At 59.5% G+C, this 229,711-nt stretch carries 205 protein-coding genes, 1 tRNA gene, 2 other RNA genes and 1 pseudogene (2 of these 209 running past the window's edge); 113 read left to right on the top strand and 96 right to left on the bottom strand.

All coding sequences use genetic code 11. The annotated features are described in order from the left end of the window. Positions 1-357, bottom strand: partial view of a metallophosphoesterase family protein gene (locus AGR2A_RS13480; protein WP_072494704.1) — the 5' end (the start) only. It extends 609 nt beyond the left edge of the window; the window shows 357 of its 966 coding nt (coding positions 1-357); its start codon is at positions 355-357; its stop codon lies beyond the left edge, outside the window. Positions 358-422: 65 nt separating this feature from the next. On the opposite strand from AGR2A_RS13480, the gene AGR2A_RS13475 reads away from it, so the two are divergent. Beyond that, positions 423-914, top strand: coding sequence for an NUDIX domain-containing protein (locus AGR2A_RS13475; protein WP_004443008.1), 492 nt, complete (start codon positions 423-425; stop codon positions 912-914). A gap of 15 nt (positions 915-929) precedes the next feature. On the opposite strand, the gene AGR2A_RS13470 is transcribed toward AGR2A_RS13475, so the two are convergent. Next, the gene (locus AGR2A_RS13470; protein WP_072494951.1) at positions 930-1,922 is read right to left on the bottom strand and encodes a glutathione S-transferase family protein; all 993 of its coding nucleotides are present in this window, start codon (positions 1,920-1,922) and stop codon (positions 930-932) included. A 295-nt stretch (positions 1,923-2,217) separates the two neighbouring features. Here AGR2A_RS13470 and AGR2A_RS13465 point away from each other — a divergent pair, with 295 nt between their 5' ends. Together AGR2A_RS13465 and AGR2A_RS13460 are read left to right on the top strand one after the other, a co-directional pair. Next, the gene (locus AGR2A_RS13465) at positions 2,218-2,787 is read left to right on the top strand and encodes a GNAT family N-acetyltransferase (RefSeq protein ID WP_072494703.1); all 570 of its coding nucleotides are present in this window, start codon (positions 2,218-2,220) and stop codon (positions 2,785-2,787) included. Between the two features lie 336 nt (positions 2,788-3,123). Beyond that, a complete protein-coding gene (locus tag AGR2A_RS13460; RefSeq protein WP_072494702.1) occupies positions 3,124-4,437 on the top strand; it encodes an MFS transporter in 1,314 nt (437 codons plus the stop codon). Positions 4,438-4,493: 56 nt separating this feature from the next. On the opposite strand, the gene AGR2A_RS13455 is transcribed toward AGR2A_RS13460, so the two are convergent. Continuing rightward, complete coding sequence (locus AGR2A_RS13455) at positions 4,494-5,459, bottom strand: MBL fold metallo-hydrolase (RefSeq protein WP_072494701.1); 966 nt, start codon at positions 5,457-5,459, stop codon at positions 4,494-4,496. 86 nt (positions 5,460-5,545) lie between these two features. On the opposite strand from AGR2A_RS13455, the gene AGR2A_RS13450 reads away from it, so the two are divergent. After that, complete coding sequence (locus AGR2A_RS13450) at positions 5,546-6,499, top strand: LysR substrate-binding domain-containing protein (protein ID WP_035209217.1); 954 nt, start codon at positions 5,546-5,548, stop codon at positions 6,497-6,499. Between the two features lie 19 nt (positions 6,500-6,518). On the opposite strand, the gene AGR2A_RS13445 is transcribed toward AGR2A_RS13450, so the two are convergent. The 5 genes from AGR2A_RS13445 to AGR2A_RS13425 form a co-directional block, all read right to left on the bottom strand. Next, a complete protein-coding gene (locus AGR2A_RS13445; RefSeq protein ID WP_072494700.1) occupies positions 6,519-6,932 on the bottom strand; it encodes a GNAT family N-acetyltransferase in 414 nt (137 codons plus the stop codon). An 89-nt stretch (positions 6,933-7,021) separates the two neighbouring features. Further along, positions 7,022-9,106 (bottom strand): hypothetical protein, encoded by a 2,085-nt coding sequence (locus AGR2A_RS13440; RefSeq protein WP_072494699.1) that lies wholly within the window; start codon positions 9,104-9,106, stop codon positions 7,022-7,024. Position 9,107: 1 nt separating this feature from the next. Next, entirely contained in the window at positions 9,108-11,918 is a 2,811-nt protein-coding gene (locus AGR2A_RS13435) for a DUF4159 domain-containing protein (RefSeq protein WP_072494698.1), read from the bottom strand. Beyond that, positions 11,915-12,841 (bottom strand): DUF58 domain-containing protein, encoded by a 927-nt coding sequence (locus AGR2A_RS13430; protein WP_004442988.1) that lies wholly within the window; start codon positions 12,839-12,841, stop codon positions 11,915-11,917. Before AGR2A_RS13430 ends, AGR2A_RS13435 begins: the two co-directional genes overlap by 4 nt. A gap of 25 nt (positions 12,842-12,866) precedes the next feature. Then, the gene (locus AGR2A_RS13425) at positions 12,867-13,877 is read right to left on the bottom strand and encodes an AAA family ATPase (RefSeq protein ID WP_004442986.1); all 1,011 of its coding nucleotides are present in this window, start codon (positions 13,875-13,877) and stop codon (positions 12,867-12,869) included. 175 nt (positions 13,878-14,052) lie between these two features. Here AGR2A_RS13425 and AGR2A_RS13420 point away from each other — a divergent pair, with 175 nt between their 5' ends. The 3 genes from AGR2A_RS13420 to AGR2A_RS13410 are packed head-to-tail and all read left to right on the top strand — an operon-like array spanning position 14,053 to position 16,570. After that, positions 14,053-14,682 carry a DUF1285 domain-containing protein gene (locus AGR2A_RS13420; RefSeq protein ID WP_072494697.1) on the top strand — a complete coding sequence of 210 codons (630 nt, stop codon included), beginning with the start codon at positions 14,053-14,055 and terminating at the stop codon, positions 14,680-14,682. After that, entirely contained in the window at positions 14,679-15,317 is a 639-nt protein-coding gene (locus AGR2A_RS13415; protein WP_006699454.1) for a CoA pyrophosphatase, read from the top strand. The genes AGR2A_RS13420 and AGR2A_RS13415 overlap by 4 nt, the downstream gene beginning before the upstream one ends. Next, positions 15,314-16,570 carry a CCA tRNA nucleotidyltransferase gene (locus AGR2A_RS13410; protein WP_072494696.1) on the top strand — a complete coding sequence of 419 codons (1,257 nt, stop codon included), beginning with the start codon at positions 15,314-15,316 and terminating at the stop codon, positions 16,568-16,570. Before AGR2A_RS13415 ends, AGR2A_RS13410 begins: the two co-directional genes overlap by 4 nt. A gap of 26 nt (positions 16,571-16,596) precedes the next feature. On the opposite strand, the gene AGR2A_RS13405 is transcribed toward AGR2A_RS13410, so the two are convergent. The 3 genes from AGR2A_RS13405 to hemF form a co-directional block, all read right to left on the bottom strand. Beyond that, complete coding sequence (locus AGR2A_RS13405; RefSeq protein ID WP_004442982.1) at positions 16,597-16,782, bottom strand: DUF1059 domain-containing protein; 186 nt, start codon at positions 16,780-16,782, stop codon at positions 16,597-16,599. Between the two features lie 119 nt (positions 16,783-16,901). Further along, positions 16,902-17,168 carry a hypothetical protein gene (locus AGR2A_RS13400; protein WP_004442981.1) on the bottom strand — a complete coding sequence of 89 codons (267 nt, stop codon included), beginning with the start codon at positions 17,166-17,168 and terminating at the stop codon, positions 16,902-16,904. A gap of 121 nt (positions 17,169-17,289) precedes the next feature. Beyond that, positions 17,290-18,201 (bottom strand): oxygen-dependent coproporphyrinogen oxidase, encoded by a 912-nt coding sequence (gene hemF, locus AGR2A_RS13395; RefSeq protein WP_072494695.1) that lies wholly within the window; start codon positions 18,199-18,201, stop codon positions 17,290-17,292. Positions 18,202-18,329: 128 nt separating this feature from the next. Between hemF and AGR2A_RS13390 the strand changes: the two genes are divergently transcribed. Further along, positions 18,330-18,605 (top strand): hypothetical protein, encoded by a 276-nt coding sequence (locus AGR2A_RS13390; protein WP_004442978.1) that lies wholly within the window; start codon positions 18,330-18,332, stop codon positions 18,603-18,605. Between the two features lie 59 nt (positions 18,606-18,664). On the opposite strand, the gene AGR2A_RS13385 is transcribed toward AGR2A_RS13390, so the two are convergent. Continuing rightward, entirely contained in the window at positions 18,665-20,317 is a 1,653-nt protein-coding gene (locus AGR2A_RS13385; RefSeq protein ID WP_022556698.1) for a Na/Pi cotransporter family protein, read from the bottom strand. 173 nt (positions 20,318-20,490) lie between these two features. Beyond that, the gene (locus tag AGR2A_RS13380) at positions 20,491-20,964 is read right to left on the bottom strand and encodes a tRNA (cytidine(34)-2'-O)-methyltransferase (RefSeq protein ID WP_072494694.1); all 474 of its coding nucleotides are present in this window, start codon (positions 20,962-20,964) and stop codon (positions 20,491-20,493) included. 234 nt (positions 20,965-21,198) lie between these two features. Here AGR2A_RS13380 and AGR2A_RS13375 point away from each other — a divergent pair, with 234 nt between their 5' ends. From AGR2A_RS13375 to AGR2A_RS13365, 3 genes are all read left to right on the top strand, one after another. Continuing rightward, entirely contained in the window at positions 21,199-22,074 is an 876-nt protein-coding gene (locus AGR2A_RS13375; RefSeq protein WP_072494693.1) for a phosphodiesterase, read from the top strand. Between the two features lie 377 nt (positions 22,075-22,451). Next, on the top strand, positions 22,452-24,302 hold the full coding sequence (locus AGR2A_RS13370; RefSeq protein WP_072494692.1) for an ABC transporter ATP-binding protein: 1,851 nt from the start codon (positions 22,452-22,454) through the stop codon (positions 24,300-24,302). A 571-nt stretch (positions 24,303-24,873) separates the two neighbouring features. After that, positions 24,874-26,778, top strand: a complete 1,905-nt coding sequence (locus AGR2A_RS13365) for an ABC transporter ATP-binding protein (protein WP_313475266.1) — start codon at positions 24,874-24,876, stop codon at positions 26,776-26,778. A 9-nt stretch (positions 26,779-26,787) separates the two neighbouring features. Here AGR2A_RS13365 and AGR2A_RS13360 read toward each other — a convergent pair whose 3' ends face one another. After that, the gene (locus AGR2A_RS13360) at positions 26,788-27,720 is read right to left on the bottom strand and encodes an endonuclease/exonuclease/phosphatase family protein (RefSeq protein WP_072494691.1); all 933 of its coding nucleotides are present in this window, start codon (positions 27,718-27,720) and stop codon (positions 26,788-26,790) included. A 309-nt stretch (positions 27,721-28,029) separates the two neighbouring features. Here AGR2A_RS13360 and petA point away from each other — a divergent pair, with 309 nt between their 5' ends. The 4 genes from petA to AGR2A_RS13340 all read left to right on the top strand — a co-directional run bounded on the left by petA (position 28,030) and on the right by AGR2A_RS13340 (position 31,584). Then, on the top strand, positions 28,030-28,608 hold the full coding sequence (gene petA, locus AGR2A_RS13355; RefSeq protein WP_004442965.1) for a ubiquinol-cytochrome c reductase iron-sulfur subunit: 579 nt from the start codon (positions 28,030-28,032) through the stop codon (positions 28,606-28,608). 14 nt (positions 28,609-28,622) lie between these two features. Continuing rightward, complete coding sequence (locus tag AGR2A_RS13350; RefSeq protein ID WP_004442963.1) at positions 28,623-29,906, top strand: cytochrome b; 1,284 nt, start codon at positions 28,623-28,625, stop codon at positions 29,904-29,906. Between the two features lie 22 nt (positions 29,907-29,928). Continuing rightward, the gene (locus tag AGR2A_RS13345; RefSeq protein WP_004442961.1) at positions 29,929-30,816 is read left to right on the top strand and encodes a cytochrome c1; all 888 of its coding nucleotides are present in this window, start codon (positions 29,929-29,931) and stop codon (positions 30,814-30,816) included. Positions 30,817-31,041: 225 nt separating this feature from the next. Further along, a complete protein-coding gene (locus AGR2A_RS13340) occupies positions 31,042-31,584 on the top strand; it encodes an adenine phosphoribosyltransferase (protein WP_004442960.1) in 543 nt (180 codons plus the stop codon). Between the two features lie 43 nt (positions 31,585-31,627). Here AGR2A_RS13340 and AGR2A_RS13335 read toward each other — a convergent pair whose 3' ends face one another. The 3 genes from AGR2A_RS13335 to ychF form a co-directional block, all read right to left on the bottom strand. After that, positions 31,628-32,095 carry a MaoC family dehydratase gene (locus AGR2A_RS13335; protein WP_072494690.1) on the bottom strand — a complete coding sequence of 156 codons (468 nt, stop codon included), beginning with the start codon at positions 32,093-32,095 and terminating at the stop codon, positions 31,628-31,630. Next, positions 32,092-32,565, bottom strand: coding sequence for a MaoC family dehydratase (locus AGR2A_RS13330; RefSeq protein ID WP_004442958.1), 474 nt, complete (start codon positions 32,563-32,565; stop codon positions 32,092-32,094). Before AGR2A_RS13330 ends, AGR2A_RS13335 begins: the two co-directional genes overlap by 4 nt. Before the next feature lie 297 nt (positions 32,566-32,862). Then, positions 32,863-33,966 (bottom strand): redox-regulated ATPase YchF, encoded by a 1,104-nt coding sequence (gene ychF / locus AGR2A_RS13325; RefSeq protein ID WP_004442957.1) that lies wholly within the window; start codon positions 33,964-33,966, stop codon positions 32,863-32,865. Between the two features lie 241 nt (positions 33,967-34,207). On the opposite strand from ychF, the gene clpS reads away from it, so the two are divergent. Beyond that, on the top strand, positions 34,208-34,519 hold the full coding sequence (gene clpS, locus AGR2A_RS13320; RefSeq protein ID WP_006699463.1) for an ATP-dependent Clp protease adapter ClpS: 312 nt from the start codon (positions 34,208-34,210) through the stop codon (positions 34,517-34,519). A gap of 3 nt (positions 34,520-34,522) precedes the next feature. Here clpS and AGR2A_RS13315 read toward each other — a convergent pair whose 3' ends face one another. The 5 genes from AGR2A_RS13315 to AGR2A_RS13295 form a co-directional block, all read right to left on the bottom strand. Continuing rightward, positions 34,523-34,975 (bottom strand): GNAT family N-acetyltransferase, encoded by a 453-nt coding sequence (locus tag AGR2A_RS13315; RefSeq protein WP_022556691.1) that lies wholly within the window; start codon positions 34,973-34,975, stop codon positions 34,523-34,525. Positions 34,976-34,982: 7 nt separating this feature from the next. Beyond that, positions 34,983-35,699, bottom strand: a complete 717-nt coding sequence (gene pth / locus AGR2A_RS13310) for an aminoacyl-tRNA hydrolase (RefSeq protein WP_072494689.1) — start codon at positions 35,697-35,699, stop codon at positions 34,983-34,985. A gap of 99 nt (positions 35,700-35,798) precedes the next feature. Beyond that, entirely contained in the window at positions 35,799-36,512 is a 714-nt protein-coding gene (locus tag AGR2A_RS13305) for a substrate-binding periplasmic protein (RefSeq protein WP_037089780.1), read from the bottom strand. A 2-nt stretch (positions 36,513-36,514) separates the two neighbouring features. Next, positions 36,515-38,917 (bottom strand): EAL domain-containing protein, encoded by a 2,403-nt coding sequence (locus AGR2A_RS13300; RefSeq protein WP_072494688.1) that lies wholly within the window; start codon positions 38,915-38,917, stop codon positions 36,515-36,517. A 299-nt stretch (positions 38,918-39,216) separates the two neighbouring features. Next, on the bottom strand, positions 39,217-39,825 hold the full coding sequence (locus tag AGR2A_RS13295; protein WP_004442950.1) for a 50S ribosomal protein L25/general stress protein Ctc: 609 nt from the start codon (positions 39,823-39,825) through the stop codon (positions 39,217-39,219). A gap of 302 nt (positions 39,826-40,127) precedes the next feature. Between AGR2A_RS13295 and AGR2A_RS13290 the strand changes: the two genes are divergently transcribed. The 3 genes from AGR2A_RS13290 to adh all read left to right on the top strand — a co-directional run bounded on the left by AGR2A_RS13290 (position 40,128) and on the right by adh (position 44,954). Beyond that, complete coding sequence (locus AGR2A_RS13290) at positions 40,128-42,209, top strand: putative bifunctional diguanylate cyclase/phosphodiesterase (RefSeq protein ID WP_072494950.1); 2,082 nt, start codon at positions 40,128-40,130, stop codon at positions 42,207-42,209. Between the two features lie 94 nt (positions 42,210-42,303). Continuing rightward, complete coding sequence (locus AGR2A_RS13285) at positions 42,304-43,263, top strand: helix-turn-helix domain-containing protein (protein ID WP_006699467.1); 960 nt, start codon at positions 42,304-42,306, stop codon at positions 43,261-43,263. Positions 43,264-43,436: 173 nt separating this feature from the next. Beyond that, positions 43,437-44,954 carry an aldehyde dehydrogenase gene (gene adh / locus AGR2A_RS13280; protein WP_004442948.1) on the top strand — a complete coding sequence of 506 codons (1,518 nt, stop codon included), beginning with the start codon at positions 43,437-43,439 and terminating at the stop codon, positions 44,952-44,954. A 142-nt stretch (positions 44,955-45,096) separates the two neighbouring features. On the opposite strand, the gene AGR2A_RS13275 is transcribed toward adh, so the two are convergent. Then, positions 45,097-47,361, bottom strand: a complete 2,265-nt coding sequence (locus AGR2A_RS13275) for a methyl-accepting chemotaxis protein (RefSeq protein ID WP_072494687.1) — start codon at positions 47,359-47,361, stop codon at positions 45,097-45,099. Between the two features lie 189 nt (positions 47,362-47,550). Between AGR2A_RS13275 and AGR2A_RS13270 the strand changes: the two genes are divergently transcribed. The 4 genes and pseudogenes from AGR2A_RS13270 (at position 47,551) to AGR2A_RS13255 (ending at position 51,020) form a co-directional block, all read left to right on the top strand. Beyond that, on the top strand, positions 47,551-48,390 hold the full coding sequence (locus AGR2A_RS13270; RefSeq protein ID WP_072494686.1) for a glycosyltransferase family 2 protein: 840 nt from the start codon (positions 47,551-47,553) through the stop codon (positions 48,388-48,390). Between the two features lie 20 nt (positions 48,391-48,410). Continuing rightward, entirely contained in the window at positions 48,411-48,698 is a 288-nt protein-coding gene (locus AGR2A_RS13265) for a lipid-A-disaccharide synthase N-terminal domain-containing protein (RefSeq protein ID WP_035209260.1), read from the top strand. Further along, positions 48,673-50,182 (top strand): annotated as a pseudogene (locus AGR2A_RS13260) (ArnT family glycosyltransferase). Before AGR2A_RS13265 ends, AGR2A_RS13260 begins: the two are co-directional and overlap by 26 nt. Continuing rightward, the gene (locus AGR2A_RS13255; protein ID WP_037089792.1) at positions 50,172-51,020 is read left to right on the top strand and encodes a phosphatase PAP2 family protein; all 849 of its coding nucleotides are present in this window, start codon (positions 50,172-50,174) and stop codon (positions 51,018-51,020) included. Before AGR2A_RS13260 ends, AGR2A_RS13255 begins: the two are co-directional and overlap by 11 nt. A gap of 230 nt (positions 51,021-51,250) precedes the next feature. Here the strand turns inward: AGR2A_RS13255 and AGR2A_RS13250 are convergent, their stop codons facing one another. The 6 genes from AGR2A_RS13250 to lgt form a co-directional block, all read right to left on the bottom strand. Continuing rightward, positions 51,251-52,183 carry a ribose-phosphate pyrophosphokinase gene (locus AGR2A_RS13250; RefSeq protein ID WP_003522877.1) on the bottom strand — a complete coding sequence of 311 codons (933 nt, stop codon included), beginning with the start codon at positions 52,181-52,183 and terminating at the stop codon, positions 51,251-51,253. Positions 52,184-52,403: 220 nt separating this feature from the next. Beyond that, positions 52,404-53,138, bottom strand: coding sequence for a hypothetical protein (locus AGR2A_RS13245; RefSeq protein ID WP_035209264.1), 735 nt, complete (start codon positions 53,136-53,138; stop codon positions 52,404-52,406). 89 nt (positions 53,139-53,227) lie between these two features. Next, entirely contained in the window at positions 53,228-54,379 is a 1,152-nt protein-coding gene (locus AGR2A_RS13240) for a M24 family metallopeptidase (RefSeq protein ID WP_072494684.1), read from the bottom strand. Position 54,380: 1 nt separating this feature from the next. Further along, a complete protein-coding gene (gene pgeF / locus AGR2A_RS13235) occupies positions 54,381-55,175 on the bottom strand; it encodes a peptidoglycan editing factor PgeF (protein WP_004442938.1) in 795 nt (264 codons plus the stop codon). Positions 55,176-55,326: 151 nt separating this feature from the next. Then, complete coding sequence (locus AGR2A_RS13230) at positions 55,327-56,427, bottom strand: class I SAM-dependent methyltransferase (RefSeq protein ID WP_072494683.1); 1,101 nt, start codon at positions 56,425-56,427, stop codon at positions 55,327-55,329. 16 nt (positions 56,428-56,443) lie between these two features. Beyond that, positions 56,444-57,256, bottom strand: a complete 813-nt coding sequence (gene lgt / locus AGR2A_RS13225; RefSeq protein ID WP_072494682.1) for a prolipoprotein diacylglyceryl transferase — start codon at positions 57,254-57,256, stop codon at positions 56,444-56,446. Between the two features lie 308 nt (positions 57,257-57,564). Between lgt and AGR2A_RS13220 the strand changes: the two genes are divergently transcribed. From AGR2A_RS13220 to AGR2A_RS13205, 4 genes are all read left to right on the top strand, one after another. Beyond that, positions 57,565-57,828: an accessory factor UbiK family protein gene (locus tag AGR2A_RS13220; protein WP_004442935.1), complete on the top strand. Its 264-nt coding sequence runs from the start codon at positions 57,565-57,567 to the stop codon at positions 57,826-57,828. A 426-nt stretch (positions 57,829-58,254) separates the two neighbouring features. Then, entirely contained in the window at positions 58,255-58,755 is a 501-nt protein-coding gene (locus tag AGR2A_RS13215; protein WP_004442934.1) for a YbjN domain-containing protein, read from the top strand. A 1-nt stretch (position 58,756) separates the two neighbouring features. Then, a complete protein-coding gene (gene proC, locus AGR2A_RS13210) occupies positions 58,757-59,575 on the top strand; it encodes a pyrroline-5-carboxylate reductase (protein WP_004442932.1) in 819 nt (272 codons plus the stop codon). A gap of 11 nt (positions 59,576-59,586) precedes the next feature. After that, positions 59,587-59,928 (top strand): tRNA-binding protein, encoded by a 342-nt coding sequence (locus AGR2A_RS13205; protein ID WP_004442931.1) that lies wholly within the window; start codon positions 59,587-59,589, stop codon positions 59,926-59,928. A 14-nt stretch (positions 59,929-59,942) separates the two neighbouring features. Here AGR2A_RS13205 and AGR2A_RS13200 read toward each other — a convergent pair whose 3' ends face one another. The 4 genes from AGR2A_RS13200 to AGR2A_RS13180 form a co-directional block, all read right to left on the bottom strand. Next, complete coding sequence (locus AGR2A_RS13200) at positions 59,943-61,322, bottom strand: ATP-binding protein (protein WP_006699624.1); 1,380 nt, start codon at positions 61,320-61,322, stop codon at positions 59,943-59,945. A 31-nt stretch (positions 61,323-61,353) separates the two neighbouring features. After that, positions 61,354-62,067: a response regulator gene (locus AGR2A_RS13195; protein ID WP_006699625.1), complete on the bottom strand. Its 714-nt coding sequence runs from the start codon at positions 62,065-62,067 to the stop codon at positions 61,354-61,356. Positions 62,068-62,069: 2 nt separating this feature from the next. After that, a complete protein-coding gene (locus AGR2A_RS13190; RefSeq protein WP_004442928.1) occupies positions 62,070-62,576 on the bottom strand; it encodes a MarR family winged helix-turn-helix transcriptional regulator in 507 nt (168 codons plus the stop codon). Between the two features lie 237 nt (positions 62,577-62,813). Continuing rightward, complete coding sequence (locus AGR2A_RS13180) at positions 62,814-63,413, bottom strand: DUF1236 domain-containing protein (protein WP_004442927.1); 600 nt, start codon at positions 63,411-63,413, stop codon at positions 62,814-62,816. Positions 63,414-63,642: 229 nt separating this feature from the next. Between AGR2A_RS13180 and AGR2A_RS13175 the strand changes: the two genes are divergently transcribed. Continuing rightward, entirely contained in the window at positions 63,643-64,287 is a 645-nt protein-coding gene (locus AGR2A_RS13175; protein ID WP_072494681.1) for an MBL fold metallo-hydrolase, read from the top strand. Between the two features lie 86 nt (positions 64,288-64,373). Here AGR2A_RS13175 and AGR2A_RS13170 read toward each other — a convergent pair whose 3' ends face one another. The 4 genes from AGR2A_RS13170 to AGR2A_RS13150 all read right to left on the bottom strand — a co-directional run bounded on the left by AGR2A_RS13170 (position 64,374) and on the right by AGR2A_RS13150 (position 67,461). Further along, on the bottom strand, positions 64,374-64,589 hold the full coding sequence (locus AGR2A_RS13170) for a cold-shock protein (protein ID WP_003494703.1): 216 nt from the start codon (positions 64,587-64,589) through the stop codon (positions 64,374-64,376). 445 nt (positions 64,590-65,034) lie between these two features. Further along, on the bottom strand, positions 65,035-65,937 hold the full coding sequence (locus AGR2A_RS13160) for a DMT family transporter (protein ID WP_037089805.1): 903 nt from the start codon (positions 65,935-65,937) through the stop codon (positions 65,035-65,037). A gap of 152 nt (positions 65,938-66,089) precedes the next feature. Next, entirely contained in the window at positions 66,090-66,401 is a 312-nt protein-coding gene (locus AGR2A_RS13155; protein WP_004442924.1) for a hypothetical protein, read from the bottom strand. A gap of 136 nt (positions 66,402-66,537) precedes the next feature. Further along, a complete protein-coding gene (locus tag AGR2A_RS13150; RefSeq protein WP_072494680.1) occupies positions 66,538-67,461 on the bottom strand; it encodes an EAL domain-containing protein in 924 nt (307 codons plus the stop codon). Between the two features lie 212 nt (positions 67,462-67,673). On the opposite strand from AGR2A_RS13150, the gene AGR2A_RS13145 reads away from it, so the two are divergent. Continuing rightward, entirely contained in the window at positions 67,674-68,876 is a 1,203-nt protein-coding gene (locus AGR2A_RS13145; RefSeq protein ID WP_072494679.1) for a pyridoxal phosphate-dependent aminotransferase, read from the top strand. 59 nt (positions 68,877-68,935) lie between these two features. Here AGR2A_RS13145 and AGR2A_RS13140 read toward each other — a convergent pair whose 3' ends face one another. Then, positions 68,936-70,042: a calcium:proton antiporter gene (locus AGR2A_RS13140; protein WP_072494678.1), complete on the bottom strand. Its 1,107-nt coding sequence runs from the start codon at positions 70,040-70,042 to the stop codon at positions 68,936-68,938. A 195-nt stretch (positions 70,043-70,237) separates the two neighbouring features. Here AGR2A_RS13140 and AGR2A_RS13130 point away from each other — a divergent pair, with 195 nt between their 5' ends. Next, positions 70,238-70,504 carry a DUF2188 domain-containing protein gene (locus tag AGR2A_RS13130; protein WP_004442919.1) on the top strand — a complete coding sequence of 89 codons (267 nt, stop codon included), beginning with the start codon at positions 70,238-70,240 and terminating at the stop codon, positions 70,502-70,504. Positions 70,505-70,606: 102 nt separating this feature from the next. Here the strand turns inward: AGR2A_RS13130 and AGR2A_RS13125 are convergent, their stop codons facing one another. After that, complete coding sequence (locus AGR2A_RS13125) at positions 70,607-71,551, bottom strand: LysR family transcriptional regulator (RefSeq protein ID WP_006699631.1); 945 nt, start codon at positions 71,549-71,551, stop codon at positions 70,607-70,609. Between the two features lie 89 nt (positions 71,552-71,640). On the opposite strand from AGR2A_RS13125, the gene AGR2A_RS13120 reads away from it, so the two are divergent. Together AGR2A_RS13120 and AGR2A_RS13115 are read left to right on the top strand one after the other, a co-directional pair. Continuing rightward, on the top strand, positions 71,641-72,678 hold the full coding sequence (locus tag AGR2A_RS13120; protein WP_072494677.1) for an NAD-dependent epimerase/dehydratase family protein: 1,038 nt from the start codon (positions 71,641-71,643) through the stop codon (positions 72,676-72,678). Next, complete coding sequence (locus AGR2A_RS13115) at positions 72,678-73,067, top strand: DUF6220 domain-containing protein (protein ID WP_045531999.1); 390 nt, start codon at positions 72,678-72,680, stop codon at positions 73,065-73,067. The genes AGR2A_RS13120 and AGR2A_RS13115 overlap by 1 nt, the downstream gene beginning before the upstream one ends. 47 nt (positions 73,068-73,114) lie before the next feature. Here AGR2A_RS13115 and AGR2A_RS13110 read toward each other — a convergent pair whose 3' ends face one another. The 4 genes from AGR2A_RS13110 to trxB form a co-directional block, all read right to left on the bottom strand. Continuing rightward, on the bottom strand, positions 73,115-74,230 hold the full coding sequence (locus tag AGR2A_RS13110) for an alkene reductase (protein ID WP_022556662.1): 1,116 nt from the start codon (positions 74,228-74,230) through the stop codon (positions 73,115-73,117). A 123-nt stretch (positions 74,231-74,353) separates the two neighbouring features. Further along, positions 74,354-74,644, bottom strand: coding sequence for an ArsR/SmtB family transcription factor (locus AGR2A_RS13105; RefSeq protein ID WP_004442911.1), 291 nt, complete (start codon positions 74,642-74,644; stop codon positions 74,354-74,356). Positions 74,645-75,240: 596 nt separating this feature from the next. Then, positions 75,241-76,137: a LysR family transcriptional regulator VtlR gene (locus AGR2A_RS13100; protein WP_034498849.1), complete on the bottom strand. Its 897-nt coding sequence runs from the start codon at positions 76,135-76,137 to the stop codon at positions 75,241-75,243. Positions 76,138-76,161: 24 nt separating this feature from the next. Continuing rightward, entirely contained in the window at positions 76,162-77,136 is a 975-nt protein-coding gene (gene trxB / locus AGR2A_RS13095; RefSeq protein ID WP_072494676.1) for a thioredoxin-disulfide reductase, read from the bottom strand. Between the two features lie 250 nt (positions 77,137-77,386). Here trxB and AGR2A_RS13090 point away from each other — a divergent pair, with 250 nt between their 5' ends. Beyond that, a complete protein-coding gene (locus AGR2A_RS13090) occupies positions 77,387-77,854 on the top strand; it encodes an Lrp/AsnC family transcriptional regulator (RefSeq protein ID WP_004442906.1) in 468 nt (155 codons plus the stop codon). A gap of 19 nt (positions 77,855-77,873) precedes the next feature. Here the strand turns inward: AGR2A_RS13090 and AGR2A_RS13085 are convergent, their stop codons facing one another. Both AGR2A_RS13085 and greA read right to left on the bottom strand, forming a co-directional pair. Next, positions 77,874-78,929 carry a glycosyltransferase family 4 protein gene (locus AGR2A_RS13085; RefSeq protein ID WP_072494675.1) on the bottom strand — a complete coding sequence of 352 codons (1,056 nt, stop codon included), beginning with the start codon at positions 78,927-78,929 and terminating at the stop codon, positions 77,874-77,876. An 84-nt stretch (positions 78,930-79,013) separates the two neighbouring features. Further along, positions 79,014-79,490 (bottom strand): transcription elongation factor GreA, encoded by a 477-nt coding sequence (gene greA / locus AGR2A_RS13080; protein ID WP_003522847.1) that lies wholly within the window; start codon positions 79,488-79,490, stop codon positions 79,014-79,016. Positions 79,491-79,711: 221 nt separating this feature from the next. Between greA and AGR2A_RS13075 the strand changes: the two genes are divergently transcribed. The 4 genes from AGR2A_RS13075 (at position 79,712) to AGR2A_RS29880 (ending at position 83,995) form a co-directional block, all read left to right on the top strand. Continuing rightward, positions 79,712-80,944, top strand: a complete 1,233-nt coding sequence (locus AGR2A_RS13075) for a putative DNA modification/repair radical SAM protein (RefSeq protein ID WP_072494674.1) — start codon at positions 79,712-79,714, stop codon at positions 80,942-80,944. Then, positions 80,944-82,386 carry a UdgX family uracil-DNA binding protein gene (locus tag AGR2A_RS13070; protein WP_072494673.1) on the top strand — a complete coding sequence of 481 codons (1,443 nt, stop codon included), beginning with the start codon at positions 80,944-80,946 and terminating at the stop codon, positions 82,384-82,386. Before AGR2A_RS13075 ends, AGR2A_RS13070 begins: the two co-directional genes overlap by 1 nt. Before the next feature lie 136 nt (positions 82,387-82,522). Then, complete coding sequence (locus AGR2A_RS13065) at positions 82,523-83,662, top strand: GGDEF domain-containing protein (RefSeq protein ID WP_072494672.1); 1,140 nt, start codon at positions 82,523-82,525, stop codon at positions 83,660-83,662. Between the two features lie 51 nt (positions 83,663-83,713). Then, positions 83,714-83,995, top strand: coding sequence for a hypothetical protein (locus AGR2A_RS29880; RefSeq protein WP_185933294.1), 282 nt, complete (start codon positions 83,714-83,716; stop codon positions 83,993-83,995). Positions 83,996-84,102: 107 nt separating this feature from the next. On the opposite strand, the gene carB is transcribed toward AGR2A_RS29880, so the two are convergent. Both carB and AGR2A_RS13050 read right to left on the bottom strand, forming a co-directional pair. Beyond that, positions 84,103-87,591: a carbamoyl-phosphate synthase large subunit gene (carB, locus tag AGR2A_RS13055; protein WP_072494671.1), complete on the bottom strand. Its 3,489-nt coding sequence runs from the start codon at positions 87,589-87,591 to the stop codon at positions 84,103-84,105. A 158-nt stretch (positions 87,592-87,749) separates the two neighbouring features. After that, positions 87,750-88,616 (bottom strand): LytTR family DNA-binding domain-containing protein, encoded by an 867-nt coding sequence (locus AGR2A_RS13050; RefSeq protein WP_167378201.1) that lies wholly within the window; start codon positions 88,614-88,616, stop codon positions 87,750-87,752. 47 nt (positions 88,617-88,663) lie between these two features. Between AGR2A_RS13050 and AGR2A_RS13045 the strand changes: the two genes are divergently transcribed. After that, positions 88,664-89,152, top strand: coding sequence for a DUF2306 domain-containing protein (locus AGR2A_RS13045; protein WP_072494670.1), 489 nt, complete (start codon positions 88,664-88,666; stop codon positions 89,150-89,152). Positions 89,153-89,250: 98 nt separating this feature from the next. Next, complete coding sequence (gene ypfJ / locus AGR2A_RS13040; protein WP_004442894.1) at positions 89,251-90,168, top strand: KPN_02809 family neutral zinc metallopeptidase; 918 nt, start codon at positions 89,251-89,253, stop codon at positions 90,166-90,168. Positions 90,169-90,198: 30 nt separating this feature from the next. Here ypfJ and AGR2A_RS13035 read toward each other — a convergent pair whose 3' ends face one another. Together AGR2A_RS13035 and mcpU are read right to left on the bottom strand one after the other, a co-directional pair. Further along, positions 90,199-90,678, bottom strand: coding sequence for a DUF2938 domain-containing protein (locus AGR2A_RS13035; protein WP_072494669.1), 480 nt, complete (start codon positions 90,676-90,678; stop codon positions 90,199-90,201). A gap of 287 nt (positions 90,679-90,965) precedes the next feature. After that, positions 90,966-93,056 (bottom strand): methyl-accepting chemotaxis protein McpU, encoded by a 2,091-nt coding sequence (mcpU, locus tag AGR2A_RS13030; RefSeq protein WP_072494668.1) that lies wholly within the window; start codon positions 93,054-93,056, stop codon positions 90,966-90,968. 330 nt (positions 93,057-93,386) lie between these two features. Here mcpU and AGR2A_RS13025 point away from each other — a divergent pair, with 330 nt between their 5' ends. Continuing rightward, positions 93,387-94,784, top strand: a complete 1,398-nt coding sequence (locus tag AGR2A_RS13025) for an MATE family efflux transporter (RefSeq protein WP_037089827.1) — start codon at positions 93,387-93,389, stop codon at positions 94,782-94,784. 37 nt (positions 94,785-94,821) lie between these two features. On the opposite strand, the gene carA is transcribed toward AGR2A_RS13025, so the two are convergent. After that, positions 94,822-96,027, bottom strand: coding sequence for a glutamine-hydrolyzing carbamoyl-phosphate synthase small subunit (gene carA / locus AGR2A_RS13020; RefSeq protein WP_004442887.1), 1,206 nt, complete (start codon positions 96,025-96,027; stop codon positions 94,822-94,824). Positions 96,028-96,365: 338 nt separating this feature from the next. Between carA and AGR2A_RS13015 the strand changes: the two genes are divergently transcribed. From AGR2A_RS13015 to AGR2A_RS13000, 4 genes are all read left to right on the top strand, one after another. After that, entirely contained in the window at positions 96,366-96,815 is a 450-nt protein-coding gene (locus AGR2A_RS13015; RefSeq protein ID WP_004442886.1) for a GatB/YqeY domain-containing protein, read from the top strand. A gap of 389 nt (positions 96,816-97,204) precedes the next feature. Beyond that, positions 97,205-99,190 (top strand): DNA primase, encoded by a 1,986-nt coding sequence (dnaG, locus tag AGR2A_RS13010; RefSeq protein ID WP_072494667.1) that lies wholly within the window; start codon positions 97,205-97,207, stop codon positions 99,188-99,190. Positions 99,191-99,583: 393 nt separating this feature from the next. Next, the gene (gene rpoD, locus AGR2A_RS13005) at positions 99,584-101,638 is read left to right on the top strand and encodes an RNA polymerase sigma factor RpoD (protein ID WP_004442883.1); all 2,055 of its coding nucleotides are present in this window, start codon (positions 99,584-99,586) and stop codon (positions 101,636-101,638) included. 194 nt (positions 101,639-101,832) lie between these two features. Continuing rightward, positions 101,833-102,750, top strand: coding sequence for a DUF930 domain-containing protein (locus AGR2A_RS13000; RefSeq protein ID WP_072494666.1), 918 nt, complete (start codon positions 101,833-101,835; stop codon positions 102,748-102,750). A gap of 78 nt (positions 102,751-102,828) precedes the next feature. Here the strand turns inward: AGR2A_RS13000 and AGR2A_RS12995 are convergent, their stop codons facing one another. Continuing rightward, entirely contained in the window at positions 102,829-105,381 is a 2,553-nt protein-coding gene (locus AGR2A_RS12995) for an HWE histidine kinase domain-containing protein (protein ID WP_080822958.1), read from the bottom strand. 253 nt (positions 105,382-105,634) lie between these two features. Between AGR2A_RS12995 and AGR2A_RS12990 the strand changes: the two genes are divergently transcribed. Both AGR2A_RS12990 and AGR2A_RS12985 read left to right on the top strand, forming a co-directional pair. Next, positions 105,635-106,057: a secondary thiamine-phosphate synthase enzyme YjbQ gene (locus tag AGR2A_RS12990; protein ID WP_072494664.1), complete on the top strand. Its 423-nt coding sequence runs from the start codon at positions 105,635-105,637 to the stop codon at positions 106,055-106,057. A 150-nt stretch (positions 106,058-106,207) separates the two neighbouring features. Continuing rightward, complete coding sequence (locus AGR2A_RS12985) at positions 106,208-106,543, top strand: hypothetical protein (protein ID WP_004442876.1); 336 nt, start codon at positions 106,208-106,210, stop codon at positions 106,541-106,543. 156 nt (positions 106,544-106,699) lie between these two features. On the opposite strand, the gene AGR2A_RS12980 is transcribed toward AGR2A_RS12985, so the two are convergent. After that, a complete protein-coding gene (locus AGR2A_RS12980) occupies positions 106,700-107,443 on the bottom strand; it encodes an SIMPL domain-containing protein (protein WP_004442875.1) in 744 nt (247 codons plus the stop codon). 178 nt (positions 107,444-107,621) lie between these two features. On the opposite strand from AGR2A_RS12980, the gene AGR2A_RS12975 reads away from it, so the two are divergent. After that, positions 107,622-107,697, top strand: a tRNA-Ile gene (locus AGR2A_RS12975). Between the two features lie 177 nt (positions 107,698-107,874). Here AGR2A_RS12975 and AGR2A_RS12970 read toward each other — a convergent pair. Beyond that, positions 107,875-108,240 carry a hypothetical protein gene (locus AGR2A_RS12970; RefSeq protein ID WP_004442874.1) on the bottom strand — a complete coding sequence of 122 codons (366 nt, stop codon included), beginning with the start codon at positions 108,238-108,240 and terminating at the stop codon, positions 107,875-107,877. Positions 108,241-108,451: 211 nt separating this feature from the next. Next, on the bottom strand, positions 108,452-109,084 hold the full coding sequence (locus AGR2A_RS12965; protein ID WP_022556638.1) for an outer membrane protein: 633 nt from the start codon (positions 109,082-109,084) through the stop codon (positions 108,452-108,454). Between the two features lie 436 nt (positions 109,085-109,520). On the opposite strand from AGR2A_RS12965, the gene AGR2A_RS12960 reads away from it, so the two are divergent. Together AGR2A_RS12960 and AGR2A_RS12955 are read left to right on the top strand one after the other, a co-directional pair. Next, on the top strand, positions 109,521-109,973 hold the full coding sequence (locus AGR2A_RS12960) for a hypothetical protein (protein WP_004442872.1): 453 nt from the start codon (positions 109,521-109,523) through the stop codon (positions 109,971-109,973). A gap of 199 nt (positions 109,974-110,172) precedes the next feature. Then, positions 110,173-110,733 carry a dual specificity protein phosphatase family protein gene (locus tag AGR2A_RS12955; protein WP_034498853.1) on the top strand — a complete coding sequence of 187 codons (561 nt, stop codon included), beginning with the start codon at positions 110,173-110,175 and terminating at the stop codon, positions 110,731-110,733. Between the two features lie 130 nt (positions 110,734-110,863). Here AGR2A_RS12955 and AGR2A_RS12950 read toward each other — a convergent pair whose 3' ends face one another. Next, a complete protein-coding gene (locus AGR2A_RS12950) occupies positions 110,864-112,123 on the bottom strand; it encodes an AGE family epimerase/isomerase (RefSeq protein WP_167378200.1) in 1,260 nt (419 codons plus the stop codon). A gap of 179 nt (positions 112,124-112,302) precedes the next feature. Here AGR2A_RS12950 and metH point away from each other — a divergent pair, with 179 nt between their 5' ends. Then, positions 112,303-116,076: a methionine synthase gene (metH, locus tag AGR2A_RS12945; RefSeq protein ID WP_072494663.1), complete on the top strand. Its 3,774-nt coding sequence runs from the start codon at positions 112,303-112,305 to the stop codon at positions 116,074-116,076. A 67-nt stretch (positions 116,077-116,143) separates the two neighbouring features. Here metH and AGR2A_RS12940 read toward each other — a convergent pair whose 3' ends face one another. From AGR2A_RS12940 to AGR2A_RS12900, 8 genes are all read right to left on the bottom strand, one after another. Continuing rightward, positions 116,144-117,475, bottom strand: coding sequence for an MFS transporter (locus tag AGR2A_RS12940; protein ID WP_072494662.1), 1,332 nt, complete (start codon positions 117,473-117,475; stop codon positions 116,144-116,146). A 77-nt stretch (positions 117,476-117,552) separates the two neighbouring features. Next, positions 117,553-118,329, bottom strand: a complete 777-nt coding sequence (locus AGR2A_RS12935) for an AAA family ATPase (RefSeq protein WP_072494661.1) — start codon at positions 118,327-118,329, stop codon at positions 117,553-117,555. A 58-nt stretch (positions 118,330-118,387) separates the two neighbouring features. Beyond that, complete coding sequence (locus AGR2A_RS12930) at positions 118,388-119,431, bottom strand: zinc-dependent alcohol dehydrogenase family protein (RefSeq protein WP_072494660.1); 1,044 nt, start codon at positions 119,429-119,431, stop codon at positions 118,388-118,390. A gap of 95 nt (positions 119,432-119,526) precedes the next feature. Beyond that, on the bottom strand, positions 119,527-120,585 hold the full coding sequence (locus AGR2A_RS12925; protein WP_072494659.1) for an ABC transporter ATP-binding protein: 1,059 nt from the start codon (positions 120,583-120,585) through the stop codon (positions 119,527-119,529). Positions 120,586-120,597: 12 nt separating this feature from the next. Beyond that, the gene (locus AGR2A_RS12920; RefSeq protein WP_004442862.1) at positions 120,598-121,380 is read right to left on the bottom strand and encodes an ABC transporter permease; all 783 of its coding nucleotides are present in this window, start codon (positions 121,378-121,380) and stop codon (positions 120,598-120,600) included. Further along, positions 121,377-122,261 (bottom strand): ABC transporter permease, encoded by an 885-nt coding sequence (locus AGR2A_RS12915; protein WP_037089843.1) that lies wholly within the window; start codon positions 122,259-122,261, stop codon positions 121,377-121,379. Before AGR2A_RS12915 ends, AGR2A_RS12920 begins: the two co-directional genes overlap by 4 nt. A gap of 100 nt (positions 122,262-122,361) precedes the next feature. Further along, complete coding sequence (locus AGR2A_RS12910) at positions 122,362-123,468, bottom strand: ABC transporter substrate-binding protein (protein WP_006697730.1); 1,107 nt, start codon at positions 123,466-123,468, stop codon at positions 122,362-122,364. A gap of 288 nt (positions 123,469-123,756) precedes the next feature. Further along, a complete protein-coding gene (locus AGR2A_RS12900) occupies positions 123,757-124,635 on the bottom strand; it encodes a MurR/RpiR family transcriptional regulator (protein WP_072494658.1) in 879 nt (292 codons plus the stop codon). A 174-nt stretch (positions 124,636-124,809) separates the two neighbouring features. On the opposite strand from AGR2A_RS12900, the gene AGR2A_RS12895 reads away from it, so the two are divergent. The 8 genes from AGR2A_RS12895 to AGR2A_RS12850 all read left to right on the top strand — a co-directional run bounded on the left by AGR2A_RS12895 (position 124,810) and on the right by AGR2A_RS12850 (position 134,339). Continuing rightward, positions 124,810-125,583 carry an N-formylglutamate amidohydrolase gene (locus AGR2A_RS12895; protein WP_072494657.1) on the top strand — a complete coding sequence of 258 codons (774 nt, stop codon included), beginning with the start codon at positions 124,810-124,812 and terminating at the stop codon, positions 125,581-125,583. 213 nt (positions 125,584-125,796) lie between these two features. Beyond that, on the top strand, positions 125,797-127,311 hold the full coding sequence (locus tag AGR2A_RS12885) for an amino acid permease (RefSeq protein ID WP_022556629.1): 1,515 nt from the start codon (positions 125,797-125,799) through the stop codon (positions 127,309-127,311). 64 nt (positions 127,312-127,375) lie between these two features. Beyond that, on the top strand, positions 127,376-128,743 hold the full coding sequence (locus tag AGR2A_RS12880; protein WP_006697733.1) for a glutamine synthetase family protein: 1,368 nt from the start codon (positions 127,376-127,378) through the stop codon (positions 128,741-128,743). Positions 128,744-128,761: 18 nt separating this feature from the next. Beyond that, complete coding sequence (locus AGR2A_RS12875) at positions 128,762-130,150, top strand: aldehyde dehydrogenase family protein (protein WP_072494655.1); 1,389 nt, start codon at positions 128,762-128,764, stop codon at positions 130,148-130,150. Next, positions 130,147-131,292 carry an iron-containing alcohol dehydrogenase gene (locus tag AGR2A_RS12870; protein ID WP_072494654.1) on the top strand — a complete coding sequence of 382 codons (1,146 nt, stop codon included), beginning with the start codon at positions 130,147-130,149 and terminating at the stop codon, positions 131,290-131,292. Before AGR2A_RS12875 ends, AGR2A_RS12870 begins: the two co-directional genes overlap by 4 nt. A 286-nt stretch (positions 131,293-131,578) precedes the next feature. Next, positions 131,579-132,295, top strand: coding sequence for a ParA family protein (locus AGR2A_RS12860; RefSeq protein WP_072494653.1), 717 nt, complete (start codon positions 131,579-131,581; stop codon positions 132,293-132,295). 168 nt (positions 132,296-132,463) lie between these two features. Continuing rightward, positions 132,464-133,087 carry a TetR/AcrR family transcriptional regulator gene (locus tag AGR2A_RS12855; RefSeq protein ID WP_072494947.1) on the top strand — a complete coding sequence of 208 codons (624 nt, stop codon included), beginning with the start codon at positions 132,464-132,466 and terminating at the stop codon, positions 133,085-133,087. Between the two features lie 46 nt (positions 133,088-133,133). Next, positions 133,134-134,339 (top strand): MFS transporter, encoded by a 1,206-nt coding sequence (locus tag AGR2A_RS12850; RefSeq protein ID WP_072494652.1) that lies wholly within the window; start codon positions 133,134-133,136, stop codon positions 134,337-134,339. Between the two features lie 57 nt (positions 134,340-134,396). On the opposite strand, the gene AGR2A_RS12845 is transcribed toward AGR2A_RS12850, so the two are convergent. Beyond that, positions 134,397-135,782: a L,D-transpeptidase family protein gene (locus AGR2A_RS12845; protein ID WP_006697737.1), complete on the bottom strand. Its 1,386-nt coding sequence runs from the start codon at positions 135,780-135,782 to the stop codon at positions 134,397-134,399. A 155-nt stretch (positions 135,783-135,937) separates the two neighbouring features. On the opposite strand from AGR2A_RS12845, the gene AGR2A_RS12840 reads away from it, so the two are divergent. From AGR2A_RS12840 to AGR2A_RS12830, 3 genes are all read left to right on the top strand, one after another. Next, complete coding sequence (locus AGR2A_RS12840) at positions 135,938-136,771, top strand: aldose 1-epimerase family protein (protein WP_080822954.1); 834 nt, start codon at positions 135,938-135,940, stop codon at positions 136,769-136,771. A 218-nt stretch (positions 136,772-136,989) separates the two neighbouring features. After that, positions 136,990-137,328 carry a TIGR01244 family sulfur transferase gene (locus AGR2A_RS12835; RefSeq protein ID WP_003522797.1) on the top strand — a complete coding sequence of 113 codons (339 nt, stop codon included), beginning with the start codon at positions 136,990-136,992 and terminating at the stop codon, positions 137,326-137,328. 50 nt (positions 137,329-137,378) lie between these two features. Beyond that, on the top strand, positions 137,379-137,720 hold the full coding sequence (locus AGR2A_RS12830; RefSeq protein WP_004442838.1) for a RidA family protein: 342 nt from the start codon (positions 137,379-137,381) through the stop codon (positions 137,718-137,720). A gap of 269 nt (positions 137,721-137,989) precedes the next feature. On the opposite strand, the gene AGR2A_RS12825 is transcribed toward AGR2A_RS12830, so the two are convergent. From AGR2A_RS12825 to AGR2A_RS12810, 4 genes are all read right to left on the bottom strand, one after another. Next, positions 137,990-138,754 (bottom strand): HugZ family protein, encoded by a 765-nt coding sequence (locus AGR2A_RS12825; RefSeq protein ID WP_072494650.1) that lies wholly within the window; start codon positions 138,752-138,754, stop codon positions 137,990-137,992. 67 nt (positions 138,755-138,821) lie between these two features. Further along, positions 138,822-140,489, bottom strand: a complete 1,668-nt coding sequence (locus AGR2A_RS12820) for a thiamine pyrophosphate-binding protein (RefSeq protein WP_072494649.1) — start codon at positions 140,487-140,489, stop codon at positions 138,822-138,824. Further along, on the bottom strand, positions 140,486-141,688 hold the full coding sequence (locus AGR2A_RS12815; RefSeq protein ID WP_072494648.1) for a CaiB/BaiF CoA transferase family protein: 1,203 nt from the start codon (positions 141,686-141,688) through the stop codon (positions 140,486-140,488). Before AGR2A_RS12815 ends, AGR2A_RS12820 begins: the two co-directional genes overlap by 4 nt. A 167-nt stretch (positions 141,689-141,855) precedes the next feature. After that, positions 141,856-142,836 (bottom strand): alpha/beta fold hydrolase, encoded by a 981-nt coding sequence (locus tag AGR2A_RS12810; protein WP_072494647.1) that lies wholly within the window; start codon positions 142,834-142,836, stop codon positions 141,856-141,858. Between the two features lie 147 nt (positions 142,837-142,983). On the opposite strand from AGR2A_RS12810, the gene ettA reads away from it, so the two are divergent. From ettA to metF, 3 genes are all read left to right on the top strand, one after another. Further along, positions 142,984-144,633: an energy-dependent translational throttle protein EttA gene (ettA, locus tag AGR2A_RS12805; RefSeq protein WP_022556616.1), complete on the top strand. Its 1,650-nt coding sequence runs from the start codon at positions 142,984-142,986 to the stop codon at positions 144,631-144,633. Between the two features lie 159 nt (positions 144,634-144,792). Beyond that, the gene (locus tag AGR2A_RS12800; RefSeq protein WP_072494646.1) at positions 144,793-145,806 is read left to right on the top strand and encodes an ArsR/SmtB family transcription factor; all 1,014 of its coding nucleotides are present in this window, start codon (positions 144,793-144,795) and stop codon (positions 145,804-145,806) included. A 1-nt stretch (position 145,807) separates the two neighbouring features. Beyond that, a complete protein-coding gene (gene metF, locus AGR2A_RS12795; RefSeq protein ID WP_006697742.1) occupies positions 145,808-146,701 on the top strand; it encodes a methylenetetrahydrofolate reductase [NAD(P)H] in 894 nt (297 codons plus the stop codon). Positions 146,702-147,166: 465 nt separating this feature from the next. Here metF and AGR2A_RS12790 read toward each other — a convergent pair whose 3' ends face one another. The 7 genes from AGR2A_RS12790 to AGR2A_RS12760 form a co-directional block, all read right to left on the bottom strand. Further along, on the bottom strand, positions 147,167-148,393 hold the full coding sequence (locus AGR2A_RS12790) for a lytic murein transglycosylase (RefSeq protein ID WP_045531946.1): 1,227 nt from the start codon (positions 148,391-148,393) through the stop codon (positions 147,167-147,169). A gap of 122 nt (positions 148,394-148,515) precedes the next feature. After that, positions 148,516-149,295: a glycoside hydrolase family 25 protein gene (locus AGR2A_RS12785; protein WP_004442823.1), complete on the bottom strand. Its 780-nt coding sequence runs from the start codon at positions 149,293-149,295 to the stop codon at positions 148,516-148,518. Positions 149,296-149,528: 233 nt separating this feature from the next. After that, positions 149,529-150,248, bottom strand: a complete 720-nt coding sequence (locus AGR2A_RS12780) for a class I SAM-dependent methyltransferase (RefSeq protein ID WP_004442821.1) — start codon at positions 150,246-150,248, stop codon at positions 149,529-149,531. Next, on the bottom strand, positions 150,245-151,495 hold the full coding sequence (locus tag AGR2A_RS12775; protein ID WP_072494645.1) for a DUF3419 family protein: 1,251 nt from the start codon (positions 151,493-151,495) through the stop codon (positions 150,245-150,247). The genes AGR2A_RS12780 and AGR2A_RS12775 overlap by 4 nt, the downstream gene beginning before the upstream one ends. Before the next feature lie 328 nt (positions 151,496-151,823). Beyond that, complete coding sequence (locus AGR2A_RS12770) at positions 151,824-152,903, bottom strand: lytic transglycosylase domain-containing protein (protein WP_072494946.1); 1,080 nt, start codon at positions 152,901-152,903, stop codon at positions 151,824-151,826. Between the two features lie 123 nt (positions 152,904-153,026). After that, positions 153,027-153,662 (bottom strand): LysE family translocator, encoded by a 636-nt coding sequence (locus AGR2A_RS12765; RefSeq protein ID WP_035209663.1) that lies wholly within the window; start codon positions 153,660-153,662, stop codon positions 153,027-153,029. A 52-nt stretch (positions 153,663-153,714) separates the two neighbouring features. Next, positions 153,715-154,926 (bottom strand): pyrophosphate--fructose-6-phosphate 1-phosphotransferase, encoded by a 1,212-nt coding sequence (locus AGR2A_RS12760; protein WP_004442813.1) that lies wholly within the window; start codon positions 154,924-154,926, stop codon positions 153,715-153,717. A 328-nt stretch (positions 154,927-155,254) separates the two neighbouring features. Between AGR2A_RS12760 and AGR2A_RS12755 the strand changes: the two genes are divergently transcribed. The 19 genes from AGR2A_RS12755 (at position 155,255) to AGR2A_RS12665 (ending at position 175,901) form a co-directional block, all read left to right on the top strand. Beyond that, on the top strand, positions 155,255-155,995 hold the full coding sequence (locus AGR2A_RS12755) for a J domain-containing protein (protein WP_034498855.1): 741 nt from the start codon (positions 155,255-155,257) through the stop codon (positions 155,993-155,995). Next, complete coding sequence (locus AGR2A_RS12750; protein WP_072494644.1) at positions 155,992-156,771, top strand: N-acetylmuramoyl-L-alanine amidase; 780 nt, start codon at positions 155,992-155,994, stop codon at positions 156,769-156,771. Before AGR2A_RS12755 ends, AGR2A_RS12750 begins: the two co-directional genes overlap by 4 nt. A gap of 248 nt (positions 156,772-157,019) precedes the next feature. Further along, on the top strand, positions 157,020-157,559 hold the full coding sequence (locus tag AGR2A_RS12745; RefSeq protein ID WP_004442810.1) for a lytic transglycosylase domain-containing protein: 540 nt from the start codon (positions 157,020-157,022) through the stop codon (positions 157,557-157,559). Positions 157,560-157,647: 88 nt separating this feature from the next. Continuing rightward, positions 157,648-158,835: an FAD-dependent oxidoreductase gene (locus AGR2A_RS12740; protein WP_037089873.1), complete on the top strand. Its 1,188-nt coding sequence runs from the start codon at positions 157,648-157,650 to the stop codon at positions 158,833-158,835. Between the two features lie 60 nt (positions 158,836-158,895). Beyond that, a complete protein-coding gene (locus tag AGR2A_RS12735) occupies positions 158,896-160,086 on the top strand; it encodes an NAD(P)/FAD-dependent oxidoreductase (RefSeq protein WP_072494643.1) in 1,191 nt (396 codons plus the stop codon). A gap of 56 nt (positions 160,087-160,142) precedes the next feature. Beyond that, positions 160,143-160,544, top strand: an RNA gene (rnpB, locus tag AGR2A_RS12730) — RNase P RNA component class A. Positions 160,545-160,945: 401 nt separating this feature from the next. Then, positions 160,946-161,386 (top strand): division/cell wall cluster transcriptional repressor MraZ, encoded by a 441-nt coding sequence (gene mraZ / locus AGR2A_RS12725; protein WP_004430734.1) that lies wholly within the window; start codon positions 160,946-160,948, stop codon positions 161,384-161,386. A 14-nt stretch (positions 161,387-161,400) separates the two neighbouring features. Beyond that, positions 161,401-162,426 (top strand): 16S rRNA (cytosine(1402)-N(4))-methyltransferase RsmH, encoded by a 1,026-nt coding sequence (gene rsmH, locus AGR2A_RS12720; RefSeq protein WP_072494642.1) that lies wholly within the window; start codon positions 161,401-161,403, stop codon positions 162,424-162,426. A gap of 1 nt (position 162,427) precedes the next feature. After that, a complete protein-coding gene (gene ftsL / locus AGR2A_RS12715; protein WP_004442805.1) occupies positions 162,428-162,985 on the top strand; it encodes a cell division protein FtsL in 558 nt (185 codons plus the stop codon). Beyond that, positions 162,985-164,727, top strand: coding sequence for a peptidoglycan D,D-transpeptidase FtsI family protein (locus tag AGR2A_RS12710; RefSeq protein WP_004442804.1), 1,743 nt, complete (start codon positions 162,985-162,987; stop codon positions 164,725-164,727). Before ftsL ends, AGR2A_RS12710 begins: the two co-directional genes overlap by 1 nt. Before the next feature lie 57 nt (positions 164,728-164,784). Beyond that, on the top strand, positions 164,785-166,254 hold the full coding sequence (locus AGR2A_RS12705; protein WP_004442802.1) for a UDP-N-acetylmuramoyl-L-alanyl-D-glutamate--2,6-diaminopimelate ligase: 1,470 nt from the start codon (positions 164,785-164,787) through the stop codon (positions 166,252-166,254). Next, positions 166,251-167,684, top strand: a complete 1,434-nt coding sequence (locus tag AGR2A_RS12700; RefSeq protein ID WP_072494641.1) for a UDP-N-acetylmuramoylalanyl-D-glutamyl-2,6-diaminopimelate--D-alanyl-D-alanine ligase — start codon at positions 166,251-166,253, stop codon at positions 167,682-167,684. The genes AGR2A_RS12705 and AGR2A_RS12700 overlap by 4 nt, the downstream gene beginning before the upstream one ends. 23 nt (positions 167,685-167,707) lie before the next feature. Beyond that, positions 167,708-168,808, top strand: coding sequence for a phospho-N-acetylmuramoyl-pentapeptide-transferase (gene mraY / locus AGR2A_RS12695; protein WP_003522196.1), 1,101 nt, complete (start codon positions 167,708-167,710; stop codon positions 168,806-168,808). A 3-nt stretch (positions 168,809-168,811) separates the two neighbouring features. Beyond that, entirely contained in the window at positions 168,812-170,221 is a 1,410-nt protein-coding gene (gene murD, locus AGR2A_RS12690) for a UDP-N-acetylmuramoyl-L-alanine--D-glutamate ligase (RefSeq protein WP_072494640.1), read from the top strand. A 5-nt stretch (positions 170,222-170,226) separates the two neighbouring features. Continuing rightward, a complete protein-coding gene (gene ftsW / locus AGR2A_RS12685) occupies positions 170,227-171,381 on the top strand; it encodes a putative lipid II flippase FtsW (RefSeq protein WP_004442795.1) in 1,155 nt (384 codons plus the stop codon). A gap of 6 nt (positions 171,382-171,387) precedes the next feature. Further along, positions 171,388-172,524 (top strand): undecaprenyldiphospho-muramoylpentapeptide beta-N-acetylglucosaminyltransferase, encoded by a 1,137-nt coding sequence (murG, locus tag AGR2A_RS12680; RefSeq protein WP_072494639.1) that lies wholly within the window; start codon positions 171,388-171,390, stop codon positions 172,522-172,524. Continuing rightward, complete coding sequence (gene murC / locus AGR2A_RS12675) at positions 172,521-173,936, top strand: UDP-N-acetylmuramate--L-alanine ligase (RefSeq protein WP_004442790.1); 1,416 nt, start codon at positions 172,521-172,523, stop codon at positions 173,934-173,936. The genes murG and murC overlap by 4 nt, the downstream gene beginning before the upstream one ends. After that, positions 173,933-174,898 (top strand): UDP-N-acetylmuramate dehydrogenase, encoded by a 966-nt coding sequence (gene murB, locus AGR2A_RS12670; RefSeq protein ID WP_004442789.1) that lies wholly within the window; start codon positions 173,933-173,935, stop codon positions 174,896-174,898. The genes murC and murB overlap by 4 nt, the downstream gene beginning before the upstream one ends. 193 nt (positions 174,899-175,091) lie before the next feature. Further along, positions 175,092-175,901: a GGDEF domain-containing protein gene (locus tag AGR2A_RS12665; RefSeq protein ID WP_072494638.1), complete on the top strand. Its 810-nt coding sequence runs from the start codon at positions 175,092-175,094 to the stop codon at positions 175,899-175,901. A 90-nt stretch (positions 175,902-175,991) separates the two neighbouring features. Here the strand turns inward: AGR2A_RS12665 and AGR2A_RS12660 are convergent, their stop codons facing one another. Both AGR2A_RS12660 and AGR2A_RS30065 read right to left on the bottom strand, forming a co-directional pair. Further along, positions 175,992-177,296, bottom strand: coding sequence for an MFS transporter (locus tag AGR2A_RS12660; RefSeq protein ID WP_004442787.1), 1,305 nt, complete (start codon positions 177,294-177,296; stop codon positions 175,992-175,994). A 175-nt stretch (positions 177,297-177,471) separates the two neighbouring features. Beyond that, entirely contained in the window at positions 177,472-177,600 is a 129-nt protein-coding gene (locus AGR2A_RS30065; RefSeq protein ID WP_257784223.1) for a hypothetical protein, read from the bottom strand. A gap of 237 nt (positions 177,601-177,837) precedes the next feature. Between AGR2A_RS30065 and AGR2A_RS12655 the strand changes: the two genes are divergently transcribed. From AGR2A_RS12655 to AGR2A_RS12615, 9 genes are all read left to right on the top strand, one after another. After that, on the top strand, positions 177,838-178,764 hold the full coding sequence (locus tag AGR2A_RS12655; protein WP_004442785.1) for a D-alanine--D-alanine ligase: 927 nt from the start codon (positions 177,838-177,840) through the stop codon (positions 178,762-178,764). Further along, positions 178,752-179,684, top strand: coding sequence for a cell division protein FtsQ/DivIB (locus tag AGR2A_RS12650; RefSeq protein WP_022556596.1), 933 nt, complete (start codon positions 178,752-178,754; stop codon positions 179,682-179,684). Before AGR2A_RS12655 ends, AGR2A_RS12650 begins: the two co-directional genes overlap by 13 nt. Beyond that, positions 179,681-181,012 carry a cell division protein FtsA gene (ftsA, locus tag AGR2A_RS12645; RefSeq protein WP_004442783.1) on the top strand — a complete coding sequence of 444 codons (1,332 nt, stop codon included), beginning with the start codon at positions 179,681-179,683 and terminating at the stop codon, positions 181,010-181,012. Before AGR2A_RS12650 ends, ftsA begins: the two co-directional genes overlap by 4 nt. A gap of 91 nt (positions 181,013-181,103) precedes the next feature. Next, the gene (ftsZ, locus tag AGR2A_RS12640; RefSeq protein WP_004442782.1) at positions 181,104-182,858 is read left to right on the top strand and encodes a cell division protein FtsZ; all 1,755 of its coding nucleotides are present in this window, start codon (positions 181,104-181,106) and stop codon (positions 182,856-182,858) included. Between the two features lie 271 nt (positions 182,859-183,129). Further along, the gene (gene lpxC, locus AGR2A_RS12635) at positions 183,130-184,089 is read left to right on the top strand and encodes a UDP-3-O-acyl-N-acetylglucosamine deacetylase (RefSeq protein ID WP_004442781.1); all 960 of its coding nucleotides are present in this window, start codon (positions 183,130-183,132) and stop codon (positions 184,087-184,089) included. Between the two features lie 233 nt (positions 184,090-184,322). Beyond that, positions 184,323-185,186 (top strand): outer membrane protein assembly factor BamD, encoded by an 864-nt coding sequence (locus tag AGR2A_RS12630; protein ID WP_072494636.1) that lies wholly within the window; start codon positions 184,323-184,325, stop codon positions 185,184-185,186. A 15-nt stretch (positions 185,187-185,201) separates the two neighbouring features. Beyond that, on the top strand, positions 185,202-186,875 hold the full coding sequence (gene recN / locus AGR2A_RS12625; RefSeq protein ID WP_004442779.1) for a DNA repair protein RecN: 1,674 nt from the start codon (positions 185,202-185,204) through the stop codon (positions 186,873-186,875). 116 nt (positions 186,876-186,991) lie between these two features. Then, positions 186,992-189,166: an NAD-dependent DNA ligase LigA gene (ligA, locus tag AGR2A_RS12620; RefSeq protein ID WP_072494635.1), complete on the top strand. Its 2,175-nt coding sequence runs from the start codon at positions 186,992-186,994 to the stop codon at positions 189,164-189,166. 64 nt (positions 189,167-189,230) lie between these two features. Next, positions 189,231-190,124, top strand: coding sequence for an aminoglycoside phosphotransferase family protein (locus tag AGR2A_RS12615; RefSeq protein WP_072494634.1), 894 nt, complete (start codon positions 189,231-189,233; stop codon positions 190,122-190,124). Between the two features lie 4 nt (positions 190,125-190,128). Here the strand turns inward: AGR2A_RS12615 and AGR2A_RS12610 are convergent, their stop codons facing one another. After that, entirely contained in the window at positions 190,129-190,662 is a 534-nt protein-coding gene (locus AGR2A_RS12610; protein WP_035209694.1) for a GNAT family N-acetyltransferase, read from the bottom strand. A 179-nt stretch (positions 190,663-190,841) separates the two neighbouring features. Beyond that, entirely contained in the window at positions 190,842-191,771 is a 930-nt protein-coding gene (locus tag AGR2A_RS12605; protein WP_035209697.1) for a DMT family transporter, read from the bottom strand. 197 nt (positions 191,772-191,968) lie between these two features. Between AGR2A_RS12605 and gcvA the strand changes: the two genes are divergently transcribed. Genes gcvA through AGR2A_RS12590 form a run of 3 tightly spaced genes read left to right on the top strand, consistent with a single transcriptional unit; the run spans position 191,969 to position 194,060 of the window. Further along, positions 191,969-192,871 carry a transcriptional regulator GcvA gene (gcvA, locus tag AGR2A_RS12600; protein ID WP_004442772.1) on the top strand — a complete coding sequence of 301 codons (903 nt, stop codon included), beginning with the start codon at positions 191,969-191,971 and terminating at the stop codon, positions 192,869-192,871. Between the two features lie 42 nt (positions 192,872-192,913). Further along, the gene (locus AGR2A_RS12595; RefSeq protein WP_035209699.1) at positions 192,914-193,522 is read left to right on the top strand and encodes a 3'-5' exonuclease; all 609 of its coding nucleotides are present in this window, start codon (positions 192,914-192,916) and stop codon (positions 193,520-193,522) included. Between the two features lie 46 nt (positions 193,523-193,568). After that, positions 193,569-194,060 carry a CreA family protein gene (locus AGR2A_RS12590; RefSeq protein ID WP_072494633.1) on the top strand — a complete coding sequence of 164 codons (492 nt, stop codon included), beginning with the start codon at positions 193,569-193,571 and terminating at the stop codon, positions 194,058-194,060. A 36-nt stretch (positions 194,061-194,096) separates the two neighbouring features. Here the strand turns inward: AGR2A_RS12590 and AGR2A_RS12585 are convergent, their stop codons facing one another. After that, entirely contained in the window at positions 194,097-194,564 is a 468-nt protein-coding gene (locus AGR2A_RS12585) for a chemotaxis protein CheW (RefSeq protein WP_003522339.1), read from the bottom strand. Positions 194,565-194,790: 226 nt separating this feature from the next. Between AGR2A_RS12585 and AGR2A_RS29585 the strand changes: the two genes are divergently transcribed. The 3 genes from AGR2A_RS29585 to AGR2A_RS12575 all read left to right on the top strand — a co-directional run bounded on the left by AGR2A_RS29585 (position 194,791) and on the right by AGR2A_RS12575 (position 196,658). Beyond that, positions 194,791-194,949 (top strand): hypothetical protein, encoded by a 159-nt coding sequence (locus AGR2A_RS29585; RefSeq protein WP_167378199.1) that lies wholly within the window; start codon positions 194,791-194,793, stop codon positions 194,947-194,949. Between the two features lie 141 nt (positions 194,950-195,090). Next, a complete protein-coding gene (gene sco, locus AGR2A_RS12580; RefSeq protein WP_022556589.1) occupies positions 195,091-195,699 on the top strand; it encodes a cytochrome oxidase assembly protein Sco in 609 nt (202 codons plus the stop codon). Between the two features lie 80 nt (positions 195,700-195,779). After that, a complete protein-coding gene (locus AGR2A_RS12575) occupies positions 195,780-196,658 on the top strand; it encodes a 50S ribosomal protein L11 methyltransferase (RefSeq protein ID WP_004442762.1) in 879 nt (292 codons plus the stop codon). A 147-nt stretch (positions 196,659-196,805) separates the two neighbouring features. Here the strand turns inward: AGR2A_RS12575 and AGR2A_RS29580 are convergent, their stop codons facing one another. Beyond that, positions 196,806-196,979 (bottom strand): hypothetical protein, encoded by a 174-nt coding sequence (locus AGR2A_RS29580; RefSeq protein ID WP_003522343.1) that lies wholly within the window; start codon positions 196,977-196,979, stop codon positions 196,806-196,808. Positions 196,980-197,272: 293 nt separating this feature from the next. Between AGR2A_RS29580 and AGR2A_RS12565 the strand changes: the two genes are divergently transcribed. After that, a complete protein-coding gene (locus AGR2A_RS12565) occupies positions 197,273-199,114 on the top strand; it encodes an aminopeptidase P family protein (RefSeq protein WP_072494632.1) in 1,842 nt (613 codons plus the stop codon). Here AGR2A_RS12565 and AGR2A_RS12560 read toward each other — a convergent pair. After that, complete coding sequence (locus tag AGR2A_RS12560) at positions 199,111-199,425, bottom strand: AzlD family protein (RefSeq protein WP_006697773.1); 315 nt, start codon at positions 199,423-199,425, stop codon at positions 199,111-199,113. The two genes, AGR2A_RS12565 and AGR2A_RS12560, sit on opposite strands and share 4 nt — an antisense overlap. Then, positions 199,422-200,141 carry an AzlC family ABC transporter permease gene (locus AGR2A_RS12555; protein ID WP_045531905.1) on the bottom strand — a complete coding sequence of 240 codons (720 nt, stop codon included), beginning with the start codon at positions 200,139-200,141 and terminating at the stop codon, positions 199,422-199,424. The genes AGR2A_RS12560 and AGR2A_RS12555 overlap by 4 nt, the downstream gene beginning before the upstream one ends. Positions 200,142-200,308: 167 nt before the next feature. Between AGR2A_RS12555 and AGR2A_RS12550 the strand changes: the two genes are divergently transcribed. Continuing rightward, complete coding sequence (locus AGR2A_RS12550) at positions 200,309-200,545, top strand: DUF2164 domain-containing protein (protein WP_004442755.1); 237 nt, start codon at positions 200,309-200,311, stop codon at positions 200,543-200,545. 80 nt (positions 200,546-200,625) lie between these two features. Here AGR2A_RS12550 and pncA read toward each other — a convergent pair whose 3' ends face one another. Then, on the bottom strand, positions 200,626-201,252 hold the full coding sequence (gene pncA / locus AGR2A_RS12545) for a bifunctional nicotinamidase/pyrazinamidase (protein ID WP_006697776.1): 627 nt from the start codon (positions 201,250-201,252) through the stop codon (positions 200,626-200,628). A gap of 451 nt (positions 201,253-201,703) precedes the next feature. Here pncA and AGR2A_RS12535 point away from each other — a divergent pair, with 451 nt between their 5' ends. Further along, complete coding sequence (locus AGR2A_RS12535; protein ID WP_072494630.1) at positions 201,704-202,990, top strand: DUF2778 domain-containing protein; 1,287 nt, start codon at positions 201,704-201,706, stop codon at positions 202,988-202,990. Between the two features lie 11 nt (positions 202,991-203,001). Here AGR2A_RS12535 and AGR2A_RS12530 read toward each other — a convergent pair whose 3' ends face one another. The 5 genes from AGR2A_RS12530 to AGR2A_RS12510 form a co-directional block, all read right to left on the bottom strand. Then, positions 203,002-203,427 carry a DMT family transporter gene (locus AGR2A_RS12530; RefSeq protein WP_072494629.1) on the bottom strand — a complete coding sequence of 142 codons (426 nt, stop codon included), beginning with the start codon at positions 203,425-203,427 and terminating at the stop codon, positions 203,002-203,004. Next, entirely contained in the window at positions 203,424-203,906 is a 483-nt protein-coding gene (locus AGR2A_RS12525; RefSeq protein ID WP_004442751.1) for a DMT family transporter, read from the bottom strand. The genes AGR2A_RS12530 and AGR2A_RS12525 overlap by 4 nt, the downstream gene beginning before the upstream one ends. A 272-nt stretch (positions 203,907-204,178) precedes the next feature. Continuing rightward, complete coding sequence (locus tag AGR2A_RS12520) at positions 204,179-204,991, bottom strand: glycosyltransferase family 25 protein (RefSeq protein WP_034498809.1); 813 nt, start codon at positions 204,989-204,991, stop codon at positions 204,179-204,181. A gap of 103 nt (positions 204,992-205,094) precedes the next feature. After that, on the bottom strand, positions 205,095-207,569 hold the full coding sequence (locus tag AGR2A_RS12515; RefSeq protein ID WP_072494945.1) for an ATP-dependent helicase: 2,475 nt from the start codon (positions 207,567-207,569) through the stop codon (positions 205,095-205,097). A gap of 102 nt (positions 207,570-207,671) precedes the next feature. Further along, complete coding sequence (locus tag AGR2A_RS12510) at positions 207,672-208,079, bottom strand: carboxymuconolactone decarboxylase family protein (RefSeq protein ID WP_072494628.1); 408 nt, start codon at positions 208,077-208,079, stop codon at positions 207,672-207,674. 223 nt (positions 208,080-208,302) lie between these two features. Here AGR2A_RS12510 and AGR2A_RS12505 point away from each other — a divergent pair, with 223 nt between their 5' ends. From AGR2A_RS12505 to AGR2A_RS12490, 4 genes are all read left to right on the top strand, one after another. Further along, on the top strand, positions 208,303-209,469 hold the full coding sequence (locus tag AGR2A_RS12505; protein WP_072494627.1) for an efflux RND transporter periplasmic adaptor subunit: 1,167 nt from the start codon (positions 208,303-208,305) through the stop codon (positions 209,467-209,469). Then, on the top strand, positions 209,466-212,615 hold the full coding sequence (locus AGR2A_RS12500) for an efflux RND transporter permease subunit (RefSeq protein ID WP_022556577.1): 3,150 nt from the start codon (positions 209,466-209,468) through the stop codon (positions 212,613-212,615). The genes AGR2A_RS12505 and AGR2A_RS12500 overlap by 4 nt, the downstream gene beginning before the upstream one ends. Before the next feature lie 131 nt (positions 212,616-212,746). Next, complete coding sequence (locus AGR2A_RS12495; RefSeq protein WP_072494626.1) at positions 212,747-214,159, top strand: FAD-binding oxidoreductase; 1,413 nt, start codon at positions 212,747-212,749, stop codon at positions 214,157-214,159. A gap of 91 nt (positions 214,160-214,250) precedes the next feature. After that, on the top strand, positions 214,251-217,949 hold the full coding sequence (locus tag AGR2A_RS12490) for an AsmA family protein (protein ID WP_080822952.1): 3,699 nt from the start codon (positions 214,251-214,253) through the stop codon (positions 217,947-217,949). A gap of 373 nt (positions 217,950-218,322) precedes the next feature. On the opposite strand, the gene AGR2A_RS12485 is transcribed toward AGR2A_RS12490, so the two are convergent. From AGR2A_RS12485 to ssrA, 4 genes are all read right to left on the bottom strand, one after another. Further along, positions 218,323-218,532, bottom strand: a complete 210-nt coding sequence (locus tag AGR2A_RS12485; RefSeq protein WP_034498861.1) for a ribbon-helix-helix domain-containing protein — start codon at positions 218,530-218,532, stop codon at positions 218,323-218,325. A 105-nt stretch (positions 218,533-218,637) separates the two neighbouring features. Further along, positions 218,638-218,841, bottom strand: a complete 204-nt coding sequence (locus AGR2A_RS12480; RefSeq protein ID WP_004442742.1) for a DUF4169 family protein — start codon at positions 218,839-218,841, stop codon at positions 218,638-218,640. A gap of 38 nt (positions 218,842-218,879) precedes the next feature. Beyond that, positions 218,880-219,392, bottom strand: a complete 513-nt coding sequence (locus AGR2A_RS12475) for an SspB family protein (RefSeq protein ID WP_004442741.1) — start codon at positions 219,390-219,392, stop codon at positions 218,880-218,882. A 230-nt stretch (positions 219,393-219,622) separates the two neighbouring features. Beyond that, positions 219,623-219,994: a transfer-messenger RNA gene (ssrA, locus tag AGR2A_RS12470) on the bottom strand. Between the two features lie 142 nt (positions 219,995-220,136). Here ssrA and AGR2A_RS12465 point away from each other — a divergent pair. From AGR2A_RS12465 to AGR2A_RS12435, 7 genes are all read left to right on the top strand, one after another. Further along, positions 220,137-220,445: a DUF2853 family protein gene (locus tag AGR2A_RS12465; protein WP_072494624.1), complete on the top strand. Its 309-nt coding sequence runs from the start codon at positions 220,137-220,139 to the stop codon at positions 220,443-220,445. 99 nt (positions 220,446-220,544) lie between these two features. Continuing rightward, positions 220,545-221,339: a thymidylate synthase gene (locus AGR2A_RS12460; RefSeq protein WP_004442739.1), complete on the top strand. Its 795-nt coding sequence runs from the start codon at positions 220,545-220,547 to the stop codon at positions 221,337-221,339. After that, complete coding sequence (locus AGR2A_RS12455; protein ID WP_072494623.1) at positions 221,336-221,863, top strand: dihydrofolate reductase; 528 nt, start codon at positions 221,336-221,338, stop codon at positions 221,861-221,863. The genes AGR2A_RS12460 and AGR2A_RS12455 overlap by 4 nt, the downstream gene beginning before the upstream one ends. A gap of 143 nt (positions 221,864-222,006) precedes the next feature. Further along, positions 222,007-223,125 (top strand): FtsH protease activity modulator HflK, encoded by a 1,119-nt coding sequence (gene hflK / locus AGR2A_RS12450; protein WP_072494622.1) that lies wholly within the window; start codon positions 222,007-222,009, stop codon positions 223,123-223,125. Between the two features lies 1 nt (position 223,126). After that, positions 223,127-224,050, top strand: coding sequence for a protease modulator HflC (hflC, locus tag AGR2A_RS12445; protein WP_004442736.1), 924 nt, complete (start codon positions 223,127-223,129; stop codon positions 224,048-224,050). Between the two features lie 193 nt (positions 224,051-224,243). After that, positions 224,244-225,788: a Do family serine endopeptidase gene (locus AGR2A_RS12440; RefSeq protein ID WP_072494621.1), complete on the top strand. Its 1,545-nt coding sequence runs from the start codon at positions 224,244-224,246 to the stop codon at positions 225,786-225,788. Positions 225,789-225,876: 88 nt separating this feature from the next. Then, entirely contained in the window at positions 225,877-226,626 is a 750-nt protein-coding gene (locus tag AGR2A_RS12435) for an SDR family oxidoreductase (protein ID WP_080823083.1), read from the top strand. Between the two features lie 23 nt (positions 226,627-226,649). On the opposite strand, the gene AGR2A_RS12430 is transcribed toward AGR2A_RS12435, so the two are convergent. Next, positions 226,650-227,213 carry a GNAT family N-acetyltransferase gene (locus tag AGR2A_RS12430; RefSeq protein ID WP_004442733.1) on the bottom strand — a complete coding sequence of 188 codons (564 nt, stop codon included), beginning with the start codon at positions 227,211-227,213 and terminating at the stop codon, positions 226,650-226,652. Next, positions 227,210-228,100, bottom strand: coding sequence for a phosphoserine phosphatase SerB (gene serB, locus AGR2A_RS12425; protein ID WP_037089924.1), 891 nt, complete (start codon positions 228,098-228,100; stop codon positions 227,210-227,212). Before serB ends, AGR2A_RS12430 begins: the two co-directional genes overlap by 4 nt. Between serB and miaA the strand changes: the two genes are divergently transcribed. Then, on the top strand, positions 228,099-228,995 hold the full coding sequence (miaA, locus tag AGR2A_RS12420; RefSeq protein WP_072494620.1) for a tRNA (adenosine(37)-N6)-dimethylallyltransferase MiaA: 897 nt from the start codon (positions 228,099-228,101) through the stop codon (positions 228,993-228,995). The genes serB and miaA overlap by 2 nt on opposite strands. A gap of 6 nt (positions 228,996-229,001) precedes the next feature. On the opposite strand, the gene AGR2A_RS12415 is transcribed toward miaA, so the two are convergent. Beyond that, positions 229,002-229,711, bottom strand: the 3' portion of a protein-coding gene (locus tag AGR2A_RS12415; protein WP_080822951.1) for an ATP-binding protein. The gene runs 1,297 nt beyond the window's last position; 710 of the gene's 2,007 nt are visible here — the last part of the coding sequence; its start codon lies beyond the right edge, outside the window; the stop codon is at positions 229,002-229,004.

Raw genomic sequence — 229,711 nt, 5'->3', positions numbered from 1 at the left:
AACATAGGGGTACCAGGCCTGCATCGCCTTGTCATGCGCGCCGGACACATAGGCGTCGTGATTGCCGGGAACGACGGAGGTCTTTTCGGGGTCACCCACCTCTTCCAGCCAGTCGGCGGCGGCGCGAATTTCAATGCCGGTCGCAAGATTGACGAGATCGCCGGTGATAGCCAGATGATCCGGTAATTTTGTCTCCAGATCGTCCAGCAGCTTTTCCAGCGTATCGGTGAAGAGATGCTTGCGGCGGTTGCGATGCCAGTTGACGAAACCGGTGATACGCTTGGATGCAAGTTCGCGAAAAGTGAGTTTTGGAAGTGGCCCCAAATGGACGTCTGAAATATGCGCAAGTTTGAACATGGCGGCAGAGATAACCTATGATATGCCGCACGTCCAACAAAAGCCGGCAGGCGGGGAGAAACAGGGTGAATGACGAGACAACCGGGCGGCAGGCCCGTCCGTTCCATATGCGCGTCTTCATTCGTTTGCTGCATTTCGTTTTTCTGTTCACGCGCGGCGCAACTCTTGGCGTGCGTGCCGCCTGCTATGATGGAACCGGCAGGATTTTCCTCGTCCGCCACACCTATCTGCCGGGCTGGTATCTGCCGGGTGGAGGGGTGGAGCGGGGTGAAACCCTGCTCGCGGCGCTTCACAAGGAAATTAGGGAGGAAGGCAATCTCGAAGCCACGTCAAAGCCTGAGCTTTTCCATGTTTATCTCAATCTGGAAGGCAGCAATCGCGACCATGTCGCGCTTTATCGGCTTGAGGTTACCCAGACCAAGCCGAAAAAGCCGGATCATGAAATTGCCGAAAGCGGCTTTTTCGATCTTTCAAATCTGCCCGAAGGAGTGACAGCCGCAACCCGCCGCCGCCTTGCAGAACTTGCCGGCGAGGCGGCGCTCGCCGATCACTGGTAGCAGTGTCCACCCTCGTCAGGAAAGCGAGTCGCGGCCATGGGCCTTTGTCAGGTCCAGCTCGGGGCCGATGGGCACGATGCCTGTCGGGTTGATGGTGCGGTGGCTGCGGTAATAATGTTCCTTGATATGGCGCATATCGACCGTGTCAGGCACGCCCGGCGTCTGGTAAAGATCGCGCAGGTAACCCGTGAGGTGCGGATAGTCGTGGATGCGGCGGATATTGCACTTGAAATGGCCGACATAGACGGGGTCGAACCGAACCAGCGTGGTGAACAGGCGCCAGTCCGCTTCCGTCTGCTCCGAACCGAACAGGAAACGGCGGTGCTTCAGCCGGTCTTCCAGCATGTCCAGCGTTTCGAAGACCTTGACCGCATTCTGCTGATAGGCATCCTGCGTTGTGGCAAAGCCAGCCTTGTAGACGCCGTTATTGACGGTGTCGTAAATCACGTCGTTCAACGCGTCTATTTCGGCGCGGAACGTCTCGGGATAATAATCGGTCTGCGAGCCGGTGAGGTCGTTGAAGGCGGAGTTGAACATGCGGATGATTTCCGCCGATTCGTTGGAAACGATGGTGCCGCGCTTCTTGTCCCAGAGCACCGGCACGGTCACGCGGCCGGAATATTTGGGATCTGCTTTGGTGTAGACCTGCCAGAGCGCGGATGAACCGAAGAGGTGATCCTCGGTCGCACCTGGCGTCCGCTCACCTTCAGGCTTAAATTCCCAGCCGTTTTCCAGCATCAAAGGGTCGACAACCGAGACCGAAACAAGCTCTTCCAACTTTTTCAGCTTGCGAAAAATCAGGGTTCGGTGCGCCCAGGGGCAGGCGAAGGAGACATAGAGGTGGTAACGGTCCTTCTCCGCTGCGAAGCCGCCTCCTCCTGAAGGGCCGGGTGCGCCATCCGCCGTTATCCAGTTGCGGAATTGTGAGGCGCTGCGCTTGAAATGCCCCTTGGTTTCCTTGGTGTCGTACCAGACGTCTTTCCATACGCCTTCCACCAGCATGCCCATGACGATCTCCTTGATTGTTTCCTTGGCGGCAATCCTACCCGTTTCACTCGTTGTCGCGAACCCGCAAGGCATTGAACAATGCGTTTCCGTGCTGCAGAGCTGGAATGGGGCCGCGACGAGATTTGTTCTGGACGGGTCGTTATTTTCCTGATAATTGCGATTTTCACAAATCTGAGGAAATTTTTGATTATGATCGAACTACGGATGCTCCGACGACGCTGACGCTCCTGAACGCCCTAACCGGCGCAGCCGTCATCTATTGTCGCATCCGCATTCTGGAAGTTTCGGTCTCTTCATGTCCAAGCACGATCTTGTCTACCTCACCGAGGACGCGTCGCACGACGCCATCATCGAAGTCATCAACGAAGAAGCATTTGGCCCCGGCCGGCACACCCGTGCGGCAGCGCGCATTCGCGAGCAGGGTCCGCATGACCGGTCGCTCTCCTTCGTCTGCGCCGATGATGGCGAGACGATTGCCTCGGTGCGCATGACGCCGGTTCTGGCAGGCAATGTGAAGGGTCATATGCTTGGCCCGCTTGCGGTTCGGCCCTCTCACAAGAACAAGGGCATCGGCCGGGAACTCGTCCGGATCGCCATTGCGGCGGCAAGGCGCAAGGGCTCCGAAGCCGTGATACTGATCGGCGATCCGCCCTATTACATGCCGCTCGGGTTCGAGAAGATCGCTTATGCGGCGCTTGATTTTCCGGGGCCGGTTGATCCGAACCGGGTGCTGGTCGTGCCGCTTGGTAATGACGTGCACCAGCGGCTGAAGGGCAATATCGGCTGGCGCAAATGCGAGGCCGTGATGTCGGCTGCGACAGTGGAAGATGAGGGTTTCGAGGCGCCTCTTCGGGTTTACGGGTGACGGGGTATCCGAAGAGCTTTTTGCTTCTTAGCGCAACATAAGCCCCGTCATTCCGGCCTTGAGCCGGAATGCAGCCAGGCCAAGTCTTTGGGCTGAAAAGGACTCTTCCCACAGCGCAGACGCGCCGTGACTGGATCCCGGCTCGAGGCCGGGATGACGGAAGGGGCGTTGCGCGCTATGGCAGACATCGAGACCGCCGTGCACATCTTTTCGTCTGGTAAAATCTTCTTCCGGTAGCCTGTTTCGAAACAACGAGTCTCCCTCCACAGAATTCAATTCCGTTTCCTCCCCCCATGCGATAGCAAGTGAAAGTCGGTTTTTGCGAAGGGACGAGGCATGACGGCAATCACCATGAATGATGCGCTGGAGCGCGCGGGCGCAGGCGCCTATCAGCGCAGGCTGATGGGCATATTCGGCCTCGTCTGGGCGGCGGATGCCATGCAGGTTCTGGCCGTCGGTTTCACTGCGGCCTCCATTGCCGCAACCTTTGGGCTGACGGTGCCGCAGGCGCTGCAGACCGGAACAGCGTTCTTTTTCGGGATGTTGCTGGGTGCTGCGGGTTTCGGACGGCTGGCGGACCGTTACGGCCGTCGCCGGGTGCTGATCGTCACGGTGGCCTGTGATGCCCTGTTCGGCGTGCTTTCGATATTCTCGCCGGATTTCACCATTCTGCTTGTCCTGCGCTTTCTCACCGGGGCCGCCGTGGGCGGCACGCTGCCGGTGGATTATGCGATGATGGCGGAATTCCTGCCCGCCAGGAATCGTGGGCGCTGGCTCGTCTTTCTGGAAGGTTTCTGGGCTGTCGGGACGCTGATCGTGGCGCTTGCAGCCTGGGGTGCCAGCCTTGCCGGTGTTGCCGATGCCTGGCGATATATCTTTGCCGTAACCGCGTTCCCGGCTGTCCTCGGCCTTGGCCTTCGCTTTCTCGTGCCGGAATCGCCGCTTTATCTCCTGCGCACGGGTCGGTCAGAGGAAGCAAAGGCCGTCGTCAACCGTATGCTGGTCACGAATGGCCGCGCCCCGCTCGATGCCGGGACAGGGCTTTTCCAGCCTGAAGTGTCCAAGGGGCAGGGGATATTTTCACCGGCGCTGCGCCAACGCAGCATCATGATCCTCTCAATCTGGTTTCTCGTTTCCGTTTCCTATTACGGCGTCTTCACCTGGATGCCGGCGAAGCTGGCGGGAGATGGCTTCGGTTTCGTACGCGGTTATGGTTTCCTTGTGCTGGTGGCGCTGGCACAGATCCCCGGCTACGCGCTCGCGGCCTATGGTGTCGAAAAGTGGGGTCGCAAGCCGACGCTGATCGGCTTCTGCCTGCTCTCCGCGCTCGGATGCCTGCTTTTCACGCTTGCTTCCGGCGGTGCGATGATTGCCGCCTCGCTTCTCATCATGAGCTTTGCGTTGCTTGGCACCTGGGGCGCTCTCTATGCATTCACGCCGGAACTTTACCCGACGGAATCACGGGCAACCGGCATGGGTGCCGCAGGGGCGATGGCGCGGCTTGGCGGCCTGCTGGCGCCGTCACTCCTCGGTTATGCCATTGCGCAGGGTTTTGGTGTCGCGATCGGCATATTTGCCGGGCTGCTGGTACTGGCCGCCATTGCGGCGACTATGATCAATGCGGAAACGCGCCAGGTGGCGCTGACATAGGGTGTCAGTGCGGGACGATGGCCTGACCCTTGAGGATCAGGCCATTCTGTTCGGCTTTATAGCGTCGTGTAATTCACCGGCAGCCAATCATAATTGGTGCTGTCGGTGCGCACATGACCGATGCCGGGGAAGGCAATATGCGCCCCTGCCACCAGATATTTGCCTTCCACCGCCTGTTTAAATGCCCGATCACGCGTGGCGACGGCTGCCTTCTGATCGACGTCGAATGCGACGGCGACATCAGGTTCATCGAACTGGAGGATATCGCCATGGGTAATATCGCCCCAGAAGACGATTTTCTGGCCGTCGCTTTCGAGAACGATGCCGCTGTGGCCCGGCGTGTGGCCGGCGTAAAGGACTGAGCCGAGACCGGGAACCGGCGCGGCATTGTCGCCGAACGTCTCGAACTTGCCGGCATCGATATAGGGCTGGATGCTTTCTTTGGCTTCGGCATAGCCCTTCTTCAGCGCCTCCGGTGCTGCCTTGGCCTTCGCCTCATCGAGCCAGAAAGCGGCTTCGCGCTTGTTCACGCGCAGGGTCGCGTTGGCGAAGACGCGCTTGCCATCCGCGGAGAGACCGCCGGAATGATCTGTATGGATATGGGTGAGAACGACATCATCTATCTCATCCGCTTTGTAGCCCGAGGCTTCGATATTGGCGACGAGCCTGCCGAGGCTTGGGCCAAGATAGGAGCCGGTGCCGGCATCGATCAGCACCAGCCTGTCACCGGTGTTGACGAGAAACGCATTGACGGACGTAGGCGTCTCTTCCGGAAGGAACGCATCCTGAAGCGCCTTCGTCGCATGTTCCGGTGTGGTGTTGGTGTAGATTTTGGCAAGCGGCAGCGCAATGACCCCGTCCGAAAGCGCAGTAACTTCCACCTTGCCGAGCATCAGCCGGTAGAAGCCGGGCGCCTGCGTGGCGACAAGCGGTGCCTTGGCAAATGCGACGGAGGGCGCAACAAAGGGGGCGGCGATGAGGGCGCTGGCGGCGCCTTTGAGAAGTGAGCGACGTGATGGCATTGAAGGCTCCTGGGTTTAGGAATGTCTTGAAACTTTCCGATCTCCAGTTAAGTGTAGGCAGGTTAGCAATCAAATCGATGTGACTTATGCAAACTATCGATCATTTCAATCTCCGTTCCTTCGATCTCAATCTCCTCGTCGCTTTCGATGCGATGATGGAAGAGATGAACGTCACGCGCGCGGCACGGCGGCTGAAAATCCAGCAACCTGCCATGAGCCATAATATCTCCACCCTGCGCACACTGTTTCAGGATGAGCTGTTCATTCGCGTGGGGCAGGAAATGAAGCCGACGCCGCGGGCGCTCAATCTGGCGGGGCCGGTACGGCAGGCGCTGAGACAAGCGCAGGCGGCGGTGTTGACGGCTGATGTGTTCGATCCGGCGACCGAGCGGCGGACGTTCCGGCTCGGCATGTCCAGTGAGGTGGAGCTGCTGCTTTTACCGGATCTGTCCGCGCGGCTGCGCGAGATCGCACCCGGTATCCGTATCCTTGCGCGCAACGGGCAACAGCAGGAAATCACCGCTATGCTGGATACGGGCGTGATCGACATGGCTGTAGGATGCACCTATTCGAAGGAACAGCGGCACCATTGCGAACCGCTTTATTCTTCCAGCGTGCTCTGCTGCTTCAACCCGGCTCTGCTCGATCTGCCCAATCCCGTTGGACTGGACGCCTATCTGTCGGCCAAGCACGCGGTCATATCACAGACCGACAGTCTGCATGGCTGTATCAAGGACGCGCTGGAACTGACCGGACTGGAAATCGACGTCGTCGCCGCTGCGCCGGATTTTCTTTCCGTGCTGGCAACGGCGCGCTCCTCAGCCGTGCTGGCGACCGTGTCTTCGCGCATTGCTCAGCGTTATGCGCCCATGCTGGGACTGGAAGTGAGCCCGGTGCCGGTGACGTTGAATTTCCCGCCTGTTGCCATGGTCTGGACATTGCAGACCGATGCGGATGCGGGAGCCGTGTGGCTGCGTCAACAGATTCGCGAGACCATGGGACGCACGGTCGACAGCGAGGTGTCGGGCATCGCCGCCTGAAATTTGCGTGGCCGGCGCTCTAGAACCGTTTCTCCAGCCAGGTGATGGATTGGCCGCTGGAGAGTGGCCCAAGCGAGCCGATCTTGGTGAAACCGTACCGTTCGTAAGTCCTCAGCGCATCCGGGTTCATCGTGTCGATATAGGCGCCCATACAGCCGCGCTTTTTCGCCTCGTCTTCGGCCATGGCCAGAAGTTTCGAGGCCGTGCCTTGTCCGCGCATCGTCTCCGGCACGAAAAGAAGCTGCACATAAAGCCAGCCGCGGGCGGTGTGGCCCACCAGGCCGCCGGTGACCTCATTGTCGTCGTTGCGGATGGTGATGATAATGTCGCGTTTGTCGCTTTCGCCGAAACGAGTAAGATTATAGGCCACCAGAGGATCGCGGATGGCTTTTTCGGCCTCTGGATCGGCGGCATCGCTTAAAACGAAATTCATGTTCATCTTCCCCGGCCGCCGGGCGGTGGCCGTTTCCCGTTTACGTGCCGAGACGAGGGGAAGGCCCCACGATCTTTGCTGGAACGCCCTTACCGGCCTTCACGCCACCATAGAGCGGAGAAGGCAAGCAGTAACGCGCCTAGCCCGGCGAAACCTGCAAAGAGCGGCAGGGTGTTGACGCCTTTCAGCACCGTCTCGTCGGTCATGCGTATCAGCATGCGATCCTCATCGGCAACCCTGATATCGCCACGAACCGGCAAAATATCCGGCAGTGTGACCCGGCCGGAATTATCGGCGACACGGTGCACGCTGCCTTTGGTGGCATCTGCCAGCGGCTTCAGCGTTTCGGTCGTTGAAATCATCGCCTTGAATTCGGGGGCGTCCACTGCGCCAACATGGACGAGGGTGGTGAAATCGCCGTTCTTGATTTCGAACAGGCCGGTTTCATCCATGCGGCGTTCGATCCTGTAGAGACCGGGCTCGCTGCTGGTGAAAGCCATGTTTTCGGTTTTGCCGGAAGGGAAACGCACGCTGGCCTGACCGGGATCGTCACCGATGGTCTGACGGGTGATCTGCAGGGTGCGTCCGTTGGCGCGCGCCGTCAGTGCCTCTTCCTCCAGCTCGGGTTCTTTCATCAGCCAGTGGGCGATGCGGCGGTAAAGCGCCACATGCGGGCCGCCGCCCTCATAACCACGCGCCCAGAGCCAGCCCTGATCCGACAGCAGCATGGCGACACGGCCTTCACCCTGGCGGTTGAGCACCAGCAGCGGGTCCTGACCATCGCCCAGCATCACGGTCTGGCCCTGCGGCGGGTCGACGCTGATGGTGCGGAACCAGCGGCCCCATTGCGGCGGCTCATTGCCCGATCCCTCTAGCCCGCGGGTGACCGGGTGTTTCTTGCCCGCTTCCGAAAGGCGCGGGTAGAAGGCGGCCTGATGCACCTGACCGGTCGGCTGCGCCGGCAGCACGGAGGCCAGAGGCGTCATGGCGATCGAATCCTGACCGGCATGCTCCGGCCCGGCGGCAATCAGCAGCGCGCCGCCTTTTTCGACATATTGGGCGATGTAATCGTAATAGAGGATCGGCAACACGCCGCGATGCTGGTAGCGATCGAAGATGATGAGATCGAAATCATTGATCTTCTCGACGAACAGCTCCCGTGTGGGGAAGGCGATCAGCGAGAGTTCGTTGATCGGCGTGCCGTCCTGCTTTTCCGGCGGACGCAGAATGGTGAAATGCACCAGATCGACCGAGGCGTCGGATTTCAGGAGGTTGCGCCATGCCCGTTCGCCGGCGTGCGGTTCGCCGGAGACGAGCAGCACGCGCAGGTTCTGGCGGATGCCTTCGATCAGGTGAACGGCGCGGTTATTGGCAACAGTCACTTCGCCCGGGATTTCGGCGACGGAAAATTCCATGACATTGTTGCCGCCGCGTGGGACCTTGAAGCGGAACGGCGTCGGCTGACCGGGTGTCGCCTGTAGTGTGGCGATCTCTTCGCCATTCATCTTCACCGTCACCTCAGCTGCGCCACCGCCTGCCGGGCGTCCGTCATCGAAGACGCGCAGCGTCAGTTGCTGTTCCTCATTGACGATGCCGAAGCGCGGGGCGCGAACGATTTCGATACGGCGGTCGAACTCATCAGCCTTGCCCGTGATCAGGCCGTGCACGGGCGCGCGGAAGCCGAGCGCCTGCTCGGCGTTGGGCAGGGCATTGGGAATATCGTGAATCTGGCCATCGCTCAGCAAAATCGCGCCACCCACGCGGGAAGGCGAGACATCCGAAACGGCGGAGGACAAGGCCGAGAAAAGCCGGGTCGAGGGCGAATCGCTCTCGCCATTGTCGCGCACTTCAACGATACGCGGCTCGATGCGCGGGAAGCGGGACAGCCGGTCTTTCAGCGCGTTAAGCGCCGTATCCGTCATCTGCGGCCGGTCCTGCACGTCCTGGCTCTGCGAGCGGTCCACGATAACGGGGACGATGGTGGAAAGCGGCTCGCGCTCCTCCTGCGTCAAAAGCGGATTAGCGATGGCGGCAAGCAGGGCGGCGAGCGCCAGCCCGCGCAACCATGCGCCACGCACGCCGCGCCACAGGCCGATGAAGGAAAGGAGAAGTGCTGCGACGGCCAGAACGGCGATCACGATCCATGGCAGGAAGGGAGCGAAGGTCAATGTCATGTCACTGCCCCAACCGTTCGAGAAGTGCCGGAACGTGGACCTGATCGGCCTTGTAGTTGCCGGTCAGCATATACATCATAATGTTGACGCCGGAGCGGAAGGCATGTTCGCGCTGCATCTCGTCAGGCGGCACGGTGGGCAGAACCGGTGCGCCCTGCGCATCGACGGCCCATGCGCCGGCGAAATCATTGCCGGTTATCATGATCGGCGTCACGCCGTCCCCGGAGGAGGAGAGGCCGGAGGTGGTCTTGGCGGCACCCTGACGCGATTCCACCCAGAGCGGCGAGCCATTGTAACGGCCGGGGAAATTGGTGAGCAGGTAGAAGGAACGCGTCAGGACGTGATCCTCCGGCACGGGCTCCAGCGGCGGAATATCGATATTGGCGAGGATCGCCTGCAAACGCTCGCCATTGGCGCTGGTCGCGCCGGTATCGAGCGAGGAGAACTGGTCGCGTGTATCGAACAACACCGTGCCGCCGGCGCGCATATAGGCGTCGATGCGCGAGATGGCGGCGCTGGACGGCATGGGCGCAGAGGCCGAAACCGGCCAGTAGATGATTGGGTAGAAGGACAATTCATCCTTGGAAATATCGAGGCCGACAGGCTGCCCGGGCTCCAATGTTGTGCGCCAGGTCAGGAATTCGCTCAAACCCTGTAAACCCTGTTCTGAAATGCGATCGACGTCGTCTTCGCCGGTGCGGACATATGCGAGGTGCGTTGTATCAAGCCGCTCGAATATCTGCTCGTCGCCGGGTTTGGGATCGTCGGCGCGGGCATCGTTTGGCGCCATGGCGGCAAAGGCACCAAGCGCCAGCAGCATTGTGGCCACTGTGGCGCTTCTGGCTTTCGGCAGGCGGGCAAAGGCACCGTTCATGAAAAGCACGATCAGGCTGTCGGCAATCAGCATCAGGAAGGCAGCGATGAAGAGGGCGGGACGCAGCGATTTCGCGGTTTCGCCGATCAGCGCTTCACTTGACGTGCTGACACCGGCGGCCGAGGTATCGAGCGCGCGCAGCGTCGCACCTGCCGGCAGAAGATTGAGAGCCACGAAACCATCCTCTGTGCCGTAAAGGCCGGGGGGATTGTCGAAACCGGTGCGCGGAAGCTGGCCCGCGCGCATTTCCAGCGGCCGGGCAGTGCCGATTTCGGCAGATAGCGCGCCTTCCGCCGTCAGCAGCCGGAAGGGTGGTAGAGCGGCGGCCGGGGCATTGGCGGAAGCCGAAGCGCCGCCCGCCTTGGACAATTGCACGATACGGCGAAGCATATCGACGAAGTGGCCTGATATCGGCAGGTCGGACCAGCTGGCCTCGGCGCTGACATGGAACAGCACGATGCGGCCCGCCTCGACGTTGCGGGTGGTGACGAGCGGCGTGCCATCGGCGAGGCTTGCCCAGGTGCGTTCGGCGAGGTCCGGTGTCGGCTCGGCCAGAACCTGACGTTTGACGAGAATGCCATCGGCTTTCGGCATGCCGGCGAAAGCGCCGAATGCAGGGAAATCGGCAAGCGGTTGCGGTTCAGCCCAGGAGAGTGCGCCGCCGAGCGCGCGTTCGCCCTGTCTCAACGTCACCGGCACCAGCGGGTCGTCGGCGGGGGCTGCAGCAAGGCGTGGCCCGGCGAAGCGGATCAACGTGCCGCCGCCCACAAGCCATTTTTGCATCGGCTCATAGGTTTCCTGCGGCAGGCGGCCGATATCGGCCATGACGATGACGGAGGGGTTGGATTGCAGGATTTCCGGGATGGCCTGCGCCAGATCGGCCTGCCGCTGCGGAATGAGATCGACGAAGGGCTGAAGTGCGCGGCTGATGTAATAAAGCGGTTGCAGCAGCGGCTGGAAGTCGTTGCCGGTTTCGCCTGCCAGCAGCGCCACGCGGCGGCGGCGGAAGCCGTCATCGAGAAGATGCACTGCACCCGCCGTGGAAACACCTTCAAGCGAAAGACGGGCGAAATCGTTGCGCAATTCGAAGGGTGCTTCCACCGTTGCCGTTGTTTCAGCCTGGCCGGGGGCGAAGGTGGCGATGCCATTGGCGAGGATGCGGCCCTGGCTGTCCTGCGCGTTGACCGTCAACCGGGCAGCTTCCGCAGTATCGAGCCTTGAAAGCGAAACGCTCATGGCGTCGGCATTGTTGGTTGCGCCCGTTATCGCGGCAATGGCCTTGCCGTCGCCGCTGACGATACGGAATTCGGCTGGTGAAAGACTGGCCAGCGTTTTCAGGGCGCTTTCGTCCTGCGCCGTCTGCACGCCATCAGCGATATAGGCGAGGGTGCCGGGGGTCGTGCCGTTAAGCGCTTCGGTGATGGCTTCGGCCATACGGACACGATCGGGCACGAGCGGCTTCGGTTTTGCCGCTGCCAGCTTTTCCAGGGCGACCGCTGTCGTTCCGGGCACGGCGTCATGTTCGGCATTGGCTGTAAAAGCGATGGCGACGGGGCGCTCGGCACGCTCTGCATCCCCGATCAGGGCTTCCGCGGTCGCCACGCGCCGCTCCCAGTCGGGCGCAGACGCCCAGCTATTGTCAACCACCAGCACCAGCGGGCCGCTGCCGGCGATGCCGCTGTTGCGTGGATTTACCACGGGATCGGCGAGAGCAAGAATCACGGCGGCGGCAAGCGCCATGCGCAGCAAGGTGAGCCACCACGGGCTTTTCGACGGCGTTTCCTCGCGTTTCAACACCGTCGCCAGAATCTTCAATGGCGGGAAGACCTCCGCCTTGGGGCGCGGCGGGGTCAGCCGCAGCAGCCACCAGATGGCAGGCAGCGCCAGCAAGCCGAAGAGGATGTAGGGGCTGGTGAAGACGAAAGGCAATGCGCTCATCGGCGGCCACCGCCTTGCCCACCGCCCTGTGCCGGCGCGCCGGAAAGATACATGTGCATGGCCACCAATGCCTCGGAAGCGAGATGGTCGGTGCGGTGGAACACGAAGTTCCAGCCCAGCCGGCGAAGCGACGAGGAGAGTGCCTCGCGCCTTGCGAGATAGGCGCGGGTATAGTCTTCGCGAATGGTCTCGGCGCGGCCGGACACCAGTTTTTCGCCGGTTTCCGGATCGCTGAATTCGGTGCGGCCGGAATAGGGGAAGGTTTCTTCGGCCGGGTCGGCAATTTCCACCACGTGGCCGCGCAAGCCCCGCCGTGCGAGCGGTGAAATGCGCTCCATCACGGCCTGTGCATCATCGAGAAAATCACCGATCAGCACGATGTCGCTCGCGCCACGGATCATGCCCGTTTCCGGCATGCCTTCGGTCGGCGGCGCATGCATGATCGCGGTGGCGAGCCGTTCGGCGGCATTCCGGGCCGAAACCGGTTCCATGATACCGGGGCAGCCGATGCGCTCGCCGGAGCGCGCGAGGATTTCCGCCAGCGCCAGCATCAGCACCAGGGCCCGGCTTTCCTTGGAAACGGAACCGAGGGTCGATTTGAACATCATCGACGGCGACATGTCAGCCCAGAGCCAGATGGTGTGAGCCGCTTCCCATTCGCGGTCACGCACATAGGTATGATCGTCGCGGGCGGAGCGCCGCCAGTCGATGCGCGAGAGACTTTCGCCTTCGGCATAGGGGCGGAACTGCCAGAAATTTTCGCCGATGCCGCGCTTGCGGCGGCCATGCCAGCCTGCGGTGACGGTGTTGGCGATGCGCTTTGCCTCGACCATGCAGTCCGGCACCAGAGCAGCGCGCTGGCGCGCGCGCGCCAGAACTTCGCTACCCGGTGTCTTGTCTACGATCTGGCCGATGGATGCCACATGCAGTCCTTTCGCGAACGTCGCTTCAGTTCTTCGCCTGCTCCACGAGGGCAGCGATGACATCGCGCACCGACATGCCTTCGGCGCGGGCCGCAAAGGTCAGCGCCATGCGGTGTTCCAGCACCGGTTCGGCCAGCGCATAGACATCGTCAAGCGAGGGCGCGAGCCTGCCTTCGTAAAGCGCACGCGCACGGGCCGTCAGCATCAGCGACTGGCCAGCGCGCGGACCGGGACCCCAGGCAACGTTCTTATCGGTCAACTTGTTGCCGTGGCCGGGGCGGGCGGAACGGACGAGCGATAGAATGGCGTCCACCACCTTGTCGCTAACCGGCATCTGGCGGATGAGCGCCTGTATCTCCATCATGCGGGGCGCATCGATGACGCCGCGTGCTTCGCCCGAGGCGGTGCCCGTGGTGTCGAGCAGGATCTGGCGTTCGGCGGCAAGTTCGGGATAACCGACATCCACCTGCAGCAGGAAGCGGTCGAGCTGGGCTTCGGGCAGCGGATAGGTGCCCTCCTGTTCCAGCGGGTTCTGCGTTGCGAGAACGTGAAACGGCTTCGGCAGCTCATATGTCTGGCCGGCCATGGTGATGTGGTATTCCTGCATGGCCTGCAGCAGCGCGGACTGCGTGCGCGGGCTGGCGCGGTTGATTTCATCGGCCATCAGCAACTGAGCAAAAACCGGTCCCTTGATGAAGCGGAACGAGCGGCGGCCGTTTTCGTCCTGGTCCATGACTTCGGAACCGAGAATATCTGACGGCATCAGATCCGGGGTAAACTGGATGCGGTTGGCGTCGAGGCCGAGCACGGTGCCGAGTGTGGTGACGAGCTTGGTCTTGGCAAGGCCGGGAACGCCGACGAGAAGGGCGTGGCCGCCGGAGAGGATGGCGAGAAGCGTGTTCTGCACCACCTTTTCCTGGCCGAAGATAACCTTGGAGACTTCCGCGCGGATCGCCGCAATGTCGGACAGCGCCTTTTCGGCCGAGGCGATGATCGCCTTTTCATCGAGGGTTTCGCCGGTATTCATCACGCCCATGTCGCTCTCCTCATACCTTCGCCGCTGTCACATTTGCATTCCGGTTTTGCTGGCCGCCAGCCGGAACGGATTTTGCGCTGCATATAGCTTATTGCTCTCTTGGCCGCTGACAAGCGCCATTCGAATGACTATGTCGTGACTTAGTATTTCCTTATCGGCAAAGCGAGACTCGAATATGGCAGCGGAGACGATAAATTCGGCTGATGATGCGGCTGGCCTTGCGGCGTTGATTTCCCGCGCCGCGGAACAGACCGGTGACGCCAGGCGCGGACCGGCCCCGGTGGACCGCTGGAATCCACCCTTTTGCGGCGATCTCGACATGGAAATCCGCGCTGACGGCACCTGGTTCTACCTCGGCACGCCCATTGGCAGGGCGCCGCTGGTGCGGCTGTTTTCGACCGTTCTGCGCAAGGATGAGGATGGCAAAACCTATCTTGTAACTCCTGTGGAAAAAGTCGGGATCCGGGTCGTCGATGCGCCTTTCGTCGCCGTGGAAATGAAGGTGACGGTGGGCGAGGAGGATGGGGAGCCTGTGCTCACCTTCCGGACGAATGTCGGCGACGTGGTGGAGGCGGGGCGGGAGCATCCGCTGCGGTTTGAAATTTCGGGCAAAAACCGCGAGTTGAAGCCCTATCTTCTGGTCCGCGGCCGTCTGGAAGCGCTTGTCTCGCGAGCCGTGATGTACGACCTTGTCGCCCTCGGTGAAGTGATCGAGGTTAACGGCGTCGACATGTTCGCGGTGCGCTCGGGCGGCGTCGTTTTTCCAGTCATGCCCGCCAATGAACTGGAACGGCTTTCGCAATGACGATCACGACAATAGGCCTCAGGGCTTTTACTGCAAGCGACTTCCGCCGCCGGGTGCTGCAGGAGGGCGAGGGCGTGGCCGAGCGCGAAAATGGCGACCATGTCCTCAATCCGGGCGTGGTGCTGTCCGGGAACGGCATCAAGTTGAAAGACGCCGCCGTGCTGGTCCCGGTTATCGATGACGGCAATGATGCCCGGGTAATCTTCACCCAGCGCACCTCCACCTTACGCAAACATTCAGGTCAGATTTCCTTCCCGGGCGGCGGTATCGACGCCGAGGACCGCACGCCGGAAGAGGCAGCATTGCGCGAAGCGGAGGAGGAAATCGGTCTGTCCCGGTCCTTCGTGGAAACGGTGGGGCGATTGCCGGATTATATCTCCGGCACGGGTTTCCGGATAAAGCCGGTGCTGTCCGTTGTTCGGCCGGGCTTCGACCTCACGCTCAATCCGGCGGAAGTGGACGAAGTTTTCGAGGTGCCGCTGTCCTTTCTGATGAACCCTGAAAACCACGCGCGCGGTAGCCGCATCTTTCAGGGGAAGGAGCGGTTTTTCTATGAAATGCCCTATGGCGAACGCTACATTTGGGGCATTACGGCGGGCATCGTCAGGACGATTTACGAAAGGTTTTATTCATGAACAGCCTTGCCGGCCAGGACTGGTTCGAAAAACCGGCACTGAAGCGCATTTTCACGCTTTTGAATGCCGATGGCGGCGAGGTGCGGATCGTCGGCGGCGCGGTGCGCAACGCGCTGATGGGCCTGCCGGTGGTTGATATCGACATGGCCACGACGCTGACCCCTGACATGGTTGTTGCGCGGGCCAAGGCTGCGGGCATCAAGGCGGTGCCAACAGGCATCGAGCATGGCACGGTAACGCTGGTCATCGACGGTGAAGGTTTCGAGGTGACGACGCTGCGCCGCGATGTGGAGACCAATGGCCGCCACGCACAGGTGGCCTTCGGCACCGACTGGCAGACCGATGCCGAGCGGCGCGATCTCACCATCAATGCTCTTTATGCCGATGAAAAGGGCGAGATCATCGACCTTATCAACGGGTTGCCCGATATCGAAACCGGAACCGTGCGCTTCATCGGCGATGCGGCGACGCGAATTTCGGAAGATTATCTGCGGATTCTCCGCTTTTTCCGCTTTTTTGCCCATTATGGCTCTGGCCGCCCGGATGCCGATGGCTTGCGAGCCAGCGCACGGGCCAAGGACAGGCTGGCGACGCTTTCGGCCGAGCGGGTGTGGAGCGAGTTGAAAAAGCTGCTTTCGGCTCGCGATCCTTCCCGCGCCCTGCTCTGGATGCGGCAATCGGGCGTTCTAACGGAAATTCTTCCCGAAACCGAGAAATGGGGTATCGACGCCATTCACGGTCTGGTCGCGACGGAGCAGGCTCTTGGCTGGGCGGTGGATCCAATGCTGCGGCTTGCCGCGATCGTGCCGCCGGATAGGGAGAGGATGGCCTCTCTGGCCGCGCGGCTGAGGCTGTCGAAGGCAGAAGCTGCCTACCTTGCCCATTGGGCCTCGGCCCCGCCGGCAGATCCCGAACTGAAGGAGACGGCGCTCGACCGGTTGCTTTATCGTCAAGGTGTCGAAGGCGTGAAGACGCGGCTGAAACTCGCGCTTTCCTCCGCTCGTGCCGATATTTCGGCCGGCGAGACAGCCATGCAGAAGGTTGCGCGGTTTTCGACACTGCTGGCGAGGGCGGAGAAATTCCAGAAGCCCGGATTTCCGTTAAGCGGTGCAGACGTGATGGCAGCGGGCGTCGCGGCCGGTCCGCAGGTCGGCGAGGTGCTGAAAAGCCTTGAGGAAAAGTGGATCGACGTCAATTTCTCGCTTGACCGGGCAGCGCTGACCGCCCGGCTTAAAGAGATGCTTCAGGACTGATATTGCCGGAGCGCTGATACTCCGGTCTAAGCCGCATTCGCCTCGTCGCGGATGCGGGCCTTGATGTTCTCGATCATATTTTCGCGGATAACGGTTTCGCCGTGGGCCGAGCGCATATGCTCCACCGTGCGGCGGACGACTTCAGCATCGTCATCTGCGCGTGTATGCCAGGCGCAGCCCGGCACGAGCGTTCCACATTCAAAAAGTCTCATGGTCTTGCCTCCCTGCTTCAGAAAAAGGCAGCATTGAAGTGACGTGCTGCCCTTCCGTTATGAAACAAAAGTCCGCCGCTTATGTTCCAAAGCGGCGTCCTTGAGCGCTGATACCGGACTTATTCGGGCATCGCCCAGCACTGGAAAACGGAGGACGTCCCGGCCGGCGGGATTTTTGTGCTGGGTCGTTCGTCGTTATCCGCGCGCTTCACGGCTTTTCCGGCGAGCGTGCGTTTCACCTGTTCGACATAAAAGGAATGCGGCAGTTCGCGATCGCCTGTTGAGCGCATTTCGGCGGCCAGGCGGTCAATCAATGCGGTGGTATCGATGGATTGCGATGCTCCCTCGGCGGAAGCAGAAATAGGCATGCTGTTCGAAGTAATCATGACGATAGCTCCTCCAGTACGTCTGCGGGAGGAGACTACCACTGCCTTGATTTTTCCATAAGTCCTAATTTACGCTATTTGCGACAAAATGGCTGATAAGCGTCAAATTTGCGTGAGGTTTTCAGGGCCAGCGCACCACCGGCGGCAGGGAAGACAGGATCGATTCGACGTTGCCGCCGGTCTTCAGTCCAAAGATGGTGCCGCGATCGTAGAGAAGGTTGAATTCCACGTAGCGGCCACGGCGAATAAGCTGCTCGTCACGGTCCTCTTCCGTCCAGTTCTGGTTGAAATTGGCGCGGACGATTTTCGGATAGACCAGATTGAAGGCCCGGCCGACATCCTGCACGAAGGCGAAATTGGCGTCCCAGCCGCCATTTTGCTCTTGCGGATGCAGCCAGTCGAAAAAGATGCCGCCGGTGCCGCGCGGCTCGTCGCGGTGCTTCAGGTAGAAATACTCGTCGCACCACGTCTTGTATCGTGGATAGTCCGCCACGGGATGGCGGTTGCAGGTGATCTCGAAGGCGCGGTGGAACAGCTGGGTATCGGCGTCCTGTTGCGTCCGCCTGCGGCCAAGCACCGGCGTCAGGTCCGCGCCGCCGCCGAACCAGTGGCTGGTGGTGACGACCATGCGGGTGTTCATGTGCACAGCCGGCACATTGGGATTGACCGGATGGGCGATGAGCGACAGTCCCGATGCCCAGAAGCGCGGGTCTTCTTCCGCGCCCGGTATCTGCTTGCGGAATTCCGGCGAAAATTCGCCGTAGACGGTGGAGGTGTGCACGCCAACCTTTTCGAAGACGCGCCCTTCCATCACAGACATCTTGCCGCCGCCGCCTTCACCATTGTCACGCAGCCAGTCTTTCTGGACGAAACGGCCTGGTTCCTGATCGGACAAGGGGCCGGTCAGTTCGTTTTCCAGGGTTTCGAAGGAGGCGACGATGGTGTCGCGCAGATGCTGGAACCATGCCTGGGCAACGGCCTTCTTGTCTTCAATGTCCTCGGGCAAGCCCTTCGGCAAGATCGGCCGTTCCATGTCTCATTCTCCTGCGGTGTAGTCTGTCATGCCGCCTCTAGCAGGTGTTTGCGCCGCGCACAAATTCGACTCGCCAAGTCAGCGTGTCGACACTATCTTTAAAGACGTAGGTGCCAGAGGTGAATATCATGACGAAATTTACCGGACCGCCGCCCCTCGACGGGCTGAAGCGCAGAATTGCCAATCACCGCAGGGAGCGCGACAGCGCCGGCGGCGAGCAAAAGCGTGAGGGCATGTTCGTGCGGCAGACGTTCTGTCTGGGACGCGAAGAAGCCCGCGCCAAGGCTCGAGAATGGTTCGACAGCTTTCCCAAGGCCGCTTACTGGACGGAAGTGGAAAGCTGGCGGCAGCTGGAAGGTGACCGCATCGAATTCACCATGCGCCGGCTTCCCTCGGCAGACTGATTTTTAGAGTGCTTTAGTCTTCCCGTACCGAAAAACCGGGCGACGCTTCCTGAAATCCTCTAGGCGCGCGGCTCGGCGTATCGCAAACGGCTTTCGATCAGCACGCCGCTTTCATCCAGAATGGGGTGCGCCACCGAAACGATATGGGCGTTGATACGCTTGAGGTCGCGCAGCATGTCGAGATGCAGCGAGCTTGTCTGCATGCTTTCCGTCAGCCCGTCGCGCAGCCGCTCCAGATGGCGGTTGGAGGATTGTTTTTCGAGGCGGCGAATATCCACCTTGCTTTCCATCAGCCTGCGGGCAAGTTCGAAATCGCCGGTCACCAGAATGCTCTGGGCGGCGCGCAGGTTCTCGATGGTCATGTCGAACAGGGTCTTCAACTCCTCATAACCGTCATCGGAAAATTTGAAGCTGTTCAGCACCTTCTTGCGGATCTGTTCGCAAATGCCCTTTTCGATGATGTCGCCGATATGTTCGAGGTTGATGGCATAATCGATGATTGCGATCGAACGGCGGGCATCCTCATCGTCAAGCCCCTTGCGGCCGAGCTGGGACAGATAGACCTTTACTTCCTGCTGGCGGCGGTCGACCTTTTTTTCGAGCAGGGATATTTCGGCAAGCGGCGCCAGGTCGTTGTGCTTGAAGGCGTTTTCGGCGCGGATCAGCATTCGCTCGATGCTGTCGCCGACGACCAGGACCTCCCGCGTTGCATTGGCCAGTGCCACCACCGGCGTTGCCAGCGCCTGTTGATCGAGGAAATTCGGGCCGTCTTCGGCTTTCGGATCACCGGGAACCAGCTTCGTCATCAGATCCGAGATGAGGCCCGAGAAGGGCCATGCGAGCGCGGCCAGGATGACGTTGAAGATGAGATGGGCGTCGACCGGCAGTTTCGCGGGTGAAAGCGGCAATTGCTGCAGGAACTCCGCGCCATAGGAGGCGAGCGGCAGGGCGATGAGGCAGCCAGTGGTGCGCACCGCGAGATTGCCTATGGTGATGCGCCGCGCCGAGGCGGGGCCGGAAAGCGTGGCGATGACCGGAGGAATGGCGCCGCCGAGATTGGCGCCGAGAATGAGGACGATGACGAGGCCGGTGGAAAGCGTTCCGGTGGCCGCAAGCGACAGGATCAACACCACCACGGCAAGGCTGGAGGAGGAGACGAAGGCAAGCACCGCGGAGAAAATCAGCGCAACCGGCCAGGCCCCGTCGAGCAGGCCGATAAAGACGGCAAGCGCGGGCGAGGCGCGCATGGGCTCGGTCGCGCCGCTCAGCAGATGCAGTGACAAAAGCATCAGGCCGATGCCGATCAGCGCCGTTCCGCCGCCCTGCCTGGCGTTGGAGCTTCCCTTCTTGAGCACGATGCCCGCGAGGATCAGAAGCGGTGACAACCATTCGACGCCCGCCGCCACGATCCACGCGGTCACGGCGGTGCCGACATTGGCGCCAAGCAGCACGACCTGTGCCATGCGCGGCTTGATGAGGTCACGTTCGGCGAAGGAGGCGACGGTGAGAGCGGTTGCCGTGGAGCTCTGCAGCGCGACGGTGGCGAAGAAGCCGGAAAAGAAGGATCGGGGCCCGTTCTGGGTGCCGGTGGCGAGTACGCTCCTCAGTTTCATGCCAAAGGCACGGGTCACGCCATCCTTCACCTGGGCGAGGCCGAAGAGCAGCAGCGCGACCGCGCCGAGAAGATTGACGATGACAATGGTGGACTGCATGCGACGTCTCCACACACCCGCCGGCGGACCGTCTCGGCGAGGGCGATTTTTATTGTCCGGCTAATCAGTATAGGAGCGTGAACGCCTCCGGTACAGGCCGGGTTGCGACAGTTTCGCGGCAAAAACGGCCAATTTTCAAATTTGCCTGAAAAATTGGCTGTAAAGATGGCAGGTCAGGACCATGAGGTCTGGCGCAAGGCCTCGCCGGTGACCATCGCAGCCGACATCGCAACGTTGATCGAGCGCTGCCCGGCGACCATCGGAATGATGATTCGCTCATCCGCCTTTTCATGCACGTGATCAGGCACGCCCGCACTTTCGCGGCCAAAGAGCAGGATATCGTCGGCACGATAGGTGATATCAGTATAGGGCAGGGCTGCCTTGGTGGAGGCGAGGACGAGCCGCCGGCCGGTGGTTGCCCGCCATTCCTCGAAGCGACCCCAGCTGACATGGCGCGTGAGGGCGGCCGCCGCAATGTAGTCCATGCCGGCCCGTTTCAGATTGCGATCCGAGATGTCGAAACCTGCGGGTTCGATGATGTCGACGCCAAGGCCAAGGCAGGCGGCCAGCCGCAGGATGGTGCCGGTATTGCCGGGAATGTCGGGCTGGTAAAGGGCGATTCTGATTTCGGTCGTGGTGCCGGACATGGAGATCTCACTGCGGTTGCTATGCTCGTCCGATTATCACGCGCGGACAGGGGACGACAGGCAGTTTGCGAAAAGTCCCTCTCGGGTGTCATTCCAGACCGGATATTCATGCGCGTGACACACTGGGCGGCTACCCATTCACCAGTACATCATCAGGCTTGCCCGAACCATCGGGAACGGTTGACGTCGGCCTACTTGAGCCGGATCTTCTGCACGCAGGAACAGGGGGATAGCATGTCCGAACGGGTGAATTTCGTCCATCTGACCGATCTGCATGTGGGCAATCCGCAGGTGCAGGATGACGATCTTTATTCAGAGACCTCGGCCACGCTTTCCACGACGCTTGCGCAGATCAAGGCGCTGGTGCCGCCGCCCGAATTCATCATCGTCAGCGGCGATCTGACCAATCGGGGCGATGCCGGCAGCTATGAGGAGCTCAAGCGTCTGATAAAGGAAGCGGAACTCGGTATGCCTGTGCTCTTCGCGCTCGGCAATCACGACCGCCGCGATGGATTTTATCCCGTGATGCTCGATCGCCACGAGGATCTGGACGAGCCCTATGACCATGCCGAGGTGATTGCCGGCATTCACATCATCGTCATGGACACCAGCGTTCCCGGCAAGGTCGGGGGTGCTTTCGAACCCGGACAGGTCGAATGGCTTGAGGATGAGCTGGAAAACCATCCCGAATTGCCGAAGCTGCTGGTGATGCACCATGCGCCGGCGCTTGATTTCGACCGTCCCGATGCGGAGTGGGAATCCCTGTCCTTTGACGATACCGAGATTCTGGACGAGCTGCTGTTCGAACATGATGTCATTGGTATTCTGGCAGGCCACATCCATTACGACCGCATTTCACACTGGCAGGGCATTCCCATCGTGGTCGGTATCGGCCAGCATTTCGCGACCGATCCTCTATGGCTGCATGAGGGCGTACGCATGCTCTCCGGCGCATCTTTCGCCATCGGCACGATAAGGGATACCGGCCTGACCGTCACCTTTGCCCCGCAGCCCAGCGACCGGCGGGAACTCAAGCGCCATACTCAGGCCGGAATGATCGAGTTGATCACGGAATATGAGAGTGGTCAGGCGCAGGACGCAGCCGAATAAGGCGGTGCAGCACGGCAGGCGGCGGTCGGAAACCTTTGCGGGTAAATCCGTCCCTTTGTGCTACTCGACACATCTCGAGTTTTCGAGCGTGTCGGTGTCTTTCCGGCTGGTCATTGCTTAATTTTTGCGCTACAAGGCCATATCTTCAACACCAGCCAAGGGAGGTTCTTATGCCAAATGACATTCGTATTCGCCTCCCGGCCCCAGTAGTGCTGCTGCTGGCCTAGGTGTTACTCCGCGGCTCGGCCGCGTTTCCCATATTCCGATTCGTCATGTGGCTGTCACGGCCATGTTCAAAGACTTTTCCGTTCCGTCGTGGGCCATATTGCGTCCGCTTACCTTTGACGACGGGGCGATTTATTGCCGGAGCTTGGCCTATGTTTGGCTGGTTTGAAAAACGTCTCGATCCCTTTCCGTCTTCGACGCCTTCCGTGCCGCCGAAGACGCTTCTGCCGTTCCTGTGGCATTATGTGAAGCCCGCCTGGCCCTGGCTGCTGCTGCTCGGCCTGATGTCGATGGGCATCGCCGTTGCGGAAGCGATGCTTTACAAATTCCTCGGCAATATCGTCGACTGGCTTTCCACGGCCAATCGTGAGACGTTTTTTGCCGATGAGGGCTGGCATCTGATCATCATGGCCGGGCTGGTGCTGTTTCTGCTGCCGCTGATGGGCGCGATCCACACCATGACGATGCACCAGACGCTTGCCGGCAATTTCGGCATGATTGCGCGCTGGAAAATGCACCGTTTCCTGCTGCGCCATTCCATGACGTTTTTCGCCAATGAATTTGCCGGCCGGGTTTCGACCAAGGTCATGCAGACGGCGCTGGCGATCCGCGAAGTGGCACTGAAGGTCATCGACGTCTTCGTCTACGCGATCAGCTTTGTCGTTTCGATGCTGTTCATGGTCGCGGCTGCCGATTGGCGACTGGTTATCCCCCTTTTGGTCTGGCTGGGTATCTACATGGGTATCCTCGCCTATTTCGTGCCCAAGCTCGGCCGGCTGGCGCAGGAGCAGGCCGATGCGCGCTCCATGATGACGGGCCGGATAGTCGACAGCTATACGAATATCTCGACGATCAAGCTGTTTTCCCATGCGGGCCGCGAGGAGAGATACGCGCGTGAGGGCATGAACGTGTTTCTCGGAACCGTTCACCGCCAGATGCGCAAGATTTCCGGCTTCAACATCCTGATCGACCTCAACAATGCGGTGGTTCTGTTTTCAACGGCCGCGCTCGGTCTTTATTTCTGGATGCAGGGTTCGGTGACGGCCGGTTCGGTTGCCATCGCCATCAGCCTCGCCATGCGCGTCAACGGCATGTCCCAGTGGATCATGTGGGAAGTCACGTCGCTGTTCGAAAACATCGGCACGGTCTATGACGGCATGTCGATGATGACGAAGCCGCATGACATCGTCGACGTTCCGAAGGCTCCGGAACTTGCGGCCCCGCAGGGCGGCATCCGCTACGACAACGTCCGCTTCCACTATGGCAAGAACAAGGGCGTGATCGACGGGCTGACGCTTGATATCAAGCCGGGCGAAAAGGTCGGTCTGGTCGGGCGTTCGGGGGCGGGCAAGACGACGCTGATGAACCTGCTGCTGCGTTTTTACGATCTGGAAGGCGGCAGGATCACCATCGACGGTCAGGACATCTCCAAGGTGTCGCAAGACAGCCTGCGAGAATTGATCGGTGTCGTGACGCAGGATACGTCGCTGCTGCACCGCTCGATCCGCGACAACATTGCCTATGGTCATCCGGAAGCCACCGACGAGCAGGTGATTGCGGCAGCAAAGCGGGCCAATGCCTGGGATTTCATCGAAACGCTGGTCGACATGCATGGTCGCCAGGGCCTCGATGCCCAGGTAGGTGAACGCGGCGTGAAACTGTCGGGCGGCCAGCGCCAGCGTATCGCAATTGCGCGCGTCTTCCTCAAGAACGCGCCGATTCTGGTGCTTGATGAGGCGACCTCGGCGCTCGATTCAGAAGTCGAGGCGGCAATTCAGGAGAACCTGTTCGCGCTTATGGAAGGCAAGACGGTGATCGCCATCGCCCACCGTCTCTCGACGCTGACCGAAATGGACCGGCTGATCATTCTGGACAAGGGCCGGATCGTGGAAGCGGGCAGCCATGCGGAACTGGTGGCAATGGGCGGCATTTACGCCGATTTGTGGCGGCGCCAGTCCGGCGGCTTCATCGCCGATCATGAGGTGGAAGCGGCCGCGGAGTAGTGGATGCAAGAGGGCGGGGAATAGTCTCCGCCCATTCGCTTATGATGCGCACTCTCGCCTTTCCTCCGTCACGCGGGCTCCGTCCACAGCTGTCCGGTTTAAATTCTGGCCAGGCTACAATCCGTAGAAGTCGGTGGCGAAGGGTGGAATTCACTCAACGTTATCCTCGGGCTTGTCCCGCGGATCGAATCACGTCGAATAAAATCAACCGTTGCACATCCTCGGGTCAGGCCCGAGGATGACGTCGGCGCGATTTGCTCGACTTTCCTTCCTATTGGGGAGAGGCCGCTCTTCTTTCGCGTCCGCCCAAGGCAAAAACCTGAAATCCTCTTCGACTGAGATGCTTGCGCGTCCTCCAGAAATTTAAATCAGACAGGAGTGGACTTGATCCGGCATCCGTCACGGCGCGTCTGCGCCGTAAGACCCCGGATCTCGTCCGGGGTGACAGCGTGGAGATGCTTGCCGATGCGCAAAATGTCGCTGGGTGGATTTCAAGACCGGGAACATTCCCAGCCCCTTTTTCATTTCCCGAACGTTACCGAAATATAATCTCTCACCGTAGCCTCCGCGGCTGTTCCCGCACCGGGAATCCGCCTATATCCGGATCATGCTCATTACCCGCATCTTCGAGTATTTCGAGAACTGGATAAAGCCCTTCGACCGCAAGGACGATTTGCGGCCGCCGGAAAGCACGTTCGCCTTCATCTGGTTTTATATTTCGCAGGCGAAAGCGCCGTTCTTCGCGATGCTGGTGCTGGGTGGGCTGACTGCGGCCATCGAGGCGGCGCTTTTCTGGTTCGTCGGTCGGCTTGTTGATATTCTCTCGACGGTAAAACCGGAAGAAGGCTGGGCCGGGTTGCTTTCCACCCATGGCGGCGAACTCGTCGGCATGCTTGTCCTGATCGGCGTCATCCGCTTCATCGTCACGATGCTAACGGCGCTGGTGGATCAGCAGATCATCACGCCCGGCTTCTACAATCTGGTGCGCTGGCAATCCTACATGCATGTGGCGCGGCAGTCGCTGACCTTTTTCCAGAACGATTTTTCCGGCCGCATCGTCACCAAGGTCTGGTCCGGCGGGCAGGCGGCGGGCGACCTTGTGACCTCGTTGATGGAAAGCGTCTGGTTCGTCGGTATCTATTCCGTCTCGATGCTTTTTCTGATCGGGGGGCTGGACTGGCGGCTTGCGGTCGTCGTCGTTGTCTGGGTGGCGATCTTCTCGCTGCTGGCGCGCTATTTCGTGCCGCGCATCCGCTATCATTCAAAAGAAACGGCGGAAGCCGCCTCCATGCTTTCCGGCCGCATGGTAGATGCCTACAGCAATATCCAGACCCTGCGGCTGTTCGGGCGCGACGACGCCAATGACCGCTACATGCGGCAGGGCTTCGATATCTTTCAGCGTGCGACGATGACGTTCACGCGGTTCATTACCGGTGTGCGCGCATCGATGGCGCTGCTGTCAGGCGTCATGATCACGTCCATGGCGGCTCTCTGCATCGATCTGTGGCTTTCCGGCAAGATCAGTTCCGGTGCGGTGGCCTTCACGCTGGCGCTGGTGCTGCGTCTCAACTTCCTGCTGGGGCGCCTGATGACGCAGTTCAACGGCATCATGCGCAATTTCGGCACGGTGCAGAACGCCGCCGAGTTGATCTCTCAGCCGATCGGTCTCGTCGATGCGCCTGACGCGGTTATGCTGGAGGTTAAAAAACCGAGCATTCGTTTCGAGAATGTCAGTTTCCACTATGGCCGAAAGAACGGTGTCATCGACCATCTCAATCTCGACATCAGGGCAGGGGAAAAGGTCGGCATCGTCGGACGCTCCGGCGCGGGGAAATCCACCCTCGTCAATCTGCTGCTGCGGTTTTACGATGTCGAGAAGGGACGCATTCTCATCGACGGGCAGGATATTGCGGGGGTAACCCAGGAATCGCTGCGGGCCCATATCGGTATGGTTACGCAGGACACCTCGCTGCTGCATCGCTCTATCAGGGACAACATCCTGTTCGGCCGCACCGACGCCAGCGAAACGCAATTGCAGGAGGCGACGCGACGGGCCAAGGCGGACGACTTCATCAAGCGGCTGGAGGATCAGCGCGGACGCACCGGTTTTGACGCCCATGTGGGCGAACGCGGCGTGAAACTCTCCGGCGGCCAGCGCCAGCGCATCGCCATTGCCCGTGTGATGCTGAAGGATGCACCAATCCTCGTGCTTGATGAGGCGACCTCGGCGCTCGATTCCGAGGTAGAGGCTGCGATCCAGAGTAATCTGGACGAGCTGATGCAGGGCAAGACGGTGCTGGCAATCGCCCACCGCCTTTCGACCATCGCGGCGCTCGACCGGTTGATCGTGATGGATCAGGGGCGCATCGTCGAGCAGGGCACACATTCGGAACTGGTCTCGCGGGGCGGACTCTATTCGGAGCTCTGGGCGCGGCAATCGGGCGGGTTTCTCGCGGCAGACGAGGCGATCCCGTAAAGCGCGGCGCTATTTGCCGATCATGAAGTCGGCCATCAGACCGTAATGATTGGCGCCGAGACTGTCCGGCAGGCGCGTGGTTTTTATCAGCGTTGCCGGTTCACGGGCGAAGATATGGTCGATGGCTATGCCGAAACGTCCTGCTTCCGTTGGCCAAGTCGCGGGTTCCCAGGGCGCTTTCCTGAGATCGTTGGCGGCCAGAAAATCCCGCATATCGGGAGCGATGCTTGCCGAATTGAAGTCTCCTGCAAGAATGAGCGGCCCGGTGACGCGGTAGAGAATTTCGCTGACCTCGTCCAGCTCGTCGCGGTGATAATCGTCGAAATAGGGCTTGGTAAGATGGGCCGCGGCAAGCGTGACTTCCCTGCCGTCGAGATCGATTTTGGCGATCGCGAAACGGTCGCGGCGCAGGTCGCTAAGACTATGAAAATGGCCTTCGAGCAAAGGCCGCTTCGACAGGATCACGAGGTCACAGCCCGGCGTTCCCTCGAAGCAGCCCAGCCTGTGCGGATATGTCTGTTGCAGACGCGGCAGAGCCGATTGCAGGGCGTCCGCTTCAAAGAGATAAACCGCATCGGCGTGTGATTCGACAATCGCGTCGGCAATCACCTCCGTATTGGCGGCGTTATCCATCAGCACATTGAAGGAAAGCAGCCGGAACGGCTGCGCATCCGGTGCGGCCGTGGCCGATGTCGAAAAATCCAGAAGCATGGCCACCGCATGGACGGCGAGCGCAATCGACCAGACCAAGAGCACGGCGGAAAAGGCGTCGCGCATGAGCCAAAATACCAGCCATGACAACAGGATGCAGATAATGGCGATATGAAGCTGGAAGCTGGTGACGAAGGCAAGAAGCCAGAAATCGGTGATGTAGCGCAGACTGGCAATGACGAGAACGGCAGCAACCGCCGTGGAGACCATGCACGAGAGCTTCGCCGTCATCCGAATCCCTGCTTTCCAAGCTCTCCCTCGTAGTCTCCTAACATGGCGCCTTTGGGTGCACAATGTTGCCCGACTGCCAGAGGCGGCGAAAAAATGAGAAGCAAATCGGGCGCTTCGGGCAGAATTACGGCAGCTTTGTGTGCTTTGCTCTTGCCAAGTCGGTCAATATTTTGCGATCACACAGAGTGACGCGGTTTCTTGATGCCGCAGTTGTGTCCAGGACGGTGGGACGGAGATTGTCCTGGATCAAATCATAGCGGGAGGACTCATGCGATTTACGGCAAAAACAGCGCAGAGGATGGTGTAGCGGTGAGCGAGCACGTAACCAATCACGACGCTTCGGGTGAACCGACCCGTCGCGATTTTCTTTATCTAGTGACAGGAATGGCGGGCGCCGTCGGTGCCGCCGCAGTTGCATGGCCTTTCATTGACCAGATGCGCCCCGATGCATCGACGCTGGCGCTGGCCTCCATCGAAGTGGATGTCGCGGCGGTCGAGCCGGGCATGTCACTTACCGTCAAGTGGCGCGGCAAGCCGATTTTCATCCGCAACCGCACGGAAAAGGAAATCGAGGAAGCCAAGGCGGTCGCTCTTGGCGAACTCAAGGATCCGGTGGCGCGCAACGCCAACATTGCCGCCGACGCGCAGGCGACCGATATCGACCGTTCCGCCGGCGAGGGTAAGGAAAACTGGATCGTCATGGTCGGTTCCTGCACCCATCTCGGCTGCGTTCCGCTCGGCCAGGCCGGCGATTTCGGCGGATGGTTCTGTCCCTGCCATGGCTCGCACTACGATACGGCGGGCCGCATACGTAAGGGTCCGGCGCCGCAGAACCTCGCCATCCCGACATTTGCATTCACATCCGATACCGTGATCAAGATCGGATAAGGGGACAGATATTCATGAGTGGTCATTCCAGTTATCAGCCGTCCACCGGCATCGAGAGGTGGATCGATTCGCGGCTTCCCTTGCCGCGCATGATCTATGACAGCTTCGTTGCCTATCCTGTCCCGCGTAATTTGAACTACGCCTACACTTTCGGCGCGATGCTTTCCGTCATGCTGATCGTGCAGATCCTCACCGGCGTCGTGCTGGCCATGCATTATGCGGCCGAAACGACGGTTGCCTTCAATTCCGTCGAAAAGATCATGCGCGACGTCAACCACGGCTGGCTGCTGCGCTACATGCATGCCAACGGCGCGTCTTTCTTCTTTATCGCGGTTTACCTGCACATCGCCCGTGGCCTCTATTACGGCTCCTACAAGGCGCCGCGTGAAATCCTCTGGATTCTTGGCTGCGTCATCTTCCTGCTGATGATGGCGACGGGCTTCATGGGCTATGTTCTGCCCTGGGGTCAGATGTCCTTCTGGGGCGCGACCGTCATCACCGGCTTCTTCACGGCGTTTCCTGCCATCGGCGAATGGATCCAGCAGTTCCTGCTCGGCGGCTTTGCCGTGGATCAGCCGACGCTGAACCGCTTCTTTGCGCTTCACTATCTGCTGCCGTTCATGATTGCGGGCGTCGTTATCCTGCATATCTGGGCGCTGCACGTCACCGGCCAGACCAATCCTACCGGCGTCGAAGTGAAGAGCAAGACCGACACCGTTCCCTTCACGCCCTATGCGACGCTGAAGGATGCGCTCGGTGTTTCCGTGTTCCTGATCGGTTATGCCTGGTTCGTCTTCTACATGCCGAACTTCCTTGGCCACCCTGATAACTACATCATGGCAGATCCCTTGAAGACCCCGGCGCATATCGTTCCGGAATGGTACTTCCTGCCGTTCTACGCCATGCTGCGCGCCATCACCTTCAACATCTGGGTCATCGATTCCAAGCTGGGTGGCGTTCTCGTGATGTTCGGCGCAATCGTCGTGCTGTTCTTCCTGCCCTGGCTCGATACGTCGAAGGTTCGCTCCGCCGTCTATCGTCCCTGGTACAAGATGTTCTTCTGGCTGTTCGTGGTGAATGCCATCATGCTCGGCTGGCTGGGTTCGCGCCCGGCGGAAGGCACCTACGTCATCATGTCGCAGATCGGCACGCTTTATTACTTCGGTTTCTTCCTCGTCATCATGCCGATCCTCGGTCTGGTCGAAACGCCCCGGCGTATTCCGAATTCGATTACCGAGGCCGTTCTCGAAAAGAACGCCGCCAAGTCGGGTGCCGCGCCTGCGGCTGCCGAAATCTGAGCGCGAAGGAAGGATGACGACAATGAAGAAGCTTGTAACGAGCATCGCGCTTTTCGCCGCCATCGGCTGTTCCTTCACCGTCGCCTCGGCGGCGGAGGAGAGCCATGACCTCGCCACCAAGACGGAACATGCGATTGCCGGGGGCCACTTCCCGGTGATCAAGCCCGAGGAGCAGAGCTGGTCATTTGCCGGTCCTTTCGGCAAATATGACAAGGGCCAGCTGCAGCGTGGTCTCAAGGTCTACAAGGAAGTCTGCTCGGCCTGCCATTCCATGAGCCTTGTCTCTTTCCGTACGCTGGAGGATCTTGGCTATTCGGAAGAGCAGGTAAAGGCTTTCGCCGCTGAATATGAAGTGCAGGACGGTCCGAATGCCGACGGCGAAATGTATAATCGCAAGGCCGTGCCGTCAGATCATTTCCCGTCGCCATTCCCGAACCATGAGGCGGCTGCTGCCGCCAATGGTGGCGCCGCACCGCCAGACATGTCGCTGCTTGCCAAGGCGCGCGGCGTGGAGCGTGGTTTCCCGCAATTCATCATCGACATGATCCCGATCGTCGGCGGTTATCAGGAAGGCGGCCCGGATTACATCCATGCGCTGCTGACCGGATATCAGGACCCGCCGGCTGGTGTTGAAGTGGCCGAAGGCACACATTTCAATCCGTATTTCGTCAGCGCGGTCGCGTTGAAGATGGCCCCGCCCATCAGCGCCGATCAGGTGACTTACGACGATGGCGCGCCGCAGACCGTGGATCAGTATTCCAAGGATGTGGCCGCCTTCCTGATGTGGGCTGCAGAACCGCATCTGGAAGAGCGCAAGCGCACCGGCTTCATGGTCATGGTGTTCCTGTTCATCTTCACCGCGCTGATCTATCTCACCAAGAAATCGGTCTACGCCAACAAGGAACATTGATCGGCACTACGGTGCCGGCAGTCATCGGCCCCCATGGCCTCCATGGGGGCCTTTTTATATGAAGTCTGCATTGACCTGGTTGTCGTTCACAAGATGCGGATTTGCGATGCTCCATACCAATCGGCGTTGGCCGAAGGTTGCGCCGGTCCTTTTTAGTTGGTGCGCCGCCGTCAAGTTGATAGGGTGGCCCGAACCATCCATTTCCCATTTTTAACTGGAAATACCATGACCGTTATCGCTTCGGAGCTTTCCGCTGCCATCCGTTCCATTCCCGACTATCCGAAGCCGGGCATCATCTTCAGGGACATCACCACGTTGCTTGGCAATCCCCGCGCATTCCGCCGCGCCGTGGACGAACTCGTGCAACCTTATGCGGGAACGAAGATCGACAAGATCGCGGGCATGGAAGCGCGCGGCTTCATTCTGGGCGGCGCGGTAGCGCATCAGCTTTCGGCCGGCTTCGTGCCGATCCGCAAGAAGGGCAAGCTCCCGCATGCCACTGTAAGGGTTGCCTATAGCCTGGAATACGGCGTCGATGAAATGGAAATGCATGTTGATGCGGTGCAGCCGGGTGAAAAGGTCATTCTGGTCGATGACCTGATTGCGACCGGCGGGACTGCCGAGGGCGCGGTCAAGCTTTTGCGCCAGATGGGCGCGGAGATCGTCTCCGCCTGCTTCGTTATCGATCTGCCTGATCTCGGCGGCCGCAAGAAACTCGAGGACCTCGGTGTCGAGGTACGGACCCTGGTGGAATTTTCCGGTCATTGAGCGGCGGGTGGGGCAGGTCGCAACGACATGCCCCGAAGCTCGCTTATTCGAATTCCAGAACCCCGCTCTGGAAAGTCAGGACGGTCTCTCCCGACTGGTTGACCCCTTCGTTAAATGTGGTGTTCAGCCAGATACCGGCCCGGGATTCCAGCGCCCGGGTATCGAGCAGGGTGACGAAGTAGGTGACATCGTCTCCCGCGAAGACCGGCTTTTTCCATTTAAGTTCGCGAAAGCCCGGTGAAGGGCCGAGTTTTGGCGGTTCAAGGCCCTCAAGCTTCAGTCTTTTAACCTCTTTGGCCCAGTACGAGAGAAAACACTTCATCCAGCCTGCACCAGTGTGCCATCCAGATGCGCAAAGTGCGCCAAAAACGCTGTTCTTTGCGGCTTCGGCATCAAGATGAAATGGCTGCGGATCGAAATCGCGGGCGAAGCGAATAATGTCTTCGGCGGAAAAATGCAGCGTATCGAGGGTCACTCGTTCGCCGATCGGGGAGAGTTCTGCCAGTATCATGCCGCAATACCTCCATTGCCGCGCATCAGGAACATCACGGTGTTTTCGCCGTGCGACACCAGAACGTCGCGCTGGTTATAAAGCTCGTGGCGAAATTTCACGAGGCCGATACCGGGGCGCGAAGCCGAAGGGCGCTGCTCCAGCACGATGGATTTCCCAGAAAGCGTATCTCCTGCCAGAACCGGCTTCTTCCAATCAACGTAGTCGATGCCGGGGCTGCCCTGCGACGTCGAATCCGAGATATAGCTGTCCGCCATCATTCGCATCAGCAGACTGCAGGTGTGCCAGCCGGAAGCTGCAAGCCCACCAAGAATGCTCTGGCGGCCTGCTTCTTCGGAAAGATGCATGGGTTGCGGATCGAATTCGCTGGCGAAAGCAATGATTTGCCCCGCGGAGATCGGTTGCGGTCCAAGCGGAAACTCCCGCCCTACCGTGAAATCCTCGTAAGCATAGGTCGCGACCGGCGCCATGGTTTCCTCCCTTCGCACAGTCAATACCGTCGCATCTAAGAGGATTTTTCCCTTTACGTAAAGGTCAAATCGGTGGCGCAATATCGGAGCGGGAAAGCGCTATGGAGCGAACGGATGCGTCTCGCATCTTCCCCCGCCGCGGAGAAGGTCGCGGCAGCGGGATGAAGCGGGCGAAGGTAGTGAGCTGCGGCAACGTCGCCCTTCATCCGACCCTTGGGGCAATCTTCTCCCCGGTCGGGGAGAAGAAACAAGCGGCTGGGTCCGCCCCATAAAAGAAGCAAGCCCGTTCAGATCAAATCAGGTATTAAAGCGGAAGTGGATGACGTCACCGTCCTGAACCACATATTCCTTGCCTTCGTCGCGTCCCTTGCCAGCTTCCTTGGCGCCGACTTCGCCCTTGTAGGTAACGTAATCGTCAAAGCCGATGGTGAAGGCGCGGATGAAGCCGCGTTCGAAATCGCTGTGGATGACGCCGGCGGCGGCGGGTGCTTTGGTGCCGCGCACGATCGTCCATGCGCGTGTTTCCTTGGGGCCGACGGTGAAATAGGTGATGAGGTCGAGCAGGTGGTATCCCGCACGGATCAGCCGGTCGAGGCCGGCCTCGTTAAGACCAAGGGCCGAGAGGAATTCTTCGGCTTCATCGGCTGGAAGCTGCGCGACTTCGGCTTCGATCGCCGCCGAGATGATCACGCATTCCGCACCCTGTTGCTTCGCCATTTCCGCGACGGCTGCTGTGTGCTCGTTGCCGGACGATGCGTCGGCTTCCGAGACGTTGCAGACATAAAGCACCGGGTGCGATGTCAGAAGGTTGAGGCCTTTGAGGATTTCGATTTCCTCGTCCGCCAGTGTCTTCAAAAGCAGGCGTGCCGGCTTTCCGTCGGTGAGCAGCGCGATGACGGCTTCCATGACAGGCAGTTGGGCCAGCGATTCCTTGTCCTTGCTGGTGGCGCGTTTGCGCGTCTGCTCGACGCGGCGTTCCAGGCTTTCGAGATCGGCGAGCATCAGCTCGGTCTCGATCGTTTCGGCATCGCCAACCGGGTTGATGCGGCCTTCCACATGGGTGATATCGTCGTCTTCAAAGCAGCGCAGCACGTGTACGACGGCATCGACTTCGCGAATGTTGGCGAGGAACTTGTTGCCGAGACCCTCGCCCTTCGATGCGCCGCGAACCAGACCGGCAATATCGACGAAGGAGATGCGGGTCGGGATGATTTCCTTCGAGCCGGCGATGTCGGCAAGGATTTTCATGCGCGCATCGGGCACCGCCACTTCGCCGGTATTCGGTTCGATGGTGCAGAAGGGATAGTTGGCGGCCTGTGCGGCGGCCGTTTTCGTCAGCGCGTTAAAAAGAGTGGACTTGCCGACGTTCGGCAATCCAACGATACCGCATTTGAAGCCCATGGCTTGAAACCTGTCCGTTTGAAAGAATTCGTTGAGGAGCCTTTTGCGGAAAGGGCGGGGGAAGGTCAAGCCCGCGGGTCGATTTGGGCCGGCAAAGGCTTCTTAAAGGCGAGGAATTCCTGACAGACTTGCCGATGGCGTGGTTGCGGCGCAATATAAGCGGGTCAAGCGATCGATCTTTCGTCATCAACGGGGTTTTCCCATGAGCAACCGCGATGAACGGCAGGCACGAGCGGCCATGATGAGCGACAGTCCTGTCGATCTCAAACCAAAACCGAAGGTCAAGCCAAAGCTGGAGCGGCCGAAGCTCTACAAGGTCATTCTGCTGAATGACGACTATACGCCACGTGAGTTCGTGACTGTGGTGCTGAAAGCCGTGTTCCGCATGAGCGAGGAGGCCGGCCACCGGGTGATGATGACGGCGCACCGTTTCGGCAGCGCGGTGGTCGTCGTTTGCGAACGTGATATTGCCGAGACGAAGGCCAAGGAGGCGACCGATCTCGGCAAGGAAGCGGGATTTCCGCTGATGTTCACGACCGAGCCGGAGGAGTGAGCATCAATCCTGCCGGATCTGAAAACCGGTCTTGTTCTGCACGAAGCCGCAGCTTTCGTAAAAGGCGTGAACCTCCGGGCGTTGTTGCCCTGTCAGCAGCATCACCTTGTAACAATTCGCCGCAAAAGCCGCCTCGACGGCATGGCGCACGACCGCGCGGCCATATCCGCGGCCGCGACGGTTTTCCATTGTCACCACGTTTTCGATAAGAGCATAGGGACGGGCGGCGCGCGTGAGATTTGGAACAATCTGCAGCGTGGCGGTAGCGACCGCTTCCTCGCCTTCGGTCGCAAGAAACACGGTCAGACCCGGCTGGGCGAGCATGGTCGCAAAAGCCGTCTTTGCTTCTTCTGTCGTCATTTCCGGGTCGGATGGATTAAGCGCCCGGTAGAGATCAAGCAATCCAGCCAGATCGCTGGTTCCGGCTTCGCGCGGGGCGATGGTCTTCGAAGACATTCGCGATCTAATCCTTCTTGCCGAACATCCGTTTCAGCATCTCGGCCATCGGCCCGGTCTCCGGCAGCTTTGTAGGCTGGGCGCTGTTGCGTGCCTGGTGGATATGAGACTGCGCGGTGGGTTTGGCTGCCTTGGCCGGCTTCTCGGCCTCGGGCTTGCTGCCCGTGGCCAGCGCCAGCTTGTTCATCAGCTGGGAATCCTCCGCCTTCACCAGCATGGCGGCGTTGTCGGCAATCGCATCCAGCAGCGGCTCCAGCCAGACCCGGTCGGCCTTGGCGAAATCGCCCAGCACATGGCCGTGCACGCGCTCCTTGTCACCGGGATGCCCAATGCCGAGGCGCAGGCGTCGGTAGTCCTTGCCGCAATGGGCGTCGAGCGATTTCAGGCCGTTATGGCCACCGTGACCGCCGCCGGTCTTGATGCGCACGCGCCCGGCCGGAAGATCGAGTTCGTCATGGATGGCGATGATGTCCGCCGGCGTGAGTTTGAAGAAGCGCATCGCTTCGCCCACGGATTCGCCCGACAGGTTCATATAGGTCTGCGGTTTCATCAGCAGGACTTTTTCTCCGGCGATCTCGCCTTCGGAAATCTCGGCCTTGAATTTCTTTGACCAGGGCGCGAACGAAGGCAGGCGCTGTAACGCATCCACCGCCATGAAGCCGATATTGTGCCGGTTTCCGGCATATTGCGTGCCGGGATTACCAAGTCCTGCGATGATCTTCATGAAGCATGTCCGCGTTGTGCCTGATGATGCTGTTGTCACCACCCTGAAATCCGCTGGCTGTCAATCTTTTTGTGGGGATGCGGCAGTGCCGGCCGACGCTCAGGGCCTGATGAGATCGTAACGGTCGAAGATCCGCTGTTGTGTCCCGTCGGCGATCAGCTCATCGAGACGGGCCTGCAATTTCGCGATAACCTCGTCCGGCACGCTCTTGTTGCAGGCAAGCCCAAGCTGCTGTCTCGACAGCGTTATCACTTCCCTGAAAGTGTGCGCCGGCAGGCTCTTGAAGGTGCTTTCCGACATGGGCATAAGGTCGATGCGTCCGGCCGTCAGCTTGTGAAGCGTGATCTCGAAATCCGCGCCGACATCCACCTGCGGAAAACCGAGCGTTTCCAGAAGGGTTTCGGTGTAGTCGCCGCGCTGGGTTCCAACCCGGTATTTCTTGGCGTCTTCGAGGCTCAGGACGTTGATATTCGCCTTGCGCCGCGCCACGAGAATGTTGCGATCGATGTGGATTGGCGAGACCCATTTGAAGAGCTTTTCCCGCTCGGCGGTCCTCGCCGTGGCGAAGGCACAATGCATCGGCTGTGTTGTGGCAAGGGCGATCGCCCGGGCCCACGGCATGACGGCGACCTCGTAGCTGGTGCCGGTGTCCTCAAGAATGATCTTGAGCTGGTCGAAATAGACGCCGCGTACGCTGCCGTCACTGCCCTGCAGGTTGTAGGGCGGGTAGACTTCCGTGGTGAGGAAAAGCTTGGCCGCGCAGACGGGATTGGCAAGAGCAAGAAAGACCAGGCAAAAGCGGATCAATCCCATAACTACTCCCCGCGGCTCAGGCTTGTCGCGCCCGCTGTGCGGCTTTGTCCAGACCCGGCCTCATAGGCGGCAATCAGCCGCTCGACGGGCTGCGGGCGAGCGAAAAAGTAACCCTGGCCATAATCGGCACCCATATCCGCCAGAAGCAGCTTCTGCTCCTCCGTCTCGACACCCTCGGCGATGACAACGCAATTCATCTTGTGCGAGATGGCTGCGATACCTTCGACCAGCATGCGGTTGCGCTGCCGGATTTCCACCGTATCGTCGCAGATCGAGCGGGTGAAGGATTGGTCGATCTTTACAATATCGACCGGAAAGCGGCTGAGATAGCTGAGCGACGAGTAACCCGTGCCGAAATCATCCAGCGCGATGCGGCAACCCAGCTGATGGATGGCGGTGAGGATCGCCCGGATCTGCGGATCGTCCTTCATGATGACCGCTTCGGTGATTTCGATGACCAGCCGCCCGGGAAGAATGCCGTGCCGGTGCAACAGTCCGGCAATGCGTGTCGGCAGTCCCGGTTCGAACTGCAATGGCGAAAAATTCACCGCCACATAGGTTTGCGCCATGCCCGGCAGGCGCGACAGCCGGGCGAGATTGGCGACCGACTGATCAAGGATCACGTTGCCGATACGGTGAATGGTTCCGTTCTCTTCCGCAAGGCTGATGATGGCAGCAGGGGAAAGCAGCCCCTTATCCGGATGGTTGAGGCGCAGCAAGGCCTCGAAACCCGCTGTCTGGCCGGTTGCAATGTTTTGAATTGGCTGAAAATAGGCCTCGAACCAGTCTTCGGAAAGCGCCTGGGCGATATCCCGTTCCAGTTCCGCATGTTCGCGGGCCCTGTCCATGATCGAGCTGTCGAAGACCTGGGAGCCGTTCTTGCCCGTCCGCTTGCGGGTATACATGGCCATGTCGGCGTTCTGCAGAAGCTCGGAGGCACTCGCGGCGTGAAGGGGGTAGACCGCCATACCAATACTGGCGCTGAGGCGGATGCTGTTGTTCTCGATTTCAAATGGAGTGTCCAGCAGGGTGCAGATGCGCTCACAGAACTGCAGGGCGCGCTCTTCCACCTTGTCACCGGCCAGCAGGATTGCGAACTCGTCTCCGCCCAGACGCGAGGCGCTGTCCAGCGGTGTCAGCAGCGGCTGCAGTTTTAATGTGAATTCGCGCAGAACGGCGTCGCCTGCGGCGTGACCGAGATTGTCGTTGATGGCCTTGAACCGGTCGAGATCTATGAACAGGCACGCGAGTTCGCTGCCGTTTCTGTCCGCATCGCGAATCTGCAGGTCGAGGATGGCCTCGAAGCCCTGACGGTTGAAGAGGCCGGTCAGATGGTCGGAAATGGCCTGCTGGCGATTACGCTTTTCCGACTGCCGAAGTTCGGTCACGTCGGTCATAACGCAGAGGCAGGTGCTGTGATGGGCCGTATCGCTGGAATCGAGGGCTTTTTCTAGGATAAGGGCATCCATGACGCTGCCATCCCTGCAGTGGAAGCGAACGGTGATGCCTGCCTGTTGGGTGTCAGCCGCCTGATGCGCCGCCTTGCGTTCCTGGAATAACGTCCGGTCATCGGGGTGGATGAGGTCGGCGAAATTCAGGCCGAGTATTCTGGCGCGGTCGTAACCGGTTGCCTGCACCCAGTAGTCGCTGACGGCGGCGATCCTGTCGTGCCTGTCCAGCGAAAACAGCATGGCAGGCGTGCGGTTGTAGATTTCCGTCTTGCGGGCGTGGGCGTTCTTTATCTCCAGCTCTTCCTTTTCGAGCTGGCTCTGCATTTCGTTAAAGCTTTTCGCCAGCCGACCGATCTCGTCTTTCGACCGCCAGTCGACGTGGTGGCGGGAGCCGAGGCGTCGTGTCGCTTCTATTGCCGCGGCCAGCCGCATCAGCGGACGGATGACCATGAAGCGGTTACCGGCAATGGCGGCAAGGACCATGGTGAGAATGGCGAGGATGAAAATCGTGATAAAGGCCAGTTCGGTGCGGCTTAGGGAGGTCAGAAGACCGACATCATCGTAATACACCGTCAATTGGCCGACCGTGACGGGCCCCTTGGTCGTCTTGTAAATGACCTCGCGCGTCGTCGAGGCGGCATCCTGGATGATGTCGCTGCCGGCGGTCTGAACGACATCAAGCTGGCCGGACGTATCCTTGACCTCGACCATACGGATCATGGGATCGGAGACAAGGGTTCCGGTAATCTGGTTTATCGTGTCGTCATCGAGGTCCCACAGGGGGCGGGCCAGCGCCTGCGTATTCGTCGACAGCAGAATTTCGATATGGTTGCGCTGGCTGCGAATAGCCTCGTTATAGGAAAGTGTCAGCAAAAGCGTGAAGAGCGGGGCGACCACTGTAAGAAGTGCGCCGGAAACAATCGCGATAAAGCGACTTTCGACGGAATGAGCCATGTTCGATTGCAGCTACCCTTTGCCCCAGACTTGCTGCGCCCTGTTTCATCCTTTCGGACAGAGATGCGTCAGATTCCGGGGCCGAGCCCTTTCCCCACGCTATTTCTCGACCCGCCGGTGTTTCCATGAGGGCGCATGGGTATCGTTTCATGGAAGTGTTAATCGACGCTGAAACAGGGCCCGCATCGCTGGCGGGGAGCGAGCTTTCTGTTTTTAAAGTTCATAAAAACTAAAAGGCCCGTTCCGGAAACGGAACGGGCCTTGTTCTTCAAAGCTGTCCGGCCCTGCGGCCGCCGATTTTATTCCTCGGAAGCTTCTTCAGTTGCTTCTTCTTCAACGCCTGCTGCCGGGGCAACGATCGTTGCGATCGTGAAGTCACGGTCGGCGATAACGGGCGTGATGTTCTTCGGCAGCTTGACGTTCGAGATGTGAACGCTGTCGCCGATCTTCAGGCCGGAGAGATCAACCGTGATGGCTTCCGGAATGTCGTTGGCCGGGCAGTGGAATTCCACCGTGTGGCGAACGATGTTCAGAACGCCGCCGATCTTGATGTCCGACTTTTCTTCGTTTTCGAAGTGAACCGGAATTTCGACGTTGACGAGCGTGTTGCCCGAAACGCGCAGGAAGTCGACATGCATGGTGAAGTCGCGGACCGGATCAAGCTGGTAATCCTTCGGGAGAACCTTGATCTTCTTGCCGTCGACGTCGATCGTCGCAACCGTCGTCATGAAACCGCCGGCGTGGATACGCTTGGTGACTTCGTTGGTGGACAGGGCGATAGAAATGGGGGCCTGCTTGTCACCATAGATGACAGCGGGAATCAAACCGTTGCGGCGAAGTTCACGAGAGGACCCCTTACCAACTCGTTCGCGCGCCTCGGCCTTGAGCTCATACGATTCTTTGCTCATGGCAATTCCTTTCGAGGTTATATGGAGAGTTCATGCCCGCGGGCGCTGAACTGGGGAGGCGGCAAGCGCCATCCCACCCGCGTTGCCTCCAAGGGTGTCTACACGGGTGCGGGCGCTATAATACAAACGGGAGACAAAGACAAGAGAGGCCTGCTTTTTGATCGCACGCCTTGCGGGTTTATTAGGTTATACTAATTCACTCGCATGTTGCAACTTTTAATATGTGCTTATCCATTCATGTAAACCGGGCGAAAACTTGGCGAATGATAAGGCTACACAAAATTCCAATTGCGTAGATGACAATGCTCAAAGTTCTCCAGTGCCTTACCATCGATCACGACTATCGATATACCGCCGCAGCGGTTTTCGTCTGCATGCTCGGTAGTTTCGTGTCGATGCGCCTTTTTTCGAAAGCACGTCTGGCGACGGGGGTGCAGAAGGTCAACTGGCTGTTTCTGGCAGGTGTCAATGGCGGCGCGGCGATATGGACCACCCATTTCGTGGCGATGCTGGGCTATGTTGCCGCGGGTGACGTGGGATACGATCCGTATCTGACCGGGCTGTCACTTCTGATTGCGATTACCACAACGACTGCCGGTTTCGGAATTTCTGCCTATGGCGGGCGCAGCGTGCTGGTGGAAGCCGGCGGAATCATCCTTGGTCTCGGCATTGCAGCGATGCATTACACCGGCATGGCAGCCTACAATGTTCAGGGCATGATTTTCTGGGATCAGAACTATGTCATCGCGTCCCTGGTGCTGGGGGCAGTGCTGGGCGCCGTTGCAGTCAATCGGGTCTCGCGGCCCGTCAATCGGTTCTGCCAGTACAGCGCGGTGGCGTTTCTCATCCTGGCGATAGCGTCGATGCATTATACCGGCATGGCCTCCATGTCTTTCGCCTTCGACCCGCGTATCATCATTCCTGAAAATCTGCTGCCGCCGGCCATCATGGGCGGAGGCGCCATTGCGGTAACGCTGTTGCTGCTGGCACTGGGGCTTTCCACTTATGTCATCGACGCCCAGTCCACCCAGCAGGCAGTCGCCCGCTATCGCCATCTTTCCCTGCATGATCCGCTGACCGGCATTCCCAACCGGGCAGCCTTCATCGAACATCTCAATCGTCGCACCCGTCATATTTCGTTGGGCGCACACACCGCGCTTCTTTCCATCGATCTCAACCGTTTCAAGGAAATCAATGACGTTCACGGCCATGCGGCGGGCGACGCCGTGCTTCGCACCATCGCCGACCGGGCGAGTTCCGTGCTGAAGGCCGGCGAATTTCTGGCGCGCATGGGCGGTGATGAATTCGTGGCGATGACAAATTCCTATTATACCCGCGCCGACGGCACCGAATTCGCCCAGAGGCTGATCGACCAGATCAGCAGGCCGGTGGAATGGAACGGGCAGACATTTTCGGTCGGTGCGAGTGTGGGCATTTCGGTCCGCAATACCGGCTCCATCGATGCCGATACGCTGATGGCGCAGGCGGATGTCGCGATGTACCGGGCAAAAAGCGGCAGTTCGGATACGATCTGCTTTTACGATAAATCGATGGATGAGGCCGCGCGTGAGCGCAATGTACTTGCCGTCGCCATGCGCAGCGGCCTCGCCAATAACGAGTTCGAGCTTTATTACCAGCAGCAGAACGACACCAGAAGCGGCAGTATCGTCGGCTTCGAGGCGCTTTTGCGCTGGAACCATCCCGATCGGGGCATGATTTCTCCCGCCGAATTCATTCCGATCGCGGAGCAGACGGGGTTCATCGTCGAACTCGGCGAGTGGGTTCTGAGAGAAGCCTGCGCGCAGGCGGCACTCTGGAAAAAATCGCTTTCCATTGCGGTGAATGTGGCGCCGCAGCAGCTTGCGGATAACGAGTTCCCGGACAAGGTCGAAAAAATCCTGGCAGAAACGGGCCTTGCGCCTGAAAGGCTCGAGCTGGAAATCACCGAGGGCAGCATCATCGCCGATCACCGCCATGCGCTCGTCACCATCCGCAAGCTCAAGGCGCTCGGCGTCAAGATCGCGATGGATGATTACGGCACGGGCTATTCCTCGCTGTCGACGCTGCAGAGTTTCCCTTTCGACAAGATCAAGATCGACCGCGCCTTCATCGACGGGCTGTCGACCAATGTGCAGTCCGAAGCGATCGTGCGTTCGACGCTTATTCTGGCGCATAGCCTGAATATTCCCGTGCTTGCGGAGGGTGTGGAAACCAAGGCCCATGTCGAGTTCCTGCGCCGCGAAGGCTGCCTACAGGTGCAGGGCTTCTTTTTCGGCAAGCCCGGTCCGCTGACATCCATTGCCAGCCTCGTGGATGACACCTTCCTGTCCGTTGAGGACGAACCGGAGGTCACTGCCGGCAGGCGTTACTTCAAGGCGGTCTGACCGTCAGCTGCGCCTCCGATGCCGGTCGCGAAGTTTTTTGTTGAAACATCGACGCTTCCAGCGCACCATCGCCCAAAAGCTTTGGGAGGAGCGCATGCCGACAGACATCGCCCATGCGGAACGCGTGTATGAAACCGCACGCCACCGTTCCGCAGCCGCAAGTTCGCCGATTGTCGCCTCGTGGCGTCGCTGCATGGTCAAGCACCGTCTTGCACCGGAAGAAAATCGCAAGCCGATCTTTCTCAGCGAGACGGAGTTTCGGCGCGCCCGTGAAAGTGCCGCTGGCCTGATTGCTGAAAGCACCGACGAACTTGACCGAATTTTCCACAGTGTCGGGAGATCCGGCTGCTGCCTGCTCCTGACCGATGCTCAGGGCGTTGCGCTGGAGCGGCGAGGCGCGTCCGGCGATGATCGCGATTTCCGGGCGCTCGGCCTCTGGTCCGGCGCCGTCTGGAGCGAAGAGAGCGTTGGCACAAACGGCATAGGCACCGCGCTCGTCGACGAGCGTTCGGTGGTTGTCTATCGTGACCAGCATTTCTTCACGTCGAATACGGAACTGTGCTGCACCACGGCTCCCATTCGCGATCATACCGGCCGGGTGACGGGTGCGCTCGATATTTCCACCTGCCGCGACGACATCAACGAGATGACCTTTTCTTTTGTCACCCAGGCGGTGAAGGACGCGGCGCAGCGCATCGAGGGCAATCTGTTCCGCCGTGCCTTTCCGGGGGCACGCATCGTCGTCGTGCCAAGTGGGTTCGGGGCGGCGCTTTCGCTGCTCGCCGTGGATCAGGACGATCTCGTGCTCGGCGCGACCCGCGCCGCTCGTCTTGCGCTGAAGCTGGACGATGCCCGCATCGCGCAGGGTCTCCCGGCCGCGGATATCCTGCAGGAACAGCGCCATGACAGCGGTTCCGACCTCGCGGAAGCGGAGCGTTCGGCGCTGCGGCGCGTGTTGTCGCGCACCAACGGCAATGTCACGCAGGCCGCGTCCTTGCTCGGCATCAGCCGGGCCACGCTTCATCGCAAGATGAAGAAATTCGACGTTCATTGACGTTCTTGTTGTTGCGATCCGGCCGATCGCGCCGGATCAACGCGGCTTTGTCGCAGATGTGAGACAATGTGCGCTGCGGAACCGCGTCGCCCCTCTACCGAACCGCGCCATCTGGGCCCACCTTCCTTTCATGCGGTCCGCTCAGGATCGTTTTCATCAGGGAGGATGAAATCATGAATATTCAGGTTCAGCAGAAAGCGGGCGAAGCGCCCTTCAAGCTGAAATACGGCAATTACATTGGCGGCAAGTGGGTGGAGCCGAAATCCGGCCGCTACATGGACAATCTCTCGCCGGTGACCGGCCACAAGATCTGCGAAGTGCCGCGTTCGGATGCAGCCGACATCGAGTTTGCGCTCGACGCGGCCCACAAGGCCCGCGACAAATGGGGCAAGACGAGCATAACCGAGCGCTCCAACATCCTGCTCAAGATCGCCCAGCGCATTGAAGACAATCTAGATCTCATCGCCCGGGCTGAAACCTGGGATAACGGCAAGCCGCTGCGTGAAACCACCAATGCGGATATCCCGCTCGCCATCGACCATTTCCGCTATTTCGCAGGCTGCATCCGCGCTCAGGAAGGCACGATCGGCGAGATCGATAACGATACCGTCGCCTATCACTTCCATGAACCGCTCGGTGTCGTCGGCCAGATCATTCCATGGAACTTCCCGATCCTGATGGCTGCGTGGAAACTCGCACCGGCGCTTGCAGCAGGCAATTGCGTGGTGCTGAAGCCGGCCGAACAGACGCCCGCCTCCATTCTCATCGTGATGGAGCTGATTGAAGACCTTCTGCCGCCTGGCGTCCTCAACATCGTCAATGGTACTGGCCTTGAAGCCGGCAAGCCGCTGGCGCAGAGCAACCGCATCGCCAAGATCGCCTTTACCGGCTCCACCTCGGTCGGCAAGGAAATCATGCGTTATGCCGCAGACAACGTCACCAACATTACCTTGGAACTGGGCGGCAAGTCGCCGAACATCTTCTTTGCCGACGTGATGAATGAGGACGATGCCTTCCTCGACAAGGCGCTCGAAGGTTTTGCCTTCTTCGCGCTGAACCAGGGTGAGGTCTGCACCTGCCCCTCGCGTGCTCTGGTGCATGAATCGATCTATGACCGTTTCATGGAAAAAGCGATCAAGCGCGTTCAGGCCATCAGCCAGGACGATCCGCTCAATCCGTCGACGATGCTGGGCGCACAGGCCTCGCAGGAACAGTTCGACAAGATCATGAGCTATCTGGAGATCGGCAAGAAGGAAGGTGCCAAGGTTCTGACCGGCGGCGACCGCAAGACGCTGACGGGTGATCTGAAGGACGGTTATTACATTCAGCCGACCGTCTTTGAGGGCAACAACAAGATGCGGATTTTCCAGGAGGAAATCTTTGGTCCTGTTGTCTCCGTCACGACCTTCAAGACGGTGGAAGAGGCGCTCGAAATCGCCAATGACACGGTTTATGGGCTGGGCGCTGGCGTCTGGAGCCGTGACACGAACATCGCCTACCGCGCCGGGCGGGGCATCGAAGCGGGCCGTGTGTGGACGAACTGCTATCACGTCTATCCGGCGGGTGCGGCCTTCGGCGGCTACAAGCAGTCTGGTATCGGTCGCGAGACCCACAAGATGATGCTCGACCACTACCAGCAGACCAAGAACCTGCTCGTGTCCTACAGCCCGAACAAGGTTGGTTTCTTCTGAGGTCCTCCCCGGAAGCCGGCGAGGGGCTGTGGTGCCAGGTCGCCGGCGTGTTCCCAGGGGCTTCTGCCCCTGGGAGCCCGGATCGGGTTTTCAGGCAAAATAAAAGGCCGGAGGTTTTGCCTCCGGCCCTTTTTGTGTCGCATCATGCCGCGTAACGCTGGTCTCGCCGGCGGGGATCGCCCACGGAGAATTGCCCCACCTGTTCGGTCAGGCCATCCGCCTCGTTGGCGAGCGAGAAGGCGGCGGCCGTTGTCTCCTCCACCATGGCGGCGTTCTGCTGCGTCACGTGGTCGAGTTCATTGACGGAGGCATTGATCTCGCTGAGACGGCCGGATTGTTCGCGCGACGCGGTAGCGATTTCGCCGATCTGGTCGTTGACCGACTGGATGCGTTTCTGGATCTGTTCCAGGCTTTCACCGGTCTTCAACACCAGCGCCACACCGCTTTCCACATCACCCGCAGAGGTGGCGATGAGCTGCGTGATGTCGCGGGCGGCGGCGGCCGATTTCTGGGCCAGTTCGCGAACTTCCTGCGCCACAACTGCAAAGCCCTTGCCGGCCTCGCCGGCGCGCGCGGCTTCAACACCGGCATTCAGCGCCAGAAGATTGGTCTGGAAGGCAATCTGGTCGATGACATCGATGATCTGGCGGATTTTGGCCGAAGAGGTCTCGATGCGTTCCATGGCAACGATCGCTTCTTTGATGACAGCCGTGGATCTATGGGCATCCTGCATCGTATCCGCCGTAGCGGCGACGGCGACATTGCAGCGCGACAGCGACAGATTGACAGCCTGCGTCATGTCTCCGAGCGCCGCTGCCGCTTCCTCGAGGGCTGCTGCCTGACGTTCTGTGCGCCGCGACAGGTCTTCCGAGGCGCTTTTCAGCTCGCCGGAACCGGAGCGGATGGCATTGGCGCTTCCGCCGATATTGGAGATCGTCGCTTCCAGCCCTGCCATGGAGTTGTTGAAGTCGATGCGCAGATGATCGAGGGACGGCACAAAGGATTTTTCGATGCGAAGATCGAGCCTGCCGGCGGCCAGATTGGCAAGACCGGTGGCGAGCGCGTCCACGGCTTCTTCCAGTTCCCTGGCGCTTCTTGCCTTCTCCATCTCGCGCTGGGCGCGTTCCTCGTCCAGTTCTTCACCCTTGCGGTGGGCTTCGGCTTCCATCCGCTGCTTGTCCAGAATGCCCTGGCGGAAGGATTCCAGCGCGCGCGCCATGGTGCCGATCTCGTCGCCACGGGAAACTGCCTTGATCTCGATGTTGTTTTCACCGCCGTTCAGGCGCTCCATAAGACCGGCTAGTCCGGTCAACGGCTTGGTCAGGCTCGCGGAAACGAAAATCCCGATCAGCGTCATTATTGCAAGTACGGCCAGCGTTGCCACCGCTGCCCAGAAGGCGAGATCGTTGGCAGCGGCGAGAACCTTGCTTTCCTGCTGGCCGATGGCAAGAAGATGTTTCTGTCCGAAGACGGCGACCGGACGATAGGCATAGAAGATATTGCCCCCAGGTGTCTGCGCCATGACCGTTCCGGCGTCGTTTACGTTGGAAAGGGCAGCGAGACTTTCGGAAACGGCAGCATCCGCACCGCCCGAGAGGACACCAGCCCTGAGTTTCCCGTCGGCGCTCAGGAGAACGGCGTCATCGATGGTCTTGCCGGTTTCCTCGGGCGTCACCACCGCGCCGATGCGATCGGCGGCGATGCGCATGATAACGGCACCCTTGCGCTGGAGCTGACCCCAGTTGGAAACGGCGAGCGGCATGCCGATCATGGCCGAATTATTCTCGCCATCGCTGAAGCCCGTGGTGCTGACGACGCCGTCCTTGCCGGCTTCGATGCGGTCGAACAGCTCCTTGATCGCGGCGTTCTGCGGTTCCGTTACATTGGTCAGGAAGTTCTTTCCCTTGGTCACGGAATAGATAATCAGGCCGTTCTTGTCGATCACGTAGATATCGCTGACGCGGGTATTACGCCAGACGCTGGCAATGGCGGCGTTGATGGTCGCATGACGAATGGCGTAGAGCAGCCGCAACCCTTCGCCGTTGAAGGAGGCGCGCTCCTCTTCGGAGACGCCCTCTCGGCGGAAAGCCTGGATGATGGCGTCCTTTTCCGTTGGAACAACGGTGGTCATCGTTTCCAGCGCCTGGGCCACCGCGGCGTTCTGCGACAGTTCGGAAATGCTCTGTTCGACGCGCAACGTATAGGCATCAAGCTGCTTGGACTGGTTGCCTGCAACCGTTTCGAGCCTGATCTTGCTGGCGTCGATCAGCCCCGATTTACCCATCTCGTAGGACAGCAGCCCCACCGACAGGCAGGAAACCAGTGTCGCACCAGTAACGAGCGCGGCAAATTTGGCTTTGATTGACAATGATTTAGCTTTGACAGCAGTCGGATTTCCACCCGGCATCCTGTTTTCCTCCCCCCAAAAAACGTGGCCGTACCGTTGCAAAAATTGTTTACGGTCGCGTTAAAGGACAGGGAATTGTAGGATAATTTCCCGCATGGCGTGAAAAAATCGAAGAGCCGCGCCGATAGGCACCACGTAATAAAACTGCAACAGAACGGGCGCATATCCAGCGAAGATCAACGGCTGTTCATGTTCATGCAAGCTTTTCACGCTCCTTCTCTCGCCACAATCGATGATGTTTGCGGAACCCGCGCAGACGGATGTGACGGAGCCAATTTGCGATCTGCCCCGGATTTTGCCGTTGTCGTGCCCATGCACAATGAAGAAGCGAGCGTTGAAACGCTGGTGGCAGAGATCGTGAGCGCCTGTGCGCCGGTCGGCCGCTTCGAGATCGTTGTGGTGGATGACGCTTCTTCTGACCGCACGGCGGAAGCGGTTCTGGCGCTCGCTGCCCGTTACAGCATGTTGCGGCTGGTGCGGCACGACCGCCAGGGCGGTCAATCGGCTGCGATCCACAGCGGAGTGCAGGCGGCGCGCGCGCCTATCGTATGTATGCTGGACGGCGACGGCCAGAATCCGCCGGACAATCTGCCGGCACTTCTTGCACCGCTTCTGTCCGCCAATGCACCGCGCCGGCTTGGGCTGGTGGCCGGCCAGCGCGTCGGCCGGCGCGACACGCTGGGAAAACGCCTTTCCTCCCGCTTTGCCAACGGGCTTCGGGCGCGAATTTTGAAGGATGGCACGCGCGATACGGGCTGCGGCCTCAAGGCCTTTCGCCGCGACGCCTACCTCGCTTTGCCCTATTTCGACCATCACCACCGCTACTTCCCGGCGCTGTTCAATCGTGACGGCTGGCAGGTCGCCCATGTCGACGTCACGCACCGGGCGCGGCTGCATGGAAATTCCCATTATACCAATATCGGCCGGGCGCTGGTGGGCATCCACGACCTGATCGGCGTCGCATGGCTTTTGCGCCGGCGCAAGCGGTCAAGCTGGGCTGAAACTTTCATAACGGAGACATTGCCGTGAACGTACCGGCTTTATGGTCCATGCTGCATGTGAACAGCTGGGAAGAATTCGTATGGGTCTTGACCGGTTTCATGGGCCAGATGCTGTTCACCATGCGTTTTCTGGTTCAATGGATTTCATCGGAACGGGCCAACCGGTCGGTCATGCCGGTGGCTTTCTGGTATTTTTCGATTCTTGGCGGTGTGGTGCTGCTCTCCTATGCACTGTGGCGGCGCGATCCGGTCTTTGTTCTCGGGCAGGCATCCGGCCTCTTTATCTATGCTCGAAATCTCTGGTTGATCCATGCAGAACGCCGCCAGCATGCATGAGGCGACGACCCTGCCTTATGCGCGGGCAGGCGTTGAGCGCCAATGGCTGACATTCGCGTTTTCGGCGATTGTCCTCGTAACTGCCCTGCGCGTCCTTGGGCTCGCCTTCAACCGCACCGACCTTTTTGTCGATGAGGCGCAATACTGGCTGTGGGGTCGCGAAATGGCGCTCGGCGCCTATTCCAAGCCACCGCTCATCGGCTGGCTTATTCGCGCGGCCACCATTCTGGGCGGCGGGGAGGGTGCGTTTCAGGTGCGGCTCGCCGCACCCGTCGTGCATGGCGTTGCGGCGGCGGCCATTTTTGTGCTCGGCCGCATGATCTATGATGTCAGGCTGGCCTCGCTTGCGGCAGTGATCTATCTGACCTTGCCAGCCGTGACGCTCGGCAGCCTGCTGATCTCGACCGATACGCCGATGATGCTGTTCATCGTGCTGTCGATGATATCCGTGCGCAAGCTTGCGCTCGCCCGCAGCGAGGGCAGGGCGGCGTTAGGTTGGAGCATCGCTCTGGGTCTCTGTTTCGGCCTCGGGCTGATGTCGAAATATGCGATGATCTATTTTCTGCCGTGCTTCATCGCCGCCAGCTGGCTTTGCGAAGCATGGCGGATCCGGCTGCGTGACGCGGTCATTGCTGCGCTCGTCTGCGTTGCCGTCATCGCGCCCAATCTGTGGTGGAATGCGGCCCATGATTTCATGACGGCACGCCACACCGCCGACAATGCCAACTGGCACGGTGTCCAACTCAAGATCGGCTCCGCGCTTGAATTCTTCTTTTCCCAGGCAGGTGTGGTTGGGCCATACGTCTTCGTCGGCATGATTGTTGCGACAATCCGCGCAAAAACCGGTGAAGCACGGGCGCTCGTCGCTCTTTCTGTACCGATCGTGCTTTTGATCACGGCACAGGGCCTCATGTCGCGGGCACTCGCCAATTGGGCGGTGGGAGCTTATGCGGCAGGCGTACTGCTGGCGGTGCCGATCCTGGCATCGCGACGTTGGCTCATCGTATCCACACTGGTCCTCGGCGGCATCGTCGCAATCGCGCTGCCGCTGATGACGATAGTGGGAACGGGCCTGCGCCTGCCGAACGGTAAACTGGCGATGGCACGTTATCTTGGAAGCTCCGAGCTGGTATCGACCGGCCTGTCGCGGGCGCGTGAAGCAGGTGCGGACGCTATTGTCGCCCATGATCGTTCGATATTGGCCGAACTTTTTTTACCAGTTGCGGGACGAGAAACAGATGTTGACGCGTGCGCTTCCGGAAACCGGCGTGCCGTCCAGCCATTATGCCCTTCTTTATCCATTGAAGCCGGGCGAAGCGAAAAATCCGCTGTTTCTGGCAAGTGCCGATGGCTTGCCGGCGTGTCTTGCAGGCGAGGAGCCGGTGGCGCACTGGACCGCCGGCCCGGGCTTTGTCGAGGGCAGGGAAATCGGGCTGTGGCGCCTGCCACCACAGTGCGTCCCGGAGAGCGTCAATGGACAATGATCTCTCGCATATGCGGATCACCATCTGGGTTACGTTCGCAGCGCTTGCGCTGGTGATCCTGTTTGCGACCTTTCCCTCTATAGATCTGCGCTTTTCCGCCTTGTTTTTCTCGCCGGTGGGCCAGCCATGGCCTGGCCGGGAGCCGTTTCCCGAATGGCTGCGCGACACGTTGCGGGAAGGTGTCGAGCTCGCCGCGCTTCTGACTTTCTTGGTCCTCGTCGGCAATCTCCGGCTCGGCACTTCGCAGCGAACCGGCTGGCGAGTCTGGGCGTTCCTGTGTGGTCCCGTGATCCTCTGTGCCGGGCTGCTGGTCAACGGCGTGCTGAAGGCCATGATCGGTCGCGCGCGTCCGTTCAGCGTTACCGAATTTGGCGGGCATCAGCTTTTCACGCCACCTTTTCAGTTCAGCACGCAATGTTATTCGAACTGTTCGTTTTCTTCGGGTGAAACCGCGCTGATCGCGAGTTTTTTCCTGCCCCTCTGTGTGCTTGTCTGGCCGCGCCTGCGGCCCTATGGGCGATGGGTAGTTGGTGCCCTTGCTGCCGGGGCAATCATTCTCATGTCCGGTCTTCGCATCGCGGCCGGCGGGCATTTCCTCAGCGATGTGGTGATGTCCATCCTGTTTTCGGCCCTGACCACACTGTTTCTGTACCGGGTGCTGGCGATAAGCCACCACCGTCACCTCTTCAGCGGTGCTGCCATCTCAGCCGATACGATCAGCCTTTGGCGCAATGGCCGCCACGCCATACTTACCCGCGTTCGGGGCTGGTGGCCGAAAATCAGGGCTGCAGCCACCCGCCTCCAACGGCCCCCGGACACGGGTGCGGCGTCGTCTTAGTTGGGAGTTCGAGGTGCAGCATCGCTGGGGTGGGAGCCGTGCGGCAAGACAGTTCCGGCTTATCCTCGGGTTTGTCCCTATTGCCCGCTGGCCTTGATTTTATCGACGTGGTTAGCTCCTCGGCACAAGGCCGAGGATCACGTTGAGTGAATATGCGCCCACTTCGGCTCAAGCGCATGCCGGAAAAACCGGCAGACGTAGGCAACCCTCAGCGTGATTGCTGAATTTATTCAGTCGAACAGGCCGGAAACCGACTGTTCCTGCGCGGTCCGGTTGATTGCTTCGCCGAGCAGGCCGGCGGTGCTCACCACGCGGATATTATGCGCGGACTGGACACCGGTGGTCGGCTGGATGCTGTCGGTGATGACGAGTTCGCGCAGCTTGGAAGAGGCCACGCGGGCCACCGCGCCGCCCGAGAGCACGCCATGGGTGATATAGGCAGTAACGCTGGTTGCGCCCTTTTTCAGCAGGGCTTCAGCGGCGTTGCAGAGCGTGCCGCCGGAATCGACGATGTCGTCGATGAGGATGCAGTCCTTGCCGGAGACATCGCCGATGACGTTCATGACTTCGGATTCGCCGGGACGGTCACGGCGCTTGTCGACGATGGCCAGAAGACAGTCGAGGCGCTTTGCCAGCGCACGGGCGCGAACCACACCACCGACGTCAGGCGAAACGACCATGACATTGTTGGTGTCGTAGTGATCCTTCACGTCGCGGGCGAGAATCGGTGCTGCAAAGAGATTGTCGGTGGGGATATCGAAAAAGCCCTGGATCTGTCCGGCATGAAGATCGAGGGTGAGAACGCGGTCGGCGCCGGCTTCGGTAATGAGATTGGCAACGAGCTTGGCGGAAATCGGAGTGCGGGGGCCGGCTTTGCGGTCCTGGCGGGCGTAACCGAAATAGGGAAGCACCGCGGTAATTCGTTTGGCCGAGGAGCGGCGCATGGCATCGATCATGATGAGCAGTTCCATCAGATGATCATTTGCCGGGAAGGAGGTGGACTGGACGATAAAGACGTCCTCGCCGCGCACGTTCTCGCTGATTTCTACGAATATTTCCTGGTCAGCAAACCGCTTTACAGTGGCATTTCCGAGAGGAACATTAAGATACTTGCAGATCGCTTCGGCAAGGTGCCGGTTCGAATTGCCTGCGAAAACCTTCATTGCGGCCGCCTGTTTCCATGCCATCGCCTTGCGCCACGGGGCTCAATCCGCCGTAACCAAGCGTCGTTCAAGGGGAGGAACATCCGGCTGAAAAGCCTTTGCCGGATACGCCTTGTTGCCATGCGCGCCTTAATAGCGCTGTTGCTTCCGATTGCAAGAGGACTCCGCGCTTTCACAATGATTTTCGTGAAATCTCTGTGACTTCTCCCGTCGTTTCACCTCATCCGCTTTGAGACTGCTTCCATGACGTGTAGTCGTTGAGTGTTTTTGCAGCGATGTCCTGCATGACTTTGTCGGTCACGGCGGCCCATGGATCACTGCCTCGCGCGGTCACTGCCTCCTGCCCCTGCAGGCGGTGCAGCCGCACGCCATTGGCGTCGAGAATGTCCCACACGTATACGACATTGACCTTGCCGCCATCGGCAAAGGCGGAAAAATATCCCTTCAGAATATTTTCGGCGGAATTGTCGTTGGATGCGCGGATTGTCAGCCCCTTGGCCCGCGCTTCGGCCCCCAGTTGGCGGGATAGCGGTGTCACCGCCTGAACCGGCGCGCCGATAATGGGCAGGAAGCGGATGGAATTCGCGGCGGTGGCAGGTGCAAGGGAAGCCGTCTGCTGTGATGGCGGTTGTTGCGTGACGGCGGGGGCCGCGGCCGCGGTCTGGTTCTGACGGAGCGGTTCCCCGTACTGGCTGCCATTGGACAGCGCCTGTGCCTGTGCCTGCAGAGAGTTCTGGGGTGCATAGGCAGGGACGGACGATGCGATTGCCGGCGCGCCTGCGGGTGCGCGGTCGGCGGCTGCCGCCATCTGGTCGAGATCACCCTGTGTTACCGGCGTCGACTGTGATGCGTTGTGGCCAACATCCACCTGTGGCGTCAGTGCTTCCGTGGTGTTGCAGCCGGACAGGATCAGTGCCAAAGCCGGAACAATGAGGGCAACCCCCAACCGGCTCATGCGATTTTCCCTCTCATGTTCCGCTCCTTCTTGCCCAAGGTGGCGCAATGTAAGGGCGGTTTTCCCGCTGTGTCAAACCCGGGGGCGATTTAAGCTGTGAGAAGATCGAGGCTGTGACGCGACAGTGGCTCCGGCGCGCCGTCCGTGGTTAGATATGTCTGGCCGAGCGTCATGGCCGTGCCGGAATCGGAATCCATCACGATCATATGCACAAAGAGCGTCATGTCAGCGGTGATCTCCTGCGGATTGCCGGAGTGGAACATCTGATGCTCCATCCAGGACGGGGAGAAGCGCGCGCCCAGCGAATAACCGCAGGAGTTCAGCCGATGGCGGGTGAGGCCGCGCTCGTCCATGACGCGGGCATGCACATCGAAGACATCGCCAAAGGTCTTGCCCGGCCGCAGCACCTCCTCGATGGCGGTGAGGTTTTGCAGGCAGGCGCTGTAAAGCTCCTTCTGGCGGAAATCCTGTTCGCCGATCACCACCGTGCGCATCATGGCGGCATGGTAATGGGCGCTGACGCCGGCCCATTCCAGTGTCAACTGATCCTTGCTGTCGAGGATACGACGGCCTGCCTTGTAGCGGCAGAGAAGCGCATCCGCGCCTGAGCCGATGATGAATTCATTGGCGGGGTAGTCGCCGCCGCCCGCGAGCACCGCACCCTGCATTGCCGCAAGAATGGCGGCTTCGTCCGCGCCGGGCTTGATGAGCAGCAATGCGGCATCGAGAGCATCATCGGCCAGCTGGCCAGCCTTGCGGGCATAGGCGATTTCGGCGGGACTTTTGACGAGCCTGAGGGTGCTGACGAGATACGACGCATCGACCATCTGGCCGAAGCTCGCAAGCTGGTTATCCAGCAGGCGGGCGACACGGCCGGTCATGCCGTGGGTGTCATATTCCACGCCGATCTTTGCGCCCAGAAGGTCGAGATCGCTCAGCAGATTTTTGAGATCGAGCGTCGGGTCGGCATTGGGTCGATCGACCCAGAGGAGGACGTTCTCGATGATCGAAGTATTGCGGGCCTGACGCAGATCGGCCGAGCGTGTCAGCAGCGTCATGGAGCCATCCGATTTCACCACCAGCGTCTGGAAGAAGCAGTAGCCGAAAGTATCGTAGCCGGTCAGCCAGTACATGCTTTCCTGGGCGAAAAGCAGCAGCGCATCCAGCTTCTCCTCGGCCATTTTCGCGAGCAGCAGCTCGCGGCGGGCATCGAATTCCGAAAGCTCGAAATGCAGGGCCATCTTAGTCCTCCAGAATTGCGATTGCGGAAATCTGCCGGCCGTAATCGGGTTCGGCGCGGTGGGTGGTGCGGCGGTAGGAATAGAAGCGTTCTTCGTCCGGGTAGGTGCAGAGACCAAGATTTTCCGCCTTCACACCGGCTTTGGTCAGGCGGTCGATGGTGAACTGCTTGAGATCGAACAAGGCGTGGCCCTCTTTCTCCGCTCTGGAGAAATAATCCGCGTAAGCGGGCTCGATATCGGTGAAACGCGCGACATATTCCGGCCCGACCTCATAATTGTCCTGGCTGATGGAGGGGCCGAGCGAGGCAGCAATACGATCGCGGCTGGCCCCGAGCTTCGTCATCGCCTCGATCGTGTTTTCCAGCACGCCGAACAAAGCACCCTTCCAGCCGGCATGGGCGGCACCCACGACGCCTGCTTCCGCATCGGCGAACAGGATGGGGCCGCAATCGGCGCTCAACACGCCGAGGACGAAACCCGGTGTCGCTGTCACCATCGCATCTGCCTGCGGACGGCTGCCGTCATAGGTTCCGTCAACCACGACGACCTCGGGAGAGTGGACCTGATGGACCGTGGCGAGGCGGTCTGGGGCAAGGCCGAACCATTGGGTTACGCGGCGGCGGTTTTCCTGCACCCGTTCCGGCTCGTCATCAGATCCGAGCCCGACATTGAGGCCTTGATAAAGGCCATCGGAAACGCCGCCCTGCCGGGTGAAAAAGCCATGGCGGATGCGATTTTTATCGAAGGCGGCGAGGAGGGGACTCTGGATGGGGAGCGGCAGCGTTACGTTCTGCATGGTGCGGGAGTTCCTTGGAGAATTTCGCTGTAGCCCAGTGGAGCAGGGTCAAGCGAGATGTTTCCTGTTGCCGCGGCGTTGCGCGGCGTGTGTGATGCAGTGTGCCTGCTTCGTGTGTCGCGACGATGTTGGCCCAGAGGTTATTACGCTGTCAATCCACTGCCCGAAACGGCAGAAGATGGAGCGCGGGACTGGAAACGGCGATGACTTTGAAAAGTTCCCCCATCTTGCCGGCGCCTTCGCCGGCGAGGCGGTTGACGGCTTCGGCGATGGCGAGGGTCTGGTCCGCGGTTGCCTTGGCGGCGAGCGCCCCGGCCCGTTCCTTGAGGCCGAGGCCGTAGAGGAAATCGCCCTGTCTCAGGGTGCCGTTAACATGAACACCGGTCGCCTCGGCCGTTTTTACAAGACTTTCGAAATCGACATGGCTGGTCAGATCGGCTTCGCCTGGATGGGCGAGCGGCGGATCGAAGGCATGGTTGCGCATGGCCTGCAGCGTGTCGCCATAGCCGGCAACCAGATGGCCGTAATCAATGGCGAGCGCGGTGCCGCCATGGGCAGACAGGCGCTGGCAGATTGCGGTCATCACCGCTTCCCGGGCGGGCGAAATCTCTAATATCGTGCCAAGCGGCTGCCGTTCGGGCTGCGGCGGAAGCAGCGCCGGGTCTATGCTGGCAAGACCCGTGGAGAAGACGAGGTCGCCATTGGCGTCGAGGCTGACCACGCGTTCGCGGAAACCCTGCGGCGTCCTGACGAATTGCCGGATCGGAATGGCGTCGAAAAGTTCGTTGGCGACAAGCAGCAGGAAACCTTCAGGCACATCGTCGAAACTGTCATGCCATGCCAGTCGACCCGCATGTTCGGCCAGCGCCTCCTTCTGGATGGCGGAAAGGCGCGGGCTTGTCTCCACCAGATGCACCCGCATCGTCTCATAGAGCGGCGGCGCGATGCGGCGAATGACGCGCAGCATGTCCGCCATCATGGTGCCGCGGCCGGGGCCGATTTCCACCAGCCGGGTTTCAGCGGGTGCACCGTGCCTCTGCCAGGCATGAACCACGAAAACACCAAGCATTTCACCGAAAAGCTGGCTCACCTCCGGGGCGGTGATGAAATCACCCGAACGGCCGAAGGGCTCGCGGCTCTTGTAATAGCCATGTTCCGGATCGGCGAGGCAAAGTGAAAAGAAGTCGGTTACGCTAAGCGGACCGTTGAGCCGGATAAGTGATTTGATGCGTTGCGCGAGCGGTGTGGTCATGGCTGGCCATACCGCTTTAGGCGACTTTTGCCGCGCGGCGCGCGCGCAGGACGGCCCAGAGGCCCAGAAGGAACATTGGAGTGGACAGAACCATGCCCATGGTCAGCCAGTTGCCGGCGAGATAACCGATCTGCGCGTCCGGTTCGCGAAAGAATTCCACGAAGATGCGTGACAGCGCATAACCGCAGACGAAGATGCCAGTGACGGTGCCGGGCCGCTTCAGAGCCTTGAAGGCGTAAATGGCGATGGCCAGAACGATGGCCAACACGAGGCCTTCGAGGCCAGCCTCATAAAGCTGGCTCGGATGGCGCGCGAAAGGGCCGCCTGTGGGAAAGACGACGGCCCATGGCACATCGGCAATGCGGCCCCACAATTCGCCATTGATGAAATTGGCGATGCGGCCGAACAGCAGGCCGATGGGTGCTACGGCTGCGACGATATCGAACATGCTCCACACCGGAATGCTGTTCTTGCGGGCGAAGAGGATCATGGCGATCGTCGTGCCGATCAGGCCGCCATGGAACGACATGCCACCATTCCAGATCTCGATGGCCCTGATGGGATTGGCGGCCACGGCTGCCATATCGTAAAACAGGATGTAGCCGATGCGCCCACCGAGCACGATGCCGCCGGCTGCCCAGAGAATGAAATCATCGAGGTGCTGCGCCGAGATTGGCGACACATCGTTAGGCCACAGCCAGTCCGTGCGGGCGAGGCGGCGGGCGTAAAGCCAGCCGAGCATGATGCCAGCGACGTAGGCAATGCCGTACCAGTGGATCGCCAGAGGACCGATGGACAGCGCTATCGGGTCGATATTCGGGAAGGGCATGATGGCGAGTGAAGTGGGAGCGGCTATCAATCCGTATATATTCCGTCATCGTTGCTGGGCGGACAACGGATCATCCATTGTCTCAAAGGACCGGGCGATGATGCTCACCGGTTCTTTGACGCCAAGGAAAATGGCGATTGCGGTGGCGGCGGTCAAGGTGATTCTTTAAGCTATGGCTCAACATACCAAAGGTGATGCAAGCTCTTGGGATTTTTCGATTTCGCTTGCAAGGCGATGGTGGAGTGCCTACCTGAATGCTATCAACAGCGGGCAAGATGATGCCCCTGAACCGACGAAGGATGAGCGCCATGAGCACGACAGGCACCAATCGTTTTCTGGATGAATTCGCCAAGCTGATGACGGATGCGGCCGGCGCGGCCCAGGGCGTGCGCAAGGAGGCCGAGGCTGCGTTCCACGCACAGGCCGATCGCTGGCTGAACAGTCTGGATGTCGTCCGGCGCGAGGAATTCGACGTCGTGCGGGAGATGGCTATCCAGGCGCGGGATGAAAATGACGCCCTACGCGCCCGGATCGAGGCTCTCGAAGCAAAGCTTTCGGCCACGAAGGACTGATTCTTCATCACTTTTCTCAGAAGCCCCGGATCGCAGGCGATTCCGGGGCTTTTTGTTTTTCGGCTCTCTCTGGTCGGCTTGATCTCCGGTTGCCGAAAGTCGTGCTCAGACGCGAATTTTTTGGGCCTGTGGACACTTCCAAAAAACACAATCGGCAGAGTCGCTTAAGACTCTCGCCTGAGGTGATGGGGGAGAAGATATCCACTGCTCAAAAAGCAAAAATGGCGACCGAGGGGTGGCAGCGGGACTCGGCCATTATACACTGATTTTAAATGATGATTCGAAAAGACCGGTAAGCTCCAGACAGGGTGAATGCGTTATTCTGGTGGTGTCGGGCAATCGTCTCAAATGTTTATCCCGGTTTGTATGTGCGTTTTGTGCCCGGCGTTCAAAACACGACATTCCGACCGGCTGAGAAGGTGCCGCATGAGTCTGATAGAATTTGAAATTGAGCGTCAGTCCAATCCCGTCGATATGATCGAGATTGTCGCTGCCTCGAATGACTGGTCGTTCGAGCGTTCGGGCGAGGACGAGATCGCCATGACTGTGGCGGGCCACTGGGCCGATTATCACGTTTCATTTGCGTGGATGGAAGATTTCGAAGCGCTGCATCTTGCCTGCGCCTTCGACATCAAGGTGCCCGATCACCGTGTCAACGAAGTTATTTGCCTGCTGTCGCAGGTCAACGGTCAGGTGCTGATGGGGCATTTCGATCTGTGGCGGCAGGAAGATGTCGTGATCTTCCGCCAGTCGCTGCTTCTGTCAGGCGGTGCCGAGCCGAACAACCAGCAAGTAGAAGTGCTGCTCTCCAGCGCGCTGGAGGCCTGCGAGCAATATTATCAGGCATTCCAGTTCGTCGTCTGGTCGGGTCTGGATGCGAAAAGTGCAATCGAAGCGGTCATGTTCGAGACCGTTGGAGAAGCGTAACATGGTGTACAAGGCTTCCGGGCCGCTCGTCCTCGTGGGCGCCGGCAATATGGGCGGCGCCATGCTGTCTGGCTGGCTGAAAAAGGGCGTGCCGGGATCGCAGGTCATTGTCGTTGACCCGCGGCCCTCCGACGCCATGCGCACAACGATTACGGAAGCGGGTGCGGCCCATAGCGAAAGCGCGCCTGAAGGCGTCAAGGCTGGCATTCTTTTCGTGGCGGTGAAACCGCAGATGATGGAAGCAGTGCTGCCTTCGCTGAAGCCCCTGCTGGGCCCGGAAACGGTCGTCGTCTCCATCGCGGCCGGCACCACCATTGCCACCTTCGTTTCGCATTTCGGTGCGATTGCCGCGGTGCGCGCCATGCCCAATACGCCAGCGATGGTGGGCCGTGGTGTTACCGGTGCATATGCAAATGAACTTGTGACACCCGAGCTTAAAGCCGTGGTGGACGGATTGCTGAAGGTCAGCGGTCCGGTCGAATGGGTGGATGCCGAAAGCGATATCGATGCCGTGACCGCGGTTTCGGGCAGCGGGCCAGCCTATGTCTTTTATCTCGTGGAATGCATGGCTGAAGCCGGCCGCAAAGCAGGTCTTCCGGCGGATGTGGCCATGCGTCTGGCGCGTGAAACCGTGGCTGGCGCCGGCGAGCTTCTGCACCAGTCCTCCGACGAGGCGGCGCGCCTGCGCCAGAATGTGACTTCGCCGGGCGGCACCACGGCTGCCGCACTTTCCGTGCTGATGGCCGAAGACGGCATGCAGCCCCTGTTCGACAGGGCGGTCGCCGCTGCCAAGACCCGCGCAGAAGAACTGGCGGGCTGAGGAGGCGGGCGATGAGCGGCGAAATTTCCTATGCCGATTTCGAGAAGGTGGATATCCGCGTCGGTACGATCGTGGAAGCCGAGCCTTTTCCCGAGGCGCGCAAACCGGCAATCAAGGTGAAGATCGATTTCGGGCCGGAGATCGGCATCAAGAAGTCCTCGGCGCAGATCACGGTGCACTATACGCCGGAAAGCCTTATCGGCCGGCAGGTTCTGGGCGTGGTGAATTTTCCGCCGCGCCAGATCGGGCCGTTCCGCTCCGAGGTCCTGACGCTTGGCTTTGCCGACGCCAATGGAGATATCGTACTGGCTGCGGTCGAAAGGCCGGTGCCTAACGGCGAGAAAATGTGCTGATTGGCGGCCTGCCGTCAAGCCGGGATTTTGACGATAACCCTCAATCCGCCCATCGGGCTTTTATCCAGCGACACGTCGCCGCCATGGCTGCGGGCGATGTCGCGGACGATGGAAAGGCCAAGACCCGTGCCCGAGGCATTGAGGTTGCGTGCCTCGTCCAGTCGGAAAAACGGCTTGAATACATCCTCGCGTGAATTCTCCGGAATGCCCGGTCCGTCATCGTCAAAGGTCATGATAATGGAGCGTGGCGCCTTGCGGATATCGACGTGGAGGTTGCTGGCGTAACGCCGGGCATTTTCGGCGAGATTGGCGACGAGCCGTGAAAGTGCGTTCGGCCGCGCGATGATCCTCTCGATATTATAGAGTTCGTAGCTGAATTTCTTGCCGTGCAGTTCGAAATCATGGCCGATTTTTTCGAGAAGTGCGGGAAGCTCCAGCGTGCCGACATCCTCTTCCACATCGGTGCGGGCAAAGGTCAGATAGGCTTCCAGCATCGACTGCATGTCTTCCACATCCTTGTCGAGCCCCTCGAGATCCGGATTGTCGCCGGCGAGCGCCAGCTGCAGCTTGAACCGGGTGAGGATGGTGCGCAGGTCGTGGCTGACACCGTTCAGCATGGCGGTGCGCTGCTCCATCTGCCGTTCAATGCGCTCCCGCATGAGGATGAAGGCAAGGCCTGCCCGGCGTACTTCATCCGCGCCGCGGGGAGAATAGGCGCTGACCTTCTGGCCCTTGCCGAAATTCTCCGCCGCCTTGGCAAGCGCTTCTATCGGCTTGATCTGGCCGCGCAGGAAGAGGATCGAAATGGCGATGAGCACCAGCGATGCGCCAACCATCCAGACAAGGAAGATGTGGGTGTTGGAGGCATAGGCCGCGCTTCTGCTGGTGAAGACGCGGAGCGTCTTGTCATCGAGCTGGACACGGATTTCCACCAGTGAGCCGTTGCCATAGGTATCGATCCAGAAGGGCCTGCCGATCTGTTGGCTGAGCTGGTTTGCGAGGATGGTATCGAGAATCGAGAAAAGCGGCTCCGGCCGTGGCGCCGGCAGGTCCGTCTTGGGCTCGATATAGACGCTGAGACCCAGCTTGTCGCGGGCGATGCGGATGACCCGCTGATAGTCATCCTCTTCGGGGTCTGTCTGTAGAAGTTCGATGATCGCGGCGATATCCCGGGTCACCGCTGCCGAAAGGCGTTCGGTCACCAGCTGCCAGTGGCGCTCCATGAAGACGGCCGCGACCACGGCCTGCAGCAGGATCATCGGCAGGATGATGATGAGGAGCGAACGGGTGTAAAGCCCGGTGGGCAGCCAGTGTCGCAGCCATCTGCCGAGGGAGCGCCAGGTCTTTGCGACGGCGCTTTTTTTAAACGTGTCGAGAAAATCGAGGCTCGCCATGGTCGTGCGTTCGCCCTTCGTTGGGTGCTCGTCAGTCCACGCTGAGGCGGTAACCGATGCCACGCACCGTTTGCAGATAGACCGGGTTGGCAGGGTCGTCCTCGATCTTGCGGCGAAGACGGTTGATCTGCACGTCGATCGTTCTTTCGCCCACTTCCGACTCCGCTTCCACCAGCTCGTGCCGTGGAATGGTATCGCCGGCGCGTAGCGCAAAAAGCAACATGATCTCCTGTTCGCGATCTGTCAGGCGGATCGTTTCCGGACCGCGCCGCAGTTCCCTCCTGGGAATGGAGAAGCTGTAGGGGCCGAACATGATCTGTTCGATCTTGGGCGTGTCCGGGGAGGTGTTGCGCCGCAAAATATTGTTGATGCGCAGGACCAGTTCGCGCGGATCAAAAGGCTTGGCGAGATAATCGTCCGCTCCCGCTTCCAGCCCGGCAATACGTGAATCCGCTTCCGAGCGGGCGGTCAGAAGAATGACCGGCACGGATTTGTCTTCGTTCAGCGAGCGGGTAAGCGAAAGCCCGTTCTCTCCGGGCATCATCACGTCGAGGATCAGCAGATCGAAACGGATGCCCACCATCTTGCGGCGGGCTTCTGCTGCATCGGCCGCAACGGAGATGCGATATCCCTTGTCGCCAAGAAAACGCTGCAGGAGATCGCGGATGCGAGCGTCATCGTCGACGATCAGGAGATGAGCCGCATCGTCGTCCGCTGGTGGACGTTTTGCCGGAGCTTGCGCCATCGTCACTCATCCTCCACGCTTGTCATCGTCGCCGGGCTGCGCATCTGCGCCAGAAATTTGCGCACGCAGGCGCGCGCATCGGGACCGAGGCCTTCCAGCGCGCGGTCGATGCGGCGTGATTGTGGTTCGCTGAGCGCCAACGCCAGTTCGCGGCCTGTCAGCGTCGGATAGAGCCGGCGCTGGCGGCGGTCTTCAGGACCTGCCATCTGGCGGATGTAACCGTCGTCGATCAATTGCTTCAACACTCGGGCGAGGCTCTGTTTGGTTATCTGCAGCGTATCGAGCAGATCCGCCACCGTCATGCCCGGCTGCCGGCTGACAAAATAGACCACCCGGTGATGCGCGCGCCCATAATCAAGTTTCGACAGGATGACGTCGGGATCGGAGACGAAATCGCGATAGGCGAAAAACAGTGCTTCGATCGTGTCGAAGTCAATCTTGCCGTCGTCAACCTTCGGCAGTGCCGGTGTCTGTCTGGCGGCGGCGGTTTTGAGCGATTGCGGTGGCACTGCGGTTCCTTCATATTCTGCGGCTGTCTGATCATATGTTGCAGGCGTCGATGCGCCAATATTCTGTAAACATAGCCGAAAATGCGTCCGCTCGGGAGAATGCCGCGATCATTTTCTGTTGCGGTGGATAATATGGCGAGGGTGCCGGTGCAACTGGAATCCTGAGCGACCTTTACCGCAAATACAAAAGAGCGCGGAAACTCCGCGCTCTCAAGCATTACTGTGGTCATGGCCGTCTTACTGGTAGACGTAGACGATACGACGTGTCGAGGGTTCTACAAGTACAGGTACATCGTTCACCCGCACATACCGATACTGATAATCTGGAACTTCAACCAGACGGGTATCGGCCGGCAGGACGCTGCCAACGGCAATGTCACCGTCATAGGTGATGGTATCGGCAGGGTGCTCGTCAATATAGGTGATGACCGACTGCGGCGGATCGACTTCGCCGACGCGGCCCAGATTCGGATCACCGGGGTTCGGTTCAGCCTGGACACTCGAAGTTTTTTCGTAGGTCACGACCGGCACGCTGAGTTCCGTGCGGCGTTCCTTGAGAATGACGGGCGAACCTTCATACATCACGTTCAGGTAATCGGCATGGGCCCAGCCGCGCAGACCGTTCACCTCGATGCGACACCAGCTGCTGCCTTCCATGCAGCCGTCCAGCACGGCATTGCTGCCACGCGTGGCGAGGCCGACTTCCGGATAGTCGTCACCGGGCCCGGACCGGACAGAAATATCCGAGGCGGTTGTTGCGACCATGGCGGCATTTGCATAGCCCGCCATCAAGGCGAAGGCGCCACCAGCGATCAGCATTTTAAGCGTCTTGTCCATGTGTCTCACTCCTTTCAAGACTGGTGCTACAACGTCGCAATCCCCAGGGCGTTCCACATTTTTCGGGAAGATCATGTCTCATCAAGCCGCCTCTTCGTGTTATCCAACTGTATGGAATAGGGATTTTCTTCGTGAATTCGCCGCTGAGAACAAGGCGACCTGTCGCCATTGTGCCGTAACCGGTAGCGGGCTATAGGATGGCGGATCTTTCAGACAGGAGACACGGGATATGGGAAAGTTGCAGGCCGGGATTATTCCGGTCACGCCATTTGAGCAGAATTGTACCGTCCTGTTTGATCAGGATACCAAGGAAGGCGTCGTCGTCGATCCTGGCGGGGATGTGGACGTCATTCTTCAGGTAGTTGCTGAAAACGGCATCACGCTCAAGGAAATATGGTTGACGCACGGCCATCTCGACCATGCCGGTGGTGCGGATGAGTTGCGCGAAAAACTCTCCCTGCCGGTGATCGGGCCGCATGAAGATGACCGGCCCCTGCTGGAGAGAATTGAGGTGCAGGCGCAGAAATACGGCATCAGCGGTCTGAAGAACGTCGTGCCGGATTCATGGCTGAAGGAGGGTGACAAGGTCTCCTTTGGTGATCACGTCTTCGAGATCTATCATTGCCCGGGGCACGCGCCCGGGCACGTAATCTATTATAACCGCGACCAGAACTTCGCCCATGTCGGCGACGTGCTGTTTGCCGGGTCGGTGGGGCGCACGGATCTGCCGGGTGGAAACCACGAGCAGCTGATGGCGTCCATTCGCGATAAGCTGCTGCCGCTTGGCGACGATGTCGGCTTCATCTGCGGCCACGGCCCGGGCGGACGGCTGGGTGAGGAGCGGCTGACCAACCCCTATCTCAAGGGACTGTGAGCGCCGGACGGCTGCGGTCTGCAGCGCGCACAAAAAAACCCGGCATTCCTGCCGGGCTTCAACTAGAAAAGAAAGCCGTTTTAGGGTCAGCCAGCAATCTGCAGATTGACTGCCTTCGGCCCTTTGCCGCGACGATCCGGTTCCGTGTCGAAGCTCACTTTCTGATTTTCTGAAAGTCCGGACAGGCCGGAAGCCTGTACGGCAGAGATGTGAACAAAGATATCAGCGCCACCATTGTCTGGCTTGATGAAGCCGAAGCCTTTGTCTGTATTGAAGAATTTTACGGTGCCAGTTTCGGCCATGCATCAGGTCCTTTTCGCTCTGCCCGCGTTCAGCTACAGGCAGCATTACAGTTTTGCCCCGCGTGGGCGTTGGCAGGCAGTTTTTGACTATTGAGAAAATGGACCTTCGCAGCGGGAAGTAATGGCGTTCTCATCCAACGTTTTTCGTCCCACCGCCCGAGGTTTATAGCGTCCCCAGTGCGCAAATTTATAGGCCTTCCCATGCTCGCAAATTGCCCGAACCGCAGTAGATTGCTGCGTTTATCGAAAATTGGCAAGCAAAAGTTTTTACGGGCTTTTTGTCAGATAAAAAACCTGCGGTAGAGTTACGCGTGGGAACCGCACATTTTTTTCGCATAAGTGATAGTTGATGAAATAATTGCCGGTTGGTCTGAGCTTTCCCGGCAAAAATTTGGACGCGTGACCGCGATTTCCCGAGAAAACAGAAAAAACAGTTCTTTTCGCGTCACGCCGCTTCTGTCGCGGTTTTTTGCCGTTTGCGCGTCAGTTCCGGTACCAATTCCACGATCAGGATGGCGATGAAAATGATCAGGCAGCCGACATAGCCGGCACTGGAAATGGTTTCCTTGAGGAAAATCGAGGCCAGCAGGGCGCCGAAGAGCGCCTCCGACGACAGGAAAATCGCGGCCTGCGGCGCTGTTGTGTAGCGCTGGGCAATCACCTGAAGCACAAAGGCGAGGCCGGAAGAAACGAGGCCGACATAGAGAATTTCCACCATCGACGCCTCGATCGCGCCCATGCTGATCGGTTCGGATACAACGCCGATCATGCAACTAAGAAGGGAGCAAACCGCGAATTGTGTGCAGGAGAGCGCAAGCGGCCGGCCGCTTTCGGAGACGAAGCGCCCTGCTAGCGTAATCTGGATCGCCCAGAAGAAAGCGCAGATGATGCTGAGAATATCCCCTTTCGTCAGCGTCTCGAAGGCGCCGCCGGAAAGGAGGAATATACCGCCGAGCATCATCAGCGCGCAGGGCCAGACGACCCAGTGGGGGTGACGGCGGTAAAGCAGAACGGCAATCACGGGCACGAAAATGACATAGAGCCCGGTCAGGAAGCTGGAATTGGTGACCGTCGTGGTCAGCAGCCCGACCTGCTGGGTGGTGGCGCCGCCGAACAGCGCAAGACCGACGAGAATGAAGCTGCCGATCTGACGCGGGCGGGGCGGTGATTTCAGGGACCGGGTTTCCATGAGCGCGAAGGGCAGCACGGCGATGGCGGCGATGGCGAAACGCAAACCGACGAACCAGAAAGGGCCAATCGAGGCCATGGCTGAGGATTGTGCGACAAAGCCGCCTCCCCAGATTGCTGCGGCGAGCAGAAGCAGCATATTGGCCTGAATTCGCGTCATTATTGGCACCAGCACTGCGGGGCCGGGAGATCATTGACGTCACGGCCGGGCAAACAGGGGATTTTGTGAGGTGTCATCCAGCTGTGTCGGACGACTGTTTCCCGGGTGCTTTAGCAGCAACATGCCGATGCCGCAAGTCGAGGGGAGGGCCGTTATCTATAACGGCGGGCCTCGTCCTTCAGGCTGCGCCGGGTAAGCATCAGGCCGCCAAGGCCGAGGCCGACGAACGCCGCGGCCGAGAGGACGATGAGCAGGATATGCGGACCTGCCTTCGTCGTCGCAGCCACCTGCGGTATGGCGGAGGTATGCAGGGTGTCCACCGCTTGCGCAGCCGCATTGGCCGATGTCGCGATGCCGGCTGCCATGGTGATGATGACAAGAAAAGCCGCGACCGCCATCCAGAGGGAAAACAGCGTTCTCTGTGCCCTTAACCTTTCAACGGAAGTGCGGTCGTTGGTAAACATGGCTGTCGCCTCTTGTCCCTGTTCTTAAAGGACAAAAGAGGCTTCGAAATGGACGGCTTGGAGACCGAATTCTGGCGTTCCGCGGCATTTATTGCGGCAATATTGTGGCGGGGGCGTTTTTGAACCGGAGTTGGCGTCAGAGGCCGCGTTTTCCGAAGGTCCGGGTCTGGCGAAGGGGATGCGCGTCAGTGGTACGCTCCTCACGGAAAAAAGCCGCGGCGCCTTTCTCCAGTCGTGCGGCAGGGGAAAAATAAGCGCTGCCCAGCTCGGGAAAGCGCGCGTCGAAACTGGTGGGCGCAAGTTCCGGTTTTGCCAGAATGTAGCCCTGCATCAGGAAAACGCCGAGTTCCTCACATTGCTCCACCTGCCAACCGGTTTCCAGCCCCTCGAAAACCGGCTCTATCCCATCCTCCCGAAACTGGCTGACAATGACGCGCAGGAGAGCGGCGCCCGCAGAATTCTGCATGAAGTCGCGCACCCAGCCCGCTTCGAATTTCACATAGTCCGGCTTGATGAGCTTTACCCGTTCGATGGCGGTATCGCCGGCGCCGTAGTCATCGAGCGCCACGCGAAAGCCGATATCGTGCATGTGGTAGGCGAAATCTGCGACCATCTGGGTGTCGGAGGCCTTCTTCTCGGAGATTTCGCAGACGATACGGTCTGCCGTCATACCGGCCTCGTGGGCTGCGAGACGCATGCGCTCCACTTCCTGCCGCATCTTGGCTGGTGTCTGGAACAGGCCGGGATGGAAATTGACGAAGATGCGCGCGCGGGAGCGGCTGAGCCTGCCGGTGTTGAGAATGTGGATGGTCCGCAGGATGCTGTCGATATTTTCGATGTCTTCCGGTGCCACCAGCGAGAAAAATTCACCTGGTGTTACCGGTTCACCGTTGCGGTGGGGTCGCACAAGACCTTCGAAGGAATCGATGTCCAGCGGGCCGCCTGATGTGCGACGGAATATGGGCTGCAGGGCGGACTTGAGGTTGAAGCTGTTATAGGCGGTGGACCATGTGCCATCGGCCTCGCGGACAAGACTGGAAAAGATGCTTTTGGGCGCCATTTTTCAACCAGCTATAGAGAGACACGACCCCTAGGCTCGCGAATGTAGCTCAACAAGCGTTACTTCCGGGTTAAGGAAGGCTTAAATTGTACCCCACGGCGGATAGGCTGGCTTTTGGCCTTGAAACTAGGCCCGTCTTTCGACATAGAAATTGCCGCAGCAGACGAGATTTCCAAGCTCTGCGATGTCAACCCCAATAGGACCGATTAAAAATGGCCTTCCTTGCCGACATTCTCTCCCGCGTAAAGCCATCCGCCACCATCGCCGTTAGCCAGAAAGCCCGCGAGCTTAAAGCGCAGGGCCGCGATGTGATTAGCCTTGGCGCCGGCGAGCCGGATTTCGATACGCCCGACAATATCAAGGAAGCGGCCATTGACGCGATTAAACGCGGTGAAACGAAATACACGCCTGTTTCCGGCATTCCGGAACTGCGCAAGGCGATTGCCGACAAGTTCAAGCGTGAAAACGGCCTCGACTACAAGCCGGAGCAGACGATTGTCGGCACCGGCGGCAAGCAGATCCTGTTCAACGCTTTCATGGCGACGCTGAACCCCGGTGATGAAGTCGTTATCCCGGCGCCGTACTGGGTCAGCTATCCCGAAATGGTCTCGATCTGCGGCGGCACGCCGGTATTCGTCGACGCGACGCTGGAAGACAATTTCAAGCTGAAGCCGGAAGGGCTGGAAAAGGCGATCACGCCGAAGACCAAGTGGTTCGTGTTCAACTCGCCGTCCAACCCGTCGGGCGCGGCCTATTCGCACGACGAGTTGAAGGCGCTGACCGATGTGCTCGTCAAGCACCCGCATGTATGGATCCTTACGGATGACATGTATGAGCACCTGACCTATGGCGACTTTAAATTCGTCACGCCGGTGGAAGTAGAACCTTCGCTCTATGACCGCACGCTGACGATGAACGGCGTTTCCAAGGCCTATGCCATGACCGGCTGGCGTATCGGTTACGCTGCCGGCCCGCTGCCGCTCATCAAGGCCATGGACATGATCCAGGGCCAGCAGACCTCGGGCGCGAGCTCCATCGCACAATGGGCCGCGGTCGAAGCCTTGAACGGCACGCAGGATTTCATTCCGGCGAACAAGAAAATCTTCGAAGGCCGCCGTGACCTGGTCGTCTCCATGCTCAACCAGGCTAAGGGCATCAGCTGCCCGGCTCCGGAAGGTGCGTTCTACGTTTACCCGTCCTGCGCCGGCCTGATCGGCAAGACCGCGCCGTCGGGCAAGGTCATCGAGACGGATACGGATTTCGTCTCCGAGCTTCTTGAAGCCGAAGGCGTTGCCGTTGTGCAGGGCTCGGCCTTCGGTCTTGGCCCGAACTTCCGCATTTCCTATGCCACCTCGGAAGAGTTGCTGGAAGAGGCCTGCAAGCGCATCCAGCGCTTCTGCGCCGATTGCCGCTGATCGGTTTGTAACCTCGATTGAAGAAGCCCGGCAGCGATGCCGGGCTTTTTTCGTTTCGGTCAGAGCCCCAGGAACAGCAGCATGATGAAGGTGGCGAAGAGAATGAAATGCGTCATTCCTTCAATCGCGTTGGTTTCACCGTCATTGAGGTTGATGGCGGCGGCGATGAGCGTGATGAAGACCATGACGGTCTGAACGGGCGTCATCGCCATGATGAAGGGCTGGCCGGTATAGAGCGCGATACCCTCCATCACGGGCACGGTCAGGATGACCGTCGAAAGCGATGCGCCCATGGCGATATTGACCACGGCCTGCATACGGTTGCGCAGGGCGGACCTGAGCGCGGTGAGGATTTCCGGCGATGCCGAGATCGTCGCCACCACCACGGCCATCAGCGCTGGCGGTGCGCTGGTGCCTTCAAGACTTTCGCCCAGGAAGGCGGACATGAATTCCGCCAGTACGCCGATCAGAACCACGCCGGCGATGATGAGGCCGATGGAGAGTGGTACGTTGCCTTCATCGTCCTCTTCCGCATGGCTGCCTGCTGGCTGGCCGGCCGGATGTGGCTTTCGAGGGTAAGTGTAGCTGAAAAAATAGCTGTGCGGGCCCACCTGCATTTTGAGGAACAGCGCATAAAGCGCAATCATCGCCACGATTGTGAACACCGAGTAGATGTGCCAGCTCTGTTCAGGAATGAACTCAGGCACTATCATCGATATGCCCATAGCCGTCAGGATCATCACGCCATAGGTCTTGCCGGAATCATCGTTATACGGCTGTTCTCCGTGGCGAAGGCCTCCAAGAAGCGCGGCGAGACCAAGAATGCCGTTGATGTCGATCATCACGGCGGAATAGATCGTATCCCGCACCAGCGTGGGTGAACTGGATTCGCTCATGATGATGGCAAGGATCAGCACTTCCACCGCAACGGCCGACAGCGTCAGGATCATGGTGCCATAGGGTTCGCCCACCTTGGCGGCCAGGATTTCGGCGTGATGGGCAACCCGCATCGAGACGAGAACAATGAGCCCGATCAGCACGACGGCAGCGATGATCGTCGCCGTCTTTCCCGCTTCGAAGATTGCATGTTCGGCCAGATAGGCGACGATTGCCGCCGGTATCGCCAGAAGCAGCATACGCTCCTGTTTCAGAATAGAACCCGCCATTGACTTCCCTTCCCCCGGATCGGCTTAGGCTGTGACGTATCGTCCCTCAGATCAAGCAGGATTTGCGCTTGAGTGCTTTTGGTAGGATAGTGATGTCGCAGGACATGCTGCTCATGCCGCGGTGTCCCCATCGGGTGCAATGCTTGAAGCGCGGTTGTGGTTGCCATGTCGCCTACCGAAACAGGAGGAACATGCATGACCAAAGTGGTGTATGAAATCGTCGAACATGACGGGGGCTTTGCCTACCGCATGAACGGCGCTTATTCCGAAACATTTCCTACCTATGCGGATGCCGTCGAGGCTGCGCGCATCGTCGCTGCCGAACAGCAGGTGGGTGGCGATGACGAGGAAATCAGCTATCAGGATGAGAGCGGCCACTGGCATGAAGAATACAGCCAGGGCGGCGACCGCCCGGAAGCCGAGGTGGTGGACAAGACAACGCAGCAGGCCGAACCATTCTGACGGGCGATCCGTGGATTTTATGCAAACCAGGATCGCTTTTCCGTTCCGCCGGTCCCTTTCAGGTGCGGATCGCGGGCTGCCTCGTATCGACGCGGTATTGCCTTAGCGCCGTTTCGGTGGCGCGCCCGGATCGGTTTCCTTGAGATGACCCTTGAGGCCTTCGACCAGGGCGCTGAAGACGGCGCGGCATCGCGGTGAGGTCTTGAGGTTTTCGTGCATCGCGACCCAGGTATGGAGCGGGATATCGATGTTCGGCAGAACCTGAACCAGTCGCGGGTCCTTGCGGGCCAACCCAATCTGACAGACGCCGATGCCCGCGCTGGCGCGGATCATGGCAAGTTGTGCAAGGTTGCTGTCGGCGCGTATTTCGAAGGAAATTTCCTCAACATCGGGGATGTCAGGATCGAGCGAACGCATCCGCTGGATGGCCGCCCGGATGAACGGCGTCTTGCGGTCAAAACCAACCATCCGGTGGTGGTTCAGGTCTTCCATGCTCTTTGGCGTTCCGGCTTTTGCCAGATAGTCGCGCGTCGCATGAAATCCAAGACGGAAATTGCCGATGTAACGCATGACGATCGCGTCCTGCAGCGGCTCGGTCATGCGAATGGCAATATCCGCCTCGCGTCTTAGAAGGTCTTCCAGCGTATCTGATAATGACAGCTCGATTTCAAGCCGCGGGTGAACCTCCTGCATGGCCGTGATAATCGGCGGCAGCATTTCGACGCCGATGATGTCAGATGCGCTGATGCGCACCGTGCCTTCGATCTTGCCGACTTCGCCGGAGGCCGCGCGCATGAGGGCGGCGGTCGTCGCCGCCAGATTTTCCGCATAGGGGCGGAGCGCAAGGGCTGCTTCCGTTGGCATCAAGCCGTGCGGCGAGCGGATGAACAGAGGAAAGCCGACGGCCTCTTCCAGCGCGCCGATATGACGTCCCGCCGTCGGCTGGGTGATGCCAAGCTCGCGGGCGGCGGCGGACAGCGAACCGTCGCTCAGCACGCTAAGGAAGGTGCGATAAAAATCCCAGCTGACGTCGCGGTTCTTGCTCATAAAATTTTGTATAGCCGATCCACTGATTTCGATAATTTCGTATATCGCAAAACGCGGCGATACTCCATCCCAGAACAAGGAGTACGGCGATGATATATGAAAACAACGCAGATTCAGCAGAGAATGATCGGCCACTGGCGCTGGTCCTGGGCGTGAATGGGGGTGTCGGCGGCCAGGTCTCCCGTATGCTGCAGCAACGGGGATGGCGCGTGAGGGCGATGACGCGGCGGAAGGGGGCTTCCCACATCACTGGCGATGTCGAGTTCGTGGTGGGTGACGCCATGAGCGGACAGGACGTCTTGAAGGCGGCACAAGGTGTTCGGCTGATCGTCCATGCGGTTAATCCTCCCGGATACCGCGATTGGGAGAAGCAGGTATTGCCGATGCTGGACAACACGATCGCGGCTGCTGAAAGCTGTGGGGCGAGGATTGTTTTCCCGGGGACCATCTATAATTTCGGCTCTGACGCCTTTCCGCTGCTGAGCGAGGAGAGCCCGCAAAAGCCCTTTACCCGCAAGGGCGCTTTGCGTGTGGAGATGGAGCGGCGGCTTAAACTGGCTTCAATGCGCGGCGTGCCGGTGCTGATCGTCCGGGCGGGCGACTTCTTTGGGCCAGATGCGAGAAACAACTGGTTTTCGCAGATGCTGGTGCGACCCGGCAGGCCGGTTCGCAGCGTGCAGAACCCTTCCGCCCGCCATGCAGGACACCAATGGGCTTATCTGCCTGACGTGGCGGAAACCATTGGCCGACTGCTCGACCGTGCAGACGAGCTTCCGGCCTTTGCCATCTACCACATGGAAGGTTTCTGGGATTTCGACGGGCTGCAACTGATTGAAGCGATCGAGCGGGTTGTGGGCCATCCGGTCAAGCGGCGACGTTTATCCTGGACAGGCATCAAAATGGTTGCGCCCTTCGTTCCGCTGTTCCGCGAAGTGCTGGAAATGCAATATCTCTGGCAGATGCCGATCAGGATGAGCAATCGTAAGCTGACAGATTTCCTTGGAAGCGAGCCGAAGACACCTATCGACATTGCGGTGGCGACCACGTTGGCGGGTCTCGGCTGCCTTGACGAGAGGCCGCGGCCGTCGAACCTTGCGCATCCGGCCGACGCCGAAAGCAGGGCGTGATGGGCGCGGTTGCGAACGGAATGTCGACCAGGCGTCGCGCCTTTGCCGTGATTTCGGCAAGCGTGCCCGTGCTGATCTTCGCTCAGGTGCTGCTGGCCGGGCTGTCGATCTATTACGATGGATCGCTGCTGTCGCTGCACAAGGGGCTCGGCCTTCTGATCGCCGTTCCGATCCTGTCGCTGGCGGTCCTCGCTTTGCGATACGAGGACCTGCGGCCCAATCTTGGCCGTTCGCTGGTGCTGCTTGCTATCTATTGTCTGCAGGTGGCGCTGATGAGCATCGGTCGGGAAACGGGCAATGGGCTGTTGCAGGCGCTGCATCTGCCCAATGCCTTCGTAATGGGCGCCTTTTCCGATTTTGCCGCCCGGCAGGCGAGAAGCGCGCAATGAACGAAAACGCCGCATCGCTTTTGAACGATGCGGCGTCTTTTTCATTGCTATTGGGCGAGGGCCGGATAGTCGGTGTAACCTTCGGCGCCGCCGCCATAGAAGGTCGGCTGGTTCGGTTCGTTCAGCGGCGCGTCGTTTTTCAGGCGGCGCACCAGATCAGGATTGGCGATGAAGGCCTTGCCGAAAGCAACGGCATCAACCTTGCCACTTTCCACGGCTTCGATGGCGCTCTGCCTGTCGTAACCATTGTTGGCGATCCACAGGCCCTTGCCCCCGGCATTGCGATAAGCCGCCTTGAAGGACGCGTAATCGAAAGGCTTGTCGCCCTGCTTGAAATCGCGCGGACCGCCCGTCGCACCTTCTACGACATGGATGAAGGCGAGATTGCGCTTGCCCAGCTGCTCAACCACGTAATTATAGAGCGGTTGCGGATCAGCCTCGAAAATATCGTTGGCAGGGGTAACTGGCGAGAGGCGGATGCCGGTGCGGCCGGCGCCGATCTCTTCCGCCACCGCGTCGACGACTTCCAGCAGGAAGCGAGCGCGGTTTTCGATGGAGCCACCGTAATCATCCGTGCGCTGGTTGGTGCTGGATTTCAGGAACTGCTCGATCAGGTAACCATTGGCGGCATGGATTTCGACGCCGTCGAAACCGGCCTCCAGTGCCGCGCGCGCGCCGCTGCGGTAATCCTCGAGGATGAGGCCGATATCGTCGATGGTGAGGGCACGGGGCTCGGAGGTTTCGGCAAAGGCACCGGTGCCGTCATCATTGATGATATAGGTCTTCGATTTGGCGGTGATGGCCGAGGGGGCGACGGGCTGGCCGCCATGCGGCTGCAGCGAGGTGTGGGAAATTCGGCCCACATGCCAGATTTGGGCAACGATCTTGCCGCCCGCCGAATGAACGCCGTCAGTGATCTTTTTCCAGCCTTCAATCGCTTCCCGCTTATAAAGACCGGGAACATCGGCGTAACCCTGGCCCTGCTGGGAAATGGGCGTGCCTTCAGTGACGATCAGGCCGGCTGTCGCCCGCTGCTCGTAATAGGTGGCGTTGAGATTGTTGGGAATGGCGCCCGGGGAGCGATTGCGGGTGAGAGGGGCCATGACGATGCGGTTGGCGAGTTCGATATCGCCGGCCTGTGCCGGTTCGAAAAGACTGGTCATGCGACTTCACTTTCTGGTCGGTTGGCGAAATTGCGCGGCAGGCGCGCTATCCTGATATGGGTGCCGGTGCGAAACCGTGTCGCGGTTCCCGTCCGGCACCCCGGGGCTCAAAGCTTGGGAGGCTCAGAGATTGGTTTGCAGATAATTGCGGAAAGCATCGATGGTTTCCTCGTTGCGCTCAAAAAACACCCATTGCCCCACCTTCTTCGACCTTATCAGGCCCGCCGCCTGCAGTACCGCAAGATGCGAGGAGACGGTGGATTGCGACAGGCCGCTGATCTGAAACTGGTTGGCGCAAACACCCATGCTGAGCGGATGCTCCTGACAGAAGTGACTTTCCGGAGACTTCAGCCATTCCAGAAATTTCAGCCGTGCGGGGTGCGAAAGGGCTTTGAGGACTTCCTCCGGGTTCATTGGGGTTTCTTCAATATCTGACATACCCGATATTTATATCGACCATTATCGATATACAATTCACGTCTCTGTGAGGACCGCAAGGGCGCGGTGGCATCGGCAAAAAAAAGGCCGCTGGATATTTCCGCGGCCTGATAAGTTTGAAGGTCAAAACCTCCAGAGGGGAACAGCTGTCGCGTGCCTGAGCGAGCGTGACAGCCAACCAAGATATGGTGGGAGCGACAATGCAAAACAAGGTTGCATCATCCGATATTTCGCCAATTTGGAGAAAATTCTTGCAGGTAAAAAAAGAGGGCCGCCGGATGTATCCAGGGCCCTTTAAGTGTGAAGGTCAAAAACCTCCAGAGGGGAACAGCTGATGCGGTGGAACTGGGAGGAAAAGCCACCGTGTGCATCAGCTGAGAGCGATATGGTGCTTTTTTGTGCACGAAACAATTCTTTTTTGTGCAGGTCAGGCATGCGTCGGGTGCAGGCCTCGATATTTCAGGTATATTTTACGTGCAAAGCTGGCGAAGGGCGACTGGTCGCCCTTCCATGAATTCCCCTGTATCTCCTTGAAAAATAACGTCTATTTCAGCCGTTCGGCTATTTAAACGTCAGAAATTCCAGTTGCGCGCCTTGGCGACGATAAAATCGCGGAAGGCCTTCAGCTTTGCAGCATTTTTCATCTCGTCCGGATAGCAGAAATAGGTGTCGAATGACGGAATGTCGGCCGCGAGCGATAACTGGATGAGGCCGGGGTCCCGGCCCACAATGTAATCCGGCAAGCAGGCGATACCTATTCCCAGCAGGCAGGCACGCTTGATCGAGGTCTGGCTGTTGATCTGCAGATGCGGGGTGCGGGTATTGTCGGAAGACCGCCCGGCATTTTCGAGCCAGTTGACATCTAGCAGGTAGTTCGGCGCGGGTTCGCCAAACGAGATGATGCGATGGTTGTCCAGATCCTCAACCGACTGGGGCTCGCCATGGCGATTGATGTAAGACGGCGCGGCATAGACGTGCATGTGCACCGTGAACAGCTTGCGCTGGATGAGGTCCGATTGCTGGGGCTGGCGCAGGCGAATGGCGCAATCTGCGTGGCGCATGTTCACATCCAGCTCCTCATTGTCGAGGATGAGCTGGATCGACATTTCCGGATAGAGCTGCAGGAATTCCTGCACCTTGTCCGTCAGCCAGCCCTGACCGAGGCCCACCGTCGTCGTGACGCGCAGCTTGCCGCTCGGCTTTTCCGTCGTTTCGGTGAGCTGCATCTTCACCGTTTCGAGCTTCAGCAGCACATCGTGAGCGGTGCGATAGAGCAGTTCGCCCTGTTCGGTAAGAATCAGGCCGCGGGCGTGGCGATGAAACAGCTTGACGCCGACATCCTGCTCCAGCGCGCTGACCTGGCGGCTGATGGCCGACTGGGACAAATGCAGCTTGTCGGCAGCATGGGTGAAAGACCCTGCTTCGGCTGCGGCATGAAATATGCGCAGTTTATCCCAGTCCAATGGCATTGCCATGCCTATCCTGCCTTTCAGTTATTCCGCTGCGACAGCAAGCGGTTGATGCGCGGTGAGATAACGTTCCGCTTCCAGCGCGGCCATGCAGCCCATGCCGGCGGCGGTGATTGCCTGACGGTAGATGTCGTCGGTGACGTCGCCGGCCGCGAAAATGCCTTCCACGTCGGTGGCGGTGGAATCGGGAGCGGTCCACATATAACCGTTGTCCTTCAGCTTCACCTTGCCCTTGAAGAGCTCCACGGCAGGCGCGTGACCGATTGCGACGAAGACGCCGTCAATGGGCCTTTCGCTGATCGCGCCGGTTTTGGTGTCGCGCAGCTTGACGCCGGAAACGGAGGGCGGCATCGGCGGTTTTGCGGGCGCGCCGGTAATTTCGGCAACTTCCGTGTTCCAGAGGATATTGACGTTGTCCTTGGCAAAGAGCCGTTCCTGAAGGATTTTTTCCGAACGGAAGCTGTCGCGTCTGTGCACGACCGTTACCGACCTGGCGATATGGGCGAGATAAAGCGCCTCTTCCACGGCGGAATTGCCGCCGCCCACCACAATCACATCCTTGTTGCGATAGAAGAAACCATCGCAGGTGGCGCAGGCGGAAACGCCGAAGCCCTGGAAATGTTGCTCGCTCTCGATGCCGAGCCACTTGGCCTTGGCGCCGGTGGCGATGATCAGCGTGTCGGCGGTCCATACCTGGCCAGAATCGGTCTTCACGACGAACGGGCGAACGCTGGTTTCAACTTCGGTCACCAGGTCACTGACGATTTCCGCGCCGACATGCGTCGCCTGCTTCAGCATCTGGTCCATCAGCCACGGGCCCTGGATAGGGTCTGCAAAGCCCGGGTAATTCTCGACATCGGTGGTGATCATCAGCTGACCGCCCTGTTCCATGCCGGCGATCAGCACCGGCTTCAGCATTGCGCGTGCGGCGTAGATCGCCGCCGTGTAGCCTGCGGGACCGGAGCCGATGATCAATACCTTGGTATGGCGGGCAGACATGGGAAATTTCCTTCTCAATAGCAGGGTCTTCAGTCGAGGGCCTTCCAGCCGCGGCAGGGCGGACGGGCCATAACCCCTTCGTTGGCGGGTATTTAAGGTTGTCTAGTGCCTTTATTCAAGGGCAGCCTTGCGTTACCAACAAGGCAGTTGTGGATGCACGCGCAATTTTGTGACCGGTTGGCGGCATATTGTTGCGAATCCCGCGCCGAATAGTACAAGGAAGTTCTCCAGCTTAACGAGGTACTCCTCCGTGACCAGCGTCGAACTCGATGCCATCGATCTGAAAATCCTGCGCGAATTGCAGCGCGACGGGCGCATGACCAATGTGGAACTGGCCGAAAGGGTCGGTATCTCGGCTCCTCCGTGCCTGAGGCGTGTCCGCAAGCTCGAGGAGGCGGGGGTGATCGAGGGTTATCACGCCATGTTGAACGCGCCGAAGCTCGGTTTTGATCTCGTCGCCTTCTGCATGATCGGTCTCAAGCGCCAGTCGGACAGCAATCTGAAGGCCTTTGCCGCGGCGACGGCCGGGTGGCCTCTCGTGCGCCAGGCCTGGATGGTATCCGGCGAAAGCGACTTCCTGTTACATTGCGTCGCAAGAAACCTGACGGAATTTCAGGACTTCGTCATCGAGGTTCTGACTGCGGATGAGAATGTCGATACGGTGCGCACCATGCTGACCATCCGTCAGGTCAAGCGCGTCGGTCTCGTGGAAATCTGATTTTCCGGTTTGCGACGCATTACCCCCGCCGCAACGCCTCATAGACTTCGCCAAGACTGGCCGCTTCTTTTTCCAGCGGAAAAGTGCTGCGCACATGCGCAAGTCCGGTACTCGCATGGACTTTGGCCATGGCGGGATCGGCGAGATAGGTCTTTATCGCATCCCTCAGCGAAGCATAGTCCCCCGCTTCAACAACCGCCCCGGTCTCGCCCTTGACGATCATTTCCTCGTAGGCACCGGCATTGCTGGCGACGACGGCCGTTTCCGAGGCCATTGCTTCAAGCGGAGTCAGCCCGAAGCCCTCGTTGCGCGAAGGCGCGACATAGAGCGTCAGCCGCCTGTACCACGGCTTGATGTCATCAACTTCACCCTGAAACACGATACGATCTGAGAGGCCGGCGGCCCTGACATCTGCTTCAAGGGTTTCGGCAAAAGCCTTGTGTTCCGCCGTCACGCGGCCTGAAACCACAGCTGTCCATTGCGGATAGGCGGGCAGAAGTTCGATCATGGCACGCACGAAAAGATCGGTGCCCTTCTGGTGGCGGACCCGCCCGAAGCAGCCGATCAGATATTGTCCCGGCAAGCCGGTCGCGGCTATCGTGTCCTCAGGACCGGTTGCCGGGTGGAAAAGTTCGGTATCCACGCCATGCATGACAACGCGATGGGGCACTTCAAGAAATGAGCCCGAGCGAATGTTGGTGGCCACCACGGCATCCATCCTGGAGATCAGGAAACGGGTGTAGGCGGAATGCCGCCTCTGCGCGGCCGAGGTGAAGAGAAGCTTCACCTTCATGCGCAGCACATCACGCATGAAAATTCCCGGCAACATTTCGAGGTTGCGGCGGGCATGCCAGATGCGCGGGCCGCCAAACGGGCCGCCTTGCCAGAGCCGCCACAGGTCGCGGAAACGCACATGCGGCAGATGCGGCGGCAGGCCGGGGCCGATGGTGGCGACCTTCTGTCCCATCCGGTTCTGCACCGGTATTAGCTGAACGATTGTGGAGGTGACGCCGGAGAGCCTGCGTTTGAAATTCGGCGCAAGCACCTGCACATCTTTCAGGCTGACGTGGGACAAGATGGGCTTCCGTCTTTGCGGCTGGTTCAGGGGAGCAACAGGTCAAAAGCAATGCGCCCGCTGGGGGCGCATTGCATGGGGCAATCAGCCCCACTGAACCGCGAGGATCTCGTAACCCTTGGCGCCGCCAGGCGCGTTGACTTCGATGCTGTCGCCAACTTCCTTGCCGATCAGGGCGCGGGCAATCGGCGAAGAGATGGAAATACGGCCGGCCTTTACGTCGGCTTCCTGGTCGCCGACGATCTGATAGGTCTTTTCCTCATCGCTGTCTTCGTCAACCAGCTTCACGGTGGCACCGAACTTGATCTTCGAACCCGACATCTTGGAAAGGTCGATGACTTCAGCGCGCGCCGTCAGATCTTCGAGTTCCGTGATGCGGCCCTCGTTATGGCTCTGCGCTTCCTTGGCAGCATGGTACTCGGCGTTTTCCGAAAGGTCGCCATGGGCGCGCGCTTCCGCAATCGCCTCGATGATGCGGGGGCGTTCCTCCTGCTGGCGCCAGCGAAGCTCCTCCTGAAGCTTGACGAATCCACCCTGGGTCATCGGTACTTTTTCTACCATTTTTTTATCCTTCGCATTCCGGTCGCTTTACCTGCAGACACAAAAAGAAACAGGTTCCGGAGGGGAACTCCGGAACCATGCCAAAATCATAACTGAGCGGACTATATCAGAAGACGACAGCGAAATGCCAGCAAATTTGAGGCATCAATATTTCTTCGTCTTTCCAATGACTTGAACATCCTGATTGACAATCTTCAAGAGAACATATAGTGAACATTATTATGAAGAAGTCAATCAGGCAACGGCTGGCCATTCTCTCTGACGCCGCGAAATACGACGCCTCCTGCGCATCGAGCGGGACGGCGAAACGGAACTCCGCAGCCTCTGGCGGATTGGGCTCGACAGAAGGGTCTGGCATCTGTCATGCCTATGCGCCGGATGGGCGCTGCATATCGCTCCTGAAAATCCTGCTCACCAATTTCTGCATCTATGATTGCGCCTATTGCATCAACCGTTCTTCCAGCAATGTGGAACGGGCGCGGTTTACCGCAGAAGAGGTGGTGTGGCTGACGCTCGAATTTTACCGGCGCAACTATATTGAAGGGTTGTTCTTGTCCTCGGGTATCATCCGTTCCTCTGATCACACGATGGAGGAGATGGTGCGTGTGGCGCGTGAACTGCGGGTCACCCATGGCTTTCGTGGATACATCCACCTAAAATCCATCCCGGAAGCGTCTCCGAAATTGATCGAGGAGGCGGGGCTTTATGCGGACCGGTTGTCGATCAACATCGAGTTGCCCACCGATAGCGGCATCGGCCGTTTTGCGCCGGAAAAGCAGCCCGCCAATATTCGCCGCTCTATGGCCGATATTCGCCTGAAGATCGAGGAGGCGGGCGAGCCTACCGTCAGAACGCGAAAAACCAAGCGTTTTGCGCCCGCCGGACAGAGCACGCAGATGATCGTGGGCGCCGACGGCGCCGATGACAGCACCATTCTTTCCACCAGCGCGCGGCTCTATGGAAGCTATGGTCTGCGGCGCGTCTATTATTCGGCGTTCAGCCCAATTCCGGATTCGTCGAAGAACCTGCCACTCATCAAGCCGCCGCTGATGCGCGAACACCGCCTCTATCAGGCGGACTGGCTTTATCGTTTTTACGGTTTCGATATCGGCGAGATCACCGCTATCGGCGGAAACGGCATGCTGGATCTTGACATCGACCCGAAGCTTGCCTGGGCATTGAAGCATCGCGATCAGTTTCCGGTAAACGTCAATGCGGCGGATCGCGAAATGTTGCTGCGTGTACCCGGTTTCGGCACCAAGACGGTTGCCTCGATTCTCTCGTCGCGGAAGTTCCGCAGCCTGCGGCTGGAAGATATCGCCCGCTTCGGCGTATCTCTCAAAAAGGTGAAGGCCTTTATCGTCGCGGATGGATGGAGACCGGGCAAGCTGATCGAACGGCCGGATCTGCGCGCGATGTTTGCGCCGCAGCCTGAACAATTGTCGTTGTTGTGATGTATGGCCCGGTGCTGGAGGGGCGGGGGGATTTCACCGAGTGGCGCGATGCTGCGCGCGCGGCGCTTGCGGCCAATATACCGCCGGAGAAGATCGACTGGCGGCTGCAGGATGACGGGTTTGGGCTTCTCGACTTTTCCGGTGCGCCATTGCCAACGGAGGGCGCCGCCCCGGTTTCCGTACCTGCCGCATTTGTCGCGCTGGCGCAGGCCGTCATCTGCCACAGCGATCCCGGCCGTTTCGCGCTGCTCTACAGGCTATTGTGGCGGCTGAAACGGGATCGGGCCCTGCTGCAGTTCAAGTCCGATCGGGATGTTTCCGATGTGCGGCTGCTCGAAAAGTCTGTCCGTCGCGATTATCACAAGATGACGGCCTTCGTGCGTTTCAAGGAGCTGTCATTGCCGCAAGGGCAGGGCGGGCGACGGCGGTTCGTGGCGTGGTTCGAACCGGACCATTTCATCATCGAACGTACGGCTCCGTTTTTTCAACGTCGCTTCACCGACATGGACTGGTTGATTGTCTCGCCGAAGGGCAGCGCCCGATGGGACGGAAACCTGCTGCAGACATCACGGGAGGCTGCCGCCAAGCCTGATCTCAAGGATGAAACGGACGATCTCTGGCGGACCTATTACGCCAATATTTTCAACCCGGCCCGCTTGAAGATCAAGGCCATGACAGCGGAGATGCCGAAGAAATACTGGAAGAATCTGCCGGAAGCCGAGCTCATCCCTGACCTGATTCTGGGCGCGGAGGCGCGGGTGCTGGAGATGGCGGCGAAGGAGGCGAGCCAACCGAAGCCGTTTCACCATCGCCTCCAGGCAGCGGCTTCCGCACGGGAAGAGCAGCCACCTTTGCCGGATGGCACGCTTGCTTCGCTGGCGCATGAAGCGCGCCACTGCACACGGTGTGCCCTGCATTGCAAGGCGACGCAGACCGTTTTTGGTGACGGGCCGGAAAACGCGAAGATCATGGTCGTCGGTGAGCAGCCGGGCGATCACGAGGATCTGGCCGGAAAACCTTTTGTCGGCCCCGCAGGCCAGCTGTTCGACAGGACGCTCAGAGAGATCGGTGTGGACCGCGGCGGGCTTTACGTTACCAATGCCGTGAAACACTTCAAATACGAAACGCGCGGCAAACGGCGCATCCACCAGCGGCCGAATGCGGGGGAAGTGGAGCAATGCCGCTGGTGGCTCAACCAGGAAATCGCGCTTGTTCAGCCGAAGCTGATCGTTGCGATGGGTGCAACGGCGCTATATGCGCTGACCGGCGGCAAAGAAAAGGTCTCGGAGATTCGCGGCCGGCCCTTGCCAATGCAAGAAGGGCGGACGCTTTTTGTCACCGTGCACCCATCCTACCTGCTTCGCCTCCCTGATGAGCAGGCTAAAGAGATGGAAATCAAGAAATTCAAACAGGACATGCTTTATGTAAGAAATTTTGAATAGTCTTTTCTATGTATATATTTTATCGAATATCAACTTGGCGTTGTTATGCTTTGCGCATCGTTAGTTTTTCGTTTTAATTGAAATTTATTCGAGTCATTTTATATGTCTCATCAAAATATTTATAGACGGGCGTATTATGCTTGGTGAACTTGACCTTGCAACAGTCATACTAATGCAAAAATGCTCCTACATCGTGGGGCTAATGAGTTTTATTTATTTGATGCTGACCAATCGCGGCCTGCGCGGTCCTGTCACTCTTGCCGCGGGCTTTGCGGCAATGGCCGTCGGCTCAACGCTTGCCGGATATGGCGAGTGGAAGATATTGTCGCCGGCCTTGTGGCGGTTGGGCAGTATCGTATTCGGTATTGCAGGTTATGCGCTTATCTGGCTTGGTCTGAAAGCGTTGAGCGACGGCCGTTTTGTATCGCCGAAAACTCTGCTTGGGACTTGTCTTGTCGTGGTTCTCGGGATTGTCCTCGCGTATGAGGTGGCGGAGAACAATGCGTTGCGCGCTGCGCTGTTCAATGGCTGTGCGGCGCTCGCCTATCTCGGCGCAGCCGTGGTGCTGTTTAGCGGCTGGCGCAAGGAGCCGCTTCTTTCCCGCATCGCGATGGGCGCGATCACCACCGTCTCGGGGCTGATTTCACTTCTGGTGGTAAAGGGGGTGCTTTCACCCTCTCTCGCCTCCATCGACATCGTCAATGCGTTCTTCCTCATCATTATGCTCAACTTTGCGATTGCCCTGTTCGTGATGGTGCTGGTGGCTGAACGCTCGGAGCGGAAACTGTTGATCCTTGCCAATACGGATCCGCTGACAGGCGTGAAGAACCGGCGCTTCTTCTTCCAGACGATGCCCACAAAGCCTGATCCCACCGATGCGACAATGCTACTCGATATCGATCACTTCAAATCGATCAACGACCGCTTCGGCCATTCCGTCGGTGACAGCGTCCTGCAGGAAGTGGCAAAGCGGATCAGCGGCAGTATTCGCAGTGGCGACGTGCTGGCCCGTTATGGCGGCGAGGAATTCATCATCTTCCTGCCCGGCGCAGGAAGCCAAAAGGCGTCAATGATAGGCGAGCGCATTCGCAACGCGGTTGCTTTGAAAGAGGTGGACTGCGGCGGGCTGCGTGTCGGTGTGACAATCAGCATCGGCATTGCGACAAGCGGCGAGATACACTGTGATCTCCAGACGCTGGCCGACATGGCCGACCGCGCGCTGTACCGCGCCAAGAGCGAAGGCCGCAACTGCGTCCGGGAAGCACTGGCGGCTTAAAGCCTGCCGTTTCAGATGCTATTCGCTCTCGTTCGATTTTTGGCCCATGTCATGGCCTACCTCTCGCTCACGCTGCCTAAGGGCTTCTTTCAGAAGAATTTCGATCTGCGCGTTAATGCTGCGCAGCTCGTCGCTCGCAGTCTGGCGAACAGCGTTCAAAATCACCGGTTCGATGCGCAGTGGGAAAGCTACACGCATCGGGCCGGGCGGTCGTCCAGTCATGCTTTTACTCCAGATGCGGCTTCAGGAACCTGGGTGATCGGCGATGGCGGAGAATTCTCGGGACAGGGAAGAATCGTCATCGGCCTGCGGGTGGAAATGATGTTTTTTTGATACCGGCGTTGGATTGCAGGTGTATTACGCAATGAGAAACGCCGCCAACCTGGTGGTTCGCGGCGTTCCGGCGTTCATTCAGTTCGTCAGGCTTTCTTGCTGATCTCTTAGTTGAAGTAGCTCTGCAGCGGCTTCACTTCCAGATTGCCGGCCTTCAGCGCCTTGATGGCGAGGGCGGCTGCTTCGGCACCTGCCATCGTCGTGTAATAGGGCACCTTCTGCATCAACGTTGCGCGGCGCAGCGACTTCGAGTCGGAAATCGCCTTGTTGCTGTCGGTGGTGTTGATGACGAGCTGGACCTGACGGTTGCGGATTGCGTCCTCGATATGCGGACGGCCTTCCTGCACCTTGTTGATCTTTTCGGCGTTGATGCCCTTTTCGGCAAGGAAACGCTGGGTGCCGCCGGTGGCCAGCACTCTGAAGCCGCTTTCCACGAGAATGCGGATGGCGGGCAGAACGCCTTCCTTGTCCTCATCACGGACCGAGACGAAGACCGCGCCGGAGCGGGGCAGGTCAACACCGGCGCCGAGCTGGCTCTTAGCGAAGGCGAGCGCGAAATCACTGTCGAGGCCGATGACTTCACCGGTCGAGCGCATTTCCGGTCCGAGCAGAATGTCGACGCCGGGGAAGCGCGCGAAGGGGAAGACGGCTTCCTTGACGGCAATGTGCTTGAGGTTACGCGGATCAGGCTTCTCGCCGTAAGCGGCAATCGCCGGATCGAGCTTCTCGCCCGCCATGACGCGGGCGGCGATCTTGGCGATCGGCGCGCCGATTGTTTTCGCGACGAAAGGCACGGTACGCGAGGCGCGCGGGTTGACTTCGAGAACGTAGATCGTGCCGTCCTTGATGGCATATTGAACGTTCATCAGGCCGCCGACCTTGAGCGCCTTGGCAAGCGCCGTCGTCTGGCGCTCCAGTTCGTCGAGCGTTTCCTTGCTGAGCGAACGCGAAGGCAGCGAGCAGGCCGAGTCGCCCGAGTGGATGCCAGCCTCTTCTATGTGCTCCATGATGCCGGATACGAAGACGTTTTCGCCATCGCACAGCGCGTCGACGTCCACTTCGACGGCGTTGGTCAGGTAGCTGTCGAACAGAAGCGGGTTCTTGCCGAGCAGGGTGTTGATCTGGCCGGTCTTGTCGTTCGGGTAACGCTGCTTGATGTCCTCGGGTACGAGACCCGGAACCGTGTCGAGCAGGTAGGTCTGGAGCTGGCCTTCCGAATGGATGATCTGCATGGCGCGGCCACCCAGAACGTAGGACGGGCGAACCACCAGCGGGAAGCCGATTTCAGAAGCGACAAGGCGGGCCTGCTCGACCGAATAGGCGATGCCATTGTTCGGTTGGGCCAGATCGAGCTTCATCAAGAGCTTCTGGAAGCGGTCGCGGTCTTCGGCAAGGTCGATCATGTCAGGCGCGGTGCCGAGGATCGGGATACCGTTCTTTTCCAGCGCTTCTGCAAGCTTCAGCGGCGTCTGGCCACCGAACTGCACGATGACGCCGACGAGTTCACCCTTTTCCTGTTCGGCGCGCATGATCTCGATCACGTCTTCGGCCGTCAGCGGCTCGAAATAGAGGCGGTCGGAAGTGTCGTAGTCGGTGGACACCGTTTCCGGGTTGCAGTTGATCATGATCGCTTCAAAGCCGGCATCCTTCAGCGCGAAGGCGGCGTGGCAGCAGCAATAATCGAACTCGATGCCCTGGCCGATACGGTTCGGGCCGCCGCCGAGGATGACGACCTTCTTGCGGTCGGAGACCTGCGCTTCAGAGCGGGCGGCGCCGACGAAGGGAATTTCATAGGTCGAATACATGTAGGCGGTCGGCGAGGCGAATTCAGCGGCGCAGGTGTCGATGCGCTTGAAGACCGGGCGGACGTTCAGGCTGTTGCGCAGCTCTGCCACTTCCTTCGGGCGCTTGGAGGTCAGGCTGGCGAGGCGGGCATCGGAAAAGCCCATGGCCTTCAGCATCCGCAGGTTTTCGGCGTCCTGTGGCAGGCTGTGCTCGCGGATGCGGGCTTCCGTATCGACGATGGCCTTGAACTGGGCGATGAACCAAGGGTCGATCTTCGAGTTCTCGTGGACTTCCTCTTCGCTCATGCCCATGCGCAGCGCCTGGGCGACCATGCGCAGGCGATCCGGCGTCGGCGTGCCGATGGCAGCACGGATCGCGTTCTTGGAGCCTTCGCCCTCTTCGTAACCGGGAATTTCGATTTCATCGAGACCGGTAAGGCCGGTTTCGAGACCGCGCAGCGCCTTCTGCAGGGATTCCGCAAAGGTACGGCCGATGGCCATGACTTCACCGACCGACTTCATCGCGGTGGTGAGGATCGGCGACGCGCCCGGGAACTTCTCGAAGGCAAAACGCGGGATCTTGGTGACGACGTAGTCAATCGAGGGTTCGAACGATGCCGGGGTGGCGCCGCCGGTGATGTCGTTTTCGAGTTCGTCCAGCGTGTAGCCGATGGCGAGTTTGGCGGCGATCTTGGCGATCGGGAAGCCGGTTGCCTTGGAAGCCAGCGCAGAGGAGCGCGACACGCGCGGGTTCATTTCGATGACGACGAGGCGGCCGTCCTTCGGGTTGACGGCGAACTGCACGTTGGAGCCGCCGGTCTCGACGCCGATCTCACGCAGCACCGCAATCGAGGCGTTGCGCATGATCTGGTATTCCTTGTCGGTCAGCGTCAACGCTGGCGCGACAGTGATGGAGTCACCGGTGTGGACACCCATCGGATCGATGTTTTCGATGGAGCAGATGATGATGCAATTGTCCGCGGTGTCGCGGACGACTTCCATCTCATACTCCTTCCAGCCCAGAACCGATTCTTCGACCAGAACTTCCGTCGTCGGCGAGGCGTCGAGGCCGCCGGAGACGATGTCGAAGAATTCCGAGCGGTTATAGGCAATGCCGCCGCCCGTGCCGCCCAGCGTAAACGACGGGCGGATGATGGCGGGCAGGCCGACATGATCGATGGCCTGGGCGGCAATGGCCATGGCGTGGGCCATGTAACGCTGCTTGCGGTCGGTTTCGCCGAGGTTCCACTGGTTTTCGAGGTCGTCCAGCGCCTTGTCGAGTTCGGGGCCGGAGAGCTTGCCCTTCAGTTCCGCCCGCGCAGCTTCATGCTTCTTGCGGTCGGCATCCTTGATTTCAGTGGCGTTGGCGAGCATCGAGCGCGGGGTTTCAAGGCCGATGCGGGCCATGGCTTCGCGGAAGAGGGCCCGGTCTTCGGCCATGTCGATGGCTTCGGGCTTCGCGCCGATCATTTCGACATTGTAGCGGTCGAGAACGCCCATGCGCTTGAGAGAAAGCGCGGTGTTGAGCGCGGTCTGGCCGCCCATGGTCGGCAGCAGCGCGTCTGGGCGCTCCTTCGCAATGATCTTGGCCACGACTTCAGGGGTGATCGGCTCGACGTAGGTGGCGTCCGCGAGACCCGGATCGGTCATGATCGTCGCCGGGTTGGAGTTGACCAGAATGACCCGGTAACCTTCTTCCTTCAGCGCCTTACAGGCCTGCGTGCCGGAGTAATCGAATTCACATGCCTGACCGATAACGATCGGTCCCGCGCCGATGATGAGGATGGACTTGATATCTTGGCGCTTCGGCATGGGCTCTCTCGTTCCGCTTTTCGGTTGCGCAAAGCACCGGCCAGGGTGGAAGATCACCGGCCGGGGAGCGCAATTCAAATGTTTTCAGGCTAGAAGCGGCTTATAGGCAAATGTTTTTGAGAACGGAACCCCATAAATTCCGGAATCGACAGAAACTCTTAACGGGCAGGGGCAAGCGCAGCAAAACGGGCCTGTACCGCCGCGGTGTAAGAGCGGCTGACGGGGATCTCCGTGCCATCTCTTGTAATGATGTGCAGACGGCCTGTCTGCTTGCGCAGGGAAATAAAGTCGGCATCGGCAATCCAGTGGGAACGATGCACCTGCAGACCCGCCGTATGGCCGAGTTCTTTCAGCGCATCGGCAAAACGCAGCAGAACCAGCTGCTGCCCGCGCGTGGTGACGATTTGCGTGTAATGATCCTGAACCGATAGTCGCAACAATTCTCCGCGTTTTTGCGGCGGCAATCGTTCCAGCAAGGGGATGATGCCTGTGACCTCCCGATCTGCATTTGCATCTGTGCCCGTTTCAGCCTCCGCCGCTTTTTCGAAGGACTGGCAGGTTGTGAGGTAACTCAATAGGCAAAAGATCGCGCAGAGGGGGAGGGATGAGAGGCTGCTTTTCAAAGCCGGTGTTAAGCCCATCTCCTTGCCGTAGAAAATCTGATTGGTGATGGTGAGCAGCAGCCCGATCGGGAGTGCCGCGGTCAGCGAGCCGATCATCATGCGTGCCAGCATGTTGTCGATGTGGCCTGATAGGATCGTTTTGGCGATGATGGAAAAGGATATGGCAAATATCCAGGCACTCGCCTGAATGATTGTCCAGTAAAGCAGTCGGTCGGCGAAGCTCATGGTTTCGCTCGTTCCGAAAGGCCCGGTCACGATGAAGATCGCCAGCACCGCAAGGAATGTCAGCCACAGCCTGCGCGATTGCAGAACGGCGTGCATTTCACGAAGCGTGGATTGCAGATACGGGTGATCCACGAAGTTTTCCTGCTGATGGCGCCAATCCGTTTTTCCTGTCCGCATGTTTCGCCGAAATTGCCGGTGATTTCAACCGAGCCGAAACAGCACCCATGTCATTCCAGCCTCTGTTAGACGCACCGCTTGCCGTGCAATTCCATGTCGCCACCGTCATGCCCGCAGCCATTCTCGGGGCCTTCATCTTCCTGCGCCCCAAGGGAACCGCCATCCACCGGCTGCTCGGCAAAATCTGGGTGATGCTGATGGTTTCGACTTCCGTTTCGACGTTCTTCATCCATGAATTGAGGATGTTTTACGGTTTCAGCCCGATCCATCTCCTCTCCGCTTTCACGATATATGGCTGTCTGCAATCGATCTACTTCGCCCGGCGTGGCGATATCAGACGCCATATGCGGATTATGCAGAGCGTTTATCTGGGCGGCATCGTGATTGCCGGAGGTTTCACCTTCGTGCCCGGACGCCTTATGAACAAGGTTGCTTTTGATGGCGGCGGAGCGGGATTTGTGGCCGTTTCCGCCGGCGCTCTGGTCTTTGCCTTCCTGTTTCTGACCGTGCTGAAACAAAGACGCAGAGCCGCATGAAAGACTCCGCTGACCGCCTCTGCTTTCTTCCGGAACAAGATGTATTATAGTGCCGTTATAAGGCAGCTTGTTGAGGCGATAGTCGCCGGGAGAATAGCATGGAATGGAGAGGGCGCCGCCAGTCGGACAATATTGAGGATCGGCGCGGCATGTCGGCGGGGCCGAGTGATCCTTTTTCCCGAGGCGGGATGCGCGTGCCAATCGGGCGTCGCGGCGGCGGTATCGGGATTGGCGGTCTTCTGGTCATTCTGTTGATCAGCTGGGTGCTCGGCATCAACCCACTGACGCTGCTGACCGGCGGCGATCTGTCGATGGATGGCGGCGGTACGACGCAATCGGGGACCCAGCAGTCCGGCACGCGACCACAGGGGCAATCGTCCGACGAGACGACCGCCTTCGTCCGCACCGTTCTTGCCGAGACCGAGGATACGTGGAGCGGCATTTTCCAGTCGGCAGGCGAAACCTATCAGAAGCCGACGCTGGTTCTGTTCTCCGGGCAGGTGTCTTCCGCCTGTGGTTATGCTTCCGCTGCCAGCGGTCCGTTCTATTGCCCGGGCGACCGTAAGGTCTATCTCGATACCAGCTTCTTCAAGGAACTCGACCAGCGTTTCGGCGCGGCTGGCGATTTCGCGCAGGCTTACGTGATTGCGCATGAGGTCGGACACCACATCCAGAACCTGACCGGCGTTCTGCCTGAGTTCAACCGCCGCCGTCAGTCGATGAGCCAGACGGACGCCAACAAGATGTCGGTGCGTGTGGAGCTTCAGGCGGATTGTTATGCGGGCATCTGGGGCAAGTTTACCGAACAGAAGGGCATTCTTGAGACCGGCGACCTTGAGGAAGCCCTGAACGCCGCCCATCAGATCGGCGACGATACGCTGCAGAAGCAGACTCAAGGCTATGTGGTGCCCGATAGCTTCAACCATGGCACCTCGGCGCAGCGCATGGAATGGTTTAAGCGCGGCTTCCAGAGCGGCCGGGTCGAGGACTGCGATACTTTCTCGGCGAATATCTGAGGAGAGGGGGCTTTTCAGCCCCCTTTTCGTTTAGCTCATCAAGAGCGCCATGACATACATGCCGAGGGCGAAGATGGTATGGGCCACGAGGTTGAGGAGGCGAACCTTCGTGGGGTTCGGTGTCTTCGATGCGGCCCAGCCAATGCCGAGACCCGGCTGCAGCAGGAACCAGCCTGCGCCCACCGTTATGATGCCGACGACCCACGGCGCTATGAAGGACGGGTTTGCAAACCAGGTGGCCGGGACCACCAGGGCAAGAATGACACCATAGAGAATCCCGACGGCGTAATGCGAAATCCAGCCGAGCGCCAGTTCATGCTTGTAGGGTTCAGCCGTGGCGATGCTGTCGTGAAATATCCTGCCTTTCGGCACATGCCAGAACCAGCGGCCGACCGGCGCCCAGTTCGGGGCGGACTGGCCGAAAAACCGGTGCAGTATGATTGCCCATATGTCCATAAACACGGTGCCGCCAATGCCCATGGCAATGCCGCGCCAAATCAGTTCCAGCATGAATCCCTCCGCATGATCATGATCGATCAAGCTCTAGCGGATCGTGTGAATGGCGGAAACCGGCTATTATGGGGGTGGACAAAAAAATGGCCGGATCGCTCCGGCCATGAGGTGAGAAAGGCGTAAGATTTCACCTCCGTCATGCTCCGGCGTGTCCCGAGCTTCTGCGACGTATGTTTTATACGAGACGTGGTTGGATCCTCGGGACAAGCCCGAGGATGACGTCGAGCGTGGTGATGGTTGGCCATGATCCGGTGCTATAACGATCGGCCAATATCCATTCTCTCTTAAGCAGCCCGCCCATATTCCGCCTGCCGCCGCGTAGCCGTGGCGAGCTGGAACTGCGCTAGCAACTCATTCAGCGCCGCCGCTTCCGAGGCGAGGCCATGACTTGCTGCCGTCTGCTCCTCGACCATGGCGGCATTCTGCTGCGTGCCCTGATCGATGGTGTTGATGGCGGTGTTGATTTCCTGGAGGCCGGTCGACTGTTCGCGCGATGCGGTGACGATCGCGTCGATGTGGCGGTTGATCTCCTGCACTTCGCGGACGATGGTTTCCAGCGCCTTGCCGGCATTGCCGACGAGTTCGACGCCGGACTGCACCTGCGAGGTGGAGGCGTTGATCAGCGTCTTGATCTCCTTTGCCGCATTGGCGGAACGCTGGGCAAGTTCGCGCACTTCCTGGGCGACGACAGCAAAACCCTTGCCGGCCTCACCGGCGCGGGCGGCTTCAACACCGGCGTTGAGCGCGAGCAGGTTGGTCTGGAAGGCGATCTCGTCGATCACGCCGATAATGTTGCTGATCTCGGACGATGATTTTTCGATGCCTTCCATGGCGCGCACGGCATCTTCGACGATGACGCCGGACTGTTCGGCATTGCCGCGGGCGCGGTCGACCAGGCGGCCGACTTCTTCCGCACGGCGGGCGGAATCCTTGACAGTCGTGGTGATTTCCTCAAGCGCCGCCGCCGTTTCTTCCACGGAGGCTGCCTGCTGTTCGGTGCGTCGCGCCAGATCGTCGGCTGACTGGCGGATTTCGCCGGCACCGGCATCGATCGCAAGCGCGTTCTGTCCGACGGTGCTGAGCGCAGCATTCAGCTTCGCAACGGAATTGTTGAAGTCGTCGCGCAGGCGATCGATGCGGGACACAAACGGCGTATCGATACGATAATTGAGATCGCCGTTGGAGAGATGAGCAAGACCCTTTGCCAGTGAATCGACTGCAAACTGGATATCGGCCGCGTCTTTTGCTGCCAGTCGTTCCCGCTCGTTACGCTCCTGTTCGGAAAGTGTGCGGTTCTGTTCGGCGTCCCCTTCGAGCCGCAGGCGTTCCATGGCGTTCGAGCGGAACACGGCAACGGCCGCAGCCATGGAGCCGATCTGATCGGTGCGTTCCTGGCCAGGAATGGCGACCTCGAGATTGCCGGCAGCCAGGCCTTCCATGGCGGAGGTCATCTGCGTCACCGGGCGAACGATGAAGCGGGAGAGCACTGTCGCCAGCAGGCCGATCATGATCGTGGCGGCGAGAATGGTGGCGATGGTGGCGGCCATGCGGAACTGCCCGATGGCGCCATAGGCAACATCGGAATCAACAACAAAGCCAAGATACCAGTCGACCGAAGGCAGGCCGGCAACGGGAATGAAACTGGTGATTTTGCCCTTGCCGTCGATTTCCGTCTGGGAAATTGCAGAAGAAATCATCGGCGTATCGACTTTGAAGAGATCGGTCAGCGGTTTGTCGACGAATTTTGCATCGGGATGGATGAGAATCTTGCCATCCTTGCTGACGAGGAAGGCGTAACCGTCCTTGCCGGCATCCACTGACGTGATCATCTTGACCAGGGAGTCGAGCGAGAAGTCGCTGCCGGTTACACCGGTAAGCTTGCCGTCGACGGAGACCGGAATGGCAGCCGTGATGATGAGGCCGCCGGTGGAGGCGTCGTTATAAGGCTCGGTCAGCACCGTCTTGCCGGCTTTCACCGCATCCAGGTACCACGGGCGCTTGCGCGGGTCGTAGCCTTCCGGCAGCGGTGTCTTCGGGAAGGTGGTGAAGGTGCCGGTTTCCGCATTGCCAAAATAGGTGGACATGAATTGCGCGGTCAGCACCTCATTCTCCAGAAACTGCAGCTTCGCACCGTCCTCGGGAAGCTTGGCAAGCGTCTTTGCCACGGTTTCCGTCAGCATGATGCGGCCATTCAGCCAATTCGCGATGCTCTGGGCGGCCTGCTTGCCGGAAGAATCGATATTTTCTGCCACCGCTTCGGTGGTGACCCGATGCTGAAGGCTGTCGATATAATACGAGAAGCCCGCAAAGGCGGCGACGACAAGAGATGACGCGGCAACCAGAATGCGCGTCATAAGATTGGTTTTCTTTGGCAAGCTACAGATCCTTGAAGCCCGATGCACCGATAAGGTCATCTTGAACAATGGTTGGGGAAACATGCCTCGAAGGCGGGAATATTCTGCGTCATGCAGCTTATGATTTTAGAAGAACTATTCGATGTTCTAATGGATAAAGGCGAATGGTAAAATTCGACTAAACTTGTGTTTGGTGAGGGCTCGTATTGCGAATTTGTCGAGCCTTTTCAGAACTGCGTAATTTTTAACCATGCACTGCTGCCGGTTGCATGCAGACAGCGATTATTTTATTCATCCTCGTGCTGCCGTTGCGCAAATCGCGGGCAACGGCCAATGTTCGGGTGAATTACAATGTCTTCGTCGGTTGTTGCAGGAACCGTTCCGTCCGGATCGGGGTCGTGGTTTTCGCATTTCAAGGCTACGCTTGTTCTCGGAATCCCTCTTATTGGCGCGCAGCTCGCGCAGCTTGGCATCCATACCACCGATATGGTGATCGTCGGTCAGCTGGGGGCCGAGAAGCTGGCGGCGATGGTGCTGGCCGGGCAGTTCTTTTTTGTCGTTTTTATTTTTGGTACAGGCTTCTCGGTCGCCGTTGTGCCCATGGTGGCGCAGGCTTACGGGCAGGGCGATGCGACATCTGCGCGCCGCTCGTTGCGCATGGGCATGTGGGTGGCGATCGCGTACTGGCTTCTGACGCTGCCGATCTTCATGAATGCCGAGCGCATCCTGGTTGCGCTTGGGCAGAACCCAGATGTTGCGTCGCTGACAGGCCATTATCTCGCCATCGCCAAGTTCGGCCTGCTGCCGGCATTGTTGTTTTATGTGCTGCGCGGCCTTGTCAGCGCCATCGGCCGGGCAGGCATCATTCTTTATGCCACCATCATCATGCTTGTCATGAATGGCATACTGGCTTACGCGCTGGTTTTCGGACATTTCGGGCTGCCGGCCATGGGCATGAATGGCGCGGCCGTGGTTGCGGTCATCGTCAACGCCTTCAGCTTCATCTTCATCGTGGCGTATGTGCAGACGCGCGAGGAAACGAAGAAATACGAGCTGTTCGTGCGCTTCTGGCGGCCAGACTGGCATGCGCTTTTTGAAGTGCTGCGTCTTGGCCTGCCGATCAGCATCACCATTCTTGCCGAGGTGACCCTGTTTGCTGCCGCCTCGATCCTGATGGGGCAGATCGGCACGGTACAGCTCGCGGCGCACGGCATTGCCCTGCAGCTCGCTTCCATCGCCTTCATGATCCCGCTCGGCCTTTCGCAGGCTGCGACCGTTCGCGTCGGCGTGGCGCGGGGCCAGGGGGACTTCAAGAACCTCATCCGCGCTTCGATCATGATTTACGCCATCGCCTGTGGCATCGCCCTGTGCGGTGGCATCCTGTTTGCGGCGGTGCCGGAATTTCTGGCGAAGTGGTTCCTTGATCCCAAACTTCCAGAAGCTGCGGAAGTGCTCGCTTATGCCAGCAGCCTGGTGGTGATTGCCGGCATCTTCCAGCTTGTCGATGGCATTCAGGCGGTCACGGCAGGCCTGCTACGCGGGTTGAAGGATGCGCGTATACCGGCGATGCTGGCGCTGATCTCCTATTGGCCGATTGGGCTGGCGCTTGCCTGGACCATGGCTTTTCCGCTCGGTTTCGGCGGGCGCGGTGTCTGGTTCGGCTTTGTGATCGGTCTTTCGACAGCCGCCGTTCTTCTTACCATCCGCTTCGTGCTGCTTGTGAAGCGTGAAATGAAAACGGCCCGCTGAGAAGCGGGCCGCATGTAACGTCCGGATTGGAAAAGTATCAGCGCTCGGCGAGCGCTGCCTCGCCCTTCTTTTCACGCAGCAGATTGACGAAGCGGCGGAAGAGATAGTGGCTGTCCTGCGGGCCCGGCGATGCTTCCGGGTGGTGCTGGACGGAGAACACCGGCTTGCCGGTGATGCGCAGGCCGCAATTGGTACCGTCGAACAGCGAGATATGGGTCTCTTCGACGCCCTCGGGCAGCGACTTGGTATCCACCGCAAAGCCGTGGTTCATCGAGACGATTTCCACCTTGCCGGTCGTGAAGTCCTTGACCGGATGGTTCGCGCCATGGTGGCCCTGATGCATCTTTTCAGTCTTTGCGCCAACGGCAAGGCCGAGCATCTGGTGGCCGAGGCAGATGCCGAAGATCGGCAGGTCGGTCTTGATGAGGTTCTGGATGACAGGAACGGCATATTCGCCCGTCGCGGCCGGGTCTCCGGGGCCGTTGGACAGGAACACGCCATCCGGCTTCAGCGCCAGGATGTCTTCAGCCGAAGTCTGGGCCGGAACGACGGTGACCTTGCAATCGAGACCGGCAAACAGGCGCAGGATGTTGCGCTTGACGCCAAAATCGACGCAGACGACGTGATACTTGGCATCGGCTTCGCCGAGTGTGCCATAACCCTTGTTCCAGACCCACGGCGTTTCGGCCCAGGTGGAGGACTGGCCGGAGGTAGCTTCGATAGCGAGATCGAGGCCGACGAGGCCGCTCCACGCCTTGGCTTCCGCCTTCAGCGCTTCGATATCGAAGACGCCGTTCGGATCATGGGCGATAACCGCGTTCGGGGCACCGTTTTCGCGGATCCATGCCGTCAGGGCGCGGGTGTCTATGCCGCAGAGGCCGATGACGCCGCGGGCCTTAAGCCAGGCATCCAGATGCTTGACCGCGCGGAAGTTCGAGGGGTCGGTGATGTCGGCCTTGAAGATGACGCCGACGGCGCCGCGGCGGGCGGCGGGCGTCAGGTCTTCGATATCTTCTTCATTGGTGCCGACATTGCCGATATGCGGGAAGGTGAAGGTAACGATCTGGCCGAGATAGGAGGGGTCGGTGAGGATTTCTTCGTAACCCGTCAGCGCCGTGTTGAAGCAGACCTCGGCCTGAACCTTACCGGTTGCGCCGATGCCCGTTCCTTCAATCACTGTGCCATCGGCAAGAACAAGCATTGCGGTCGGTTTGCGGGTAGTCCAGGGCGCTGTCTCGGTCATCTCGTTCCGTTTCTGCCGCTTCGCACCCCGCCTCTTGAAAGGCAGGGGGTAAGGGGCCATTTTTGTCGCAGGCTTCGTGACATAAAGGGGCGCGCGATAAAGCTCGCGTTCCGACCCTTCGTTAAAATCTCGTGCAGGTGCCGGAAAATAACGAAAGCAGCCCAAGCGGTCAACCGCAGGGCCAAGATTTACGTGGAATTAAACCACCGTATTTTCAAGGTCTTATGCATTTGATTTGCTTGAGCGTGTCGGCTCGTTTATGTCGTTTCGCAAAATGAGGTGGAAAGTTTCCGTATCGAGAAGCTGCGGAAAGCGCTTTCCCAAGGAGAAGAAAAATGATGCGCGACACGTTCGCAAACGCTTTGAAGGACGCATTGAAGGCTCGTGATGCACGCCGCACCTCGACCGTGCGTCTCATCCAGACGGCCATCAAGGATCGCGATATCGCCAACCGCGGCGTGGGCAAGGACCCCGTCAGCGATGAAGATATCATGCAAATTCTGACCAAGATGGTGAAGCAGCGGGAAGAATCCGCCAGCATCTATGAAGGTGCGGGCCGTCCCGAACTTGCCGCTCAGGAGCGCGAAGAAATCGTCATCATCAAGGAATTCATGCCGGAAGAAATTCCGGCCGAGAAGGTGCGCGAACTTTGCCAGGCCGTCATCGCCGAAACCGGTGCTTCCGGCCTGCGTGACATGGGCAAATGCATGAATGCGCTGAAGGAACGTTATCCCGGTCAGATCGACTTTGCGAAGGCCTCCGGCGTCGTGAAGGATCTGCTGAAGTAAATTCGGCAATGCCAAAAAAGTAAAGGCAGGGCAGATGTGGGCTGCCCTGCCTTTTTCTGTCGACGAAAACGCATTCCGGCGGATCAGAATGCTCTCAAGCGCAGGCTTTTTCGGGGGACGTGCCTGCGGGCGTCGGCAGATTTCTGCGATTTCGTTACTTTGACTGTGGCTGTGTTTTTACATCGCGCGGACGGACTGCTCAAATTACAAAAACATAATTTTTAGTGATGATGCAGCGCCACAAATTTGCCTAAAGCAGGCGCAAAGGGCTTTGCCAGCTTTTGCGCCACCCTGTGAATAACGGGTATTGTGGCTGTGAACTGGTTCATAGGGTTGGTGCTGGCGCCATTCTGCGCTTATATGAAAGACCGGCCTCGAACAGGTAACCCATGCGCTTTTCCAACTCTTTCCTTGATGAGATACGCGACCGCGTGAACATCTCCGATGTGATCGGCAGACGCGTGTCCTGGGACAAGAAGAAGACCAATGCGCCGCGGGGGGATTATTGGGCCTGCTGCCCGTTCCATGGCGAAAAAAGCCCGAGCTTTCACTGTGAGGACCGCAAGGGGCGGTATCATTGCTTTGGTTGCGGCGTTTCCGGCGATCATTTCCGCTTTCTGACCGAGCTTGAGGGCTTAAGTTTCCCGGAAGCCGTGCAGCAGATCGCCGATATGGCCGGCATTTCCATGCCGCAGCCCGATCCGCAGGCGGAGAAGCGGGAGCGTGAGCGCACCTCTCTGCAGGATGTCATGGAAATGGCGACGCTGTTCTTTCAGGATCAGCTGCAAACGGCGCTCGGCGCTCGGGCTCGGGCTTATCTGCGCGATCGCGGGTTGACCGGTCGTACCATCGAGACCTTCCGGCTGGGTTATGCGCCTGACAGTCGCAACGCGCTGAAGGAGCATCTGGCAAGCAAGGGTGTGTCGAAGGAGCAGATGGAATCCTGCGGGCTGGTGGTCCATGAAAACGTGCCGGTCTCCTATGACCGTTTTCGCGACCGCATCATGTTCCCGATCCTGTCCTCACGGGAAAAGGTGATTGCCTTCGGCGGCCGCGCCATGGCTTCGGATGCGGTGGCGAAATATCTCAATTCCAACGAGACCGAGCTCTTTCACAAGGGCAATGTTCTCTATAATTTCGCCCGTGCACGTCGGGCCTCACAGGCGGCGGGCGGCACGGTCATTGCAGTCGAAGGGTATATGGATGTCATTGCGCTTTATCAGGCGGGCGTCGAAAATGCCGTCGCACCGCTCGGCACTGCCTTGACCGAAAGCCAGCTCGATCTGCTCTGGAAGATGTCGCCGCAGCCGATCCTCTGCTTCGATGGCGACGGCGCCGGCATTCGCGCCGCCAACCGTGCCGCTGATCTCGCCTTGCCACATATCAAGCCGGATCGCTCCGTCAGCTTCGCGCTTCTGCCCGACGGCAAGGATCCGGATGATCTCGTGCGTCTGGAGGGTAGGGCGCCTTTCGACCGCGTTCTTTCCGAGGCAAAGCCGCTGGCCGCGATGATCTGGAGCCGCGAGACCTCAGGCGTTACTTTCGATACGCCGGAAAAGCGTGCCCAGCTTGAGAGCCGCCTGCGGCAGATCGTGGCCGTTATTGGTGACGAGACGGTGCGGCGCTTCTATCAACAGGACATGCGTGACAGGCTGAATGCCTTCTTCCAGCCGCGCTTTCAGGCAGGCGGGCAGCAGGGTGGCAATTTCCGCCGCAATGGCGCACAGGCGCCGGGGCGTGGCTTTCAGCGCAACGCACCGGGCCGGGGTGGGGCTATGGCGACACCTGCCAGCAGTATTTCGGAACGGTTGGCGCAATCCGGCCTCGTCAGGGGTTATCAGACCAAGCCGTCGCTTCGGGAAAGCGTTCTGGCCATCACCATCGTCAACCATCCCGAACTGCTTCTCGAGGAATATGACGAGATCGCCGCGATCGACTATGAGAACCGTGACCTGCAACGCCTGTGGTCTACGGTTCTGACCTACGCGGCCGAAAATGCGGCTGCGATATCGCGGGCGGGGCTGATCGAGCGCCTGTCGCAGCAGGGCTTCGACGTGCTGCTGAAAACCATGGACCAGCAGGTGCGCAATGCCCGTCTGTGGACGGCGACCGGCGAGGCGGCGATGGAGGATGCACGGGAAGGTTACGTGCAGGCGCTTTCCCTGCACAAAAGGACAAAGTCGCTCCTCTGGCAGAAAAAGGAGCTGGAGCGCGAAATTGCCGAGGCGACGGACGATGAGCGCGGCACCCTTCTGGTGCGCGCGCTTGCCGAGGTTCAGCTGGAGATCGGCCGAATGGAAAATCAGGAGGCCATCATCGATGGTTTCGGGGTCATGTCCGGCCGGGTGAAGGGACCGGCCGTCGGTCATGGATGATGGTCGCGGCAAGAATTGAAAGGTGTGTGGGGTTGCCTTTTGCGGCAGGCGTCCTAAATAGGGGATAGTCTGGTGATAATTCGCAAAATGCGGCTCTTTTTAAGAATTTCCGTGGCTGTCTCGCCTTCAAAGGCTTGACGGGGCGGGAAATAGCGGGAATCACCAATTCAGGAAAAGTAAGGTGGAATGAGCCTTGGCGGATAGAAATTGCATGAGCAAGCATTTCCGGGTGCACTGTCCTTGCATTCTGCCTGAGGCTGCCGTGGTTAATCGGCAATTAAAGATCACTCCGTTAGGTGTCTGACAGTGATTCGCGGCAATGCGCCGGATGCTCAAGGGGCGGACGGCGATGCGGCGGAACAGGTGTTAGCGTCAGGGAAAGCGACGAGATAGATGGCAACCAAAGTCAAAGAAAACGAAGAAGCAGAAAACGAACGCGACGGTGCGACGGACGGCCCGCTTCTCGACCTTTCGGATGACGCGGTCAAGAAAATGATCAAGGCCGCCAAGAAGCGCGGCTATGTGACGATGGACGAGCTGAATTCCGTCCTGCCGTCCGAAGAGGTGACCTCCGAGCAGATCGAAGACACGATGGCGATGCTGTCCGACATGGGCATCAACGTGATCGAGGACGAGGATGCCGAGGAAGCCGCCGGTGGCGATGACGACGGCGATTCCGACGGTGACGATTCCGAGGGTGGCGAACTTGCGCCTTCCAGCGGCACCGCGCTTGCGACCGCCAAGAAGAAAGAACCAACCGACCGCACCGACGACCCCGTGCGCATGTATTTGCGCGAGATGGGTTCTGTCGAGCTTCTGTCGCGCGAAGGCGAAATCGCCATCGCCAAGCGCATCGAGGCTGGCCGCGAGACGATGATTTCGGGCCTGTGCGAAAGCCCGCTGACGTTCCAGGCGCTGATCATCTGGCGCGACGAACTCAACGAAGGCACCACGCTGCTGCGCGAGATCATCGATCTCGAAACGACCTATTCCGGCCCGGAAGCCAAGGCTGCGCCGCAGTTCCAGAGCCCGGAAAAGATCGAGGCCGACCGCAAGGCCGCCGAAGAAAAGGAAAAGACCCGCAAGCTGCGTGCTCCGACCGGTGACGAGGATGTCACCGATGTTGGTGGTGACGGCCTGCCGCCGGAAGAGGAAGAAGAGGACGACGACGAGTCCAATCTTTCCCTTGCTGCGATGGAAGCCGAACTGCGTCCGCAGGTCATGGAAACGCTCGACACCATTGCCGACACCTACAAGAAGCTGCGCAAACTTCAGGATCAGCAGGTGGAAGCGCGTCTGGCCTGCACCGGTACGCTTTCTTCAGGCCAGGAGCGTCGTTACAAGGAATTGAAGGATCAGCTGATCACGGCCGTGAAGTCGCTTTCGCTGAACCAGAACCGCATCGACAGCCTTGTCGAGCAGCTCTACGACATTTCCAAGCGTCTGATGCAGAACGAAGGCCGGCTGCTGCGCCTTGCCGAATCCTATGGCGTCAAGCGCGACAGCTTCCTCGAGCAGTATCACGGTGCGGAACTCGATCCGAACTGGATGAAGTCGATCGCCAATCTGGCCGCCCGCGGCTGGAAGGAATTCGCGCGCGAAGAAAGCAACACGATCCGGGAAATCCGCCAGGAGATCCAGAACCTCTCCACGGAAACCGGCATTTCCATCGCCGAATTCCGTCGCATCGTTTCGATGGTGCAGAAGGGTGAGCGCGAAGCGCGCATCGCCAAGAAGGAGATGGTCGAGGCCAACCTGCGTCTCGTGATCTCGATTGCGAAGAAGTATACGAACCGTGGTCTGCAGTTCCTCGATCTCATTCAGGAAGGCAATATCGGCCTGATGAAGGCGGTGGACAAGTTTGAATACCGTCGCGGTTACAAGTTCTCGACCTATGCGACATGGTGGATCAGACAGGCGATCACCCGCTCGATTGCTGACCAGGCCCGCACGATCCGTATTCCGGTGCACATGATCGAAACGATCAACAAGATCGTTCGCACCTCGCGCCAGATGCTGCACGAGATTGGCCGCGAGCCGACCCCGGAAGAACTAGCCGAAAAGCTGGCCATGCCGCTGGAGAAGGTGCGCAAGGTTCTGAAGATCGCCAAGGAGCCGATCTCGCTCGAAACCCCCGTGGGTGACGAAGAGGATTCGCATCTCGGTGACTTCATCGAGGACAAGAACGCGCTGCTGCCGATCGACGCCGCCATTCAGGCGAACCTGCGCGAAACGACCACCCGCGTATTGGCCTCGCTGACACCGCGTGAGGAACGTGTTCTGCGCATGCGCTTCGGCATCGGCATGAACACGGACCATACGCTGGAAGAGGTCGGCCAGCAGTTCTCGGTTACGCGCGAACGTATTCGCCAGATCGAGGCGAAGGCGCTGCGCAAGCTGAAGCACCCAAGCCGCTCGAGAAAGCTCCGCAGCTTCCTCGACAGCTAAGCTTTTGCTTCCTTTAAAATTGAACCCGGTCAGTCAGCTCTGGCCGGGTTTTTTGTTTTCCGCACTGGCGAACTCTGCGACAAGCCTTATGTGTGAGGCAGGCGATCCGCTTCCGCTGGATATGTCCGGGTTCGATTTGGTTCGGTAAGATGCAACAGGTTTCGGCAGGCAGGTGGCGGTGGAAGGGATGGGCGATGCCCGTCTCCGTTCTTCTGCATCTTGTCGTCGTGGCGATTTTCCTTTTCGAATTGCCGGAGCGTGTAGCCGAGCCGCAGGAACCGGAAAGCATCAGCGTCGATCTGGTGCCACCGCCTGAGGAAAAAAAGGCAGAAGAGGCCCCGCCGCCCGGTGAGGAGAAGGCGAAAGAGGAAAAACCGCAACCTCCGCCACCACCTCCCGCGCCACCGGCTGAAGAAGCGAAACCGGTGCCGCAACCGCAGGCGACGTTGCCTTCCATCGCCATGCGGCCGGAAGAGGCGCAGGCAGACCCTGAGGACAAGGCCGGCAAGACTGAAGAAGCGGAAAAGACACAGCCATCCGCAGAACCGCCGCGCGAGCCCGAGAAAGCGGCCGAGGAAAAGCCTGCGCCCGCCGCCGCCAACAGCGACCTCAAAGCTTCCGCCGAGCAGGGAGAGATCGCGGTTGCGCCGATGAAAGAAGAAACGTCACCGGAGCAGCCGCCAGTACCGCAACCAAAGCCGCCTGAGGAAAAGCCTTCTGAGGCAAGGGAAAACAAGCCCGCGAAACTTCCTGCGGCTAAGAGTTTGCTTTCATCGGCTCTACTGACACCGGCGCAGAGACGGCAGATGTTTGGCGATCTACCGCCGCGGCGTCGTATCGTGCAGCTTTGCCAAGCGGAAGCACTGGCCCAAATAAGACAGGTTTACGCTGATACCCGCGGCATGTATGGCTTTTCCGACACGGGCGGACGTATATCGGGCAATGTTCTTGACGCTACTGGCGGCGCATTCAACGTCGGCGACGTCTGGCGCGATGTCACGTTTCAATGCGAGGTGGATGTCGATAACTATGCAGTGACGGCCTTCAGAATTAAGATGGGGGACGTCATCACGCCAGCTGAAGCAAGGAAACGGGGTTTCACCGGTCGGTAGCAGATCGGTCGCCGAATTAAAAATGATCCGCCCCCAAACGCACGGAAAACCTCTCGGTTGACGTTTGTCACTTGTCGCTCAAACGCGCTCCGTATCGCCCACCAAAACCCCAATCCCGGCCATCAGAGCATCCTCGTCATAGGGCTTCCTGATAACCGGAACAGCGCCGAATTCATCCGGCACCATGCTGCCATCGGCGTAGCCGGTAGCGAACATGAACGGGATGCCACGGCGGTGAAGTTCCCGGGCGACGGGAATGGAGGTGTCCGAACCGAGATTGATGTCGAGAATTGCCACGTCAGGCACATAGCTTTTCAGCTTTTCAATTGCCATCGCAGACGAAGTCGCCGTTTCGATGGTTTTGATGCCGTTATCCTCGAGCATGTTTTCGACATCCATGGCGATCAGCATCTGATCTTCGACGAGTAATATTTTCAACGGCTCCTCCCGGTTATAGCGGCTGGATTGCCGCGCGGGCTCATTTTCTGTGGGTACTTCGACACTTTCGGTGGCTGACGAGACATGACGGAAGGGCAGCATAATTTCTGCCTCCAATCCATCGGGCAAATAGCGCAACGTACTGCGTCCGCCGAGATCGTAAGGAATGCTGCGGCTGATAAGCGCCGTGCCGAAGCCGGCGCGGGATGGCGTCGGCAGTTTGGTGGTCAGCACTTCCCGCCACTCGATTTCGCAATCGCGGTTTTCGTTGACCCACCAGCGCACATGCAATTGCCCACCGTTCTGCGAAAGCGCGCCGTATTTGGCGGCGTTCGTCGCCAGTTCGTGCAGAACGAGCGCCATGACGGAGAAGGCGCGCGAATCAAGTGTGACGTGGGGACCTTCGAGTTTCACCGTCGTTTCCGGGGAACGATGCGGCGACAATTCCGCGTCGAGAAGATCGCGCAGCGCGCCGCCGCCTTCGCCTCGGATAATCTGATCATGGGCAAAGGACAAGGCTTGAATACGGCCCTTCAGGGCAGCCACATATTCCTGCAGGGTCTTGCCTTCCTGTGAGGGATTGCCGACCAGCGATTTGATGATGGCGAGAACATTCTTGACGCGGTGGTTGAGCTCCTCGTTCAACATGCGCTGGCGCACTTCGGCGCGTTCCCTTTCGCCGGCCATTAGCTCGCTGTGATGGAAGGCGACCTCGACCAGCGCAATTCTGGCGGCTTCTGCTATCTCCCGGTCATCTTCCGACCAGGGCTGCGCCCTCTGATGCACCGTCTCTTTCCAAATCGCGAAACTCTTGCGTGGTGTGAGACGGTCCCCCATGGGGCCGGTTTCATAAGATTTTTCCGGATTGCCGGCCCAGTTCAGATTTTGCACGATCTCCTTGCGGAAAAACAGGAGATAGTCCTGTTTCACCTGAGAAAGTGGGATGGCGAGTATTCCAGCTGCCGTGTCGGCGTAGATTTCCGCCTCAGGTATCGCCTGCGACAGCGCATGGGTCGCCCAGACCCTGCCTTCCGAAGCCGACGCGACGAAACGCGCGAGCCTTGGAATGGCGTCATGCGGTGGCGTTGCGCCATGGCCGTGCCAGTTGTTGTCTACCCAGAGACCTACACCATCACACGGCATCAGATCGGCAAAATCCTGAAAACTGTCGATCAGCAGTTCCTCGATATTGGCGTGGTGCGCGGCGAGCCGCAGGAAGCGATCGAGCGCGGCATGGGCATGGTTGACGGTGTCCAGCCGACGTTTCTGCTTGAGGACCTGCAAATGCATGGAGAAGAATTCTCCAAACATTTCAGCGGCAATCCTTACCGGCATGGTCAGGACACGCGGGGAATAATGGTGACAGGCGATCAGACCCCAGAGGGCGCCATCGACAATCACCGAAATCGACATGGAAGCGGCGACGCCCATATTGCGAAGATACTCACAATGGATGGGAGAGACGCTGCGCAGATGTGCGAAAGATAGGTCGAGCGGTTCGCCGGAGATATCGAGGGCGGGCAACACGGGAATTCGTGTGCCGCTGGCATCAGAGATGATCCGGAGCGTGTTCTTGAGATAAAGCGTGCGGGCCTGCTGGGGTATGTCGCTGGCGGGGAAATATTGGCCGAGGAAGCTTTCCAGTTCCGGTTGCTTTGCTTCCGAGACGACCTTGCCGGCTCCATCTTCCTCAAAGCGGTAAATCATTACCCGGTCGTAGCCAAGCGTTGCCTTTACCAGCCTGGTCGTTCTGGAGATGAGGCTTTCCACGCTGTCCGCCTCGCGAATGCGATCCACCATCTTGCGTGCGGTGCCCAGGGGCTGGGTTTCGCTGCGGGACGGTTCGAATTCGATGATCGTGGTGGATTTGTAGCGGTGGAGCGAAATGTCGAAGCTTCTGCCATCGCCCATTTCCGTTGCGGGCAACATGGCCGGGCGCGTTGTCCTCCCGGTTACAGTCAGCGCGTTGCGGAGGTTGTGTACGAGGTCCTTGCCCAGAACCTCTTCGGCGGTCCGGCCATTGATATCACCTTCCACACCCAGAATGTCGCAGCAATTTGCCGAATGCCGCAGCACCATGCGCAAAGCGTTATCGCAGGCGATGAGACAGCCATGGGGTTGAATATAGCCGGGGATATGGATGGGCTCGCGGTCGCAATTGGTCAGATCGACACGATAGTCAGTGGGTGCCATGAGAAAGTCTTTCGCACCCTGTGTCAGTCCTGCGCTGTAAATGCCGTGTTCGTCTATGGACGGGATAGCCTGGATAATTCATTATGATATTGCCAACCCTTCCCCGTTTTATGCAACTGCAGTGGCGGTTTTCCGTCCTGCTGTCATGGGCTGTTATCGCCCTGTCGTCTTATACTTATCGCCATCGGATAGAATTTGACATGGCGCAACGTTCGCAGCGCCGATTTTGTTCCGGACTATTTGAAAGAAAAACGTGCCGCAGAAGAAAATAATCATCTCTACCCACGGGCAGGGCCTTTACGAGTTTACCTCTGAAGCAAAAGGCTTCGTGAATCAGACTGGCGTAACGGAGGGTTTGCTGACAGCCTTTGTCCGGCACACGTCCTGTTCCCTGCTCATCCAGGAAAATGCCGATCCCGACGTTCGGAGCGATCTCACGGAGTTTTTCTCCCGTCTCGTCCCGCCTTCGAGCGATCCTTCCATGCGGTGGGTTGTCCACACCCTGGAGGGGCCCGACGACATGCCCGCCCACATCAAATCGGCGCTCACGATGGTTTCCATCGGCGTTCCCATCACGGATGGCAGGCTTGTGCTTGGCACCTGGCAGGGCCTTTATCTCTTCGAACATCGCGATCAGTCGCATCGGCGCGAAGTCGTGCTGCATATCTCGCCGTGATGTGCGGATCCTGATCGGGGTGTGCGCGTTAACCACCCTGAACGCCTGCTGAACATTCGGTTCTGCTGATATTCAGATGGGCGAGTCTAGGGTCTCGTCAATCGCCGGGGGATGTTCCCCCGCCGTCAAAGAAACAAACGGAGTGAGTTCATGTTCAGCACCTTCGCAAAAGCCGGCCTGGCTGCCCTCATCGCCCTTGGTGGTATTTCCGTCACCGCTCCAGCTGCTTCGGCCGGCTCGGATGTACAGTTCCGAGTTCAGGTTCAGGATGGTTATGGTCATCGTCCCGGCTGGGGCCGCCCGGATCGCCCGCGCCGTGGCTGCTCGCCCTGGCTTGCGGAAGAAAAGGCAAGCCGCATGGGTCTTCGCCGCGCGCGTGTTGTTGATGTATCTCCGCGCCGCGTCGTCGTTGCAGGTTTTGACCGCCACGGCCGTGACCGCATCGTATTCGCCAATGAGCGCGGCTGCCCGGTGATCCGCCGCTAAAGGCAGCGATCCTGATCGATCTGCCGGCATCCCCGTCCCGGCAGATGGACAAAACGCCCCTCGCTTCCTGAACGGTAGCGAGGGGCGTTTCATTTTATCTGTGCTACGGCGGAGGTCGAGCCGATGCGGGGCGGCCCAAAAGCCGCCCCTTGCCGATTACTGCTCGAGCGCGAAGGTGACGTTGACCACAACGCTGTAGCTGTTTTCACCAGAGGCAATCGGGACACTGTCCGCTTCCTTCGCCATGGAGGCGCGCATCATGGCCTGCGGCACCGGCATCGGGCGCTGCGAGTTTTCGGTGATCTGGATAACACGGCCGAGCTTTACGCCAGCAGCTTCCGTCAGGGTCTTGGCCTTGGAAAGAGCGTCTGCCACGGCCTGTTTGCGAGCCTCGGTGACGGTGGCTTCAGGCTTGTCGTTGGTGAAGCTGATGTCTCCACCCTGGTTGATGCCGAGCTTGACGGATGTATCGAGGATCGCGCCGAGTTTCTTCAGATCCCGCACCCGAACGGTCAGGCCGTTGGATACTTGGTAACCGGTGATTTCGGGAGCGACATAGACGCCGTCCTTTGGCTCATAATGCTTGTAGAGGGGCTGCACCGAGAAGTTGCTGGTCTGCAGGTCACGATCCTCGATCGCCGCCTCCTTCAGCGCCTTCAGAACATCGGCCAGCGCCTTTGAATTTTCCGAAAGAGCGGCGGCCGCGGTTTCTGCCTGCTTGACGACGCTGAACGACAGGATTGCCATATCAGGAGCGATGGCCGCCTGGCCTTCGCCGGAAACGCTGATTGTGGCTTCACGCGGGGTGGCCTCCTGCGCGAGCAACTGGCCGGAGAGCGGCATCATGGCTGCTGCTGTCATTGCGGTAAGTGCAAAAAGGCGGGCCGATTTTGTCTTCATGGTGTTTCCTCGTTGATTGAGTCCCTTGAACGGGTATTGCCTTAGATTGTGTAGCTAATACGGCGGCACTGTTTAGCGAAAGCATCAATGGCTTGTCGGGCTGTAAAAATTGCGTTAGAGCGTGACCACCGGATTCGAACCATTGCGAAACCGGTGTTTCGGATAGCGTTTTCCGAAGGGGCCTGTAGCTCAATGGTTAGAGCCGGCGGCTCATAACCGCTTGGTTGGGAGTTCGAGTCTCTCCAGGCCCACCATTTTTCTTTTTTAATCAGATGGTTGTTGATTTTCTGTGCTGATCGCGGGGGTGCTGTCGCGCCGCACGCAGTATCGGTGAGAGCGCGTGGTTGGGATGAAAATCGTATCCCGCAATCTCATTCGCTGAAAGCAGCCCGGCTTGCCATTTGAAGCAAACCGGGCCGCAGGATCGGACATTAGTTGCAGACCCGCATGCTTTCGGTGTGCCAGCCGCCGTCATAGGAATTCGGAACCCGTCGGTCTTCAAACCAGCAGCGCGGTGGCGGCGGTGGCGGTTCGTAATAACGGGGGCCGCTATTATTGGCGATGGCGCCGCCGATCAGGCCACCGATGACGCCTGCGGCGAGGCCTCCGGCAATGGCTGCGCCATCATTGTGGCGACGGTGTTCGCGATAGGGCGGTGGCGGCGGGCCGCCACGGTCGTAACCGCGATCGTAACGCGGACGGTAGGGATAGTCCTGCGCGCTGGCGCTGCCATAGGATGCGAAAATGCTGCCAGTGGCAACAAGCGCGGCAATCGTGGAAAGAATTATCTTTTTCATCGGGCTACTCCATAAGCCTGCTTCGGGAGATAGAGGCTCATTATGCCCGCATGATGGCACGGAAGTGCTGAACGGCTTGTGAATGTTTCATTTTTACGGAGTTCATATTGTTCCGTTTTTTCGCAGAGCGGATCGTAGCCTGCGCTGATCCTCTGCAACGAAAAAAGCCCGGCGGATGGCCGGGCTTCGGGTCTACAAAACTCGATTGTGATCAGAACTTCACGCCGAGGCCCACCTTGACGGTGTGCTGGTCAAGGTCGGTATTGATGCCAAATATGTCCTTGTCGCCGTAATCGTTGTAACGATATTCCAGCCTGCCGAAGACATTGTCGGTGAAGGCGTAATCCAGACCTGCGCCAACCGTGTAGCCGTTGAAGGTGGCGCTATCCTTGCCGGCGCCGGGGGTGTCGATGAAGCCGCGTGTGGCGGTCCAGCCGGCGGTGCCATAAAGCAGGGCGCGATCGAAGGCATAACCAACGCGGCCACGAACGGACCCTTGCCAGTCGGTGCCAATGTTCACACCCGCATAATCATTGTCATTCCAGTTATAGTCGACGTCACCCTCGATGCCGAGAACAAAATTATTGTCGAACTGGTAATTGTAGCCGGCGAAGGCGCCGAGAATGCCGCCATCGAAATTATCCGAGCCTATGGGGGCACCGGCCGAAAAATCACCATTTGCCCAGCCCGCGCCACCTTGAATACCAAGATAAGGACCAGACCAGGTGAAGACTGGCAACGTTTCCTGTGCGACCGGGGGCGCCGGTGTTTCGTAGACGGCATCCGCGGCCATTGCGGTGCTGGCCGAAAGGGCCAGGAGCGACGTTACGATCAGCGTTTTCATCGTTTTCTCCCTGAGCTGACTGATATGTAGCATAGTTTAGTAACTTTTAATATGGTGTGGCTTTCGGCGGTGCCAAGGGGCGGCTTGTCGTCCCTGCCGGCTGGCCTACTGAACTCCATGCCGCGGCGTTTCGTTATGTCCCGCCATGCTGTTCTGATGCTGCGAACGTCTTCGGCGGCGTTTGGTTCCCTTCGCCGTTCTTTCTGAGGACGGCAATGCCGGCGCTATCTGTCACGCTTGGTTGTCTTGACACCGGGGGGAGCACCCATAGAGTTGTGGCTGACGGCTGCGATGCCGGTGCTTCGCGCCATATGCTAGAGGCTTGAGCCGCCGTCGAGATAATACCCCAACGACCGCCTCGCGCGGCCGTTTGTGGCTGGAAGGGCAGGGGAGGGCAGAAACGTATGGAGCTTTATTTTAGCGGAGGAGGGGCGACGTGATTGTCGGAGCCGTTCTCAGCGCCATTCTTCTCCTCACCCTTATTGCATTTCCGCGGCATCTCAAACCAGTGGTCATCTGCCTGCTCCTGATATGGGCCGGCACGGCTGCCTTTGTCATTTACGACTGGCGTCGCAGCAGCCAGCGGCTGGAGCATATCGTCGCGACTGCCGGGTTCGAGGCCGCCTGTCCGGACCCTGCATTGCCCATTCGCGTCAGCTTCCGCAATGATAACAATGTCGCGGTGCAGCGTCTGACCTACACGCTGGAGGGATTCGAACCGGCCTTTCGAGCTTCCGTATCGTTCGATCCCTATCAGGTGAGCGAAAGGCGGATCGAAGCCGGGGAAACCTTCGCCGCCTGCCGGACATTTCGCCTGCGCAACAACGAGCGGGTGGAACCGCAAAGGCTGGAGTGGCGGGTTACCGTCATTTCCGCCGAATTTGATTGAAGAGATCACACCGGTGCCGGCAATCACGGTATTTTGAGAATTTATGCTTGGGTCCAAAGGCCCTGCATTGCAACCGCTCCATGGGCCTGCCGTGCCCCGGCTGCGTGCGAAGCGCACGGGCCGCGACGGGGCGTGACTTGTTTTCGCCGGTTTGCGGTGTCATCTGCCACACATTGGATTGATGTCGCGGGTTGATGTTTTGCGTATTTTTCTGAAGTTTTTGAAGATCACGGCTATTGGCCTCGTTGCCCTCCCGGTTTTGGCCGGCGCACATATGGGCATCGGCCAGCTGACGGGGAATTTTCACGAGGTCATTCCCGGCGAGCTTTATCGTTCGGCTCAGCCGAGTGGCAAGGACATCGCCGCTTACGCCAAGGCCTATGGCATCAAGACCATCATCAACCTGCGCGATGAAAAGCGTGAAGCCTGGTATGATACCGAAAGCAAGGCCGCGAAAAACAACGGCATCCGGCTGGTCGACTATCCGCTGAGCTCAAGCGAGAAAGTCTCGGTGGAAGATTCAGAAACGCTGGCGGCGGTGCTGCGCAACGCGGAAAAGCCTGTTCTCATCCATTGCGAACATGGCGCGAACCGCACCGGGCTTGCCTCTGCGATCTATGTTGCCGCCGTGGCAGGCAAGAGCGAGGCGGCCGCCGAGTTTCAACTTTCGCCCTATTACGGCCATGTGCCGATCCCCGGCATCGGGCGTTATGAAATGTATCAGTCCTGGGATGACTTCGAGGAAACCATCGGGTTCTGACTGCTGCTTTATCCTCGGCCCAATGCCGGGGATCTAACCGCGTTGCGTCCGGCCGATAGGCTGCAGATGCCCGGGACAAGCCCGAGCATGACAGTGGAGAAGTCTTCGAACGCCGTTGCGAACAACGCGCTTAATAAACCCCGCCGCTTTCCCCGATCACCCTTGTCAGGCTGCCCGTAGCCGGGAAAAGCGGGATGAGGCAGGCCTGGAGGGCGTGGTATATATCACCCTTGCCGGGGAACAGCGTGTGAGCGGGAACCAGATTTTCCGTCAGTTCCTCATGCCAGCCGCCATTTTCATGGTCGATGAAGCTGTTGGCGATGGTGCTCCAGATGCGGCGGTAGCTGTCTTCATAGAAAGGGTCCGCCGGCAGGTTTTCGTTGAGAAAATGGGCCGCACCCGCCGCTTCGCACATGGGCCACCAGAGCTTTGCCCGCTTGTCGGGATTGTCGTTCCAGTCGAGCGTATAAAAGAAGCCGCCCTTTTCCCGATCCCAGCCAAGCGCCATGGACTGCACGAACAGCGATTTGGCGGCCACCGGCATCCAGTCGTGGCGGCGATCACCCAACACCCAAAGCTGGAGGAGGAGGCGCGCCCATTCCAGCCAATGGCCGGGGGTGGAGCCGGAGGGACGGAACATCTCGTTGCCGCGATAGTCCTTGTCGAGTGTCCAGTTGTCGTCGAAATGCTCCGGAACCCGGAAATCCAGTTCACCGGCGCGACGGCGGATGAGAAGATCGGCGATGCGTTCGGCCTTGCCAAGGTAGTTTTTGTCGCCGGTCACCTCATAGGCGGCCATCAACGCTTCGGTCAGATGCATATTGGAATTCTGGCCGCGATAATTATCGATGGGCGACCAGTCGCGGTTGAATTCCTCGGCGATCGCGCCGTGTTTTTCTTCCCAGAAACGGGTTTCCAGCACTTCGGTAATATCGGCCAGCATCTGGTCGGCGAGCGGGTGGCCGACGGTCTTGGCGGAGGAGGCGGCCAGAAGCACGAAGGCATGGCCGTAACCCTGCTTGGTGGCGTCCAGGGGGCCGGCATCGTTAACCTGCCAGAAATAGCCGCCATGCTCGCTGTCGCGATGCCTGTTCCAGAGATAGGTCATGCCGTGGTCGACAATATCGCCACAGCCCGGACGGCCGAGCAGATGGCCGATGGAGAAGCAATGCACCATGCGCGCGGAGGCATGGATGCCGCGCACGGGATCGTTTGCCTGCAGCGGCGCGCCCTTGACATCGAGATCGAAGAAGCCGCCGGCAGGATTGAGCGCCCGGTACTGGAAGAAGTCGAAAAGCCCCTCGGCCTGTTTTACCAGCCACTGGCGGTGCCAGGGCAGGGTATTCCAGTTTCGGCTGTTGTGATCGTCCTCAGACATCGCGTCCTCCATGCGGTTTGCTGCTTCGGCTTATATCCTTGCCGTATAAACCTGTCATCTGTCAGCGATATTTCGTAACGTGACGCAACGACGCAAAGCCATGCCTGTCCCTTGAAGATATATTGACATAAACATATCTTTATGTGACTTGACGACTTGCGATCTTGCAAATCGAAATGAGGAGTGTGCCCGTGTTTGACGATCTGTTTGGCCCTGAGGGGGCAAAGCGCGACGGCGCGGAAATTTTCAAGGCGCTGCGCGAAGCCGCCAGCGAACGCATCCTCATTCTCGACGGCGCCATGGGCACGCAGATTCAGGGTCTCGGTTTTGACGAAGATCATTTTCGTGGTGACCGCTTCATCGGCTGCGTCTGTCACCAGAAAGGCAATAACGACCTTCTGATTCTGACCCAGCCGGACGCTATCGAAGACATCCACTATCGCTACGCCATGGCGGGTGCGGATATTCTCGAAACCAACACGTTTTCCTCGACCCGCATCGCGCAGGCCGATTACGAGATGGAAAATGCCGTCTACGACCTCAACCGCGAGGGTGCGCAGATCGTCCGCCGCGCCGCCCAGCGCGCCGAGCGGGAGGATGGCCGCCGCCGTTTCGTGGCCGGCGCCATCGGCCCCACCAACCGTACGGCTTCCATTTCGCCTGATGTCAACAATCCCGGTTACCGCGCCGTCAGCTTTGACGATCTGCGTATCGCCTATGGCGAGCAGATCGACGGCCTGATCGACGGCGGCGCCGATATCATCCTCATCGAGACGATCTTCGATACGCTGAATGCAAAGGCGGCGATCTTCGCCTGCGAGGAGCGTTTCGAGGCCAAGGGCATCCGCCTGCCGGTTATGATCTCGGGCACGATCACAGACCTATCCGGCCGCACGCTTTCCGGCCAGACGCCGTCTGCCTTCTGGAATTCGGTGCGCCACGCCAACCCCTTTACCATCGGCCTCAACTGTGCGCTCGGTGCGGATGCCATGCGTCCGCACCTGCAGGAGCTATCGGATGTCGCCGATACCTTCGTCTGTGCCTATCCGAATGCAGGCCTGCCGAACGAGTTCGGGCAATATGACGAAACGCCTGAGATGATGGCGCGTCAGGTGCAGGGTTTCGCCCGCGACGGCCTCGTGAACATCGTTGGCGGTTGCTGCGGCTCGACGCCGGAGCATATCCGGGCGATCGCCGAAGCGGTGAAGGATTACAAGCCGCGCCCGATCCCCGAGCACAAGCCCTTCATGTCGCTTTCAGGCCTTGAGCCCTTCGTGCTGACCAAGGACATTCCCTTCGTCAACGTCGGCGAGCGCACCAACGTCACCGGCTCGGCCAAGTTCCGCAAGCTCATCACCGCCGGTGATTACACGGCGGCGCTGGCCGTTGCCCGCGATCAGGTGGAAAACGGCGCGCAGATCATCGACATCAACATGGATGAAGGCCTGATCGATTCCGAAAAGGCGATGGTGGAGTTTTTGAACCTCATCGCTGCCGAGCCCGACATCGCCCGCGTGCCTGTCATGATCGACTCGTCGAAGTTCGAGATCATCGAGGCCGGTCTGAAATGCGTTCAGGGCAAGTCGATCGTCAACTCGATTTCGCTGAAGGAAGGCGAGGAGAAGTTTCTCCAGCAGGCGCGGCTCGTCCACAATTACGGCGCGGCAGTCGTTGTCATGGCCTTTGACGAGGTGGGGCAGGCGGATACCTATCAGCGGAAGGTGGAAATCTGCGCGCGGGCCTACAAGCTGCTGACCGAAAAGGCCGGGCTGGCGCCTGAGGACATCATCTTCGATCCGAACGTCTTTGCTGTCGCGACCGGTATCGAGGAGCACAATAATTACGGCGTTGATTTCATCGAGGCCACCAAGACCATCCGCGAAACCATGCCGCTTACGCATATTTCCGGTGGCGTTTCCAACCTTTCCTTCTCCTTCCGCGGCAATGAACCGGTGCGCGAGGCGATGCATGCCGTGTTCCTGTATCACGCCATCCAGGTTGGCATGGATATGGGCATCGTCAACGCCGGTCAGCTTGCGGTTTATGACAATATCGACCCGGAGCTTCGCGAGGCCTGCGAGGACGTGGTGCTGAACCGCCGCGATGACGCGACCGAACGCCTGCTGGAGGTCGCGGAGCGTTTCCGGGGCACGGGCGCCAAGGATACCAAGGTTCAGGATCTTTCCTGGCGTGAACTGCCCGTCGAGAAAAGGCTGGAGCACGCGCTGGTCAACGGCATCACCGAATATATCGAGGCCGATACGGAAGAGGCGCGCCAGAAGGCGGAGCGTCCACTGCACGTCATCGAAGGGCCGCTGATGGCCGGCATGAACGTGGTGGGTGACCTCTTCGGTTCGGGCAAGATGTTCCTGCCGCAGGTGGTGAAATCCGCCCGCGTGATGAAGCAGGCCGTGGCGGTGCTTCTTCCTTACATGGAGGAAGAAAAGCGCCTGAACGGCGGCGAAGAGAAGAAGGCGGCCGGCAAGGTGCTGATGGCGACCGTCAAGGGCGATGTGCACGATATCGGCAAGAACATCGTCGGTGTCGTTCTCGCCTGCAACAATTACGAGATCATCGATCTCGGCGTCATGGTGCCGACGACGAAAATCCTCGAAACGGCAATCGCCGAAAAGGTGGATGTGATCGGCCTTTCCGGCCTCATTACGCCGTCGCTGGACGAGATGGTGCATGTGGCCGCAGAAATGGAACGGCAGGGTTTCGACATCCCGCTGCTAATCGGTGGTGCGACGACGAGCCGTGTGCATACGGCGGTAAAAATTCATCCGCGGTATGAGCAGGGGCAGGCGATCTATGTGACCGACGCCTCGCGCGCCGTGGGCGTCGTGTCGGCGCTTCTCTCCGCCGAGCAGAAGCCGGCTTATATCGACGGTATTCGCAGCGAATATGCCAAGGTGGCAGAGGCTCACGCCCGCAACGAGCGTGAGAAGCAGCGCCTGCCGCTTTCCCGCGCCCGCGAGAATGCGCACAAGATTGACTGGTCGAGCTATAGCGCCGTCAAGCCACAATTCTTCGGCACAAAGGTATTCGAGACCTATGATCTGGAAGAGCTTTCTCGCTATATCGACTGGACGCCGTTTTTCCAGACCTGGGAATTGAAGGGCCGCTTCCCCGCGATTCTCGATGACGAGAAGCAGGGCGAGGCGGCGCGTCAGCTCTATAGCGATGCGCAGGCGATGCTGAAGAAGATCATTGAGGAGAACTGGTTCCGGCCGCGCGCGGTGATCGGCTTCTGGCCGGCTAATGCGGTGGGCGACGATATCAGGCTGTTTACCAATGAGAGCCGCAATGAAGAGCTGGCGACCTTCTTCACGTTGCGCCAGCAGCTTTCCAAGCGAGACGGACGTCCCAACGTGGCGCTGTCCGATTTCGTCGCGCCTGTCGATAGCGGTGTTGCCGATTATGTCGGCGGCTTCGTGGTAACGGCGGGTATCGAGGAAGTGGCGATTGCCGAGCGTTTCGAGCGGGCGAATGATGATTATTCGTCCATCCTCGTCAAGGCGCTGGCCGACCGTTTCGCGGAAGCCTTCGCCGAGCGCATGCATGAGCGGGTGCGTAAGGAGTTCTGGGGTTATGCACCGGATGAGGCTTTTGCCGGTGATGAGCTGATTGGCGAGGCCTATGCCGGTATCCGCCCGGCACCTGGTTATCCGGCCCAGCCCGACCACACCGAAAAGAAGACGCTGTTTGCCCTGCTCGACGCCACCAATGCGGCGGGTGTGGAATTGACGGAAAGTTACGCCATGTGGCCGGGTTCTTCCGTGTCGGGCATCTATATCGGCCACCCCGAAAGCTATTATTTCGGCGTTGCCAAGGTGGAGCGTGATCAGGTGCTGGATTATGCGCGCCGCAAGGATATGCCGGTTGAGGAAGTGGAGCGCTGGCTCGGCCCTGTGCTCAACTACGTGCCAACGAACGGCGAGGAGAAAATCGATAGCGCGGCCTGATGGTTCACGCATTGCCGGGATAAATAAAAAGCGCGGGTTGCCCGCGCTTTTTTGTTTACTGTGGAACCTACGACCGCAACGCTGCCAGTTCCTCAATGCCGACATGGCTCTCTATCTCGCTGCCGCGCAGATAGAGGTAGAGACCGATCGCGAAGGCGAGGGCGGCGATGAAGACCAGATACCAGGCGTGGGCCATGGGGTTGATCGCAAGCGCCGTCGTCACGCCGATCGGCGTCAGCCCGCCGAAGACGGCATAAGAGACGTTGTAGGCGAAGGAGAGGCCGGAAAAACGGACGGATGCCGGAAACGCCCGCACCATGACATAGGGCACCGCACCGGCCATGCCGACCGAAAGGCCCATGACGCCGTAAAGCAAGAACATGGTCTGAAGCGAGGTGCCGGCGTAGCTGTAGAAGGTGAAGGTGGCGATACCGAAGAAGATGCTGGCGCCCATGAAGAAGAGGCCGGAGCCGATACGGTCGATCAGCGCCCCGGCAATGATGACGCCGAAGATCAGGAACAGCGTGCCGAAGCTGGTGCCGGCGAGCGCCTGCGTTGGCGTATAGCCGTAGAGCTTTTGCAGGAAGGTCGCCGTCATCAGCGTGGTGACGACGATTGCCGCTGACAGAACCCAGGTCAGCAGGGCGGAGATGATCACGCCGCGCATATGGTGCTTCAGCACCAGCCCGAGCGGCAGCTTGTCCGTCAGTGACTTCGACTTCTTCATTTCCATGAAGATCGGCGTCTCTTCCAGCCAGCGGCGCAGATAAACGGCGATGAGGCCGAAAATGCCGCCGAGCAGGAAGGGGATGCGCCAGGCGTAACCGGCCACGTCTTCCGGCGTGAAAAGCGAATTGATGGCAAAGGCGATCAACGAGCCCAGCATGATGCCAAAGGAAAGACCGGAGGTGAGGAAACCACAGGCAAGCCCGACGCGGCGGAAGGGCACGTGTTCGGCAACGAAGGTCCAGGCGCCGGGCACTTCACCGCCGATGGCGGCACCCTGCAGCATGCGCAGGATGATGAGCAGGATGGGAGCGGCCACGCCAATGGTGGCGTAGGTCGGCATCAGTGCCATGCCCAGCGTGGAAAGAGCCATCAAGAGGATCGAGAAAGCGAAGACACGCTTGCGGCCGTAACGGTCGCCATAATGCGCCAGTACGATACCGCCCAGCGGCCGCACCAGATAGCCGGCGGCAAAGATGCCGAAGGTCTGGATCATCACCAGCCAATCCGGCATCTCAGGCGGGAAGAACAGATGGCCGATCACGGTCGCGAAAAATACGAAAATGATGAAGTCGTAAAATTCGAGCGCACCGCCCAGGGCCGAAAGGCCGAGCGTTTTGTAATCCTGGCTATTGAGGGGCCGGGCTGCCGCCGGTGTGGTGGTGGGAGACATGAGGCTGCTTCTTTTCTAAATTTCGTATTACTTATGGGAATGCGGCAAGCGCAGCGCGATTTCAAGCCTTATGCTGTTCAATCACTCAGGTATTTCGATGGGCTGTCGAGAAAGCGCCGGAGGAAGGCGATGGTCTCCAACTCGTCATAAAGACGTTCGGTGATACCATCCTCGTCGAAATGATAAATCGTTGCCTCTGGAATGGCCAAAAGGACGGGCGAATGGGTGGCGATGATCAATTGCCCGCCTCGATCGGCCGCATGGCGGATGAGCGCGGCGAGTTCGAGCTGTTTCTGCATTGAAAGCGGGCTTTCCGGTTCATCCAGAAAATAAAGACCGGCACCGTGCAACCTCTGCTGCATGATGTCCATAAACCCTTCGCCGTGGGAACGGCGGTCGAGTATATTGTTCCTGACGATCCTGCGAAATGTCTCGGGCGTTTCCTCTGGAAAATCCTCGCCTTTTTTCAGTGCCTTTTCCCGCTCCCAGCGAAAATCGTCCAGCGCTTCCTCATTCTGGCGGCGGATATAACCAAGCACGTCTTCGGCGCGCAGAAACATGCGGATTTTCGGATATTTCTTGCGGGCGAAATAGAACGACTTCGCCACGGTCTCGGCGTGCTGAAGGTAAAGGTCGCCGGTTACCTGACCGTGATTGCCGATGGCATAGGCAGTCATTCCCGCCGCCAGTCCTTCCAGCAGCGTTGATTTGCCCGAACCGTTATTGCCGGCGAAAAAGGTGATCGGCGTCTTGAACTCGAGGCGTTCCAGATGGCGCAGCGCAGGGACGGAGAAGGGATAGACGTCGCTTACGTCGAGGTTCTCTTTTGTGATTACGCTATCGAGAAACAGCATGTTGGGCTCCTCCTGACGGAAGACACTTAAACGGTCACCGTGTCAAAAGCCATTATCCCTATTCGAAACGGTCGATGATGCTGATGCCGCTTTCCCTGAAGCTGTCCATGGCGGGCAAGGCAGCTGCGGCCTCGGAAAGCGTGATGTGGCGGCCGATCAGCTTTTCCGGCGCGAGCCTGCCGCTTTCGATCATCGCCAGCATGTCCTCATAACGCCACGCCTGCATGCCGTGGCTACCATAGATCTCCAGCTCATGCGCGATCACCCGCGCCATGGGAATGGCGGGCATGGCGTGGTCGGCGAGCATGAGGCCCACCTGCACGTGACGGCCGCGCCGACGCAGATTGCTGATGGAGTTGCAGCAGGTCTGCGGGTGACCCAGCGCATCGACCGAAACATGTGCACCACCGCCAGTGATCTCGCGCACCGCTTCGGAGACGTCGGCCAAGGACCGGCTGTTGATGGTGGCCGTTGCGCCGAGCTGACGGGCCATTTCGAGCTTGTCTTCGGCGATGTCGATGGCGACGACCTGCGCACCGAGGCCGACGCCGATCATAATGGCAGACAGGCCGACGCCGCCGCAGCCATGCACCGCCAGCCATTCACCGCCCTTCAGGCGTCCCTGATCGGTCACTGCCCGGAAGGAGGTGGCAAACCGGCAGCCGAGGCCGGCCGCCGTTGCGTAGCTCATCGTATCCGGCAGATGCACGAGGTTCTGATCGGCGTAATCGATGGCGACATATTCGGCGAAGGAGCCCCAATGGGTGAAGCCGGGCTGGAACTGCGCCTCGCAGACCTGCTGGTTGCCGGAGCGGCACTCATGGCAATGACCGCAGCCGGAGACGAAGGGCACGGTGACGCGGTCGCCGGTCTTGAAGCGGGTGACGTTTTTGCCGACAGCGGCAATCACCCCGGCGAATTCGTGGCCGGGAACATGCGGCAGGCGAATATCCGGGTCATGTCCCATCCAACCGTGCCAATCACTTCGGCAAAGGCCGGTGGCCTTTACCTCGATGACCACACCGCCATCTGTCGGTTCCGGATCCGGCAGGGACGCGACAACGGGGGTCTCACCGAATCGTTCGTAATAAAGCGCGCGCATCATGGCCTCACATCGTTGGTATGCAGGTTCGAAGTCATACCTGCTCTACCATCTCCCGCAAATGGGCGAAGCGGTTTTGCGTCTGGAAAAGCGTTTTAGTCCTTGATAAGCATCAGGTCGCCGGCTGCGAATTTCAGCGTGACCTGCTCACCGACGGCGGGCGGTGCTGTGCCGGGATCGTTGAACATGTCGAATGACAGCGTGGATCCGCCGAGATCGAGGCGGGTGCGGATGACCGAGCCGAGGAACTGGCTGGAGGTGACCGTGCCGGAAATGGCGACATCGCCTTTCGCGTCGCTGCCGAGCGAACCCGCTTCAGGGCGCAGGGCAAGGGTGATTTTTTCGCCGTTGGCCGCATTGACCGGCTTTTGCAGGGTGATCTGCTGCTCCCCGACCTGGATGGTGTTGGATGAGGAGTCCGCCACGATCGCGTCGATGAGGTTCAGCGTGCCCACGAAGGAAGCGACGAAGCGGGTCGCGGGCGTGTTGTAGATATCGAAGGGCGAGCCGATCTGGTCGGCGCGGCCGGCATTCATGACAACGATGCGGTCGGAAATCGACAGGGCCTCTTCCTGATCGTGGGTCACGAAAATGGTGGTGATGCCGAGTTTCTGCTGAATCTGGCGGATTTCCTCGCGCAGCGAAACACGGATCTTGGCGTCGAGTGCCGAGAGCGGTTCGTCCAGCAAAAGCACTTCCGGCTTCGGCGCGAGCGCACGGGCCAACGCCACGCGTTGCTGTTGGCCACCCGACATCTGGTAGGGATAACGGTCAGCCAGATGCTCCAGGTGGATGAGCTGGAGCATTTCTTTCACGCGCGCGTCGATTGCGGCTTTCGGTTTGCCAGCGACTTTCAGGCCGAAGGCGACGTTTTCATAGACGTTCATGTTCGGGAACAGCGCATAAGCCTGGAACACCATGCCAATATTGCGCTGGTTGGGCCGGAGCGTTGTCTGGTCCCTGCCGTTGATGACGATCGAGCCTCCGGTCGGGATTTCGAACCCGGCGATCATGCGCAGTACCGTGGTCTTGCCGCAGCCCGATGGCCCGAGGAAGGAGACGAACTCGCCCTTTTCGATGGCCATGTTGAAATCATGTACGACCTGGACGGAGCCGAAGGATTTCTTGATGTTGCTAAGTGTCAAAAAGCTCATGAAATATTGTCCTCAGGCCTTGGGAGGCGCGCCCTTCTGGTAGCGTGAAACGAGTTGGATCAGACCGAGGCAACCCCAGGTAATGCCGAAGGAAATCACGGCAAGCGCTGCCGGTTCATAGGCGCGGTTGGCACCCAGCAGCTGCATGTAGGGGCCGAAGGCCGGGCGGTTCAAAAGGGCTGCCATGGTGAATTCACCGATGACGATGGCAAAGGTCAGGAAGGCGCCCGACAGCACGGCGACCAGAACATTGGGCAGGATGATGCGCGAGAGGATGGTCGTCCAGCCCGCGCCAAGGCTCTGCGCCGCTTCCGTCAGTGTCGCCACGTCGATGGTTCTGAGGCCGGTATCGACGGCGCGGTACATATAGGGCAGGGCGAGCGTGGCATAACCGAACATCAGAAGCAGGTTGGTGCCGAAGCTCGTGCCGGTCAGCGGCAGCCAGCTGGAGGTATTGTAAAGCCTGATATAACCGAAGACGATGACGATGGCCGGGATGACCAGCGGCAGAAGCGTGATGAATTCGATATAGGGGCGCAGGCCCGGCAGTTTCAGACGCACCCAATAGGCTGTCGGCACCACCAGCAGGACGCCGAAAATGATGGTGAACAGCGCCATGACGACGGAATAGCTGAAGGTTTCCTGGAAGCGCGGGTCGCCCAGCACCTTGGCATAAGCGTCGAAAGAATATTCGCCGCGCCGCATTTTCAGCGAGAAATTGGTCATGCCGATCAGCGGCAGGGCGAAATAGAGCAGGCCGAAAATCAGCGCGCCCCAGGCGAAGAAACGCTTCATTTCAGCCACCTTTCGCTGCGGGCGCGCAGCCAGATATAAAGTGCATTGGCGATGCCTGTCACGACGATCATGCCGAAGGCGAGCGCGTAACCGAGATGCGGATTGCCGAGAACGTCGCCGCGAATCTGCGCGAAGAGCAGGATCGGTACGATGTTGAGCGAGGAGCCGGTGAGCGCAATTGCGGTGGCCACTGCGCCGAAGGCATTGGCAAACAGCAGTGACATGGTGCCGAGCAGCGACGGCAGCAAGATCGGAAAGGCCACCATGCGCCAATATTGAAAGCCGGTGGCTCCGAGAATTTCCGCCGCTTCGCGCCATTCGCGCTTCAGGCCGTCAAGCGCGGGCGTGATGATGAGGATCATCAGCGGAATCTGGAAGAACAGATAGGTGACGGTGAGACCCCAGAAGGACAGGATGTTGAAGCCGAGCATCCTGAGATCGATGCCGACCTGCGTCTTCAGGAAGACGGTCAGGAGGCCGACCGGGCCAAGCGTGGCGATGAATGCGAAGGCAAGCGGTACCCCGGCGAATTGCGAGGCGACGCCTGAAAAGGTGAGAAGCGGTCCGCGGATACGCTGCGGCAGACCACCGAGCACTACGGCCGCGGCGACGGCAAAGCCGATGAGGCAGCCGAGCGCTGCAGAAGCGAGGCTGATCTTTATCGAGATCCAGTAGGCCGAAAGGATGGATGCGGTAAAAAGCCCTGCAATGTTTTCAAGCGTGAAAGTTCCGTCTGTCCGCTGGAACGCGCCAACGACGATCTTCATCGTCGGCATAATCAGAAACAGCAGCACAAAAACGGCAAAAGGTACGACGCCTATCCAATGCAGCGGCAGCTTTCTGCGCGCGTCGGATGGTCCGCCGGTGTTGGTTGATGGCATCCTTGTCCCCAAACGCCGTTTTCAAACGGTCTGTCTATAAAGGTCTATATTATAAAAGAAGCACCCCGGCTTTGATCGGCCGGGGTGCGTTTTCAACAATTTACTTCACGTTCGCGCCGACAACGCTATCCCAGCCGCCAGTGACGGCCGCCTTGTTGGCATCGACTTCCTCGAGCGTCGGGAAGATCGCCTTTTCATAGGCTGCTGCCGGCGGCAGGCTGTCGATCAGGTCCTGCGGAACCTTGCCGGCCTTGACCATGGCGTTGAAGCGGATCGGGTGGCAATAACCCTTCAGCCAGCCGAGCTGACCGTCGTCGGAGTAGAGGTGCTCCATCCACAGCTTGGCGGCATTCGGATGCGGGGCGTAAGCGGAAATGCCCTGCACGTAAACACCGGCGAGAACGCCCTTCTCGGGAACGACGACTTCCGTCGGCGGGTTGTCGTTCAGCGTCTTCTTCCAGGACAGCGCATTATAGTCCCAGGCAACGATAATCGGCGTGGCACCCTGTGCAAGTGTACCGGCCTTGCCAATAGTCGGCAGGAAGTTGCCAGCCTTGTTGAGGTCGGCGAAATATTTCAGGCCGGCTTCACCGGCTTCCTTGCCGGATTTTGCTCCGGTTGAAAGACCGGCGGCGAGAACACCGAGGATAGCCTGGTTGGAGGCGCGCGGGTCACCCGCAAGCGCGACCTGACCGGAATAGTCAGCCTTCAGAAGGTCTGCCCAGTCCTTCGGCGTTTCCTTGACAAGATCCTTGTTCACGAAGAACGACATCACGCCGTAATAGTCGCCGTACCAGTAACCTTCGGGATCCTTGACGTTGTCAGGAATTTCGTCCCAGGTGGAGACCTTGTAGGGCTGCAGCAGGCCTTCGGCCTTCATCTGCGGGCCGAAAGCAAGACCGACGTCAATGACGTCAGGCGCCTGCGGGCCCTTATTGTCCTTGTTTGCCTTGACTGCTTCGACTTCGTCGGCGGAGCCGGCGTCGGGGTTCAGTTCATTGACGGTGATTTCCGGATATTTCGCCTTGAAGGCGGCGATCACGTCGCCGTAACCACACCAGTCGTGCGGCAGGGCGATGGTGGTCAGCATGCCTTCCTTCTTGGCGGCGGCGATCAGTTCGGCGCTCGGCTCAGCGGCGGCGATCGCGGTGGAAGCGATAACCAGTGCGGTGGTCGTAGCAAGCAGTCGGCGGCAGTGAGAGATCACTTTTTTCTCCTCTTCGTGTTCTCATATTGCGGACGCTGATACGGATTCTCGATGAAGCTAATGTGACGGCTGGATGGCAATTCATTTATCCGGATTCCGCCACTTTAAACCCATTTTCCGCCATTATCGGGCTTTTTGCCAGCAATTGCGGGAGTTGACCGTTTTTGTCCGTTAGACCAGATGCGTTCCCCAGCTTGGTTTTTCCCCTGCTTTATCGTGCTGGTAGCGATCGCAGGTATCCAATCAGCGTGCGGCATCGACGTCAAGTCGTATGCCGGCTACGCATATTCATGTTCTGTCAGGGCGTCGGAACAGGCGTGTCTGTTCAAACAGGCCCTCCAGTGCGTTCATGCGTTCCTTGGTTTCGTCCCACGTGCTGCTCTGCACCGCTTCGATCAGCGCCTCGACGACAAAAAGCGTAACGACAGACGAATCCCACGCGGACGGGGCCTCTATTTTGACCCGGAAAATATGCAGCGCATGACGCGCCACCGGCGATGTCCACTGGTCGGTAAAGAGGATGATCTGCACCCCATTTGCCTTGGCCACCTCTGCCAGTGTCGTCATATCGTGCTCGTAACGGCGGATGTCGAAAATGACGAGCACATCGCCGGCGCTCATATTCAGCATATATTGCGGCCAGGCGCTGGAGTTGGACGACATCAGCGTTGTCTTCGGCCGGATCACCTGCATGTGGGTGAAGAAATATTCGGCAATCGCACCGGTGATGCGCCCGCCGACGAAGTAGATGCTGCGCTTGCGGTCGGAAAGCAGGGCGGCGGCATTGTCGAAGACGGCGGTGTCGAGATCACCAAGCGTATCGCGCAGATTGCCGGTAATGGCGTCGGCGAAACGGTTGAGAATGTGCAGGCCCGGCGCGTTGGTTGCCCAGCGGTCATGTTTGGCCACCGGACCGGAGATCGTCGCTTCCAGCTCCTGGTGCAGATGGGCCTGAAATTCGGGATAGCCCTTATAGCCGAGCTTCTGCACCATGCGCGCCACTGTCGGGGTGGAAACACCGGCATTTTCGGCAATCGTGGTGATGCTGCCGAGGCCGGACACCGGATAATTGCCGAGCAGGCTTTCTGCCAGCCGTTTTTCGGAACGTGTCAGCGCGTCGTAATGGGCATGGATGACGTCCGACACGGTGGCCGCGGTGTTGCGCAAATCTTTCCCCTTCCGGTCTTTCTGCCGGTGTGTGCGCTAAAATAAACATCTCTGCCCGTGATTGAGTCAATGGAAAAATGAAGAGAAAATTTCAAAATTCCATTTGACACCCGCCATAATGTGAAGAATTCTTTTCGCCGTTAGGGAAGACGGTTTTCCGGGTGGGGTACGTGCATGACGGTGCGTTCGCGGTTTTTCACAGAAGCGGAAGGGCAGGCCGTTGGCATCGAGAATGCCGGTGCGGCGGGCGATGTCCTGCTCGTCTGCGAACATGCTTCGGCCACCGTCCCGCAAAGATTAAGCACGCTCGGCCTGTCGCCCGAGGTTCTTTCAAGTCATGTGGCATGGGACCCCGGCGCTCTGGCCGTTGCCCGTCTGCTTTCGGAGAAGCTCGACGCGACGCTCATTTATCAGAGGTTTTCCCGCCTGGTCTATGATTGCAACAGGCCCCCCGAATCGCCGTCCGCCATGCCGGTAAAAAGCGAAGTATATGATATTCCCGGCAATTTCGACCTCACCGAAGCGGAGCGGTTTGCCCGAACGTCAGCGCTGTATGTGCCGTTTCACGACCGGGTGAGCGAGATCATCGCCGAGCGGCAGGCGAACGGCCGCAAGGTGGTGGTGGTGACCATCCACAGTTTCACGCCGGTTTATCACGGCCGGTTCCGCGAGGTTGAGATCGGCATCCTGCATGATACCGACAGCCGTCTCGCTGACGCCATGCTGACAGGCGCCGAAGGGGCCTCGCTCACGGTCAATCGCAACGATCCTTATGGCCCGGAAGATGGCGTGACGCATACGTTGCGACTTCATGCGCTACCGGACGGCCTTTTGAACGTCATGATCGAGATCCGCAACGATCTGATCGCCGATGAAGGAGAGCAGGCGAACATCGCCGCATTTCTACACGAGCTTATGGGGAAGGCACTCGCATCGATCGACGAGTGAGGGAGCAGGGGCCGGCCGATGGTGAACACACCGGGGTCAGGCATCGAAGGGAGACTGCCGCCATCCGGTCAAAGAAGCCGGAAAACGAAGCGGTACGGGAACAGCAGATGCGTGCGGCGCGATCCGGGAGTTTCCTGATGGCGCCGAAGACTGGGGCACAATCGGCCAATAACGGCTGACTGGCTTGTTTTTTTCTTATCAGGAGAGAAGGGCATGGACAGTTCATCGTCAGGCGTCAGCTACAAGAAAGCTGATGCATCCTATTTCGAAAAACGCGGACTATCCCGTTATGCGGGCGTGTGGTCGCTCTGGTCGCTTGGCGTCGGCGCGGTCATATCAGGGCATTTTTCCGGATGGAATTTCGGTTTCTCCACTGGCGGCTGGGGCGGCATGCTGGTGGCGGGCATCATCATCGCCATCATGTATCTTGGGCTGACATTCTCGATCGCCGAAATGAGCCCGGCGCTGCCACACACGGGTGCGGCCTATTCCTTCGCTCGCACGGCCATGGGCCCATGGGGCGGCTTCATCACCGGTCTTTGCGAGAATGTTGAATACGTGCTGACGCCGGCGGTCGTCGTCACCTTCATCACAGCCTATGTGAACTCCATTCTCGGCCTCGATCCGGCCTATTCACCCTTCGTGTGGATAGCGTTTTACGCGATATTCCTTGCGCTCAACGTCTTCGGGCTTGAGCTTTCCTTCAAGGTGACGCTCGTCATCACGCTGATTTCGCTCGCCGTTCTGGTGTTCTTCTGGATCAGTGCCATTCCCAATATCGATTTTTCGCGTTTTGCGCTCAACATCGGCGTCGGACCTGATGGCAAGGCGGTGGAACTGCCGGAGGGCGGTGGCTCGTTCTTCCCGTTCGGTTTTTCGGGCGTTCTCGCCACGCTGCCTTTCGCGGTCTGGCTGTTCCTCGCCATCGAGCAGCTGCCGCTGGCGGCTGAGGAATCCGTCGATCCGAAACGCGACATGCCGAAGGGTATCATCCTTGGCATGGTCACGCTGATGGTTTCGGCCTTCATGATCGTGCTGCTCAACCCGTCGCTGCCGGGCGTCGGCGCCTTCCATCTCAGCTCCTCGCTTGAGCCGCTGCTTGATGGCTTCAAGGCGATCTATGGCGATGGCGGTGTGGTGCTGCTCGGTCTCGTCGCGCTTACCGGCCTCATCGCCAGCTTCCATACGATCCTCTATGCGCAGGGCCGCCAGATCTATTCGCTGTCGCGTGCGGGTTATTTCCCGACGGTGCTGTCGATCACCCACTCGAAATACCGCACGCCATACGTGGCCAACATCACCGGCGCGATCGTCGGCCTTGCGGTCATGCTGGTCATCTGGTTCGCGCTGGGTGCGGAACAGGGTGGCAGCATCATCGGCAGCGTGCTTTTGAACATGGCTGTGTTCGGCGCGATGTTCTCCTACATCATGCAGGCGATTTCCTTCATCCTGCTCCGCAAGAACCTGCCGCATATCGAGCGGCCGTTCCGTTCGCCCTTCGGCATTCCAGGTGCGGTGCTGACTGTCATCATCGCCATCGTCACGCTGCTTTACCAGATCCAGGATCCGAACTTCACAAAGGGCGTGCTCTGGGTCGCCGTCTGGTTTGCGGTCGCCATCGCCTATTTCGCTTTCATCGGCCGTCATCGCCTCATCCTCTCGCCGGAAGAGGAATTCGCGCTGGAGCACAAGCAGGCTGCCATGGCAGCGGCGGCTGCAAAGGCCTGATGCTTAAACAAACGGGCGGCCGCAACCCGGCCGCCCGGTCACGACAATAAAGGGAACGGATAAAATGACGAGCTACACATTTGACGCGCTTAAAATGGATGTCGCCGAAGGGCGCATCGACACGGTTCTGGCCTGCCTTGTCGACATGCAGGGGCGTCTGATGGGCAAACGGTTCCAGGCTGAATTCTTCGTCGAAAGCGCCTTTGAGGAAACCCATAGCTGCAACTATGTGCTTGCCACCGATATGGAGATGGAGACCGTTCCCGGTTACAAATCCTCCAGCTGGGAGAAGGGTTACGGCGATTATGTCCTGAAGCCCGATCTTTCGACGCTGCGCCGTGTGCCGTGGCTGGAAGGCACGGCGCTGGTGCTGTGCGACGTGCTCGATCATCACACCCACGAAGAGGTTCCGCATTCGCCGCGCGCGCTTCTCAAGAAGCAGGTGGCTCGGCTGGAGGCCATGGGGCTGAAGGCCTATATGGCGACCGAACTTGAATTCTTCCTCTTCGACCAGACTTTCGACGCGGCGCGCGCCAGCGGTTACAAGGGGCTGAACCTCGCCAGCGGCTATAATGAAGATTACCATATCTTCCAGACGACCAAGGAGGAAGATGTGATGCGGGCGCTGCGCAAGGGCCTGCAGGGGGCCGGCATTCCGGTTGAAAATTCCAAGGGCGAAGCGTCCGCGGGGCAGGCGGAGATCAATGTTCGTTACGCCGATGCGCTGACCATGGCAGACAGGCACGCGATCATCAAGAACGCCACCAAGGAGATCGCCTGGTCCAAGGGCAAGGCGGTGACATTCCTCGCCAAGTGGAACTACAATGCCGCCGGCAGTTCCTCACATATTCACCAGTCGCTGTGGAGCCTTGACGGGAAGACGCCCGCGTTCCTGGACAAAGATGCGGAGCACGGCATGTCGCAATTGATGCGGCATTATGTTGCCGGGCTGCTGGCCCACGCCAGTGAAATCACTTATTTCCTCGCCCCGTACATCAATTCCTACAAGCGTTTCATGGCGGGTACCTTCGCGCCCACAAAAGCAATCTGGAGCCTCGACAACCGCACGGCGGGATATCGCCTCTGCGGCGCCGATACCAAGGGCATCCGCATCGAATGCCGCGTGGGCGGCTCCGATCTCAACCCCTATCTCGCCATGGCCGCCCTGCTCGCAGCAGGCATTGACGGCATCGAAAATAAACTTGAACTTGAGCCCGAATTTGTCGGTGATGCCTATGGCGGCAAGGACGTGCGCGAGATACCCAAGACATTGCGTGACGCCACCGCGTTTCTGGACGGATCGAAAATGCTGCGCAGCGCCTTCGGCGACGATGTGATCGATCATTACGTCCGCGCCGGGGCGTGGGAACAGGAAGAATACGACCGCCGCGTGACCGACTGGGAAGTGGCGCGCGGTTTCGAAAGAGCCTAATCATTACGGGAAAACATCATGACCATGATCCAGAATATCTCGCCCATCGACGGCTCGGTTTATGCCGAGCGGGAGGCGATGTCGCTGGAGGCGGCACGGGCCGCCGTTTCAAAGGCGCGCAAGGCGCAGAAGGACTGGGCTCGACGCCCGCTTGAGGACCGCGTTCAGCTGGTTCTGAAAGGTGTCGCACGCCTCAACGAAATGGTGGACGAGGTCGTGCCGGAACTTGCCCATATGATGGGCCGTCCGGTGCGCTATGGCGGCGAGTTCAAAGGCTTCAACGAACGCTCCAACTATGTCGCCTCCATTGCAGCCGATGCGTTGGCGCCGCTCGTCATCGAGGAAAGCGGCAATTTCGAACGCCGCATCGAGCGTGAGGCGCATGGCGTGGTCTTCGTCATAGCGCCCTGGAACTATCCTTACATGACGGCGATCAACACCGTCGCGCCGGCTTTGATGGCCGGCAATACGGTCGTCATCAAACATGCGGCGCAGACGCTGCTGGTCGGCGAGCGCATGGTGCGGGCTTTTGTCGAGGCCGGTGTGCCTGACGATGTCTTCATCAATGTCTTCCTCGACCATGGCACGACCTCGGCGCTCATTTCCGAGGGCCTTTTCAACTTCGTCAACTTCACCGGTTCGGTGGAAGGCGGCCGCGCGATCGAGCGCGCCGCTGCCGGCACCTTCACCGGTCTAGGTCTTGAACTCGGCGGCAAGGATCCCGGTTATGTGATGGAGGATGCCGACCTCGATGCCGCCGTCGATACGCTGATGGATGGCGCCACCTATAATTCCGGGCAATGCTGCTGCGGCATCGAGCGCATCTACGTCAACGAAAACCTCTATGACGCCTTTGTCGAGAAGTCGGTCGCGTGGGTCTCGAACTACAAGCTCGGCAATCCGCTGGAGCAGGAAACCACGCTCGGGCCGATGGCCAGCAAGCGTTTTGCCAAGGTGGTTCGTGCGCAGATTACCGATGCCGTCTCGAAGGGGGCCAAAGCACTGGTCGATCCGAAGCTGTTTCCTGCCGATGATGGTGAGAGCGCCTATGTCGCGCCGCAAGTCCTCGTCAATGTCGATCATTCGATGGAGTTCATGACCGAAGAAACCTTCGGCCCTGCGGTGGGCATCATGAAGGTGAAGAACGACGACGAAGCCATCGCCCTGATGAATGACAGCAAATACGGGCTGACCGCCTCGCTCTGGACGCAGGATGCCGCCCGCGCCGGGCGCATCGGTCGCGAAATCGAAACCGGCACCGTGTTCATGAATCGCGCGGACTATCTCGACCCGGCGCTTTGCTGGACCGGTGTGAAGGAAACGGGCCGTGGCGGTTCGCTCTCCGTCCTCGGTTTCCAGAACCTGACCCGTCCGAAATCCTACCATCTGAAGAAAGTCACGAAATGAATATCGTCGCCAACTGGAGCTATCCCACCGCCGTCACGCTTGGCCGTGGCCGGATCAAGGAACTGGCTGAAGCCTGCAAGACGCTTGGTATCAAGAAGCCGCTTCTCGTTACGGATCGCGGCCTTGCCAATATGGCGATTACCGCGCATGCGCTGGATGTGCTGGAAGAGGCGGGTCTCGGCCGGGCGATCTTCGCCGAGGTCGATCCCAACCCGAACGAAATCAACATGGAAGCGGGTGTGAAAGCTTATCGCGATGGCGGCCATGACGGCGTCGTCGCTTTCGGCGGCGGCTCGGGCCTCGATCTTGGCAAGACCATCGCCTTCATGGCCGGGCAGACCCGCCCGGTCTGGGATTTCGAGGATATTGGCGACTGGTGGACCCGCGCGGACGCCTCAAAGATCGCGCCCATTGTCGCGGTTCCAACGACGGCCGGCACCGGTTCGGAAGTCGGTCGCGCCAGCGTCATCACCAATTCGCAGACGCATGTGAAAAAGATCATCTTCCATCCGAAGCTCTTGCCCGGCGTCGTCATTTGCGATCCGGAGCTGACGGTTGGCATGCCGAAGGTCATCACGGCTGGCACGGGCATGGATGCTTTCGCCCATTGCCTGGAGGCCTATTCCTCGCCCTTTTATCATCCCATGAGCGCCGGTGTGGCGCTGGAGGGTCTGCGTCTCGTCAAGGAATTCCTGCCGCGCGCCTATAAGGACGGCACGGATATCGAAGCGCGCACCAACATGATGGCGGCGGCGGCCATGGGGGCGGTTGCCTTCCAGAAGGGGCTGGGGGCCATCCATTCGCTCTCGCATCCGATCGGCGCTGTCTACAACACCCATCACGGCATGACCAATGCCGTCGTCATGCCGGCCGTGCTGCGCTTCAACCGTCCTGCCATCGAGGACAAGATTGCCCGCGCGGCCGCCTATCTCGGTATCTCCGGCGGCTTTGATGGTTTCTACGATTACGTGCTGGAGCTTCGCAGGGAACTCGGCGTGCCTGAGAACCTCACCGCCATGGGCATCAAGCCGAATCGTATCGACGAACTGGCGGCGGAAGCGATCAAGGACCCGAGCTGCGGTGGCAATCCGGTGCCGATGACGCTTGAGAATACCAAGGCACTTTTTGAGGCTTGCTTTTAAGGAGTTACCTTTGATCGCCGGGTTTGTGAGAGGTTGAGAGGGTGCCGCTTGTTTCTTCTCCCCGGCGGGGAGAAGAAACCTGCGGCGACGCTGTACCCCGCATCGGTGCCGAGCGACCATACGACCTCTAATCTATGAAGCCCGCGACGCCATCGCGGGCTTTTTGTTCCGCGGCGTAATCGTTATTAGCGTTTTATTAACCCTGTTCGTTAAGATTATGGAAAGCACCATGAAGTGCGTCGGTGCGTGAATGAGCATGAAACGGCTCTGACAAACAGGGGGTATCATGTCAGTCATCACTTTCGCCAATACCAAGGGCGGCGCCGGAAAAACCACGGCCGTGCTGCTTCTGGCGACCGAACTCGCCCGTAGCGGCCATCGGGTGACGGTTCTGGATGCCGATCCGCAATTGTGGATTTCCCGCTGGTGCGAACTCTCGGGCATGGTAGAAAACCTGTCAGTGATTTCGCATGTGACGATGGCTTCGCTTGAAGGCCACATTCGCGAAAACCGGGCCAATACAGACTGTTTCATCATTGACCTGCCCGGCGCAAAAACGCCGCTTTTGACCATGGCGCTCGGTATCTCCGATCATGTTCTGATTCCGGTACAGGGATCGGCCATGGATGCGCGTGGCGCTGCCGAAGTTCTCGATCACATCGAATTCCTGAACCGCAAGATGGGTAAGGCGATCGCCCATTCCATCGTGCTGACACGGGTCAACGCCATGGTGGCAACGCGTTCGCTGTTGCTCGTCAAGATGCTGCTGGCGGAAAAAAACGTCTCCGTGCTCAACACGGCGATTGTCGAGCGGGCGGCCTATCGCGATATTTTCGACTATGGCGGCACGCTTCTCTGTCTGGATGGCAAGAAGGTTAGCAATATCGACAAGGCGGTAGAAAATGCGGCGGCCTTTGCCGAAGAAGTCATCAACCTCCTGCCGAAAAGACTTCCCAGGCGCGTTGCGCACCTGGCACGTCTCGTGACACGCAGGGCTGCCTGACCTCGCGTTGCGAATCCCGCCCGGTTGCGGCGACGGTGCGACGGTTTGGTGAAATGGGTGCCCCACAAAAATGCGGAGAAGATGCGCCTTTACGAGCCGCTCCCACGACCTCTTCATGGCGCGAAATTTTTGCTTGATTTGGAAACGATCGTTTCCTATATTCCGCTCATGAGCAATTTCAGCCAGCCCCATTCCCCGGAACAGCGCCATCGCGGCCGCCCGCGCGAGTTCGATCTTGAACGCGCGCTCGATGGCGCGATCAAGGTATTCTCGCGGCGCGGTTATCACGCCACCTCGGTAGGCGATCTTACCGATGCGATGGAGCTGGCCCAGGGTAGCCTCTACAAGGCCTTCAAGGATAAGAAAGCCGTCTTCATCGCGACGATGGAGCGCTACAGGATCATACAGACCGAGCGTTTCGAGGCAGCTGTGGCCGGTTTCGACACCGGTTATGAGCGGCTGAGAGCGGGGCTGATGTTTTACGCCGAACGATCCCACGGCGGTGTCGGCTCCGACGGATGTCTGGTGGTTGGTGCCGCTGCCGATCTGGCGGCACTGGACGACGACATCGCCGTTGTGGTCGAGAGGGCCGTGAAGGCGAGGGAGCGGATCGTCGCCCGCCTCGTTGCCGAAGGGCAGAGGGATGGTTCCGTGCGGTCCAAGGCCGATCCCGATGATCTTGCGCGGGCGATGCTGTGCATGATGTACGGTATGCGCGTGGTGGGAAAGACAGGGCGGAGCCTTAAAGACATGGTGGCCGTGGTGGATATTGCCATGAGGCTTGCCGAGTAATTTTGTGAATATTTAGGAAACGATTGTTTCCATATTGGAGAAAATGATGACGACGCGTGTAATTGATGGGGATGATATTCAGGCACCATCCATTTCCCCGGCTTTGACTTTCCTGCTGGCGACAGCCTGCGGATTGATCGCGGCCAATCTTTATTATGGTCAGCCGCTTGCCGGCATCATCGGTGCGGAGCTTGGTCTTTCCGCTGGCGCGACGGGGCTGATCGTGACCCTGACACAGATCGGTTACGGTGTCGGTCTGCTGTTTGTCGTGCCGCTCGGCGATCTCGTGGAAAACCGCAAGCTGGTCGTCGGCTCCGTCTCCATGGCGGTGCTTTCCCTTGTGGCCGCAGCATTCGCGCCACATGCGACGCCGTTTCTGATCGCAGCCTTCCTGGTAGGGGTCAGTTCGGTGGCGGTGCAGGTCATCGTTCCCTACGCGGCCCATATGGCGCCGCACGCCATTCGCGGGCGGGTGGTCGGCAATGTCATGAGCGGGTTGATGGCCGGCATCATGCTGGCGCGGCCGGTTTCCAGCCTTCTGTCGGAAGTTGTCTCCTGGCGCGGTGTGTTTCTGACGTCTGCGGCCGTCATGGCGCTTCTTGCCGTGGTGCTTTTCCGGCTCCTGCCGACCCGTATGCCTGAAGCGCGGCTGAGCTATGGCGCCTTGATGGCTTCGATGGGCCGGCTGGCGCTTCACACGCCGGTCCTGCGGCGGCGGGCGATCTATCATGCCTTTCTCTTCGCGGCCTTCAGCCTGTTCTGGACCACGACGCCTCTTTATCTGAGTGGGCCGCATTTCAATCTCAGCCAGGGTGAGATCGCACTCTTCGCACTGGCTGGTGCGGCCGGCACCGTCGCCGCCCCGATTGCCGGGCGGATGGCCGATCGCGGCTGGACGCGGGCGGCGACATTCTTTGCACTGCTGGCGGTAGCACTCTCTTTCGCCGTCACGCATCTTGCGCCTGAGGGATCGCATCTGGCGCTCGCCATTCTTGTCGTTGCCGCAATCGTTCTGGATTTCGGTGTCACCACCAATCTGGTGCTCGGGCAGCGGGCGATCTTCACGCTGGGGGCGGAATTCCGCAGCCGCCTGAACGGCATCTATATGGCGACATTCTTCATGGGCGGTGCAATTGGTTCCGCCGTTGGCGGCTGGGCCTATGCGGTTGGCGAATGGCAAGCCGCCTCCTGGATCGGCTTTGCTCTTCCGGTAGCCGCGCTGCTATATTTCCTGACGGAAAAGCGCGACTGAAACGTCATAACTAAAAAAGCCCGGACCACCGGGCTTTCTCCTTTTCTTCCAGTCAATTTATTCCGCGAATTCGACCACCACACCGGGACGGACCATTTTCGCCAGTTCGGTGGCATCCCAGTTGGTCAGGCGAATACAGCCATGGCTGTTCGTCTTGCCGATCTTCGAGGGTTCCGGCGTGCCGTGAATGCCGTAGGTCGGCTTCGACAGGGCGATCCAGACCGTGCCGACAGGACCGTTCGGGCCCGGCGGGATCTGCAGGATCTTGTCGTTCTGACCCTGCTTGAAGTTGATCTTGGGATTATAGGTGTAGCCCGGATTGAGCGCGATACGCTCTACCGTATGGGTGCCGCTTGGCGAGGGGGTGTCCGTGGAGCCGATCGTGGCGGGATAGGCGGCAATCAGATTGCCGTCCTGGCCATAGGCGAAGACCTGCTTGATACCCTTATGCGCAACGATGCGGGCGACCTGCCCCTTCTTCGCCTCGCCGGGATTGACGACCTTGATGATGGTGCCGGGCACGGAGAAATCGACGCCGGGGTTCAGCTCTTTCAGATAGTTCTCATCCATGTGGAAGCGTTCGGCCAGCGCTTCCGAGGTCGACGTAAAGGAGAGGGCAGGCAGCTGCGATTTCTCGGCATAGTCGTCCGGGATGGAGGCCACGTAGGGGCCGGCGGCATCGGCGGCGGTGATCGTATAATCCACAATCGGCATGCCGCCCGAGGCGCGCAGGCGCTCCAGAATGTCTTCTGAATTGTTCGGGTCGAGCTTTTCGCCCGTCATGTCCTGCCAGGCGGCTATGGCCTTGTTGACATTGTCGCCCATCTTCCCGTCGATCACGCCGGGGGAGATGCCCTCGCGGTCGAGGAAGGTCTGGAGCGCGACGATTTCCTGGCGGGAACGGTTGACCGGCGTCGTTACCGGCGTATGCCGCTCGATCAGGTGGTCCGGTTGCGGAACGGCGGCCGTGGTGCTTTCTTCCGGCATCGGCTGGCCGAGCGGGCCGCTTTCCACCGCGCCGGGGGCTGGCACGGAACCGGTGTAGAGATTCTCATCGGAGCCATCGCCGCGATATTCGCGATAATCGCGCACGTTGCCGTTGTCCTGATAACCGTAGTCGCGCGGCGGCTCACGATACTGGCCACCGGGGGCGGGTGGATAATAGGTGGTGTCGCGCTGGCGTACCTGCTGCCGCTGCTGGTAGCCGGAGGGCATTTCGGTGGCCAGCAGGTTGCCGTACTGGTCGTAGAACACGGTACGGCCCATCGCGTCACGGCTGATGACGATGTCGCCACGTTCCGGCATGAAATCGAGAACGCGGCCATCCGGCGTAACCAGCATGGTCTGTTCGCCATAACGCTGCTGCGCGCCAGCCTGTAGCGGAGCGAAAATCGACGCCACGGCGATCGTCAGGCCCAGAGCTGCGTTAAGAAACTGTTTCACGATTCTGCTATCCCTTGCTTCGTCACCGATAAACACACCGTAATCTTGACCCTATTGTGAAAAAGGTGAATTCGCGGTTAATGCAATCTTAATTTCCGTCACGGTTAGTAGCGTTTCCGTGAACCATGCGTTTTTACTGCCACAGGGAGGTTGTCTTGCGTTCGTTTCAGGCTGGCAGATCGCCACGCATTTTCCTCGATGAGACCTCCGTTTTCGATATCGGCGCCTGCGTCGTCGATGGCATAGACATCGCGCCCGGCCGCGCCATTCCCGATGATGGCGATGCGCGTATCGACCACTCGCTTGAAGGCTTTCTTTTTACCTGTGGTCCCGATCATATCCGTCATCCCGAACCGATTGATGGTGACCGCGAGGGGCGTCGATATCCCTTGCATGGCTCCTTCTCCTCGCATCCCGCAACGATCACCGCGTTCGATGTTCTCGAGTCCAATGCACTGGCGCGCGTCGAGGTTCCCGTGAAGCTTGCCGATGGCGGCACGGCGCTGCTGGAACGGACATGGAAGATCGATGGCGAAAGCGGCGAGGTCAGCCTCGATGACAGGATCGTCAATACGTCCGGGCGGCCGATCCCAGTATTCCTGATGTACCATATGAATGTCGGCGCTCGCCTGTTTGACGATGCGGTGCGGCTTGAAGGCGCAATGCTGGATGGCGGCGGCCATGGCTGGCGTTTTGGCGAGGAGCCGGGCACTGTTTTCTGCGTGTCGGCCGGCAAGACTGAATGGGCGGAATTGAAACTCGGCCCGATTGCGGCCATTGGCGGGAAGACGCTCACCGTGCGTTTTCGCACGGAGACGCTGCCCTATCTGCAGATGTGGCGCAACCAGCAGGCTCCGGCGAACGTGCTCGGCATCGAGCCGGTTTCGCATCGATGGGTGGGGCGTAGCGAGCTTGAGGCAGCCGGTGAGTTCAATATTCTTCAGCCGGGGGAAAGCCGTTCCTTCGGTCTGCGCTTTTCCATCCTCTGAGCCGTACCGAATGAAGACCGCGCATCATTGACGCATGGGATTTGACCGCTTACATCGGATGCGGATTTCTAGATCGTTTTGGCTTTTCTTCGAATCGCCAAAACGATCTAGCTCTTTGATTTTACGCGTTGTCCGGACGTAAAAGCGTTTCCGCTTTTACTGGAAACGCTCTAAGGATGACGGCCAGCGGCGCGGACGCCGGTTTCAGGAGGCATGACATGGATATCAGGCGCATAGACGACGAATATTCGGTGACTGGACAGATCAGCGTCGCCGATCTGGATGAGATCAAGGCACTCGGCTTCAAGTCGATCGTCTGCCACCGCCCGGACGGCGAAGAAGACGGTCAGCCGCTTTTTGCCGATATTGCCGAGCGTGCAGAGCAGCTTGGCCTGACGATCATGCATGTGCCGGTCGGCCGCTATGGCGTCGACGCCGATGCCGTTGCCGGCATGGTGGATGCGCTCGATGAATTGCAGCGCCCGATGCTCGGCTATTGCCGTTCCGGCGCGCGCTCCACGGCGATATACGAAAAGACCCATCACCTGCGCGGCTGATTTTTCGCGCGTCATTCTATTTTTCAAGTGCCAATCAACAGGAGTTTTCCATGACCATCAAGCGTATCGAGCCGGGCAAGCGCATGAGCGGCGCCGTCGTTCACGGCAACACCGTTTATCTGGCCGGCCAGGTTGGCGAAGGTACGAGCGTGACGGAACAGAGCAAGTCGGCTCTCGCTGAAGTCGACCGCCTGCTGGCTGCTGCCGGTTCCGACAAGTCGAAGATCCTGCAGACCATCATCTACCTCTCCGACATGTCCACCTTCGGCGAAATGAACGCTGTCTGGGAAGGCTGGATCGACCCGGCAAACCCGCCGGCCCGCGCCACCAGCGAAGCCGCGCTGGCAACGCCGGATTACAAGGTTGAATTCATCGTCACCGCTGCTCTCTGAGCATCAGTCTGATCTTCAAGAAAAGGCCGGGTCGCGGAATGCGGCCCGGCCTTTTTTGATAGGATGGGGTCAAAAACTCTCCCCGTCATGCCGGGCTTTACCCGGCATCCAGCCACGGCGCGTCTGCGCCGTGAAAAGAGTTTTTCGCGATCAAGGACTTGATCGCGCTGGACCCCGGATCTAGTCCGGGGCGACGGCGCGGCGTGGCGACATGGCCACAAAATGCCAAGTAGACGCAATTTTCATGTTTTTTGAATCGCTTGCGTCCGTCACCTCAACGGCGAAGCAAGCGCCTTCTCAAACTGCTTCAACGTCGTCACCCGCTCCGTAAACCAAAGCCGGGCCAGATCGCTGGCCGAGGCGAAATCGATACCATCCGGATCGATGGAGGTGATCGTCCAGCGGCCAGCCTTTGCGCCAGCTAGAACGGCGAGCCGAGCTGCTTCGCCCTTGATGGCGTTAAGGCGGGTCGCTTCGCTTTCCGCCGCCGCCATCAGTTCTTCTGCGCCTGACAGATCGGTCCGCAGATCGGCGGGGATGATATTGCTGGCGTTGCGGGCCGGGCCGCCATTAATCTGAACGCCTTCCGTCCGCAGCCGGTAAAGCCTTGTGTCGGGAAGGGAGAGATAAAGTTTCGCTTTGGGGTAGCGGGCAATGTAGCGCGCGATGGCGATCGGCACTTCATCCGGGCTGATTTGTTCCGCCCTGCCCACCAGTGTCAGGCGCGGCAGCGTCAGCGCGTCACCCTTGCCGAAAGGGGCGAGTGTCAGCGAGATACGGGAATCGCTTTCCATGTTGCGGGCGTGCAGCGTCAGCCCGGCCGCGAAGAAGAACGGCGTGCCATCCGGCTCGATGCCGATATTGGTCGCGGTTGTATAGGGATAACCGCTGACGGGATCGAGCGTGGCGAGTGCTGCCGTACGGGACGTGTGCAGCACATCGCGGGCCACGCGCACTGCCTCGAAAGGCGCGCCGGCCGAGGGCTCGATCTTCGCGCCGCGTGGGGTGATGACGGGAGGGGCTGTATCCGGCATGGCGTTTCCTAAGCTGTGAGTCACAGTCAGGATTTACACCATGCCGAAGCCATGTCCATGCGCGATATCAGCTTCGGGTTCTGATCTGCGTCAGGGTACGCGTCGGCGTGATCGCTTCCGCATCCAGCTTCACCTCGATGATCGCCGGTTTGCCGCTTGCCCGTGCCCGTTCGAAGGCGGCGGCGAAGTCTTGCGTTCTTTCCACCGTTTCGCCGTGTCCGCCATAGGCTTTGGCAAAGGCGTTGAAATCCGGATTGACGAGATCGGTGCCGCTGACACGACCGGGATATTCCCGCTCCTGATGCATGCGGATCGTGCCATAGGTGCCGTTATTGACCAGCACGGTGATGATTGGCAGCCCGTAACGCACGGCGGTGATGAATTCCTGCCCGTGCATCATGAAGCAACCGTCACCGGCAAAGCAGATCACCTCGCGCTCCGGGAACAGGTGCTTGGCGGCCACCGCCGCCGGCAGGCCGTAACCCATGGAGCCTGATGTCGGGGCCGATTGCGTGTTGAAGCGGCGGAAGCGGTGGAAGCGGTGCAGCCAGGTGGCGTAATTGCCGGCGCCATTGGTGAAGATGGCGTCTTCAGCAACGTGCGCCTCGATCCAGTCCATGATCGGACCCATCTGCACGGCGCCGGGGCCTGCCTGCGGCGGCGTTGACCATTTGAGATAGGCCTCATGCATTGAGGCCGTGCGATCGGCCCAGGCGGCATTGCCGGCAAGATCGATGGAGGCAAGGGCGGCAACGAAATCGTTCGGGGAGGCGCAGATAGCGAGGTCCGGCCGATAGACGCGGCCGAGCTCTTCCGCCTCCGGATAGATATGGATGAGCTTCTGCGACGGGTAGGGAATATCGAGCAGCGTATAACCGGAGGAGGGCATTTCGGAGAGGCGGCCACCGAGCAGCACCACGAGGTCGGCTTCCTTGATTTCCCTGGCCAGTGCCGGGTTGATGCCGATGCCGACATCGCCTGCGTATGAGGGGCTCAGATGATCAAACAGCATCTGGCGGCGGAATGAACAGCCCACGGGAAGTTTGTGCTTTTCCGCAAAAGCCTTGAAGCCCGTCACGCTTTCCTCGGACCAGCGGGTGCCGCCGGCGATGAAGACCGGGCGTTTTGCCTCGCCCAGCATTTTGGCGAAGGCGGCCATTTGCGACAGGCCTGGATGTGCCTCGACGGGCGTATAGGGCTTTGCCTCGGGAGCTTCGACCTCTTCCACCAGCATGTCTTCGGGCAGCGTCAGCACCACGGGGCCGGGGCGGCCGGAAGTGGCGACGGCAAAAGCGCGGGTAACGAATTCAGGGATGCGGCGGGCATCATCGATCTCGCCCACCCATTTTGCGAATTCGGTAAAGGCGCGGCGATATTCCACTTCCTGAAAGGCCTCGCGCTCGCGGGCATCCCGCTGCACCTGACCGATGAACAGGATCATCGGAATGGAATCCTGCCTTGCAATGTGCAGGCCGGCCGAGGCATTTGTGGCACCGGGGCCACGGGTCACCATGCAGATGCCAGGCTCGCCCGTCAGCCGCCCCCAGGTATCGGCCATCATGGCTGCGCCGCCTTCCTGACGGCAGACCACGGTTTCGATGCCGCTTTCATAAAGCGCATCCAGAACGGCCAGATAGCTTTCGCCTGGAACGCAGGAAACGCGGGAGACACCATTGGCCTTCAGCGCTTCGACGATCAATTGCCCGCCTGTTCTTTTCATTCCGGCTGCAGTCATGGCGTCGTGGTCCTTTCGATGTTTTCCAGTTCGGCCAGCACCTGCGCCTGATGTTCGCCGAGCTTAGGGCTCGGGTGTTCATAACGCAGCGGCGTCTGAGACATGATAATGGGTGTGCGGACACCGGGGATGACAGTGCCGTCTTCCGCCTCCAGATCGATACGGAGGCCGCGTGCCTTCACCTGCGGATCCGCGAACATTTCCTCGATGGAATTGATCGGTCCGGCGGGGACGGCGTTCTTCTCGCAGGCGGTCAGAAGATCGCGCTTCTGCCATTTCAGCGTCTCCGTGGAAACGATCTGCCGCACCTCGACCTTATGCGCCACGCGGGCCTTGTTTGTCGCGTATCGCTCGTCATCGGCGATCGCGCCGATGCCGAGGATATTGCAGAGGCGGCGGAACTGACCGTCATTGCCGACCGCGAGGATCAGGAAGCCGTCGGCCGTTGGCACCACCTCATAGGGGGAGATATTTGGGTGGGCGTTGCCGAGCCGGACGGGAGGCCTGCCGGAGATCAGGTAATTCATGTTCTGGTTGGCGAGAACGGCCGATTGCACATCGAGAAGCGCCATGTCGATATGCTGGCCTTCGCCAGATCGAATGGCGTGGATCAGGGCCGCCTGAATGGCCGATACGGAATAGATGCCGGTGAAGATATCGGCAACCGCCACGCCTGCCTTCATCGGCTGTCCGTCGGCTTCGCCCGTAATCGACATGAAGCCGGACATGCCCTGCACGATATAATCGTATCCGGCGAGATCGGCATAGGGCCCGGTCTGGCCGAAGCCGGTGATGGAGCAATAGATCAGCTTCGGATTGAGCGCCCTGAGGCTTTCGTAATCGAGGCCATATTTTGCAAGTCCGCCGCGCTTGAAATTCTCGATGACGACATCGGCGGTGCGCACCAGCCGGCGCACCAGTTCGCAGCCCTCGGGTGTTTTGAGATCGGCGACGATGGAGCGTTTGCCGCGATTGGTGGCGTGGTAATAGGCGGCGGAGAGGTTTTCTCCGTCATCGCTCTCAACGAAGGGCGGTCCCCATGCGCGTGTATCATCGCCGCCTTCGGGGTTTTCGACCTTGATAACGTCTGCGCCCATATCGGCCAGCATCTGCCCCGCCCAGGGACCGGCGAGAACACGCGCCAATTCGATGACGCGGATGCCCGATAGCGGCGGTTTCCTATTCGGCTTGTCGGTCATCTATCCCCCGGTACTTGGTGTCTGCCGGTTTATAGACCGCTGCTTGCCGCGTCGCATGTGATTTTATCTCATGGACTTATTCCGTTTTGGAACGGCACTAAACTGGGGCTGATACGGCAGCTTCGACATTCGGTATTTTGAGAGTCCCCTAATTCCGTCATTCCGGCTCAAGGCCGGAATGACGGGGAGGGCGTTTTACTGTCATCCACGACGCGGCCGCACCAGGCGGCAAAATCCGCTACGACGGGCTGCCAGCCGATTTCGTTCAGGGTTTCGTGCCGCATGCCCTTGTAAATCGTGTGCTCGACATGGCTGAAGCCCGCCTCCCGGAAACGTTCGGCAAGCCACACGATCTCCCTGCCGTCATTGGTGGCGGCGTCCTCATCACCGCTCACCAGCAAAAGCGGCAGAGCCTTCGGCAGACGCTCGATAAGTTTCGGGCCGCGATAGGAGAGTGCAAAGACATCCTGCCAGAGGGAAACGCTCGCCTCGAACTGGCAGAGCGGGTCTTCCACATAGGCGTCAACCGCCGCCTTGTCGTGGCTCAGCCAGTCCGCATGGGTGCGCTTTTCCGGCATTTTCGCGTTCCAGGCGCGGAAAGTGGCTTTCGGCAGGATGGCGCTCGGCACATCCGAGCCTTTCAGCATTTTTTCCAGCCGCAACACAATCTGCGCGAAACGGCCCATAAGACCGGGATTGAGATTGGAATTCCAGATCGACAGACCATCGAAAGCGTCGGGGTAACTGACAGCGGTATTGAGCGCCACGAGGCCCCCCATGGAGTGGCCGAACAGGATCACCGGCAGGCCGGGATGCCGCTCGCCGGCCAGCCGGCGCATCGCCATGACGTCGGCCACGACCTTGACCGCGCCATCCTTCCAGGCAAAGCGGCCGAGAGGCGCATCCGCCGCTTTCGTGCGACCGTGGCCGCGATGGTCGTGGGCATAGACCTCGAAACCCTGCTGCGACATGACGTCGGCAAAACGGCGGTAGCGGCCGGCATGTTCAACGAGGCCGTGGCAGATCATCAGCACGCCGCGGGCGGGAGCAAGGGCGGAAGGTTGATGACGGAAGGCGATGGATGCGCCAGAAGGGGCTTCCAGCTTCTCAATCCGGCTGAATGCGAAGTTATCGGTCGTCTCATTCATCGTCGCACCCGTCGTCTCATCGCGCAGCCTGTCATAATCATGGGGTCATAATCGTGCCAGAGGTTGCCCCAAGGTCCTATTTACCCTACATAGCGGCAAATTTCCCGATACGTACTCTTAAAAATCCGATGTGGAGCATTCGCTACAATGGCACGTCAATTCATCTATCACATGGCTGGGCTGAACAAGTCCTATGGCGCGAAGAAGGTTCTGGAGAATGTGCATCTCTCCTTCTACCCTGACGCCAAGATCGGTATCCTCGGCCCGAACGGCGCGGGTAAGTCGACCGTTCTCAAGATCATGGCCGGCCTTGACAAGGAATATACCGGTGAAGCCTGGCTCGCCGAAGGTGCGACGCTCGGTTATCTCGAGCAGGAGCCGAAGCTCGATGAAAACAAGACCGTGATGCAAAACGTCATGGAAGGCGTGGCGAGCAAGACGGCGATCGTTGACCGCTACAACGAGCTGATGATGAACTATTCCGACGAAACGGCGGAAGAGGGCGCGAAGCTTCAGGACATCATCGACAGCCAGAACCTGTGGGACCTCGAAAATCAGGTCGAAATGGCCATGGACGCCCTGCGCTGCCCGCCCGGCGATTCGCCGGTGACCGGCCTTTCGGGTGGTGAGCGCCGCCGCGTGGCACTGTGCCGTTTGCTGCTGTCGCAGCCGGACCTGCTGCTGCTCGACGAACCGACCAACCATCTGGACGCTGAAACCATCGCCTGGCTCGAAAAGCACCTGCGCGACTATCCGGGCGCCGTGATGATGATTACCCACGACCGCTACTTCCTCGACAACGTGACGGGCTGGATTCTCGAGCTCGATCGTGGTCGCGGCATTCCTTACGAGGGCAATTACTCCGCTTATCTGCAGGCGAAAGCCAAGCGCATGCAGCAGGAAGCCCGCGAAGATGCTTCGCGTCAGAAGGCCATCAGCCGCGAACAGGAATGGATCGCCTCCAGCCCCAAGGCCCGCCAGACGAAGTCCAAGGCGCGTATCAAGGCCTATGACGAGCTGGTGGAAGCAGCGGAAAACCGCCGTCCCGGCGATGCGCAGATCGTCATTCCGGTCGCCGAGCGTCTGGGCCGCGTCGTCATCGAGGCTGAGAACCTCACCAAATCCTATGGCGACCGCGTGCTGATTGAGAACCTGTCCTTCAAGCTGCCCCCGGGCGGTATTGTGGGCGTCATCGGCCCGAACGGCGCCGGTAAGACGACGTTGTTCAAAATGATCACGGGTCAGGAGCAGCCGGATAGCGGTTCGATCACGGTCGGTGATACCGTCCAGCTCGGTTACGTCGACCAGAGTCGCGACGCGCTGGCGGGTGACAAGACCGTGTGGGAAGAAATTTCCGGCGGTAACGACATCATCAAGCTCGGCAAGTTCGAAGTGAACTCGCGCGCCTATTGCGGCGCCTTCAACTTCAAGGGCGGCGATCAGCAGCAGAAGGTCGGCAACCTCTCGGGTGGTCAGCGCAATCGCGTGCACCTCGCCAAGATGCTGAAGGCGGGCGGCAACGTACTGCTGCTCGACGAACCGACCAACGACCTTGATACGGAAACGCTGGCGGCGCTCGAAGAAGCGCTGGAAGCCTTCGCCGGTTGCGCCGTTATCATCAGCCACGACCGCATGTTCCTGGACCGCCTCGCGACCCACATTCTCGCTTTCGAGGGTGACAGCCACGTGGAATGGTTCGAAGGCAACTTTGAAGACTACGAAAAGGACAAGGTCCGTCGCCTCGGCCCGGAAAGCATCAAGCCCGGCCGCGTGAGCTACAAGCGTCTGACACGCTGATCCGTTCGTCATCACTTCAAAAAGGCCCGCCGCAAAGCGGGCCTTTTTCCGTGTAATAAGTGGAGATGATCGTCTCGCGCGGCACTTTGCGCTTGCATCTCGCGCCGCATCGACATAAAGATATCTTTATATCTTGATTAGCTTGCGAGGCGCGGCAGAGTGGCGTTCGGTCTGGACAAATTGGTGGATCTCCTGAAGGCGGCGGGTGAGCCGACGCGCTTCCGGTTGCTGGCGCTTCTTTCGGCCGGCGATCTGACGGTGACCGACCTTACCGAAATCCTTGGCCAGTCGCAGCCGCGTATCTCCCGTCACCTCAAGCTTTTGACGGAAGAGGGGCTGATCGAGCGTTATCAGGAAGGTGCGTGGGCCTATTTTCGCTTGCGGCAGGATGGCGAGCCTGCGGGTGTCGTTCGGCAGTTGCTTGCAGCGGCCTCGCCTTCCGACGCGGTTCTTCAGCGTGACAGTGAGCGACTGGCCGCCGTCAAGCGGGTGAGGGCGGAGCGGGCGCAGGATTATTTCAGCCGTAATGCGTCCGCCTGGGACGAACTGCGTCGCCTGCATGTCAGCGACGAAGCCGTGGAAGGCGCGCTGCTGAAGCTGGTGGGCACCACGGCCGTCGATTCGCTGCTCGATCTCGGCACGGGCACCGGCCGTATCCTGCAGCTTTTGAGCGGCATTTATCGCCGTGCCATCGGCGTGGATGCGAGCCGCGACATGCTTTCGGTAGCACGCGCCAATCTGGACAAGGCGGGCGTGGTGAACGCCTCTGTGCGCCATGGCGATATTCTCAATCTGCCGCTTGAGGGACAGGATTTCGATCTGATCGTCATCCATCAGGTGCTGCATTTTCTCGACCAGCCGGAGATCGCCCTTTCGGAAGCCGCGCGTATGCTGCGTCCGGGCGGTCGGTTGATCGTCATCGATCTTGCGCCGCATTCCTTTGAATATCTGCGCGACGAACACGCGCATGTGCGGCTAGGCTTCTCGCACCCGCTGATGGAAGAGTGGATGAAGAAGGCCGGGCTTTCTCTGGAGCGTGCCGTCGATCTGCATTCTGAAAAGGCGTCCGACGAAGCTCTGGACGTCACGATCTGGGTTGCCCGCGACCAGCGGCTGCTGATGGCAGACGATGTGGCGCAAGAGGCGGTTTTACTTCGCTCCGGGAGGGCATGATATGTTGAGGTCGGAAACCGCACGCCGTGATGGCGACATCCGGTTGTCTTTCGAATTTTTCCCGCCCAAGAACGCCGAGATGGAAACCCAGCTCTGGGAAACGGTTGCCGAGCTCAAGAAGTGGAACCCGGATTTCGTCTCCGTCACCTACGGTGCCGGTGGTTCCACCAAGGCGCCGACGCTGGACGCGGTGCGCCGGATGATCGGTGACAGCCACCTGGCGACGGCCGCACATCTGACCTGCGTGGACGCGAGCCGCGATGAGGTGCACCAGGTCGTCGACGAGTTTCGTAATGCGGGCGTTCGTCATTTCGTGGCGCTGCGCGGTGATCCCTCCACTGGTATCGGCACGGCTTACCAGCCGCATCCGCAGGGTTACGAGAACGCCGCGGCGCTGGTAAAGGGCCTCAAGGAGCTGGGCGACTTTGAGATTTCCGTCTCCGCCTATCCTGAAAAGCATCCGGAAAGCGCAAGTGAAGCTGTTGATATCGACATGCTGAAGCGCAAGGCGGATAATGGCGCTACCCGGGCGCTGACGCAGTTCTTCTTCGATAATGACGTGTTCGAACGTTACATGGAACGGGTTACGGCGGCGGGAATCACCATTCCGGTGGTTCCGGGCATCATGCCGATCCAGAATCTCACCCAGCTCAAGCGTTTCGCCGGACGTTGCGGCACAAGCATTCCTGCGTTTCTGGATGAGCGTTTTGAAGGCTATGACGAGGATCTGGAGGGCCGCGCCCGCGTGGCTGCAGAGGTTGCGGCCGAGCAGATCGCCGATCTCCAGCGGCGCGGCGTCAATGAGTTCCACCTCTATACCATGAACCGCGCGCCGCTGGTTGATGCCGTGCTTGAAAATCTGGGTCTGGAGCGTCTGCGCCGCAGCGCCGCGTGATTTCAGCCAGGCTATTTTCGGACAGAAAAAAGCGCAGGTCCCTCGGGGGCTGCGCTTTTTAAATTCGTGTCATCTACGGTTCTTCACTGCGTTTGGTCTTCACGTCTCGTCAGATGAAAAGCATCATCGCTACGAACAAAAACGCCAAACCGACTGCCAAGGCATTGAGAGATTTTGTAAGTCCCATGGGTGCCTCCTCTTGTTGACAGCTTCGATAATATGACCGTTTTGTGGCAGTTGAAAAGCGGTTTTTGTGATGCGGTGCAGCACGTCTTTCAGGGCCTCAAAAAAGGAATTTCCGTAATTATCTGAAAATGAATGGTTATTTTCTTATCACGCAGTGCTTCATATGTTTAAAAAAAGTAAATGACCGGGGTTTTATCCCCAGTCATCCGGTCGAGATTAACGATTTCCGCCTTGATTCTGGCCGACAGATTAAGGGCCGGAGAGCAGCGTTAAGACAGGTTAAAGCGCCTGCAGAAGAGCTGCCGTAGGCCAGCCGTCCGCAGGCATGCCGAGGCGCTGCTGTTCCTTCTGGATGGCGACGCGGGTGCCAGAACCGAGAATGCCATCCACCTTGCCGACATTGTGGCCGCGTGCTTCGAGCTTGGTCTGAAGCTGCTTCATGGTGGCGTCATCAAAGCCGGGATCTGGGTTGCCCTTGTCATAGACCGGGCCGCCCATCAGGCGGGTAGCGAAATAGGCAGCCGAGGTCGTGTAGATGAACGACTGGTTCCATTCCAGATAGATGTTGAAGTTCGGATAGGTGAGGAAAGTCGGACCCTTGCGGCCCTGCGGCATGATGAGTGCGGCGGGAAGGGAGGCGAAGTTCTTGTTGCCATCGCGCGGGGTGACGCCAAGCGCAAACCATTCGCCGGCGGTCAGCGGGCCGCCAAGGCCGGATTTTTCCCAGGGCAGGTTCTCGGGCAGGGAAACTTCCTGAATCCAGGGTTCGCCCTTTTTGAAGCCGAGGTGCTGGATGAATTTTGCAGCCGTCAGAATGGCATCGGGCGCACTGCTCTTGACGTTGATGTGGCCGTCACCATCACCATCGACGCCGAAGGCGATGATATCCTTCGGCAGCATCTGTACCTGGCCGATTTCGCCGGCCCATGCGCCCGTATTGGTGGCAGGATCGAGATCGCCATGCTGAACCATTTCGATCAGCGCGAGCAGCTGCGGGCGGAAGAGCTCCGGGCGGCGGCAATCATGCGACAGGGTTACCAGCGCGTTGCGGGTGTTGAAATCGCCCTGAACGGCGCCAAAATCGGTCTCCATGGCCCAGAAGGCGGCAATGACGCCAGCGGGCACGCCGAACTCGTTTTCGGCGCGGGCGAAGGTGGAGGAGAGCTCCTGCAGCTTCCTGCGGCCGATATCAAGGCGGGCCTGGCTGACGGTGCGCTGCGAGAATTCGAGGAAGGTCTGGCGGAAAACGCCCTGCGCGCGGTCACGCGATAGCACCTTCTGGTCGATCTGTGCGCCCGCCAATGCCTTCTGGATCGCATCTGCGGGAATGCCCTTGGCAAGCGCATCGGCCTTGACGCCTTCAAGAAACGTACCGAGATCACCACCGCAGGCGACCTGCTTGGGATCGTCAGGCGATGCAACCGGTGGCGTGGCGAGGGCTGCGCTGGAAGACAAAAGAGACAGAGCGGCGGCAAAGATGATGCTGCGCGACCGGAACGTGGGCATGGGAATTTCCTCGATAGGTTGTTAGCCCGCTTTACCCATATGTTTGCGACAAAAAAACGGATCGGGCGATCTGACGTGGTTGAACAACGCCGAATTTTGGAAAGTGTTGCTTCTTGGCCGTCCTATTTGGCCGAAGCGATCCATTTCCGCCAGTTTTTCTCGCTTCCGGCAAAGACATTGATGTCGGTCGGGCCATTTACGCCGGGTACGACGCCTGTTGCGGTATATTGCCAGAAGGCCCATTGCCGGTCTTCATAGATCTTGGTCGGATGCGCGGCGACGGACCGCACCCAGAAATGATAGTCCTTGAACTGGCCGACGAGATTGTCGCGGTGGAAATCAACCGAGGTATAGATAATCGGACGTTTGCCGTAGTGGGCCTCGATGCGGTCAAGGAAGCGCTGCATTTCGGCGCGTACGATGCCGGGGGCCGGGCGCGTCTTGCAGGTGGGGGAGGCAGGGTTCCACTCCACGTCGAGAACCGGTGGCAACGTAACGGCGTCCTTCGGCACGTTGCGAATAAACCAGTCGGCCTGCGCGTCTGCCGTCGAGCAGAAATAATAGAAGTGGTAAGGCGCATGCAGAATATTCGCGGCTGCCGCGCTGCGCCAATGGTCGCCGAATTTCGGATCGATTCGATCCGACCCCTCCGTTGCCTTGATGAAGACGAATGACACGCCCGACTTGCGCACGGTCTGCCAGTCGACATCGCCATTCCATTTGGACACGTCGATGCCGTGCACCTCATGGCGGTGCGGGTTGTTGACGCCAAAATCCTGCGGGTCGGTATCGGAAAATTTTGGCTTGGATACGGACGCGGTTTCGAGCAGATCGTAACTCGTGGAGGTGCAGCCGCCGATCAATAGCAAAGCCGACAATAGTGCCGATAAACGCAGCCGCATTGGAACCCTGATGAAAATATTGCCCCTATACGGCCGCCAAAACGGCGCGCCGTATCTCCCGATTTACGCATAACATGGTAAACAAACTGATATGGCAAGTGGCAACGTGCTTTTTGCACCCGACAGTCGCTGGATTTGAAGCGATTTGCGCATTCATCGCCGAATAAGGCGCTGCAGGAGCCTTGACGGTGACGCCCCTCGGCGCTGCGCGGGGTCCGTTCTGCCCTCTGGAATCAGGCCTCGGCCAGGATGCGGTGGATTTTCGGTTGCTGCGCTTCAGTGACCGGAAGGGTAATGACAGCCCGCCAGGCGTAACCACGGGCGATTTCCTCAAATTCGAGGTTGCCATCAAAACGGCCTGCCATATTGGCCAGAACATAGCGAAGATTGGCGCGGGGCGTGACATGGAAGCGCGTGAGCCAGCCGTGCAGGAGCGTGCGGAACCACTTCGGCAGCTGTTCCTGCTGGCCGAAATCGACAATATGCAGCGCGCCACCGGGTTTCAGCGCCTTGAGCGCCTGTTCCACTGCCTTTTCCCAGTCCGGTATCATCGACAGCGCATACGGAATCATGACCCGGTCGAACCCGTCGGGCTGACCGAACTCGGAGGGGCGGAAAGCGGTGGCGTCGGCCACGCGCAAAATCGGGCGTTCCGCCCTGCCGGCGAAATTCTCGGCTGCGGTCAGCAGCATTTCGGCGGAGATGTCGAGGCCGAATAGTTTGGCGTCAGGAAACCTGCGGCCGGCCAGCAGCAGGTTGCGACCGGTGCCGCAGCCGACTTCCAGGAGCGTGCCGCCCTTTGGTACGTTCAGGCCGGAAATGGTCCGGTCGCGGCCAAGAAGGTAATATTTGCGGGTGATATCGTAGATATGCCGCTGGTGGCGATACATGCGGTCCATCAGGCTCGCATGTGCACTATCTGCAAGACTTACATTCTCACCGACGGTTTTCATGCCATAGCCCTCTGGTAAATATGGAAACCGCCATAAATGGCCGAGCGGTCCAAGGCGTTGAGCTCGCTGGAGCGCTCTTCCAGATAGACCCACTGATTGCGGATGTCGGGGGAAAGCCGGCCTTCGATCACGCTCTTTTCGGCTGCGGTGCGGAAGATGACGCGGGCGCCCGATGCGGCGGTGCGGCTGATCTGCGACCACAATTCGTTGAGCTGCACATCCGTCATCCAGTCCTGCGCGTCCAGGAGGATATAGCGGTCGACGGCGCTTGCCGGCTTTTTGGAGAGAAGCTCGGTGTAGGTGGCGTGATGCACGGCGACGCGCGCCGTATTGTTGCGGATTGTCTCGTAATATTCCGACTTGAGATAGGCGGGCAAAGAGCCTTCATGCGGCTCCGGATAACGGCGTGCAAAGGCCTGCCAGGCAAAATAATTGTCGCTCAGCGGAAAGTTGCAGGCGAGTTTTTCCAGCCGCTGCTTCAGAACCGAGGCAACCGTGCCGTCATCGGAAAGGCTTGCCAGTTCGTCATATTGGCGGGGTGGTATGCCGAGACCGAAGAGGGAGCTTTTGCGTTTCGTCAACCAGCGGACCACCTTCTTGTCGAAGAGCGGCGCGACCTTGCTGTCGAAAAACTGGCGCTGTTCTTCGAGCGTCCGGGCCCTGGCCATTTCGGTGAGCTTCACACCGTGCAGCCTGGCCATGAGATGGCCTGCGCCGATGAAGCGTCCGAGCAGGCCGGTGTGATAGATGTTCCTGTCAAACACCGAAATGCGACGACGGCTGGAAAGCATGCGCTTCGACCAGTAAGCCTTGGTCGTGGCATCAAGATGTTCGGCGATGAAGCGATCGTAACCGTGGCTATTGCTGCGCATATTGGCGCGGCCGAAGTGACGCACCACGTCCTGATGGGCGGGCAGATGGCGGAAGGCGGCGAGCTTCAGCTTGTTCAGCGCAATGTGATGCGGATTGAGGTCAACCACGTCGATGCTGGCCGGGTTGCGCGAGAGATAGGCCAGCATGTTGCAGCCGCCGGAACCGATGGTGACGATACGGTGACCTTCGCCAAGCTCCATCGCCTCCATGTCGATCTCGGGATCTTCCCAGATTTGCGGATAGACGAGGCCGGAGAAAAGAACGCCGAAGAACCGTTCGGAGAGGCCGCTTTTCGAGAGAGCCTTGTGCTGGAGCAATGCGGACTTCAGTTTCGTGTTCTTGCTGAAGCCGGTCTTGGGTGCCGCACTCGTCATTTGTTCACCTCTCAGTCGATTGAGAGGCGTCTACAGCCGTGACGCTACAGTTTGATGACAGGGGCTGTGGGCGAAGGTGGGGAATGATGGAGACGCTGGAAAACCAGACGGCCGGCACTGCGGGACACAAAGAACCGCCCCAGCGACGGATGGGGAGGCAACTGGCGCCGCTACGGATACGTCGCCTCGGGCTTGTCCCGAGGATCTGCACGTCCTGATATTTGCGAGGTTTTCAAATCCTTGGAACAAAACCAGGGATGGCGAAAGGAAAATGCCCGACGCTCAAGGACAAAAGGCTGCACCGCGCTCAGAGCGACGCCAGAGGCGATCACTTGCGCAGAACGTGCAGCATGCCCTTGCGTTTTGCATCGTAATAATAACCGCGCGCGTAAAGCCTGACGGCGTTGTCGCGGTCGTTACCCGCTACCACCCATGCGCCGCGTAAATATTTTACGGCGTATTTGAGATTGGTTTCGGCGTCGAACAGGCCCGAGGCGGGGCCATCGAAGCCCATGGAGCGTGCCGTAGCGTGCCTGATCTGCATCAGGCCGAAGTTACCGCTGTTATATGCGCCGGGATTATACCGGCTTTCGCGCTGCACCACGCGATGAACCAGGTCTTCCGGTACATCATACATGCTGGCGTATTTGGAAATCAGCCCGCTCAATTTTTCGCGTCCGGCAGGTGGCGTATTAAGCGGCGCAGTCATCGCTTCATTCTGCCGGATGGCGGCAAGGGCGGCGTTGGTCGGCCCGGCGGCATAGGCGAGAACGGTGCTGTCCGGCTTGGGCAGCGGAATGACTTTGCGTTCGGCCGTCAGTTCGGTGCCGATGGAGGGTGAGCCGGGTGGCGGCGGTGCCGGCGGGAAGCTGCCCTTGACGGCAACCACCTGCGGCAGATCGGCCGCGGCATTATGGGAGGCAGGTTTGGCCGTCGCAGCCGCCGTTTCGATGGCTGCCGCCGCGGGAGCGGCGCTTGCCGGTGCGAGTGCTGCGGCCGCGGTGGGTGCAGATGCCGCCACGGCGGCTTGGGCGACCTCGGTCTGCTGCGGCTGCATCTGGGCAGTGATCGCAGCGGCGGCAGCTATTTCGGAAGCCGGCGGCAGCGCCACGCGTCCGCCCTTGACGGCGACGGCTGTGGGAAGTGCTGCTGCCTGAGAAGAGGCTGCGGTTTCGGCGGTCTGAACCGATGCAGCTGTCGGGGTTGCTGCTGCGGCCTCGGTCGCTGCCGGCTGCGCGGATGTCGACGCAGGAGTGGTCGCGGGGTTGACCGTTGCGATTTTAGGGCCGTTTGGCCCATCCTTCGCGGTATATTCTACGCTGGTGCATGCGCTCAATGCCAGTGCCAGACCCACGGTGGAAGACAGAAGAAGTGTCCTTCTTCCGCGGAATTTGCCCGAATTTCGCATGTTGCCGCCTTCGTTATGCCTGTCTTTCGATACCCCCGCGTCGAGCGAAGCAGGCAGTGTCCCGTCGAGCTTCATTAACCTATTGTAAGGAAAGCGGCAAGCCGGGAGGCGACTTGCAGTGTTTCAGGCCGCGATGCGCCTGTATCCGGCGCTGACCGCGCGGCCGGAAATGAAGTGCGTGCGGTACTTCTGGCGGATTTTCTTGTCGCCAGACATGCGCCGCACCAGTGCCAGAGTCGATTCGGGAAACAGCCCCTGCACGATGAGAATGGCCAGAGCCAGAAGCAGGACTGCGGCCTGCGCCACGGCAAACGTCTCTACCGCATTGCCGGTGGTGGAGATGAATTGCGGCAACAGCGCCAGGAAGAAGGTGAAATAGCGCGGTCTCAGGGCAGCGGTTGCGTAACAATCGCGGAACGTTCCGCTCCCGGACTTGCCAGCCAGATTGTCATTATCGGCATTGGCCGCCTGGGCGGCGGGAGTGGCGAAAGTCCACAGGAAAAACAGCATCAGCCAACCGAGCCCGGCCCATTGCACGATTTCCAAGAACGACTGCGGCATATAGGCAAAGCCGGCCACAGGAATGGCTGAAATCGTCATGGCAGTTACGATACCGAGAGCGCCGCCGCTGACGGAAGCCAAAAGCGTCTTTTTGCCGCGGATGGCGGCATAAGAGGCGACAGAAAATACAAGGGGAGAGGGGAGTGCGAACACCACGGCACATGCTGCGCAAAAAATCAGCCAGGCCTGTCCAGACATTCTCTTCCTCCTTGCCCTCCCTGTCGCCGTCTTATTTTAGCCTACCGTAAAATCAGGCCGCTGTGAACGGCTGACCGACATGTTCCATCACTTCGGTAAACCATTTGGCAGAGAGGTCGAAATGCTTTCCGCCCTTGATACGCGGAAATTCGATGGTCCGCAATTTGCCATTCTGGTCTTCGTCGTGGCCGGTGACACCGGAGACCTTGTTGAGTGCGCTTTCCACGGCGAGATCGACCATGCCCTGGATGAGGCGCAGATCGTCGCCATTGGCGGGGGCAGAGCGGGCGAAATAGCCCGATTTCTGCACCATGGAGCGTTCCGCGCCGATGAGGCTGGCAAACTGCTTCTGGAACCAGCCGCCGACATTGATCGTGTCGATCTTCACATGGCCGAAGGCATCGCGCTTTACCGCTTCGCCGGAAGCCTCGCGTTCAGCGACGATGGAATCGAGGCCGGCACCTTCGGAGACGAACAGCGTGACGTAGCCGTGTCTGTCCATGATTTCCTTCAGGCGCTCGGCTTCCGCTTCGATGTCGAAGGCCATTTCCGGCAGGTAGATGCCGTCGATGTTCTTCATCTGCGTGTTCATCATCAGGCCTTCGACATATTCGTTGCCGTTGGTCTTCTGGATATAGGCACGGGCGGTAGCCGCCGTCAGCCAGCCGCAATGGCGGCCCATGACTTCGTGGATAACGAAGGTTTTGGGGGCTGCGCTCTGCTCGTTGCTGACATTGTCGAAGAAGGACGCGCCGACTTCGGCGGCCGTCCAGGCGCCAAGCGACTGCTTGATCGGAACCACGTCATTGTCCACCGTCTTCGGCAGACCGACGACGGTGAGGTCGTAGCCGTTGGCGCCGAGATAGGCGGCGAGGTCCGCTGCGGTCGTATTGGTGTCGTCACCGCCGATGGTATGAAGAATGGTGACGCCGTCGGCCGCCAGCCGCTCGGCAGCGACACGAAGCGGATTATCGCCTTCCTTGACGAGGCCGCGCTTGGCGCAATCGGCGGCGTTGGTAAGCTTGACGCGGCTGTTGCCGATCGGCGAGCCGCCGTAACGATGCAGCAGATGCGCCTTTTCCCGCATGTCTTTGCTGATTTCGATTCGATCACCCAGAAGCACGCCCTGATAACCGGAGCGGTAAGCGATGATATCGATCTCAGGCGCTATATCGCTGTATCGTTCGATCAGGCCGCCCACGGCCGAAGAGAGACAGGGCGCAAGGCCACCCGCGGTCAGCATTGCGACTTTCTGTTTGGCCATCATGGCTCTCCTTTTGCGTATACTCAAACACATGTCTGGACATGTCTGGCAAATGGATGCGACAGCCGCGTGTAGGTGTAAAGTGAATTTATCAAGAAAAACGCCGATTTCTCGCGCTTTTTCAGCGGCTTGACCTGACCGGGCGAATATAATCGTTTCAATAGGCCCATTGCGGACACGGGCCCAGTGCCCTGTGGAAAACTCGGAGTTCCGTTCACCCCGCTATCTTGTTCCTGAAGCAAAACTGTCGCAAAGATGAATAAAAGTTAATGCCGCTTACTCGCTGTGGATATTGCATTCGCGGCAATATCCCGTCATGCTTGCGGTCATGATGTTCGATTTCGCCTGTTTGCAAATTTCATCCCTGTGGGAACGGCTGCTCGGCGCAATCGGCGACGCGGCAGGCAACGCGCTTGGTCGCGTGGTGGAAGCCATCCGCACCCTGTTCGAAGGTGATCCGGAAACGCGCCGCAAGGTCTCTTTTTCCGTGGCCATCATCGCGCTTTCCGCCAAGATGGCGAAGGCCGACGGCATCGTCAACGATGCCGAGGTGCGGGCCTTCAGGCAGATTTTCGATTTTCCGGAAGAAGAAGCCAAAAACGTTGCCCGTCTTTATAACCTCGCGCGTCAGGACGTTGCGGGTTACGAAGCCTATGCGGAGCGGCTTGCCGGTCTTTGCGGTTCCGGTCACGATAATTGCGAGATGCTGGAAAGCGTCATCGACGGCCTGTTTCATATCGCCAAGGCGGATGGCCTGATCCACGAGCGTGAGCTCGCCTTCCTCGGCCGTATCGCGGAAATCTTCCATATCACCGAAGATCATTTCGAAACGATCATGGCGCGGCATGTGCATATGGATGGGCGCGATCCCTACCGCGTGCTCGGTGTTTCGCCGTCCGACGACTTCCTGGATATCCGCAAGCGTTACCGTTCGCTGGTGGCGGAGCATCATCCCGACAAGCTCATCGCCCGTGGCGTTCCCATGGAATTGCATGCGGCTGCGAATGAGCGTATGGCGGCTCTCAACGCCGCCTATGCGGCCATCGAGAAAGAACGCCGCGTCGCATGAGTGAATGCCTGCCGGATTTTACCCCGGATTTCGGGGGCGCAACTGTTGCGCCTTCGCCTAATCACGGCGAGAGGATCGGCGTGCCCGGTCCCGATATCATTCTTCTTCATTATACCGGCATGACGACAGCCGATGGCGCTCTGTCGTGGCTCTGCAATCCCGAAAGCCAGGTATCGAGCCATTACTTTGTTTTTGAAGACGGGCGCATCGTCCAGCTTGTGCCGGAAACCCGACGTGCATGGCACGCGGGAAAAAGCTCCTGGGCCGGGGACGAGGATATCAACTCCCGCTCCATCGGCATCGAAATCGCCAATCAGGGTCATCCCGGCGGGCTGCCGGAATTCCCCATGGAGCAGGTGGAAGCCGTCATCGAATTATGTCGCGATTGCGGCCAGCGGTGGCATATCGCCCCTGAAAGGGTGCTTGCCCACTCGGACGTGGCGCCGATCCGCAAGGTCGATCCGGGCGAAAAATTCCCGTGGGACATCCTGTCGCAGCACGGTGTCGGCCATTGGGTTGAACCCGCGCCAATCCGCGGCGGGCGTTTTTTCCAGCGCGGCGACCATGGCCAGCCCGTCGAAGCGCTGCAGTCGATGCTGTCCATCTATGGTTACGGCGTTGAAATAACGGGCAATTATTGTGAAAAAACCGAGGGCGCCGTGGCGGCGTTCCAGAGGCATTTCCGGCCCGCACTGGTGGATGGCATTGCGGATTTTTCCACCATTGACACCCTGCACCGGCTGATTGCCAACCTGCCGAAATTTTCGGTCGCCTGAACGCAGTTTCTGGAAAACGAATCCCGGTTTGCCGCGCTCCGCAAGTCGCTTTTTTGGGGTTGCCACAGTTAATCCGCATTGAGGAAGTTTAAGAACAGCACTGTATGCGGTGACGTTCTTCAGGGGAACCTGCCGTCAATATCAATCAAGGAGACCGGACAGCGGAGAGTCGCGATCGACTTTCCGGGCGTTGACTAATTGTGCCGATTCATTGTTCCGGTCCTCCGATCTGGAGACTTTTTCTACATATGAACAGGGTTGTTGTTGCTGTCGTAGTGGGTATTGCTGTACTCGCTTCGCAGGCGGGGATTGCTTTTGCCAAAGATGAAGACGTGAAGACCAAGACCGTGACGCTGGAGAATTTCTTCCGCAAGCCCGGTTATCCCATGCCAGAAAAGAGCCTGCCTTCTTCGCTCAGGAACGATTATTCCGATCTGATCGTCAAATATGCCAAGCGTTACGGCGTTCCCACCAATCTGGCGCATGCCGTGGTTTCGGTTGAAAGCAAGTTCAACCCCAAGGCTCGTGGCAGCGCCGGCGAAGTCGGGCTGATGCAGATCAAGCCGGCAACGGCGCGGATGATGGGTTATCGCGGCACGACCAAGGCGCTGTACGACCCCGAGACCAACATTCGCTGGGGCATGCAATATCTGGCGACGGCGCATCAGCTGGGCGGCGGTCAGGTTTGCAGCACGATCCTGCGGTACAATGCCGGCCATGGCGCTACCCGCATGAACCCGGTCTCCAAGCGTTATTGCGGCAAGGTGCAGGCGCTGCTGGCCGGCTGAGGCCTCCATCGTCTGAGAAATTGCGAAAAGCGATTCCGCTTCCACCCGGCATGCTGTAGTCAGAAGCAAAGCTGATACGGAGCATGACATGCCGGATTTCAAATATATCGTCGTCGGGGCCGGGATGATGGGAGCGGCTGCGGCGCGGCATCTCTCAGTGCAAACGGATGACGTGGCGCTGATCGGCCCGGGTGAACCCGCCGATCCCAAGACCCATAAGGGCGTGTTCTCAAGCCATTACGACGAGGCGCGCATCACTCGCGGGTTTGACGGTGATCCCGTCTGGGCGGAACTAGCGCAACGTTCCATCCACCGTTATGCCGAGATCGAGGCTAAGAGCGGCATCCGCTTTTTCACCGAAGCGGGCTGCCTGTTCACCGGCAACGGCAAGGGTCTTGCCGGTGATTATGTCTCGCGCGCCCTTTCCTCGGCCGACCGTCTAGGCCTTGGCATAGAGACGCTGGGCCATGATGTGCTTGCCGACCGGTTTTCGATGTTCTCCCTGCCAGCCGATCACGGCGGTTATTTCGAGGCGCGGAATGCCGGTCACGTCAATCCACGCGCCCTGGTGAAAGCGCAGTGCGTCATTGCGGAAGCGCAGGGCGCACGGTTGCTGCGCGAGACGGCGGCGCATATTCGCGATACCTCCCGTGGCGTCGAGGTTTCGACCCGCGAAGGGGCCATCCACACCGCCGAAAAGGTCATCGTAGCCGCCGGCGGTTTTACCAACATGGCAGAACTTCTTCCATCGCCGGTCGATATGGCGGCAACGGGCCGAACCATCGTGTTTTTCGAGCTGGACGAGGCAAGGCAGGCCCTGTTTGGAGCGATGCCATCCACCATCGTCCTCGCGGAGATCGAGGACGACATCGTCTACATCCTGCCGCCGGTGCGTTATCCCGACGGCAAGGTCTATCTGAAGATCGGCGGCGAGAGCGAGAAGGGCAGGCTGGAAACGCTGGCTGACGCGGTTGGCTGGTTCCATTCGGACGGCACGCCTGAGGAGGTGGAGTTTTTGAAGAAGCGGGCGCTATCACTGATGCCGGAGCTTGCCGGCTGCCCCGTGACCTCCGGCTCCTGTGTCGCCTCCATCACCCGCAGCGGCTATCCCTACATCGGCTATACGCAATCTTCCAACATCGCGGTTCTGACCGGCGGCAATTTCGTTTCCGCCAAATCTTCGGACGAAATCGGACGGCTGGGAGCCGTGCTGCTTTTGAACGGTCAGCTGGCAGAGGATGAGTTCGCCGCCGAAATGGCCCCGGTTTTCGTCTGACATTTTCGGGCGAAGCGGCTAAAAGGTTTCGACGGAAGTGAGCGGGTAAAGAGGGGCGGCATGTCGGGACATTTCAAATATATCGTCGTGGGCCGCGGCATGATGGGCGCCGCCGCCGCCCGCCATCTGGCCGAAACAGTGGATGGCGTCGCGCTGATCGGTCCCGGTGAGCCTGCAGATATAAAATCGCATCAAGGCGTCTTCGCCAGCCATTATGACGAGGCGCGGATTACCCGCACCATCGATGGCGATGCCGACTGGGCGTTGCTCGCTAACCGTTCCATTGCACGTTATGGCGATATTGCCACACGCAGCGGTGTCGAGTTTTACGCGCCGGTCGGCTGCCTGATGGTTGGACCTGAGCGGGGCGGCGCCAATCCCTTTGTCGATGATGTTCTGAAGGCGGCGGCTCGGCTCGGGGTTTCCACGGAACTCCTGGATGACCAGAGCCTGAAAAGCCGCTTTCCCTATTTCTCCTTCGAACAGAGCTGCGAAGGCGTCTTCGAGAGGGATAATGCCGGTTACGTCAATCCCCGCGCGCTGGTGAAAGCACAGGCCATAATGGCGGAAAAGGCGGGTGTTACGCTGATCGACGATATCGTTGTTTCCACCCGGGAAGAAAGTGGCCGGGCATCGGTTCATACGGCATCAGGTGCGGTTTACACCGCAGACCGGGTGTTGGTGGCGGCTGGCGGCTTCTCGATTACCAAAGATCTGTTGCCCCAGCCGGTAGCGCTGGATGTCTATGCACGCACCGTTGCTTTCTTTGAGATAGATGGGGGTGATCTGGATCAATATGCCGGCATGCCGTCGCTGATCTACGAGCCGCGCGACACGACAAAACATATCTATCTTCTGCCGCCGGTCCGCTATCCCGATGGCAAATTCTACCTGAAGATTGGCGGCGATCCCGATGACAAGCGGCTCGGCAGTGATCCGGAAATCCGGGAATGGTTCCATTCCGGCGGACGTGAAAGCGTGCGGGATCATCTCGCTGACATCGTCGGAACGCTGGTGCCTGCCATCGATCTCTCGCGTGTCTCGATGGCCGCCTGTGTGGTCTCCAAAACCGGCAGCGGTTATCCGGCCATTGGTTTCACAGCCTCGCCGCGCATTGCGGTCTTGACCGGCGGAAACGGCACGGCGGCCAAGAGCTCCGATGAGATCGGACGGCTTGGCGCGTTGCTGCTACGAGACGGAGAAATCGCCGACGGTGCTTTCTCGACGGATTTCAAACCCGCATTTCTTTAATCTTGGCCGTCGCTTTTCGGTGGCTTTCGCTGCGGAACATGGTTATGCAGCCCATGCCAGTTGGCCGGGCAGCCGCGCTTTACCAATGTCGAAAGACGGTAAGGTGAGGAAAGTCCGGGCTCCACGGAAATACGGTGCCGGATAACGTCCGGCGGGGGCGACCCCAGGGAAAGTGCCACAGAGAGCAAACCGCCATGCATCGCATGGTAAGGGTGAAAGGGTGGGGTAAGAGCCCACCGCGCTTCTGGTAACAGCGGCGGCAAGGTAAACCCCACCGGGAGCAAGACCGAATAGGGATGACACGGGGCGGGCGAAAGCCCGTTCACAGCCGGTTTCCGGGCCCGTCATCCGGGTGGGTTGCGCGAGGCGGCATGCAAATGCCGTCCCAGATGAATGGCTGCCACGTTCCGGGTCAAACCGGGGCCATACAGAACCCGGCTTACAGGCCAACTGGCGAATTTCTTCTTCGGCTTCGAGGGCGGAAATTTTGGCAGGATGAAGACATCCTGTTGTTTTATAAAAGAAAATAGATTTTTCCATGATGCATTTTTGCGTCGTGAAGGCGGGTTGCTGCGCGCAAAGTAAACCATTCGTTAAACTTAACGGCTTATGAATTTCCGATGCGAAGGCGGTATCCTGCCGGCTTCATCCCATTGACGCCCATAGTGTCCCATGGTATCCCAAATGCACACCACATTGGGTCGTGTTTTTGACCCGCAATCGCTGAAACGAGTGAGGAGCCTGCAAGGGGCTGCTGCAGGGCATGTCGCCCTGGCGCTTGGCGATGTGTCGTGCGTACCGGTGTCGGCTGCAGGGCGGATGAATCGCTTTGCGGCATGCGGTTTTGGCGAGTTGAGTAATGGACCGCTTTTTATCGAACGTGACGAACAGGATCGACGCCAAGGGGCGCGTTTCGGTTCCGTCTCCGTTTCGTTCGGTGCTGGCGAAGCGCGGCATTCAGGAGCTTTATTGTCTCCAGGATTTTGCGTTTCCGGCAATCAGTGTGGGCGGTCCGGATCTGCTGGAGCGCTACGAGCGGCAGATAGCGTCGATGGATGCCTTCTCGCCGGAAGCGAACGCAATGTCGCTGCTGGTTCACGGCGGCGGTGTTTTCATGAAGCTCGACCAGGAAGGTCGATTGATGGTGACGGATTTTGTGCGGGAATTCACCGGCATCTCTACCGAGGTCACCTTCGTCGGACGAGCGGATCATTTTCAGCTTTGGCAACCGGATGCGTTTTTGGCGGCGCAGGCGGAAGCAAGAGCGGGGCGCGGTTTTTCGGCTGCTCGCCCCGCCTAGGACGGGGACAGTCAATGGCGGCAAATTCTGGCGGACGATCTTCTGATGCCGATGGCGGACCTCAGCGCCATATCCCCGTGCTGCTTCGTGAAGTCATCAGCGCGCTTGAACCCGCCCCCAGCAAAATTATTCTGGATGGCACTTTCGGCGCCGGCGGCTATACCCAGGCCATTCTCGATCACGGCGCAAATGTCATCGCACTAGACCGCGATCCAACGGCGATCTCCGGCGGTCAGGCAATGGTCGCAGCCAATGGCGGCCGGCTTTCGCTCATCCAATCGCAATTTTCCGATCTCGCGAAACATGCGCCCGAGGGCGGCCTTGATGGCGTCGTTCTCGATATCGGCGTATCCTCCATGCAGATCGACGAGGCCGAGCGCGGTTTTTCCTTCCAGAAGAACGGCCCCCTCGACATGCGCATGTCCGCTTCCGGCGTTTCGGCGGCCGATGTCGTCAACCGCGCCAAGGTTGGTGATCTCATCCGCATCTTCGGTTTTCTCGGCGAAGAAAAGCAGCCGGGTCGCATTGCCCGCGCTATCGAGAAGAGGAGAGCGGAAGAGCCTTTCCGCACCACGCGCGATCTGGCGGGCCTGATCGAGATCGTCACGCCACGGAAAGCCAAGGACAAGATTCATCCGGCAACGCGGGTCTTCCAGGCGCTGCGTGTTTTCGTCAATGATGAGCTGGGTGAGCTGGCGCAGGCATTGTTTGCCGCCGAGCAGGTTCTGAAGCCCGGAGGTCGGCTGGTCGTCGTCACCTTCCATTCGCTGGAAGACCGTATCGTCAAGAAATTCTTCTCCGACCGTTCGGGCAAGGCAGCCGGTTCCCGGCATCTGCCGATGGTGGAGGACAAGCCCGCCATTTTCGAGAATATCGGGAAGCCGATGATTGCTGCCAGCGACGAGGAGGCGGAGCTTAATCCGCGGGCCCGTTCGGCCAAGCTCCGCGCTGGCCTGCGCACCACGGCACCGGCGCGCGCTGCGGATTTCTCGATATTCGAGCTTCCCGATCTCGCCAGCCTTGAAAAGATGGGAGGCTGATATGCTGCGCACTTTCGATGTCATCTTGATGGGGGTCATGGTCGCTGCGGCGGTCGTGACCTATTCGATCAAGCACAAGGCCGATCTCAAGCTTGAGGAGGTCCGCAAGCTGGAGGCGGAAATCAAGCTTGAGAAAGATACGATCGATCTCCTGCGCGCTGACTGGGCGCTGCTGACGCAGCCGAACCGTCTGCACCGTCTCGTCAATGCCTATCAAACGGAACTCGGTCTTTCGCCGACACTGCCGACGCAACTGGCGCAGCCGCGCGAGCTGCCGATGCTGCGTTCGCAATTGCCGCAGCCGCCCGAGCCGGAAGGCATGAGCGTCGAGGATGTCATCGCCGCTGCCGTCAATGGCTCCAAACCCGGCGCGACGCTGGGTGGCGCTTCCAAGCCAAAATCACCGCCGGCAGGCCAGATTGCCGTCAACGGCGTGCCGGTGCCTACGCCGCGTGCCCGTGTTTCTCGCCCGGCACCGGCACCCGTGCCCGTTGCCTCCGCCACCGCCGGTGATGAAACCGACATGGACGACACGATAACAGGATCGGTGAACCGCTGATGTCTTTTCTCTCCCGCGCCATGGTTTTGAAGAGCAAGGCTCACTTTTCCGCCAGCACGACCGGCATCCACACCGATCATGCGGCGTTTGAAGGCGCGCGCAAGAAGCGCGCGGCGCAGGCGAAAAGCCGCGTCGGCCTTCTCATTTTCGGTTTCGTCGCCTTTTACGCCGTCGTCGGCGGCCGTCTGGTGCAATATGGCATGGCAGAGCAGGAGACGGTGTCGAGCATCGCGCCGGCCGACAGGCTGATGGCGTCGCGCCCTGATCTTCTCGACCGTAACGGCGAGGTGCTGGCCACCGATATCCGCACCGTCTCGCTGTTTGCCGAGCCCCATCGTATCGTCGATATTGACGAGGCCATCGAAAAGCTGCGCACCGTCCTGCCGGATCTCGACCAGCGCACGACCTATCAGAAGCTCTCCTCCAATTCGCGGTTCCAGTGGCTGCGCCGCCAGTTGACGCCGAAGCAGCAGAGCCAGATTCTCGCGCTCGGCATTCCCGGCATCGGCTTCCGTCCGGAAAAGCGCCGCTTCTATCCCGGCGGGCCAACCGCAGCGCATGTCGTCGGTCACGTTAATATCGACAACCGCGGTGTTGCCGGCATGGAGCGTTACGTCGACAGCCAGGGTCTTGCCGATCTCACGGCGCTCGGCATGACGAGCGATCAGCCGCTCGAGCCTGTGAAGCTTTCCATCGACCTGCGCGTGCAGTCCATCGTGCGCGAAGTCGTGACTTCGGCCATCACCAAGTTCCAGGCGATCGGCGCCGGTGCCGTGGTTCTGGATGTGCATACCGGCGAAGTGCTGGCCATGGCCTCGGTGCCGGATTACGATCCGAACAACCCGGCCGAAGGCGCGAAGGAAGGCTGGCTCAACCGCATGTCGAACGGCACGTTCGAAATGGGCTCCACCTTCAAATCCTTCACCATTGCCATGGGTCTTGATTCCGGCCGTGTCCGCCTCGGTGATATGTTCGACGCGCGTTACCCGATCCGCATCGGCGGCTTCACCATCAAAGACTTCCACGGCAAGGGCCGCATGCTCTCGGTGCCGGAAATCTTCCAGTTTTCGTCCAATATCGGTACGGCCAAGATTGCCGATACCGTTGGCACCGAAGGGCACAAGGAATTCCTGACGCGGCTTGGTCTTCTCACCCGCATGCAGACCGAACTGCCTGAAGTGGCGCTGCCTTCGCAGCCGCGTGAGTGGAAGAAGATCAACTCCATCACCATCTCCTTCGGCCACGGCGTTTCAACCACACCGCTGCAGACGGCGGTTGCCGGTGCGGCACTCGTCAATGGCGGCAAACTCATCGAGCCGACCTTCCTGCCGCGCACCCGTGAACAGGCGGATCAGGTGGCAAAGCAGGTGCTGAAACCCGGCGCCAGCAAGGATATGCGCTTCCTCTTCGAATGGAACGGCGTCAACGGTTCAGGCCGAAATGCGCGCGTCGATGGGTTCAACGTCGGCGGCAAGACTGGCACGGCCGATAAGGTCGTCAACGGCCGTTATGTGCACGACAAGAACTTCAACGCCTTCCTGTCGGCTTTCCCGATGGATGATCCGCAATATGTGGTGCTGTCCTTCATCGATGAACCGAAGACCGACAAGGGCAATGGCGCGGCACTCGCCGGCACGTCCGCAGCGCCCATGGTGCACGATATCATCAGCCGCACGGCGGCGGTGCTGGGTGTGAAGCCGAAGTTCGGCAAGGATGGCTCGGCCTTGCTCGTGTCTTATTGATTGTTAGCTTATGATGTTCCGGCGATTCGTGCCGGGGGGACAAGACGGAAACAGTCGATGAATTTGCGAGATATATCCGGAAATGCGTTTCCGGAATTGAAAGAATTGCTCCTGTCTGAGATCGGGGCGATCGAAATCGGGGGGATCACCGCAGACAGCCGCAAGGCTGCGCCGGGCAGCCTGTTCGTTGCGGTTTCTGGCACCAAGGCTGATGGTGCGACCTATGTAAAGGATGCGGTTGCCAAGGGTGCCGTTGCCGTTGTTTCCGGGCACGCGGTGGAAGCCGAAGTGCCGGTTCTGGTCGTGACCGACCCACGCCTTTATCTCTCCCTTGCCGCCTCCCGCTTTTACGGAAAACAACCGGAAACCATGGTCGCCGTCACCGGCACCGCGGGAAAGACCTCGGTTGCCTCCTTCGTGCGGCAGATCTGGGCTTTCGCCGGCCATGCCGCAGCCCAGATCGGCACAACCGGCGTCATCGCTCCCGGCCGGGAGGATTATGGCGCGCTGACGACGCCCGATCCGGTGACGCTGCATGCGCTTCTGGCCGAGCTTGCGAGCGAGGGCGTCACCCACGCGGCGATGGAAGCTTCCAGCCACGGTCTCGACCAGCGCCGCCTCGACGGCGTGCGCCTTTCTGCCGCCGGCTTTACCAATCTTGGCCGCGACCATATGGATTACCATCCGACCGTCGAGGATTACATGGCCGCGAAGATGCGGCTTTTCGATACGCTGATGGAAAAAGGCGCTCCCGCCGTGATCTTCGCCGATGACCCTTGGTCGGACAAGGCGGTTCATGCGGCGCGCGAAGCGGGTCTCGATGTCCGCACCGTCGGACGGAACGGGCAATATCTCGCTTTGAAGCGCGTTGAGCATTTCCGCCACAAGCAGATGATCGAAGTGCATCATGACGGCGTCATCCACGAAGTCGATATCCCGCTCGCGGGTGATTTCCAGGTGGCCAATGCGCTTGTTGCCGCCGGTCTTGCCATGTCGACGGGTGTTCCCGCCGCAACGGCGCTCAAGGCGCTCGAAAAGCTTGTCGGCGCTGCCGGCCGTCTCGAATTAGTGGGACAAACGAAAAACGGCGCGCTTGCCTATGTGGATTACGCCCACAAGCCCGATGCGCTGGAAAACGTGCTGACCTCGGTCCGGCCCTTCACCTCCGGCCGCATCATCACCGTTTTCGGCTGCGGCGGCGACCGCGACAAGGGCAAACGCCCGATCATGGGCGAGGTCGCGACCCGTCTTTCCGACATCGTCATCGTCACGGACGACAATCCGCGCTCGGAAGACGCGGCGACGATCCGCTCCGAGGTGATGGCGGCGGCGCCCGACGCTCTGGAAATTGGCGACAGGTCCGAGGCGATCCGCCATGCGGTATCGATGCTGTCGCATGGCGATACGCTGATCGTCGCGGGCAAAGGGCATGAAGAAGGGCAGATCGTTGGCTCCGTGACACTGCCTTTTTCCGATCATGAACAGGTGCGCACTGCACTGGCAGCGCTGGAAGGATCGAAAATTTGAGCTGGTTATGGACAGTCGCCGATATGATCGCCATCACCGCAGGACGCCCGGTGGGCAACCTGCCGACAGGAATCACCGGCATTTCCATCGACAGCCGGACGGTGAAGCCGGGTGAAGCTTTCTTCGCCATCAAGGGTGATCGTGTCGACGGTCACGACTATACGAGTTTCGCGGTTGCCAACGGGGCAGGACTTCTGGTCGTTGCTGAAGCCAAGCTGCCAGCGCTCGGCCGCCTGACGGTGCCGATGATCGTGGTCGAAGATGTTCTTGCAGCCCTTGGCAAGCTTGCCATCGCGGCGCGTCAAAGAACATCGGCGCGCATCATCGCGGTGACGGGCTCGGTCGGCAAGACGACGACGAAGGAAATGCTGCGGCAGGCGCTCGCGCCATCGGGCCGGGTGCATGCGGCGGTGGCTTCCTTCAACAACCATTGGGGTGTGCCGCTGACGCTTGCCCGCATGCCCGCCGATACTGAATTCGGCGTGTTCGAAATAGGCATGAACCATTCCGGCGAAATCCGGCCTTTGGTGAAGATGGTCCGCCCACATGTGGCGATCATCACCACCATCGCGCCTGCCCATCTCGGCAACTTCAACAACATCGAAGAGATCGCCGCCGCCAAGGCGGAGATTTTCGAGGGCGTGGAGCAGGGCGGTTCCGTCATCCTCAATCGTGACAATGCCCAGTTCGAGCAGCTTGAAGAGGCGGCGCAGGAGCAGGGCATCGAACACATCCTGACCTTCGGTCAGCATGCCAAGGCGGATTTCCGCCTCGCGGATTTCGAGAGCACGACGACGGGCTCGACGATCTGGGCGATCCTGAACGGCGAAACCAGCGAGCTGCATCTCAACATTCCGGGCCGGCACATTGCGGACAATGCGATGGCGGTGCTCGGCGCCGTGGCGATCACGGGCGCCAATCTCGACCGCGCTTTCGAAGCGCTGGGATCGCTTGAGGCGGTGAAGGGGCGTGGCCAGCGCCACCATCTGCTGATCAACGGCGGCTCCTTCCTTCTGATTGATGAAAGCTACAACGCCAATCCTGCCTCCATGCGGGCGTCGATCGCGGTGCTGGCGGAAACGCCGACGCAGGGCCATGGCCGTCGCGTTGCCGTCCTCGGCGACATGCTGGAGATGGGCGAATTTTCGGCGCAACTGCATGAGGAATTGGCCGGGCCATTGCTTGCGGCGGGTATCGAACATGTGTGGCTGGCAGGCGAGGCGATGGCCGCTTTGCGGGACGCGCTGCCTGACAGCGTCACCGTCATCTGGTTCCCGACGACGGCGGAACTCACCGATTTCGCCCTGCAATGGGTGCAACCGGGAGACGCGCTGATGGTAAAATCGTCACTTGGCCTCGGTTTCGGCAAGATTGTCGCCGCCCTGCTTGACAAGTATCCGGCATTCCCCGAGACGGAACGCCAAGTCTGAAATAGCCTTTTGAAAGGGCAATTATGCTGATCTGGCTCGTCGAACTGTCGGATAAAATTCAAATCTTCAACCTGTTCCGGTACATCACCTTCCGGGCGGGGGCGGCGATGTTCACCTCTGCGTTGATCGTCTTCCTGTTTGGACCGGCCATCATCAATTCGCTGCGCGTGCGTCAGGGCAAAGGCCAGCCGATCCGCGCCGATGGGCCGCAGACGCATTTCAAGAAAGCCGGCACTCCGACCATGGGCGGCTTGATGATCCTCGCCGGCATTCTCGGCGGTTCGCTTCTGTGGGGCGACCTGTCGAACGTCTATGTCGTCGCCGTTCTAATGGTGACGCTTGGTTTCGGAGCCATCGGCTTCTATGACGATTATCTGAAAGTGACGAAACAGAGCGACAAGGGTTTTTCCGGCAAGGCTCGTCTCGGCATCGAATTCCTGATCGCGGCGATTGCCGTGTTCTTCATGATGAAGATGGCGCTCGCTTCCGCGCCGCATGGCGGCACGCTCGGCAGCTCCATCGCTTTTCCCTTTTTCAAGGAATTCGTGATCAATCTCGGTTATTTCTTCGTGCTCTTCGGTGCTTTCGTCATCGTCGGCGCGGGTAATGCGGTGAACCTGACCGACGGTCTTGATGGTCTCGCCATCGTGCCGGTCATGATCGCGGCCGCCACCTTCGGTGTGATCGCCTATCTCGCCGGTAACGCCGTTTTTGCCAATTACCTGCAGATCAATTTCGTGCCCGGCACGGGTGAACTCGCCGTTATTGTCGGCGCCGTCATCGGTGCCGGCCTCGGTTTTCTGTGGTTCAATGCGCCGCCCGCCGCCATCTTCATGGGCGATACGGGTTCGCTCGCGCTGGGTGGCCTGATCGGCTCCATCGCAGTCGCCACCAAGCACGAGATCGTCATGGTCATCGTCGGCGGTCTCTTCGTCATGGAAACCCTGTCGGTCATCATCCAGGTCTTCTGGTTCAAGCGCACCGGCAGGCGCGTCTTCCTGATGGCGCCGATCCATCACCATTTCGAGAAAAAGGGCTGGACGGAAAGCCAGGTGGTCATCCGTTTCTGGATCATTTCCGTTGGCCTCGCGCTGCTTGGCCTCGCCACCCTGAAGCTGAGGTAAGCGATGATCCCGGTCACGTCGTTCAAGGGTAAGAAAGTCGCTCTTTTCGGGCTCGGCGGTTCGGGTCTTGTCACGGCCCGGGCGCTGGTCGCCGGCGGTGCCGACGTCGTGGCTTTCGATGATAATCCTGACAGCGTTGCAAAGGCCGAGGCCGAGGGCATCAAGACGGCGGATCTTCGGACGATTGACTGGTCGAGTTTCTCCTCCTTCGTGCTGGCACCGGGCGTGCCGCTGACGCATCCGAAGCCGCACTGGTCCGTCGATCTGGCGAAAGCCTCCGGCGTCGAGATCATCGGCGATATCGAGCTCTTTGTCCGAGAACGTCGTGCCCACGCGCCGGATTGCCCCTTCATTGCGATTACCGGGACCAACGGCAAGTCGACCACCACGGCGCTGATCGCACATATTCTGAAATCAGCTGGTCACGATACGCAGCTTGGCGGCAATATCGGTACGGCGGTACTGAGCCTCGATCCGCCGAAGGCGGGACGCTTCTACGTTGTTGAGTGCTCATCCTACCAGATTGACCTGGCACCCACGATCAATCCGACTGCCGGCATTCTTCTCAACCTCACTCCCGATCATCTCGACCGGCATGGCACGATGCAGCACTATGCCGACGTCAAGGAACGGCTTGTTGCCGGCAGCGGCACGGCGATTGTCGGTGTCGACGACAGCTACTCGACGCTGATTGCCGATCGCGTTGAGCGTGCCGGCGTCAGGGTTGAGCGCATTTCCAAACGCAATGTCGTTTCCGAAGGTCTTTATGCCGAGGGCAACCGCATCCTGCGGGCGCATGGGGGAACTTCGTCGTTACTGGTCGATCTCGATGGTATCCAGACGCTTCGCGGCAGCCACAATGCGCAAAATGCGGCGGCGGCAATTGCGGCCTGCCTTGCAGTCGGTGTTTCCGAGGATGAAGTTCGTGCAGGTCTCAAATCCTTCCCCGGCCTCAAGCATCGCATGCAGCCGGTTGGCCGACGCGGCAATGTCACCTTCGTCAATGACAGCAAGGCCACCAATGCCGATGCGGCGGCACCTGCGCTTTCGAGCTTTGACCGCATTTACTGGATCGCCGGCGGTCTGCCGAAGGCCGGCGGGATTGCCAGCCTTTCACCGCTTTTCCCGCGCGTCGCAAAAGCCTATCTGATCGGCGAGGCGGCGGCGGAATTTGCAGCGACGCTCGGTGAAGCGGTGCCCTACGAAATATCCGGCACCCTGGACAAGGCCGTGCAGCATGCGGCGGCGGATGCGGAAAAAGACGCGACGCCCGGCAATATCGTGATGTTGTCCCCGGCTTGCGCAAGCTTCGATCAATATAAGAACTTTGAAGTCAGAGGTGATTCGTTTGTCGCGCAGGTCGCGGCGCTCGATGGCATGACGATGCTCGTTCACTCTGGAAAAGGGGGCTGAAGGCCATGGTAAGCCGAGTTGATCGCGGTCCGGTCGCGGAATGGTTCTGGACCATCGATCGTTTCTTTCTGGCGGCATTCATCGCGCTGATGGGCATCGGCCTGATGCTGTCCTTCGCGGCGTCGCCGGCCGTTGCCGAGCGTATCGGCCTCAACAGCTTCTTTTTCGTTGAGCGTCAGGCCATGTTCATGGTGCCATCGCTGGCGATCATGGTCGGCTTGTCCTTCCTGTCGCCGCGCCAGGTGCGCCGCGTGGCGGTCATCATGCTGATTGCCTCGCTGCTGATGATGATCTTTGCACTGTTCTTCGGCATCGAGGTGAAGGGCGCGCGGCGGTGGATTTCCATCGGCACTTTCTCGATCCAGCCGTCGGAATTCATGAAGCCGGCTTTCGTCATCGTCTGCGCATGGCTTTTTGCAGAGCGGGCGCGCCATCCGGAAATTCCGGGCAATCTCTTTGCGATCATCACCTTCGGAATCGTGGCCGCACTTCTCATCGCCCAGCCTGACTTCGGCCAGACGATCCTGACCTCCGTTGTCTGGGGCGGCATGTTCTTCATGGCGGGTGTGCCGTGGTTCTGGATCATCATGCTCGGTGGTCTCGGCGTCGGCGGCATCATCTCCGCCTATCTCATGCTGCCGCACGTGGCCGGCCGTATCGACCGTTTCTGGACGGGTGAGGGCGATACGTTCCAGGTGGACACGGCACGTGAAGCGATCATTCGCGGCGACTGGTTCGGTCGCGGACCGGGTGAGGGTATCGTCAAGCGCATCATTCCCGATAGCCATACCGACTTCATCTTCTCGGTTGCGGCGGAAGAATTCGGCATCGTTTTCTGCATGTTTCTTGTTGCCATCTTCGCCTTCATCGTGCTGCGCGGCCTGTCGCACGCCTTCAAGGAAAAGGATGATTTCTGCCGCTTCGCCGTGGCTGGCCTTGTGCTGCAGATCGGCATGCAGTCGATGATCAATATCGGCGTCAATCTGGAACTGATGCCTGCCAAGGGCATGACCTTGCCGCTGATTTCCTATGGTGGTTCGTCAATGATGGCGATATGCGTGACCGCCGGTTTCCTTCTGGCATTGACACGCCACAGACCTGAAAAGCGGGCGCAGGAGCGGAGTTTCTTCCGCGTTGGTTCCGGCGTTCCCGCGGAGTAAACGATCATGAGCAAGGGTATTGTTCTTCTTGCCGCCGGTGGAACCGGCGGCCATGTGTTTCCGGCAGAAGCGCTGGCGCATACGCTGAAGGCACGCGGTTATCAGGTGCATCTCGTCACCGACAGCCGCGCCGAGCGTTATGCGGGCAAGTTTCCGGCAGATGAAATTCATGTGGTTCCGTCTGCCACCATCGGCTCCAAAAACCCAATTTCCGTGGCGCGTTCGCTCTGGAAGCTCTGGGTTGGCCTGCGCGCGGCGCGTCGGCTGGTCGCAAAACTGAAGCCGGTCGCGGTTGTCGGTTTCGGCGGTTATCCCACCGTGCCGCCGCTGCTGGCCTCCACCGGGCTTGGAGTACCGTCGATCATTCACGAACAGAACGCCGTGATGGGCCGCGCCAACAAGGCACTTGCCGCGCGGGTAAAGGCAATTGCCGGCGGCTTCCTGCCGCCCGCCAATGGTCAATATTCCGAGAAGACCGTCGCGACCGGCAATCCGGTGCGCCCAGCGGTGCTGGCCGCCTCTGAAATACCCTACACCGCCTCGCAGACAGGCGAGCCTTTCCAGCTCGTTGTCTTTGGCGGCAGCCAGGGCGCACAGTTTTTCTCGAGCGCGGTACCCGCCGCAATCTGCCTCCTGAAAGACGAGCAGCGCAAGCGCATCGTCGTCACCCAGCAGGCGCGGCCGGAAGACAAGGACAGCGTCATCGCGTCCTACCAGAAGCTCGGCGTGAAGGCGGATGTTTCGCCTTTCTTCGGCGATATGGCGTCGCGTATCGGCGAGGCCGATCTGGTCATCAGCCGCTCGGGCGCTTCGACGGTATCGGAGCTTTCGGTGATCGGCCGTCCGTCGATCCTCGTGCCTTATCCGCATGCGCTGGATCATGATCAGGCGGCGAACGCGGCTGCGCTTTCGGCGGCGGGTGGGGCAAGCGTCATCAAGCAGGCGGAGCTCTCGCCGCAGAAGCTCTCCGGCCTGCTGTCCTCGGCGCTTGCCGAACCCGAGCGGCTTTCCGCAACGGCGGCGGCGGCGAAGGCAACCGGCAAACCGCACGCGGCGGATGTGCTGGCCGATCTGGTGGAGGCGATTGCCTCCGGCCGGTCCGTACAGGAATTCAAGAAGAATATTGAAGGAGTTGGGGCATGAAGATGCCGAAAGCCATAGGCCTTGTGCATTTCATCGGCATAGGCGGGATCGGCATGAGCGGCATTGCCGAAGTGCTTCACAATCTCGGCCACCGGGTACAGGGATCGGACCAGGCCGACAGCGCCAATGTGCAGCGTCTGCGTGACAAGGGCATCGAGGTTTTTGTGGGCCACACGGCTGACAATATCGGCGATGCAGAGGTCGTCGTCGTTTCGACCGCGATCAAGAAGAACAATCCGGAGCTCGTCGCCGCGCGGGAAAAGCACCTGCCGATCGTGCGCCGCGCGGAAATGCTGGCCGAGCTGATGCGCTTCCGTAACGCGATCGCCATCGGCGGCACGCACGGCAAAACGACGACGACCTCCATGGTCGCCACGCTCTTGGAAGCCGGCAATCTCGACCCGACCGTCATTAATGGCGGCATCATCAATGCCTATGGCACCAATGCCCGCATGGGTGAGGGTGAGTGGATGGTGGTGGAGGCCGACGAGTCCGACGGCACTTTCCTGAAGCTGCCGGCCGACGTCGCCGTCATCACCAATATCGATCCGGAACATCTCGACCATTACGGCAATTTCGACGCCGTACGCGCCGCATTCCGTCAGTTCGTCGAGAACGTGCCTTTCTACGGTTTCGGCGTCATGTGCCTCGATCATCCCGAAGTGCAGGCATTGGTTGGCCGCATCGAAGACCGCAAAGTCATCACATATGGCGAGAACCCGCAGGCCGACGTGCGGTTTTCGAATGTCCGCATCGACGGTACGCGCTCGGTCTTCGACGTGGAAATCCGCCGTCGCCGCACCGGCAAGATTTTCTCTTTCAAGGACCTCGTCCTGCCGATGCCGGGCCGCCATAACGTTTCGAATGCGACAGCGGCAATCGCGGTTGCCAATCGTCTCGGTATCTCGGAAGCCGACATCAAGAAGGGGCTTGCCTCCTTCGGTGGTGTCAAGCGACGTTTCACGCTGACGGGTGAAGCAAACGGGGTGCAGGTTTTTGACGATTACGGTCACCACCCGGTCGAGATCAAGGCTGTGCTGAAGGCGGCGCGGGAAGCCTGCAAGGGCCGCATCATCGCCGTGCACCAGCCCCATCGCTACAGCCGTCTTTCGAGCCTGTTTGATGATTTCGCGCATTGTTTCAACGATGCCGATACGATTCTTCTTGCTCCGGTGTATGCAGCGGGTGAAGATCCCATCGAAGGCGCAAGCTCCGAAGCGCTGGTTTCGGCCATCAAGGCCGCTGGCCACCGTGACGCGCGTTTCCTCGAAAAGCGGGAGGACCTTGCGTCACAGGTCGCAGCCATTGCGAATCCGGGTGATTTCGTGGTTCTCTTGGGGGCTGGGAATATCACGCAATGGGCAGCGTCGCTGCCTTCGGAATTGAAGAGCATATCAGGAAAGTCTGAATGAGACAGGTCGATGGGGTTAAATTGCTGGGGAGGCTCGGCGACGGGGTAAAGGAATTGCGGGGACGTCTGACACCGGATGCGCCTATGGACCGTGTGACGTGGTTCAGAGCCGGCGGTCTTGCGGAGGTGATGTTCCAGCCGCACGATACGGATGATCTGATTGCCTTCCTGAAAATTCTGCCGGAAGATGTGCCGCTGACCGTGGTTGGCGTCGGCTCGAACCTTCTGGTGCGTGACGGCGGTATTCCGGGCGTGGTCGTGCGCCTGTCCGCCAAGGGCTTCGGCCAGGTGGAGCTTGCCGGTGAAAACCGCATCAAGGCGGGCGCGATCTGCCCGGACAAGCATATAGCAGCCATGGCCATGGATAATGGCATTGGCGGCTTCCACTTCTATTACGGCATTCCGGGCTCCATCGGCGGAGCGCTGCGCATGAATGCGGGCGCAAACGGCGGCGAGACGCGTGAACGTGTCGTGGAAGTCTATGCGGTCGACCGTCAGGGCAACCAGCATGTGCTTTCCAATGCCGATATGGGCTACAGCTATCGCCATTCCGGCGCCGACGCAGGCCTGATCTTCACCGGTGCGCTCTTTGAGGGTTATCCCGAGGACAAGGCGAAAATCCGCGCCGATATGGATGCGGTGCGTCATCACCGCGAAACCGTGCAGCCGATCCGCGAACAGACCGGTGGCTCGACCTTCAAGAACCCCGAAGGTCATTCCGCATGGGAGCTTATCGATGAGGCGGGCGGTCGTGGTCTTGTGATCGGCGGCGCGCAGATGTCATCACTGCATTGCAATTTCATGATCAATACCGGCCATGCGACCGGTTACGATCTGGAATATCTGGGCGAGACCATCCGCAAGCGCGTGTTTGACAAATCGGGCATCCGGCTGGAATGGGAAATCAAGCGCCTGGGGTTGTTCATGCCGGGCCGCGAAGTTGAGCCTTTCCTCGGGGCCTGATACCAAACCCTCGCTCTATCTAGAAAGATACTAATATTGATCGGCCGTTTCGCTTATCGTAACGGTCGATCAATATTTTTTGCTATACTGTCAGGAAGGAAAACTTCGGCGGGCGAGACTAAATATCGACCCGCGATATTAAATACTTTTTATTTGGGAATGTTAGCGCATCGGTGACTTAGGCAATTTTGATATGATGTTGGGTCTTTGGAAAAAACAGATCAAAATGATTAGTTTTTCGGTAGCGGCGCCGCAAGGCCGCCGGCGCCTTGAGCCACTGGAATTCTCCATTCGTATCGCATGCCTTGTGACGATCATCGTGGTCCTGATGTGCACGGGTGGCCTGTCTCTCTTAGCAAAACTCGGGTTCGTGACGGATCTCGTCAACGGTCTATTTTTAAGCGTAACGCTAGGGAGCGCTGTCGCATTTACGGTGACGTTCCTCGTCAGTTGGCTGAATGCAAAGGAAGTTCAGCTTCTTGCACAGTCGCACGAACGCTTTCTGCATCTAAGCCATACCGACGCATTGACCGGCTTGAGCAACCGGCTTGGCCTCTATGCAGCCTGCGCCGAACTTGGCAGCGACTATTGCGTTGCCTTTCTGGACATTGATCACTTCAAATCTGTGAACGACACTTACAGCCATCTCGTCGGCGATCTTGTCATTTCAAGCGTCGCCCGCACGATAAGGGAGCATTTCGATGCTGACGCGCATGTCGCCCGCCTGGGCGGCGAGGAGTTCGTGGTCGTGCAGGAAATTGGCAGGCTGGCATTTACGCAGATGTGCGAGAAGGTTCGCGCGGCGATCGCTACCACGCCCGTGGAATACCAGGATCTGCAGATCCCGGTCACGATTTCCATCGGGGTGGCTTTCCGCGGCGATGCCGAAATCTTCGACAAGGTCATGCACGATGCCGATCTGGCGCTTTATCGGGCAAAGGGAGGCGGGCGCAACCGCGTCTGCTTGACCGGATATGTCGAGCGGCGTCAGGCTGTCGCGTGAAGGTTGAAGAAGTCAGATAAAGATCAAGTCGGATAAGAAAAAGCCCGCGAAACCAAGGTTTCGCGGGCTTCTTTGATCGCTGGTCCGGGTTCAGACTTCGTCCTTGCGGGACAGAAGAATGCAGGCCAGCGTGATGAGCGCGGATACGCAGAGGTAATAGCCGACATAGCCCATGCCGTAGTTCACCTGCAGCCATGTGGCGATGTAAGGCGCCAGCGACGCGCCGAAGATGCCGGCCATGTTGAAGGTGATCGAAGAGCCGGTATAGCGGACGCGGGTCGGGAAGGGGGCGGCGAGCGCCGTTCCGATCAGGCCGTAGGTCATGCCCATCAGCATCATCGCGAGAGCCGCGAAGACGAAGATCGAGCCTTCGCTGCCGGTCATCAGGCCGGGCAGCAGGAAGGAGAACAGGCCGATCAGCACTGTCGTCAGGATCAGAATTTCGCGGCGACCGAATTTTTCCGCAAGCTTGCCGGCAATCGGAATGAAGATACCGAAAACGACGGAGCCGAGGATCTGCACTTCCAGCGCGTCGAGGAACGGAATTTTCAGGACCTTGACGTTGTAGGAGAGCAGATAGGCCGTGCCGATGTAGAAGAGCACGAAGGTGGCGAGCGCCACAAAGGTGCCGAGCACGAGGCTGCGCTTGTGGTTGCGGAACAGTTCCGCAACCGGCACGGCCACACGTTCTTCCTTTTCGATGGCCTTCTGGAAGTCGGGCGTTTCGGTGATCGACAGGCGAACCCACATGCCGACGGCGATCAGGATGATCGAGGCGACGAAGGGAATGCGCCAGCCCCAGCTGAGAAGCGCTTCCTGCGACATGAAGTGCAGCAGAATCCAGAACACGCCTGACGAGAGGAACAGGCCGACGGGTGCGCCAAGCTGCGGGAACATGCCGTACCAGCTGCGCTTGCCGGGAGGGGCGTTTTCCGTCGCGAGCAGGACGGCACCGCCCCATTCGCCACCGAGACCGAAGCCCTGGCCGAAGCGGCAAAGTGCGAGCAGCAGCGGCGCCAGAACGCCGGCCGTCTCATAGGACGGCAGCAAGCCGATCACGACCGTCGAGACACCCATGGTCAGCAGCGCCGCGACAAGCGTCGTCTTGCGGCCAACGCGGTCGCCATAGTGGCCGAAGACCACGGCGCCGAGGGGGCGGGCGAAAAAGGCGATGGAGAACGTCGCAAAGGACGCCAGAAGCGCCGTCATCGGATCATTATTCGGGAAGAACAATGTCGGGAACACGAGCACTGCGGCTGTGGCATAAACGTAGAAATCGAAAAACTCGATGGTCGTACCGACCAGACTGGCAGTGAGAACTCGTGCAGGCGAATTTGTCTTTACAGCGTTCGAATTGTCAGCGGTCGGCGATACCGGAGATATCGCGTCGGTCATGGTATTGGTTCCATTTTGGATGATTGCAATGTCATGCCTTGGGAGGCGACATCTGCGTTAACGCAATTTTTGTTCTTATGGAATGCTAAAAAAGAAATAATGCAGATAATGTGATCCATCAGGGCGACACGTGTGGTCACGGCCTCGGAAAACGTTCGTCGATTGAGAGACTGATTCAGGCTGCGGTTTTAAAACCCTGAAACGGCAGATAATTTGCCTGGGGAATAATCCTGTCTGTTAACGTTTCGGCCTTGCCTTTGTCGCGCGGCAGCAGACGCGCCGGCGTCGTTTTATTTCCGATCATTGAAAACCTGCATGTTGCATTCCGCGCAACTCTCTGATTCCAAGGAGGGAATTCGGATCAATGCTGATTCTTTAACAAACTCGGCATGTTGGGCGCGGCGGTTAACGAAAGTAAACGATTCATTAACCTTAATGGCGTTTAACTGGTCTCAAGGGTCATGTGCCAGAATCACCGGTTTGTGAAATCCGGTCGGTTCGGAGCGTGGTCCGTAACGGAGAGTTGGTGTCAGAGGTATCGATGAGCGGCAAGCACGTAGCTGTTCTTATGGGTGGATTTTCGTCGGAGCGGCCGGTCAGCCTGTCGTCGGGCAACGCTTGCGCGCAGGCTCTGGAAGACGAGGGCTACAAGGTCACCCGTGTCGATGTCGGTCGCGATGTCGCCGCCGTGCTTGATGCGCTGCGCCCGGACGTCGCTTTCAACGCGCTGCATGGGCCCTTCGGCGAAGACGGCACCATTCAGGGCATCCTCGAATATCTCGCCATTCCCTATACCCATTCCGGCGTGCTCGCCTCGGCGCTTGCGATGGACAAGGCGCAGGCCAAGAAGGTTGCTGCTGCTGCCGGCATTCCTGTCGCCGCCGAGCGAGTCATGAACCGCTTCGATTTCACCAGCGAACATCCGCTGGCGCCGCCTTATGTGGTGAAGCCGGTGCGCGAAGGCTCGAGCTTCGGCGTCGTTATCGTCAAGGAAGACCAGTCGCACCCGCCGCAGATACTCACGTCCTCTGAATGGAAATACGGCGACCATGTCATGGTCGAGCGTTATATCCATGGCCGCGAACTGACCTGCGGGGTGCTCGACGGCGAGGCGCTGGGCGTCACCGAAGTGGTGCCGCTCGGTCACAATTTCTATGATTACGATGCGAAATACGCTGCTGGTGGCTCGAAACATGTCATTCCCGCAGAAATTTCACCGAAAATTTACCAAAAAATTCAAACACTGGCGGTTATGGCGCATCGGGCGATCGGGTGCCGTGGCGTAAGCCGTTCAGACTTTCGTTACGACGACCGTTTCTCAGAAGATGGCGAAGTTATCTGGCTTGAAGTGAATACGCAGCCGGGCATGACGCCGACCTCCCTGGTGCCTGAAATGGCGGCCCATGCTGGCCGCTCCTTTGGTAACCTTGTCAGCTGGATGGTGGAGGACGCTTCGTGTTTGCGGTGATCGGCAAAAAGTCGACGGCAAAAAAGCGCGAGCAATTCGCGGCGGCGGCCAGTGCCGACGATCGCATGGTGTTGCCGCGTCCGCTGCGTCGCGTCGTGCGTTTCGGCGTCAGCCTTGCGACCGGACGTATCCACATTCCCGCCCATACCGGTACGATTGCGGCCGTCGCCTTTTATGCGGCGACCGGGCTTTATGGCATGTCACTCGGCGGCCATACGAATATCGTCACGCAGGCAACGACCTCCGCGGCCGGTTTCGCCGTTGAGGACGTGAAGGTCTCCGGCAACCTGCAGACCTCCGAAATCGATGTCTTCCAGCTTCTCGGTCTCGATGGCAGCACGTCCCTGATCGCGCTCGACATCGACGCCGCGCGCCGCAAGCTGGTGCAGCTTCCCTGGGTTGAGGATGTCGATATCCGCAAGATCTATCCGAAGACGGTCGAGGTTCGTCTGAAGGAGCGTGAGGCTTTTGGCATCTGGCAGCACGGCTCGGAGCTGTCGCTGATCGAAAAGAGCGGCAGTGTCATTGCGCCGCTGCGTGACAACAAGTTTGCCTCGCTGCCGCTTTTCGTGGGCCGCGATGCGGAAACCGGTGCTGCCGGTTTCGTCGAGCAGCTGGCTGACTGGCCGGAAATCCGCAGCCGCGTCCGAGCCTACGTGCGTATCGCCGGCCGCCGCTGGGACCTGCATCTCGACAACGGCATCGTCGTCAAGCTGCCAGAAGAAAACCTGCCGCAGGCGCTGCAGTTGCTCGCGCGGCTCGATCTGGAAGAGAAAGTTCTGTCGCGCGATGTCGCTGCCGTGGACCTGCGCTTGTCCGACCGTACGACGATCCAGCTGACCGAAGGTGCCGCCGAGCGCCGCCAGGCTGCCGTCGATGCACGCACCAAGGCTCTCAAGAAAGCGGAGAAGAACACATGAGCTTTTTCGGTTCTTCCCATTTTGGTCTGCCTCGTCTGAAGCCGCTTTCTTCCAAGCGCAGCCACATCGTTTCGGTGCTCGACATCGGCTCGACCAAGGTCGTGTGCATGATCGGCCGGCTGACGCCCCGTCAGGAAAGCGAAATCCTGCCTGGCCGCACCCACAAGGTCGAAATCATCGGCATCGGCCACCAGCGTTCGCGCGGCGTGAAGTCAGGCGTGATTGCCGACCTCGACGCGTTGGAAGGCGTCATCCGTCTTTCAGTCGATGCGGCTGAGCGCATGGCGGGCCTGACCGTCGACAGCCTGATCGTCAATGTTTCCGCCGGCCGCCTGGCGAGCGATATCTACACCGCGAGCATCGATCTCGGCGGCCAGGAAGTGGAAGCAAGCGATCTGCGCAAGGTTCTGGTGGCGGCAAGTCAGCAGTCCATGCGTCAGGACCGGGCGATCCTGCATTCGCTGCCAACGGGCTATTCGCTGGATGGCGAGCGCGGCATTCGCGATCCGCTGTCGATGTACGGCGATCTTCTCGGCGTTGACATGCATGTGGTGACTGTCGAACGCACGGCGCTGAAGAACCTCGAACTTTGCGTCAACCGCGCGCATCTTTCCGTCGAGGGCATGGTGGCGACGCCCTATGCCAGCGGTCTTGCCGCACTGGTGGACGATGAAGTCGAACTCGGCTGCGCCGCCATCGACATGGGCGGCGGCACGACGACGATCTCGGTTTTTGCCGAGGGCCGGCTCATCCATACGGACGCGATCGGCCTTGGCGGCCATCACGTCACGACAGATCTTGCACGAGGCCTCTCGACACGAATCGAAGATGCGGAGAGACTGAAGGTGGTGCATGGTTCGGCTTTGCTGAATGGCGCGGATGAGCGCGACATGATTTCGATCCCGCCGATTGGCGAAGATGATCGCGATCAACCATCGCAAGTTTCAAGAGCATTGGTTACCCGCATCGTGCGGGCACGTATCGAAGAGACGCTGGAATTGATCCGTGATCGTATCCAGAAGTCCGGCTTCAGCCCCATCGTCGGCAAGCGCGTCGTCCTGACCGGCGGCGCGAGCCAGCTGACGGGGCTGCCGGAAACGGCGCGGCGCATTCTTGCCCGCAACGTTCGCATCGGCCGCCCCATGGGCGTGGCTGGTCTTCCGGTCGCGGCAAAGGGCCCAGCGTTTTCAACCGCCTGCGGACTGATGATCTATCCGCAGGTGGCGGATATCGAAATTCATGCGGCGCAAGGCGGAATGTTCTCGCCGTTTGGTAACGGTAGCGGCCGGATAGCCCGGGTGGGGCAATGGCTGAAAGAGAGTTTTTGAGTAGCCTCGGGGCGCAAGCCGGAGGTTTCAGAGTTGAGTTTCAAGAATCGGCCAGCGGGGCGATGCGGCCAGAGAAAGAAGGAATGTTAAAATGACGATACAGCTGCAGAAGCCTGATATCACAGAGCTGAAGCCACGCATCACCGTCTTCGGTGTCGGTGGCGGTGGTGGTAACGCTGTCAACAACATGATCACGGCTGGCCTCCAGGGCGTCGACTTCGTTGTCGCCAACACGGATGCCCAGGCGCTGACCATGACGAAGGCAGATCGGGTCATTCAGCTCGGCGTCAACGTCACTGAAGGTCTCGGCGCCGGTTCCCAGCCGGAAGTCGGGCGCGCTGCCGCTGAAGAATGCATCGACGAGATCATCGATCACCTTAACGGCACGCATATGTGCTTCGTCACCGCCGGCATGGGCGGCGGCACCGGCACCGGTGCTGCTCCTGTTGTCGCGCAGGCTGCGCGCAACAAGGGCATCCTGACGGTTGGCGTCGTCACCAAGCCTTTCCACTTCGAAGGCGGCCGCCGCATGCGTCTTGCCGAACAGGGCATCGAGGAACTGCAGAAGTCCGTCGATACGCTGATCGTCATTCCGAACCAGAACCTCTTCCGTATTGCCAATGACAAGACGACCTTTGCGGACGCCTTCGCCATGGCCGACCAGGTTCTCTATTCCGGCGTTGCCTGCATTACCGACCTGATGGTGAAGGAAGGTCTCATCAACCTCGACTTCGCCGACGTCCGTTCGGTCATGCGCGAAATGGGCCGCGCGATGATGGGCACCGGCGAGGCTTCCGGTCCGGGCCGCGCAATGCAGGCTGCGGAAGCGGCGATCGCCAACCCGCTGCTCGACGAAACCTCGATGAAGGGTGCGCAGGGCCTCTTGATCTCCATCACCGGCGGTCGCGACCTCACCCTCTTCGAAGTCGACGAAGCTGCGACCCGTATTCGCGAAGAAGTTGATCCGGATGCGAACATCATCCTCGGCGCAACCTTCGATGAAGCGCTTGAAGGCCTCATCCGCGTCTCCGTCGTTGCAACCGGCATTGACCGCGTTGCAGGCGTCGGCGAACAGAACGTTGCCGAAATGCGCGCCGCAGCCGCCGCTGCAAAGCCGCTTATCCGTCCTTCCGCGGCCGTTGCTCCCGCTCCGGCCGCAGTACAGCCTGCCGCAGTTTCGCAGGCACCGAAGGCCGTAGACCCGATCGCCCAGACCATCCGTTCGGCTGAGGCCGAAATGGAACGTGAACTCGGTTTTGCCGCACATCAGCAGCCGGCCCAGGACTTCCGTCCGCAGAGCAAGCTGTTCGCATCCTCTCCGGCTGAAGCACCGGCGGCACTTCGTCCGGCCCAGCCGGTTCAGCAGGCCGCTCCGGCTCCGGTTGCTCCGGCACCGGTCTATCACGCTCCGGAACAGCATGCTGCTCCGGCACCGCGCATGCAGCAGCCGCAGGCTCCCGTCTATCAGGAACCTGCACCGGTTGCCCGCCAGCCTGAGCCGGTTCGCATGCCGAAGGTCGAAGACTTCCCGCCGGTCGTGAAGGCCGAGCTGGACCACCGTACCCATGCCGCTCCTGCTGCCCAGGAAGAGCGTGGCCCGATGGGTCTTCTGAAGCGCATCACCAACTCGCTTGGTCGCCGCGAAGAAGAAGAAGTTCCTTCCGACATGATGGATGCGCCGAGCATGGCGCCGCAGCGCCGCGCACCGCTTTCGCCGGAAGCAAGCCTCTACGCACCGCGTCGCGGCCAGCTCGACGATCACGGCCGTGCAACGCCTGCATCGTCCAGCCACCACGATGATGACCAGCTGGAAATCCCGGCCTTCCTGCGCCGCCAGTCCAACTGAGGGCGATTCCATTAGCCTCTCGAAACGCCCGGATCCGACGATCCGGGCGTTTTGTTTATTTTACGTTATTAACACTAAATTAATTAGCGTTATCAGCTGCTTACGCATGTAACAATCCGAAACGAACAGTGATTTGTCGTGGCACGTACATGTGCGTATGTATGAGGCTGGGTAAAGGAACAGACTGACTTCGCCGGTCGTTAAAACCCGGCTTGAAAACTTGAACGGCGCTGGCCCCAAGCGGCGCGGTTTGCAAAAAAGGCATACACTAATGACTATCGGACTGCTCGGATTTCAGACAACTATCGCACATGCCGTTCAGCTTAAAGGCATTGGCGTGCATTCCGGCAATCCGGTCTCGATGACGTTCCAGCCCGCAGAAGCTGGAACGGGCATCGTCTTTCATCGCCTCCATGACAATGGCAGCGTCACCGAGCTGAAGGCAGTGTCTGCCAATGTCGGGAATACCGATCTGTGCACCGTGCTTGGCCGTTCGCTTTCCCAGTCAGTAGCGACGATCGAGCATGTCATGGCCGCCATCTACGCCATGGGCCTCGACAACCTTGTCGTCGAGGTAGACGGTCCGGAAGCGCCGATCATGGATGGCAGCTCTGCTCCCTTCATTGAAGCGATCGAATCGGTCGGCATCAAGAATCTTGGCGTGAAGCGCCGCTATATCAGGGTCACCAAGCCGGTGCGTATCGATTCGGGTGCGTCCTGGGCGGAGTTCCGTCCCTATGATGGTACGCGCTTCGAGGTCGACATCGATTTCGACACGCCGCTGATCGGCAAGCAGTCCTGGAAGGGTGACCTGACGGCAGAGACGTTCAAGAACGAACTGTCGCGTGCCCGTACTTTCGGCTTCATGCGTGATGTCGAGCGCCTTTGGGCCGCCGGTTATGCACTGGGCTCCTCACTTGAGAATTCGGTTGTCATTTCCGACGACAACAGCGTCATCAACATGGAAGGCCTGCGTTACGCCAAGGACGAGTTCGTCCGCCACAAGACGCTTGACGCGGTGGGCGACCTGGCACTTGCGGGCGCTCAGTTCATCGGTTGCTACCGTTCTTATCGCGGTGGTCACAAGGTCAATGCCAATGCGCTAAAGGCCCTGCTGAGCGACCGTACGGCTTACGAGATCGTAGAGGCTCCGGCCGCACGCAACCAGATGGTGCGCGCCCGCGAATTTGTGGCCGTCAATATGCCCGAATTCGCGCCCTGGTCCGCGTAAGGTCTTTTGAAGGCTATCAATTGACAGAAAAAGCCGCTCCTTCGGGGCGGCTTTTTCGTGAGACGGAGCAGGAAGTTGCAAATTATCGCCGGATAATCGTGCGATTGCATGGGGTGATGCCATAAAAATGCGTTAATGCGTCATCATTGCGTTGCCCTGCGGATGCTTTTATGGCTAGAACGCCAATACAAAGCCGATGCTTATGTATTTGCGCGGGAAGTGGGAACTGTCGAATGAAGCATGTAGGGTCTGGTGCAATGAAGGGTACGATGCGGGGGATCGCCGTTTCGTTGATGTTGGTCGGCGCGAGCGTCGTCACTGCCTGCCAGTCCGATCCCGATATCGACATCACCAAGCTTGGCGTGGAGACCGATCCGCCTGACGTTCTGTACAAGCAAGCGCTGGCGAACATGAACAAAGGCAATATGACGGAAGCCTCACGCAAGTTCGAGGCGATCGACAAGCAGTACCCCTTCACCGAATGGGGCCAGAAGGCGCTTGTCATGCAGACCTTCATTGCCACGCGCACCAACAAGAACGATGTGGCAATCACCACCGGTAGCCGTTTCCTGCGGCAATATCCGCGTTCCAAGGACGCCGCTTACGTTCAGTACATGATCGGTCTTGCCTATTCGAAGCAGATTTCCGACGTCACGCAGGACCAGCGCGCCGCGCAGCGCACAGTTGAGGCGATGAACAAGGTCGTCAACGACTATCCCGATTCGGAATATGTCGCGGATGCGCAGGCCAAGATTCGTTTCGCCCGCGATCAGCTTGCCGGCCGCGAAATGCAGGTCGGTCGTTATTACCTTGAGCGCAAGGAATATCTCGCCGCCGTTTCGCGTTTCCGCATCGTCGTCGAGCAGTACCAGAACACCAACCAGATCGAGGAAGCGCTGGCGCGTCTGACGGAAGCCTATTACGCGATGGGCCTGGTGGACGAAGCGCAGACTGCGGCTGCCGTTCTCGGCAACAACTATCCCGACAGCCAATGGTATGCGGATTCCTACAAGCTGCTGAAGGGCCAGGGCCTGGAGCCGCGTGAGAATAAGGGGTCCTGGATTTCGCGCGCCGGCAAGAAGCTCATCGGCGCCTGAGACGGGGCATAGGCCATGCTGGTCCAGCTCTCAATTCGCGATATCGTTCTCATCGAAAGGCTCGACCTCGGTTTCGAGGCGGGCCTTTCCGTGTTGACGGGCGAGACGGGTGCGGGCAAATCCATTCTTCTCGATAGTCTCTCGCTGGCGCTTGGCGGCCGCGGCGATGGCGGCCTTGTGCGCCACGGGGAGGAAAAGGGGCAGGTCACCGCGACTTTCGAGGTGCCGAACAATCATCCGACACGGCTTCTCCTGCGCGAAAACGGTCTCGATGACGATGGCGACCTGATTTTCCGCCGCGTGCAATCTTCCGACGGGCGCACCAAGGCCTATATCAACGATCAGGCCATCAGCGTGCAGATGATGCGCCAGCTTGGTCAAATGCTGGTCGAGATTCACGGCCAGCATGATGATCGTGCGCTTGTCGATACGGATGCGCACCGCACGCTGCTGGATGCCTTTGCCGGGCTGAGCGAAGAGGCTCGCGCTGTTCAGGCATTCTATCGCACCTGGAAAGATGCTGACCGGGCCTTAAAGACGCATCGCGCAAAAGTCGAGGCTGCGGCGCGAGAGGCGGATTACCTGCGCTCTTCCGTCGAGGAATTGGAAACGCTTTCGCCGCGCGATGGCGAGGAGGATGAACTGGCCGAACGCCGGGCGGTGATGCAAAAATCCGAACGCATCGCTGGCGATATTGCTGAAGCCAGCGAGTTCCTGAACGGCAATGCTTCGCCCGTGCCTGTCATAGCATCCATGATGCGGCGTCTGGAGCGCAAGAGCCACGAGGCTCCCGGCCTGCTGGAAGACACCGTGCAATTGCTGGATGCCGCGTTGGACAATCTTTCCAATGCGCAGATGGAAGTGGAAGCGGCGCTGCGCCGCACAGAATTCGATCCGCGCGAGCTGGAGCGGGTGGAGGAGCGGCTGTTCGCGTTGCGCGCCGCCGGACGCAAATATAATGTCGCCGTGCCAGACCTCCCCGCTCTCGCCGAAAAAATGGTGGCCGATCTCGCCGATCTCGACGCCGGCGAAGAAAAGCTTGGCAAGCTCGAGGCCAATCTCGGCGTCGTGAAGGCTGATTTTGACCGTGCCGCGCAGTCGCTTTCCGACAAACGCCGTAATGCAGCGGAAGCGCTTTCCAACGCTGTCATGGCCGAGCTTCCGGCGTTGAAGCTGGAGCGGGCGCGGTTTACCGTCGAGGTCACCTCCGATCCCGAGCAGGCGACGGCCGACGGCATCGATACGGTGGAATTCCACGTGCAGACCAACCCGGGCACGCGCCCAGGGCCGATCATGAAGGTCGCATCAGGCGGCGAATTGTCCCGCTTCCTGCTGGCGCTGAAAGTGGCGCTGGCGGATCGCGGTTCGGCACCGACCCTGGTGTTCGACGAAATCGACACGGGTGTCGGTGGCGCGGTGGCGGATGCCATCGGCCAGCGGCTGCGCCGCCTGTCCAAAACCGTGCAGGTCCTTTCCGTCACCCATGCGCCGCAGGTGGCGGCACGGGCGGCGACCCATCTTCTCATTTCAAAGGGTCCGTCCGGCGATGGAAGCGAGCGTATCGCCACGCGCGTCGCCACGATGGAGCCGCAGCACCGCACCGAAGAGATCGCCCGTATGCTTGCTGGCGCGTCCGTGACGGACGAGGCAAGGGCTGCTGCCGCTCGTCTTCTAGCAGCCAAGGACTGACCCTTCGCGGCAATGCCAGTGCAGTGCCTTTCGGCATTGTGAGTCCAGCGGCAAAACTGTTTTTAATGTTTGTTATTTCGGCTAAAAGCGTTCGGTAATTCCGAAAAGAGGCCGTCATGTCGAAAGACCAGAAACCCGTTGAAAACCTCACCGAGCTTGAAGCCTCTTCGGAGCTTGCATTTCTGGCGGCCGAGCTTGCCCGCCATGACGCGCTTTACCATGGCAAGGATGCGCCGGAGATTTCCGATGCGGAGTATGACGCGCTGAAGCGGCGCAACGACGCCATCGAAGCGAATTTCCCGGCGCTGGTGCGGGCCGACAGCCCATCGAAAAAAGTAGGCTTCGCGCCGCTTCCGACCTTTGCGCCCATCGTGCATGCGCGACCGATGCTGTCGCTCGACAATACGTTCTCGGAAGAAGATCTGCGCGACTTCGTCAGTTCGGTTTATCGTTTCCTCGGGCATCTGCCTGATGACTCCATTGCTTTCACTGCGGAACCGAAGATCGACGGGCTTTCCATGTCCATCCGCTACGAAAACCGCAGACTGAAGACAGCGGCGACGCGCGGTGACGGCACGACCGGCGAAAATGTCACTCCCAATATCAGGACCATCAAGGAAATTCCGAACGAGCTGCCCGCCGATGCGCCCGATGTGGTGGAAGTGCGCGGCGAGGTCTATATGGCCAAAAGCGACTTTCTGGCGCTGAACGCCCAGATGGAAGCGGAAGGCAAGCAGACCTACGTGAACCCACGCAATACTGCCTCCGGCTCCCTGCGTCAGCTTGACGCCAATGTGACAGCGAAACGCAAGCTGCGGTTTTTCGCCTACGCCCTCGGCGAGGTTTCGAATGGCGGTCAGCCGACGCGGATTGCTGATACCCAATATGGCATCGTCGAGAAGTTCAGGGAATGGGGTTTCCCGGTTAATCCGCTGATGAAGCGATTCACGTCCGCCCAGCAATTGCTTGAGCATTATAATGAAATAGGGGTTGCGCGGCCCGATCTCGATTACGATATCGACGGTGTGGTCTACAAGGTCGACCGGCTTGATCTGCAGGAACGGCTGGGCTTCCGCTCGCGCAGCCCGCGTTGGGCGACCGCACATAAATTTCCAGCAGAGCAAGCCTTTACGACGGTTGAAAATATCGAAATTCAGGTTGGCCGCACCGGCGCGCTGACACCTGTCGCGCGTCTTACCCCCATCACTGTCGGCGGTGTCGTCGTTACCAATGCCACGCTGCATAATGCCGATTATATCGAGGGCATCGGGAATAGCGGTGAGCGCATCCGCCCGGAAGATCACGATATCCGCATCGGCGACACTGTTATCGTGCAGCGGGCCGGCGATGTCATTCCGCAGGTGCTGGACGTGCTTCTGGAAAAGCGACCGGCCGGGGCGGCAAAATATGCCTTCCCGGAAAAATGTCCGGTCTGCGGCAGCCATGCGGTGCGGGAGCGTAATGAGAAGACCGGCAAGCTCGATTCGGTCACGCGCTGCACCGGCGGTTTCGTCTGCCGGGCCCAGGCGGTGGAGCATCTGAAACATTTCGTCTCGCGTAATGCCTTCGATATCGAAGGGCTGGGCACCAAGCAGATCGATTTCTTCTTCGAAAGTGACGATCCTGCGCTCTCGATCAAGACCGCACCCGACATCTTCACGCTGAAGGCGCGGCAGGATGCTTCTCATCTGACCAAGCTCGAAAATATCGACGGTTTCGGCAAGGTCAGCGTCAGGAAGCTGTTCGACGCCATCGATGCCCGCCGCGAGATAGATCTGCACAGGCTCATCTTCGCGCTGGGCATCCGCCATGTGGGTGAGACTACGGCGAAGCTTCTGGCGCGATCCTATGGCACTTACGACCATTTCGAAGAAAGCATGAAGGCGGCGGCGGATCCCGCAAGCGAGGCGTGGGCCGAGCTTAATGCCATCGACGGCATCGGCGAGGTGGTGGCCCGCGCCATTGTCGAGTTCTACAAGGAGCCACGCAATCTCGACGTCATTGATCGGCTGATAAGGGAACTTCGTCCGAAAGACGCGGAAAAGCCTTCAACGGAAGGCAGCCCGGTGGCAGGCAAGACGGTGGTGTTTACCGGCTCGCTGGAGAAGTTTACCCGCGACGAGGCGAAGGCCCGGGCGGAAAGTCTGGGCGCCAAGGTTGCCGGTTCCGTTTCGAAAAAGACCGATATTCTGGTGGCGGGGCCGGGAGCGGGCTCCAAGCTTGCCAAGGCGGCGGAACTGGGCGTGCAGACCATGGATGAGGACGAGTGGCTGGCCCTGATCGGCGGCTAAGGGGCCGTCATGGAAATATTGTCCTCTGCCGCTAGAGCTTTGTGCCTGAGACGGAGGATAAGGCATGGATGACCGCATCGTCGTCAGCGCAGAGCAGGTCCGGGCGCTGGTTGTCAGCCAGTTTCCTCAATGGGCGGCGTTAGATGTTCGGCCGGTGGAACTGAGCGGCTGGGACAATCGCAGTTTTCGCCTTGGCGATGAAATGCTCATCCGCATGCCGAGCGCCACCCGTTACGTGGCGCAGGTCGAGAAGGAGCATCGATGGCTGCCAACGCTTGCGCCTTTCCTGTCTTTTCCGATCCCTGCTCCAGTAGCGCTCGGGCAGCCGGGGCAGGGTTATCCGTTTCGTTGGTCGGTCTATCGCTGGCTCGAAGGGGAACCGCTTGCTCAGCATCTGGAGAAGGTCGATCTGTCGGTCATTGCCATTGATGTCGCCACGTTCTTGAGATCATTACATGAGGCGGATGCTGTGGATGGCCCGGTCGCAGGGGCGCATAACTTTCACCGCGGGGGCTCGCTTGCAGTCTATGACGGGGAAGCGAAGGCCTCGGCGGCGCGGCTTGCCGGTGAGGTGGATCAGGCGCTGGCTATCGAGATATGGCAGCTTGCGCTTTCGAGCTATTGGCAAAAGCAGCGGGTGTGGGTGCATGGCGACATTGCCGAGGGCAATCTGCTGGTGAAGGATGGCAGGCTTTCGGCCGTCATCGACTTCGGCAGTTCCGGCGTAGGCGATCCGTCTTCTGATCTCATTCTCGCGTGGAATGTGCTTGATGCTGAAAGCCGGGCTGTTTTTCGCAGAGCGCTCGATCTGGATGAAGCCACATGGCAGCGCGGGCGCGGGTGGGCCTTATGGAAGGCGCTGATCGTTCTGGATGCCGAGCGCGGCCGTAACGAAAAAATGGCCGAATGGTCGCGCCGGACCATTCGGGAAGTGTTTGCCGACCACTTGCGCAGCTAACCGACTATCGAAGTCGTGCCATCACGTGGGCATCAACGTATTTGCCATCTCGATAGGCGTCGTTGCGCAGGGTGCCTTCAAGTTCAAAACCGAATTTCTCGTAAAGCCGGATCGCGGGGAGATTGTCGGTGAAGACGTTGAGTTCGATGCGGCGGATATCGTGCCAATTATCGGCGGTGTCGATCAAAGCCGCCAGAATATATGTTCCGACACCTCTGCCGGCAAAATCGTCGTGGACACTGATTACCAGATCGGCAATGTGGGACTGTCTTCCTGCCCTGCGGAACAGTCCTGCATTGGCAACGATCTTTCCCCGCCATTCGCCAACGATGGCGATATCGTTGGGGCCGCGGTTCTCCATCGATTTTCGTGTTTTTTCAACCGACTGAAATGGTTGTCGAAGCGTGCCGTGACGGACGCCGGGCAGGTTGAACATTTCTGTCAGGGCTTCAGCGTCGTCCAGACGCGCGGCGCGCAGGACGACTTCATTCAAGCTGAATTGCGAATCTTCATTATCGGCAAATTTCACAGTCTGCATGCCTGTCTCCTCGGGCGTATGGGAGCAGGAGTGCGAACCCTGCTCGACTGGCAGGGTGGAAATGGATCGCTTAACGCGACGACATACCTTCCCCTGCCGGGTGGCCGGTGATGGTGTGACGACGGGTGGTGTTCTGCTTCGCGATCATGGGCGCACAATGCTTTTGCCGTGTAATTCTGTCAAGCAGGTGCGTTGCGCAGCAGGCTTCTGAGTTTTGACGGCAGCCTGCCGTCGATCGCCGCGAGACCCGCAGCAATCATCGCCATGCCGGCGAAGTGCTTCATTTCCAGTTGCTCCCCTAGAAGCAGGGAACCGAGCAGGATGGCGCTGACGGGGATGAGGAAGGTGACGAGGGCAAGGTTGGTGGCGCCGGCGCTGGCAAGAATGCGGAAGAAAATGAGATAGGCGAGCGCCGTCGAGAGCAGTGCGATGCCGACAAGCGCGCCCCACGTGCCGAGGCTCGGCATGGCGAGTGCCCATGGTTTGTCGATGAGAAGGGCGGCCGGGATCAGCATCAGTGCCGAAGAGGAAATCTGGCCGGTGGCGGTCATCAGCGGCGGCACGCCCATGGCCTTGAAGCGGCGGCCGAATATGCCCGCGAAGGCATAAGAGATGGCCGCGCCGAGGACGGCGATCTGGCCCCAGAGGCCGGATGAGCCGGTAAAGGCGGCGGGGCCGATCATGGTTGCTACGCCGGCAAAGCCGACCAATACGCCGGTCAGCTTATTGCCGGTCATCTTTTCATCAGTGGTGAGAAAATGCGCGACGATAACCGTGAAGAGCGGCGTTGTGGCATTGAGGATCGAAGCCAGTCCGCTGGCAATATGGGTCTGGCCCCAGACGATCAGGCAGAATGGAATGATGTTATTCAGAAGGCCCATGCCGAAAAAGGCGCGCCACACCGCCCATTGCCTCGGCAGGCGAAGGCCCATGATGCGGCAGACGATCTGAAGCGCGATTGCCGCAAGGGTAACACGCAGTGCGACGATGGTGACGGGAGGCAGTTCCTTGACCGCAACACCGATGAAAAAGAACGATCCGCCCCACAGGAGCGAAAGCGCGACGAGCATCGCCCATTCGCGGGCATCCATCTGTTTCTGTATCGCCATTATCATCTCCAACGCATGAGCATCGACATGATCGCAGACGGGATCCCCGCCATCCACCCGATATAGGTTGAGTTAATCTCAAGCTCGGAGGCAATGGGTTTTCACGTCGCTTTGTGTCTTGTTGCGTCCATTTACTCTCTGTTTTATGGTGTTTTCAAACGATTGTTTCTCGTTCGATAATTGAGATGAGCTAAATCATGTCCGCCGAACTCCCGTCTCTGAAAGGGCTGCAAGCCTTCGAGGCCGCAGCGCGCTATCGCAGCGTCACGCTTGCCTCCAACGAGTTGAATGTCACGCCCGGCGCCGTCAGTCTGCAAATCCGGGAGCTGGAGGCGCGGCTTGGTGTGCAATTGTTTTTTCGCAAGCCGCGTAGCATCCAGCTGACGCGCGAGGGGGAGCGTTATTACGGCGCGCTCCGCACCGCTTTCCGGATGATGCGCGAGGCGACGGCGGAGCTGACAGCGCGGTCTGAGATCACCGTTTTGACGCTGAGCTGCACACCGACCTTCGCCGTGCAATGGCTGATGCCGCGATTGCCCGCCTTCCAGCAGCAGCACCCGCAGGTGGATGTGCGCATCAGCGTCACGAACCGATTGGTTGATTTTTCGAGGGACGACGTCGATCTGGCTGTGCGCCACGGTTTCGGACGGTACGAAGGGCTTGAGAGCATCCGCTTCATTGATGACAGCACGTTGCCGGTCTGCTCGCCCCAGCTTCTTGAAAAATACGGCCCGCTACGGGAAGCGGGCGATCTGAAATCAGTCCCGCTGCTGCATGATGAAAACCGCAATGAATGGCGGCGCTGGCTGGAAGCGGCAGGTGCAGCGGAAGTCGACGCGTCCGGCGGCACCGTTTTCATCGACAGCAACGGCGCGCTGGATGCCGCCAAGGCCGGGCATGGCATTGCACTGACCCGGCGTTCGCTCGTTTCCCGCGAGCTTGCCGAAGGTGCATTGATTGCGCCATTCGGTAAGGACATGGCCAGCACGCTCGCCTATTTCCTCGTTTATCCCAGGCGTATGCTCGATAATCCCGATCTCGTGACGCTCATCGACTGGATGCTTTCGGAAGCGCATTCCAGCGAAGCCGGTTCTCTTTGAGGCCGATCCGGTTTATGCCGGAAGAAACAACGGGAATCACTCTTGAAAACCATCGCCATCGACTTCGAAACCGCCAATGAAGAGCGAGGCAGCGCCTGCTCCGTCGGCCTTGCCTGGATAGAAGACGGGGCGATCGTTCGTGTCGAGGAACGGCTGATCCGGCCGAAGGACATGCGGTTTTCGCCCTTCAACATCGCCGTGCACGGCATCCGCCCTGCTGATGTCGAGGATGCGCCGGAATTTCCCGAGGTGATGGAGGAGTTCATCGACGACTTCCATGGTGCGACGATGATAGCCCACAATGCCGCCTTTGATTTCAGCGTCATGCGCGCGTCCTTCGACAAATATCGACAGTCCTACCCCGACCTTTCCTATCTGTGCAGCGTCAAGATCGCCCGGCATGTCTGGCCCAATCTGGCGTCGCACAAGCTGAATGTGATCGCTCATCACCTTCAGCTGCGTTTCGTGCACCATAATGCCGCGGAAGATGCCGTTGTCTGCGCGGCCGCGTCGATTGCGGCGGCCAAGGCATTGAGTGTCGCCCATATCCACGATCTGCCGGAGAAAATCGGCATGGTGGCCGGTCGACTTACCGCCACGGGCTACCAGCCGTGCAGCATGAAAAAACGGCCTGCCGCCCGGGTTGCGTAACGGTGGCTTCCACCTATGTTTGAAGCAGCGTAACGGAGAAGATGCGATGACAAAGAAAACTCTGTCGGGCTTGTTTGCGGGCTTTCTGGTGTTGCTTCCGGTGACTGCGGCGAATTCGCAGGTGGTTGGCGAGGTCGGCGTCGACTGGATCGGCAATGATATCATGATAGAGGCGATCGCTGATCCGAAGATCAAAGGCGTGACGTGCCATGTGACCTATTTCGAGCGTGGTGTCATCGACCGGCTGAAAAACGGCAACTGGTTCGAAGACCCCTCCAACAACGCCATTTCCTGCAGCCAGACCGGGCCGGTGGAGATTGGTGACATCAATGTTTCGAAGGGCGGCGAAGAGGTATTTCGGCAGGGGATGTCGCTGGTCTGGAAGAAACTCGTCGTCAGCCGCGTCTACGACAAGGCCAATGATACACTGATTTATCTGGTGCACGCGCGGGAACTGACCGATGGTTCCGCCAAGATGGCGATATCGACGGTGCCGCTCTATAACCAGCAGGTGACATGGGAAAAGGGCAAGCCGTAAGTCTCGCCCCCGCAATTGCCATGTCGATGCCGTGGATTACGCGGCTTCGCGCGCCAGTTCGTCGGCGATAACCGTATCGAGGTTGAGGAAGCAGACCATGCTTTTTTCCAACGCGACAATGCCGCGGCAGAAGCTGCGCTGTTCTTCCGGAATGATATCGGGCGCGGGCTGCAGGTCTTCGGAGCGGATGGTCATCATGTCGGAGACCTGTTCCACCAGAAGGCCAACCAGCTTGCCGCCGATATCGGTAACGATGATGGCGGAGCGCTCGGAGGGCTCGGTCATTTTCATGCCGAGGCGGCCGGCCATGTCGATGACGGGAATGACGGCGCCGCGCAGGTTGATGAGGCCGAGAACATAGGGCGGGGTGTGCGGCATCGGGGTCACCGGCGCCCAGCCGCGGATTTCGCGGATCGCCATGATATCGATGCAGAATTCCTGATCGCCCAGATGAAAGGAAACGATTTCGAGATATGCGCCGGATTGCTTGATGGCGTTGGACATGACGGCAGGTTTCCTCTGATGGCTCTCTAACAGGCCCACGCAGGATTGAGCTTTATGCGGCGGCCGGAGAATGGACCGGGAGACATCATGTCGAGGCTTGAAAAGCCGCTGGGGTCATAATGCATGGCAAGATTTTAAACTTTCCCTAACAATTCTCCATCTCGCCACGGCAAACTCCAGTATTTTACCGGTTTTCGACTGTGCGTGGACGGGCTATGATAGGAACATGAACGCGCTCGTTTCCCATCCTCTGAAGTTTATTCTGGCTGGACTTTCCGTGGTGGCTTCGCTTGCCATCGTGCTTCTTGCGTTTGACGGCTGGGTGCGGCACGGCACCGATATTTTCCTTTCCGCCGTGCAGAACGGTATCGCCTGGTGCCTGTGACGCCGCGCCGTCGTCGGGCTTTGTGACAAATCAGCGCGGTCGGCTCAAATACGGCCAGTTGATTTGCCGTCGCCGCCGTCCTTCGCTATCTGTCTGTCGGACGCCCGGACACGGCGCCGGCTTTCGGGGTAGGATTGGACAATGAGAAATATTCGCATCGTATTGTGGGCGGTCGTGCTCGTTCTAGCCGGCGTCGTCAGCTGGCTGACGATCGAAATGACGAAGACCCGCGAGCAGATGGTGGAGACCGCCTATGGCGTGCCGTTCGAACTGACGGCTCAAACGGGTCAGCCGATTACCGAAAAAGCCTTTCAGGGCAAGCCGACAGCGCTGTTCTTCGGTTTCACCCATTGCCCGGAAGTCTGCCCGACGACCCTGTTCGAGCTGAATGGCTGGATGGAGAAGGTGGATCCGGCTGGCGACAAGCTGCAGGCCTATTTCGTTTCCGTCGATCCGGAGCGTGATACGCCTGAGATCATGCAGCAGTATGTGTCCAACGTGTCGAAGCGGATCACCGGCATTACCGGACCGGCCGACAAGATTGCCGAGACGCTGAAAGGCTATCGCATCTATGCCAAAAAGGTGCCGGTGGATGAGAAGGACCCGAATGGCGATTACACCATGGATCACACGGCATCCGTTATCCTTCTCGATGCCAATGGCCGTTTTGCGGGAACGATCGCCTATGGTGAAAATCCCGATGTTGCCGAGCAGAAGCTTCAGAATCTGCTGAAGGGCGCGAAGGTTTAATTGCGTTCGGCTTATTGGACTGAGGGCGGTTTTGTGGCAAAGGCAGATTGAACAGCCGAAGCCAGAGGAAACAGCCTGCCGTGAGCGAAATCCGACTTTACGTCACCACGACCGAAATCAAGGCCGGTGAAATTCTCGATTTGATGTCGGACTATTTCGGCGAGGAGGATGTTGCGATCGCCACGACCGAGGTGGACGAGAAGCGCGACATCTGGGAAGCCTCTGTCTATTTGATGGCGGAGCAGGAAGAGGAATTTCGCGAGCGCATCAGTACGCTGCTTGCGCCGGCCTTTCCGGGCCTTGTCATCGAGAAGGAGATTGTTCCTGATGTCGACTGGATCGCCAAATCGCTTGAAGGTTTGAAGCCTGTCCGGGCAGGGCGTTTCATTGTTCACGGCGCCCATGATCGCGACAAGGTGCGGCCGAACGATCTGGCCATCGAAATCGAGGCGGGACAGGCTTTCGGCACCGGCCATCATGGCACGACGGCGGGGTGCCTCGAAATGATCGAAGAGGTTCTGCGGGCGCGGCCCGTGCGCAACGCGCTCGATCTCGGCACTGGCAGCGGCGTTCTGGCCATCGCCGTGCGCAAGATGCGTCCTATTCCCGTGCTTGCGACGGATATCGATCCCGTCGCTGTGAGGGTGGCGAAGGAAAATGTCCGGCTTAACGGCATTGTTTCGGGCATGGTGCTGGAGACGGCGCCGGGTTTTCACTCGGACGCCTTCCGCAAGCATGGCCCGTTCGATCTCATCATCGCCAATATTCTCGCGCGGCCACTCATCAAGATGGCGCCGCAGCTCGTCACGCATCTGGCACCCGGCGGCACTGTCATCCTGTCGGGCATTCTGGCGTCACAGCGCTGGAAAGTGCTTTCCGCCTATAATGGCGCAAGGCTTTCCCATGTCCGCACCATCTGGCGCAATGGCTGGGTGACGCTGCATCTTCGCAAGGACTGAAGCTCTCGCAACATTTATTGCGGACAAAAGAAAAGGCGGCGCTTTCGCGCCGCCTGAAAACCCGCGAGCTTGGGAGGAGCTTGCTCAAGCGGGTAGACGTATTCCTGTCCGGACGCGGGGTAGGGAGGAATGCCGCGCCGGATAAAATCAGAATACGTAGCTGGACTTTGCCTTGCGACGCAGATCGGCGCGGTTCATGCCGAGCGCTTCGAGCGACTTGTCGTCGAGGTTCAGAAGGGCGGCGTTGACATGACGGCTGACCTGACGCTCGCGTGCTTCAACGACGCGATCGAAGGCGGTGCGGAGGAAAGATTTTGCCATTGCTTCAAATCCTTATTTGCCAGGAGAGTGTCTCTCTCGCTGTGTTGATCCTGATATAAGCGATGTGTTTTTGTTTGGTTAGAGGGTATATCTCAGGGTAGGAATGCATTTTTTGCATATCACCAAGCCTTCAGTATTACTTATTTCGCGAAATATGCCCAATTTATCACCGCAATCCCGGGCATCACTTATGTCTTGAAACCGGCTTTGTCCGCGTGGCATTGTCGTTGCGCGCCACCGATTTGATGGTGCCGACAAACAGCTTTCTCCATGACAGTTCCCGAAAGATGCCCATGTTCCAGACCTTCGAAAACAAATCCGCGCCGCAATTCGGCAAGGCTCGCGTCGAGGCGCTGCGCGCCGGTTTCGATGCCCTCGGTATCGATGGGTTTCTGATGCCGCGTGCCGATGAATATCAGGGAGAATATGTGCCTGAGTGCGCCGAGCGCCTCTCATGGTTGACCGGATTTACCGGTTCCGCCGGCATTGCACTGGTAACGCGGAAGGAAGCGGTGGTATTCGTCGATGGCCGCTATACGACGCAGCTAAGCTCGCAGGTTGATCAGACAGTGTTCACTGGTGGTGATCTGGTCGGTGCGCCACCTTCCGTCTGGCTGGCCGAACATGCTCCAAAGGGTTTCCGGCTTGGTATCGATCCGTGGCTGCACACCGGCGCCGAATTGAAGCGGCTGGAAAAGGCGATCGCCGGCAAGGGCGGTTCAATCGTTCTTCTGGAAAAGAACCCGCTCGATGCGCTGTGGCAGGATCGTCCCTCCGAACCGCTGGAGCCCGTCGTCATCCAGCCAGAGGCATTTACCGGCAAGCTGGCGAAGGAGAAGATTGCCTCACTGGCGGAAACCGTTTCCGCAAAGGGGGCGGATGCACTGCTGGTGACCGATCCTTCGTCCATCGCCTGGATTTTCAATATTCGCGGCAACGACGTGCCGCATACACCGCATCCGCTCGCCCGCGCGATCATTTACGCAGATGGCAGGGCCGATATTTTTCTCGACAAGCGCAAGACCGGCATCGAGGCCGAGGCCTATCTGGCGCAGCTCGCGACACAATTGCCGCCGTCGAAGATCGCGGATCGCCTGCACGCCATTGCCAGCGCCAAGGGCCGGGTGATGGTGGATGCCGATCTGACGCCGGTGGCGCTGACCGGCGCAATTACCGCAGCGGGCGGCTCCCTCATCGAGGAAGCCGATCCAGTCCGTCTGCCGCGCGCGCGCAAGAACAGAGCTGAGCTTGCCGGTTCCGCCGCCGCCCATGTGCAGGATGGGGCGGCCATGGTCGAATATCTCTGCTGGCTGGATCGCCAGCAGCCCGGCACGGTGACGGAAATCGACGCCGTCAAGGCGCTGGAGGCGGCTCGCGTCAAGGTGGGGCAGGGGCTGCAAAACCCGCTCAAGGATGTCTCTTTCGACACGATTTCCGGGGCCGGCGCACATGCCGCCATCATCCATTACCGCGTCACGACAGATACGGATCGCACACTTGCCGATGGTGAGATGTTCCTCGTCGATTCCGGTGCGCAATATGTCAACGGCACCACGGACATCACCCGCACCGTTGCCGTCGGCAGCGTTCCGGAGGAGCAGAAGCGCTTCTTCACGCTGGTCCTGAAGGGCATGATCGGCATAAGCACCGCACGGTTTCCAAAGGGAACGCGCGGTTGCGATCTCGATCCGCTGGCGCGCATCGCTCTCTGGAAAGCTGGCGCGGATTATGCCCACGGCACCGGCCACGGTGTCGGTTCCTATCTTTCGGTGCATGAGGGGCCGCAGCGCATTTCGCGGCTGTCGACACAGGAGCTTTTGCCCGGCATGATCCTGTCGAACGAGCCGGGTTATTATCGTCCCGGTGCCTTCGGCATCCGTATCGAAAACCTCATCTATGTGCGCGAGGCGGAAGAGGTGGCCGGAGGCGACCAGCCAATGTTCTCTTTCGAGACGCTGACATGGTGCCCCATTGACCGAAGGCTGGTGGTCACAGCACTTTTAACTGACGAGGAGCTCAACTGGCTAAATGCCTACCACGCAGGCGTCCTGGAGAAGCTTTCTCCCCTGATAACCGACGAAGAAGTCAAGGCGTGGCTCGTTGCGGCGACCAAGCCATTGGAGCGGGTTGCCTAAAGCAGCCCGAAATGCCGGATGGCGATGACGATGGCCCAGCCGACGGCGAGCATCGTCAGGCCGGGAAAGCGCAGGCAGACCAGAAGGGCGCCCACCATGCCGATCTTCACCTCGTATCCGCCTTCAAAAAAGGCGGGTGCGACGAGTGTGGTGAGAACCGCCACGGGAACGGCGTTCAGGCCCGCCTCCATCCGCGGCGGGATGGATTTCATCCGCGTCATCAACACATAACCGCCGATGCGGGTGAGATAGGTGGCGATGGCGGCGAGTGCGATCAGGAAAATCGTATCTGCGTGCAGAACGTTACTCATGGCGTTTCCACCCCATTCTCAGAATTCGTCGCGCCATTCGGTTTCGGCGGATAGAGGACCGCGACGAGAATTCCGGCGACGGCGCCGAGACTGACATGCCACGGCGAACCGACGATGTGATAGGCAACCGTTGCGCCGACTGCACTTGCCAGCATGACAGGGTAGAAATTTTCTCGCTGACGGAAGCTCAGCACCATGCCCATGAAATAGATCGGGAGCAGGACATCGAGACCGATGGCTTTCGGGTCGCCGATCATATTGCCGAGCGATGCGCCGAGAATGGTCATGGCCAGCCACAGCACATAAACGGGTGCCGCAAAGCCCATGTACCAGGAAAAGCCCACCGTGCCGGTATTTTCGTATTTCCTCACCGATTCGGCGAATTGCGGATCCACCAGCACGAAGAAACCGGCGGCCTTCTGCAGGAATGACCAGTTCGAGATCATTCGGGCGATGGCGGCGGAATAGAGGATATGGCGGAAATTGACGGCGAACACGGAAAGAACGATCAGCCAGGGGGCAACCTTCTGGCCGAACAGTTCGATACCGACGAGCTGGCTTGCGCCGGCGTAGACGGTGCCGCTCATGATCGTGGCTTCGGTGACGCTCAGCCCGTTATCGACCGCGACCGCGCCGAACAGCGCACCGAAAGGGGCGGCGGAGAGGGCGATCGGGAAACCGCCCTTCAATCCCTCGCGAAAATCTTTATTGAACATCTCTGGAACTCCTTGCCGCCGCTCTATAGCCGTCCCGTCCGACTGGCAAACGAATTGCATGAATGGATCGATTGATTAACTTGAAGCTTCCGTTACGGTAAGGGGCCGGGCGGGCGGTCTCATCGCCCTCTTCCGACGCCGCTAAATAATCAGACCATGGAAGATCGATGCTGGAGAAGCAGGAGAAGGCCGCCTTGGCCGCACGTGTCCGGAACTATCTTGCCCGGGAAGCCGAAGCTGAAATCGGCCTTCTGCAGGCGGAAATCTTCGTGGATTTTCTGGCGGAGGAATTGGGATATGTGTTCTACAATCAGGGGCTTCGCGATGCGCAGGCGGCGATCCTGAGACGTCTTGAGGACGCGGCGGGGGATATAGACGTGCTGGAGAAACCGAAGCCGCGCTGATGCACCCACCGCGCAGAGGCCCATCAAAAGGGCTCCTGTGGCGAGCACAGCAATCGGTAAAGTGGTAGGCACAGCTCCCTTTAATCGCGCAATATGTCGCGGCTTTTAAGAATGATTGCGCCTTTTTCACGCATCGTCGCAATCGCGGCCTTTATACCCTGCGGGTCGATGCCGCGGCTGGCATCTTCGATGAAGCGGACCTTGACGCCGGGCAGCATGTCCAGCGCATCGAGCACCGAAAAACTGACGCAATAATCGGTGGCGAGGCCACAGACATCAAGTTGCGTCACGCCCTGTCGGGTCAGATAATCGGAAAGCCCCGTCGTCGCGCCCTGGTCATTGTCGCGAAAGGCGGAATAGCTGTCGACAGCGGGGTTTTCGCCTTTCTGCTGAATGTAGTCGAAAGCTTCCGTCTTCAGATCCGCGTGGAATTCCGCATCCGCCGTGCCCTGCACGCAATGGTCGGGCCACATCATCTGCGGTTTGCCGGAGAGTTCGCCCATGTCGAAGGGTTTCTTGCCGGGATGCTGCGAGGCGAAACTGCCGTGGTTTTCCGGGTGCCAGTCCTGCGAGGCGACGATGAGGTCGTAGCCGCCATTGTCGATCAGGGCATTGGCAGTGGGCACGACCTTGTCTCCATCGGCAACGGCCAGATTGCCGCCCGGGCAGAAACCGTTCTGAATATCGATGAGCAGCAACGCCTTCATGATGGCCTCCCTTTTCCGGGCAGGATGCCAAGCTGCTCCTGGGGGATCAAGCCTTTTTCCGCCTGCCCGGCATGTGCTGTGGTGGGGAGCGGCGACCTTTCATGTCGCACTCCTGCCGCATTTCCAGCAAATTTCCGGCAAAGTCGGAAATTACCTGACAATACGGCGGAAATTTTTCAAGGCCAATGACGCCATTAGGGCGCTTCCCCGGGACCACGCGGTGCACAAGCACCCGGTATCCGCGTAAGTCATTGTTTTGCCTTAGCCCCACAATGCGCAGACCTTAACGAAATATTTTTGCAGGGACTCGTAAACACTTTGGTTACCATAATTCGTCATGCTTCGAACCAGTCAGTTCCGAAAGCGGCCCGGTGTTCGCCCGTTCTTCGGATGTCCCAAAATCCCTCCGGCGTCGGCCGGGTATGCGTGAACGGTTCGAGTAACGAGTATCATGGCGTTTTCTGCTGCGGCCTATAACGGCGCCGGTCTTGCCGGTTCGCATTCCCTCAAGAGAGGCAAATCCTTTTCGTTCGGGCGAATGTCGGCGCTTCTTGGCGGCGGTGCCTTTGCCGGCATTTTTGCCTTTGCCGCTTTCGCTTCGCTGCACGGCATGGCGGCCGCCTCGCATGGCGTCGGACAATTTGAAAAGACGCTTGTGGCAAGGCTGGATACCGCCGAGGCGACGATTGCCCGCACGGCGGCGCGTGATATTCACGTCCGCAAGTTTTCCCGCCTGAGCGACCACAGTCACGGCCAGCAGAAGGCCGTCCGCCTTGCCGGCATCATGCCGGAGATCGGCGCGAAAGAATTCGGCGAACGATTTGGCGCGGCGGCGAACGCCAAAGGACAGGCGACCGTTAAGGAACTTGCCGCGCTTCAGCCTTCCGCAATCGTCGATTCGGCGCTTGGACGCACCTCCGAGGTTGCCTATCAGAGCGCCGTTCCACAGCATCCGGCATTCGAAGTGGCGCTGGCCCGACCGCAGGTCGAGGAAGAGGCAAGCAGTCTGCTTCCCGACGACGTGCCGCTGCCAAGCTTCAGACCTGATGTCGCGACAGCTCAAACGGTCGAGCCGTCACCGCGTCCTGCGGCAACGGCCAAGGCGGATGAGCGCGTTCCCGCTGTCGCCTCTGCGCCTGCTTTCGATGCGCCGGTTCCGCTGCGGGCGCCGCAGGCGCCGAAACAGAGCACCGGCGCCATGCTGGCCTTCGCGAAACCGGATAATCCGATGCGTGAGCCAAGCAAGATGGATGCGGTTCCGTGGCCTGACCGTGGCAATGGCACGGCGATCTACGATATTTCTTCCGGTGTGGTGCACATGCCGAATGGCGAGAAACTGGAAGCGCATTCCGGCATCGGCAAGATGCGCGACAATCCCGATTATGTTCACGTCAAGATGCGCGGGTCCACACCGCCTTCAAGCTACAAGCTGACAATGCGCGAGGCGCGCTTCCACGGCGTTGAAGCCATTCGCCTGACGCCGGAAAACGGTGTCAATCCGCACGGCCGCGACGGGCTTCTTGCTCATACATACATGCTGGCGAAACGCGGCGAATCCAATGGCTGCGTTGTGTTCCGCGACTATTCCCGCTTCCTCGCGGCCTTCAAGCGCGGTGAGGTCAAGCGCATGGTGGTCGTGCCGAAGCTGAACGGCAACCGCCCGACGCTCGCGAGCAGCGGTGGTAAAAGCGGCGGCAAGACTCTGCTCGGCATGTTCTCGCGCGGCAGCGACTCGTGACGCGAAAGTATTTAACGGCTGCGCCGCTGCGTCAGCACCATGCCGGCCAGAATGAGCAGGATGCCGAGTGCGCTGGCCCAGATTTTCGGCGGATGATCGCTGAAAAGATCGAGCATCACACCTGAGACCATCTGGCCGCTTATGACCAGAAGCGCGGTGTTGACCGCGCCGATGCGGGGGATGAGCCAGCTTCCCGAAGCGATGAAGACGACGCCGATGGGGCCGCCGACAAAGGCAAGCCAGGGTGCATCGGCCGCACCCGGTGGAATGAGGCCGCCGACAACGAGTCCGATCACGGTCAGTACGGCAAAGCCGACGATGTGGTTCCAGAAAGACGCGATGAGCGGCGAGTTTGACAGGCTGAGTCGGCCGTTGATCTGGCGGCTCAGCGCCACAAAGACGCCGCCGGTAAAGGCCATGGCGATCCAGACGATCATGCCGTTCTCCCGACAAGGATGATGAGTGCGCTGCCGCACAGAATGAGCGCCACTGCCGCCATGTCCCGGAGGTCCGGCTTTCTTCGGGGCAGTCCGAACAGACCGAAAATATCAGCCAGAAGGCTGAAGATGACCTGTCCACCAAGTCCGAGCGCAATGGTTCCCGAAAGCGCCAGCGGTGAATTGACGGCGGTGGAGGTGAGGATGACGATCGCGGCACCCACAACGCCGCCGCAATAGGCCCAGAGCGGCGCTTTCGGTTTTGCCGGGGCCGAAAGGTCTTTCTTCGAACGCATGATAGCCAGATAGACCAGCGCCGCCACCGTGCCGGTGCCGTGCGCCGTCCAGGAAGAAAACAGCGCGTTGCCGTAATGGGCCAGCTGTCCGTTGAAATGCACCATCAGCGTCAAGAGACAACCGCTGGCGAAGGCGGCGGCGAGATGCAGCGGATTCAGGCGTGGATGCGTCGTGTCTGTCATGTCGGATCGGAGAAGCTGAAGATGGACACGAGCTTTAGCCCATCTGCGCCTGAATCGGAATCGAATTGCGAGAGCTGGCGGATTTGGACGAGATTATCCTGTGCGTTGCGGAACAAGCGATGTGGCCACGCATTATTGCAGCATGAAGAAAACGACACGCAAACCGTTGAACCGGATGACGATTTTCGTCGTCTCGATTTTTATTGTCGGAGCCGTTGTGGCGGCAATTTATCTCATCGGCTTCACGCCCGGCGAAGTGTAAGACGGAGCGATCAATGACCGGCTGGGGCGGCGTTGCCCTTGCCGCGTTCCATTGCAACGCGCGCCCTGGCGACCGCGAAGCGAATACCGCGCAGCAGGAACCGGCTGGTTTCCAGATAGGCCCGATAGGGCAGGACAGTAAAATACCGCCAGCGCGGCAGGCGGTAAATGCGCAGATTGTTCTGGATCTGGCTTTCACCATCCGCATCCTGCGTGGCGCAGAGCGGATAGATGAAGGCGGCCTTCAGGCCGGAGAGATATTCAAGATCGAAGGCGATATCGTAGGCGAGCCGCATCGGGATGAGCTTCGATATCCATTGTCCGGCACGACGGTTGACGAGATAGGCGCCTGAGCCTTTTTCGCGTGTCAGCGCAATGGCGAGCGAGCGCCCGTTCGAGAGCGGACGGAACGGAAATTTCCGGCCATTGCTGACCGTCGTGAGACGCAGCAAGTCCCAGTCTGAGCCATTCAGCGCCGCCTCATCAATCGCATTTAGAAAATCATCATCGAAGATCACGTCATCCTCGAGGATGAGCGAGATATCGGCATCGCCTTCCATGAATTTTCGGGCGCAGGCGACATGGCTGAGATAGCAACCGATTTCCGGAGGTGACGTGCGGCGGCCATGCATCAGCATATAGGAAATTTCGCTGAATTCCGGGATTGGATAATTCAGCTCCCTGCCATTGACGCCTGGGATGCGCTCCGCCTTGAGACCCATGGCATCAAGGCGCGCGGTCATATCCGCGAGGCGCTTGGTGGCGCCGTCCATGTTGATCAGGAAAACCGCAAGCTTGCGCTGGCTTTTCGGCAATATATGCAAAGCAGTCCTCACCCGGTTCTCACATCCCATTGCAACTCCTTTATTGCAATGGCGCGACGTGGGCTATGGGAAAAGCGGCCTTCAGGCACTCATAGTTGTTGAATCAAACCTTTTCCACAAATCCATCCAGCACGCGCTTCTGGCCGGCGCGGTCGAAGTCGATGGTTAGCTTGTTCCCCTCTATGGCAGCGATATTGCCGTTGCCGAACTTGATGTGGAAGACGCGGTCGCCGACGAAGAATCTTGACGGCGTGTCGGCCACGGATTTGGCCACCAGTTCCCCATCGATGGTGCGGGTGCGCGGGCCGCTTTCGCCATAACCGATTCGTTCCACCGCATGGCCGGAGCGCGTGCCCCAGTTGTCGCGGGTGGCATCGCTACGGTTCTGCTGCGCACGCTTCCAGCCCGGGGTGGAATAGGTGTTCGCAAAGGGATCAGCCTTGTCGAAACGCGATTGTCCGTAGCCACCACGCCCGCCATAACCGCCGTAATTGCTGTCGGATGCTGCGACATCGACATGGGCGGGCGGCAGTTCATCCAGGAAGCGCGAGGGCAGGGTGGATTGCCACAGCCCGTGAATGCGCCGGTTCGAGACGAACCAGATATGGCAGAGTTTCTTGGCACGCGTAATGCCGACATAGGCAAGACGACGTTCTTCCTCCAGACCGGAGCGGCCGCCTTCATCCAGCGCCCGCTGGTGCGGAAACAGGCCTTCTTCCCAGCCGGGCAGGAAGACGGTGTCGAATTCCAGACCCTTGGCGGAATGCAGCGTCATGATGGAGACGGCATCGAGATTTTCGTTCTGCTCGGCATCCATGACGAGGGCGACATGCTCGAGGAAACCGCGCATGCTTTCAAAGGCTTCCATCGAGCGGATGAGTTCCTTCAGGTTCTCAAGGCGTCCGGGCGCTTCGGCCGTCTTGTCGGCCTGCCACATGGCGGTGTAGCCGCTTTCGTCGAGAATCTGCTCGGCAAGCGTGGTGTGCTCGGTGTTTTCGAGTAGACCCTGCCAGCGGCGGAAATCCTGCACCACATCGAACAGCGCCTTGCGGGCCTTCGGTTTCAGCTCGTCGGTTTCGATGATGTCGGCCGCCGCCGCCAGCATCGGAATGTCGCGGGCACGCGCATAGTCGTGCAGGTTGCGGATCGTCGTATCGCCAAGGCCGCGCTTGGGCGTATTGACGATCCGCTCGAAGGCGAGATCGTCGGCCGGCTGGCAGACGAGGCGGAAATAGGCCATGGCATCACGGATTTCGAGGCGCTCATAAAAGCGCGGGCCGCCGATGACGCGGTAATTGAGACCGAGCGTGACAAAACGGTCTTCGAATTCGCGCATCTGGAAGGAGGCGCGGACGAGGATCGCCATGTCGTTCAGCAGGTGACCCTTGCGCTGAAGCTGCTCGATCTCTTCGCCGACTGCGCGGGCTTCCTCCTCGGAATCCCAGGCCGCATGCACTACGACCTTTTCGTCGTCAGGGCTGCTACGCTCGGTAAACAGCGTCTTGCCGAGGCGTCCCTCATTATGCGCGATGAGGTGGCCAGCCGCGCCGAGAATATGCTCGGTGGAGCGGTAATTGCGTTCGAGCTTGATGACCTTGGCGCCGGGAAAATCCTTGTCGAACCGCAGGATGTTGTCCACTTCCGCGCCGCGCCAGCCATAGATCGACTGGTCGTCGTCACCCACACAGCAGACGTTTTGCGGCTCGCCCTTGGCGCGCTGCGCAAGCAGCCGCAGCCACATATATTGCGCCGTGTTGGTGTCCTGATATTCGTCCACCAGAATGTAACGGAACTTCTGGTGATACTCCTTCAGAATATCCGTATGGCGGCGGAAGATGCTGATCGGGTGCATCAAAAGGTCGCCGAAGTCGCAGGCATTCAGCGTTTTCAGCCGGTTCTGATAGGCGGTATAGAGCTCGCGGCCCTTGCCATTGGCGAAGGCGCGGCTGTCTCCTTCAGGAATATCCGGCGGCGTCAGGCCCTTGTTCTTCCAGCCGTCGATCATGCCGGCGAACTGTTTGGCCGGCCAGCGCTTGTCATCGAGACCTTCGGCCTGAATGAGCTGCTTGATCAGCCGCACCACGTCATCCGTATCGAGAATGGTGAAATCCGACTTCAGGCCGACGAGTTCGGCGTGACGACGCAACAGCTTGACGCCGATGGAGTGGAACGTGCCGAGCCAGGGCATGCCCTCGACCGCGCCGCCGACGAGAACGCCGATGCGTTCCTTCATCTCGCGGGCGGCCTTGTTGGTGAAGGTCACGGCAAGGATCTGGCTGGGATAGGCCCGGCCCGTTGCGAGAATATGGGCAATGCGGGTTGTCAGAACACGGGTCTTGCCGGTGCCGGCGCCGGCGAGGACGAGAACCGGCCCGTCCAGCGTTTCCACGGCATCGCGCTGTTCCGGGTTGAGGCCGGAAAGATAATCGGGTGCGGCACGCGTTTGATCGCGCGCAGCCATGGCGCGGGCGGCAATGCCAAGCCCGCCGCCGTTTTCCGAAGGGGCATTGTTCGTCGCCCTGCGCGGCGCCACGGGTTCCTCATCGAAGAACGGCATATCGTCAAAACTGTTGCTCATGCGGCCCAATGTAGTGATTCGGGATATAAAGGCCAGAACCGTGTTCTGCTTTTATTCCGGTATCGCTGCTCAAAATGCCTATTCCAAGGCATTATTTCGGGTTCATGCCCTCTGGTCGGCATCAAAAGCGGCATCGACAGGCACTTGAAGGGCCACTGCAAGCTGGTTGGTCTTGGCGGCGAGCGCGATAATCCGCATCAGATCGGCATGCTGTTCATTCGTCATGCCCTTGGCTTTCGCGGCCGCCGTATGGGAATGGGCACAATAGGAGCAGCCATTGGTGACGGACACTGCGATGTAAAGCATTTCCTTCACCAGAGGGTCGAGCGCCGAGGGTGTCGCCATCACCGCCTTGACCTCGGCCCATGTCTTTTCCAGAAGATCAGGATCAAAGGCGAGGTAAAGCCACATATTGTTGATGAAGTCCGATTTGCGGGTGGTGCGGATATCATCGAACACCGCTTTCACGCGCGGATCGGCTTCGGGATTTTGTTTCGTGACGGTGCTCATGGCTTCCTCCGGCTCATTTCGTGCTGACAGACTACCGCGCTGAACAATATTTGCGATAATATAGCGTTTATGGTGTGCTCGACGAGAATCCATCACAAATTACAATTACGTAAGAAACGTATTTGTGCGTTGCCTCGTTTTAAACGACGGGGAATACTGCTGATGTCCCGAAGCCTGAGCTTCAGGGGCTTTCTTATGCTGCGATGATCAACCGGAGAACTATATGCGGGTCTGGAAACAGGTGGGTGTCAGTCTGGCCGTGGTGGGGGCAGGTCTCTGTCTCTGGGGCGTCTATTCGCCCGACGCCCGCAATATGCTCGCCAGCATCGGGCTGGTCAAAGCACCCGCTGCTTCGGTCGAAGTCGCCGCAGCCGGCGGACCGGCGGCCGGCGCGCCGACGGGACAGAATGCGGGTGGCGCACGCCGCAACAACAACGCCACACTGGTTGTGACCGCCCCTGTGAAGAAAGGCACGGTCAACGACCGGTTGAACGCCATCGGCAATGGCGAGGCGATCCAGTCCGTCGTCGTCATGCCGCAGGTTTCCGGCACGCTTTCTGAAATTCGTACATCGTCCGGTGCACGCGTCGTGAAGGGGCAGGTGCTGGCGCGGCTCGATGACGAGGAGCAGGTGATCGAACGCGACAAGGCGCAGGTGGCGCTGCGCAGCGCCGTCGAAAAATCCAATTCCTACAAGAACCTGAAGTCCGTTTCCCGCCTCGACGTGCTGGATGCCCAGATTGCCGAAGAAGCCGCCAAGCTTGCGCTGAGCACCGCCGAACTCAATCTCAAGCGGCGTGATATCGTCGCGCCCATCGAAGGCATGGCCGGTATCGTCGCCGCCAATATCGGTGACAATGTCACGACGCAATCCACCATTGTCAGCATTGACGACCGGTCTGAAATTCTCGTCAATTTCTGGGCTCCCGAGCGTTTCGCGACTGCGATCAAGATCGGCATGCCGGTGGAGGCCACGTCGATTTCGCGCCCGGGTGAGACTTTTAAGGGGGAGATCGAGGCCGTCGACAACCGTGTCGACGAGGCGAGCCGCACCATCCGCATCCGGGCGAAGTTCGGAAATGAGAAGGATGAGTTGAGGGCGGGCATGTCATTCGGCGTCACCATGCGCTTCGCCGGGGAAACTTATGCCTCGGTTGATCCGCTGGCCGTGCAGTGGGATGCGGAAGGCTCCTATGTCTGGCATGTGGCTGACAATAAATCCAACAAGGTGCGGGTGCAGATCGTGCAGCGCAACCCGGATGCCGTTCTCGTCAAGGCTGAACTGGCGGAAGGCGAACCTGTCGTGATTGAGGGCCTGCAGCGCGTGCGCGAAGGCGGGGCGGTGCGGGTCGGCAACCAGCCCAAGCCCGAGGAGGTTGCCAGCCAATGACGACCCAGCCGCCTTCCGGTCAGGATTCCAAGCTCGCCTTTACCGCATTGTTCGTGCGTCGGCCAATTCTGGCGGCGGTCCTTAACACGTTGCTGGTCGTTGCCGGCCTCGCGGCTCTGGTCGGCGTCGAAGTGCGCGAACTGCCCGACGTCGACCGGCCGACGATCAGCGTCAGGACCACGTATGAAGGTGCCGCGCCTGAAACGATCGATCAAGAGGTAACGCAGACCATCGAAGGTGCGGTGGCGCGTGTCAGCGGCATCAAATCCATCGCGTCCAACTCGCAATTCGGCACCAGCCGCGTGACGATGGAATTCGGCGACAATGTCGACATGGCCGTTGCGGCCAATGATGTGCGCGATGCCATTGGCCGAGTCACCAACCAGTTGCCTGACGATGCTGACGAACCGCAGATCATCAAGGCGGATTCCGACAGCCAGCCGATCATGCGGCTTGCCGTCACCTCATCCACGCTCAGTATGGAAGACCTGACAAAGCTGGTGGATGACGAAATCATCGACCGTCTGGCTGCCGTCGATGGTGTGGCCGATGTGGAGCTTTACGGCGACCAGGAAAAGGTCTTTCGCGTCGATCTCAATCAGGCGGCATTGGCGAGCCGCGGTCTGACGGTGACCGATGTTTCCAACGCGCTTGCAAGCGCTGCCCTCGATGTCCCGGCGGGTTCGCTGAAAAGCACGACGCAGGATATCGTCGTGCGCGCCACCGCGAGCCTGACAAAGCCCGAGGATTTTTCCAATCTTCTCATCAAGAACAATATCCGCCTCAGGGACGTGGCGACCGTCATGCTGGGGGCGGACGACGAATCCACGTCGCTGCGCTCGAACGGCGTTCAGGGCGTCGGTCTTGGCATCATCCGCCAGGCACAGTCAAACACGCTCAGTATCTCGACCGGTGTGAAAGCCGCCGTCGACGCCATGTCGGCCAATCTGCCGGAGGGCACGCGTGTCGTCGTGACCAGTGACGATGCCGTCTTCATCGAAGGCGCGCTGCACGAGGTCGAACTGGCGCTCGGGCTCTCGGCGATCATCGTCGTTGTGGTGCTTTATCTCTTCCTGCGCGACTGGCGCGCCACCCTCATTCCGGCGATCACCATGCCGGTGGCGCTGATTGGCACCATCGTCGCCATTTATATGGTCGGCTTCTCCGTCAATATCCTCACACTGCTCGCCATCGTTCTGGCGACTGGTCTCGTTGTCGATGACGCCATCGTGGTGCTGGAAAATATCGTGCGCCGCCGGGCGGAAGGCATGGGCCCCCGGGCCGCTGCCGTTCTCGGCACGCAGGAGGTGTTTTTCGCCGTCATCGCGACGACGGCGACGCTGGCTGCCGTGTTCATTCCGCTTTCTTTCCTGCCGGGTCAGCTTGGCGGCCTGTTCCGTGAATTCGGTTTTGTGCTGGCCTTCGCGGTGGGTTTGTCCTCCATCGTGGCACTGACGCTGTGCCCGATGCTTGCTTCGCGCATGCTGAAGGAGGGGTTGAAAGAGCCGACCGGGCCGCTCGCCTGGTTCGGTAATGTCTTTGCCTCCACATACAAGTCGACGCTGTCCGCCTGCCTCAACAACCCCCTCATCGTCATCGTCGTTGCGCTCATCTTTTCCGGCCTGTCATGGATCGCCTTCGGCATGATCCAGAGTGAATTGACGCCGCGCGAGGACCGCGCCTCTATCATGATGCGGGTCACCGCGCCGCAGGGCGTCAGCCTCGAATATACCCGCGACCAGTTGCAGCGGATCGAAGAAAACCTGCAGCCGCTTCGCGACAGCGGGGAAATCCGCAATATCTATTCCATTACCGGCATGAACGGTTCCTCCAATACGGGTTTCATGGTGCTGACGCTGGCGCCCTGGGCCGACCGAGATCGCACGCAGAACCAGATCGCTGCCGATGTCACCTCTGCCGCCAACAAGGTTCCGGCGTTGCGGGGCAATGCGATGCAGCCGAACAGCCTCCGCATTCGCGGCGCCGGCAACGGATTGCAGATGGCGATGGTCGGCAGCAATTATGCGGCGCTGACAGAGGCGACGCAGAAATTGCTGCTTTCCATGGAAGAAAGCGGCCTGTTTGATACGCCACGTTTCGACAACGAACCCAATCAGGCGCAGATTTCGGTCTCCATCGACCGTGAGCGCGCGTCTGATCTCGGCATCGACATCACCGGCCTCTCTCGCGCCATGCAGTCGCTGCTGGAAGGGCGCTCGATTGTCGACGTCTTCGTGGATGGCGATGCGATCCCGGTGCGGCTCCTGTCCTCCACCCGGCCGATCAATGATCCGACCGATCTTGAGAACGTCTTCCTGAAGACGGGCGACGGCAAGATCGTGCCGATGTCGGTCATCGCGTCGCTCAAGGAAAATGCGGTTGCGCCGCAGCTCAATCGCGAACAGCAGCTTCCCTCCGTCGGCTTTACCGCCAACCTCAAGGACGGCGTTTCGCTGGGCGAGGCGCTGCAAAAGGTGAACGAGCTCTCGCAATCCGTCCTGCCGCCCGGTGCACGCTTGCTGCCGCTGGGCGAGGCTGCGACACTGGAGGAGAATTCGAGCGGCATGCTGCTGACCTTCGGTTTCGCGATTGCCATCATCTTCCTCGTGCTTGCCGCGCAGTTCGAAAGCGTGCTGAGTTCGATCATCATCATGTCAACGGTGCCGCTCGGCCTTGCCTGTGCCGTTATCGCGCTGCTCGTCACCGGCTCAAGCCTCAATGTTTACAGCCAGATCGGCCTCGTGCTGCTCGTTGGCGTCATGGCGAAGAACGGTATCCTGATTGTTGAATTCGCCAACCATCTGCGCGATCAGGGTGCAACCGTGCGGGAAGCTATCGAAAAAGCCACCAGCATCCGTCTGCGTCCTGTCATGATGACGATGATCGCGACCATCCTTGGCGGCGTGCCGCTGGTTCTGGCGCAGGGAGCCGGCGCCGAGGCGCGCATCGCGCTCGGCTGGGTCATCGTCGGCGGCCTCGGCTTCGCGACGCTGGTGACGCTTTACATCACACCGGTCTCCTACCTGCTGATCGCCCGCTTCGCCAAACCGCAAGCGGATGAGGAAATCCGCCTTCACCGCGAACTGGAACTTGCCGCCCGCCGCAAGGCGCTGGAGGAAGACAAGCCGCTGCTTGCTGCGGAATAAAAACGGTTGCCGCCTTGCCGTCTGGCGCCATTGCGCGGCTGGACAAAGCGTTAACCTTATCCCATACCACCTGACGGAATTTCGTAACGGATCGAATCCTTTACGGGCTGATGTTGCGGTGGAGACGGACGATGGCGTTGAAAGATGTGGTGGCGGGAAAGCGTAACGAAGAGGGCATTGCGTCTGCACTCGCCGTTTTGAAGCAGCAACTCGGCGACAGGCTCCAGACCGGACAGGCGTTTCGGGAGCAGCACGGCCACACCACCACCTATCTGACGCTCCAGGCGCCTGACGGCGTCGTTTTTGCCGAGAGTGCTGATGATGTGAAGGCCGTCGTGAAGGTCTGCTCGCAATATAAGGTGCCGGTGATTCCGTTTGGGACGGGGTCTTCGCTGGAAGGGCAGGTGAATGCGCCCAGCGGCGGAATCTGCATCGATTTCAGCCGGATGAATCGCATCATTGAGGTGAATGCCGAAGATCTTGATGTGACGGTGGAGCCGGGCGTGACGCGCGAGGACCTCAATGTCTATCTGCGCGATACCGGCCTGTTCTTCCCGATCGATCCCGGCGCCAATGCCTCGATCGGCGGCATGGCCTCGACACGCGCTTCCGGCACCAATGCCGTGCGTTACGGCACGATGAAGGACAATGTGCTCGCCGTTACCGCCGTCGTCACCAACGGCGAGGAAATCCGCACCGCGCGCCGCGCTCGCAAGTCGTCTGCCGGCTATGACCTGACGCGGCTTTTCGTGGGGGCCGAGGGGACGCTCGGCGTCATCACTTCGGTGACGCTGCGGCTGCAGGGCATACCGGAAAAGATCGCCGGCGGCGTCTGCACATTCGACAGCATCAAGGCGGCCTGCGATGCCGTCATCATGACGATCCAGATGGGGGTTCCGGTTGCCCGTATCGAATTGCTCGACGAGGTCCAGGTTCGGGCCTGCAATGCCTATTCCGGCCTGAACTATGCGGAGAAGCCGACGCTTTTCGTGGAGTTCCACGGCACCGAGGAAACGGCGGCGCTACAATCGCAGCAGTTCGCAGAAATCGCGGCTGAATGCGGAAGCATCGACTTCCGCTGGACAAGCGATGCCGCCGAACGCAACAAGCTCTGGAAGGCGCGGCACGACGCCTATTGGGCCTCGCGGGCGCTTGCGCCCCATCTCGACGGGCTTTCCACCGATGTCTGCGTGCCGATTTCGAGGCTGGCGGATTGCGTGGTTGAAACGCAGCTGGATATCCAGGAAAACGGCTTTCTCGCACCGATCGTCGGCCATGCCGGCGACGGGAACTTTCATGTCCTTATTCTGTTCGATGGAAAAGATGCGGAAAGCGTAGCGAAAACCGAAGCCTTCGTTGCCCGTCTCAACCGCCGCGCCATCGCCATGGACGGCACCTGCACCGGCGAACACGGCATAGGACAGGGCAAGATGAGTTTCCTCGCCGAAGAGGCCGGCAATGCATTGGATGTGATGCGCGCCATCAAAATGTCGCTCGACCCGGACAACATTTTCAATCCGGGCAAGTTGTTCCGTCTTGTCTGATCGTTCTCACATTTGATTGGTACAAAAGGCTGCTTGCCGTTAAGGCAAAAAAGAATAGGTTTGCAGCGTTCGTGAAGGGAGATGCAGGTCAGTGCTCGGGCGTATTCTGGTTTTTCTGGGCGGACTGCTGGCGGTGGTGCTGTTTTCGGCGCTGCTTATTCCCTATTTCGTCGACTGGACGGATTTCCGCCGTGATTTTGAGGACCAGGCGAGCCGTATTCTCGGTAAGAAGGTTGTGGTGCATGGCCGCGTCGAGGCCCGCATCCTGCCGTTCCCTTCGGTAACGTTGCATGACGTCCGGGCCGGGACGGATGCCGATGGATCGCCGCTCATCCAGGTCGCGCGTTTTTCCATGGACGCCGAGCTCGCGCCCTTCCTTTCCGGCGAGGCGCGAATCTTTGACATGCGCATCGAGGAACCCAAGGCGAAGATCAGGCTGCTGAAAGACGGCACGCTGGACTGGATGCGTGGCAGCCGCGCGGAAATTCCCGCCCGAACCGTGGTTCTGGAAAGCGTGCAGATTGAGGGCGGCCAGATCGAGTTCATCGACGAGCAATCGGGCCGCAACCGCCTGATCACCGGTCTTACCGCCGATATGTCCGCCAATTCGCTGGCCGGACCTTGGAAGGCGGACGGGCGGGCTGCCGTCGACGGGCATCCCGGCTCTTTCTCCCTCTCAAGCAGCGAACCTGATTATGCCAATGGCCGCATGGGCCTTCGCGTCCGCGTCGTGCCGGATGAGCATCCCGTCGAGGTCGATCTGGATGGCGTCATCGCCGCAGCGGCGGGAAAGCCCGCCTATAGCGGTTCCTTTTCTTTCAGTTTCAGGGAAGACGAAAAGCAGAAACAGGCCGGGCAATCGCTCTTCTCCTCGCCGCGCACCCGCGGCAGTTTTGAACTGACCAATGAGAGCGTGCGTATACCGAGCTACCGCATGGAACTCGGCGGTAACGAAAATCCCTATGTCGTGACCGGAGAGGCGACGCTCGATACCGGCGCCAAGCCCGAATTCCTGCTGACGGCCGATGGCCAGCAGATCGATGTCGCACGTTTTGCGCCGCCTGTCGTGCAGACGGGCAAGACCTCGCGCCAGCCCACCGTTTCCGTGCGCCAGCGCATCGAGGCCTTTGCCGCCATGGTGGCGCGCATTCCCGTACCGCCGGTGCCGGGCAAGGCGAGCATCAGCCTTCCCGCCCTGGTTTCCGACGACACGACCATTCGTGACATCCGGCTGGATGTTCGGCCGCAGGGCAGCGGCTGGCAGGTGGTGAATGCGGTGGCGACGTTGCCAGGAAGAACCCAGCTGGAGGCCAAGGGATCGTTGACCCTGCTTGGTGGTCCGGCCTTCAACGGCAATATGCTCGTTGCGTCCAACCAGCCCTCGGGGCTGGCGAACTGGCTTTCAGGCTCCGTCGATCCGGCCATCCGGCAACTCAATGCCGCCGGCTTTTCTGCCGATGTCTCGTTGACGACGCTGAACCAGCGCTTCGACAATCTGGAGCTCGCCATCGGCGACGCGTCGCTGAAAGGCGAGCTGGAACGGCGCTCCGACGGCAAGACCTCCAATCTTTCGATCGATCTTGCGGGCAACGAAATCGACCTGGACGCGCTGAAGGCACTCGGCAGTCTGGCGCTCGGCGATCAGGTCGGAAGCTCGGTTCTCGACCACCGCATTACTGCGAAGTTCAAGGCCGACCGGTTCAACATAGCCGGGGTGACCGCCAATCATGTCGAGACCGCCTTCACGATGGCGGGCGGGGTTCTTTCGCTGGAAAATATGACGGCCGGCGATATCGCCGGTGCAGAGGTCAGGGCAAGAGGCGAATTGCAGGGCTCGTTGCTGAAATATGCGGGCAAGGGCACGGTGAACCTGCACGCGGCGGATATGCAGCCCTTCTTTACGATGCTGCAGCAGAAACTGCCTGCTCATCCCTTCCTCAGCCGCCTGGCGGCCAGCGCGCCATGGTACGCCAATTCCGACCTTGCAATGGATGTCTCGGTCAACAGCGAAAACGGCGGCGCCAATGTTGCCGTCTCCGGTACCGTTAACGGCAGCCGGCTGTCCGCCGTCGCCAAGATGCCGGATTTCCTGTCGATCACCGATGACACGGCCATGTCACTGGAAGCTGTCTTGAAAAACCAGTCGACGGCCATCCTGTTCGGCCAGGCCGGGCTTGACCCGTTGCCCTTCGACGCTGACGGCGAGGGCCTCCTGTCCGTCAAGCTCAATGGCACGCTCGGCGCGCCGGCACAGACCGATATCCGCTTCTCGACGGAACGCACACATTTTTCGGCGAACGGCTCCTTTGCCGTTTCAGCTGCCAATTTCGGTGAGGGCAGCGCCGATGTCGTTCTCGAAAGCGCTGATATCGAGCCCTATCTCATCATGAATGCCGTTGGGCTGCCGCAGCTCGGCGGGGGCATGGCGGTGAAGGCCAATGCGAAGGTTGCGGTGGATGGACAAAAAATTGCGCTTTCTTCTGTCGGCGGACAGGCAGGCGGTAATCCCTTCTCCGGCAATCTGACGTTCGAACGCGCCGCGCCCCATTCCGTCAGCGGCGATCTCTCAGTCCGGACCGCCGATCTCGCGTGGCTTGGCGACGCAATCTATGGTCCGGTGATCGATCCGGAAACCGGGGGCCTCAATGCCAAGCCGCTGGCCATGCCGGCCTTTTCGCAGCTCAAGGCGTCTCTGTCGCTCAAGGCGGAAAGCTTCGAGGCTGGACCTTTCGGCACGGTCACGGGTTTGACGGCCAAGGTAACGCATGATTCGGGCAGTCTCGCACTCGACGACATCACCGGCGGCTTCATGGGCGGCAAGATTGCGGGACGGTTTGCGATGTCCACGGGCGAGGGGGCGGGCATTTTCCGCACCAAGATCGCGGTAACCGACGCCAATCCGGAGCCGATCCTTTGGGCGAATGCGAACGGTCCGGTTGCGACCGGCCGCGTGGCCATTGATCTTACGGCAGAATCGACCGGCAAAAGCGTTGGTGAAATGCTGAAATCAGCGGGTGGCTCGGGTGAAATCCGGGCCAGCGGGCTGGTGCTGAAGGGGCTCAATCCCGGTGCCCTGCCGCCAATACTGCAGGCGGCGGATGGCTTGCAGCAGCCGATCGATGCTCCGAAAGTTCGGCCGCTGGTGGACCAGAGCCTGTGGCAGGGCGAGATCGGACTCGGCGATGTATCCCTGCCGTTCTCGGTGAATGGTGGTGCGCTGCATTTCCAGAATTTGCGGGCGGCGATCGATCCATTGACGCTGACAGCCGATGCGACGGTTGATCTTGCTGCTTTCACGGTGAATGGCGACTTCGATCTCCTGTTCAATCCCGGCACCGAAACGGTTGCCGGCGCCGAGCCGTCTTTGCGCCTGAATTACAACGGTCCGCTTGCTGCGCCAGCCCTGACAACCGACGTTTCGGCGCTCACCAACTACCTGTCCCTGCGGGCCTTCGAAAAGGAGCGGCGCAGGGTGGAGGCAATGCAGGCAAGCGTTCTTGAAAAGCAACGCCTGCGCCGCGAAGTGGCGCTTTATCGTTTCCAGGCGGCTGAGCGGCAGGCGGAAAAGGAACGGGCGGAGGCGGAAGCCAAGGCGAAGGCAGAGGAAGAAGCACGGCTGAAGGCTGCTGCCGAAGAACGTCTGCGGCAGGAAAAGGAACAGCAGGAACGTTTGCAGCAGCAACAGCAGCAGCCCGTGCCGCAGCCGCAGTCAGCGCCGGTTCTGGTGGTGCCACCGACGGAAAATGCAATCCGGGAACTCGCCCCGGAAAATGCTCCCGCCAATCCGTAATTTTCCGAAAAGGGCTCGGCGTCGCTTTTCATCTCTGCTTCGGTTCCATGTCCGCGGTCTGGACCGGCTCCGGTCGCTACCCCGCAATCCGGACTTTCAGGTCCGAAACGGTTGAAGAGACAGTGAATGAAGGGGAGAAAGCTTGGCTGTTCCCGGAGAAACCCTGGGTATCCCCATCGGGGGATGTCTGGACGGGGAGGTTCGGACAAAGGCAGGAAACAAGGCTACGCAATACGGGAATGCCTTGCAGCGCAGATTAGTCCGCGAATGTTTAATGAATACTTTCGCAGCGTTACCAGTTTTCGGCGGGAATGTTTTGTAGTCGGCGAACATAAATTGCGGGCTGGCGTCGCCGGGTGACTCCGTCGTGAATTTATCGGGTCTTGAGCCAGTTCAGCACATAAACGCGTAGCGACGAAGACAGATTGCTGTCGGAGGGGCGGTTGTCATCGATTTCGGCCAGCAGGGCTGCGAAACTGATCTTGCGTCTCTCCGCGATGATTTTCAGCTCGTCCCAAAAGGCGTCCTCAAGCGAAATACTGGTCCGGTGGCCGTGCAACGTCGCGGAATGCTTGCGGATCATCAGATCGGTCTTTGGCTGGAAATCTGAATCATGTTTTGCCGGCAAGCCCCTGTTTTACGATTCTTTTCCGATTGCTGGCCCTGTCTGTCCCTCGGCAGGTCGGTCTCAGTCCTTCCGGGGCCCGTGAGCGTCGTTTTCGAGCCGGCCCTGGTCAAGTGCCTTTTCGGCCTTTTCATTCAGGGCTGATGTGAGGTTCTTTTCCGCTTTGGTGCGTCCGAAGGACAGGCGGTTCTGCTCCGCCTGTTTTTCTTTTTCGCTGCGGGCTTTCTGCTTCCGGAACTGGCGCAGATTGACGATATCGGCGGCCATGCGGATACGTCTCCTCGGGTTTCGCGCTCAGGCAGGCGTTATTGCTTCTTGCGGAAAGCATCCAGCGAGACGACGGAGCCTTCCTTCTTTTCCTCGCCGGCCTTGGGCGTTTCGGAAGCGGAAGCCGGCTTCGCCTCGTGCGACACCGGATATGCGGTGATTTCCGCGTCTTCCGCTTCTTCCTCGTCCGCCAGGGGGACATCGAACTCAAGTTCGAAATTCACGGAAGGATCGTAGAAACCGCGGATGGCATTATAGGGAATGACGAGCTTTTCCGGTGTATCGGAGAAGGAGAGACCGATTTCGAAGCCGGTTTCGGTGACCTTCAGGTCCCAGAATTGATGCTGGATGACAATGGTCATCTGCTCGGCATATTTCGCCTTGAGGTGCTGCGAAATCCGCACACCGGGTGCACCGGTCAAGAAGGTAATGAAGAAATGGTGGTCGCCGGGCAGGCGGCCGGTGGCGGCCACTTCGCCCAATACCTTACGAATAACGCCGCGAAGGGCATCCTGTGCGAGAATGTCGTAACGGATATGATCCTGCCCCATGCGGTCCTGTCTTTCCCTTATTCGAACGTCTTTTTCATGCGCGGCGCGCCTTGGGTACCAAGGACGCTGTAACACTTTGAATCTCTGCGTAATCCTTGAGCCGGGATCAATTCCGATCCGGATGGTTACGCTTTGCTCAAGTATACGCAATGTCCCGAACGGCAGCAATGGAAAAGCCGATGCTGTCCGCAAGTCAGCTATCATATAACCAATTCAGGCAAAATGGAGAAGGTGGAGGTTTCTGTTGCCAGGTACCTCCGAACCCCGCCTCACGGGGCTAACCGTGAGGGCTTTAGAGCGGAATTCCCGCACCGCCATTAGGCAGCGAGAGCGTATTCCTTAGCGTTGTTGTCGTTTGCAACTACACTTGTGACCCGATAACGGCGGTATCATGCCGAGCAAAAGTTCGATCTTTACACCCTTGTCGATCCTATTTCGCCCCCATCAAAAGCCGGCCTTTCATCTTAAAGCCGCCGGTTTTTGGTGGAGGCGCCGGGTACCGCCCCCGGGTCCAATAGGTTTATTACACCGACCGTTTATCGCCATAGCCGGGTTGCCCCGGCAAGGCTCATATAGGCGTTTCGACCGGCTGAGAAAAGGGGGGCGATGACAATTCGATGAAAAGGTTTCGTGTTTGACGCCGGCAATTTAGACAATTCTTGACGACGAGGGATTGCTGTCTCATTCTCCCTGCAACCGGTCATTAGAAGCAACACCGGGCCGGGGACACACGAAGGAGTGGACATGACTGACTATCTCGCAGATGTGAAGAAATACGATGCAGCAGCCGACGAAGCCGTTGTCGGCAAGATCGTCAAACATCTCGGCATTGCCCTGCGCAACCGGGATTCCTCGCTGGTGTCCGCGACCGATCCGGAAGAGCTTGCACGTGTGAAGGCGAGCTGGTGCGGCAAGAAGCTTGGTGTCACCGATGACAGCGCCGACAAGGCAATCGATGCCGTTGCGAAAGCCATGGCCGCCGACCGCTCAAAATCGCGCGTGACCTTTTATTACCTGGTCGCCAAGGAACTCGGAAAGCTTCAGTCGCTCTGATTTTCCCGGAAAAACGGGGATAAGCGTTTCCCCGGTGATTGGTTCTGCCGCCCTGTGCTATTATATCTGCCTGATATCAGGGAATCGGCGGCAGAACGCATGAAACAATATCTCGATCTTCTCCGGCATGTGATGGAAACCGGCTCCGACCGCGGAGACCGCACCGGCACCGGCACGCGCTCGGTGTTCGGTTACCAGATGCGTTTCGACCTTGCAGAGGGGTTTCCCGTCCTCACCACCAAGAAGCTGCATCTGCGGTCCATTATCCATGAACTCCTGTGGTTCCTGAACGGCGATACCAATATCGCCTATCTCAAGGAAAACGGCGTTTCCATCTGGGATGAATGGGCCGATGAGAACGGCGATCTAGGCCCGGTCTATGGCGCACAGTGGCGGTCCTGGCCCGCGCCGGACGGACGCCACATCGACCAGATCGCGCTTCTGATCGAGGGCCTGAAAACCAACCCGAACTCGCGCCGTCATATTGTCTCCGCCTGGAACCCGGCGCTGGTGGACGAGATGGCGCTGCCGCCCTGCCACTGCCTGTTCCAGTTCTATGTTGCTGACGGAAAGCTCTCCTGCCAGCTTTACCAGCGTTCCGCCGATATTTTCCTCGGCGTGCCGTTCAACATCGCGTCCTATGCTCTTTTGACGCTGATGGTCGCGCAGGTGGTTGGTCTGAAACCGGGCGATTTCGTCCACACGCTCGGTGATGCGCATATCTATGCCAACCATTTCGAACAGGCGCGGCTGCAGATGACTCGCACGCCGAAGGCCTTGCCGACGATGCGCCTCAATCCTGATGTTAAGGACCTTTTCGGCTTTAAGTTCGAAGACTTTACGCTGGAAAACTACGAGGCCGATTCAAGCATCAAGGCACCGATCGCGGTATGACCGAGCCGCGTATCATCATCATCGTCGCAGTGTCCGAGAACGGCGTCATCGGCCGTGACCTCGACATGCCGTGGAAGCTTTCCACCGACCTCAAGCGCTTCAAGGCGATGACGATGGGCAAGCCGCTCATCATGGGCCGCAAGACGTTTTTATCCGTCGGCGAGCGTCCGTTGCCCGGCCGCCCGCATATCATCGTCAGTCGTAATGCCGATTACCGGCCGCAGGGTGTCGATGTCGTCTCCTCACTGGAGGAGGCCTTGAAGCTCGCCAAAAGCAAGGCTGGGGAACTGGGCGTGGATGAGGTCTTCGTGGCCGGTGGTGGAGAGATCTACCGTCAGGCCATGCCCTTCGCCGATCAACTTTCCGTCACCCACGTCGCGGTAAAGCTCGATGGCGACACTTTTTTCCCGGAGATCGATCCCGCCGTTTTTGAGAAAACCGAGGAAATCCCGGCTCCCGCTGGGGAAAAGGACAATTATCCCGTTCTGTTTACCACGTATATGCGGAGAGCCGCGGCAAAGTGAACTATTTACCCAGATTGGGTATTTAGTTACCACCTCTGCGTTGAAACGAACGCTTCTCCTTCCTATAACGGGTCGATATTCCCGCCGCACGCGAGCAATCGCTTTCGAACGGAACCGGGAGAGGCTTTTACAAAGAGGTATTGATGCCCTGGAGCAATCAGAATGGCGGCGGCGGCCCATGGGGCGGCGGCGGTGGAGGAAACAACCAGGGCGGCGGTGGCGGCCCGTGGGGGCCGGGGCCTAACCGGCCTCGCGGCGGTGGCGGCGGCAATGGCGGTCCGCCCGATCTGGAAGAGATCATCCGGCGCAGCCAGGACCGTTTCAAAAATGTGCTGCCCGGCGGTTTCAATGGCGGCGCAGTTGCCATCGTGGTTCTCGTCGTGCTGGTTTTCCTCGGCATCCAGTCCATCTACACCGTCCAGCCGGACGAGCGCGGGGTGGAGCTGCGTTTCGGCCGTCCGAAGGACGAAATCTCGATGCCCGGTCTGCATTTCCATCTGTGGCCGATCGAGACGGTTGAAATCGTCAAGGTCACCGAGCAGCAGCAGAATATCGGTTCGCGGGCCTCGTCGTCCTCGTCGAGCGGCGTGATGCTCACCGGCGACCAGAACATCGTGAATGTTCAGTTCTCGGTGCTCTATACGGTTTCCGATCCGAAATCCTATCTCTTCAACGTCGACAGCCCGGCCGAGACGCTGCAGCAGGTTTCCGAAAGCGCCATGCGCGAAGTCGTCGGCCGTCGTCCGGCGCAGGATATCTTCCGCGATAACCGTCAGGCGATTGCGGCGGATGTGCGTACCATCATCCAGTCCACCATGGACGGTTATGGCGCCGGCATTTCCATCAATGCCGTGGCCATCGAAGATGCGGCGCCGCCGCGTGAAGTGGCCGACGCGTTTGATGAAGTGCAGCGTGCCGAGCAGGACGAAGACCGCTTCGTTCAGGAAGCCAATCAATACGCCAACCAGAAGCTCGGCGCCGCTCGCGGTCAGGCCGCGCAGATCCTCGAAGAGGCGAACGCCTACAAGTCGCGCGTCGTCAACGAGGCGCAGGGTGAGGCGCAGCGCTTTGTCTCCATCTATGACCAGTATCGCACCGCGCCTGACGTGACCCGTCAGCGCATGTTCCTGGAAACGATGGAACAGGTCCTGAAGGGATCCAACAAGATCATCATCGATGAAAAACAGGGCGTGGTGCCTTATCTGCCTCTGAACGAGATCATGCGCAACAATCCGGGCGCAGCACCGCAGGGAGGCAACTGATATGGGTAACCGTCTTACAGCCGTTCTCGTCGGTCTCGCCGTCCTGCTTTTTCTCGGTTATTCGTCGATCTTCGTGGTCAACGAGCGCCAGCAGGCCATCGTCGTCCGCTTCGGTGAAATCCAGGACGTGAAAACAGCGCCGGGCCTCTATTTCAAGCTGCCCTTCGCCTTCATGGATGCTGACCGCGTGCAATATATCGAGAACCGCGCCTTGCGTTTCGACCACGATAATATCCGTGTTCAGGTTTCCGGCGGCAAGTTCTACGAGGTCGATGCCTTCGTGGTGTACCGTATTACGGATGCGCGCCGCTTCCGGCAGACGGTCTCCGGTGACCAGATGTCGGCTGAATCGCGCCTGCGCACCCGTCTCGACGCATCGCTGCGCCGGGTTTACGGTCTGCGCGGATTTGAATCGGCGCTGTCGGATGCACGTGCGTCGATGATGCAGGAAGTGCGTGACGATCTGCGTCCCGATGCGGAATCGCTCGGCATCAGCATCGTCGATGTCCGCATCCGCCGTACCGACCTTACGCAGGAAGTCTCCCAGCAGACCTTCGAACGCATGAAGTCGGAGCGTCTTGCGGAAGCCGAACTGATCCGCGCCCGTGGTAACGAAGAAGCGCAGCGCCGCCGCGCTATCGCCGACCGTCAGGTTGTGGAACTGGAATCCGACGCTCGCCGCCAGTCCGAAGTTCTGCGCGGTGAAGGCGATGCGGAGCGTAACAAGGTGTTCGGCGAGGCTTTCCAGCGCGATCCGAACTTCTTCGAGTTCTATCGTTCCATGTCGGCCTATGCCAACGCACTGAACGGCAATGGCACGACGCTGGTTCTGTCGCCGGACTCGACCTTCTTCCGTTATTTCAACAATATCGACGGTGCGGCCCCTGCCTCTCCGGCCGCGCCCGCACCTGCGCCGGCGAACTGATAGCGGATAAAATGAATTTGGACGGGCCGGTTTTTACCGGCCCTTTCTTTTTGGTGGGGTTTCGTGCCAATGCTGTGGCTAAGGGCAAGGCGTCCCCCGCCTGTTCACGAAAAGGTATTTTTACACTTCATCATTCCGCCTTATGCTTTGACGATATATGCAGGGCAAGACGATTTGAAACGCGAGGACGCATATGGCCGTGACCCTTCTTTCGCCTTTTCGCAGCAGCATTTCCGCAGTCGCGGTAATAGCGCTTGTTGCGGGCAGCCTTGCGGTGCCGCTTCCGGCGGGCGCGCAAAGCCACGGGCCGGAATCTGTTGCCGATCTTGCCGAGCCGCTGCTGGATGCGGTGGTGAATATTTCCACGTCGCAGAACGTCAAGACAGATGGCAAGGGGCCGGTTCCGCCACGTCTGCCGGAAGGTTCGCCATTCCAGGAGTTCTTCAAGGATTATTTCGACAGCCAGAAGCCGGAAGGCGGTGAAAAGGTCAATTCCCTCGGGTCCGGTTTTGTGATCGATCCCGCCGGTTATGTCGTCACCAACAACCACGTCATCGAGGGTGCCGATGCCATCGAGGTGATTTTCCCGAATGGCTCGAAGCTCAAGGCGACGCTTGTCGGCACCGATACCAAGACCGATCTTTCCGTTCTGAAGGTGGAGCCAAAAACGCCGCTGAAGGCGGTCAAATTTGGCGATTCGCGCAGCATGCGCATTGGCGACTGGGTAATGGCGGTCGGTAACCCCTTCGGGCTTGGCGGATCGCTGACCGTTGGCGTCATTTCAGCGCGCGGCCGCAATATCAATGCCGGCCCTTATGACAATTTCATCCAGACGGATGCGGCCATCAACAAGGGTAACTCCGGTGGACCGCTCTTCAACATGAAGGGCGAGGTGATTGGCATCAATACGGCGATCATTTCGCCGAGCGGCGGTTCGATCGGTATCGGTTTCGCCGTTCCGACGGAGCTTGCACAGAACATCGTTCAGCAACTGATCGAATTCGGAGAGACCCGCCGCGGCTGGCTGGGTGTTCGCGTCCAGCCGGTCACGGACGATGTGGCCGCGAGCCTCGGCATGGACAGCGCCAAGGGCGCGCTGATTTCCGGGGTCGCCAAGGGCGGCCCGGTGGAAAACGGTCCGATCCAGGCTGGCGACGTCGTGCTGAAATTCGATGGCAAGGATATTCACGAGATGCGCGACCTTCTGCGGATCGTGGCGGAAAGCCCGGTCGGCAAGGAAGTCGATGTCGTCATCCTGCGAGACGGAAAGGAAGAGACCGTCAAGGTCAAGCTGGGCCAGCTGCAGGATACCAAGGATGAGAAAGCTTCGACTGACGACCAGCAGACTGACGACGGCGACAGCGGTGTGATCGCGCCGGAAGACAATGATGGCGGCGACGATCAGGCCCAGGATCAGACTCCGGAGGTGCGTGAAGCGCCGCAGAGCGTGCTTGGCATGAATCTCGTTGTGCTCAGCAATGAGTTGCGGACGGAAAAGGGCATTGCCGAGAGCGTTGAAGGCGTGCTGGTCGCAAGTGTCGATCCGGGTTCGCCCGCAGAACAGAAGGGTATGAAGGCAGGCGATGTGATTGTGGAAGTCGGACAGGACTTCATGGAGGTTCCCGGCGACGTGCTTGTGCGGGTGAATGGTCTGAAATCGGAAGGCCGCAAGAACGCCCACATGATGGTGGCCGATGCGCAGGGCAATCTGCGCGTGGTGGCGCTGCCGCTGGAATAACGCTTTCCGCACGATCGGGCAGGAATCGGGTGGTTCCGATGCTGCCGGCTCTTTAAGCCTTGGCCTCCACCGAACGGAGGCCAAGGCTATGAAATTACTTGAAAACAAAGTCGCCATCATCATCGGCGCGTCATCCGGCATCGGCCGCGCGACGGCGCGCCTGTTTGCCGCTCATGGCGCCGCCGTCGTCATTAATGCGCGCGGCGAAAAGGCGCTGGACGAGGTTGCCGCCGAGATTCGTGAGGCGGGCGGACCTGTGCACACGGTTGCCGGCGACGCTGGCGTTGCGGAAACCCATTCCCGTTTGGCCGAGGCGGCCACCGACGTTTTTGGTGGTCTCGATATCGCCGTCAACAATGCGGGTGGCGTGGGTGCCGCCAAACCGCTGGTGGAGATTTCGCCTGACGAATGGGATTACGTGCTTAACGTCAACCTGACTTCCGCCTTTCTTGGCGCGCGCTATCAGATTCCGCTGATGCTGAGGCGCGGCGGCGGTTCTATCGTCTTTACCTCAAGCTTCGTCGGCACCAGTGTCGGCATACCGGGCATGTCGGCTTATGGCGCTGCGAAGGCCGCGCTGATGGGGCTGGTGAAGGGTATTACCGCCGATTATGCCGCCAGCGGCGTTCGCGCCAATGCGTTGTTGCCCGGGGGTGTGGACACCCCGATGGCAGGGGATCAGGCACAAAAGGACTGGGCCGCCGGCCTGCATGCGATGAAACGCATCGCCCAGCCCGAGGAAATAGCGCAGGCAGCGCTTTTCCTCGCCAGCCCGATGGCGAGTTTTGTCGCTGGCGCGGCGCTTTTTGCCGATGGTGGCAACGCCGCGGTGAAATAATTCCGGACCGGCGGGTCACGACGTCAACGCGCCCGCCATTGCTCCAGCGTCAGCGCATAGGTGACGTGCGGACGCAGATGGGGATGCGTCTCCGCGGGCACGCGGGGATGGTCGAAATCCCGCGAGGGATCACGTTTCAGCCCGATTCGCTCCATCACGGCGGTCGAACGGTGGTTGTTCCAGACAGCGAAGGAGACGATTTCCGGCGTCTCCTTTTCGTCAAAGGCCATCACGAGCAGCGACTGCGCCGCTTCGGTGACATAGCCATGTCCCCAGAAACGGGTGGCGAGCCGCCAGCCGATCTCCATGGTGCCGACCGGGAAGGGCGGGTCGAGATTAAGGACGGGCGAAATACCGCAAAATCCCATGGATTCGCCTGTTTCCCGCTGCTCCATCGCATAGAAGCCATAACCACTGCCGCGGATCATGCCATTGATGGTTTCGAGAACCGCGTCCGCTTCCTGATGGCTGCGGCGGAAGGGGAAAAATTCCATGACCTTCTCGTCGGCATTGATTTCACGGAAAAGGTCTCGGTCGCTCTCCTTCCACTCGCGCAGAATAAGTCTTGGCGTCTCGCGAATGATCATGGGGTGACAAAGTCCGTCTTTCGATAACCCTGAATGTAAAGAAGCGCGGTCAGGTCGCCATGGTCGATGCGCATCTGCGCTTCGGCCGCCACGGCCGGCTTGGCGTGCAGGGCCACGCCCGCGCCCGCCACATGCAGCATGCCCAGATCATTGGCTCCATCGCCAACCGCCATCGCCTCATCTGGAGAAATGCCGAGTTTGGCGGCAATATCATTCAACGCATCCACTTTGGCCTGTTTTCCGAGGATGGGTTCGGCAACGGTGCCATCAAGCTCGCCATTTGCCTCACCAAGCAGATTGGCGCGGTTCTCGTCAAAACCGAGCACCGCGGCGACACGGCTGGTGAAGACGGTGAAACCGCCTGACACGAGGGCCGTGTAATAGCCTTTCGCCTTCATGGTGGCGATGAGTTCCTTGCCACCCGGGGTCAGCGTGATGCGCTTTTCGATGACGTCATCGATGACAGCAACCGGCAGTCCTTTCAGCAACGCGACGCGCTCCCGCAGTGCCGGTTCAAAGGCGATTTCGCCGTTCATGGCGCGTGCGGTGATGGCGGAGACCTTGTCCTTCAGCCCGACTTCAGCTGCCAGCTCATCGATGCATTCCTGACCGATCATGGTCGAATCCATGTCTGCGATCAGGAGTTTCTTGCGACGCTGGTCCTGCTCCTGGATTACGATATCGATCGGCTGGCCGGCGAGGGTGTCAGCGATAGCCCTGTGTGCCTGCTCTATTGCGGTGCCGGAGGGCAGTGCGATATCGCAGGCAATCCCGTCCGCCAGCCAGTAGAGGCCCGATGCGTTCACGGCCTTCGCGGCCGCTTCGCCGAGGGCCGGTGTCAGAACAGGATTTGACGGATTGGCGATAAGCGTGGCAACCAGAGCCATGATGAAAAACCTTGATGAGAATTTTGATGCGATCCTGATAACCGGCCCGACGGCTAGCGGCAAGTCCGCGCTTGCGCTTCGTCTGGCTGTGGAGCGGGACGGTGTCGTCATCAATGCCGACAGCATGCAGGTTTACGACACGCTGCGCGTGTTGACCGCCCGACCGTCCGAAGACGAGATGGAGGGGGTGCCGCATCTCCTCTACGGTCACGTGCCGGCGAGCAGCCTCTACTCCACGGGCGAATGGCTGCGGGACATCTCCGTCGTGCTTGCCGATCTGCGCGGGCAGGGGCGTTTCCCCGTCATCGTCGGCGGCACGGGGCTTTACTTCAAGGCGCTGACAGGCGGGCTTTCCGACATGCCTGCCATTCCGGACACGATCCGTGAGCCGATGCGGGCCCGGTTGATCGAAGAAGGCGCAGCCATCCTTTACGCCGAGCTTGTCCGGCGCGATCCCGTCATGGCCGACATGCTCCAGCCGGGAGACGGCCAGCGTATTGTCCGCGCGCTGGAGGTGCTTGAAGCGACCGGGAAGTCCATCAGGGATTTTCAGCTTGCCCGTGGCCCGATGATCGTTGATCCGGACCGGGCGCAAAAACTCGTGGTCCTGCCGGAGAGGCCGGTATTGCATGCGCGTATCAACCGGCGTTTCGAAGCCATGATGCATAGCGGTGCAGTGGAGGAGGTGCAGGCGCTTCTCGCCCTCGATCTTCCGGCCGATGCCACCGTCATGAAGGCGATTGGCGTTGCCCAGATTGCTGAAATGCTGGCCGGGCGCATGAGCACGGCGGATGTCGTTGAAAGATCGGCCGCTGCAACCCGACAATATGCCAAACGGCAGATGACATGGTTCCGCAACCAGATGGATGAAGACTGGATGCGTATTCAGCCGTGAAGGAACTCAATCTTTCCTGTAGAGACTGCCGAGCGGTTTCTTGAGCAGGCTTTCACGCAGCGACGGGCGTGTATCACCCTGGGGACCATTCTGCGCCTGCATCTGGAAACCGGCTTTGCGCAACTCGTTGACGGCGCTGGAGGCGGTGTCGGTGCCTACCGGATTTTGTGATGCAGGCAGGGCGCGCCCAGGTAGCATGTCCGGGCGGTAGGGTTCGTATTCCTCGCTTGCAGCCGTCCCCAACTCCCGCTTCCAGGGATCGATATCGGCGGCATCGAGAGGCCGCGCGGTCGGTTCCGCCGGATCTGAAAAGGCCGCTTCCACGCTCTGCTGAAAGCCTGTGATAACCGGTCTGCTTGCGGCGCGCATGCGAGTGACGATGGCGTTCAGGTCAACGGTATCGGGCGTTTCCTGGCTGGCGTGGCTGATCGTGCCGCTCGCCTTGGGCAATTTGATGGTGGGCACCCGGTCGAAACGCATGCGCATTGGCACCCCGACTGCCTCGCCGAAGGCGATGGCTTCGCCATTGCCGATGGAGGAAAGAAAGCTGGTGGTTGAGGCCGATGCGTTCGGCACAGCCGAGAGAATGATCTTCTGGTCGATTTCGTTCGACAGCCGCATGGCGAAAACAGTCGAACATTGCGACAGGATTGTCTGATCCAGCTCACTGGGTCTCTGGGTGATGATGCCCAGCGAAATGCCGTATTTCCGGCCTT

It is taken from the genome of Agrobacterium genomosp. 2 str. CFBP 5494 (assembly GCF_900013495.1).
In the GTDB taxonomy this organism is placed as follows: Bacteria; Pseudomonadota; Alphaproteobacteria; order Rhizobiales; family Rhizobiaceae; genus Agrobacterium; species Agrobacterium pusense.
This window is presented reverse-complemented; position numbering and strand designations above follow the sequence as displayed.

Bases quoted from the DNA above. Each gene is read 5' to 3' on its own strand.
- AGR2A_RS13470 (WP_072494951.1), bottom strand. From the start codon at position 1,922: ATGGGCATGCTGGTGGAAGGCGTATGGAAAGACGTCTGGTACGACACC.
- AGR2A_RS13465 (WP_072494703.1), top strand. From the start codon at position 2,218: ATGTCCAAGCACGATCTTGTCTACCTCACCGAGGACGCGTCGCACGAC.
- AGR2A_RS13460 (WP_072494702.1), top strand. From the start codon at position 3,124: ATGACGGCAATCACCATGAATGATGCGCTGGAGCGCGCGGGCGCAGGC.
- AGR2A_RS13455 (WP_072494701.1), bottom strand. From the start codon at position 5,459: ATGCCATCACGTCGCTCACTTCTCAAAGGCGCCGCCAGCGCCCTCATC.
- AGR2A_RS13450 (WP_035209217.1), top strand. From the start codon at position 5,546: ATGCAAACTATCGATCATTTCAATCTCCGTTCCTTCGATCTCAATCTC.
- AGR2A_RS13445 (WP_072494700.1), bottom strand. From the start codon at position 6,932: ATGAATTTCGTTTTAAGCGATGCCGCCGATCCAGAGGCCGAAAAAGCC.
- AGR2A_RS13440 (WP_072494699.1), bottom strand. From the start codon at position 9,106: ATGACATTGACCTTCGCTCCCTTCCTGCCATGGATCGTGATCGCCGTT.
- AGR2A_RS13435 (WP_072494698.1), bottom strand. From the start codon at position 11,918: ATGAGCGCATTGCCTTTCGTCTTCACCAGCCCCTACATCCTCTTCGGC.
- AGR2A_RS13425 (WP_004442986.1), bottom strand. From the start codon at position 13,877: ATGGGCGTGATGAATACCGGCGAAACCCTCGATGAAAAGGCGATCATC.
- AGR2A_RS13420 (WP_072494697.1), top strand. From the start codon at position 14,053: ATGGCAGCGGAGACGATAAATTCGGCTGATGATGCGGCTGGCCTTGCG.
- AGR2A_RS13415 (WP_006699454.1), top strand. From the start codon at position 14,679: ATGACGATCACGACAATAGGCCTCAGGGCTTTTACTGCAAGCGACTTC.
- AGR2A_RS13410 (WP_072494696.1), top strand. From the start codon at position 15,314: ATGAACAGCCTTGCCGGCCAGGACTGGTTCGAAAAACCGGCACTGAAG.
- AGR2A_RS13405 (WP_004442982.1), bottom strand. From the start codon at position 16,782: ATGAGACTTTTTGAATGTGGAACGCTCGTGCCGGGCTGCGCCTGGCAT.
- AGR2A_RS13400 (WP_004442981.1), bottom strand. From the start codon at position 17,168: ATGATTACTTCGAACAGCATGCCTATTTCTGCTTCCGCCGAGGGAGCA.
- hemF (WP_072494695.1), bottom strand. From the start codon at position 18,201: ATGGAACGGCCGATCTTGCCGAAGGGCTTGCCCGAGGACATTGAAGAC.
- AGR2A_RS13390 (WP_004442978.1), top strand. From the start codon at position 18,330: ATGACGAAATTTACCGGACCGCCGCCCCTCGACGGGCTGAAGCGCAGA.
- AGR2A_RS13385 (WP_022556698.1), bottom strand. From the start codon at position 20,317: ATGCAGTCCACCATTGTCATCGTCAATCTTCTCGGCGCGGTCGCGCTG.
- AGR2A_RS13380 (WP_072494694.1), bottom strand. From the start codon at position 20,964: ATGTCCGGCACCACGACCGAAATCAGAATCGCCCTTTACCAGCCCGAC.
- AGR2A_RS13375 (WP_072494693.1), top strand. From the start codon at position 21,199: ATGTCCGAACGGGTGAATTTCGTCCATCTGACCGATCTGCATGTGGGC.
- AGR2A_RS13370 (WP_072494692.1), top strand. From the start codon at position 22,452: ATGTTTGGCTGGTTTGAAAAACGTCTCGATCCCTTTCCGTCTTCGACG.
- AGR2A_RS13360 (WP_072494691.1), bottom strand. From the start codon at position 27,720: ATGACGGCGAAGCTCTCGTGCATGGTCTCCACGGCGGTTGCTGCCGTT.
- AGR2A_RS13350 (WP_004442963.1), top strand. From the start codon at position 28,623: ATGAGTGGTCATTCCAGTTATCAGCCGTCCACCGGCATCGAGAGGTGG.
- AGR2A_RS13345 (WP_004442961.1), top strand. From the start codon at position 29,929: ATGAAGAAGCTTGTAACGAGCATCGCGCTTTTCGCCGCCATCGGCTGT.
- AGR2A_RS13340 (WP_004442960.1), top strand. From the start codon at position 31,042: ATGACCGTTATCGCTTCGGAGCTTTCCGCTGCCATCCGTTCCATTCCC.
- AGR2A_RS13335 (WP_072494690.1), bottom strand. From the start codon at position 32,095: ATGATACTGGCAGAACTCTCCCCGATCGGCGAACGAGTGACCCTCGAT.
- AGR2A_RS13330 (WP_004442958.1), bottom strand. From the start codon at position 32,565: ATGGCGCCGGTCGCGACCTATGCTTACGAGGATTTCACGGTAGGGCGG.
- ychF (WP_004442957.1), bottom strand. From the start codon at position 33,966: ATGGGCTTCAAATGCGGTATCGTTGGATTGCCGAACGTCGGCAAGTCC.
- clpS (WP_006699463.1), top strand. From the start codon at position 34,208: ATGAGCGACAGTCCTGTCGATCTCAAACCAAAACCGAAGGTCAAGCCA.
- AGR2A_RS13315 (WP_022556691.1), bottom strand. From the start codon at position 34,975: ATGTCTTCGAAGACCATCGCCCCGCGCGAAGCCGGAACCAGCGATCTG.
- pth (WP_072494689.1), bottom strand. From the start codon at position 35,699: ATGAAGATCATCGCAGGACTTGGTAATCCCGGCACGCAATATGCCGGA.
- AGR2A_RS13305 (WP_037089780.1), bottom strand. From the start codon at position 36,512: ATGGGATTGATCCGCTTTTGCCTGGTCTTTCTTGCTCTTGCCAATCCC.
- AGR2A_RS13300 (WP_072494688.1), bottom strand. From the start codon at position 38,917: ATGGCTCATTCCGTCGAAAGTCGCTTTATCGCGATTGTTTCCGGCGCA.
- AGR2A_RS13295 (WP_004442950.1), bottom strand. From the start codon at position 39,825: ATGAGCAAAGAATCGTATGAGCTCAAGGCCGAGGCGCGCGAACGAGTT.
- AGR2A_RS13290 (WP_072494950.1), top strand. From the start codon at position 40,128: ATGCTCAAAGTTCTCCAGTGCCTTACCATCGATCACGACTATCGATAT.
- AGR2A_RS13285 (WP_006699467.1), top strand. From the start codon at position 42,304: ATGCCGACAGACATCGCCCATGCGGAACGCGTGTATGAAACCGCACGC.
- adh (WP_004442948.1), top strand. From the start codon at position 43,437: ATGAATATTCAGGTTCAGCAGAAAGCGGGCGAAGCGCCCTTCAAGCTG.
- AGR2A_RS13275 (WP_072494687.1), bottom strand. From the start codon at position 47,361: ATGCCGGGTGGAAATCCGACTGCTGTCAAAGCTAAATCATTGTCAATC.
- AGR2A_RS13270 (WP_072494686.1), top strand. From the start codon at position 47,551: ATGTTCATGCAAGCTTTTCACGCTCCTTCTCTCGCCACAATCGATGAT.
- AGR2A_RS13265 (WP_035209260.1), top strand. From the start codon at position 48,411: ATGCTGCATGTGAACAGCTGGGAAGAATTCGTATGGGTCTTGACCGGT.
- AGR2A_RS13255 (WP_037089792.1), top strand. From the start codon at position 50,172: ATGGACAATGATCTCTCGCATATGCGGATCACCATCTGGGTTACGTTC.
- AGR2A_RS13250 (WP_003522877.1), bottom strand. From the start codon at position 52,183: ATGAAGGTTTTCGCAGGCAATTCGAACCGGCACCTTGCCGAAGCGATC.
- AGR2A_RS13245 (WP_035209264.1), bottom strand. From the start codon at position 53,138: ATGAGCCGGTTGGGGGTTGCCCTCATTGTTCCGGCTTTGGCACTGATC.
- AGR2A_RS13240 (WP_072494684.1), bottom strand. From the start codon at position 54,379: ATGGCCCTGCATTTCGAGCTTTCGGAATTCGATGCCCGCCGCGAGCTG.
- pgeF (WP_004442938.1), bottom strand. From the start codon at position 55,175: ATGCAGAACGTAACGCTGCCGCTCCCCATCCAGAGTCCCCTCCTCGCC.
- AGR2A_RS13230 (WP_072494683.1), bottom strand. From the start codon at position 56,427: ATGACCACACCGCTCGCGCAACGCATCAAATCACTTATCCGGCTCAAC.
- lgt (WP_072494682.1), bottom strand. From the start codon at position 57,256: ATGCCCTTCCCGAATATCGACCCGATAGCGCTGTCCATCGGTCCTCTG.
- AGR2A_RS13220 (WP_004442935.1), top strand. From the start codon at position 57,565: ATGAGCACGACAGGCACCAATCGTTTTCTGGATGAATTCGCCAAGCTG.
- AGR2A_RS13215 (WP_004442934.1), top strand. From the start codon at position 58,255: ATGAGTCTGATAGAATTTGAAATTGAGCGTCAGTCCAATCCCGTCGAT.
- proC (WP_004442932.1), top strand. From the start codon at position 58,757: ATGGTGTACAAGGCTTCCGGGCCGCTCGTCCTCGTGGGCGCCGGCAAT.
- AGR2A_RS13205 (WP_004442931.1), top strand. From the start codon at position 59,587: ATGAGCGGCGAAATTTCCTATGCCGATTTCGAGAAGGTGGATATCCGC.
- AGR2A_RS13200 (WP_006699624.1), bottom strand. From the start codon at position 61,322: ATGGCGAGCCTCGATTTTCTCGACACGTTTAAAAAAAGCGCCGTCGCA.
- AGR2A_RS13195 (WP_006699625.1), bottom strand. From the start codon at position 62,067: ATGGCGCAAGCTCCGGCAAAACGTCCACCAGCGGACGACGATGCGGCT.
- AGR2A_RS13180 (WP_004442927.1), bottom strand. From the start codon at position 63,413: ATGGACAAGACGCTTAAAATGCTGATCGCTGGTGGCGCCTTCGCCTTG.
- AGR2A_RS13175 (WP_072494681.1), top strand. From the start codon at position 63,643: ATGGGAAAGTTGCAGGCCGGGATTATTCCGGTCACGCCATTTGAGCAG.
- AGR2A_RS13170 (WP_003494703.1), bottom strand. From the start codon at position 64,589: ATGGCCGAAACTGGCACCGTAAAATTCTTCAATACAGACAAAGGCTTC.
- AGR2A_RS13160 (WP_037089805.1), bottom strand. From the start codon at position 65,937: ATGACGCGAATTCAGGCCAATATGCTGCTTCTGCTCGCCGCAGCAATC.
- AGR2A_RS13155 (WP_004442924.1), bottom strand. From the start codon at position 66,401: ATGTTTACCAACGACCGCACTTCCGTTGAAAGGTTAAGGGCACAGAGA.
- AGR2A_RS13150 (WP_072494680.1), bottom strand. From the start codon at position 67,461: ATGGCGCCCAAAAGCATCTTTTCCAGTCTTGTCCGCGAGGCCGATGGC.
- AGR2A_RS13145 (WP_072494679.1), top strand. From the start codon at position 67,674: ATGGCCTTCCTTGCCGACATTCTCTCCCGCGTAAAGCCATCCGCCACC.
- AGR2A_RS13140 (WP_072494678.1), bottom strand. From the start codon at position 70,042: ATGGCGGGTTCTATTCTGAAACAGGAGCGTATGCTGCTTCTGGCGATA.
- AGR2A_RS13130 (WP_004442919.1), top strand. From the start codon at position 70,238: ATGACCAAAGTGGTGTATGAAATCGTCGAACATGACGGGGGCTTTGCC.
- AGR2A_RS13125 (WP_006699631.1), bottom strand. From the start codon at position 71,551: ATGAGCAAGAACCGCGACGTCAGCTGGGATTTTTATCGCACCTTCCTT.
- AGR2A_RS13120 (WP_072494677.1), top strand. From the start codon at position 71,641: ATGATATATGAAAACAACGCAGATTCAGCAGAGAATGATCGGCCACTG.
- AGR2A_RS13115 (WP_045531999.1), top strand. From the start codon at position 72,678: ATGGGCGCGGTTGCGAACGGAATGTCGACCAGGCGTCGCGCCTTTGCC.
- AGR2A_RS13110 (WP_022556662.1), bottom strand. From the start codon at position 74,230: ATGACCAGTCTTTTCGAACCGGCACAGGCCGGCGATATCGAACTCGCC.
- AGR2A_RS13105 (WP_004442911.1), bottom strand. From the start codon at position 74,644: ATGAACCCGGAGGAAGTCCTCAAAGCCCTTTCGCACCCCGCACGGCTG.
- AGR2A_RS13100 (WP_034498849.1), bottom strand. From the start codon at position 76,137: ATGCCATTGGACTGGGATAAACTGCGCATATTTCATGCCGCAGCCGAA.
- trxB (WP_072494676.1), bottom strand. From the start codon at position 77,136: ATGTCTGCCCGCCATACCAAGGTATTGATCATCGGCTCCGGTCCCGCA.
- greA (WP_003522847.1), bottom strand. From the start codon at position 79,490: ATGGTAGAAAAAGTACCGATGACCCAGGGTGGATTCGTCAAGCTTCAG.
- AGR2A_RS13075 (WP_072494674.1), top strand. From the start codon at position 79,712: ATGAAGAAGTCAATCAGGCAACGGCTGGCCATTCTCTCTGACGCCGCG.
- AGR2A_RS13070 (WP_072494673.1), top strand. From the start codon at position 80,944: ATGTATGGCCCGGTGCTGGAGGGGCGGGGGGATTTCACCGAGTGGCGC.
- AGR2A_RS13065 (WP_072494672.1), top strand. From the start codon at position 82,523: ATGCTTGGTGAACTTGACCTTGCAACAGTCATACTAATGCAAAAATGC.
- AGR2A_RS29880 (WP_185933294.1), top strand. From the start codon at position 83,714: ATGGCCTACCTCTCGCTCACGCTGCCTAAGGGCTTCTTTCAGAAGAAT.
- carB (WP_072494671.1), bottom strand. From the start codon at position 87,591: ATGCCGAAGCGCCAAGATATCAAGTCCATCCTCATCATCGGCGCGGGA.
- AGR2A_RS13050 (WP_167378201.1), bottom strand. From the start codon at position 88,616: ATGCGGACAGGAAAAACGGATTGGCGCCATCAGCAGGAAAACTTCGTG.
- AGR2A_RS13045 (WP_072494670.1), top strand. From the start codon at position 88,664: ATGTCATTCCAGCCTCTGTTAGACGCACCGCTTGCCGTGCAATTCCAT.
- ypfJ (WP_004442894.1), top strand. From the start codon at position 89,251: ATGGAATGGAGAGGGCGCCGCCAGTCGGACAATATTGAGGATCGGCGC.
- AGR2A_RS13035 (WP_072494669.1), bottom strand. From the start codon at position 90,678: ATGCTGGAACTGATTTGGCGCGGCATTGCCATGGGCATTGGCGGCACC.
- AGR2A_RS13025 (WP_037089827.1), top strand. From the start codon at position 93,387: ATGTCTTCGTCGGTTGTTGCAGGAACCGTTCCGTCCGGATCGGGGTCG.
- carA (WP_004442887.1), bottom strand. From the start codon at position 96,027: ATGACCGAGACAGCGCCCTGGACTACCCGCAAACCGACCGCAATGCTT.
- AGR2A_RS13015 (WP_004442886.1), top strand. From the start codon at position 96,366: ATGCGCGACACGTTCGCAAACGCTTTGAAGGACGCATTGAAGGCTCGT.
- dnaG (WP_072494667.1), top strand. From the start codon at position 97,205: ATGCGCTTTTCCAACTCTTTCCTTGATGAGATACGCGACCGCGTGAAC.
- rpoD (WP_004442883.1), top strand. From the start codon at position 99,584: ATGGCAACCAAAGTCAAAGAAAACGAAGAAGCAGAAAACGAACGCGAC.
- AGR2A_RS13000 (WP_072494666.1), top strand. From the start codon at position 101,833: ATGCCCGTCTCCGTTCTTCTGCATCTTGTCGTCGTGGCGATTTTCCTT.
- AGR2A_RS12995 (WP_080822958.1), bottom strand. From the start codon at position 105,381: ATGGCACCCACTGACTATCGTGTCGATCTGACCAATTGCGACCGCGAG.
- AGR2A_RS12985 (WP_004442876.1), top strand. From the start codon at position 106,208: ATGTTCAGCACCTTCGCAAAAGCCGGCCTGGCTGCCCTCATCGCCCTT.
- AGR2A_RS12980 (WP_004442875.1), bottom strand. From the start codon at position 107,443: ATGAAGACAAAATCGGCCCGCCTTTTTGCACTTACCGCAATGACAGCA.
- AGR2A_RS12970 (WP_004442874.1), bottom strand. From the start codon at position 108,240: ATGAAAAAGATAATTCTTTCCACGATTGCCGCGCTTGTTGCCACTGGC.
- AGR2A_RS12965 (WP_022556638.1), bottom strand. From the start codon at position 109,084: ATGAAAACGCTGATCGTAACGTCGCTCCTGGCCCTTTCGGCCAGCACC.
- AGR2A_RS12950 (WP_167378200.1), bottom strand. From the start codon at position 112,123: ATGGAGGACGCGATGTCTGAGGACGATCACAACAGCCGAAACTGGAAT.
- AGR2A_RS12940 (WP_072494662.1), bottom strand. From the start codon at position 117,475: ATGTCTCCCACCACCACACCGGCGGCAGCCCGGCCCCTCAATAGCCAG.
- AGR2A_RS12935 (WP_072494661.1), bottom strand. From the start codon at position 118,329: ATGCTGTTTCTCGATAGCGTAATCACAAAAGAGAACCTCGACGTAAGC.
- AGR2A_RS12930 (WP_072494660.1), bottom strand. From the start codon at position 119,431: ATGCGCGCGCTTTATTACGAACGATTCGGTGAGACCCCCGTTGTCGCG.
- AGR2A_RS12925 (WP_072494659.1), bottom strand. From the start codon at position 120,585: ATGAGCTTTTTGACACTTAGCAACATCAAGAAATCCTTCGGCTCCGTC.
- AGR2A_RS12920 (WP_004442862.1), bottom strand. From the start codon at position 121,380: ATGAAGCGTTTCTTCGCCTGGGGCGCGCTGATTTTCGGCCTGCTCTAT.
- AGR2A_RS12915 (WP_037089843.1), bottom strand. From the start codon at position 122,261: ATGCCATCAACCAACACCGGCGGACCATCCGACGCGCGCAGAAAGCTG.
- AGR2A_RS12895 (WP_072494657.1), top strand. From the start codon at position 124,810: ATGACGGTGCGTTCGCGGTTTTTCACAGAAGCGGAAGGGCAGGCCGTT.
- AGR2A_RS12885 (WP_022556629.1), top strand. From the start codon at position 125,797: ATGGACAGTTCATCGTCAGGCGTCAGCTACAAGAAAGCTGATGCATCC.
- AGR2A_RS12880 (WP_006697733.1), top strand. From the start codon at position 127,376: ATGACGAGCTACACATTTGACGCGCTTAAAATGGATGTCGCCGAAGGG.
- AGR2A_RS12875 (WP_072494655.1), top strand. From the start codon at position 128,762: ATGACCATGATCCAGAATATCTCGCCCATCGACGGCTCGGTTTATGCC.
- AGR2A_RS12870 (WP_072494654.1), top strand. From the start codon at position 130,147: ATGAATATCGTCGCCAACTGGAGCTATCCCACCGCCGTCACGCTTGGC.
- AGR2A_RS12860 (WP_072494653.1), top strand. From the start codon at position 131,579: ATGTCAGTCATCACTTTCGCCAATACCAAGGGCGGCGCCGGAAAAACC.
- AGR2A_RS12855 (WP_072494947.1), top strand. From the start codon at position 132,464: ATGAGCAATTTCAGCCAGCCCCATTCCCCGGAACAGCGCCATCGCGGC.
- AGR2A_RS12850 (WP_072494652.1), top strand. From the start codon at position 133,134: ATGACGACGCGTGTAATTGATGGGGATGATATTCAGGCACCATCCATT.
- AGR2A_RS12835 (WP_003522797.1), top strand. From the start codon at position 136,990: ATGGATATCAGGCGCATAGACGACGAATATTCGGTGACTGGACAGATC.
- AGR2A_RS12830 (WP_004442838.1), top strand. From the start codon at position 137,379: ATGACCATCAAGCGTATCGAGCCGGGCAAGCGCATGAGCGGCGCCGTC.
- AGR2A_RS12825 (WP_072494650.1), bottom strand. From the start codon at position 138,754: ATGCCGGATACAGCCCCTCCCGTCATCACCCCACGCGGCGCGAAGATC.
- AGR2A_RS12820 (WP_072494649.1), bottom strand. From the start codon at position 140,489: ATGACTGCAGCCGGAATGAAAAGAACAGGCGGGCAATTGATCGTCGAA.
- AGR2A_RS12815 (WP_072494648.1), bottom strand. From the start codon at position 141,688: ATGACCGACAAGCCGAATAGGAAACCGCCGCTATCGGGCATCCGCGTC.
- AGR2A_RS12810 (WP_072494647.1), bottom strand. From the start codon at position 142,836: ATGAATGAGACGACCGATAACTTCGCATTCAGCCGGATTGAGAAGCTG.
- ettA (WP_022556616.1), top strand. From the start codon at position 142,984: ATGGCACGTCAATTCATCTATCACATGGCTGGGCTGAACAAGTCCTAT.
- metF (WP_006697742.1), top strand. From the start codon at position 145,808: ATGTTGAGGTCGGAAACCGCACGCCGTGATGGCGACATCCGGTTGTCT.
- AGR2A_RS12790 (WP_045531946.1), bottom strand. From the start codon at position 148,393: ATGCCCACGTTCCGGTCGCGCAGCATCATCTTTGCCGCCGCTCTGTCT.
- AGR2A_RS12785 (WP_004442823.1), bottom strand. From the start codon at position 149,295: ATGCGGCTGCGTTTATCGGCACTATTGTCGGCTTTGCTATTGATCGGC.
- AGR2A_RS12780 (WP_004442821.1), bottom strand. From the start codon at position 150,248: ATGAAAACCGTCGGTGAGAATGTAAGTCTTGCAGATAGTGCACATGCG.
- AGR2A_RS12775 (WP_072494645.1), bottom strand. From the start codon at position 151,495: ATGACGAGTGCGGCACCCAAGACCGGCTTCAGCAAGAACACGAAACTG.
- AGR2A_RS12770 (WP_072494946.1), bottom strand. From the start codon at position 152,903: ATGCGAAATTCGGGCAAATTCCGCGGAAGAAGGACACTTCTTCTGTCT.
- AGR2A_RS12765 (WP_035209663.1), bottom strand. From the start codon at position 153,662: ATGTCTGGACAGGCCTGGCTGATTTTTTGCGCAGCATGTGCCGTGGTG.
- AGR2A_RS12760 (WP_004442813.1), bottom strand. From the start codon at position 154,926: ATGGCCAAACAGAAAGTCGCAATGCTGACCGCGGGTGGCCTTGCGCCC.
- AGR2A_RS12755 (WP_034498855.1), top strand. From the start codon at position 155,255: ATGATGTTCGATTTCGCCTGTTTGCAAATTTCATCCCTGTGGGAACGG.
- AGR2A_RS12750 (WP_072494644.1), top strand. From the start codon at position 155,992: ATGAGTGAATGCCTGCCGGATTTTACCCCGGATTTCGGGGGCGCAACT.
- AGR2A_RS12745 (WP_004442810.1), top strand. From the start codon at position 157,020: ATGAACAGGGTTGTTGTTGCTGTCGTAGTGGGTATTGCTGTACTCGCT.
- AGR2A_RS12740 (WP_037089873.1), top strand. From the start codon at position 157,648: ATGCCGGATTTCAAATATATCGTCGTCGGGGCCGGGATGATGGGAGCG.
- AGR2A_RS12735 (WP_072494643.1), top strand. From the start codon at position 158,896: ATGTCGGGACATTTCAAATATATCGTCGTGGGCCGCGGCATGATGGGC.
- mraZ (WP_004430734.1), top strand. From the start codon at position 160,946: ATGGACCGCTTTTTATCGAACGTGACGAACAGGATCGACGCCAAGGGG.
- rsmH (WP_072494642.1), top strand. From the start codon at position 161,401: ATGGCGGCAAATTCTGGCGGACGATCTTCTGATGCCGATGGCGGACCT.
- ftsL (WP_004442805.1), top strand. From the start codon at position 162,428: ATGCTGCGCACTTTCGATGTCATCTTGATGGGGGTCATGGTCGCTGCG.
- AGR2A_RS12710 (WP_004442804.1), top strand. From the start codon at position 162,985: ATGTCTTTTCTCTCCCGCGCCATGGTTTTGAAGAGCAAGGCTCACTTT.
- AGR2A_RS12705 (WP_004442802.1), top strand. From the start codon at position 164,785: ATGAATTTGCGAGATATATCCGGAAATGCGTTTCCGGAATTGAAAGAA.
- mraY (WP_003522196.1), top strand. From the start codon at position 167,708: ATGCTGATCTGGCTCGTCGAACTGTCGGATAAAATTCAAATCTTCAAC.
- murD (WP_072494640.1), top strand. From the start codon at position 168,812: ATGATCCCGGTCACGTCGTTCAAGGGTAAGAAAGTCGCTCTTTTCGGG.
- ftsW (WP_004442795.1), top strand. From the start codon at position 170,227: ATGGTAAGCCGAGTTGATCGCGGTCCGGTCGCGGAATGGTTCTGGACC.
- murG (WP_072494639.1), top strand. From the start codon at position 171,388: ATGAGCAAGGGTATTGTTCTTCTTGCCGCCGGTGGAACCGGCGGCCAT.
- murC (WP_004442790.1), top strand. From the start codon at position 172,521: ATGAAGATGCCGAAAGCCATAGGCCTTGTGCATTTCATCGGCATAGGC.
- murB (WP_004442789.1), top strand. From the start codon at position 173,933: ATGAGACAGGTCGATGGGGTTAAATTGCTGGGGAGGCTCGGCGACGGG.
- AGR2A_RS12665 (WP_072494638.1), top strand. From the start codon at position 175,092: ATGATGTTGGGTCTTTGGAAAAAACAGATCAAAATGATTAGTTTTTCG.
- AGR2A_RS12660 (WP_004442787.1), bottom strand. From the start codon at position 177,296: ATGACCGACGCGATATCTCCGGTATCGCCGACCGCTGACAATTCGAAC.
- AGR2A_RS30065 (WP_257784223.1), bottom strand. From the start codon at position 177,600: ATGATCGGAAATAAAACGACGCCGGCGCGTCTGCTGCCGCGCGACAAA.
- AGR2A_RS12655 (WP_004442785.1), top strand. From the start codon at position 177,838: ATGAGCGGCAAGCACGTAGCTGTTCTTATGGGTGGATTTTCGTCGGAG.
- ftsA (WP_004442783.1), top strand. From the start codon at position 179,681: ATGAGCTTTTTCGGTTCTTCCCATTTTGGTCTGCCTCGTCTGAAGCCG.
- ftsZ (WP_004442782.1), top strand. From the start codon at position 181,104: ATGACGATACAGCTGCAGAAGCCTGATATCACAGAGCTGAAGCCACGC.
- lpxC (WP_004442781.1), top strand. From the start codon at position 183,130: ATGACTATCGGACTGCTCGGATTTCAGACAACTATCGCACATGCCGTT.
- AGR2A_RS12630 (WP_072494636.1), top strand. From the start codon at position 184,323: ATGAAGCATGTAGGGTCTGGTGCAATGAAGGGTACGATGCGGGGGATC.
- recN (WP_004442779.1), top strand. From the start codon at position 185,202: ATGCTGGTCCAGCTCTCAATTCGCGATATCGTTCTCATCGAAAGGCTC.
- ligA (WP_072494635.1), top strand. From the start codon at position 186,992: ATGTCGAAAGACCAGAAACCCGTTGAAAACCTCACCGAGCTTGAAGCC.
- AGR2A_RS12615 (WP_072494634.1), top strand. From the start codon at position 189,231: ATGGATGACCGCATCGTCGTCAGCGCAGAGCAGGTCCGGGCGCTGGTT.
- AGR2A_RS12610 (WP_035209694.1), bottom strand. From the start codon at position 190,662: ATGCAGACTGTGAAATTTGCCGATAATGAAGATTCGCAATTCAGCTTG.
- AGR2A_RS12605 (WP_035209697.1), bottom strand. From the start codon at position 191,771: ATGGCGATACAGAAACAGATGGATGCCCGCGAATGGGCGATGCTCGTC.
- gcvA (WP_004442772.1), top strand. From the start codon at position 191,969: ATGTCCGCCGAACTCCCGTCTCTGAAAGGGCTGCAAGCCTTCGAGGCC.
- AGR2A_RS12590 (WP_072494633.1), top strand. From the start codon at position 193,569: ATGACAAAGAAAACTCTGTCGGGCTTGTTTGCGGGCTTTCTGGTGTTG.
- AGR2A_RS12585 (WP_003522339.1), bottom strand. From the start codon at position 194,564: ATGTCCAACGCCATCAAGCAATCCGGCGCATATCTCGAAATCGTTTCC.
- AGR2A_RS29585 (WP_167378199.1), top strand. From the start codon at position 194,791: ATGAACGCGCTCGTTTCCCATCCTCTGAAGTTTATTCTGGCTGGACTT.
- sco (WP_022556589.1), top strand. From the start codon at position 195,091: ATGAGAAATATTCGCATCGTATTGTGGGCGGTCGTGCTCGTTCTAGCC.
- AGR2A_RS29580 (WP_003522343.1), bottom strand. From the start codon at position 196,979: ATGGCAAAATCTTTCCTCCGCACCGCCTTCGATCGCGTCGTTGAAGCA.
- AGR2A_RS12565 (WP_072494632.1), top strand. From the start codon at position 197,273: ATGTTCCAGACCTTCGAAAACAAATCCGCGCCGCAATTCGGCAAGGCT.
- AGR2A_RS12560 (WP_006697773.1), bottom strand. From the start codon at position 199,425: ATGAGTAACGTTCTGCACGCAGATACGATTTTCCTGATCGCACTCGCC.
- AGR2A_RS12555 (WP_045531905.1), bottom strand. From the start codon at position 200,141: ATGTTCAATAAAGATTTTCGCGAGGGATTGAAGGGCGGTTTCCCGATC.
- AGR2A_RS12550 (WP_004442755.1), top strand. From the start codon at position 200,309: ATGCTGGAGAAGCAGGAGAAGGCCGCCTTGGCCGCACGTGTCCGGAAC.
- pncA (WP_006697776.1), bottom strand. From the start codon at position 201,252: ATGAAGGCGTTGCTGCTCATCGATATTCAGAACGGTTTCTGCCCGGGC.
- AGR2A_RS12535 (WP_072494630.1), top strand. From the start codon at position 201,704: ATGGCGTTTTCTGCTGCGGCCTATAACGGCGCCGGTCTTGCCGGTTCG.
- AGR2A_RS12530 (WP_072494629.1), bottom strand. From the start codon at position 203,427: ATGATCGTCTGGATCGCCATGGCCTTTACCGGCGGCGTCTTTGTGGCG.
- AGR2A_RS12525 (WP_004442751.1), bottom strand. From the start codon at position 203,906: ATGACAGACACGACGCATCCACGCCTGAATCCGCTGCATCTCGCCGCC.
- AGR2A_RS12515 (WP_072494945.1), bottom strand. From the start codon at position 207,569: ATGAGCAACAGTTTTGACGATATGCCGTTCTTCGATGAGGAACCCGTG.
- AGR2A_RS12510 (WP_072494628.1), bottom strand. From the start codon at position 208,079: ATGAGCACCGTCACGAAACAAAATCCCGAAGCCGATCCGCGCGTGAAA.
- AGR2A_RS12505 (WP_072494627.1), top strand. From the start codon at position 208,303: ATGCGGGTCTGGAAACAGGTGGGTGTCAGTCTGGCCGTGGTGGGGGCA.
- AGR2A_RS12500 (WP_022556577.1), top strand. From the start codon at position 209,466: ATGACGACCCAGCCGCCTTCCGGTCAGGATTCCAAGCTCGCCTTTACC.
- AGR2A_RS12495 (WP_072494626.1), top strand. From the start codon at position 212,747: ATGGCGTTGAAAGATGTGGTGGCGGGAAAGCGTAACGAAGAGGGCATT.
- AGR2A_RS12485 (WP_034498861.1), bottom strand. From the start codon at position 218,532: ATGATCCGCAAGCATTCCGCGACGTTGCACGGCCACCGGACCAGTATT.
- AGR2A_RS12480 (WP_004442742.1), bottom strand. From the start codon at position 218,841: ATGGCCGCCGATATCGTCAATCTGCGCCAGTTCCGGAAGCAGAAAGCC.
- AGR2A_RS12475 (WP_004442741.1), bottom strand. From the start codon at position 219,392: ATGGGGCAGGATCATATCCGTTACGACATTCTCGCACAGGATGCCCTT.
- AGR2A_RS12465 (WP_072494624.1), top strand. From the start codon at position 220,137: ATGACTGACTATCTCGCAGATGTGAAGAAATACGATGCAGCAGCCGAC.
- AGR2A_RS12460 (WP_004442739.1), top strand. From the start codon at position 220,545: ATGAAACAATATCTCGATCTTCTCCGGCATGTGATGGAAACCGGCTCC.
- AGR2A_RS12455 (WP_072494623.1), top strand. From the start codon at position 221,336: ATGACCGAGCCGCGTATCATCATCATCGTCGCAGTGTCCGAGAACGGC.
- hflK (WP_072494622.1), top strand. From the start codon at position 222,007: ATGCCCTGGAGCAATCAGAATGGCGGCGGCGGCCCATGGGGCGGCGGC.
- hflC (WP_004442736.1), top strand. From the start codon at position 223,127: ATGGGTAACCGTCTTACAGCCGTTCTCGTCGGTCTCGCCGTCCTGCTT.
- AGR2A_RS12440 (WP_072494621.1), top strand. From the start codon at position 224,244: ATGGCCGTGACCCTTCTTTCGCCTTTTCGCAGCAGCATTTCCGCAGTC.
- AGR2A_RS12435 (WP_080823083.1), top strand. From the start codon at position 225,877: ATGAAATTACTTGAAAACAAAGTCGCCATCATCATCGGCGCGTCATCC.
- AGR2A_RS12430 (WP_004442733.1), bottom strand. From the start codon at position 227,213: ATGATCATTCGCGAGACGCCAAGACTTATTCTGCGCGAGTGGAAGGAG.
- miaA (WP_072494620.1), top strand. From the start codon at position 228,099: ATGATGAAAAACCTTGATGAGAATTTTGATGCGATCCTGATAACCGGC.
- serB (WP_037089924.1), bottom strand. From the start codon at position 228,100: ATGGCTCTGGTTGCCACGCTTATCGCCAATCCGTCAAATCCTGTTCTG.